201 protein-coding genes, 8 tRNA genes, 1 pseudogene and 1 riboswitch (2 of these 211 cut by a window edge) are annotated in these 228,307 nt (G+C 66.5%); of the genes and pseudogenes, 69 read left to right on the forward strand and 141 right to left on the reverse strand.

The window, feature by feature from the left end; genetic code table 11:
* The 3 genes from BWQ92_RS24130 to BWQ92_RS24660 form a co-directional block, all read right to left on the reverse strand.
* Window positions 1-354: the 5' portion of a C40 family peptidase gene (locus BWQ92_RS24130; protein ID WP_236783078.1), read on the reverse strand. It extends 579 nt beyond the left edge of the window; 354 of the gene's 933 nt are visible here — the first part of the coding sequence; its start codon is at window positions 352-354; the stop codon falls past the left edge of the window.
* 182 nt (window positions 355-536) lie between these two features.
* Window positions 537-1,178 carry a hypothetical protein gene (locus BWQ92_RS01400; RefSeq protein WP_076797901.1) on the reverse strand — a complete coding sequence of 214 codons (642 nt, stop codon included), beginning with the start codon at window positions 1,176-1,178 and terminating at the stop codon, window positions 537-539.
* Between the two features lie 120 nt (window positions 1,179-1,298).
* Window positions 1,299-2,204, reverse strand: a complete 906-nt coding sequence (locus BWQ92_RS24660) for a sigma factor (protein ID WP_157365080.1) — start codon at window positions 2,202-2,204, stop codon at window positions 1,299-1,301.
* Window positions 2,205-2,397: 193 nt separating this feature from the next.
* On the opposite strand from BWQ92_RS24660, the gene BWQ92_RS01410 reads away from it, so the two are divergent.
* Entirely contained in the window at window positions 2,398-2,721 is a 324-nt protein-coding gene (locus BWQ92_RS01410) for an ArsR/SmtB family transcription factor (protein WP_076797903.1), read from the forward strand.
* On the opposite strand, the gene BWQ92_RS01415 is transcribed toward BWQ92_RS01410, so the two are convergent.
* Window positions 2,675-3,178, reverse strand: coding sequence for a hypothetical protein (locus BWQ92_RS01415; RefSeq protein ID WP_076803447.1), 504 nt, complete (start codon window positions 3,176-3,178; stop codon window positions 2,675-2,677). The two genes, BWQ92_RS01410 and BWQ92_RS01415, sit on opposite strands and share 47 nt — an antisense overlap.
* A 41-nt stretch (window positions 3,179-3,219) precedes the next feature.
* Window positions 3,220-3,561 carry a hypothetical protein gene (locus BWQ92_RS01420; protein ID WP_157365081.1) on the reverse strand — a complete coding sequence of 114 codons (342 nt, stop codon included), beginning with the start codon at window positions 3,559-3,561 and terminating at the stop codon, window positions 3,220-3,222.
* Window positions 3,562-3,745: 184 nt separating this feature from the next.
* Here BWQ92_RS01420 and BWQ92_RS24665 point away from each other — a divergent pair, with 184 nt between their 5' ends.
* The 3 genes from BWQ92_RS24665 to BWQ92_RS01435 all read left to right on the forward strand — a co-directional run bounded on the left by BWQ92_RS24665 (window position 3,746) and on the right by BWQ92_RS01435 (window position 4,703).
* Window positions 3,746-4,006 carry an ArsR family transcriptional regulator gene (locus BWQ92_RS24665; RefSeq protein WP_442856758.1) on the forward strand — a complete coding sequence of 87 codons (261 nt, stop codon included), beginning with the start codon at window positions 3,746-3,748 and terminating at the stop codon, window positions 4,004-4,006.
* 44 nt (window positions 4,007-4,050) lie between these two features.
* Window positions 4,051-4,266, forward strand: a complete 216-nt coding sequence (locus BWQ92_RS01430) for a helix-turn-helix domain-containing protein (RefSeq protein WP_076797906.1) — start codon at window positions 4,051-4,053, stop codon at window positions 4,264-4,266.
* A 191-nt stretch (window positions 4,267-4,457) separates the two neighbouring features.
* A complete protein-coding gene (locus BWQ92_RS01435) occupies window positions 4,458-4,703 on the forward strand; it encodes a hypothetical protein (protein ID WP_076797907.1) in 246 nt (81 codons plus the stop codon).
* A gap of 17 nt (window positions 4,704-4,720) precedes the next feature.
* Here the strand turns inward: BWQ92_RS01435 and BWQ92_RS01440 are convergent, their stop codons facing one another.
* Both BWQ92_RS01440 and BWQ92_RS01445 read right to left on the reverse strand, forming a co-directional pair.
* A complete protein-coding gene (locus BWQ92_RS01440) occupies window positions 4,721-5,851 on the reverse strand; it encodes a tyrosine-type recombinase/integrase (protein ID WP_076797908.1) in 1,131 nt (376 codons plus the stop codon).
* An 88-nt stretch (window positions 5,852-5,939) separates the two neighbouring features.
* Window positions 5,940-6,021, reverse strand: a tRNA-Leu gene (locus tag BWQ92_RS01445).
* Window positions 6,022-6,226: 205 nt separating this feature from the next.
* On the opposite strand from BWQ92_RS01445, the gene BWQ92_RS01450 reads away from it, so the two are divergent.
* Entirely contained in the window at window positions 6,227-6,832 is a 606-nt protein-coding gene (locus tag BWQ92_RS01450; RefSeq protein WP_003800911.1) for an ANTAR domain-containing response regulator, read from the forward strand.
* A gap of 164 nt (window positions 6,833-6,996) precedes the next feature.
* Here BWQ92_RS01450 and pyk read toward each other — a convergent pair whose 3' ends face one another.
* The 12 genes from pyk to BWQ92_RS01510 form a co-directional block, all read right to left on the reverse strand.
* Window positions 6,997-8,514 (reverse strand): pyruvate kinase, encoded by a 1,518-nt coding sequence (gene pyk, locus BWQ92_RS01455; protein WP_076797909.1) that lies wholly within the window; start codon window positions 8,512-8,514, stop codon window positions 6,997-6,999.
* Window positions 8,515-8,598: 84 nt separating this feature from the next.
* On the reverse strand, window positions 8,599-10,056 hold the full coding sequence (locus BWQ92_RS01460; protein WP_076797910.1) for a glutamate synthase subunit beta: 1,458 nt from the start codon (window positions 10,054-10,056) through the stop codon (window positions 8,599-8,601).
* A complete protein-coding gene (gene gltB, locus BWQ92_RS01465) occupies window positions 10,049-14,665 on the reverse strand; it encodes a glutamate synthase large subunit (RefSeq protein ID WP_076797911.1) in 4,617 nt (1,538 codons plus the stop codon). The genes BWQ92_RS01460 and gltB overlap by 8 nt, the downstream gene beginning before the upstream one ends.
* Window positions 14,666-14,931: 266 nt before the next feature.
* Complete coding sequence (gene lgt, locus BWQ92_RS01470) at window positions 14,932-16,194, reverse strand: prolipoprotein diacylglyceryl transferase (RefSeq protein WP_076797912.1); 1,263 nt, start codon at window positions 16,192-16,194, stop codon at window positions 14,932-14,934.
* 8 nt (window positions 16,195-16,202) lie between these two features.
* Window positions 16,203-17,021, reverse strand: coding sequence for a tryptophan synthase subunit alpha (gene trpA, locus BWQ92_RS01475; protein ID WP_076797913.1), 819 nt, complete (start codon window positions 17,019-17,021; stop codon window positions 16,203-16,205).
* Entirely contained in the window at window positions 17,018-18,337 is a 1,320-nt protein-coding gene (trpB, locus tag BWQ92_RS01480) for a tryptophan synthase subunit beta (protein ID WP_076797914.1), read from the reverse strand. Before trpB ends, trpA begins: the two co-directional genes overlap by 4 nt.
* A gap of 94 nt (window positions 18,338-18,431) precedes the next feature.
* Window positions 18,432-19,250, reverse strand: a complete 819-nt coding sequence (gene trpC, locus BWQ92_RS01485) for an indole-3-glycerol phosphate synthase TrpC (protein ID WP_076797915.1) — start codon at window positions 19,248-19,250, stop codon at window positions 18,432-18,434.
* A gap of 2 nt (window positions 19,251-19,252) precedes the next feature.
* Window positions 19,253-19,537, reverse strand: coding sequence for an HGxxPAAW family protein (locus BWQ92_RS01490; protein WP_076797916.1), 285 nt, complete (start codon window positions 19,535-19,537; stop codon window positions 19,253-19,255).
* A gap of 97 nt (window positions 19,538-19,634) precedes the next feature.
* The gene (locus BWQ92_RS01495) at window positions 19,635-20,270 is read right to left on the reverse strand and encodes a Trp biosynthesis-associated membrane protein (RefSeq protein WP_076797917.1); all 636 of its coding nucleotides are present in this window, start codon (window positions 20,268-20,270) and stop codon (window positions 19,635-19,637) included.
* On the reverse strand, window positions 20,270-21,847 hold the full coding sequence (locus BWQ92_RS01500; protein WP_076797918.1) for an anthranilate synthase component I: 1,578 nt from the start codon (window positions 21,845-21,847) through the stop codon (window positions 20,270-20,272). Before BWQ92_RS01500 ends, BWQ92_RS01495 begins: the two co-directional genes overlap by 1 nt.
* Window positions 21,848-21,906: 59 nt before the next feature.
* Window positions 21,907-22,350, reverse strand: a complete 444-nt coding sequence (gene hisI, locus BWQ92_RS01505) for a phosphoribosyl-AMP cyclohydrolase (protein ID WP_076797919.1) — start codon at window positions 22,348-22,350, stop codon at window positions 21,907-21,909.
* Between the two features lie 122 nt (window positions 22,351-22,472).
* Window positions 22,473-23,213, reverse strand: coding sequence for a hypothetical protein (locus BWQ92_RS01510; protein WP_076797920.1), 741 nt, complete (start codon window positions 23,211-23,213; stop codon window positions 22,473-22,475).
* Window positions 23,214-23,471: 258 nt separating this feature from the next.
* Here BWQ92_RS01510 and BWQ92_RS01515 point away from each other — a divergent pair, with 258 nt between their 5' ends.
* Window positions 23,472-24,116: a TIGR03085 family metal-binding protein gene (locus BWQ92_RS01515; RefSeq protein WP_076797921.1), complete on the forward strand. Its 645-nt coding sequence runs from the start codon at window positions 23,472-23,474 to the stop codon at window positions 24,114-24,116.
* 64 nt (window positions 24,117-24,180) lie between these two features.
* Here the strand turns inward: BWQ92_RS01515 and hisF are convergent, their stop codons facing one another.
* The 15 genes from hisF to BWQ92_RS01590 all read right to left on the reverse strand — a co-directional run bounded on the left by hisF (window position 24,181) and on the right by BWQ92_RS01590 (window position 36,167).
* Window positions 24,181-24,957, reverse strand: coding sequence for an imidazole glycerol phosphate synthase subunit HisF (gene hisF, locus BWQ92_RS01520; RefSeq protein WP_076797922.1), 777 nt, complete (start codon window positions 24,955-24,957; stop codon window positions 24,181-24,183).
* Between the two features lie 45 nt (window positions 24,958-25,002).
* On the reverse strand, window positions 25,003-25,863 hold the full coding sequence (gene hisG, locus BWQ92_RS01525; RefSeq protein WP_076797923.1) for an ATP phosphoribosyltransferase: 861 nt from the start codon (window positions 25,861-25,863) through the stop codon (window positions 25,003-25,005).
* Window positions 25,864-25,921: 58 nt separating this feature from the next.
* On the reverse strand, window positions 25,922-26,185 hold the full coding sequence (locus tag BWQ92_RS01530) for a phosphoribosyl-ATP diphosphatase (RefSeq protein WP_076797924.1): 264 nt from the start codon (window positions 26,183-26,185) through the stop codon (window positions 25,922-25,924).
* A gap of 135 nt (window positions 26,186-26,320) precedes the next feature.
* Complete coding sequence (gene ribH / locus BWQ92_RS01535) at window positions 26,321-26,803, reverse strand: 6,7-dimethyl-8-ribityllumazine synthase (protein ID WP_076797925.1); 483 nt, start codon at window positions 26,801-26,803, stop codon at window positions 26,321-26,323.
* Between the two features lie 18 nt (window positions 26,804-26,821).
* Window positions 26,822-27,523, reverse strand: a complete 702-nt coding sequence (gene ribA, locus BWQ92_RS01540; protein WP_076797926.1) for a GTP cyclohydrolase II — start codon at window positions 27,521-27,523, stop codon at window positions 26,822-26,824.
* On the reverse strand, window positions 27,520-28,191 hold the full coding sequence (gene ribB, locus BWQ92_RS01545) for a 3,4-dihydroxy-2-butanone-4-phosphate synthase (protein WP_076803448.1): 672 nt from the start codon (window positions 28,189-28,191) through the stop codon (window positions 27,520-27,522). The genes ribA and ribB overlap by 4 nt, the downstream gene beginning before the upstream one ends.
* A gap of 89 nt (window positions 28,192-28,280) precedes the next feature.
* Window positions 28,281-28,970 carry a riboflavin synthase gene (locus BWQ92_RS01550; protein ID WP_076797927.1) on the reverse strand — a complete coding sequence of 230 codons (690 nt, stop codon included), beginning with the start codon at window positions 28,968-28,970 and terminating at the stop codon, window positions 28,281-28,283.
* Window positions 28,971-28,973: 3 nt separating this feature from the next.
* Window positions 28,974-30,095 (reverse strand): bifunctional diaminohydroxyphosphoribosylaminopyrimidine deaminase/5-amino-6-(5-phosphoribosylamino)uracil reductase RibD, encoded by a 1,122-nt coding sequence (gene ribD, locus BWQ92_RS01555; RefSeq protein ID WP_236783181.1) that lies wholly within the window; start codon window positions 30,093-30,095, stop codon window positions 28,974-28,976.
* A gap of 50 nt (window positions 30,096-30,145) precedes the next feature.
* The gene (gene pnuC, locus BWQ92_RS01560; RefSeq protein WP_076797929.1) at window positions 30,146-30,856 is read right to left on the reverse strand and encodes a nicotinamide riboside transporter PnuC; all 711 of its coding nucleotides are present in this window, start codon (window positions 30,854-30,856) and stop codon (window positions 30,146-30,148) included.
* Between the two features lie 95 nt (window positions 30,857-30,951).
* Window positions 30,952-31,101: riboswitch (FMN riboswitch) on the reverse strand.
* 98 nt (window positions 31,102-31,199) lie between these two features.
* Entirely contained in the window at window positions 31,200-31,856 is a 657-nt protein-coding gene (gene rpe / locus BWQ92_RS01565; protein ID WP_076797930.1) for a ribulose-phosphate 3-epimerase, read from the reverse strand.
* Between the two features lie 50 nt (window positions 31,857-31,906).
* Complete coding sequence (locus BWQ92_RS01570) at window positions 31,907-33,526, reverse strand: RsmB/NOP family class I SAM-dependent RNA methyltransferase (protein ID WP_076797931.1); 1,620 nt, start codon at window positions 33,524-33,526, stop codon at window positions 31,907-31,909.
* Entirely contained in the window at window positions 33,523-34,443 is a 921-nt protein-coding gene (gene fmt / locus BWQ92_RS01575) for a methionyl-tRNA formyltransferase (protein ID WP_076797932.1), read from the reverse strand. Before fmt ends, BWQ92_RS01570 begins: the two co-directional genes overlap by 4 nt.
* Window positions 34,440-35,042 carry a peptide deformylase gene (def, locus tag BWQ92_RS01580; RefSeq protein WP_076797933.1) on the reverse strand — a complete coding sequence of 201 codons (603 nt, stop codon included), beginning with the start codon at window positions 35,040-35,042 and terminating at the stop codon, window positions 34,440-34,442. Before def ends, fmt begins: the two co-directional genes overlap by 4 nt.
* A 91-nt stretch (window positions 35,043-35,133) precedes the next feature.
* Window positions 35,134-35,979, reverse strand: coding sequence for a PD-(D/E)XK nuclease family protein (locus BWQ92_RS01585; RefSeq protein ID WP_076797934.1), 846 nt, complete (start codon window positions 35,977-35,979; stop codon window positions 35,134-35,136).
* Window positions 35,980-36,095: 116 nt separating this feature from the next.
* A tRNA-Val gene (locus BWQ92_RS01590) sits at window positions 36,096-36,167 on the reverse strand.
* Window positions 36,168-36,453: 286 nt separating this feature from the next.
* Between BWQ92_RS01590 and BWQ92_RS01595 the strand changes: the two genes are divergently transcribed.
* The 6 genes from BWQ92_RS01595 to BWQ92_RS01620 all read left to right on the forward strand — a co-directional run bounded on the left by BWQ92_RS01595 (window position 36,454) and on the right by BWQ92_RS01620 (window position 37,398).
* Window positions 36,454-36,526: transfer RNA gene (locus tag BWQ92_RS01595), tRNA-Gly, on the forward strand.
* 47 nt (window positions 36,527-36,573) lie between these two features.
* A tRNA-Cys gene (locus BWQ92_RS01600) sits at window positions 36,574-36,644 on the forward strand.
* A gap of 38 nt (window positions 36,645-36,682) precedes the next feature.
* A tRNA-Val gene (locus tag BWQ92_RS01605) sits at window positions 36,683-36,757 on the forward strand.
* A 58-nt stretch (window positions 36,758-36,815) separates the two neighbouring features.
* Window positions 36,816-36,888: transfer RNA gene (locus BWQ92_RS01610), tRNA-Gly, on the forward strand.
* A gap of 53 nt (window positions 36,889-36,941) precedes the next feature.
* Window positions 36,942-37,013 (forward strand) — tRNA-Val (locus BWQ92_RS01615).
* 148 nt (window positions 37,014-37,161) lie between these two features.
* The gene (locus tag BWQ92_RS01620) at window positions 37,162-37,398 is read left to right on the forward strand and encodes an antitoxin (protein WP_076803449.1); all 237 of its coding nucleotides are present in this window, start codon (window positions 37,162-37,164) and stop codon (window positions 37,396-37,398) included.
* A 112-nt stretch (window positions 37,399-37,510) separates the two neighbouring features.
* On the opposite strand, the gene zapE is transcribed toward BWQ92_RS01620, so the two are convergent.
* Complete coding sequence (gene zapE / locus BWQ92_RS01625; protein WP_076797935.1) at window positions 37,511-38,548, reverse strand: cell division protein ZapE; 1,038 nt, start codon at window positions 38,546-38,548, stop codon at window positions 37,511-37,513.
* A gap of 219 nt (window positions 38,549-38,767) precedes the next feature.
* Here zapE and BWQ92_RS01630 point away from each other — a divergent pair, with 219 nt between their 5' ends.
* Genes BWQ92_RS01630 through ybaK form a run of 3 tightly spaced genes read left to right on the forward strand, consistent with a single transcriptional unit; the run spans window position 38,768 to window position 40,709 of the window.
* Window positions 38,768-39,691 carry a sulfurtransferase gene (locus tag BWQ92_RS01630; RefSeq protein ID WP_076797936.1) on the forward strand — a complete coding sequence of 308 codons (924 nt, stop codon included), beginning with the start codon at window positions 38,768-38,770 and terminating at the stop codon, window positions 39,689-39,691.
* Window positions 39,692-39,741: 50 nt separating this feature from the next.
* Window positions 39,742-40,200 carry a SufE family protein gene (locus BWQ92_RS01635; protein WP_172411831.1) on the forward strand — a complete coding sequence of 153 codons (459 nt, stop codon included), beginning with the start codon at window positions 39,742-39,744 and terminating at the stop codon, window positions 40,198-40,200.
* 14 nt (window positions 40,201-40,214) lie between these two features.
* Window positions 40,215-40,709 carry a Cys-tRNA(Pro) deacylase gene (ybaK, locus tag BWQ92_RS01640; RefSeq protein ID WP_076797937.1) on the forward strand — a complete coding sequence of 165 codons (495 nt, stop codon included), beginning with the start codon at window positions 40,215-40,217 and terminating at the stop codon, window positions 40,707-40,709.
* A gap of 68 nt (window positions 40,710-40,777) precedes the next feature.
* Here the strand turns inward: ybaK and BWQ92_RS01645 are convergent, their stop codons facing one another.
* Complete coding sequence (locus tag BWQ92_RS01645) at window positions 40,778-42,064, reverse strand: alpha/beta hydrolase family protein (protein WP_076797938.1); 1,287 nt, start codon at window positions 42,062-42,064, stop codon at window positions 40,778-40,780.
* 117 nt (window positions 42,065-42,181) lie between these two features.
* On the opposite strand from BWQ92_RS01645, the gene BWQ92_RS01650 reads away from it, so the two are divergent.
* The 9 genes from BWQ92_RS01650 (at window position 42,182) to BWQ92_RS01690 (ending at window position 52,512) form a co-directional block, all read left to right on the forward strand.
* Entirely contained in the window at window positions 42,182-42,673 is a 492-nt protein-coding gene (locus BWQ92_RS01650) for a hypothetical protein (RefSeq protein ID WP_076797939.1), read from the forward strand.
* A gap of 14 nt (window positions 42,674-42,687) precedes the next feature.
* A complete protein-coding gene (gene msrB / locus BWQ92_RS01655; RefSeq protein WP_076797940.1) occupies window positions 42,688-43,149 on the forward strand; it encodes a peptide-methionine (R)-S-oxide reductase MsrB in 462 nt (153 codons plus the stop codon).
* A 144-nt stretch (window positions 43,150-43,293) separates the two neighbouring features.
* The gene (locus BWQ92_RS01660; RefSeq protein WP_076797941.1) at window positions 43,294-44,697 is read left to right on the forward strand and encodes a DUF6421 family protein; all 1,404 of its coding nucleotides are present in this window, start codon (window positions 43,294-43,296) and stop codon (window positions 44,695-44,697) included.
* Window positions 44,694-45,473 (forward strand): SDR family oxidoreductase, encoded by a 780-nt coding sequence (locus tag BWQ92_RS01665; RefSeq protein WP_076797942.1) that lies wholly within the window; start codon window positions 44,694-44,696, stop codon window positions 45,471-45,473. Before BWQ92_RS01660 ends, BWQ92_RS01665 begins: the two co-directional genes overlap by 4 nt.
* Window positions 45,474-45,494: 21 nt before the next feature.
* The gene (locus BWQ92_RS01670; RefSeq protein WP_076797943.1) at window positions 45,495-46,607 is read left to right on the forward strand and encodes a threonine aldolase family protein; all 1,113 of its coding nucleotides are present in this window, start codon (window positions 45,495-45,497) and stop codon (window positions 46,605-46,607) included.
* A 68-nt stretch (window positions 46,608-46,675) separates the two neighbouring features.
* Window positions 46,676-47,359: a DUF3000 domain-containing protein gene (locus BWQ92_RS01675; RefSeq protein WP_076803451.1), complete on the forward strand. Its 684-nt coding sequence runs from the start codon at window positions 46,676-46,678 to the stop codon at window positions 47,357-47,359.
* 28 nt (window positions 47,360-47,387) lie between these two features.
* Window positions 47,388-48,719 (forward strand): HRDC domain-containing protein, encoded by a 1,332-nt coding sequence (locus BWQ92_RS01680; protein WP_076797944.1) that lies wholly within the window; start codon window positions 47,388-47,390, stop codon window positions 48,717-48,719.
* Window positions 48,720-48,968: 249 nt separating this feature from the next.
* Window positions 48,969-49,937 carry an IS481 family transposase gene (locus tag BWQ92_RS01685; protein ID WP_076797945.1) on the forward strand — a complete coding sequence of 323 codons (969 nt, stop codon included), beginning with the start codon at window positions 48,969-48,971 and terminating at the stop codon, window positions 49,935-49,937.
* A gap of 421 nt (window positions 49,938-50,358) precedes the next feature.
* A complete protein-coding gene (locus tag BWQ92_RS01690) occupies window positions 50,359-52,512 on the forward strand; it encodes a 3-hydroxyacyl-CoA dehydrogenase NAD-binding domain-containing protein (RefSeq protein ID WP_076797946.1) in 2,154 nt (717 codons plus the stop codon).
* A 102-nt stretch (window positions 52,513-52,614) separates the two neighbouring features.
* Here the strand turns inward: BWQ92_RS01690 and BWQ92_RS01695 are convergent, their stop codons facing one another.
* From BWQ92_RS01695 to BWQ92_RS01750, 12 genes are all read right to left on the reverse strand, one after another.
* Window positions 52,615-54,174, reverse strand: a complete 1,560-nt coding sequence (locus tag BWQ92_RS01695) for an ABC transporter ATP-binding protein (protein WP_076797947.1) — start codon at window positions 54,172-54,174, stop codon at window positions 52,615-52,617.
* Window positions 54,171-55,034: an energy-coupling factor transporter transmembrane component T family protein gene (locus BWQ92_RS01700; protein ID WP_157365082.1), complete on the reverse strand. Its 864-nt coding sequence runs from the start codon at window positions 55,032-55,034 to the stop codon at window positions 54,171-54,173. The genes BWQ92_RS01695 and BWQ92_RS01700 overlap by 4 nt, the downstream gene beginning before the upstream one ends.
* A gap of 18 nt (window positions 55,035-55,052) precedes the next feature.
* A complete protein-coding gene (locus BWQ92_RS01705) occupies window positions 55,053-55,874 on the reverse strand; it encodes a glycosyl transferase family 9 (RefSeq protein ID WP_076797948.1) in 822 nt (273 codons plus the stop codon).
* A 134-nt stretch (window positions 55,875-56,008) separates the two neighbouring features.
* Window positions 56,009-57,046 (reverse strand): nucleoside hydrolase, encoded by a 1,038-nt coding sequence (locus BWQ92_RS01710; RefSeq protein ID WP_076797949.1) that lies wholly within the window; start codon window positions 57,044-57,046, stop codon window positions 56,009-56,011.
* On the reverse strand, window positions 57,046-58,023 hold the full coding sequence (locus BWQ92_RS01715; protein WP_076797950.1) for an aldo/keto reductase: 978 nt from the start codon (window positions 58,021-58,023) through the stop codon (window positions 57,046-57,048). Before BWQ92_RS01715 ends, BWQ92_RS01710 begins: the two co-directional genes overlap by 1 nt.
* 99 nt (window positions 58,024-58,122) lie before the next feature.
* Window positions 58,123-58,341 carry a hypothetical protein gene (locus BWQ92_RS01720; protein WP_076797951.1) on the reverse strand — a complete coding sequence of 73 codons (219 nt, stop codon included), beginning with the start codon at window positions 58,339-58,341 and terminating at the stop codon, window positions 58,123-58,125.
* A gap of 66 nt (window positions 58,342-58,407) precedes the next feature.
* On the reverse strand, window positions 58,408-58,968 hold the full coding sequence (locus BWQ92_RS01725) for a hypothetical protein (protein ID WP_076797952.1): 561 nt from the start codon (window positions 58,966-58,968) through the stop codon (window positions 58,408-58,410).
* The gene (locus BWQ92_RS01730) at window positions 58,965-59,525 is read right to left on the reverse strand and encodes a DUF402 domain-containing protein (RefSeq protein ID WP_076797953.1); all 561 of its coding nucleotides are present in this window, start codon (window positions 59,523-59,525) and stop codon (window positions 58,965-58,967) included. Before BWQ92_RS01730 ends, BWQ92_RS01725 begins: the two co-directional genes overlap by 4 nt.
* Window positions 59,522-61,495: a 1-deoxy-D-xylulose-5-phosphate synthase gene (dxs, locus tag BWQ92_RS01735; RefSeq protein ID WP_076797954.1), complete on the reverse strand. Its 1,974-nt coding sequence runs from the start codon at window positions 61,493-61,495 to the stop codon at window positions 59,522-59,524. The genes BWQ92_RS01730 and dxs overlap by 4 nt, the downstream gene beginning before the upstream one ends.
* Before the next feature lie 176 nt (window positions 61,496-61,671).
* Window positions 61,672-64,497 carry an aconitate hydratase gene (locus BWQ92_RS01740; protein ID WP_076797955.1) on the reverse strand — a complete coding sequence of 942 codons (2,826 nt, stop codon included), beginning with the start codon at window positions 64,495-64,497 and terminating at the stop codon, window positions 61,672-61,674.
* Window positions 64,498-64,647: 150 nt separating this feature from the next.
* Window positions 64,648-66,027, reverse strand: a complete 1,380-nt coding sequence (locus BWQ92_RS01745; protein ID WP_076797956.1) for a class I SAM-dependent RNA methyltransferase — start codon at window positions 66,025-66,027, stop codon at window positions 64,648-64,650.
* Window positions 66,024-68,000, reverse strand: a complete 1,977-nt coding sequence (locus tag BWQ92_RS01750) for an APC family permease (RefSeq protein WP_236783079.1) — start codon at window positions 67,998-68,000, stop codon at window positions 66,024-66,026. Before BWQ92_RS01750 ends, BWQ92_RS01745 begins: the two co-directional genes overlap by 4 nt.
* A gap of 95 nt (window positions 68,001-68,095) precedes the next feature.
* On the opposite strand from BWQ92_RS01750, the gene BWQ92_RS01755 reads away from it, so the two are divergent.
* A complete protein-coding gene (locus tag BWQ92_RS01755) occupies window positions 68,096-68,767 on the forward strand; it encodes a potassium channel family protein (protein ID WP_076797957.1) in 672 nt (223 codons plus the stop codon).
* Window positions 68,768-69,520, forward strand: a complete 753-nt coding sequence (locus BWQ92_RS01760) for a potassium channel family protein (protein WP_076797958.1) — start codon at window positions 68,768-68,770, stop codon at window positions 69,518-69,520. It abuts the gene before it with no gap.
* On the opposite strand, the gene BWQ92_RS01765 is transcribed toward BWQ92_RS01760, so the two are convergent.
* The 4 genes from BWQ92_RS01765 to dut all read right to left on the reverse strand — a co-directional run bounded on the left by BWQ92_RS01765 (window position 69,490) and on the right by dut (window position 71,936).
* A complete protein-coding gene (locus tag BWQ92_RS01765; RefSeq protein WP_076797959.1) occupies window positions 69,490-70,245 on the reverse strand; it encodes a DUF3159 domain-containing protein in 756 nt (251 codons plus the stop codon). The two genes, BWQ92_RS01760 and BWQ92_RS01765, sit on opposite strands and share 31 nt — an antisense overlap.
* Window positions 70,242-70,571: an OB-fold nucleic acid binding domain-containing protein gene (locus tag BWQ92_RS01770; protein ID WP_076797960.1), complete on the reverse strand. Its 330-nt coding sequence runs from the start codon at window positions 70,569-70,571 to the stop codon at window positions 70,242-70,244. Before BWQ92_RS01770 ends, BWQ92_RS01765 begins: the two co-directional genes overlap by 4 nt.
* Window positions 70,564-71,277 carry a DUF3710 domain-containing protein gene (locus tag BWQ92_RS01775; RefSeq protein ID WP_076797961.1) on the reverse strand — a complete coding sequence of 238 codons (714 nt, stop codon included), beginning with the start codon at window positions 71,275-71,277 and terminating at the stop codon, window positions 70,564-70,566. Before BWQ92_RS01775 ends, BWQ92_RS01770 begins: the two co-directional genes overlap by 8 nt.
* 83 nt (window positions 71,278-71,360) lie before the next feature.
* Window positions 71,361-71,936 (reverse strand): dUTP diphosphatase, encoded by a 576-nt coding sequence (gene dut / locus BWQ92_RS01780; RefSeq protein ID WP_076797962.1) that lies wholly within the window; start codon window positions 71,934-71,936, stop codon window positions 71,361-71,363.
* Between the two features lie 78 nt (window positions 71,937-72,014).
* Here dut and BWQ92_RS01785 point away from each other — a divergent pair, with 78 nt between their 5' ends.
* Window positions 72,015-72,503: a DUF3093 domain-containing protein gene (locus BWQ92_RS01785; protein WP_076803453.1), complete on the forward strand. Its 489-nt coding sequence runs from the start codon at window positions 72,015-72,017 to the stop codon at window positions 72,501-72,503.
* A gap of 25 nt (window positions 72,504-72,528) precedes the next feature.
* Here BWQ92_RS01785 and BWQ92_RS01790 read toward each other — a convergent pair whose 3' ends face one another.
* Window positions 72,529-72,828 (reverse strand): DUF4193 domain-containing protein, encoded by a 300-nt coding sequence (locus BWQ92_RS01790; RefSeq protein WP_076797963.1) that lies wholly within the window; start codon window positions 72,826-72,828, stop codon window positions 72,529-72,531.
* 258 nt (window positions 72,829-73,086) lie between these two features.
* Here BWQ92_RS01790 and sepH point away from each other — a divergent pair, with 258 nt between their 5' ends.
* Complete coding sequence (sepH, locus tag BWQ92_RS01795; protein ID WP_076797964.1) at window positions 73,087-74,598, forward strand: septation protein SepH; 1,512 nt, start codon at window positions 73,087-73,089, stop codon at window positions 74,596-74,598.
* Between the two features lie 3 nt (window positions 74,599-74,601).
* Here sepH and BWQ92_RS01800 read toward each other — a convergent pair whose 3' ends face one another.
* The 4 genes from BWQ92_RS01800 to BWQ92_RS01815 are packed head-to-tail and all read right to left on the reverse strand — an operon-like array spanning window position 74,602 to window position 80,095.
* Window positions 74,602-75,357: a thymidine kinase gene (locus BWQ92_RS01800; protein ID WP_076797965.1), complete on the reverse strand. Its 756-nt coding sequence runs from the start codon at window positions 75,355-75,357 to the stop codon at window positions 74,602-74,604.
* Entirely contained in the window at window positions 75,350-76,618 is a 1,269-nt protein-coding gene (locus BWQ92_RS01805) for an alkaline phosphatase family protein (protein WP_076797966.1), read from the reverse strand. The genes BWQ92_RS01800 and BWQ92_RS01805 overlap by 8 nt, the downstream gene beginning before the upstream one ends.
* A gap of 1 nt (window position 76,619) precedes the next feature.
* Window positions 76,620-77,360: a DUF5998 family protein gene (locus BWQ92_RS01810; protein ID WP_076797967.1), complete on the reverse strand. Its 741-nt coding sequence runs from the start codon at window positions 77,358-77,360 to the stop codon at window positions 76,620-76,622.
* Window positions 77,361-77,404: 44 nt separating this feature from the next.
* Window positions 77,405-80,095 carry a bifunctional acetate--CoA ligase family protein/GNAT family N-acetyltransferase gene (locus tag BWQ92_RS01815; protein WP_076797968.1) on the reverse strand — a complete coding sequence of 897 codons (2,691 nt, stop codon included), beginning with the start codon at window positions 80,093-80,095 and terminating at the stop codon, window positions 77,405-77,407.
* A gap of 56 nt (window positions 80,096-80,151) precedes the next feature.
* Here BWQ92_RS01815 and BWQ92_RS01820 point away from each other — a divergent pair, with 56 nt between their 5' ends.
* Together BWQ92_RS01820 and BWQ92_RS01825 are read left to right on the forward strand one after the other, a co-directional pair.
* Window positions 80,152-82,665 (forward strand): DNA gyrase/topoisomerase IV subunit A, encoded by a 2,514-nt coding sequence (locus tag BWQ92_RS01820; protein WP_076797969.1) that lies wholly within the window; start codon window positions 80,152-80,154, stop codon window positions 82,663-82,665.
* Between the two features lie 9 nt (window positions 82,666-82,674).
* On the forward strand, window positions 82,675-83,193 hold the full coding sequence (locus tag BWQ92_RS01825; RefSeq protein ID WP_076797970.1) for a DinB family protein: 519 nt from the start codon (window positions 82,675-82,677) through the stop codon (window positions 83,191-83,193).
* 27 nt (window positions 83,194-83,220) lie between these two features.
* Here the strand turns inward: BWQ92_RS01825 and BWQ92_RS01830 are convergent, their stop codons facing one another.
* Complete coding sequence (locus tag BWQ92_RS01830; RefSeq protein ID WP_076797971.1) at window positions 83,221-84,234, reverse strand: GNAT family N-acetyltransferase; 1,014 nt, start codon at window positions 84,232-84,234, stop codon at window positions 83,221-83,223.
* Between the two features lie 87 nt (window positions 84,235-84,321).
* On the opposite strand from BWQ92_RS01830, the gene BWQ92_RS01835 reads away from it, so the two are divergent.
* The gene (locus tag BWQ92_RS01835) at window positions 84,322-84,552 is read left to right on the forward strand and encodes a zinc-ribbon domain-containing protein (RefSeq protein WP_076797972.1); all 231 of its coding nucleotides are present in this window, start codon (window positions 84,322-84,324) and stop codon (window positions 84,550-84,552) included.
* A 129-nt stretch (window positions 84,553-84,681) separates the two neighbouring features.
* Complete coding sequence (gene katG, locus BWQ92_RS01840) at window positions 84,682-86,973, forward strand: catalase/peroxidase HPI (RefSeq protein WP_076797973.1); 2,292 nt, start codon at window positions 84,682-84,684, stop codon at window positions 86,971-86,973.
* 93 nt (window positions 86,974-87,066) lie between these two features.
* Here katG and cydD read toward each other — a convergent pair whose 3' ends face one another.
* From cydD to BWQ92_RS01865, 5 genes are read right to left on the reverse strand one after another with little or no spacing between them, the layout of a single operon-like run.
* Entirely contained in the window at window positions 87,067-90,522 is a 3,456-nt protein-coding gene (gene cydD, locus BWQ92_RS01845; protein ID WP_083706420.1) for a thiol reductant ABC exporter subunit CydD, read from the reverse strand.
* Complete coding sequence (locus tag BWQ92_RS01850) at window positions 90,426-91,394, reverse strand: IS481 family transposase (RefSeq protein WP_076797945.1); 969 nt, start codon at window positions 91,392-91,394, stop codon at window positions 90,426-90,428. Before BWQ92_RS01850 ends, cydD begins: the two co-directional genes overlap by 97 nt.
* Before the next feature lie 60 nt (window positions 91,395-91,454).
* Window positions 91,455-91,667: a hypothetical protein gene (locus BWQ92_RS01855; protein ID WP_076797974.1), complete on the reverse strand. Its 213-nt coding sequence runs from the start codon at window positions 91,665-91,667 to the stop codon at window positions 91,455-91,457.
* A 6-nt stretch (window positions 91,668-91,673) separates the two neighbouring features.
* Window positions 91,674-92,723 carry a cytochrome d ubiquinol oxidase subunit II gene (gene cydB, locus BWQ92_RS01860; protein ID WP_076797975.1) on the reverse strand — a complete coding sequence of 350 codons (1,050 nt, stop codon included), beginning with the start codon at window positions 92,721-92,723 and terminating at the stop codon, window positions 91,674-91,676.
* Between the two features lie 33 nt (window positions 92,724-92,756).
* On the reverse strand, window positions 92,757-94,358 hold the full coding sequence (locus BWQ92_RS01865) for a cytochrome ubiquinol oxidase subunit I (protein ID WP_076797976.1): 1,602 nt from the start codon (window positions 94,356-94,358) through the stop codon (window positions 92,757-92,759).
* A 273-nt stretch (window positions 94,359-94,631) separates the two neighbouring features.
* Between BWQ92_RS01865 and BWQ92_RS01870 the strand changes: the two genes are divergently transcribed.
* Window positions 94,632-95,018, forward strand: a complete 387-nt coding sequence (locus BWQ92_RS01870; RefSeq protein ID WP_076797977.1) for a BlaI/MecI/CopY family transcriptional regulator — start codon at window positions 94,632-94,634, stop codon at window positions 95,016-95,018.
* A 6-nt stretch (window positions 95,019-95,024) separates the two neighbouring features.
* Window positions 95,025-96,011, forward strand: a complete 987-nt coding sequence (locus tag BWQ92_RS01875) for a M56 family metallopeptidase (protein ID WP_076797978.1) — start codon at window positions 95,025-95,027, stop codon at window positions 96,009-96,011.
* A gap of 34 nt (window positions 96,012-96,045) precedes the next feature.
* Here BWQ92_RS01875 and BWQ92_RS01880 read toward each other — a convergent pair whose 3' ends face one another.
* The gene (locus tag BWQ92_RS01880; RefSeq protein ID WP_076797979.1) at window positions 96,046-98,151 is read right to left on the reverse strand and encodes a DNA gyrase/topoisomerase IV subunit B; all 2,106 of its coding nucleotides are present in this window, start codon (window positions 98,149-98,151) and stop codon (window positions 96,046-96,048) included.
* 225 nt (window positions 98,152-98,376) lie between these two features.
* Here BWQ92_RS01880 and BWQ92_RS01885 point away from each other — a divergent pair, with 225 nt between their 5' ends.
* The gene (locus BWQ92_RS01885) at window positions 98,377-98,598 is read left to right on the forward strand and encodes a DUF7455 domain-containing protein (protein ID WP_076797980.1); all 222 of its coding nucleotides are present in this window, start codon (window positions 98,377-98,379) and stop codon (window positions 98,596-98,598) included.
* A 125-nt stretch (window positions 98,599-98,723) separates the two neighbouring features.
* Complete coding sequence (locus BWQ92_RS01890) at window positions 98,724-100,673, forward strand: HNH endonuclease (RefSeq protein ID WP_083706421.1); 1,950 nt, start codon at window positions 98,724-98,726, stop codon at window positions 100,671-100,673.
* A 191-nt stretch (window positions 100,674-100,864) separates the two neighbouring features.
* Here the strand turns inward: BWQ92_RS01890 and BWQ92_RS01895 are convergent, their stop codons facing one another.
* The 4 genes from BWQ92_RS01895 to BWQ92_RS01910 form a co-directional block, all read right to left on the reverse strand.
* On the reverse strand, window positions 100,865-102,142 hold the full coding sequence (locus BWQ92_RS01895) for an RNA polymerase sigma factor (protein ID WP_076797982.1): 1,278 nt from the start codon (window positions 102,140-102,142) through the stop codon (window positions 100,865-100,867).
* Window positions 102,143-102,463: 321 nt separating this feature from the next.
* On the reverse strand, window positions 102,464-104,002 hold the full coding sequence (locus tag BWQ92_RS01900) for a DUF4192 family protein (protein WP_076797983.1): 1,539 nt from the start codon (window positions 104,000-104,002) through the stop codon (window positions 102,464-102,466).
* 162 nt (window positions 104,003-104,164) lie between these two features.
* Entirely contained in the window at window positions 104,165-105,505 is a 1,341-nt protein-coding gene (locus tag BWQ92_RS01905; protein WP_076797984.1) for an MFS transporter, read from the reverse strand.
* 93 nt (window positions 105,506-105,598) lie between these two features.
* The gene (locus BWQ92_RS01910; protein WP_076797985.1) at window positions 105,599-106,537 is read right to left on the reverse strand and encodes a proteasome assembly chaperone family protein; all 939 of its coding nucleotides are present in this window, start codon (window positions 106,535-106,537) and stop codon (window positions 105,599-105,601) included.
* Between the two features lie 260 nt (window positions 106,538-106,797).
* Here BWQ92_RS01910 and BWQ92_RS01915 point away from each other — a divergent pair, with 260 nt between their 5' ends.
* The 5 genes from BWQ92_RS01915 (at window position 106,798) to BWQ92_RS01935 (ending at window position 112,992) form a co-directional block, all read left to right on the forward strand.
* Window positions 106,798-108,315: a leucyl aminopeptidase gene (locus tag BWQ92_RS01915; protein WP_076797986.1), complete on the forward strand. Its 1,518-nt coding sequence runs from the start codon at window positions 106,798-106,800 to the stop codon at window positions 108,313-108,315.
* Window positions 108,316-108,575: 260 nt separating this feature from the next.
* Window positions 108,576-109,958, forward strand: a complete 1,383-nt coding sequence (gene lpdA / locus BWQ92_RS01920) for a dihydrolipoyl dehydrogenase (RefSeq protein ID WP_076797987.1) — start codon at window positions 108,576-108,578, stop codon at window positions 109,956-109,958.
* 118 nt (window positions 109,959-110,076) lie between these two features.
* Window positions 110,077-111,849: a 2-oxoglutarate dehydrogenase, E2 component, dihydrolipoamide succinyltransferase gene (gene sucB, locus BWQ92_RS01925; protein ID WP_076797988.1), complete on the forward strand. Its 1,773-nt coding sequence runs from the start codon at window positions 110,077-110,079 to the stop codon at window positions 111,847-111,849.
* A 173-nt stretch (window positions 111,850-112,022) separates the two neighbouring features.
* Complete coding sequence (locus BWQ92_RS01930; protein WP_076797989.1) at window positions 112,023-112,373, forward strand: hypothetical protein; 351 nt, start codon at window positions 112,023-112,025, stop codon at window positions 112,371-112,373.
* A 190-nt stretch (window positions 112,374-112,563) separates the two neighbouring features.
* Window positions 112,564-112,992, forward strand: coding sequence for an OsmC family protein (locus tag BWQ92_RS01935; RefSeq protein ID WP_076797990.1), 429 nt, complete (start codon window positions 112,564-112,566; stop codon window positions 112,990-112,992).
* Between the two features lie 98 nt (window positions 112,993-113,090).
* Here BWQ92_RS01935 and BWQ92_RS01940 read toward each other — a convergent pair whose 3' ends face one another.
* Window positions 113,091-116,720, reverse strand: coding sequence for a S41 family peptidase (locus tag BWQ92_RS01940; RefSeq protein WP_076803454.1), 3,630 nt, complete (start codon window positions 116,718-116,720; stop codon window positions 113,091-113,093).
* A gap of 73 nt (window positions 116,721-116,793) precedes the next feature.
* Between BWQ92_RS01940 and BWQ92_RS01945 the strand changes: the two genes are divergently transcribed.
* Window positions 116,794-117,687 carry a TIGR01777 family oxidoreductase gene (locus BWQ92_RS01945; RefSeq protein WP_076797991.1) on the forward strand — a complete coding sequence of 298 codons (894 nt, stop codon included), beginning with the start codon at window positions 116,794-116,796 and terminating at the stop codon, window positions 117,685-117,687.
* Window positions 117,688-117,745: 58 nt separating this feature from the next.
* On the opposite strand, the gene BWQ92_RS01950 is transcribed toward BWQ92_RS01945, so the two are convergent.
* A complete protein-coding gene (locus BWQ92_RS01950) occupies window positions 117,746-119,737 on the reverse strand; it encodes a protein kinase domain-containing protein (protein WP_083706422.1) in 1,992 nt (663 codons plus the stop codon).
* 243 nt (window positions 119,738-119,980) lie between these two features.
* Between BWQ92_RS01950 and lipB the strand changes: the two genes are divergently transcribed.
* The 4 genes and pseudogenes from lipB to BWQ92_RS01970 form a co-directional block, all read left to right on the forward strand.
* On the forward strand, window positions 119,981-120,649 hold the full coding sequence (lipB, locus tag BWQ92_RS01955) for a lipoyl(octanoyl) transferase LipB (RefSeq protein ID WP_076797993.1): 669 nt from the start codon (window positions 119,981-119,983) through the stop codon (window positions 120,647-120,649).
* Window positions 120,646-121,665 (forward strand): lipoyl synthase, encoded by a 1,020-nt coding sequence (gene lipA, locus BWQ92_RS01960; RefSeq protein WP_076797994.1) that lies wholly within the window; start codon window positions 120,646-120,648, stop codon window positions 121,663-121,665. Before lipB ends, lipA begins: the two co-directional genes overlap by 4 nt.
* A gap of 88 nt (window positions 121,666-121,753) precedes the next feature.
* Window positions 121,754-122,506: a DUF4191 domain-containing protein gene (locus BWQ92_RS01965; RefSeq protein WP_076797995.1), complete on the forward strand. Its 753-nt coding sequence runs from the start codon at window positions 121,754-121,756 to the stop codon at window positions 122,504-122,506.
* A gap of 132 nt (window positions 122,507-122,638) precedes the next feature.
* Window positions 122,639-122,950: pseudogene (locus BWQ92_RS01970) on the forward strand (DUF3817 domain-containing protein); the annotation flags it as partial.
* A gap of 36 nt (window positions 122,951-122,986) precedes the next feature.
* Here the strand turns inward: BWQ92_RS01970 and BWQ92_RS01975 are convergent.
* Window positions 122,987-123,424, reverse strand: a complete 438-nt coding sequence (locus BWQ92_RS01975) for an RDD family protein (RefSeq protein ID WP_076797996.1) — start codon at window positions 123,422-123,424, stop codon at window positions 122,987-122,989.
* Between the two features lie 316 nt (window positions 123,425-123,740).
* Between BWQ92_RS01975 and glnA (BWQ92_RS01980) the strand changes: the two genes are divergently transcribed.
* Window positions 123,741-125,165 carry a type I glutamate--ammonia ligase gene (glnA, locus tag BWQ92_RS01980; RefSeq protein ID WP_076797997.1) on the forward strand — a complete coding sequence of 475 codons (1,425 nt, stop codon included), beginning with the start codon at window positions 123,741-123,743 and terminating at the stop codon, window positions 125,163-125,165.
* 119 nt (window positions 125,166-125,284) lie between these two features.
* On the opposite strand, the gene BWQ92_RS24135 is transcribed toward glnA (BWQ92_RS01980), so the two are convergent.
* The 4 genes from BWQ92_RS24135 to BWQ92_RS02000 all read right to left on the reverse strand — a co-directional run bounded on the left by BWQ92_RS24135 (window position 125,285) and on the right by BWQ92_RS02000 (window position 129,918).
* Complete coding sequence (locus tag BWQ92_RS24135) at window positions 125,285-125,569, reverse strand: tyrosine-type recombinase/integrase (protein WP_335633108.1); 285 nt, start codon at window positions 125,567-125,569, stop codon at window positions 125,285-125,287.
* 881 nt (window positions 125,570-126,450) lie between these two features.
* Window positions 126,451-127,239: an ATP-binding protein gene (locus tag BWQ92_RS01990; protein WP_076797998.1), complete on the reverse strand. Its 789-nt coding sequence runs from the start codon at window positions 127,237-127,239 to the stop codon at window positions 126,451-126,453.
* Window positions 127,229-128,782 (reverse strand): IS21 family transposase, encoded by a 1,554-nt coding sequence (gene istA, locus BWQ92_RS01995; protein ID WP_076797999.1) that lies wholly within the window; start codon window positions 128,780-128,782, stop codon window positions 127,229-127,231. Before istA ends, BWQ92_RS01990 begins: the two co-directional genes overlap by 11 nt.
* Before the next feature lie 512 nt (window positions 128,783-129,294).
* Window positions 129,295-129,918 carry a hypothetical protein gene (locus BWQ92_RS02000; RefSeq protein ID WP_157365084.1) on the reverse strand — a complete coding sequence of 208 codons (624 nt, stop codon included), beginning with the start codon at window positions 129,916-129,918 and terminating at the stop codon, window positions 129,295-129,297.
* Between the two features lie 136 nt (window positions 129,919-130,054).
* On the opposite strand from BWQ92_RS02000, the gene BWQ92_RS24670 reads away from it, so the two are divergent.
* On the forward strand, window positions 130,055-130,381 hold the full coding sequence (locus tag BWQ92_RS24670; protein ID WP_083706200.1) for a helix-turn-helix domain-containing protein: 327 nt from the start codon (window positions 130,055-130,057) through the stop codon (window positions 130,379-130,381).
* Window positions 130,382-130,573: 192 nt separating this feature from the next.
* Here BWQ92_RS24670 and BWQ92_RS02010 read toward each other — a convergent pair whose 3' ends face one another.
* From BWQ92_RS02010 to glnA (BWQ92_RS02030), 5 genes are all read right to left on the reverse strand, one after another.
* Window positions 130,574-131,029 (reverse strand): hypothetical protein, encoded by a 456-nt coding sequence (locus tag BWQ92_RS02010; protein WP_076798002.1) that lies wholly within the window; start codon window positions 131,027-131,029, stop codon window positions 130,574-130,576.
* A 283-nt stretch (window positions 131,030-131,312) separates the two neighbouring features.
* A complete protein-coding gene (locus BWQ92_RS02015; protein WP_076798003.1) occupies window positions 131,313-131,828 on the reverse strand; it encodes a GNAT family N-acetyltransferase in 516 nt (171 codons plus the stop codon).
* Window positions 131,829-131,834: 6 nt separating this feature from the next.
* Window positions 131,835-132,260 carry a VOC family protein gene (locus BWQ92_RS02020; protein ID WP_076798004.1) on the reverse strand — a complete coding sequence of 142 codons (426 nt, stop codon included), beginning with the start codon at window positions 132,258-132,260 and terminating at the stop codon, window positions 131,835-131,837.
* A 21-nt stretch (window positions 132,261-132,281) separates the two neighbouring features.
* Window positions 132,282-135,293: a bifunctional [glutamine synthetase] adenylyltransferase/[glutamine synthetase]-adenylyl-L-tyrosine phosphorylase gene (locus BWQ92_RS02025; RefSeq protein WP_076798005.1), complete on the reverse strand. Its 3,012-nt coding sequence runs from the start codon at window positions 135,291-135,293 to the stop codon at window positions 132,282-132,284.
* Window positions 135,294-135,302: 9 nt separating this feature from the next.
* Window positions 135,303-136,643 (reverse strand): type I glutamate--ammonia ligase, encoded by a 1,341-nt coding sequence (gene glnA, locus BWQ92_RS02030; protein ID WP_076798006.1) that lies wholly within the window; start codon window positions 136,641-136,643, stop codon window positions 135,303-135,305.
* Between the two features lie 242 nt (window positions 136,644-136,885).
* Between glnA (BWQ92_RS02030) and panB the strand changes: the two genes are divergently transcribed.
* Entirely contained in the window at window positions 136,886-137,791 is a 906-nt protein-coding gene (gene panB, locus BWQ92_RS02035; RefSeq protein WP_076798007.1) for a 3-methyl-2-oxobutanoate hydroxymethyltransferase, read from the forward strand.
* Window positions 137,792-137,806: 15 nt separating this feature from the next.
* Here panB and BWQ92_RS23405 read toward each other — a convergent pair whose 3' ends face one another.
* Window positions 137,807-137,971 (reverse strand): SPOR domain-containing protein, encoded by a 165-nt coding sequence (locus BWQ92_RS23405; protein ID WP_140416644.1) that lies wholly within the window; start codon window positions 137,969-137,971, stop codon window positions 137,807-137,809.
* 125 nt (window positions 137,972-138,096) lie between these two features.
* Here BWQ92_RS23405 and map point away from each other — a divergent pair, with 125 nt between their 5' ends.
* The 3 genes from map to BWQ92_RS02050 all read left to right on the forward strand — a co-directional run bounded on the left by map (window position 138,097) and on the right by BWQ92_RS02050 (window position 141,119).
* The gene (gene map / locus BWQ92_RS02040) at window positions 138,097-138,975 is read left to right on the forward strand and encodes a type I methionyl aminopeptidase (RefSeq protein WP_076798008.1); all 879 of its coding nucleotides are present in this window, start codon (window positions 138,097-138,099) and stop codon (window positions 138,973-138,975) included.
* A gap of 81 nt (window positions 138,976-139,056) precedes the next feature.
* Window positions 139,057-139,860, forward strand: coding sequence for a polyphosphate--glucose phosphotransferase (gene ppgK, locus BWQ92_RS02045; RefSeq protein ID WP_076798009.1), 804 nt, complete (start codon window positions 139,057-139,059; stop codon window positions 139,858-139,860).
* Window positions 139,861-140,033: 173 nt separating this feature from the next.
* On the forward strand, window positions 140,034-141,119 hold the full coding sequence (locus tag BWQ92_RS02050; protein ID WP_076798010.1) for a LacI family DNA-binding transcriptional regulator: 1,086 nt from the start codon (window positions 140,034-140,036) through the stop codon (window positions 141,117-141,119).
* 51 nt (window positions 141,120-141,170) lie between these two features.
* Here BWQ92_RS02050 and BWQ92_RS02055 read toward each other — a convergent pair whose 3' ends face one another.
* The 7 genes from BWQ92_RS02055 to BWQ92_RS02085 all read right to left on the reverse strand — a co-directional run bounded on the left by BWQ92_RS02055 (window position 141,171) and on the right by BWQ92_RS02085 (window position 149,035).
* Window positions 141,171-142,592, reverse strand: a complete 1,422-nt coding sequence (locus BWQ92_RS02055) for a glycoside hydrolase family 32 protein (protein ID WP_076798011.1) — start codon at window positions 142,590-142,592, stop codon at window positions 141,171-141,173.
* A gap of 32 nt (window positions 142,593-142,624) precedes the next feature.
* Window positions 142,625-143,527, reverse strand: a complete 903-nt coding sequence (locus tag BWQ92_RS02060) for a carbohydrate ABC transporter permease (protein ID WP_076798012.1) — start codon at window positions 143,525-143,527, stop codon at window positions 142,625-142,627.
* A gap of 8 nt (window positions 143,528-143,535) precedes the next feature.
* Complete coding sequence (locus tag BWQ92_RS02065) at window positions 143,536-144,534, reverse strand: carbohydrate ABC transporter permease (protein ID WP_076798013.1); 999 nt, start codon at window positions 144,532-144,534, stop codon at window positions 143,536-143,538.
* On the reverse strand, window positions 144,531-145,952 hold the full coding sequence (locus tag BWQ92_RS02070) for an extracellular solute-binding protein (protein ID WP_076798014.1): 1,422 nt from the start codon (window positions 145,950-145,952) through the stop codon (window positions 144,531-144,533). Before BWQ92_RS02070 ends, BWQ92_RS02065 begins: the two co-directional genes overlap by 4 nt.
* 306 nt (window positions 145,953-146,258) lie before the next feature.
* A complete protein-coding gene (gene nrdR / locus BWQ92_RS02075) occupies window positions 146,259-146,879 on the reverse strand; it encodes a transcriptional regulator NrdR (protein WP_076798015.1) in 621 nt (206 codons plus the stop codon).
* Window positions 146,880-147,004: 125 nt separating this feature from the next.
* On the reverse strand, window positions 147,005-148,399 hold the full coding sequence (gene hisD, locus BWQ92_RS02080; RefSeq protein WP_076798016.1) for a histidinol dehydrogenase: 1,395 nt from the start codon (window positions 148,397-148,399) through the stop codon (window positions 147,005-147,007).
* A gap of 78 nt (window positions 148,400-148,477) precedes the next feature.
* The gene (locus tag BWQ92_RS02085; protein WP_076798017.1) at window positions 148,478-149,035 is read right to left on the reverse strand and encodes a hypothetical protein; all 558 of its coding nucleotides are present in this window, start codon (window positions 149,033-149,035) and stop codon (window positions 148,478-148,480) included.
* Window positions 149,036-149,162: 127 nt separating this feature from the next.
* Between BWQ92_RS02085 and BWQ92_RS02090 the strand changes: the two genes are divergently transcribed.
* Window positions 149,163-149,687: a flavin reductase family protein gene (locus tag BWQ92_RS02090; RefSeq protein WP_377958642.1), complete on the forward strand. Its 525-nt coding sequence runs from the start codon at window positions 149,163-149,165 to the stop codon at window positions 149,685-149,687.
* Between the two features lie 30 nt (window positions 149,688-149,717).
* Here the strand turns inward: BWQ92_RS02090 and dnaE are convergent, their stop codons facing one another.
* The 23 genes from dnaE to dinB all read right to left on the reverse strand — a co-directional run bounded on the left by dnaE (window position 149,718) and on the right by dinB (window position 177,006).
* Entirely contained in the window at window positions 149,718-153,275 is a 3,558-nt protein-coding gene (gene dnaE / locus BWQ92_RS02095; RefSeq protein WP_076798019.1) for a DNA polymerase III subunit alpha, read from the reverse strand.
* Window positions 153,276-153,327: 52 nt separating this feature from the next.
* A complete protein-coding gene (locus BWQ92_RS02100) occupies window positions 153,328-154,254 on the reverse strand; it encodes an RluA family pseudouridine synthase (protein ID WP_076798020.1) in 927 nt (308 codons plus the stop codon).
* Window positions 154,247-154,819 carry a signal peptidase II gene (gene lspA, locus BWQ92_RS02105; protein ID WP_076798021.1) on the reverse strand — a complete coding sequence of 191 codons (573 nt, stop codon included), beginning with the start codon at window positions 154,817-154,819 and terminating at the stop codon, window positions 154,247-154,249. Before lspA ends, BWQ92_RS02100 begins: the two co-directional genes overlap by 8 nt.
* Window positions 154,820-154,901: 82 nt before the next feature.
* Complete coding sequence (locus BWQ92_RS02110; protein WP_076798022.1) at window positions 154,902-155,594, reverse strand: DivIVA domain-containing protein; 693 nt, start codon at window positions 155,592-155,594, stop codon at window positions 154,902-154,904.
* A 165-nt stretch (window positions 155,595-155,759) separates the two neighbouring features.
* Window positions 155,760-156,047: a YggT family protein gene (locus BWQ92_RS02115; RefSeq protein ID WP_003801741.1), complete on the reverse strand. Its 288-nt coding sequence runs from the start codon at window positions 156,045-156,047 to the stop codon at window positions 155,760-155,762.
* A 148-nt stretch (window positions 156,048-156,195) separates the two neighbouring features.
* A complete protein-coding gene (locus BWQ92_RS02120) occupies window positions 156,196-156,726 on the reverse strand; it encodes a cell division protein SepF (protein WP_076798023.1) in 531 nt (176 codons plus the stop codon).
* A gap of 89 nt (window positions 156,727-156,815) precedes the next feature.
* Window positions 156,816-157,553: a YggS family pyridoxal phosphate-dependent enzyme gene (locus BWQ92_RS02125; RefSeq protein ID WP_076798024.1), complete on the reverse strand. Its 738-nt coding sequence runs from the start codon at window positions 157,551-157,553 to the stop codon at window positions 156,816-156,818.
* Window positions 157,546-158,259 (reverse strand): polyphenol oxidase family protein, encoded by a 714-nt coding sequence (locus BWQ92_RS02130; protein WP_076798025.1) that lies wholly within the window; start codon window positions 158,257-158,259, stop codon window positions 157,546-157,548. The genes BWQ92_RS02125 and BWQ92_RS02130 overlap by 8 nt, the downstream gene beginning before the upstream one ends.
* A 67-nt stretch (window positions 158,260-158,326) precedes the next feature.
* Window positions 158,327-159,559 carry a cell division protein FtsZ gene (gene ftsZ / locus BWQ92_RS02135; protein ID WP_076798026.1) on the reverse strand — a complete coding sequence of 411 codons (1,233 nt, stop codon included), beginning with the start codon at window positions 159,557-159,559 and terminating at the stop codon, window positions 158,327-158,329.
* A 219-nt stretch (window positions 159,560-159,778) separates the two neighbouring features.
* On the reverse strand, window positions 159,779-160,837 hold the full coding sequence (locus tag BWQ92_RS02140; protein ID WP_076798027.1) for a cell division protein FtsQ/DivIB: 1,059 nt from the start codon (window positions 160,835-160,837) through the stop codon (window positions 159,779-159,781).
* On the reverse strand, window positions 160,830-162,206 hold the full coding sequence (gene murC, locus BWQ92_RS02145; protein WP_076798028.1) for a UDP-N-acetylmuramate--L-alanine ligase: 1,377 nt from the start codon (window positions 162,204-162,206) through the stop codon (window positions 160,830-160,832). Before murC ends, BWQ92_RS02140 begins: the two co-directional genes overlap by 8 nt.
* Window positions 162,203-163,303 (reverse strand): undecaprenyldiphospho-muramoylpentapeptide beta-N-acetylglucosaminyltransferase, encoded by a 1,101-nt coding sequence (gene murG / locus BWQ92_RS02150; RefSeq protein WP_076798029.1) that lies wholly within the window; start codon window positions 163,301-163,303, stop codon window positions 162,203-162,205. Before murG ends, murC begins: the two co-directional genes overlap by 4 nt.
* Before the next feature lie 11 nt (window positions 163,304-163,314).
* Window positions 163,315-164,661: a putative lipid II flippase FtsW gene (ftsW, locus tag BWQ92_RS02155; RefSeq protein WP_076798030.1), complete on the reverse strand. Its 1,347-nt coding sequence runs from the start codon at window positions 164,659-164,661 to the stop codon at window positions 163,315-163,317.
* A 2-nt stretch (window positions 164,662-164,663) separates the two neighbouring features.
* Window positions 164,664-166,292, reverse strand: a complete 1,629-nt coding sequence (gene murD / locus BWQ92_RS02160; RefSeq protein ID WP_076798031.1) for a UDP-N-acetylmuramoyl-L-alanine--D-glutamate ligase — start codon at window positions 166,290-166,292, stop codon at window positions 164,664-164,666.
* Entirely contained in the window at window positions 166,274-167,383 is a 1,110-nt protein-coding gene (gene mraY, locus BWQ92_RS02165; RefSeq protein WP_076798032.1) for a phospho-N-acetylmuramoyl-pentapeptide-transferase, read from the reverse strand. Before mraY ends, murD begins: the two co-directional genes overlap by 19 nt.
* A complete protein-coding gene (locus BWQ92_RS02170) occupies window positions 167,380-168,852 on the reverse strand; it encodes a UDP-N-acetylmuramoyl-tripeptide--D-alanyl-D-alanine ligase (protein ID WP_076798033.1) in 1,473 nt (490 codons plus the stop codon). Before BWQ92_RS02170 ends, mraY begins: the two co-directional genes overlap by 4 nt.
* Before the next feature lie 6 nt (window positions 168,853-168,858).
* Entirely contained in the window at window positions 168,859-170,526 is a 1,668-nt protein-coding gene (locus BWQ92_RS02175) for a UDP-N-acetylmuramoyl-L-alanyl-D-glutamate--2,6-diaminopimelate ligase (RefSeq protein WP_076798034.1), read from the reverse strand.
* A gap of 115 nt (window positions 170,527-170,641) precedes the next feature.
* Window positions 170,642-172,450 carry a peptidoglycan D,D-transpeptidase FtsI family protein gene (locus BWQ92_RS02180; RefSeq protein ID WP_157365085.1) on the reverse strand — a complete coding sequence of 603 codons (1,809 nt, stop codon included), beginning with the start codon at window positions 172,448-172,450 and terminating at the stop codon, window positions 170,642-170,644.
* 44 nt (window positions 172,451-172,494) lie between these two features.
* Window positions 172,495-173,169, reverse strand: coding sequence for a hypothetical protein (locus BWQ92_RS02185; protein ID WP_076798035.1), 675 nt, complete (start codon window positions 173,167-173,169; stop codon window positions 172,495-172,497).
* A complete protein-coding gene (gene rsmH / locus BWQ92_RS02190) occupies window positions 173,166-174,164 on the reverse strand; it encodes a 16S rRNA (cytosine(1402)-N(4))-methyltransferase RsmH (RefSeq protein ID WP_076798036.1) in 999 nt (332 codons plus the stop codon). Before rsmH ends, BWQ92_RS02185 begins: the two co-directional genes overlap by 4 nt.
* 171 nt (window positions 174,165-174,335) lie before the next feature.
* A complete protein-coding gene (gene mraZ / locus BWQ92_RS02195) occupies window positions 174,336-174,764 on the reverse strand; it encodes a division/cell wall cluster transcriptional repressor MraZ (protein WP_076798037.1) in 429 nt (142 codons plus the stop codon).
* A gap of 393 nt (window positions 174,765-175,157) precedes the next feature.
* Window positions 175,158-175,529: a DUF3040 domain-containing protein gene (locus BWQ92_RS02200; protein ID WP_076798038.1), complete on the reverse strand. Its 372-nt coding sequence runs from the start codon at window positions 175,527-175,529 to the stop codon at window positions 175,158-175,160.
* Window positions 175,530-175,845: 316 nt separating this feature from the next.
* Window positions 175,846-177,006 carry a DNA polymerase IV gene (gene dinB / locus BWQ92_RS02205; protein ID WP_442856759.1) on the reverse strand — a complete coding sequence of 387 codons (1,161 nt, stop codon included), beginning with the start codon at window positions 177,004-177,006 and terminating at the stop codon, window positions 175,846-175,848.
* 141 nt (window positions 177,007-177,147) lie between these two features.
* Between dinB and BWQ92_RS23800 the strand changes: the two genes are divergently transcribed.
* On the forward strand, window positions 177,148-177,705 hold the full coding sequence (locus tag BWQ92_RS23800; protein WP_172804234.1) for a hypothetical protein: 558 nt from the start codon (window positions 177,148-177,150) through the stop codon (window positions 177,703-177,705).
* Window positions 177,702-178,796: a polyprenyl synthetase family protein gene (locus BWQ92_RS02215; protein WP_087874097.1), complete on the forward strand. Its 1,095-nt coding sequence runs from the start codon at window positions 177,702-177,704 to the stop codon at window positions 178,794-178,796. The genes BWQ92_RS23800 and BWQ92_RS02215 overlap by 4 nt, the downstream gene beginning before the upstream one ends.
* A gap of 72 nt (window positions 178,797-178,868) precedes the next feature.
* Here BWQ92_RS02215 and BWQ92_RS02220 read toward each other — a convergent pair whose 3' ends face one another.
* Window positions 178,869-179,222, reverse strand: a complete 354-nt coding sequence (locus tag BWQ92_RS02220) for an Rv2175c family DNA-binding protein (RefSeq protein ID WP_076798041.1) — start codon at window positions 179,220-179,222, stop codon at window positions 178,869-178,871.
* 249 nt (window positions 179,223-179,471) lie between these two features.
* Here BWQ92_RS02220 and BWQ92_RS02225 point away from each other — a divergent pair, with 249 nt between their 5' ends.
* A complete protein-coding gene (locus BWQ92_RS02225; RefSeq protein ID WP_076798042.1) occupies window positions 179,472-180,791 on the forward strand; it encodes a lytic transglycosylase domain-containing protein in 1,320 nt (439 codons plus the stop codon).
* Between the two features lie 113 nt (window positions 180,792-180,904).
* Window positions 180,905-183,190, forward strand: a complete 2,286-nt coding sequence (locus BWQ92_RS02230; RefSeq protein ID WP_076798043.1) for a Stk1 family PASTA domain-containing Ser/Thr kinase — start codon at window positions 180,905-180,907, stop codon at window positions 183,188-183,190.
* Window positions 183,191-183,282: 92 nt separating this feature from the next.
* Here BWQ92_RS02230 and BWQ92_RS02235 read toward each other — a convergent pair whose 3' ends face one another.
* Together BWQ92_RS02235 and BWQ92_RS02240 are read right to left on the reverse strand one after the other, a co-directional pair.
* A complete protein-coding gene (locus tag BWQ92_RS02235; RefSeq protein WP_076798044.1) occupies window positions 183,283-184,674 on the reverse strand; it encodes a class II 3-deoxy-7-phosphoheptulonate synthase in 1,392 nt (463 codons plus the stop codon).
* A gap of 90 nt (window positions 184,675-184,764) precedes the next feature.
* A complete protein-coding gene (locus BWQ92_RS02240; protein WP_076798045.1) occupies window positions 184,765-185,535 on the reverse strand; it encodes a lysophospholipid acyltransferase family protein in 771 nt (256 codons plus the stop codon).
* 110 nt (window positions 185,536-185,645) lie between these two features.
* Between BWQ92_RS02240 and BWQ92_RS02245 the strand changes: the two genes are divergently transcribed.
* From BWQ92_RS02245 to BWQ92_RS02255, 3 genes are read left to right on the forward strand one after another with little or no spacing between them, the layout of a single operon-like run.
* Entirely contained in the window at window positions 185,646-186,434 is a 789-nt protein-coding gene (locus BWQ92_RS02245) for an alpha/beta hydrolase (protein WP_076798046.1), read from the forward strand.
* Window positions 186,431-187,243, forward strand: coding sequence for an alpha/beta hydrolase (locus BWQ92_RS02250; RefSeq protein WP_076798047.1), 813 nt, complete (start codon window positions 186,431-186,433; stop codon window positions 187,241-187,243). The genes BWQ92_RS02245 and BWQ92_RS02250 overlap by 4 nt, the downstream gene beginning before the upstream one ends.
* Window positions 187,236-187,934, forward strand: a complete 699-nt coding sequence (locus BWQ92_RS02255; protein ID WP_076798048.1) for a hypothetical protein — start codon at window positions 187,236-187,238, stop codon at window positions 187,932-187,934. Before BWQ92_RS02250 ends, BWQ92_RS02255 begins: the two co-directional genes overlap by 8 nt.
* Window positions 187,935-187,942: 8 nt before the next feature.
* Here the strand turns inward: BWQ92_RS02255 and BWQ92_RS02260 are convergent, their stop codons facing one another.
* Window positions 187,943-189,139 carry an ROK family glucokinase gene (locus BWQ92_RS02260; protein WP_236783080.1) on the reverse strand — a complete coding sequence of 399 codons (1,197 nt, stop codon included), beginning with the start codon at window positions 189,137-189,139 and terminating at the stop codon, window positions 187,943-187,945.
* Between the two features lie 192 nt (window positions 189,140-189,331).
* On the opposite strand from BWQ92_RS02260, the gene BWQ92_RS02265 reads away from it, so the two are divergent.
* Window positions 189,332-191,152 (forward strand): AMP-dependent synthetase/ligase, encoded by a 1,821-nt coding sequence (locus tag BWQ92_RS02265; RefSeq protein WP_076798049.1) that lies wholly within the window; start codon window positions 189,332-189,334, stop codon window positions 191,150-191,152.
* Window positions 191,153-191,185: 33 nt separating this feature from the next.
* Here BWQ92_RS02265 and BWQ92_RS02270 read toward each other — a convergent pair whose 3' ends face one another.
* Both BWQ92_RS02270 and BWQ92_RS02275 read right to left on the reverse strand, forming a co-directional pair.
* Window positions 191,186-192,628: a MinD/ParA family ATP-binding protein gene (locus tag BWQ92_RS02270; RefSeq protein ID WP_076798050.1), complete on the reverse strand. Its 1,443-nt coding sequence runs from the start codon at window positions 192,626-192,628 to the stop codon at window positions 191,186-191,188.
* A gap of 164 nt (window positions 192,629-192,792) precedes the next feature.
* A complete protein-coding gene (locus BWQ92_RS02275; RefSeq protein ID WP_076798051.1) occupies window positions 192,793-196,188 on the reverse strand; it encodes a pyruvate carboxylase in 3,396 nt (1,131 codons plus the stop codon).
* 357 nt (window positions 196,189-196,545) lie between these two features.
* Here BWQ92_RS02275 and BWQ92_RS02280 point away from each other — a divergent pair, with 357 nt between their 5' ends.
* A complete protein-coding gene (locus tag BWQ92_RS02280; RefSeq protein WP_076798052.1) occupies window positions 196,546-197,367 on the forward strand; it encodes a ParA family protein in 822 nt (273 codons plus the stop codon).
* 84 nt (window positions 197,368-197,451) lie between these two features.
* Here the strand turns inward: BWQ92_RS02280 and BWQ92_RS02285 are convergent, their stop codons facing one another.
* From BWQ92_RS02285 to gcvH, 5 genes are all read right to left on the reverse strand, one after another.
* On the reverse strand, window positions 197,452-198,048 hold the full coding sequence (locus BWQ92_RS02285; RefSeq protein WP_076798053.1) for a MerR family transcriptional regulator: 597 nt from the start codon (window positions 198,046-198,048) through the stop codon (window positions 197,452-197,454).
* Window positions 198,049-198,299: 251 nt separating this feature from the next.
* Entirely contained in the window at window positions 198,300-198,803 is a 504-nt protein-coding gene (locus BWQ92_RS02290) for a bifunctional nuclease family protein (protein ID WP_076798054.1), read from the reverse strand.
* Window positions 198,803-199,519: a transcriptional regulator FtsR gene (ftsR, locus tag BWQ92_RS02295; protein WP_043418625.1), complete on the reverse strand. Its 717-nt coding sequence runs from the start codon at window positions 199,517-199,519 to the stop codon at window positions 198,803-198,805. The genes BWQ92_RS02290 and ftsR overlap by 1 nt, the downstream gene beginning before the upstream one ends.
* 22 nt (window positions 199,520-199,541) lie before the next feature.
* Window positions 199,542-200,018, reverse strand: a complete 477-nt coding sequence (locus tag BWQ92_RS02300) for an FHA domain-containing protein (RefSeq protein ID WP_076798055.1) — start codon at window positions 200,016-200,018, stop codon at window positions 199,542-199,544.
* A gap of 146 nt (window positions 200,019-200,164) precedes the next feature.
* Window positions 200,165-200,551: a glycine cleavage system protein GcvH gene (gcvH, locus tag BWQ92_RS02305; RefSeq protein ID WP_076798056.1), complete on the reverse strand. Its 387-nt coding sequence runs from the start codon at window positions 200,549-200,551 to the stop codon at window positions 200,165-200,167.
* 152 nt (window positions 200,552-200,703) lie between these two features.
* Here gcvH and BWQ92_RS02310 point away from each other — a divergent pair, with 152 nt between their 5' ends.
* On the forward strand, window positions 200,704-201,576 hold the full coding sequence (locus tag BWQ92_RS02310) for an Fpg/Nei family DNA glycosylase (protein ID WP_076798057.1): 873 nt from the start codon (window positions 200,704-200,706) through the stop codon (window positions 201,574-201,576).
* Window positions 201,577-201,624: 48 nt separating this feature from the next.
* Here the strand turns inward: BWQ92_RS02310 and BWQ92_RS02315 are convergent.
* The 10 genes from BWQ92_RS02315 to BWQ92_RS02360 form a co-directional block, all read right to left on the reverse strand.
* Window positions 201,625-201,701, reverse strand: a tRNA-Pro gene (locus tag BWQ92_RS02315).
* 138 nt (window positions 201,702-201,839) lie between these two features.
* On the reverse strand, window positions 201,840-203,390 hold the full coding sequence (gene der / locus BWQ92_RS02320; RefSeq protein ID WP_076798058.1) for a ribosome biogenesis GTPase Der: 1,551 nt from the start codon (window positions 203,388-203,390) through the stop codon (window positions 201,840-201,842).
* Between the two features lie 10 nt (window positions 203,391-203,400).
* The gene (locus BWQ92_RS02325; protein WP_076798059.1) at window positions 203,401-204,084 is read right to left on the reverse strand and encodes a lysophospholipid acyltransferase family protein; all 684 of its coding nucleotides are present in this window, start codon (window positions 204,082-204,084) and stop codon (window positions 203,401-203,403) included.
* Between the two features lie 76 nt (window positions 204,085-204,160).
* Window positions 204,161-204,874 (reverse strand): (d)CMP kinase, encoded by a 714-nt coding sequence (cmk, locus tag BWQ92_RS02330; RefSeq protein WP_076798060.1) that lies wholly within the window; start codon window positions 204,872-204,874, stop codon window positions 204,161-204,163.
* Window positions 204,874-205,986, reverse strand: a complete 1,113-nt coding sequence (locus BWQ92_RS02335) for a prephenate dehydrogenase (RefSeq protein WP_076798061.1) — start codon at window positions 205,984-205,986, stop codon at window positions 204,874-204,876. The genes cmk and BWQ92_RS02335 overlap by 1 nt, the downstream gene beginning before the upstream one ends.
* Before the next feature lie 3 nt (window positions 205,987-205,989).
* A complete protein-coding gene (locus BWQ92_RS02340) occupies window positions 205,990-207,210 on the reverse strand; it encodes a pseudouridine synthase (protein ID WP_076798062.1) in 1,221 nt (406 codons plus the stop codon).
* 107 nt (window positions 207,211-207,317) lie between these two features.
* Window positions 207,318-207,947, reverse strand: a complete 630-nt coding sequence (gene scpB, locus BWQ92_RS02345; protein ID WP_076798063.1) for an SMC-Scp complex subunit ScpB — start codon at window positions 207,945-207,947, stop codon at window positions 207,318-207,320.
* Window positions 207,944-208,783, reverse strand: coding sequence for a segregation and condensation protein A (locus BWQ92_RS02350; RefSeq protein ID WP_076798064.1), 840 nt, complete (start codon window positions 208,781-208,783; stop codon window positions 207,944-207,946). Before BWQ92_RS02350 ends, scpB begins: the two co-directional genes overlap by 4 nt.
* A 5-nt stretch (window positions 208,784-208,788) precedes the next feature.
* Complete coding sequence (locus tag BWQ92_RS02355) at window positions 208,789-209,688, reverse strand: ParA family protein (RefSeq protein WP_003801831.1); 900 nt, start codon at window positions 209,686-209,688, stop codon at window positions 208,789-208,791.
* A 241-nt stretch (window positions 209,689-209,929) separates the two neighbouring features.
* Window positions 209,930-211,273 (reverse strand): cation:dicarboxylate symporter family transporter, encoded by a 1,344-nt coding sequence (locus BWQ92_RS02360; protein ID WP_076798065.1) that lies wholly within the window; start codon window positions 211,271-211,273, stop codon window positions 209,930-209,932.
* 140 nt (window positions 211,274-211,413) lie between these two features.
* On the opposite strand from BWQ92_RS02360, the gene BWQ92_RS02365 reads away from it, so the two are divergent.
* Together BWQ92_RS02365 and BWQ92_RS02370 are read left to right on the forward strand one after the other, a co-directional pair.
* Complete coding sequence (locus BWQ92_RS02365) at window positions 211,414-213,150, forward strand: sensor histidine kinase (protein WP_076798066.1); 1,737 nt, start codon at window positions 211,414-211,416, stop codon at window positions 213,148-213,150.
* On the forward strand, window positions 213,147-213,860 hold the full coding sequence (locus tag BWQ92_RS02370; protein ID WP_076798067.1) for a response regulator: 714 nt from the start codon (window positions 213,147-213,149) through the stop codon (window positions 213,858-213,860). The genes BWQ92_RS02365 and BWQ92_RS02370 overlap by 4 nt, the downstream gene beginning before the upstream one ends.
* Before the next feature lie 30 nt (window positions 213,861-213,890).
* Here BWQ92_RS02370 and BWQ92_RS02375 read toward each other — a convergent pair whose 3' ends face one another.
* Window positions 213,891-215,624, reverse strand: coding sequence for an HNH endonuclease signature motif containing protein (locus tag BWQ92_RS02375; RefSeq protein WP_076798068.1), 1,734 nt, complete (start codon window positions 215,622-215,624; stop codon window positions 213,891-213,893).
* Window positions 215,625-216,015: 391 nt separating this feature from the next.
* On the opposite strand from BWQ92_RS02375, the gene BWQ92_RS02380 reads away from it, so the two are divergent.
* The 4 genes from BWQ92_RS02380 to BWQ92_RS02395 all read left to right on the forward strand — a co-directional run bounded on the left by BWQ92_RS02380 (window position 216,016) and on the right by BWQ92_RS02395 (window position 220,301).
* A complete protein-coding gene (locus tag BWQ92_RS02380; RefSeq protein WP_076798069.1) occupies window positions 216,016-216,672 on the forward strand; it encodes a GntR family transcriptional regulator in 657 nt (218 codons plus the stop codon).
* Complete coding sequence (locus BWQ92_RS02385) at window positions 216,665-218,185, forward strand: MmgE/PrpD family protein (RefSeq protein ID WP_076798070.1); 1,521 nt, start codon at window positions 216,665-216,667, stop codon at window positions 218,183-218,185. The genes BWQ92_RS02380 and BWQ92_RS02385 overlap by 8 nt, the downstream gene beginning before the upstream one ends.
* A complete protein-coding gene (gene prpB / locus BWQ92_RS02390) occupies window positions 218,186-219,091 on the forward strand; it encodes a methylisocitrate lyase (RefSeq protein WP_076798071.1) in 906 nt (301 codons plus the stop codon).
* A 70-nt stretch (window positions 219,092-219,161) separates the two neighbouring features.
* Window positions 219,162-220,301, forward strand: coding sequence for a bifunctional 2-methylcitrate synthase/citrate synthase (locus BWQ92_RS02395; protein WP_076798072.1), 1,140 nt, complete (start codon window positions 219,162-219,164; stop codon window positions 220,299-220,301).
* Between the two features lie 105 nt (window positions 220,302-220,406).
* Here the strand turns inward: BWQ92_RS02395 and BWQ92_RS02400 are convergent, their stop codons facing one another.
* From BWQ92_RS02400 to BWQ92_RS02435, 8 genes are all read right to left on the reverse strand, one after another.
* Entirely contained in the window at window positions 220,407-220,898 is a 492-nt protein-coding gene (locus BWQ92_RS02400; RefSeq protein ID WP_076798073.1) for an 8-oxo-dGTP diphosphatase, read from the reverse strand.
* An 88-nt stretch (window positions 220,899-220,986) separates the two neighbouring features.
* Window positions 220,987-222,027, reverse strand: coding sequence for a site-specific tyrosine recombinase XerD (gene xerD / locus BWQ92_RS02405; protein WP_076803458.1), 1,041 nt, complete (start codon window positions 222,025-222,027; stop codon window positions 220,987-220,989).
* Window positions 222,027-222,689, reverse strand: coding sequence for an NUDIX domain-containing protein (locus BWQ92_RS02410; protein ID WP_076798074.1), 663 nt, complete (start codon window positions 222,687-222,689; stop codon window positions 222,027-222,029). The genes xerD and BWQ92_RS02410 overlap by 1 nt, the downstream gene beginning before the upstream one ends.
* Window positions 222,690-222,721: 32 nt before the next feature.
* Complete coding sequence (locus BWQ92_RS02415; RefSeq protein WP_076798075.1) at window positions 222,722-224,476, reverse strand: CTP synthase; 1,755 nt, start codon at window positions 224,474-224,476, stop codon at window positions 222,722-222,724.
* Window positions 224,477-224,584: 108 nt separating this feature from the next.
* Window positions 224,585-226,324, reverse strand: a complete 1,740-nt coding sequence (gene recN, locus BWQ92_RS02420) for a DNA repair protein RecN (protein ID WP_076798076.1) — start codon at window positions 226,322-226,324, stop codon at window positions 224,585-224,587.
* Window positions 226,325-226,327: 3 nt separating this feature from the next.
* Window positions 226,328-227,353 carry an NAD kinase gene (locus BWQ92_RS02425; protein WP_076798077.1) on the reverse strand — a complete coding sequence of 342 codons (1,026 nt, stop codon included), beginning with the start codon at window positions 227,351-227,353 and terminating at the stop codon, window positions 226,328-226,330.
* 13 nt (window positions 227,354-227,366) lie between these two features.
* Window positions 227,367-228,179 carry a TlyA family RNA methyltransferase gene (locus tag BWQ92_RS02430; protein WP_076798078.1) on the reverse strand — a complete coding sequence of 271 codons (813 nt, stop codon included), beginning with the start codon at window positions 228,177-228,179 and terminating at the stop codon, window positions 227,367-227,369.
* Window positions 228,180-228,181: 2 nt separating this feature from the next.
* A protein-coding gene (locus BWQ92_RS02435) for a hypothetical protein (protein ID WP_076798079.1) crosses the window boundary here: on the reverse strand, window positions 228,182-228,307 show its 3' end. 198 nt of this gene lie beyond the right edge of the window; only the last 126 of its 324 coding nucleotides appear in the window; its start codon lies off the right edge, out of view; it ends in the stop codon at window positions 228,182-228,184.

Raw genomic sequence — 228,307 nt, forward strand, 5'->3', positions numbered from 1 at the left:
CCCACTCGGACCGCCATAGAACGCTCGCACGTTGTAAATCGGGTCCATTAGCTGCTCGACACTCCCCCAGCCCGCCGCCGGACGCTGCTGGGCGGTGCCAAGGGAATCGTGGTCGCTGCCGACGCCGTCATGGGAAAAGCGAAGGGACGCAGGAACATTCGAGTTAGCCAGGACCCTAAGGCTGGACTCCTGCAGTGCCATCATGATCGCAACGATCTGGCCATCACGAGGCACGCCCAACTGTTTTCCGACGGACAGGTACCCCCGCGCAACGGCGGCTTGGCGGGGGGACAGCCCGGTTGGCGCCTCACTGCCAGGAACGACATTCACAGGAACTGCATCTTCGGTGGCCACGCCACCGCTCAGGCCTTCTGGCCGGCAAGCTGGCGCCGCACTCACACCGTCTATGCCAAATACCGCCACGCACGCGGAAAACGCAAAAGCACCCACCATAACAAGGGCTGTAGCTGCGGTCACCAACGCCCGTAGAAGCACAAGGCGCTTGGCCACGGCCGCAAGCATGGCCGGTGCCGGCATCAGTAGACGATCCTGCCCGCAGCAGCGTAGAAGCCGACCACAACGCAATGATCAGCGGGAGCCGTATCAGCCGGCGGACAGTTCATCATGACGCTGACCGGCACGGTGTAAACGTTGCGGGAAGAGCTCGTTTGGTCCAGAACCCGCAGGGAAACCGTGCACACATGCAATCCGGCCCACGGAGCCGGCCGCTCGCGCACCTTGGCCAGCTCGACGTCGCAGCGAAGATACTGCACCACCGCGCTCCGGCGCGCCTGCTGCCCAGCCAAAGAGGCGTAGCTTCCAGCATTGATCCCGGTTGCTTCGAACTCCTGCACAAAGACCGCTAGCGGGTTGGATCCGTCAGGCAGTACGTTCCACCAGCTGCGAAGCGTGGAGTAGACCTCAGAGTAGGATGCCGCCCGCGTATCCCACGTATAGATCGCCTTCGCGGCCGCCGAGGCTAACTTGCGATAGTCGACAGTTCGGGGTTTTTCCGGCATTGCGCTGCTCGTGATGGAAGGCTTCGTCGCTGGCGCCTCCGCCTGCAGGGGTTTCGTCGGTTCCGGGGATGCCGCCACGGTCCGAGACGAAGGGGCAGGCTGGGTTGCCGGCGCCTCCATAGGACGCGAAAGAACGAAAATGACCGTGGTCAGGGTCATGAGTGCGATGACAATAGACCACCATCGACGCCTGCCTGCTCCGGGGAGCGACCTGATCCGCGATAACCACATTCCTGCCTCCTCACCTACTCATGACAAGATGACCGGCCCTAGACATGATCAGGCAACGCCTTGCATCCCAGCCCGGATGATTCTCCAGGCGGCCTGATACAGCCGGCGTGCGAAACCGATCTGAACTGCCACATAGCGCTGAGTCACGCCAAGCTCCGCGGCCAACGCTTGCAAAGCCTTGGTTCGTTCTGGCCCACGCACTCCAGGGCGGACAATCACGGCGGCAGTTCGGCGGAGCACCACTGTGGGCAGGCACGCTGCTGCCCGCTCGCAGAGCTCGCTGATGCTGCAGACCGCGTCCAGCTCAACCTCGAGGGCCTTTTCCACGGTCCGAGCCGTCTGGCGTACCACCGTGGCCGCATGCCACCGTCGGCGATCTTGCGGCGACGGCGGACCGTATCGGCGTGGTCCACCAAGGCTGGCGAGGGCGAGTTCCCAATCTCTCGCTGAGACGCTGCTCCGGGTTAGTTCAATAATCGTTCGCGCCCACTCCTGGTCGACGATTTTCTCGCAACTCCGACCCCCAGCCCGGTCCATGCCAAGGAGCACGGCAGCGTCCAGAGACGCCGTTCCGTTGCAGGCCGCAGGATCACCGAGTAGTGGGTAGGTCTTATGGCTCATCTCCCAGCGGATGTGAGAGGCGCACACGTTCGTGCAGATTCCCTGGACCCATGCGCCGAAGGGAACGCCGGGGAGTTGGCGATAGCGGCCCCGCGCTACTCCGTCCCACACGGCGACTCTTATGTCTTGCAGTACGTCGTCCGCGTCGGAGGCCCGGCCTATGCGACCTAGGTGCGAAACGACATATCCACGCACGCTTTCAACGGCGACCATTATCTGATCCACCGGGATCGCAGCTGCAGCGGCCTCTGGGGCCCTGCGCAGGGAAACATCGAAGTCAATCTTGATTTCGTGATCTTGCCGGGCTTGATCTGCCCTGGTTTCGACTCGCATGGTCTTCACCGCTTTGCGTAGACGATCCAATAAGTTCCGGCGCCCAGCGAGTCCGGCGCCTCTGGTGTGGTGGCAAATGATCAGGGCCAACCACGACTACAAAGAGACTACGGAAACTATTGTCAAAGATAACTAAAGTATCGTCAAGACTGTGAGACTTACTTTTCCAGCGGCCTTCGATAAGAATGGTCCTATGCCTAGAATTACGCAGCCTCACGACGACGCCTGGTCCGCAGACGTCGAGGCTGCCGTGGCCACGTTCGGCAACAGAGCACGTAATGAGATCCTGCGCTATCTTTCAGCGCATGGCCCGGCAACCAGGGGGGATATCGTGGCGGCGGTCAGCGCCGGCGAGCCGAGCGTCGCGAAGCACTTGCTTGCGCTTGAGGACGCTGGCGCCGTTGCAGTCGACGTGGAACCCGGAAGACGGCACGGCAGGTCACCCCGATATTCAGCAAACCCAGCACGGATCAGGGAACTTCTGGCTGCCCACCTTGAGTATCTTCTGGAGGACTAGCGGCAGCTTGCTCGACCTCGGGATGCCGCCCAATGTCCTTGTTCAGATATTCAGAGATAGCCCTCAACGTCTCAGGCGACACGTCCCCCAGGGTCCGGGCGGCGAAGGACTTCACTCGAGCCGCCCTCAGAGACTTAACGAATTCGAGCTGCGAATCAATGCGCTCGGGCAGCTCGGTGTCGTTCCCGAGCAGATACGACGGATCGACCTTGAAGATGCTGCACAACCCCGCGAGCAAACCCGGATCCCTGACCAGGCGGCCTGTTCCCTCTTTCATATAAAACCAGCGTGCACGGGACAACTTGATGCCCCTATCCGCGAGCTCGGCCTGAACTTCCCTGAAGGTCAAGGGCTTGCCCCGTTCGGCCACCGCAGCATCGAGCAGCAGATTCAGCCGACGTGCCAGCTGGGCCTGCGGGGACAGTGCATCACCACGCCCAGACTCGGCACCCCACATGGACCCCTCCTCGATCAACAACCGGGGACCGGCGGTGCCTGTCAGTACCCGCGACTCCCCTCCGCCCCAGTATTCCCTGAGTCGTTCGAGTCGGCAATCAACTGCTCAATCCGGGCGTCCAGGTAAGACACCAGCACGAAGCCTGCCGACGGCGGAGCTGGTACGTCCCGAATTCCCGGAGCAGCCAGATCCTGGCAAATCTGTAAAACGGCCCGCGGCAGCACGCGGTGAGCATCCAGCTGGAAGCAAACTTCCGTAAGGACGTCTCTCAGCGCGCGCAAGACTTCTACCTGCTCTCCCGTCGAACCGTGGTGCCAGTAGCGATCCGCAGCGAGGATTCTGGCCGCCTCCCGGAACGCTGTAATTTGCGGATGGTCCTGCATGTCGTGCCCCTCACCCGTCAGGAGGCATGCCGCCACCCGACTATCCGATCCTGTTCAAGATCATTTCCACGGCGCGCCTCTTCCAACATGATCGCGTCGAGAGTAACCTGCTGCTGTAGACCCGTCTACAGCAGCAGGTTCCCGCAAATTCTTGGGTTGTGGTCTCTCCATGTCGAACATCCTGATGAACCGGACGCGAAGCCAAATCATCCGTTTCCTACTGCGGAACGGCCCATCAACCTGCGGTCAGATTGGTACTGGGCTTCGCGCGTCACCGTCCGCAATTCGCCGACAACTGTTGCTCCTGCGGCGAGCCGGCTTGGTGCAGCACTCGGCCAGTCATTTCGACGCTTTGCCCGAACAAGTCCAGCGGCAGGTTGAAGCCCTCGCAGAAAGCTTCACCGGCACCGTCATGCCGCCCGTTGGCTCTTCCCCCATGAACTAGGAACCGAGCTGGCCATCGTGCTGGCAAGCACGACGGAGACCCTTATGACCTCACTTCCAGAACGCAGTCACAACACCGAAGCCGCGGATGAAACATGGCTGACTCCCAAGGAAATCTGCGCGCAGCTACAGATCCCTGAGCAGACTTTCTACCAGTGGCGTGCCAAGCACGTCGGGCCACGCGCGTATCGAATCGGCCGGCACCTTCGAATCAACCGCAGCGACTTTGTCGCCTGGCTCGCCCTGCACGCCGAGGAATAGATCTCGAGCCCTGGACTATGAACAGCGGTCCCCATGCCCGAGGAACATGGTCGCACCTCATGGCGCCCCAGGGACCGCAAGCAAACCCTCCCTTCGACAATCCGGTCATGCAGCCGCTGGTTACTTGCTCCATGAGCTAGTGCTGAACAAACAGGGGGCAACGCCGCCATCGACGAAGGGACCGAAGCAGCATGAAACTCGAATTCTTCGAACCGGCCGAGGCGGCATCAGTCCTCAAATGTTCCGAGGCGTGGCTCCGCGACGGGGCGACCAAGGGCGAGTTCCCCCATTCAGTCTGGGGCAAGGGGAAGATCGTGTTTACCTCGGTCCACCTGAAAGAGATTGCCCAGTTGCGCGAAGTCCGACGCACAGCTCAGTCGCCATCATCCGTCCGGGTCATTGGGAGCCGGGCGCAGGCTCGCCAGAAATCCTCGTAGCTGTCGCACGTGCCGGTCTAACTACGCCAGATCACGGCGGATCTCTCGACCGCGTCAGCGGCATCCTGGAGGGCTTGCGGCATCAGGTGGCCGTAGACCTGCTCCGTCGTACGAGTGGATGCGTGCCCCAGCCGCCGGGAGACCGTGAACAGGGAAACGCCATCCTGGATCAGCCAGGACGCATGGGTATGGCGCAGATCGTGGATTCGCGGCGACTTCTTAAGGCCGCGGGCCTGCGCCGCCGCCACTGCGGGGACCCAGTAGTGATGCCAGTAAAGCTTGTGAATGATCCGCTCACCCTTGGGCGTCGTGAACAGCAAGTCTGAACCAGGTCGGCTGGCCACGAGTGGGACGAGAATTTCCACCAACTGAGGGTTTAGCGATACGGTGCGCTTGCCTGCACCCGTCTTGGTCGCACCAATGTAGAACTCCGAATTGGTGCCGCGTTTCCACGCCTTATTGATCCGCATAGTTGCCGGCTTGGACATGAGGTCGATGTCCCCCACGGTTACGGCAGTTGCCTCTCCAAAGCGTAGTCCCGTCATAACCAGGAACTCTGTAAACGCCTTGTACCGCTCCCCCATGCACTCGAGGATGAGCCCGAATTCAGCATGCGTCAGGAACCGGGCCTCGTCCTCCGCCTTCTCACTGGACGGAAGCTGAACACGCTGGCACGGGTTGTCCTTCCGGTAGCGCAGCATCACTGCCGTCTCCATGGCCCCATAGATCAGGGCATGGTTGTTCTTGATCGTCTTAGGCGACCTACCCTTAGCCTGCATTGACTTGATCCAGTGGGTCACGTGCCGATAGTCAAGCTTGTCGACTGGAATGTGCCCTATGACGTCGGCGATGTGCAGCTTCAGCATCGTTTGGTACGTGTGGACAGTCCCTACGGAGGGTCGCACCAATAAATCGATGTGTTCCTGGATTACCGCAGCCACAGTCGGGGCCTTCGTCTGATTCTTGACCATCGCGTGCTGCGCGATCTCGAACGATTGATCGTTCGCGTCCAGGAGCCGTTTCAGGGTTTGGGCTTCAGCCGCGGTAGAGAAGGTGATTCCTTCTTGCTTCCGCGTTTTCGGGTTGCGCCAGCGGACTGTGAACGAGGTGGATCCGTCCGCTTTTTTTCGCTCCCAAATGCTGGCCATGGGCAAAATTTTAGGCCTGGTGTGCACAGAAAACGAGCTTTTGTGCACACCCTCAGCCTGAACCCGGCCCTGACCTGCGAAAACACTGTGCCCGAGGTGGGACTCGAACCCACACACCTTTCGATACCGCATTTTGAGTGCGGCGCGTCTGCCAATTCCGCCACTCGGGCGCGGAGTACACGGAGTAACAATCGTAGGCTCACAGCGAAGTGTGAGCAACGCAGCCACTACCAGTGCGCGGATTTACTCTACAGGCAGATAGGCTAAAACCAGAATCGCGCCACCGCCGTCGCAACAAGCCATGCCGATCCAAGTACAAGCGCGGGGCCCAACTAAGATAGTCATAGTCCCGCCGTACCTTTTCAAGGAGATCCCGTGTCAGAACCGACGGAGTCAAACAAAACGTCCCAGCCGGCGCGCCGCGTCGTAGTGGCCGAAGACGAAACCCTTATCCGCCTCGACATCATCGAAATCCTGCGCGGTGAAGGCTACGACGTCATCGGCGAGGCCGACAACGGCGAGAAGGCCGTGCAGCTGGCCGAGGAGCTCAAGCCGGACCTGGTCCTCATGGACGTAAAGATGCCTGTCATGGACGGCATCTCCGCCGCAGAGAAGATCGTCAAGGCCCGCATCGCCCCCGTCGTCCTCCTCACCGCCTTCAGCCAGAAGGAACTCGTGGAGCGCGCCCGCGACGCCGGCGCCATGGCCTACGTGGTGAAGCCCTTCACGCCCGCTGACCTGATCCCCGCCCTGGAGATCGCACTGTCACGCCACGAGGAGATCAAGGCCCTTGAGTCCGAGGTCACCGACCTGCAGGAGCAGTTCGCCACCCGCAAGCTCGTGGAACGCGCGAAGAGCCTGCTGACCACCAAGATGGGCCTGACGGAACCGGAAGCCTTCCGATGGATCCAGAAGACCTCGATGGACCGCCGCCTCAGCATGCGCGAAGTGGCCGAGACCATCATCAACCAGGTCAACTAACGCCAAAGGCAGCAAGAGCGAAGGACCCCGGCAGCGCCGGGGTCCTTCGCGTTAAAGGGGTCCTGCCGCATTAAGGAAGGGGTCCTTCCGCACTAAACGGACCAAAAAGAAAGGATCCCCGCCACCAGTCAACTGGCGCCGGGGATCCTCCCTGACAGGTCAGGCTACTCAGCGGGAGCTGCCGCCTTGTCCTTGTTCTTCTTCTTCTTTTCCGGCCACGGGCCGAGCTTTTCCTTCTTCTCGGTCACATCGCCCGTGCGGGACGTGTCGGCGAGGTCGCCCACCTTGTGGACCTTGAGCGAGTTGGTCGAACCCGCCTTGCCCGGAGGGGAACCGGCAGCGATGACCACGAGGTCGCCGTCTTCCACCAGTTCCATGTCCAGCAGGCTGCGGTCCACCTGTGCCGTCATCTCATCCGTGTGGCCCACCATGGCAACCAGCTGCGGCTGGATGCCCCAGGTCAGCGCCAGCTGGTTCCACACATGCTCCACCGGGGTGAACGCGAAAACCGGCTTGATCGGGCGGAGGCGGGACAGGCGGCGCGCCGAATCACCGGACTGCGTGAACGTACAGATGTACTTGGCGTCCAGCTGGTCGGCGATTTCGACGGCGGCACGGGTGATCGCGCCACCACGGGTCTTGGGCTTGGTCCCCAGCGGGGGGACGCGCTCGAGGCCGTGCTCTTCGGTGGACTCGATGATCCGGGCCATGGTCTTGACCGTCTCGATCGGGTACTTGCCCACGCTCGTCTCGCCGGAGAGCATGACTGCGTCGGCGCCGTCGAGCACGGCGTTGGCGCAGTCGGAGGCCTCGGCGCGGGTCGGGCGCGGGTTGTCGATCATGGACTCCAGCACCTGGGTGGCCACGATGACCGGCTTGGCCCAGCGGCGCGCCAGTTCAATGGCACGCTTCTGCACGATCGGCACTTCCTCCAGCGGAAGCTCCACGCCCAGGTCGCCACGGGCCACCATGATCGCGTCGAACGCGTCGATGATTTCGTGGAGCTGGTCCACGGCCTGCGGCTTTTCGATCTTGGCGATCACCGGAACGCGGCGGCCTTCTTCGTCCATGATCTCGTGGACGCGCTTGATGTCGGCGGCGTCACGCACGAAGGACAGGGCAACCAGGTCCACGCCGCGGCGGATGGCCCAGCGCAGGTCGTCCTCGTCCTTTTCGCTCAGCGCGGGGACGTTCACGGCAACACCGGGCAGGTTGATGCCCTTGTTGTTGGACACGTAGCCGCCCACCGTCACCTTGGCAACGACCTTGACGTCGTCAACCTCAACGGCGCGCAGCGCCACCTTGCCGTCGTCGATCAGCAGGGCATCGCCCGGCTTGACGTCCTCGGTGAGGCTCTTCAGGGTGGTGGAGCAGATCTCCTTGGTGCCCGGCACGTCCTCCGTGGTGATCGTGAAGATATCCCCCACGGCCAGCAGGTGCGGACCGTCAACGAAGCGGCCCAGGCGGATCTTCGGCCCCTGCAGGTCGGCCATGATCGCCACAGCCTTGCCCAGGTCGGCCGCCGCCTTGCGGACGTTCTCGTAGGTGTTGTCGTGCACGGAGTAGTCACCGTGGCTCATGTTCATGCGGGCTACATCAACGCCGGCTTCCAGCACCGCGAGGGTGTTTTCGTAGCTGGCAATGGCCGGTCCGAAGGTGGCCACAATCTTTGCGCGTCTCATATACCTACCCTATTGGTCACTTGCATTGGTTAAGTTGTCACGGAGATGAATTCCCCGGGTCGGCCGCCACGAAGGAAGGCGCGCTTACAGGACTGCGATGGCGCGGTCCGTCGGAGCTACAGGTGCAGGAAGGATGGTGCTGCCCATCAGGAACTTGTCCACCGCGGCAGCGGCCGCACGGCCTTCTGCGATGGCCCACACAATCAGGGACTGTCCGCGGCCGGCGTCGCCTGCCACGAAGACACCCTCCGTGTTGGTCATGTAGTAGCCGTCACGGGCCACGTTGCCGCGGCCGTCGAACTCGGCGTTGACCTGTTCCGTGATACCGGCGGGTTCTGCACCGGTAAAGCCCAGCGACAGGAACACCAGGTCGGCGGGGATGATCCGCTCGGTGCCCGCCTTGGGGAGGCGCTTGCCGTCCACAAATTCGGTTTCGGCAACCTTGACACCGGTTAGCTTGCCGTCCTCGCCCACGAACTCCACGGTGGAAGCGAGGTACGTCCGCTCGCCGCCTTCCTCGTGGGCACTGGCCACCTCGAAGAGGGTGGGGAACGTCGGCCACGGCTGGTGGCCGGCGCGCTCCAGCGGCGGCTGCTTGCCGATGGCGAGCGTGGTCACCGATGCTGCCTGGTGGCGGTGCGCCGTGCCGATGCAGTCAGCACCGGTGTCGCCGCCGCCCAGGATGACGACGTGCTTGCCGCGCGCGTCAATGTGGTTCTCCGGGGACTCCCCCGCCACCACACGGTTGCTGGGAACCAGGTAATCCATGGCGAAGTGCACGCCCTCGAGCTCGCGGCCCGGGATGGGCAGGTCACGCGGCACCGTTGCACCGGTGGCGATGACCACGGCGTCGTAGCGGCGGCGCAGCTGCTCCCACGTGACGTCCGTACCTACGGCGACGCCGGTGCGGAAGCGGGTGCCTTCGGCCTTCATCTGCTCGAGCCGGCGGTCCACCTGCTCTTTTTCCATCTTGAAGTCGGGGATGCCGTAGCGCAGCAGGCCGCCGATCTTGTCATCCCGTTCGTAGACGGCCACGGTGTGGCCCACCCGGGTCAGCTGCTGCGCAGCTGCCAGGCCGGCAGGGCCGGAACCGACGACGGCGACCGTCTTGCCGGTGAGGCGGTGCGGGGGCAGCGGGTTGACCCAGCCGTTGTCGAAGGCCTCATCGATGATGGACACCTCAACCTGCTTAATGGTGACAGCAGGCTGGTTAATGCCCAGAACGCAGGACGCCTCGCACGGGGCGGGGCAGAGCCGCCCGGTCCACTCGGGGAAGTTGTTGGTGGCATGCAGCCGCTCAATCGCTTCCTCGCCCTTGTCCCGCCACATGAGGTCGTTCCACTCGGGAATCAGGTTCCCCAGGGGGCAGCCCTGGTGGCAGAACGGCACGCCGCAGTCCATGCAGCGGCCGGCCTGAGCCCTCAGCGTGCCCTTTTCCTGGGCCTCGTACACTTCCTTCCAGTCCATGATGCGGACCGGAACGGGACGGCGCGGCTGGGTTTCACGCTGACGTACTTTCAGAAATCCGCGTGGGTCAGCCACCGGTCACCTCCAGGATTCGAGACCAAACTTCTTCGCCGTCGGGGTCGAGGCCCTCTTCGATGGCGTCAAGCCTGGTTTGCAGCACTGCGGCGTAGTCGCGCGGCAGCACCTTGGTTATGCGGGCAGCGGTGTCGTCGAAGTTGTCGAGCAGACGCGCGGCCAGCTGGGATTCGGTTTCCTCCACGTGCTTGACCAGCAGGCCGTGGACGATGTCGCGGTCCTCGGCGTCCAGCTCGAGGAGCTGGAGTTCGCCGGACTGCAGGGCTTCCTTGTTGACCCGGGCACTGTCGAGGTCCAGTACATAGGCCGTACCGCCGGACATGCCCGCGCCGAAGTTGCGGCCGGTGCGGCCGATGATCAGCGTCTGGCCGCCGGTCATGTACTCGCAGCCGTGGTCGCCGATGCCTTCAACAACAGCCGTGGCGCCGGAGTTGCGGACCAGGAAGCGTTCGCCCACCTGGCCGCGCAGGAACAGCTCGCCACTCGTGGCACCGTAGCCGATCACATTGCCGGCCACGACGTTCCGCTCAGCCTGGAACACGTTGGTGCGGTCCGGGCGGACGATGATCCGGCCGCCGGAGAGGCCCTTGCCCACGTAGTCGTTGGAGTCGCCGTACAGGCGCAGCGTGATGCCGGCAGGCAGGAAGGCACCCAGCGACTGGCCGGCCGTGCCGTTCAGCGTGATGTCAATGGTATCCGTGGCCAGCACGTCCGTGCCGAACTTCTTTGTCACCTCGTGGCCGAGCATGGTGCCGACGGACCGGTCGGTGTTGATCACGTCAACGGTGATCTTCACTGGGGCACGGTCAGTCAGTGCCTCGGCGGCCATGGTGATCAGCCGCTGGTCGAAGTGCTTGTCCAGCTCGTGGTTCTGGCCGGTCAGGTTCCGCAGCGGGGCATCGTCGTCGAACTCGAGGCCGTGCAGGATCGGATCCAGGTCCAGGCCTTCGGCCTTCCAGTGGCTGATCGCGTCGCGGGTGTCCAGCACCTCGGCGTGGCCGATCGCTTCCTCGATGCTCCGGAAACCAAGCTCCGCGAGAATCTCGCGGACTTCCTCGGCCAGGAATTCGAAGAAGTTGACCACGAACTCGGGCTTGCCGCTGAAGCGGGCCCGAAGCTCGGGGTTCTGCGTGGCGACGCCGACCGGGCAGGTATCCAGGTGGCAGACACGCATCATGATGCAGCCCTCAACCACCAGCGGAGCCGTGGCGAAGCCGAATTCCTCACCGCCGAGCAGGGCAGCGATAACGACGTCGCGTCCCGTCTTGAGCTGGCCATCCACCTGCACCACCACGCGGTCGCGCAGGCCGTTGAGCATGAGGGTCTGCTGGGTCTCTGCGAGACCCAGCTCCCACGGCACACCGGCGTGCTTGAGCGAGTTCAGCGGCGAGGCGCCGGTACCGCCGTCGTGCCCGGAAACAAGCACGACGTCGGCCTTGGCCTTGGTAACGCCGGCGGCAACTGTGCCGATGCCCACCTCGGAGACGAGCTTGACATGCACCCGGGCAGAGGGGTTCGCGCGTTTGGCATCGTAGATGAGCTGCGCGAGGTCCTCGATCGAGTAGATGTCGTGGTGCGGGGGCGGGGAGATGAGTCCGACGCCGGGAGTCGAGTGGCGGGTGCGGGCAACCCAGGGGTAGACCTTCTGGGCCATCAGCTGCCCGCCTTCGCCGGGCTTGGCGCCCTGCGCCATCTTGATCTGGATGTCGTCGGCGTTGGTCAGGTACAGGCTCGTGACGCCGAAGCGGCCGGACGCGATCTGCTTGACGGCGGAACGGCGCTCGGGATCGAGCAGGCGCTCCACGTCCTCGCCGCCTTCACCGGTGTTGGACTTGCCGCCCAGCCGGTTCATGGCGATCGCGAGGGTCTCGTGTGCTTCCTTGGAGATGGAGCCGTAGCTCATGGCACCCGTGGAGAAGCGCTTGACGATGCTGGAGACCGGCTCGACTTCCTCGAGCGGCACGGCGGGGCGCACGCCGTCCTTGAACTTGAGCAGACCGCGCAGGGTCATCAGGTTCTCGGACTGGTCATCCACGCCCTTGGTGTAGGCCTTGAAGATGTCATAGCGGCGCTCACGCGTGGCGTGCTGCAGCCGGAACACCGTCTCCGGGTTGAAGAGGTGCGGCTCGCCGTCGCGGCGCCACTGGTACTCGCCGCCGCCGAGCAGCGGCCGGTGCGGCTGTTCAATGCCGCCCTCCGGGTAGGCCATCTGGTGGCGCGCGGACACCTCGGCCGCGATGACGTCAAGGCCCACGCCGCCCAGCTGGGAGTGCGTGCCGGCGAAGAATTCGTCCACGAGCTCCTGGCCCAGGCCCAGCGCTTCGAACGTCTGGGCGCCGGTGTAGGACGCCACGGTGGAGATGCCCATCTTGGACATGATCTTCAGGACACCCTTGCCGAGGCCCTTGATCAGGTTGTAGACACCGTCCTGCGGGGTCACGCCCACCACGTCGCCGGCAGCGATGAGCTGCTCGACGGATTCCATGGCCAAGTACGGGTTCACGGCGGACGCGCCGTAACCGATGAGCACGGCCACGTGGTGCGTCTCGCGGACGTCGCCCGCCTCGACCACCAGGGCGGTCTTGGTGCGGTTGGCGCTGCGCAGCAGGTGGTGGTGCACGGCGCTGACCAGCAGCAGGGACGGGATCGGTGCCCACTGGGCGTTGGAGTCGCGGTCGGAGAGGACCACGTACTGCACGCCGCGGTTGATGGCGCCGGAAACCTGCTCGCAGATTTCGGTGAGCCGTGCGCGCAGCGCCGCTTCGCCGCCCTCGGGGCGGTAGAGGCCGCGGACCCGCATGGCCACCTTGTCGCCGTCGGCGTTCTCGATGTTGGCGATCTTTGCCAGCTGGTCGTTGTTGATCACCGGGAACGGCAGCGAAACCTGCGGCTGGCGCACCTGCTTGGTGTCCAGGAGGTTGCCGTTCGGGCCAATGGCACACGTCAGGGAGGTGACCAGCTCTTCACGGATGGCATCCAGCGGCGGGTTGGTCACCTGCGCGAAGGACTGCACGAAGTAGTCGAAGAGCAGGCGCGGGCGCTTGGACAGCACGGCCACCGGGGTGTCGGAGCCCATGGCACCCAGGGGCTCGGCGCCGGTCCGGGCCATCGGGCCCAGCAGGATCTTCAGCTCTTCGGTGGTGTAGCCGAAGGTGCGCTGGCGGATGTTCACGGACGCGGCGGTGTGCACCACGTGCTCGCGCTCGGGCAGCTCGTTGAGGTCGATCAGGTTGTCCTTGACCCACTCGGCCCAGGGGTTGGCCGCGGCGACCTCGGCCTTGACCTCGTCATCGCCGATGATGCGGCCAGCCTCGGTGTCCACGAGGAACATCTTGCCGGGCGAAACACGGCCCTTCTTGACCACCTTGGACGGCTCGACCTCGATCACGCCCACCTCGGAAGCGAAGACGACCAGGCCGTCCTCGGTGATCCAGTAGCGGCCGGGACGCAGGCCGTTGCGGTCAAGGGTGGCACCCACGAGGTTGCCGTCGGTGAACGACACAGCGGCCGGACCGTCCCACGGCTCCATCAGGAGGGAGTGGTACTCGTAGAACGCGCGGCGTGCCGGATCCATCGTGGCGTGGTTTTCCCAGGCCTCGGGGATCATCATCATGATCGCGTGCGTGATGGGGCGGCCGGAGAGCCACAGCAGTTCGGCCACTTCGTCGAAGGAGGCCGAGTCGGATGCACCGGGGGTGCAGATCGGGAACAGCTCTTCCGGCGAGTCGCCCAGCAGCGGGTTGGCAAGCTGCGACTGGCGGGCGCGCATCCAGTTCCGGTTGCCCTTGACGGTGTTGATTTCACCGTTGTGGGCAATGGTGCGGAACGGCTGGGCAAGCGGCCAGGACGGGAAGGTGTTGGTGGAGAAGCGGGAGTGGACGATCGCCAGCTTGGTCTTGAAGCGCTTGTCCGAAAGGTCCGGGTAGAACGGCTCCAGCTGGGCGGTGGTGAGCATGCCCTTGTAGACGATGGTCCGCGAGGACAGCGACGGGAAGTAGACGCCGAACTTGTTCTGGGCACGCTTGCGGATGCGCCAGGCGCGGCCGTCCAGGTCGTTGCGGTCCAGCTGCTCGCCGGTTGCGGAGGCGAAGAACGGCTGGGAGAAGTACGGCATGCAGGCGCGCGCCATGGCTCCGACCAGGTCGGCGACGACGGGAACTTCACGCCAGCCAAGGACCGTCAGGCCCTCATCTGCAGCCAAGGCCTCGATGCCTGCCTTGGCGGCATCGGCCTCGCGCTGCTCAGCCGGCAGGAAGGCAGTACCCACCACGTACTGCCCCGGAGCCGGAAGTTCGAATTCGGTGACAGCACGGAAGAACTCGTCCGGCACCTGCATCAGGAGGCCGGCGCCGTCGCCCGTTCCCTCATCGGCGCCGACGGCGCCGCGGTGCTCGAGGTTGCGCAGGGCCGTCAAGGCTGCCTCGACGATGTCGTAGCCGGGCTCACCGCGCAGCGTAGCAATAATCGCAAGACCGCAGGCGTCCTTCTCCTGCTCCGGGTTGTAGAGCCCGGATGCCTCTGGGAGCGCCGCGAACCGCTTGAACGGCGACATGGCGGCGTCCGGCTGGTTCGTTTCGGACCAGCTGGGGCCTGAAAGAGTTTGGGTCATGGGAGACGTCCTTCCTCCTGATCGTGCGTATGGAAGGGACAACGTTGGCCCCACTCAGCGCGCCACTGTGATGGGCACAACAAAGTGTTACTGCTTACTGGAAATTGTAGGGCAGGCCTACCTGCAGAACTAACAGTTACACAGGCTTCTGCCCCGGGCTTGACCCCGCCAGCAGCTCTATGCTGACCGGAGTTGCCTCTGCCACGACGTTGTGGTGGTGGGCGCTCCGAGCGGTAACTCTCTGCTGCCCTGGGTACCGGTGCCTTCTAGCGCGAGCTGTCGGCGTCCGGCGCGGTTCCGGTGTCTGTGCCACCGGGCTTTCCGGTGTTCCGCGACTCCGCGGCGGTTGGGGTGCCGCCGGTGGATGCCGGGACTGCTTCCGTTTGGGCAGAAGCTAGCCCGGAACCGTTTTGGTTATCAGGGAGATTACCACGCGATTCACTATCTGAGACAACGGCGTCCGTATCACGGGCTGGATGGCCGGTCACATTCGGAGCGGAAGCGGAGCCGCGTGGCGTCTCCGAACCAGCTGCCAAACCCTCATTTTCAGCGCTGGCCGGCTGGTCGCCGTCGGCCTTCCCAGCCGCCACAGCGGCGGGCTCCCGGCCCGGCAGGTAGACACTGTCGGGGTTGCCGCCCTTGCGCCGGCCCAGCACGATGAATACGGCAAGAGCCGCGATGAACACGAAGATGCTGGTCCAGACGTTCAGCCGGGTGGTGATGCCGAACAGGCTGATCTGCTCGGCGTCGTCGATCCGCATGGCCTCGATCCAGACCCGGCCCAGCGTGTAGTACATGGCGTACAGCCAGAAGAGCCGGCCGCGGCGGAAGTGGAACCGCCGGTCCAGCGCCAGGAGGATCAGCACCCCCGCGATGTTCCAGAGGGATTCATAGAGGAACGTGGGGTGGAAGAGGGTGTCGGCGGGGTAGCCGGCCGGGAAGTTGGCGTTGTCGGCGTCCACCTGGAGGCCCCAGGGCTGCGTGGTGGGACCGCCGAAGAGTTCCTGGTTGAAGTAGTTTCCCCACCGGCCGATGGCCTGCGCCAGCAGCAGCCCGGGGGCTGCCGCATCCATGAACGCCGTGAGCTTGACCCCGGCGCGGCGGCAGCCGATCCAGGCGCCGAAGGCACCCAGCACCACGGCGCCCCAGATTCCGAGGCCGCCGCGCTGGATCTGTGGGATCAGCGACAGGTCCCCGGTGCCGTCGAAGCCCGGACCGAAGTACGCGTCCGGCGACGAGAACACGTGGTAGAGCCGGCCGCCGATGATGCCGAACGGGATGGCCCAGATGGCGATGTCCCAGACGCTGCCTTCAGGCGCCCCCCGCTTGGCCCAGCGGACGGACGTCAGCCACAGGCCGACGACGATGCCCGCCAGGATGCACAGGGCGTAGGCGTGGATGCGGAGCGATCCCCACGGCAGCGGAATGTCGAATCCGGACCAGTCCGGGCTCGGAATACTTGCGGGCACCATGCCGGCTGGAAGCAGGCCGGCCTGAACCAGCGTGGCTGCGGTGAGGAGCGTCTGCATGGCTGCGGTTACTTCCTGGTCAGTCCGGTACTGAGGTCTTTGGTCAGCTTGGCGACGGCGTCCACTCCGCCGTCGCGGACAGCTGCCACGAGCGCCGAGCCGACAATCACGCCGTCGGCGTAGGCGGCGATCTCCGCCACCTGCTCCGCCGTGGATACGCCGAGGCCGACGCACACGCGCTCCGCTCCGGCCGCCTTGGCCGCGGCCACCAAACCGTTGGCAGCATCGCTCACGGCCGTCCGTGCGCCGGTGACGCCCATGATGGAGACGGCATAGATGAAGCCGCGGCTCGCGTCCACGGTCCGGCGCATCCGCTCAGGGGTGGAGGAAGGCGCCACCAGGAAGACACGGTCCAGGCCGTACTTCTCCGAAGCTTCCATCCACTCGGCCGCCTCGTCAGGAATCAGGTCCGGAGTAATGAGCCCCGCTCCCCCGGCCTCGGCCAGGCGCCGCGAGAACTCGTCCACGCCCATGCGCATCACGGGATTCCAGTACGTCATGACCAGGACGGCGGCGTCGGTCTGGCTGGTGATGCCGGCGACGACGTCAAAGACCTGCCGGACGTGGAACCCCTTGGCCAGCGCCTCAGTGGTGGCCGCCTGGATGACCGGGCCGTCCATGACCGGGTCCGAGTAGGGGATGCCGATCTCAATCAGGTCGGCGCCGTTGCGCGCCAGGGCGATGCCCGCGGCGATGGTTTCCTCGACGCTGGGGTACCCGGCGGGCAGGTAGCCGATCAGGGCCGCGCGACCTTCCGCGCGGGCCTTGTCGATGGCAATAGCCGACTTGCTGGTGATCTGCTTGTGGGTGGTGTCCGCTGCGGTCACAGCTGCTCCCCTTCCTTGCCGATGGTCGCCTCGGCCGAGTCCTTGTCCAGCAGGTCGAACCATTCCGCGGCGGTTGCCACGTCCTTGTCTCCCCTGCCGGACAGGTTCACAATCACGATCTTCTCAGCGGCGTCGCCGCCTTCGGCCGCCAGCCGCTGGCCCACCTTGATGGCACCGGCGAGGGCGTGGGAGGACTCGATCGCGGGGATGATGCCCTCGGTCCGGCACAGCAGCCGGAAGGCGTCCATGGCTTCGCTGTCCGTAATCGGCTCGTAGCTGACGCGTCCGATGTCCGCGAGGTAGGAGTGTTCCGGCCCGACGCCGGGGTAGTCCAGCCCGGCGGAGATGGAGTGCGACTCGATGGTCTGGCCGTCGTCGTCCTGCATAAGGTAGGACCGGGCGCCGTGCAGCACGCCGGGCCGGCCCAGCGTGATCGTGGCCGCGTGGCGGCCCGTCTCGACGCCGTCGCCGCCGGCCTCAAAGCCGTAGATCTTCACGGACGGGTCGTCCAGGAAGCCGTGGAAGATGCCGATGGCGTTGGAGCCGCCGCCGATGCAGGCGCAGACGGCATCCGGCAGCCGGCCGGTCTGCTCAAGGATCTGCTCGCGTGCCTCGTCGCCAATGACTTCGTGGAAGTAGCGGACCAGGGCCGGGAACGGGTGGGCGCCGGCTGCCGTGCCCAGCAGGTAGTGGGTGTTGCCGACGTTGGCCACCCAGTCGCGCAAAGCCTCGTTGATCGCGTCCTTCAGGGTCTGCGACCCGTTGGTGACGGGGATGACGGTGGCGCCCAGGAGCTCCATCCGCGCCACGTTCAGCGCCTGCCGGCGACAGTCCTCGGCGCCCATGTACACCACGCATTCCAGGCCCAGCAGCGCCGCGGCCGTCGCGCTGGCCACGCCGTGCTGCCCGGCGCCGGTCTCGGCAATGACCCGGGTCTTGCCCATCCGCTTGGCAAGCAGCGCCTGGCCCAGCACGTTGTTAATCTTGTGTGAGCCGGTGTGGTTCAGGTCCTCGCGCTTGAGGAAGATCCGGACACCGCCGGCGTGCTCGGCAAAGCGCTTGGCCTCGGTCAGGAGCGAGGGCCGGCCGGAGTAGTTCTTGTTCAGCTCCGCGATCTGGGCGGTGAACTCGGGATCGGCTTTGGCCTTCTCGAACGTGTCCTCGAGCTCGTCCAGGGCGGCGATCAGTGACTCAGGCATCCAGCGGCCGCCGTACTCGCCGAAGTAGGGTCCCGGGGCGTGGCGCAGCGAGCTGCCTCCCTGCAGGAATGCGTCCACCGAGCCCTGGTCAGAGCCGGCTGTTGGCGCGTCGGCCATCAGTCTCACCATCCTGTTCACTTTTTCTGTTCGATGTCAGGCGCCATCCGCCCGCACGGTGTGCGGACAGACGGCACCACGGGTGGGTGGGAGCTCAGGCCCGGGCGGCGATGGCCGCGGCCCCGGCCGCTGTGAACTCCGCGATGCGTTCACGCGGGGTGGCGTCGCTGACGAGCGCCTCCCCCACGAGGATGGCGTTGGCGCCATGTGCCGCGTAGTGCGCGACGTCGTCGGCGTTCCGAACGCCCGACTCCGCCACCACCACGGCACCGGAAGGAATGCTGCCGGCGAGTGAGGCGAAAACGGAGCGGTCGACGTCGAGCGTCTTGAGGTTGCGGACGTTGACGCCGATGATCCGGGCGTCGGCAGCCACCGCGCGCTCGACTTCGTCCGGCGTGTGCGTTTCCACCAGCACGTTCATGCCGAGCTCACGGCTCAGGGCACTGAATTCGCGCAGCTGCTGGTCCGACAGGGCGGCGACGATCAGCAGGATGAGGTCCGCGCCGTGCGCGCGGGCTTCCCAGATCTGGTACTCGTCCAGCGTGAAGTCCTTGCGCAGCAGCGGGACATCCACCCGGGCACGGACGGCGTCCAGGTCGGCCAGCGACCCGTTGAACCGGCGCTGTTCGGTGAGCACGCTGATCACCGCGGCTCCGCCGTCGGCGTACTGAACGGCCAGCGACGCGGGGTCCGCGATGCTGGCGAGGTCGCCCTTGGAGGGGCTGCGGCGCTTGATCTCGGCGATGACTTTGAGCTCGCCGCGGTCCGCGGAGGCGCCGCCGAGCGCAGCCCAGGCGTCCCGGGCAGGAGCAGCCGCCAGGGCACGGTCCTTCAGTTCCGCGAGGGACACGAGGCGCTTGCGCCCCTCCATGTCCTCCCTGACACCGGCGTTGATGTCGTCGAGAACCGTCACGGTTAGTGGCCGGAGTTCTTGATCTTGCTGCCGCCCACGCCGTAGCCTGCCTTGCGCATGATGAAGCCGGCCAGCAGGCCGAGGACCATGACGCCGATGCCGCTCCAGAAGATCGGGGTGTTCGCGATCACGAAGGCGATGGAGGCGATGAGGGCGCCGATGAGCATGACGATGACGCAGGTCCAGGCGGCCGGGCTGTTGCCGTGGCCGAGGTCGATGCTGTGGTCGATGCCGTGGTGCTGCTTGGGGGCCGCGGGCTTTGTACCGGAAACAGTGGCTTTGCTCATGTGAATCTCCTCAGGATCAATACTGCTTACATTCTGCCATTTTTTGCCGCGGCCTTCGGCATCGCGGCCGGGGTGCGTGCCTGCATGACCCGCCGGCTCAGGTGGGGTCGTCGCCCCGGGAGAGCCTGTCCCAGCTGTCGATCTCGTCCACGGGACCGGTCTGCTGGCCTGCGGGACCGGCCGCGGCGGTGTCGTACCTGGTGCGGGACTTCCAGTACCGTCCCGCCGGAACCACCAGCAGGCCGCACAAGGCCAGCAGCGAACCTGCGACGACGGCGAGCACCGGGAACGCACTGACGCTCACGTCCGCGCTGCCTCCCGAGACCCCGGTGGCCGCGGCGATGGATCCCTGGGCCGCGGCGAGGGGATCAGCGAGGACCGTCGCGGCAGCGGCGATGATGCCGGCAGCTGCGAGCACGATGATGGCGGTGATGATCCAGCGTCCGATTTTCCCCGCGATGGACGCCGCGAGACCGCCCGCCAGTGCGACGAGGGCCAGGGCCGTGACGGTTGTGGCAGCCTTGCTCCCCTGCACCTGAAGACCGCCCTCGCTGCCTGCCGCCTGGCCCAGCTGCTGCGGGTCGAGGTGGACGGTCAGCCAGGTCTGGGTGGTGGTGCCGAAGGCCGCCAGTGCAAGGGCCGCGATCAGCATCACCACAGTGGACTTGCGGGCCCACCCCGGAACCCTGCTGGGCGCCTTCGCCGGTGTGGCGGATCCTGCGGGACCCGCCATCAGGAGTTTGCCTCTTCCACCGGGCCGGGGGTGTTCACCGAATCGGGCGTGATGTTGTGCAGCGAACCGGCGGTATGGACCGCACGCAGCGGGGCCGCTGCCTTGTTGACGGTTTCCTGCGCCTCGGCCGGGTTGCTGGAGTCCGCCACGATGCCGCCGCCGGCCTGGACGTATGCGCGTCCCTCGCGCAGGAGCGCGGAACGGATAGCGATGGCCATGTCCATGTCACCGGCGAAGTCGAGATAGCCCACCACCCCGCCGTAGATGCCGCGCCGGTGCGGCTCGAGCTCATCGAGCAGACGCAGGGCGCGGGGCTTGGGGGCGCCGGAGAGGGTTCCGGCCGGGAAGGTGGCTTTAAGGACGTCGTAAGCCTTGGCCGTGGGGGCCAGGCGTCCGACGACGGTGGAGACCAGGTGCATGATGTGGCTGAACCGCTCCACCTCCATGAACTGGGTGACATCCACAGAGCCGGCCACGCATACCTTTGAGAGGTCGTTCCGGGAGAGGTCCACCAGCATGAGGTGCTCGGCGCGTTCCTTCTGGTCCGCGAGGAGTTCCTCGGCCAGCGCCTTGTCCGCGTCCACGGTCTTGCCGCGGGGCCGCGACCCGGCGATGGGGTGCGTGATGACGTCCTCGCCGGTGACGGTCACCAGCGCCTCCGGCGAGGACCCGACGATCGAGTACTCGCGGCCGGCGGCATCCTCGAGGCTGAAGATGTACATGTAGGGGCTCGGGTTGGTGTTGCGCAGCACCCGGTAGACATCCAGCGGCGACGCCCCGCACTCCATCTCGAAGCGGCGCGAGATGACCACCTGGAAGACTTCGCCGTCCACGATCGCCTCCTTGCCGCGGTCGAGGGCAGCGAGGTACTCGGGTTCGTGCCAGCGTTCCTGGACGCTGGCGGCAAAATCGAGGGCGGCCGGTTCCAGCACGGACACCGGCTGGAGCACCGGGGTGCTGATGCGCGCCAGCAGTTCCTTCACACGCGCGACGGCGTCATGCCAGGCTTCGTCGACCCGCTCGGAGCTGTTGTCGAAGTTGATGGCGTTGGCTATCAGCAGCACCGTGCCGTCCATGTTGTCGTGGACGGCCATGTCGGTGACGAGGTTCAGTGCCAGTTCGGGAAGCTGCAGGTCGTCCTCGGGCGGGCTGGTCAGCTTTTCCCAGTGTCGGACCGTTTCCCAGCCCAGGAATCCCACCAAGCCGGAGGTGAAGGGCGGGAGCCCGTCGAACCGGTCGGTTCGCAGCGCCTCGATGGTGTCGCGGATGGCGTCAACAGGGTTTCCGTCCACTGGCACACCCGCCGGCGGCTCACCCAGCCAGTGCGCTTCTCCGTCCTTGGTGGTCAGTGTGGCGCGGGACCGCGAACCGATGAACGAGTAGCGGGACCAGGCACCGCCGACAGCCGCCGACTCCATGAGGAAGGTGCCCGGCTGGCCCTGCGCCAGCTTCCGGTACAGCCCGATCGGTGTTTCAGCATCCGCCAGCACCTTCAGCCGGACAGGGATGACCCGGCTGTGGGCGGCGAGTTCCCGGAATTCTTCCAGGCCAGGGCTGATGATTCCGAGGTCCTGCATCGCTATTGGTTCTCCGTCTGTTTTTGAGTGAAAGCCTGTTGGGTGGGTGAGGTGGGCCGCTAGTTGGCCGGACCTGCCACAACGTCGAAATCCCGGCCGTCAAAGCAGGTGCGTGTACCGGTGTGGCATGCTGCGCCCACCTGGTCCACCCGCACAAGGAGGGCGTCGCCGTCGCAGTCCAGGGCAACCGACTTGACCCACTGCACGTGGCCGGACGTATCACCCTTGCGCCAATACTCCTGACGGGAGCGTGAGTAGAACGTCACGCGGCCGGTGGTCATGGTCCGGTTCAGGGCCTCGTCATCCATCCAGCCCAGCATGAGGACCTCGTTGGTGTCGAACTGCTGCACGATGGCAGCCACGAGTCCGGCGCCGTCCCGCTTCAGCGCCGAGGCAATCTCGGCCGGCAGGGGGCTCCCCGGCAAAGGGCTCTGACCGGCGTCGGAGGAAGGGGCGCCGGCAGTTGCGGCGGTGGCGGGGCTGGGGGCGGGCTGCTCAGACATCACGTCAAGTCTAGTGCCCATCCCGGGACGCTGGCACAAGCACGGGCCCGCAGGGGCTCTGAGGCACCTGCGGGCCGTGCGGTGATCTGAATAAAGCCGTGATCTGAATGAAAAGGAACCCGTCAGGAAGCGGAACGCTTCACCACGATGTCGTCGATGTAGCTGTCACCCATCTGGCGCCCGTGCTCTGCGCCGAACTGGACCCTGCTCAGGACCGTGGCGGGCAGATTCACCGTCCTGTTGAAAACCTGGACAGTCCCAAACCAGATCTGAACCGTGGACCGGGGGCCGTCAGCGCGGACCTGCATCCTGATGCGCTGCCACGTGTTCAGCGGCACGCTGGCGTTCTGGAGCTTGACATAGGTTACCGAGCCGCCGGGGTTGGCGGTCCGCAGCCACAGCTGTCCGTTGGCGTTGTTGCGGAAGACATCGGCCACGCGCGTCGTACCTGAGAAGAACCGGACGTAGGGAACATTGTTGCCGGCAAGGCCGCCGGTGGTGATGTTTACCCAGGCGTCCGTGCTGGCCCGCTTGGTCCCCGCGGGCAGCGCCAGCCGCATGTTCGCCACCGAGCCTGCTGTGTCCGTGGCCCGGATCCGAACAGAACATGTTCCGGAGTGCGCCTTGGGGCTGAACACCGCCACGGTTCCGGTCCCTGCAGTGCTCTTTACAAAGGGCGACAGGGTGTTTCCCTCGAAGTTGGTCGCCGTGACGAGCGTCCCGGTGAAGGTGGTGCTGGCCGGTGCCGCGAGGCCCGTCCGGCACGTTGCCGCCATGGCGGCGTTCGCGGAACCGAAGATCAGACTGCCCGATACAAGCAGCCCCAGGCTGCCCAGTGTGCCAAATTTCCTTAGAGTGCTCATAGCAATTCCTCACGCTACAGATGGAGTTTTCTTATTCGCTCCACTGCAGCCTTCCGTTCACTCCCGGAAGCAGACCAAAAGCGTCTGATGGTGCGCTGGAGCCCAGTTTGCGTGTGCACTCCCCCTGCAAATACTTAGAGCGCCAGCTTGGAAAAAACTTGGGAATTCTTGAAGGGTCCCCCGTTTCGGGCAGGGCACAAATTCACGGACATCAACAGACTGCGCAACTGCACCGGGGACGTGCTAGTTTTCCAAGTGATGCATTTCGTCGATCCGTCCCGAGAAGTCCTGGCCGAGACCCTGCTGGCGGCCGGTCCTGACTCCCCCACGCTCTGCAAGGGCTGGAAGACCAGGGACCTCGCAGCGCACCTGTACCTGCGTGAGCGGAAGGCCGCCGTCGGGCTGGGCCTGATCATCAAGAGCCTGTCCAAGGCCTCGGACAAGGCAACCGCCCGCCTGGCGGGAAAACTCACCACGGCCGACGACTATGCCAAACTCGTGAACTCTTTCCGTGCAGGACCGCCAGCGCTGTCCCCCATGAAGATCAAGGCGCTGGATGAGAGCTCCAACCTGATCGAATACTTCGTCCACACCGAGGATGTCCGCCGGGCCGTTGACCGCTGGGCGCCCCGGGCCCTCGACGAGGAATACTCGGACGCCCTGTGGGATGAACTGGTCAAGCGGGCAGCTATCCTCTACCGCGGCGTGGACCTGGGCATCGTCCTGGTCAGCCCCTCCGGCCCCCGGCACGTCGCCAAGCGCGCACCGGTCTCCGTAGCCATCGTCGGCGAACCCGGCGAACTGCTGATGCACGCCCACGGCCGCACGCGCCACGCGCTGGTCACCTTCGAAGGCCAGCCGGATGCCGTCGCCCTCCTCCAGTCAGCCGAAGTCGGGCTCTAGAGACTGGGCCCACGCCCGCAGGGTTCCCTGCCCGAGCTTGCGAGGGATAGGGAGCGGGTGGGGATTAGCGGACCTCGAAGCCGGCGTCGCGGATTGCCGTCTTGACCTGAGCCATCATGTCGTCCGGGCCCCAGTGGAAGATCGAAGCGGCAAGCACCGCGTCTGCTCCTGCCTGCACAGCGGGCGGGAAGTGCGCGGGCTCGCCCGCGCCGCCGGAAGCGATAATCGGAACCTTGACGGCGGCGCGGACCAGCCGGATGAGCTCAAGGTCGAAGCCGTCCTTGGTGCCGTCGGCGTCGATGGAGTTCAGCAGGATCTCACCCACACCGCGGTCCGCTGCTTCCTTAGCCCAGGCGATCGCGTCGATCCCGGTGCCCTGCCGGCCACCGTGGGTGGTCACCTCAAAGCCCGACGGCGTGGGCTCGGATCCGGGACGGGTGCGCCTGGCGTCCACGGACAGCACCAGCACCTGGGAACCGAAGTGCCGGGTGATTTCGTCGATGACATCGGGGCGGGCCACAGCTGCAGTGTTGATGGAGGCCTTGTCGGCTCCAAACCGCAGCAGCTTGTCCACCTCCGCAACGCCGCGGACGCCGCCGCCGACCGTGAGTGGAATGAACACTTCCTCGGCGGTGCGCCGGACGACGTCGAACGTCGTTTCCCGGTTGCCGGAGGAGGCGGTCACATCGAGGAAGGTGAGTTCGTCGGCGCCGGCGTTGTCGTAGCGGTGCGCCAACTCAACGGGATCACCGGCATCGCGGAGGCCCTCGAAATTGACGCCCTTGACCACGCGGCCGGCGTCCACGTCCAGGCAGGGGATAACGCGGACGGATACAGCCATGACTTCTCCTGTTGTACTGCTGGGGGTGTGCTGAGGGAAACCGGGTCAGATCCGGCAGGCGTGGATGCTGCTGACCAGGATGGCGCGGGCGCCGAGGTCGTACAGCTCGTCCATGATCCGGTTGGTTTCCTTCTTGGGCACCATGGAGCGCACGGCCACCCAGTCCGAATCGCGCAGCGGCGAGACGGTGGGTGATTCCAGGCCGGGAGTGAGGCCGGCGGCCTGCTCCACGAGTTCCTTGCGGATGTCGTAGTCCATGAGCACGTACTGCCGCGCCACCAGGACGCCCTGCAGGCGGCGGATCAGGACGTCGATCTCCTTGGCCGTGCCGTTGGCAGCGCCGCCCTCGCCGGTGCGGCGGATGAGGACAGCCTCGGACTTGAGGATGGGGTCACCGAAGATTTCCATGCCGGCGGCCTTGAGGGTGTTGCCGGTCTCGACGACGTCGGCAATGGCGTCCGCCACGCCGAGGCGTACGGAGGATTCCACGGCGCCGTCCAGCCGGACCACCTTCGCCTTGATGCCGCGTTCCGCGAGATAGTCGCGCAGGAGCCCGTCGTAGCTGGTGGCGAGTCGCTTGCCCTCGAGTTCCTCCACGGTGCTGAAGTCGCCGACCGGGCCGGCGAAGCGGAATGTTGAGCCGGCAAACCCGAGCGGAAGCAGTTCCTCTGCCTCCACCTGTGCGTCCAGCAGGAGGTCACGGCCGGTGATGCCGACGTCGAGCGTTCCCTGCCCGACGTACACGGCGATGTCCCGCGGGCGGAGGAAGAAGAACTCGATGTCGTTGTCCGGATCCACCATGACCAGTTCACGGTTGTCCCGGCGCTGGCGGTAGCCCGCCTCGGACAGCATGGCGGAGGCGGCTTCGGACAGGGATCCCTTGTTGGGTACGGCTACACGCAGCATTAGGAGGTCTTTCTGGTTTGGAAGGGTGGGTCAGTCAAGCGGGGCCACGCAGAGGCGGCTAGAGATGCTTGTAGACGTCTTCCAGGCTGAGGCCTTTGGCGAGCATCAGGACCTGCAGGTGGTACAGGAGCTGCGAGATCTCTTCGGCCGCGGCCTCGTCGGATTCATACTCGGCTGCCATCCAGACTTCGGCCGCTTCCTCCACGACCTTCTTGCCGATGCCGTGGATTCCCGAGTCCAGTTCGGCGACGGTCCGGGAGCCTTCGGGGCGGGTCGCTGCCTTCTCGCTCAGTTCGGCGAACAGCGTCTCGAAATTCTTCACGCCCTCCAGCCTACTTGCTCCGGGCAGGGGCCCGCGTGTCGGGCAGTTCCATGACGGCGGGGATGTGAGCGATTACACACGGAGTGTGCTTGCGCCCGCATCCCCGCACGTGCCCTGGAACTGGGGAAATACGTTTTAGTAGTTCTTAAGAAGCAGCGCCGTGGACAGTGCGGCCGTGACGGCCTCGTGCCCCTTGTCCTCGGAGGATCCGGGCAGGCCTGCCCGGTCCAGGCCCTGCTCTTCGGTGTCGCAGGTGAGCACGCCGAACCCGACCGGCACACCGGTGCGGACGCTCACGTCGGTAAGTCCCGACGTCGCGGCCTGGCAGACGTAGTCAAAGTGCGGCGTTCCGCCGCGGATCACGACGCCGAGTGCGACGACGGCGTCAAAGTGCGGCGCCAGCCGAGCAGCAGCCACCGGGAGTTCGAAGCTGCCTGGGACGCGCAGCACGGTCGGCTCGCTGATGCCGGCGTCCTTGGCAGCGCGCAGGGCGCCGTCGAGGAGGCCATCCATGATCTGGGTGTGCCAGCTGGCCGCGACGATCGCCAGCTTCAGCTGCGACGTTTCAGCGGGGTCGAGGGTGGTGAGGTCAATCTGGGGTGCGCCGTGTCCGCTCATAAAGTGGTCCTGATCCGTTCAGTCTTGTTCGTGTTCAAAAGTATCGGTGCCGGTGCGGGGAAGCCCCGCGGTCTCGGTGTCGAGGTTCAGCAGGTGGTCCATGCGGTCCTTCTTGGTCTGCAGGTACCGGAGGTTCTGTTCCCGGGACGGCACCTCGGTGGGCACCATCTCGACGACCCTTACGCCGGCCGTAGCCAGGCGGTTCTGCTTGTCCGGGTTGTTGCTCAGCAGCCGGATCTCATGCAGGCCCATCTCGGCCAGAATCTGCGCCGCTGCCTTGTAGCAGCGGGCGTCGACGGGCAGTCCGAGCTGTTCGTTGGCCTCGACGGTGTCGAACCCGGCCTCCTGCAGGGCGTACGCCTTGATCTTGTTGGCCAGCCCGATGCCGCGGCCTTCCTGGCCGCGGAGGTACAGCAGCGTGCCGCCGTTCTCGGCGATCAGCTCCAGGGCGTAGGCGAGCTGTTCGCCGCAGTCACACCGGTAGGAGCCGAACACATCGCCGGTGAGGCATTCCGAATGCAGGCGCACGAGGGGCGCCTTGCCGTCCTTGGGAGGATTCGGGGAGCTGACCGCCAGGTGCTCGGCGCCGGTCACCAGATCGGTCCAGGCCTGGGTCACGAAATCACCGAATGCCGTGGGCAGCTGGACCACGGGCCCGCAGCTCACCGGATGCGGCTGCCGTCCGTTGCTGCTCGGTTCCGCTGCTTGAGGTGCCGTCATCGTGTTTCCCCTTCTCCGGCCGGACTGACTTCCAAAGTGCTCTCCTGTGAAGATACACGGTTGCCAGCTCCCAGATAGGCAACCAGGTCCTCAATGGAGATCAGGGGGCAGCCATGCTCGGCAGCGAAAACCCGGAGGCCGTCCAGCCGCATCATCTCCCCGTCGTCGTATACAACCTCGGCAATCACGCCCACCGGCTCCAGGCCGGCAAGCCGGCAGAGGTCGACGGCCGCTTCGGTGTGGCCGGGGCGTTCACGCACTCCCCCATTAACGGCCCGCAGCGGGAAAATATGCCCGGGGCGGGTCAGGGTCTCCGGACCGCTGTGGGGATCGGCGATGATGCGGGCCGTGAGGGCCCGGTCCGTGGCCGAGATGCCGGTGCTCACGCCGGTGGCGGCGTCGCAGGACACGGTGTAGGCAGTGCCCTTCGCGTCCTGGTTGACCTCCACCATGGGCGGCAGTTCCAGCGCGTCGGCCCGGGCGCCGTCGAGCGGCACGCAGATGACGCCGGAGCTGTACCGGATGGTCCAGCCCATGAGCGCCGGTGTGGCGTGCTGGGCGGCGAAGATGATGTCGCCTTCGTTTTCCCGGTCCTCGTTGTCCACCACCAGCACCGGACGGCCGGCCGCCATGGCGCGGACAGCGTCCTCAATCGAGTCCAGCGTCATCGTGCCGGAGGTGACGTCGCCGGAAATCGCCGCGTCGAGTTTTGGCGCGCCGTCGAGATTTGGTGCGCCGTTCAGATTCAAGGTGCCGTTCACCGCTGGACCTCCTGTGCTTTTGACACTGCAGCTGCTTCCGAAACTGCAGCACCTTCGATGCCGGCTGCCGGGCCTTCCGTGCGGAACGCGAGCAGCCGCTCTGTGTACTTTGCCAGCACATCCACCTCAAGGTTCACCCTGCTGCCGGCCGGCTTCGCGCCGAGGCCGGTCTCTGCAAGGGTGGTGGGGATGAGCCCCACCTCGAACCACGGCGCCGTCTCCGACGCCGGGCTGACTGCCGTGACGGTGAGGGAAACGCCGTCGATGGCGATGGAACCCTTTTCCGCGATGTAGCGTGCCAGGCGCTGGGGAACGCCGAACCGGAGCCGTTCCCAGTTCCCCTGCGGTTCGCGTTCGAGCAGTTCGCCGACGCCGTCCACGTGCCCTTGAACCACGTGGCCGTCAAGGCGTCCGCCGGCGGGGACGCAGCGTTCGAGGTTGACGGGGTCGCCCGCCGCAAGCTCGCCGATGGTGCTGCGGATGAGGGTTTCGCCCATGACGTCGACGCTGAAGTCCTTGCCGTCGATGGCCGTGGCGGTCAGGCACACGCCGTTGACGGCGATCGAGCCGCCCAGCGGCAGCCCCTCCGCGGTGCCCGGGGCGTGCAGGCGCAGCGTTGCGCTCGTCTCCCCGTTCCGCTCCACGGACAGGACCTTCCCCTGTTCGGCGATAATTCCGGTGAACATCAGTTAGCCTCCCATGGCTGTGCCCGCTGCTGTGCGGGCAGGTAGTGAATCGGTTGACGTAGCTTGCACCCCTGCGGCGTGTGCCGCCGGGGGCGGGTCTTGGGTTTGAGGCACCGTGGCTTCCTCCGGGAGCAGGTGCAGGCGGAGGTCCCTGCCGAGGAACTGGACCGCGCCGCCGGAGGCCCGGTCCCAGTCCCACCGCTGGGCGTCCTCCAGGGTTCCGATGCCGAGGCCGTTCAAAGCCGGCGTTCCGGAGCCCAGCAGCGTGGGGGCCAGGTAGACGATCAGCTCGTCCACAAGGCCCTCGGCCAGGAAAGCGCTGAGGATCCTTGAGCCCCCCTCCACCATGACGTGCCGGGTGCCGGCGGCGAACAGCAGGTCGAGCGCCTCCCGCGGGTCACGGGTGGGCAGGTGCAGGACCTTGCCGTCATCGCCGCGGACGGCCGCGTCTTCCGGCACGTCGCGCAGTCCCATGACCGCGCGCAGCGGCTGCTTCCCTGTGGCGTCGCCGTTGGCGTCCCGGGCTGTCAGGCGGGGGTTGTCCACCAGCACGGTCTGGGTACCAACGAGGATGGCGTCGATCAGGTTCCGGAGGCCGTGGTTGTCGGCCAGGGACTCCGGGCTGGAAATCCACTGGCTGGTTCCGTCCTCGGCCGCGATGCGGCTGTCGAGCGTCTGGGCGATGTGCAGGGTGACGAAGGGACGCTTGTCGCCGACGGCTTGGAACCAGCGGCGGTTCAGCTCCAGCGCCCGTTCGGCGGCGAGTCCGCTGCGCACGCTGACCCCCGCGGCCCGCAGTGTGGCGGCTCCGCCGGCAGCGGGGTCATGCGGATCGTCGACGGCGTACACAACGTTCGCTATCCCGGCGTCGATGATGGCCTGGGCGCAGGGGCCCGTGCGGCCCACATGGTTGCACGGCTCCAGGGTCACCACCATGGTGGACCCGGAAAGGTCGACGCCGGTGCTGATCGCCGCCGCTATCGCGTCGGCTTCGGCATGCGCGGTGCCGGCACCGCGGTGGTACCCAGTCACCAGCTGGCGGCCGTCAGGTCCAATGACGACGGCGCCCACCAGCGGGTTGGCGCCCCGGGGACCCTGCAGGGCGGCTTCCAGGGCGGTTTCCATGGCGGCGGTTTCGGCGGCAGTGAAGGCCGTTACCGGCGTCTGGGCGGCGGTCACTTGGACACCGCCGGGTCCGGGAAGGCGGTCTCGATCTTGACGGCGGAGGCGGCCGTCCGGGCCTGGGTGCGGGAGGCCCGCCACCAGACGATAAAGCCGGCCAGAGTGAAGAAGCCGTAGAACAGGTACATGAAGGCGCTGGCGTAGTAGCCGGCGCTGAAGAGCAGCGGGACACCCACGATGTCCACGGCAACCCAGATCAGCCAGAACTCGGTCCACCCACGGGCCATGCCGTAGGTGGCCAGCAGCGATCCGGTGAAAGTCCAGGCGTCGGCCCACACGGGCGGGTAGGAGCCGAGGGAGTCGAAGAGCGGGGTGAGGGCGGCGGTTCCGGCCGCCAGCGCCAGCACCAGCGCAACCCGGGTTCTGGTGCTGGCCCAGGCGGGGGCAATCGCCGTCGAGGTCCCCGCCGCGCGGCGGCTCTGCTGCCAGCGCTGCCAGCCGTAGACGGCCACGATGATGAACATGACTTGCCGTCCGGCCTGGCCCCACAGGGTGGCAGGCGTGGCGGAACCGAAGACATTGCCGACGAATACAGTCAGGAGCAGGAGGTTGCCGGCGATGCCCACCGGCCAGGCCCAGACCTTGCGCCGCATGCCGCCGAGCGCACTGGCCAGGCCGAAGATGTTTCCCAGCACTTCGCGCAGAATCAGCACAGATCCGCCCACCGGAATCTGTGCCTCGAAGAGCCAACGCAGGATATCCATGCGCTTGTGTCGTTCCTTCCCTCAAGAGCCCTGACGGCTCCGGGGGTATACGACAGCGAAACGCAGCGGCGAACTGGAACGCCACAAGTACAGCTGTACGTGCTTCTCTCATCCAGACTTTAACTGTCGGTACCGGAATTTCACCGGTTCAACCGTCCGCCGGGCTTTCCGAAGAGGAAACACCGGCTCGCGGGTCGCGGACTGTCACCGCCGGTTCGGACTTACACCGACCCCGGAGCACGTATTGTGTGTTGCTATTCTGACACAACTTGGCGGGTGCCTTGGCTATTCCCGCTGCAAGAACGTCATGCGGCCGTCATGGAGGCCTGCTGGATGGCTCAGGCTAGACGCTGGCGGCCTTGCGCAGCCGGTCGATGGCTTCGGACGGATCCGCTGCCCCGTAGACCGCGGACCCGGCGACGAAGACATTCGCGCCGGCTTCCGCTGCACGGACAATGGTTTCCTCCGTGATGCCGCCGTCAACCTGGAGCGCGACGTTCACGCCCGATCCCTCGATGGCGGCGCGGGCGCGGCGGATCTTGGGCAGCGCGAGGTCAAGGAACGCCTGGCCGCCGAAGCCGGGCTCCACTGTCATGATCAGCAGCATGTCCAGCTCCGAGAGCATGTCCAGGTAGGGCTCCACCGCGGTGGCGGGCCGCAGCGCCATCCCGGCCTTCGAACCCCGGGAACGCAGCTCCCGTGCCAGCTTCACCGGTGCGATCGACGCCTCAGCGTGGAACGTGACGGAAGCGACGCCGGCGTCCGCGTAACCGGGCGCCCAGCGGTCGGCGTCGGAAATCATGAGGTGGGCGTCCAGCGGCACCGGGCTGACCGCCTGGATCCGCTGGACCACGGGAAGTCCCAAGGTGAGGTTGGGGACGAAGTGGTTGTCCATCACATCCACATGCACGGAATCAGCGTTGCTGATTTTCTGCAGCTCGGCTTCGAGGTTCACGAAGTCGGCGGAGAGGATGCTGGGGTTGATGCAGCACTGCGTCATGCGGGGTCCTTTCGCGGGACAGGAGTCGGGTTGTGTGATTCGGCGCGGAGTCAGCGCTTGCGGCGGATGAGGGCGAGGAACATGGCATCCGTGCTGTGGACATGCGGCCACAGCTGAGCGGTCTTCTCATGCCCGGCCTCCAGTCCGCCGCCCAGGCTGACGGCGTCCAGCACGCTGCCTGCGTCCAGCAGTTCCAGGTCCTCGCGTTTGCGCAGGGCATCGCTGACCACCGCGGTGGTTTCGGCCGGGTGCGGCGAGCAGGTCACGTATGCCACGACGCCCCCCGGCCGGACGGCCGCCAGCGCGGAATTTAGCAGTTCACGCTGCAGCGGCCCCAGGTCGGCCAGGTCCTTCGGAGAGCGGCGCCAGCGCGATTCAGGCCGGCGGCGCAGGGCTCCGAGCCCGCTGCACGGCACGTCCACCAGTACGCGGTCAAAGGCGGCGGGCTGTTCCGACCCGACCTCGCGGCCGTCCCCGGTCCTGACGCTCCAGACATCCGACGGCACAGCGGACAGTGCCTGGCTGACGAGCTTGGCCCGGTGCGGCGCGGGCTCGTTGGCCAGGAGCGTGGCCCCGCGTTCATTCGCCAGCGCGCCCAGCAGGGCAGCCTTGCCGCCGGGCCCGGCGCACAGGTCAAGCCAGGCCTCGCCGGCCGGGTTGTTACCTGCTCCGGGACGAGCGGCATCTGCTGCTTCGAAATCTGCCGCCTCGAAATCTGCCGCCTCGAGGGTGGCCGCAGCGAGGGCCCGGGCCACCAGCTGCGACCCGACGTCCTGCACGCGCGTGGTGCCGGAGCGGACCGACTCCAGCCTGCCGAGGTCACCGCCGCTGGAGAGGGCGGATCCTTCCACCAGCTCGCCGGGAACTGCGCCACTCTCCAGTGCCTCGTCCAGGCTTCCCAGCCCGGGAAGGGCCACCAGATTCACCACCGGAGCGGCGTTGTCCGCCTCCAGCAGCTCGGTGATTTCACTGACCGGGCGACCGTGGGCCACCAGGGACTGGCGCAGGGCGCGGACAATCCACTCCGGATGGGCGTACCGGATGGCGGCAACCTTGTTCTCGTCCTGCTCGCCGGCGACCAGCTCGGCCAGCCATTCATCCAGGCCGCGGGCCGCCACCTTCCGGAGGACGGCATTGATCAGGGCAGACGGGCCGGCACCGATGACTGCCCTGGCCAGGCCGACGGTCTGGTCCAGCGCAGCGTGGGCGGGTACGCGCATGGCGAGCAGCTGATGGACGCCGAGGCGCAGCGCATCCAGGACGGCCGGATCCAGCTTTTCCAGGGGCCGGTCCACGCAGCGGGCCAGGATTGCGTCGTAGGTGCCCTGGCTTCGGAGTGCGCCATAGCTGAGTTCGGTGGCGAACCCGGCGTCCCGCCGGTCGAGGCCGTGCTGGCGGATCCGCGCCGGCAGGACGAGGTTGGCGTAGGCGTCCTCTCCCGCGACCGCGCGCAGCACCTCAAACGCAACCAGCCGGGCAGGATCGGCCCTGCGGGTGCGCTGCGAGGGGGCATTTTCTGTGAAGCTGCGCCGGGGGCCGCGGTTCCGCTCCCTGCCCTGCGCGTTGCGCCGGCTGGGCCCTCCCCCGCCGCGGCGCTGGCCTGCACCGCCGGCACCCGAACCGCGGCTGGAGCCGCCTTGCCCGGATCCGCTTTTGCCGGAGTCGCTCATTGGAATACCACGCTTTCAAGGGAAGCCTGGCCGCGGGCCCAGTCGGCTGCGGCCATCATTTTCTTACCGGCAGGCTGCACTTTGGTGAGTTCGACGGCATGTGAGCCGGTACCCACCAGCACGTCCTTGCCGGCCAAGGCCACCTGGCCGGGCGGAACGCCGATGACGTCTGGACGGAGCCGCACCGGCTCGAGCTTCAGCCGCTGGCCGTCAAGGGTAGTCCAGGCTCCCGGTTCGGGTGTCACTCCGCGTGCCCGCCGGCCCACGGACAGGGCCGGTTCCGACCAGTCGATGCGGCCGTCGTCGAGGGTCAGCTTCGGTGCCAGGGTCACTTCCCCCTGCTGCGGGCGGGGCGATGCCGCGCCGGACCCGACGGCGGACAGTGTCTGGGCGAGCAGGACGGCTCCGCTGTGGGACAGCCGCTCAAGCAGTGCTCCGGAGGTGTCCTCCGCGCCGACGGCCTCGGTCAGCGTGCCGATGACAGGTCCCGTGTCGAGCCCTTCCTCGAGCTGGAACGTCACGGCACCGGTGATGTCGTCGCCGGCGATGACGGCCCGCTGGACAGGAGCCGCGCCGCGCCAGGCCGGCAGCAGCGAGAAGTGCAGGTTGATCCAGCCGTGCCGGGGAATGTCCAGGGCTGCCTTCGGGACAAGCCCGCCGTAGGCGACGATGGCTGCCACGTCGGGACGGGCTTCGGCAATCCGTTCGGTGACGGCAGCGTCCACCCGGGAGGCGTGGATGATGTCGATGCCGAGCTCGGCGGCCCGGGCGGCGACTGGCGACGGCGTCAGGACGCGCTTGCGGCCCACCGGCGCATCCGGCCGGGTCAGCACTGCGACAATCTCGAAGCCGGCGGCCACCAGCGCATCCAGCGACGGCACGGCGACGGACGGTGTTCCGGCGAAGAGGACCCTCATCCGGCAGCGCCGAAGCTGCCGGACCCGGACGTTGGCGCCCCGAAGCTGCCGCCGCCGAAGCTGGAACCGACGGTCTTGGCGCGTTTGGCGGTGGTCTTTTCGGTGATGGAGTCGTAGTTGGCGTTGCGGATGGAGCGCAGGGCGGCCTTGCGGTCCTCACCCTCCAGCCGGTCCGTGAAGAGGATGCCGTCCAGGTGGTCGGTTTCGTGCTGAAAGCAGCGGGCAAGCATTCCCTCCGCTTCCACGGAGACCGGGTTGCCGTTCACATCGACGCCGGTGGCCCGGGTGGCGCGGAAGCGGCGGACGGGGAAGCCCAGGCCGGGGATGGAGAGGCACCCCTCCACCTCGTCCGGCTGGAAGTCCTCGCTGTTCTCCAGCACGGGGTTGATGATGTGGCCTTCGACGCCGCCGATCCGGTAGGTGAAGACCCGGAGGCTGACTCCGATCTGGGGCGCGGCCAGGCCGGCACCTTCCACATCCTCCATCGTTTCGGTCATGTCGGCAACGAGCCTGGCCAGCTCCGGCCCGAAATCCGTGACAGGGTCGGCAACCGTGCGGAGCACGGGATCGCCGATGATACGGATATTCAGAATTGCCATGTGCAGTCATTTCCTCACGGTGACGGGTAACGGGATCCAGTCCAGTTTAGTTGCTGCGCCTTTAGTTGCTGAGCGCCCACCGGCGCAGATGCTAGGAGTACACCGGCGGCGCCAGCGGCAGCAGCGCGGGGCCGGCGCTCAGGGTGTCAGCGGACATTTCCCACACGCGGCGCAGGGCACAGAACTTCCACCAGTGGTGTTTGAGGACCTCCGGATTTGCGCGGACAGGCCGCACCTCGGTTTCACCGATGGCGACGGCGAGCAGCACCGGGGAGTCGCCGTGCTGCCACGGTTCCCACTCCCCCGCCACGGGATCCACGAGGCTCTCCTCGGCCTTCATGCCCGCAACAAGCTGCATGACCACTTTGTCATCCAGGGCCTTGACCTGGCCATCACGGGTGGTCCCCTTGGTCTTGTAGTCGATGAGGCAGGTGCGTCCGTTGATTTTCGCGACCAGGTCCAGCGTTCCCGCATATCCGACAGTCTTGTTCCACACAGTGATCTCCGGGGCGACCGGTTCCACCCGGAACAGTTCCCACCACTCATCGAAGCGGGCAGCGAAGGCTTCCTCACCGCGGGAGGCAAGCGCCTCCCGCGCTTCCTTCATCTGGTGCGGCCTGCCGAGGGCGCGCAGCGCCACCTGTTCGCAGTAGTAGTGCACCCGGTCCCCCCGCTGCGCTGCCTCGTCCCGGTAGGTTTCGGCTGCCTTTGCTGCACGGCTCACCGCCTGCCGCACCCTTGCCGGGCTGCCGAGGATCTCCGGAAGTGAGGGATCCTTAGCCAGGCTGCTGGCACCCATGTAGCCGAACCAGCCGTCCAGGCCGTGGGCCTGCTGCCCGATGACAGTGGTGATGGAGGGAACTGTGAACTGTTCCGTGGTGGAGCGGGCGTACATGCGGCCATATTCCGTGGCGTGGGCGAGGAGTGGAGCGGTCATGGTGAGACTCTTTCACAGGGGTCTGACAGTGATGCGGCAACAGATTCTTAGGCATGGAAACAGAAAAGCCCGCCCCTCCCAGTTCTTTTTCCTGGGCGGAACGGACTTTCCATCGGTGGGCGATACTGGGTTCGAACCAGTGACCTCTTCGGTGTGAACGAAGCGCGCTACCACTGCGCCAATCGCCCCGATGCATTTGAATGCTAGCGGACGTTTGCCGGTTAACGGAAATCGGCCACTGAAGTGCTGCACACCACACAGCCAGATCCCACTAGCCACGGCCAAAAGAGGGCCACCAGGACCCCCAAACTACACCCCTGTAATTCGAAAATTTGCCTAGAATTCAAGGAAGCAGGGCTGCACCAGCCACGCCGCTGACACTCGATTTGGAGTTTCCCGGAACCTCCCTGTAGAGTTCTTACTCGTTGGAACGCGACGAACTGCCAATGAGGCAAGGAATCGCTGCTCCGAAATGCGGACGTAGCTCAGCTGGTAGAGCACCACCTTGCCAAGGTGGATGTCGCGAGTTCGAATCTCGTCGTCCGCTCGCAGGACACTGTCATGGCACTGATTCCAAGGAATCAACGCCTACACGGTGGGTTGGCCGAGAGGCGAGGCAGCGGCCTGCAAAGCCGTATACACGGGTTCGAATCCCGTACCCACCTCGGTGAAAGCCATGGTTTCCGGTATTTCCGGATGCAATGGGCGATTGGCGCAGCGGTAGCGCGCTTCCCTGACACGGAAGAGGTCACTGGTTCGATCCCAGTATCGCCCACCAGAGCAAGGACACTTGCTTGTAGTTGAATGTTCCGCCCCCGGGCAGAACTTCAAAAAATGCGGACGTAGCTCAGCTGGTAGAGCACCACCTTGCCAAGGTGGATGTCGCGAGTTCGAATCTCGTCGTCCGCTCTCTTGATCCCTAGGGATCCGAACCCAGGATACCGCCGGTCCATACCGGCTCCGGGCGATTGGCGCAGCGGTAGCGCGCTTCCCTGACACGGAAGAGGTCACTGGTTCGATCCCAGTATCGCCCACGAAACAAAGCAGCTCCCCGGAGCTGCTTTTTTCTTGCCCTCATGCGGTTTGACAAGTTTTGTCAAGAACGCCTTGGCATGCACCTCCTTCGGGGCTAGGATCGAATGCGGAGGAGCGACCTGGCTCCGCGATTGAAGGGAGGTGCTCGTGGGTTTACTTGACGATCTGAAGGGCAAGGCTCAGGGTCTGATCCGCGGCAACGAGCAGGCCATCAAGGACGGCATCACCAAGGCAGGTGATTTTGTCGACTCCAAGACGGGCGGCAAATACACCAGCCACGTGAATAAGGTCCAGACTGGCGCTTCCACTCTCGTTGACAAAGCCAATGAGAGGCCAACCCAGGGACCGGTGGACCACGTTCCGCCGGCTGGGAAGGCACCGTAGCCAAGGACTTTCCCGGGCTTCGCCCCTAAACGTCAAAAAGGTGCCGGTCCCGCCGAGAGGCGGCGCCGGCACCTTTCGCGTCTCCGTAAGAAGGCGGCTTTTCTACCGTGCTCTAGGAAGGCTCATGGTTCTGGCCTTCACGGGCTAGCGCGGTAAGGCGGGAAACGGCCCTGAAGTACTTCTTCATGTAGCCCCCGGTCATCATGTCCTCGGTGAACAGCTTGTCGAAGGGAACACCGCTGGCCAGAATCGGGACATCCTTGTCATAGAGCCGGTCCGCCAGCACCACGAACCTCAGCGCAACAGCCTGCTCGGTAATGGTTTCCACGTCCCGCCAGACAACCCCGTCCACACCGTCAATCAGCTTGCGGTAGCGGCTCGGGTGGACGCCGGCGAGATGGGAGATGAGGCTGCCGAAGTCATCTTCGGCCACGGTCTTGCCGTCAAACTCCGCCTTCATGTGGGCGTGGAGTTCGCTGTTGCGCAGCGGGGCGGGTGCTGCCGGCAGGCCGCGGTGGCGGAAGTCCTCGCCGTCGATCCGGATGACGTCGAACTGGTCTGCCAGGACCTGGATCTCACGCTGGAAGTCCACGGCCGCAAAGCGGCCGTCGCCCAGCGAACCGGGCAGGGTGTTGGAGGTGGCCGCGAGCTTCACGCCGGCGTCGGCCAGTTCCCGCATGAGGCGGGACATCAGGACCGTGTCGCCCGGATCGTCCAGTTCAAACTCATCAATGCAGACGAGCTTGTAGGAGCTCAGTGCGTCAACGGTTTTCCGGAAGGACAGGGCGCCCACCAGGTTCGTGTATTCCACGAAGGTGCCAAAGGCCTTGGGGCCCGGGGCAGCATGCCAGAGTGAAGCCAGCAGGTGGGTTTTTCCAACGCCGAATCCGCCGTCGAGATAAATCCCGGCGCGGTTGTCGTCCTTCTTGCCAAAAAGCTTCTTGAACAGCCCCCCGCCGCTCCCGTTGCTAACGTTTCCGGCAAAGGCCTGCAGGGCGTGCACTGCCGCGGCCTGGCTCGGCTGCTTCGGATCCGGCCGGTAGCTTGCAAAGGACACCTGCCCGAACCTGGGCGAGGGGTAGAAACCTTTGAGGAGCTCATCAACCGACACCGCCGGCGTCCGGGTGGTGAGCTTTTCGATCTGTACCAAGGTGGTCCATTCTGCTGGTGATTAGTCCCAAGCAAGAATACCGGCATCGGCCGCCCGCCCTGCGGGCAACGGCCTACTGCCGGCGGTGCCGTGAGCAAGCACACATTTCGCCCTGTTAACACACAGGAGCATTCAAACCGGCCCGTGGCTAGTGTTGGAGCAGTGACCCGCCGTCCCCCGGCCGGTCTGACCAGAGCGTTTCAGTGAAAGGCCATACGTATGTCCTACCCCGTTGAACAGAACCAGAAGTTCGCCGCCTACGCGCACCCCGAGCGGCTTGTTTCCACCGAGTGGCTGGCTGCGGCCCTCGACGCCGGCGCCCTTAATGACGGCAAACTCGTAGTGGTGGAGTCCGATGAGGACGTCCTGCTCTACGAAACCGGCCACATTCCCGGCGCGGTCAAGATTGACTGGCACACTGACCTGAACGACGAAGTGACCCGTGACTACGTGGAGGGCGAGGCGTTTGCTGCCCTGGCCGCAGCCAAGGGCATTTCCCGCGACTCCACCGTGGTCATCTATGGCGACAAGTCCAACTGGTGGGCCGCCTACGCTCTGTGGGTCTTCAGCCTGTTCGGCCACGAGGACGTCCGGCTGCTCGACGGCGGCCGCGACAAGTGGATCGCCGAAGGCCGCCCGCTGACCACCGACGTCCCTTCGCCCAAGGTCGCGGACTACCCCGTGGTGGAGCGCAACGACGCCCCGATCCGCGCTTTCAAGGAAGACGTCCTGGCCCACCTCGGCAAGCCGCTGATCGACGTCCGCTCCCCCGAGGAGTACACCGGCCAGCGCACCCACATGCCCGCCTACCCCGAGGAAGGCGCCCTGCGCGGCGGCCACATTCCCACAGCGGCGTCCATTCCGTGGGCCCGGGCAGCAGCAGAGGACGGCACCTACCGCAGCCGTGCCGAGCTGGAGGCGCTGTACCTCGGCGAGGCAGGGCTCACCGAGGGTGACGATGTCGTGGCCTACTGCCGCATCGGCGAACGCTCCAGCCACACCTGGTTCGCGCTGAAGTTCCTCCTCGGCTTCGAAACCGTCCGCAACTACGACGGCTCCTGGACGGAATGGGGCAACGCGGTGCGTGTCCCGATCGCCAAGGGCTCCGAACGCGGCTCCATTCCGGCAGTTGCCGCGAGGTAAGTGTTTGTAAAAAAGCGGCGGACATGGACAACCTGCGTAAGCTGGAAGTGATGAGTACTCAAGCACTTCCTACCGCGCTGGCGGAGATTGTCGACGACTTCCAGGCACTGAGCGAGCCCGAGCGGCTCCAGCTCCTGCTGGAGTTTTCCCGCGGCCTGCCCGATCTGCCGGAGCGCCTGAACGACCACCCGGAACTGCTGGAACAGGTGGTGGAATGCCAGTCGCCTCTCTTCCTCACCATTGAGACGGAAAAGAACGACGGCGGTTCCCCCGCCTACCGCCTGTTCTTCAAGGCGCCGCCGGAAGCCCCCACCACCCGTGGTTTCGCCGGGGTGCTCCATGAAGGACTGGACGGCCTCACCGCCGAGGAGATCCTGGCTGTTCCCGACGACATGCCGGAACTCCTCGGCCTGACCCGCGCCATCACGCCGCTGCGCATGCGTGGCATGACCGCGATGCTCGGGCGCATCAAGCGCAAGGTGGCCGCCGCGGCCCGGCTCCACGCCTAGGAGTCCGTACCCGCATGGCGCGCAAGAACACGTCGCAGGGAACGCCTGCCACAGCCGTCCTGGCTGCGGCAGGCGTTCCCTTTAACCTGCACCCGTACAGCCACGATCCGGCCGCGGCCAGCTACGGGCTGGAGGCGGCCGAGGTCCTGGGGATCGATCCTGCGCGGGTATTCAAGACGCTCATGGTGGAGATCGACGGCCGGCTGGCCGTCGGCGTCGTTCCCGTCAGCGGAAGCCTTGACCTGAAGGCCATCGCTGCCGCCCTGGGCAGCAAGAAGGCCGCCATGGCGGATCCCGCTGCGGCTGAGCGGCGGACGGGCTACGTCCTGGGCGGAATCTCCCCGCTCGGCCAGCGGCAGCCCTCCCCCACTGTCATTGATGAAAGCGCCCTCGCGTTGGACACCATCCTGGTGTCCGGCGGCCGGCGCGGCCTCGATATCGAGCTGGACCCCCGGGACCTCGTGCGCCTCACGAAAGCCGTCACGGCACCAATCGGTACGGGCTCTTAGTTGGGCACAGGCTCTTAGTTGGGCACAGGCTCTTAGGTGGGCACAGGCTCCCAGGTCGGCACAGGGTCCTAGGCGGGCTGACCAGGGCCGGAATCCGGACTGCCGCCCATCCCCGGATTAACACGCGGCGCCAGCTGCTGCTGCAGCCACGCCCGGACGAGCCCCTCCCAGCGGACCGGATCCGCGTTCCACTCCTTGGCATGCCGCGCACCCTCGAACGGCTCGAAGGTGACCATTTCGGGGTTCTTTTCGGCGAGGAGGGCCGACGGCTGGTACGGAACGTACTCGTCGTCCACGCTGTGGACGATGAGGGTCGGCGTCCTGAGTTCCACGGCCCGCGACACCCAGTCCATGGATTTCAGGTCCACGGGCGCCGCAAGTCCGGTGAGCCGGCGGCCCACCTTGTGCCCCATCATCAGCTGGCCGTAACGGCCAACGGCGGACGGAATCCGGTTGAGTTCAGCATGGTGGGCCAGCACGTTCACCCAGTCGATGACGGGCGCGTCAAGGACCATTGCCCGGATGACCTGCCTGTGCTCCGACAGGTCGGCGGTCTGCAGGCAGATGGCCCCTCCCATCGACCAGCCGAACAGGACCACGTCCTTGGCCCCGCGGGCGAGGGCAAAGGAGATGGCGGCGTCCACGTCCCGCCACTCAGTGGAGCCCAGCCCGTACCGGCCATCGAATGCCGCCGGAGCCAGGCCGTCATTCCGGTAGGAGACAAGGAGATTGGGCAGTCCCAGTTCGTGAACTACGCGGGCTCCGCGGAGGCACTCCTGCCGGGTGGCGCCGCGCCCGTGGACCATGATGGCCCAGGTTTCGGCCCCGGGCTCCCCCGGAATGAGCCAGGCCGGGGCAGTTCCGCCCTCAACCTCGATGCCGGCATCCTCGAACGCCAGGCCGACGTCGGAGGGAAACTGGTACGTGGCGCCGCCCCACCAGCCACGCGCTGCGGCTTCCAGGTTGCCGCTGTAGACGGCCTCGACTTCGCGGAGCACCGTGCGCTCGGCCGGCGAGTAGGACAGGATCCTGCCGATCCGGGCGTGGCCGGCTCCGCCGTCAAAGAAAAGGCTGTAGGTTCCATCGTGCGTGGTTTCCGGCGTGGCCGCGAGGATGACCTGCTGTTCCCTGCCCTCTTTGATGACCGCCAGAATCTCCTGGTCCGCGGCCCGCACCCGGGCGGGAGTGAGGACGCGGCGGGCGAAGTAGAGGGCGAGGGCGGACGATCCGGCACCGAGCAGCGCGGCTGCCGTGCCGCCGGCAATGATTCCCCCGAGTGTCCACTTCGCCCGAAGGGTCATGGCGTTGCCCTGGCCAGTAGCCGGGGCAGTCAAAGCAGCCTGCGCAGAATCCATGCCACCCATCTTGACGGATCGGGCCCCATACGGCACATTCACTGCCAATGCAGGCCGGCCAAATACGTGCGGGCACAAATACATGCATGCTCTGGCGGCCGGGACTAGGCTGATGCCATGAGCGATCCAATCGTCATTCTCACAGAAGAGCCGCTGGGTGCGGACGACCGCGTAAACATCGAGCGCCTGGTGAACGGAGGTGACGCGCCCCTGGTGGTTCTGGTGCCGGCCAACACGGAACGGCATCTGCTGGTGGACTTCCTCGAAAACCTGTCGATGCTGGACATCGCCAAGGCCTTCCGGGAGCTGACGTCGCACGCTCCGGATCCGGCCGAGGAACGGGCCGCGGCCGACGCCACGCTCGCCACCTCGGTCACCGCTTTGGAAGGCCTGGGCGGCGGCGTTGCCGGCGAGGTGGTGGACGGCGGGGCCGTCAACGGCCTCGTGGCCAAGGTCAAGGAGCTTGGAGCCGCCCAGGCAGTGGTCATCACCAGGCCGCACGCCGTGGCAGACACGTTCCATACAGACTGGGCCAACCGGGCTCAGGACAAGCTCGGCCTGCCGGTACTGCACCTGTATGCAGGCTCGGGATTTATCGGGGACTCCTGAGCGTTGGTCCGACTATGAGCACTCCTGAGAACTCCGACCTCACCACCACTGCCGGCGCAGCACCTGCCGCCGGCCGCTCCGACGAAGACTGGCGCAGGGAACTGACCCCCGAGGAATACCATGTGCTGCGCCAGGCCGGCACGGAACGCCCGTACACCGGCGAATACTGGGACACCCACACCGCCGGTGTGTACAACTGCCGGGCGTGCGGGACCGAGCTGTTCACCAGCAAGGAGAAGTTCGATTCGCACTGCGGCTGGCCGTCGTTCTGGGCGCCGCTGGCCGAGGGGCGGGTGCGCTACATCCACGACCGGACCCTGGGCATGGACCGCATCGAAGTCCGGTGCGCCAACTGCGACTCACACCTCGGCCACGTCTTCGAGGGTGAGGGCTACGGCACTCCTACCGACCAGCGGTACTGCATCAACTCCATCTCCCTGAAGCTGGTTCCGGACACCGGGGGCCGGCAGGCCTGAGGTTGCCCGGCGCTGCGCCTGGGGGTTGTTTCGGCGGCATGAGCCTTACAGTTTCTTACGCTCAGGCCTATGACCGATTAGCAGGGCTGTCTGCTTGCTACGCTCGCCGTACAAGCTCAGATGACCAGGAAGGCGAGGCCAGTGATGACCGCAACCGTACACACAGCACCAGTCCGAATCTCCGCAGAAGACCCTGACTGGCAGCGCCTTAAGGCCGCCGCCGTTGCCCTGCGGACCCTGCAGGTGCAGGACGGTTCCATCCCTGACCAGGCCACCCATGTGGCCGCGCGCGGCCACGTCACAGCCATGGTCGAGGCCATCGAAGCACTGGCACCGGCATTCCCCCACGACGTCCTGTACCTGGACCTGGTGTGCCGCGACTTTGGCCGCTGGGCCGGGGACGGGTTCGGCGTGCCGGACTTCCTGGACTCCCTCCTCGCGTTCCAGCCGCAGGCAGACCGTGAGAACGGACTGCAGCACCTGGTGATCTTCCCCATGTACACGCAGAACGGCAGCAGCAGCCGGCTCGTGGAGGCGGTCCTCATCGACGTCGTCTGGCCCGACTTCATCGCCGGCCTGGAAGCAGGTGACTACTCGAACCGGCTGTTCGTGCCCATCCGGTTCATTGATTTCACCCCCGGGTACGACACCAACTCCGCCGTGCTGTTCCCCGAGACCGTTGCCGTCCGGGCGACCCCCAGGTTCACATGGGGTGCCATTTTCGCCGACCGGGAAGCGGCACGGTTCCGCCGCGTCCTGCGTGCCGCCGCTGACATCACCTCCCTGGAGCTGCCGGCCGGCGCCGCAGAACTTCTCGAGGACCAGGAACTCACCGAAAAGACGTTCGTCATGTGGGACCTGATCCACGACCGGACGCATATGCGCGGGGACCTGCCGTTCGATCCCTTCATGATCAAGCAGCGGATGCCCTTCTTCCTGTACTCCCTCGAGGAGCTGCGGTGCGACCTGACGGCCTTCCGGGAATCCGTGAAGATCGAAAAGGACGAAGCCGCGGATCCGGAAGCCCGGCGGCATGCCAAACTCGTGCAGTACGCCGTCATTTTCGACCGTATCTTCCGGTTCGCCATCACCGGCAGCCGGGTGCGCAACTACGACGGGCTCGGCGGCCAGCTCCTCTTCGCGTGGCTGCACCAGCACCGCGTCCTCCACTGGACCGACAGCCGGCTGAGCATCGACTGGGAACACGTCGCCGGCATCGTCGTGGAGCTGGGCGCCCGGATCGAGGAGCTTTACTGGCGTTCCATCGACCGGCCCAAGACCGCCCACTGGCTGGCGGCCTACGAGCTGATCTCGGGCACCGTCACGCCGAACCCGGCTTCGGTCTGGGCCAAGGGGCCGGGCGCCCTTCCCCTGGACGGGCCGCCGCGTGGCCTCACGGACCAGGTCCTGGACGATGAGTTCCCGCTGTCCATGTTCTACGAGGCCCTGGAAAAGAAGATGCGCCCCGTCATTGAATCCACGGCAGGCATCACCGGATCCTCCGATTCCGTTATGCCGGCTGAAGGCGACGCCGCGGCGGCGGCATGACGGACGGCAGCACGGCCACCGGCAGTCCACTGCGCGTGCTGGTCACGGGCGGCAGCGGGCCTTCAGGGATCGCCGCCGCCCGCGCCCTGCTGCAGGCCGGCTTCGCCGTCTTCACGGTGGGTTCGGACAAGGCGCGGATCGAAGCTGCCGCGAAAACCGCGGGCGGCGTTACACCGCTCGTGTGCGACCTCGCCGACCTCTCCGCCGTGCGGCAGCTGCACCAGGAGCTCGCCCGCACGTCGGGAAGGATCGACGGCGTCATCCACCTCGTGGGCGGCTGGCGCGGCGCGGAGGGCATCACCGGCCAGACGGACGAGGACTGGGACTTCATGGAACGCAGCGCCCTCACGACGCTGCGGAACGTGACCCGGGTTTTCTACGACGACCTTGCCGCCTCGCCCTGCGGGCGGTTTGCCATGGTGTCATCGACGTCGGTGGACAGTCCCTCCGCCGGCGTCGCCAGCTACGTGGCGGCCAAGGCCGCCGCGGAGGCCTGGACCATGGCCATGGCCGAGGGGTTTAGGAACGGGGACCCCCGATCCGAGACGGGCCAGCGCAGCGCCGCCGTCGTCTTCGTGGTGAAGGCGCTGGTGGACGCGGGCATGCGCAGCATGCAGCCCGAGCGGAAGTTCCCCGGCTACACCGACGTCGAGCAACTGGCGGCTGCCGCCGTCGGACTTTTTAGCCAGCCTGCCGCGGAGCTGAACGGGCAGCGGCTGCTGCTGGCCACGGTGCCGGCTGGCGCTGCAGATACACAGAATGCCGCAACTACCTAGACTGAAAGCGTGACCAAAGAGATGACAACAACGGTTGAAACTGCCGGCAGCGGCACCATGTCCAGGCTCCACGACGCGTCCGTGCGCGGATTTGCCTCGGACAACTACTCGGGGGTGCACCCCGAGGTGCTGGCCGCCCTGGCGGCTGCCAATGAGGGGCACCAGGTGTCCTACGGCGAAGACGCCTACACGGCCCGCCTGCAGGAGCTGATGGAGGAACACTTCGGCCCGGGCATTGAATGCTTCCCGGTGTTCAACGGCACCGGCGCCAATGTGCTGTCCCTCCAGTCCCTCCTCCCCCGCTGGGGTGCGGTGGTGTGCGCGTCAACGGCGCACATCAACATGGACGAGAACGGTGCCCCGGAGCGCGTGGGCGGCATGAAGCTGCTCCAGGTGCACACCCCCGACGGCAAACTCACGCCGGAACTCATCGACCGCGAAGCGTGGGGCTGGGGCGACGAACACCGCGCCCAGCCGCTGGCCGTCTCCATCACCCAGACCACCGAACTGGGCACCTGCTACACAGTGGACGAGGTCCGGGCGATCGCCGACCACGTCCACGCCAGGGGCATGAAGCTGCACATGGACGGGGCGCGGCTGGCCAACGCCGCGGCGCACCTGGGCGTTCCGCTGCGGGCGTTCACGCGCGACGCCGGTGTGGACATCCTGTCCTTCGGCGGCACCAAGAACGGGCTGCTGTTTGGCGAGGTGGTGGTGGCGCTGAACCCGGAGGCCGCCCACGGGCTGCTGTTCCTGCGCAAGATGAACATGCAGCTGGCCTCCAAAATGCGGTTTATGTCGGCGCAGTTCATCGCCTTGCTCGACGGTGACCTGTGGCTTCGCTCGGCCGCCCACGCCAACGCCATGGCCGCGAGGCTGCGAGCCGCGGTGGAGGCAATCGACGGCGTGGAACCCACCCAGAAGACCGAGTCCAACGGGGTTTTTGCGGTCCTGCCCCACGGCGTGGCGGACAGGCTCCGGGAGTCCTTTCGCTTCTATGACTGGAATGAGGCGACCGGTGAGGTCCGCTGGATGTGCTCCTTCGACACCAGCGAGGAGGACGTCGATGCCTTCGTTGCGGCCATCAAAGCGGAACTTGCCCGGCACGGGTCCGCGCAAACGTCTGCGCAGTAACATGCGCAGGATTGGGTGAGCAGGCGGCGAGCCTGCCGGAATTGGCGGTTTCCATTGCATACCCTGCGATTGTGAACGCACTTGCCCAGGTTCCCGCAAGTTTTCTGTATGCGCTGGGAACGCTCCGCAAAGCACGCTGCCGCAGCGAGCTGCGCCTCGACGAGATCCCGGCGCCGGCGCGGCTGGCGCCATTTGCCGTCGCCCTCGGCGCCGAGGTCATCGTTCCCAGCAGCGGCAGGGACCGCACGCCGGTCCACGGGCCCGCAGCCATGGCGCTGTCGGGTTCGGCGGCCGCCGGAACCGCGGCCGGAGCCTCGGCTGGAGACGATGACAACGACGGCGAGGAACTCGCCACCGGCCGCTTCATCTTGCTGCACGATCCCGACGGCTCCGCGGTGTGGGACGGCGAGTTCCGGATCGTCACCTACATCCGCGCACAGCTCGACGCCGAAATGGGCAACGATGAAATGCTCGGCTCCGTGGCGTGGACATGGCTCGTCGAAGCCCTCGAAACCCACCACGCCCCGTACCGCGCCGCCGGCGGGACCGCCACGCGCGTGCTCTCCGAAAGCTTCGGAACGCTGGCGGACCGGCCCGCCTCGATAGACATTGAACTCCGCGCCTCCTGGACGCCCGCAGCCGCCGACGTTCAGGCACACCTCGAGGCGTGGTCGGACATGGTGTGCACGTTCGCCGGGCTCCCGCCGCTGCCCGACGGCGTCTCCGCGCTTCCCCGCCGGCGCCGCAGCTAGGGCGTACTGCCGGTAAACTGGGGACACCATGACCCCTCAAAAACCGGATAACACCACAGCCGGCGCCCCGGCTGCTGACACAACACCCCATATAACGGTGGAAGGCTTTGATAGCCGGGTCCCCGTTGTCATTGATCTTGATTCCCCCCGCGACGGGGTGCCGCTGGTCATCGAAACCCAGGCTGGGCTGGAACGCTGTGCCGCGGCCATCGCTGCAGGGACGGGCCCTGCCGGTGTGGACGCCGAACGCGCCTCGGGCTTCCGCTACGGGCAGCGCGCGTTCCTCGTCCAGATCCGCCGGGAAGGTTCCGGCACGTGGCTGATCGACCCCGAGCCGTTTGAGGACCTGCGGATCATCAATGACTCCCTGCGCGGGGTCGAATGGATCCTGCACGCCGCCAGCCAGGACTTGCCCTGCCTCTCGGAACTGGGCATGTGGCCGGACAAGCTGTTCGACACCGAACTCGCAGCCCGCCTGGCCGGGCTTCCCCGCGTGGGCCTGGCAGCTGTTATCGAGCAGCTGCTCGGATTCGGACTCGCCAAGGAGCATTCGGCGGCCGACTGGTCCACCCGCCCCCTGCCGGAACCGTGGCTCAGGTACGCAGCCCTCGACGTCGAAGTCCTGACCGAACTGCGCGAGGAACTCATCGAGCTGCTGGAAGCTGACGGAAAGCTGGAATTCGCCGAGCAGGAGTTCGCCGCCATCCTGTCTGCCGGGCTTGCACCGCCGAGGGTGGACCCCTGGCGCAAGACATCCGGACTCCACCAGATCAGGGACCGCCGCCAGCTCGCCGCCGTTCGGGAGCTGTGGCTGGAACGGGACGCCCTGGCCCAAAAGCGCGATGTTGCCCCGGGCCGGCTCATCCCCGATTCCGCCCTCGTCGCCGCTGCCAAGGCGATGCCCACCACCGTGCCGCAACTGCTCGGCACCAAGGGGTTCCACGGCAGGGCCGCCCAGCGGGAGGCTCCCCGCTGGCTGCGGTGCATTGCTGCGGCCCGGGCACTCGAAGACCTCCCGCCGCTGCACTTGCCCACCAACGCCCCGCCGCCCCCTCGGGTATGGGCAGACCGCGACCTTCCAGCGGCCGAGAGGCTGCAAACAGCCAGGCCGCTCCTGCAGGAAAGCGCGGACCGGCTCAAGCTTCCGCTCGAAAACCTGCTGACCCCGGACTATCTTCGCCGGGTCGCGTGGCGGCCGCCGGAGGATATCAGCGAAGCCGCCATTGCCGAGGAACTGCGCCAGCTGGGTGCGCGGCCGTGGCAAATCGAGCTGGTGGCGCCGCTGATCACCAAGGCGTTCCTCAACCCCCAGCCCCTTCCCCCCAAGGAAGCCCGGGAGGCAAAGGAACAGACCGGTTAGGGTTGGTTCCTGTTGCAAGCCGCGGCCAGCCCCGGCCCGTCCTGCCACTGGATGCCAGCCGAAGTCTGGGGCAAAATGAATGCTGCGGACGGAACGACCCCGTTGTCGCACGCAGGTGCTGACCAGAACACGCCGCTAGATGTATTGACCACGGACGTTAGTGACGCTCGGCGTGGTTCGGTGACATGAAGAAGACCTCCGGGTGGAGTGGGGCTTGTCTAGAGTCCAATTCCACGCACGGAGGTCTTCATGTCCCACCCTAACGCTCTTCTGACGCCCCGTGGCCGGCTGCAGCTCGCGCAGTGTGTCGTTGACCAATGTTGGAGTCTGCGCCGGGCCGCGGAACGGTTCCAGGTCTCGGTCCCGACCGCTGCGCGCTGGGCTGAGCGCTACCGCGAGCATGGACCGGAAGCAATGGAGGACCGCTCCAGCCGCCCGCACTCTTCGCCTCGGCGGACTGCCACGCGTACCGAGCGGCGGATCATCGCCCTCCGTGTGAACCGCCGGTGGGGCCCTGCCAGGATCGGTTATCTGCTGGGCATCCACCCCTCCACCGTCCATCGTGTGCTGTCCCGCTACCGGCTCGCGAAACTGGCCTGGCTCGATCGCGGCACCGGCAGGGTGATCCGCCGCTACGAACACGACAAGCCCGGGGACCTGGTCCACGTCGACATCAAAAAGCTCGGCCGTATCCCCAATGGCGGCGGACACCGGGTCCTGGGCAGGACCGCCGGGTGGAAGAACAAGACCGGCACCACGGCCAACCGCCGGCCCGGCTATCACTACCTCCACAACGCCGTCGATGACCACTCACGTCTTGCCTACAGCGAGATCCTCACCGACGAGAAAAAGGAAACAGCAGCAGCCTTCTGGTCCCGGGCCAATGCCTGGTTCAACGCCCACGGAATCACCGTCCAGCGCGTCCTGACCGATAACGGGAACTGCTACCGGTCCCGCGCTTTCGCTGAAGCCCTGGGCCCGGACATCAAGCACAAACGCACCCGCCCCTACCGGCCACAAACCAACGGCAAGGTCGAACGCTTCAACCGGACCATGCTCGAGGAATGGGCCTACATCCGCCCGTACCGCTCAGAGGCCGAGCGTGTCGCCGCTTTCCCCGACTGGCTCCATGCCTACAATCACCACCGAGCCCACACCGCCCTCAAAGGTCAGACACCGGTCAGCCGCGTCACCAACCTCTCAGGTCAATACAGCTAGACGGCCATTGGTGGCGTTCCGTCCGCCCTATTGCTGCTCCGTCTCCACTACTACCGCACGGTTCGGCAACCTCCAGGGCTGCGCCGCGATCCCCATGACTTCGACGGGATCGACGGCTACGCAGGCCTGGTCAATCAGCAAGGCCCCGTACCTTCGGAAGCTCTTGACCGGTTCGAGACCCCGATAGCTCTTGACGGCAGTTTTGAACCGGCACTGCCCGTAGATCCACGGCCTGACTGGCCATCATCCACTGCAGCCTGGAAGGGCGCCTGCGTCCAGATGAATGCCGCCATCAAGCCACCCATCGTACCTGTTGCAGCTGATATTACTCGCGAGTAACGTTGTGTTCACCGATGCCCGGTGCCGGACAGTTGGGCTGTCCGGCACCGACCGCGCCCCCGTCTCAATGAGGAGCCACAGAATGAGTGCCGCAGATTTCCGCAAGCTTGCCGATCTCTTCCCGGATGAGACAGTCACCCATTCCTCCGTACAGGACATTGAGCTCCCGGCCGCGGACGGCGCTGCCAGCGCCGGCGTCCTCGCCCTGATCACCCTCGACAATTGGCTGGATCATTCGAAGCCCACTACTCTGGGCCCCAATTCGCTGGTCGAACTGGGAACTGCCCTCGAAGGGCTGCGCGAGCGGGCGGCCGCCGGTGAGATCGCGGCGGTTGGCGTGACGGGCAAGCCGAACTTCTTCGTCGCCGGCGCCGACCTGTCCGCGGTCACGTCCCTGCAGAAACGGGAGCACGGCCTGTGGATGGCCCAACTGGGCCACGAGGTCTACTCCACCCTGGCCAACCTGGGCATCCCCAGCTTCGCCTTCATCAACGGTGTGGCCCTGGGCGGGGGCCTGGAGATTGCGCTGCAATCCACCTACCGCACTGTTTCCACTGCCGCCGGTGCGCTGGCGCTTCCCGAGGCCTACCTTGGACTGGTGCCGGGGTGGGGCGGCGTATACCTTCTTCCACGGCTGATCGGGCCGGAAAACGCCGTCAAGGTAATGATCGAGAACGCGCTGAACAACAACCGCACACTCTCCGGCACCGACGCATTTCAGCTCGGCATCGCGGATGCGCTGTTCGAGCCGGAGGACTTCCTGGACCAGTCGATCGCTTGGGCCGCCGGCGTGGTGAGGGGCACGGCGGTGGAACGGCCCGCCGCCGTCGATCCCGCCGACCCCGCAGTTGCCGCTCGTTGGGCGGATGCCGTGGCTTCCGGCCGCGCATACGTTGAGGCCAAGACGTCGAATGCCTCACCGGCACCGGCCGAAGTGCTCAACATCATGACGGCGAACCGCACCATGACCCAGGCGGAGTCGGCTGCGCTCGAATGCGAAACGCTCGCCGGCCTTATGCAGACCGACGAGTTCCGTGCCACCGTTTACGCCTTCCTTGACCTCGTGCAGAAACGTGCCAAGCGGCCCGCCGGAGCGCCCGGCCGCGAACTCGCCCGGCCTGTCACCAAGGTCGGCGTGGTCGGCGCAGGATTGATGGCCAGCCAGCTCGCCCTGCTGTTCGCCCGCCAGCTCGGCGTTCCCGTGGTCATGACCGACATCGACCAGGACCGCGTGGACAAGGGAGTCGCCTACGTCCACAGCGAAGTGGACAAACTGGTGGCGAAAGGCCGGTTGGGCAGTGAGCCCGCCGCCAAAGCCAAGTCGCTCGTCACGGGGTCTGTTTCCAAGGAGCCGTTTGAAGACGCCGACTTCGTCATTGAGGCGGTGTTCGAGGAACTGAACGTCAAGAAGCAGGTGTTCGCCGAGCTGGAGGCCCTCGTCTCGCCGGAGTGCATCCTTGCCACGAACACGTCCTCCCTGTCCGTAACCGCCATGGCCGCAGACCTGCGGCACCCGGAGCGCCTGGTGGGCTTCCACTTCTTCAATCCTGTGGCCGTGATGCCGCTCGTGGAAATCGTCCGGGCACCGAAGACGGACGACGCCGTACTCGCGACCGCGTTCGAACTCGCCAAGGGCCTGAAAAAGACAGCGGTCCTGGTCAAGGATGCCCCGGCCTTCGTGGTCAACCGGATTCTGCTGCGGCTCCTGGGCGAGGTCACGGCCGCCTTCGACGAGGGCACGCCAGCCCATGTTGCGGATACCGCGCTACGCCCCATGGGCCTTCCCATGACGCCGTTCACCCTCCTCGCCATGGTGGGACTGCCGGTGGCCCAGCACGTGCAGGAATCCCTGCACACGGCCTTCGGCGACCGCTTCCCGGTTTCACAGAACCTGCAGAAACTTGTCGACAACAGCATCAGGTCCCTGTGGGCGCCCGGGGAGGACGGCGGACAGGAAATCCCGGCTGCCGCCTCGGCCCTGATGTCCTTCGGCAGCACGCCGTCGACCGCGGAGGAAGTGCTGCGCCGGACCCAGGACGCCCTTGCCGAAGAAATCGGTCTGATGCTTGAAGAAGGTGTGGTGGCCGCACCCCAGGAAATCGACCTGTGCATGATCCTGGGTGCCGGCTGGCCACTGTTCCTGGGCGGCATCACCCCCTACCTCGACAGGGTGGGAGCCTCGGCGCGCGTCAACGGCAAGCGCTTCCTCCCGCCGGGCGTGGCATCCCGGTCCTGATCCAGCCCCAGATCCAGCGCGAACGTACACTTGTGGCCCCTCCGGAAGGGGCCACAAGTGTACGTTCGCGCTCCAGCAGGGCCCCAAGTGTACGTTCGCGCTTCAGCAGGGCCGGAGGCGGCCGCCGTCGAGCCTGAGCAGCCGGTGGGCATGGGCCTGGGCGAACGCGAAGTCGTGCGTCACCATTACGACGGCGGCGCCGCGGCCGGCTGCCGCTGACACGGCGGCGGTCAGCCGCGCCAGGCCGTGGGCGTCCAGGGCAACCGTGGGTTCATCGAGCGCGAGCACCGACGGTTCGCGCGCCAGGACGGTCGCCAACGCCAGCAGCCTCTGCCCGGAAGCCGGCAGCTCATGGGGGTGGGTGCTTTCGCTGTCTTCAAGGCCAACGGCGGCCAGGGCTGACGCTGCCCGCTCCGGCGCACCCGCACCGAAGATGCGGTCCAGCCCGAACAGCACCTCCCGCAGCGCAGTCCGCTCGAACAACTGGTCATGGGGATGCTGGAACAGGAGCCCCAACCTCCGGGCCACCAGCCCGGTGGGAACACCGGCGATGGACTCGCCCGCCACCCGGATGTCACCGCGAAGCGGCCGGTGGAGTCCGTTGAGGAGCCGGAGCAGCGTGGACTTCCCGGCCCCGTTGGGCCCGGTCACGGCCACGACTTCCCCGGGCAGCACCTGCAGGTCCACGCCTTGCAGGAGCAGGCTGTCCTGCAGAAGCAGGCCGTCCTTTGACGGCGTCTTCCCGGCCCCGAAACCGAAGGCCACATTTGCCAGTTCCAAAGCCGGAGTGCTTCCGGCGGCAGCCTCTGCAACGGCAAGCGGAACTGCTGCAGGACCGGCCGCCTCCGATTCCGGGGACGAGATGACGACGCCGGACTCAGCCAGCGCCCCTCCCTCCAGCACCCGGGCCGGCGGCCCCTCGGCCGTCACGTTCCCCTCCTTCAGGATCAGCCAGCGCTCCGCGGCGCGGGTCAGCAGGTCGGCGTGCTGGCTCAGCACCACGACGGCGGCACCCCTCGCCAGCTCCGCATGGACCAGTTGCACAACGGTCCGGATGCCGGCCTGGTCCAGGGACTCGAGCGGCTCGTCGAGCACAAGGATGCCCGGATCGTCCACCACAGCGCAGCCGACAGCCAGGCGGCGAAGCTCTCCCCCGGACAGGGTTGCGGGATCCCGCTGCAGGAGACCCTCGAGTCCGGTCCGCCGCGCAATATCGACGACGGTGCGCCGCATCTGTTCGCGCGGAACTCCGCGGTTTTCCAGGGTGAAGGCGAGCTCCTCCTCCACTGTTCCGCGAACGGCCGACAGCATGGACGCTGCATCCTGCGGCACGTAGCCGACGTGCCGTGCCCAGGCCCCGGGATCGATCCGCGGATCATCCGGCGCTCCGGTAAAGGACAGCGGACGGTCGCTGACGGGCTGCCCGGCCACCTCCAGCTGCAGGCTCCCTGCCAGGGTTCCGTCCCGCCCGCCAAGCAACCAGGCACCAAGGAGCCGCCCCAGCGTGGACTTTCCGCTGCCGGAACCGCCGAGCACTGCAGTCAGCGTGCCGGGCCCGGCAGTCACATCCACCCCATGCAGCCCCGGCACGGAAGCCCCGTGGTAGGAAAACAGGGCGATGGAGGCCACGAGCGTGGTTGCGGCAGTCCTGTCTGCAATCATCCGGGCCCACCGACTGGCAGGGACAGGCCGGACAATGACAGTCCGGACAGGGACAGGTCGGACAGGGACAGGCCGGACAGGGACAGTGCAGCCAGGGATCCGGCGGACACTGATCCGGCCGAAAGCGACTCAGCGATGCGCCAAACTATGGCCGCGACCGCAACCAGGAGAGCGACAATCCTAAAGGCCGCCTGGGCGGGTGAATCGCGGACCTCCGTGTAGCTGGTCCGGGGACCTGCGCTCCTGAATCCCCTGGCATCGAGAGCCTGTGCCCTGGTGCCGGCGTCGTGGACCAGGCCCAGTACCAGCGGGACCATCTGCAGCCGGATGGCCGCAGCCCTGCTGCCGGGTCCCCGTCCCACCACGAGCCCGCGCGACTCCTGGGCCTGGCGAACCTTCTCCAGCCGCGCCGCGACCAACGGGGCGAGCAGCAGCGTGGAGGCCATCACATAGCAGACCTGCGGCGGGACCCGGCGGGCAGCCAGCGCGGCCACGAGTTCGGGGACTCTGACACTGAAGGAAAACACCATCAAAACCAGGACGAAGGCGGCGGTACGGAGCCCCATCTCCAGCGCGAAGCTCAGCCCTTCGGCCGTGACCCGCGCCGGACCCCAGCTCGCCAGCACCGTGCGACCCTCCGGAAAGAAGAGACCGTGGATCAGCAGCAGTGAAAGCCAGAAGGGCACGACGATGGCGGCCGCAGCCAGCAGCACACGCCGGACGGTGCCCGCAGCGGCAGCGAGCAGCACTGCACCGGCTGCCACGGCGAGTGATACCGCCCAACTGGCGGCCGCCGTCGTTATCACCAGGACGGCGGCAGCTGCCATCAGCGTGGTCAGCGGATTGAGGCGTGCGGCCACCTGGACGGGATTCCGGGATCAGGAATTCCGCGCGGCCGGCTCCTTGCCGGCCAGGACGCGGAAGCGGCGGACGAACGGGAACTGGAACGTGGTGCGCCGGGGCAGCGCGTAGACCAGCATGGCGGCGATGGCGAAGACGATGGCCTTGTCCATGGGGTCGGAAATCAGGGCCTGCTTGGTGATGGCGGCCAGCAGGGTGTCGCCCATGGCCCGGAAGGCGCTGACGATCGCACCGGTGCCGACGCCGGACGTGCCGCCGAAGACGAACGCGGCAATCGGTGCGGACACCACGCCGGCGATGATGCCGGTGACGAAGCCGGCAACCGGGGCCAGGTAGAACCGGCGGAACAGCCCGTAGCGCGCGGCCAGGCCGGCCAGGAAGCCGATCAGTGCAGCGCCGGCAGCGAACGGCAGTACGGTCGGGTTGAAGAACGACCACACGATGCTGCTCAGGGCACCGGTGGCGGCGCCGGCGGCAGGGCCGGCCAGGACCGCGATGAGCACGGTGCCGATGGAGTCGAGGTAGAACGGCAGGCCGCTGGTGCCCATGAGCTGTCCAAGCACAATGTTCAGGACCAGGGCCACGGGGATGAGCACCACGGTGGAGGTGGGCAGGGTGGGCAGCACGCCGACGATCAGCAGGAGCGCACCGAGCAGGAAGCCGCCCAGCGCGACGAGCGAGGAAACGCTGCCGAGCCCGCCCGCGATGTCTGCCGGCTGAGTCAGGACCAGGAACACGAAGGTGGCGGCGATTGAAGCGGCGCCCAGCAGTTCGAGGAGCCTGCGGCGGCGGACGGCTTTCCCGTCGGCCGGAGGAAGGGTCAGGGACGGCTGTGACATGGTGGATCCTTAAGCTGAAGACGGCGGGTCCCGCACCCGGGGCGTGAAGTTCCGCGTGCGCGGAAGCAGGCGCCTATGTCACCTTGGCGCGCCTACCATCCTACCGACCCCGGGACACACCCTGCTACGGCCCGTTAGCCTGGGGTGCGCTTCCCCACCGCGGCGGCCAGCGCGCCCACCGAGGAGATCAGTTCGGCGAAACACTGCTCGGGGTCGTTGGAGGTGACGATCCTGGCATTGGCCGGCTCTTTCCAGATGCCCCGGAAATCGGCGACTGTAGTCCCGACGAGCCGCGGCGACTGCGTCTCCACGTGCACGGTGGCGGTCCGCGCGCCGTACGGGGTGCGGCGGATGGCCGCAGCAGCGGCGAAGGCGTCGTGCATGTGCGCGATGTAGCCCTGGTCGTAGAGCCTGTGGAACTCCATGTAGAAGCGGATGGCATCGGACAGGCACGCCACGAGCGGGTTGTCTGAGCGGCTGCGCTGCCCTTCGGGCTGGTCGGGCAGCACGAGTTCCGGTCCGGCTCCGGCGGCCTCGGAGAGCTTCTGCAGGTGCTCGGGGCGCAGTTCAATGCGTTCCGTGGTCTCGAGGGCGCACACCACCGGAAGTTTCTCCTCCGGCAGTCCGCTGTAGGCGGCAAACACTTCCGCGGCGGCGTGCGGGTCCACCGAAACGTTCCACTCCGCCGTCGGCGTCGTATTGCCCTGGTAGTTGAAGCAGCCGCCCATGATGACCAGTCCCTTGAGCAGCCTGGGAAGGTCCGGCTCCGCCCGCAGCGCCAGCGCGAAGTTGGTCAGCGGACCCGTGATCAGCCCGGTGACCTCCCCCGGACGTGCCCGGACCGTTTCCACCCACACATCCACGGCATGCCGCGGTGAGATCTCCTGCCGCGGCGGCGGGAGTTCGGCGTAGCCGATCCCCTGCGGGCCGTGGGTCTCCTCGGTGGTGACCAGCGGGATCTCCAGCGGGACTTCGGCGCCCACGGCAACTTCAGTGCCTGAGCGGCCGCAGAGCTCCAGCAGCGCGAGGTTGTTCAGCGCCACCTGGCGGGCGCCCACATTGCCGGCCGTGCACGTGATCGCCTCAATCCGGACCTCCGGCCGGGACACGAGATAGACCAGCGCGAGGGCGTCGTCGATCCCGGTGTCCACGTCCATCAGGATGGACGGCATCAGAACAGGGCCACCTTGGGGGTCTGCGGGAAGATGGCGTCCAGTTCATCGAGTTCGGCCCGGTCCGGGACCCAGGCCACTGCCTCGGCATTTTGCCGGACCTGCTCCGGACGGGTGGCGCCGGCGATCACGCTGCTGACGGATGGCTGCGCCGCAAGCCAGGAGAAGGCCACCTGCACTTCGGTCAGGTCGCGGGCGGCTGCGAACGCGCTGAACGCCTTCAGCTGCTGCCAGTCGGCGTCGTGCACCAGGTTGGTCCGGGTGTGGCTGAGGCGGGATCCGGCGGGCGCCTGGTCCGGTGCGTACTTGCCGGTCAGGAGGCCGTTGGCCAGCGGGAAGTAGGGCAGCACGCCCAGCCCGTAGGCCTCGGCGGCCGGAGTGACCTCCTGCTCGGCCCGGCGGTCCAGGAGGTTGTAGTGGTTCTGCGCGGAGACGAACCGCGCACCGCCCCGGGCGCGGGCTACGAATTCGGCCTCAGCAATCTGCCAGCCGGCACGGTTTGAGTGGCCGATGTAGCGCGCCTTGCCGCTGCTGACGAGGTCGTTCAGCGCGTCCAGGGTCTCCTCGATCGGCGTCAGGGGGTCGGGCGTATGGAACTGGTACAGGTCGATGTAGTCGGTGCCGAGCCGCCTCAGCGAGGCCTCTGCCGCCCGGACGATGTAGCGGCGCGACCCGCGCGCGCCGAAGTCCTGGCCGTTGGCTCCGCGCATGTCCATGCCGAACTTGGTGGCCACCACCACGTCGTCGCGCCGGGACCCCAGGGCCTTGCCCAGCATCGTTTCGCTGAGGCCCGGTTCGCGGCCGTAGGTGTCCGCCACGTCGAACAAGGTCACCCCGGCGTCGAGGGCGGCATGTACGACGGCGTCCGTCCCCTCTTGCGATTCGGTCACCGTGTTTGCCCGGCCCAGGTTGTTGCAGCCGAGGCCCACGACGGAGACGGTCAGTCCGGATTTTCCAAGACGGCGGTATTCAGTCATGGACTCACCCTATAACGGCCCACCGGCCGGCTTGGGCCGAGGTCTTGCCCAGGCAGGGACGCCACTCAGGCAGAGATCCTGCTCAGGAAAAGATCCTGCTCAGGCAGAGGCGAACTCCAAGCCGTGCTCCTCCAGTGCATCCTGGAGCTGGGCCAGGGTCCGCGGACAGATGCCGGGCAGTGCCGCCAGCTGGCGGCGGCCAAACTGTGCCACCTGCTCGAGGGACTCCATACCGGAATGGGCGAGGATCCTGCGGTCAGGCGAGGCGAGGCCCCGCGGAAGCGGCGTGCGGCCGGGCTGGGCTGACTTCTTTGTCATGACGTTCTGCCTTCCTTGTGCTTGGACTGCTTTGAGGATGAAGCGGTTCTGAAGGATGAAGCGGTTTTAGAGGGTGAAGCCGGTCACCTGCTTGGGCGAATGCTTGAGCTTGAGGGCGGAAAGGTCGCTAAACGGGGCGGCGCCGATGCTCAGCTTGGTGAAGTCCAGGTCCTCGCCGCGGATGCAGACCTTGATCGCATTCACGGCCTTGTTCACGTCCGGGCACAGGCAGAAGATGTTGAGCTTGGCGTCGCTGAATTCCGAGCGGTCCACGATGCCCAGGCCGCGCCAGGCCAGGTGGCCGGCAAGCGCATCCTTCGCCTTTTCCTCCAGGTAACGGTCCCGGCTGGTGCCCTCCCGGGTCTTCAGCGCGTACTGGGCCACCACCCAGTACTGCTCCTCGTCCGGAATCTCGGCGTAGCCGTCCTCCGTGCAGGCCATCTCGAACGCGTCCATTAGGCGCTCGGCAGCCTCGGCGTCCGGCACGTCGGTCTCCTGGGTCTTGCTCTGGTGCCCCACGGCGCCGTGGTTCATGACGAACTGCCCGTAGTCCTCGTCGTACCAGGCTTCCCGGAACAGGAGCGTTCCTTCGTCGTCGCGCTTGTAGACCCGGATAATTCCGCTCATGCCCGTCCTCTCGTGAACCAGGTGGTGTCGGTGCCGTCGAAGGGGGCTTCCTGGCCCTTGACGGCAAGGAACAGTGCATCGCATTCCGCCTGCATGGAGCGGACCAGCGTCTCAGGGTACTCCATATGCAGCCGGTGCTCGGCGAACTCGTCCTCGTCGTCGATGAACACACCGCGCGTCACCGAGCGGATCACGTCGAGGTCCATGTCGATCACATGGAATTCCGTCACGCCGGGCTTGATCCTGCGCCACTCGTGCCCGGTGGCCAGGTCGACGTAGACGCGGAAGTCGCCCGGACAGGTGTCGTCATAGAAGGTGACCACGTACTCGCCGGTCCGCGGAACGAGAAGCACGGCATCGGATGCCGTGTAGAAGGCGGCACCGGGCCGGGAGCAGAACTCATTGGCCGGCTGGAAGATCCACCAGCCGTGCCGGTCCTCCCCCAGGTACCTGCCGGGCACCACCCAGTGTGCCGAGCCGTCCCATTTGCGGTTCCGGGACACCACCAGTTCGCCGGGTTGCAGAGACACAGGCTGCCGGGAATCGGGCTCCCTCACAGTTTGGGCAGGCTTCCGGTGGTGGGGTGTTCCTGGCCGGGCAGCGGACGCGCGAACGGGACCTTGGTTCCGAGGACCTGGGCCACGACGTCATGGGTGATCTGCTGGGCGGTCAGGCCCACCCGCTCCAGCACCTGGCTCCGGCTGCCGTGGTCCAGGAATTCCACCGGCAGGCCCACCTCGTTCAGGGCGGTGTCCACACCGGCGGCGCGCATCTCCTGGCGGATCCTCGATCCGACTCCCCCGGCCCGGACGCCGTCCTCGATGCAGATGACGAGGCGGTGCCTGGCGGCCAGGGCGATGATCGACTTCCGGACCGGGAGCACCCAGCGGGGGTCGACGACGGTGGAGCTGATGCCCTGCGCGCCCAGCCGGTTGGCGACGTTCAGGGCGAGTTCGGACATGGCGCCCACGCTGACGATCAGAACATCGTTCTCGGTGGATCCGGCGGGGCGGCGGGACAGCACGTCAACGCCGTCGTCGAGCCGTTCGATGGCCTCGACCTCGGCGCCGACCGTTCCCTTGGAATAGCGGATGACGGTGGGGGCGTCCTCGATGGCTACGGCCTCGCGGAGTTCCTCGCGCAGCCTGGTGGCGTCGCGCGGCGCGGCCAGGTGCAGGCCGGGAACGATCTGGACCATGGCCATGTCCCACATTCCGTGGTGGCTGGCGCCGTCGGGACCGGTGACGCCGGCGCGGTCCAGGACAACGGTGACGCCCGCCTTGTGCAGGGCGACGTCCATCAGCAGCTGGTCGAAGGCCCGGTTGAGGAAGGTGGCGTAGACCGCCACCACCGGGTGGAGCCCGCCGAAAGCCATGCCCGCCGCGGAGGTGAGGGCGTGCTGTTCGGCGATGCCGACGTCGAACACGCGCTCCGGGTACCGTGCCGCGAACTTGTGCAGCCCGACCGGGATGAGCATGGCGCCGGTGATGCCGACAATATCCTTGCGCTCGTCGGCGATGTCCGCGATTTCATCAGCGAAGACCGACGTCCACGACTTCGCGCCGCTGGCGTCGGCGGGCTCGCCCGTTTCGGGGTCGATGATTCCGACGGCGTGAAACTGGTCCGCTTCATGCGCCCGGGCCGGGGCGTACCCGTGGCCCTTCTCGGTCATGGCGTGCACAATGACCGGCCCGGCAAAATTCCTGGCCGTGGACAGGGCGTGTTCCAAAGCCTGCAGGTTGTGGCCGTCGACGGGGCCGATGTACTTCATGCCGAGGTCCTCGAACATGCCCTGCGGGGCCCACCAGTCCTTGATGCCCTTTTTCATGGCGTGCAGGCTCTTGTAGGTGAACTGGCCGACCGGTCCGCCGTTCTGGAGCCTTTTCTTCCACCAGTCCAGCGCAATTTCGTAGGCGGGGGCGGCACGCAGGGAGTCGATGGTGGGGCGCAGGGACGCCAGGTAATCGGCAAAGCCGCCGACGGTGGGGGCATAGGAGCGGCCGTTGTCATTCACGACGATCACGACACGGCGTTTTTTGTCGGCCGCGATGTTGTTGATGGCTTCCCAGGCCATGCCTCCGGTGAGGGCGCCGTCACCGACGACGGCGACAACGTACCGGTCACCGTCTCCGGTGAGCTGACGTGCGCGGGAAATGCCGTCGGCCCAGGACAGCGAGGATGAGGCGTGGGAGCTTTCGACGATGTCGTGCTCCGACTCTGCGCGGTCAGGGTAGCCGGACAGGCCGCCCTGCTGGCGGAGGGTGCTGAAGTCGTGCCGTCCGGTCAGGAGCTTGTGAACGTACGACTGGTGGCCGGTGTCGAAGACGATGCTGTCGCGGGGCGAATCGAAGATCCGGTGCACGGCCATGGTCAGTTCGACGACGCCGAGGTTGGGACCCAGGTGCCCTCCCGTCTGGGAGACGTTGCCGATCAGGAATTCCCTGATCTCGGCGGCGAGCTGCGCCAGCTGCGCCGCGGACAACTTGCTCAGGTCCTGCGGATTCCGGATGGTCTCCAAGATTCCCAACGGCCCCTCCTTCGGCTGGTAGACATGCCCATTAACTCTAACGCCTCCGGGCGGGTAGTCAGGCAGCGCCGGCCGTTAGGGAGTAGAGGCGAGAACGCAGGAAGCCCCGGCCGGTCAGCTGACCGGCCGGGGCTTCTCCCGCGCTGTCTGCAGGGGTTGCCCCCGGCAGGAACCCGCTAGCTAGCGGAGATCTGGCGCAGAACGTACTGCAGGATGCCGCCGTTGCGGTAGTAGTCCGCTTCACCCGGGGTGTCGATGCGCAGCACTGCATCGAACGACTTGGTGGAGCCGTCCTCGGCGGTGGCGGTGACCTTGAGGGTTTTGGGCGTGGTGCCTTCGTTGAGGGCGGTGACGCCCTCCACGGCGAAGGTTTCCGTGCCCGTCAGGCCGAGCGTCGCGGCGGACTCGCCGGCCGGGAACTGCAGCGGCAGGACCCCCATGCCGATCAGGTTCGAGCGGTGGATGCGCTCGTAGCTTTCGGCGATGACGGCCTTGACGCCCAACAGCGCCGTGCCCTTGGCTGCCCAGTCACGGGACGAACCGGAGCCGTACTCCTTGCCTGCCAGGACCACCAGCGGGGTGCCGGCTGCCTGGTAGTTCTGGGCGGCGTCGTAGACGTAGGCCTGCGGGCCGTCGGCCTGGGTGAAGTCGCGGGTGAAGCCGCCCTCCACGCCGTCCAGGAGCTGGTTCTTGATGCGGATGTTCGCGAACGTGCCGCGGATCATGACCTCGTGGTTGCCACGGCGCGAGCCGTAGGAGTTGAAGTCCTTGCGCTCCACGCCGTTGGCCAGCAGGTACTGGCCGGCGGGGGTGTCCGACTTGAACGAACCGGCCGGGGAGATGTGGTCGGTGGTGACGGAGTCGCCGAGCTTGAGCAGCACGCGGGCACCGGTGATGTCCTGGACCGGCTCCGGCTGGGCCTTCATACCCTCAAAGTACGGGGGCTTCCGGACGTACGTGGACTTCTCGTCCCAGGCGAACGTGTCTCCGGCGGGGGTGTCGAGCGCCTTCCAGCGGTCGTCGCCCTCGAAGACGCCCTCGTAACCCTTGGCAAACATCTCCTTGTCGATGGAGGAGTCGATGACTTCCTGGACCTCGACCGGGTTGGGCCAGATGTCCTTGAGGAAGACGTCGTTGCCGGCTTCGTCCTTGCCCAGGGCATCGGTGTCGAAGTCGAAGTCCATTGAACCGGCCAGGGCGTAGGCGATGACCAGCGGCGGGGAGGCCAGGTAGTTCATCTTGACGTCCGGGTTGATGCGTCCTTCGAAGTTGCGGTTGCCCGAGAGCACGGCGCTGACGGCGAGGTCGTTGGCCTGGATGGCCTCGGAGATCTCGGCTTCCAGCGGGCCGGAGTTGCCGATGCAGGTGGCGCAGCCGTAACCGACGATGTAGAAGCCGAGCTTCTCCAGGTACGGGGTGAGGCCCGACTTCTCGTAGTAGTCGGTGACCACCTTGGAGCCGGGGGCAACGGAGGTCTTGACCCACGGCTTGGCGGTGAGGCCCTTGTTCACGGCGTTGCGGGCCAGCACGGCGGCGGCAAGCATGACCGAGGGGTTGGACGTGTTGGTGCACGAGGTGATCGACGCGATGGTCACGGCGCCGTGGTCGATGTCGAACTCGCGGCCGTCTTCCATCTTCACGGAGACGGGGCTGGAGATGCGGCCCTCGGCGCCGTGCGCGGCCGAGTACTTCGGCGGAACGCGGTCGGTGTCGGTCACGTGCGTGCCGCCGGTGGTGAAGGAGGGCGGGTCGGAAGCCGGGAAGGACTCCTCCAGCGACTCGTCCAGCGTGCCGGCGTCGGCGTCGTGCGTGACGTAGTTCTTGAGGTCGTGGCGGAACTCGTCCTTGGCGTCGGTCAGCTCGATGCGGTCCTGCGGACGCTTCGGGCCGGCGATCGACGGAACCACGGTGGACAGATCCAGCTCGAGGTACTCGGAGAAGCGCAGTTCGCGGGAAGGATCGTGCCAGAGGCCCTGCTCCTTGGCGTAGGCCTCAACCAGCGCAACGTTTTCCTCGGACCGGCCGGTGAGGCGCAGGTAGTCGAGGGTGACGTCGTCGATCGGGAACATGGCAGCGGTGGAGCCGAATTCCGGGCTCATGTTGCCGATGGTGGCACGGTTGGCCAGCGGCACCGCGGCAACACCTTCGCCGTAGAATTCCACGAACTTGCCCACCACGCCGTGCTTGCGGAGCATCTCGGTGATGGTGAGAACCACGTCGGTGGCGGTGGCGCCGGCAGGGATGCTGCCGCTGAGCTTGAAGCCGACAACGCGCGGGATCAGCATGGAGACCGGCTGGCCCAGCATGGCAGCCTCGGCTTCGATGCCGCCGACGCCCCAGCCGAGCACGCCCAGGCCGTTGACCATGGTGGTGTGGGAGTCGGTGCCGACGCAGGTGTCGGGGTAGGCGCGCAGGGCGCCATTGACTTCACGGGTCATGATGGTGCGCGCCAGGTATTCGATGTTGACCTGGTGCACAATGCCGGTTCCCGGCGGGACAACCTTGAAGTCGTCGAACGCGGTCTGGCCCCAGCGCAGGAACTGGTAGCGCTCACCATTGCGCTGGTATTCGATCTCCATGTTGCGCTCCAGTGCGCCGGAGTTGCCGAAAACGTCGATCTGGACGGAGTGGTCGATGACCATCTCGGCCGGAGCAAGCGGGTTCACCCTCTTTGGATCGCCGCCGAGCTCCTTGACGGCCTCGCGCATGGTGGCAAGGTCGACCACGCAGGGGACACCAGTGAAGTCCTGCATGATCACGCGGGCGGGCGTGAACTGGATTTCGGTGTCGGGCTGGGCATTCGGGTCCCATCCTGCCAGGGCGCGAACGTGATCGGCGGTGATGTTCGCGCCGTCCTCGGTCCTCAGCAGGTTTTCAAGCAGTACCTTAAGGCTGAACGGAAGGGTTTCTGAACCTTCAACGGAGTTCAACCGGAAAATTTCGTATTCGGTTCCGGCAACATCAAGTTTGCCTTTTGAACCGAAGCTGTCCACAGTGCTCATCGCAGGACTCCTCTCGCAACAGTTTCATCTTTGTCGCGCGGTAGACCGCTTGCTAGTTAGGGCACCCTAATTAGTGCCGGTCGCAACGTATTGCATGGTCAGCCGGGAACACGGGCGCGACGGGGGACTACAGGGCCCATAGTAGTGGCATCAGCCACGGGGAGTCAGCAGTGCCACCGTCTCCAGGTGGTGGGTGTGCGGGTACAGGTCAAAGGCCCGCAGCCCGGACAGCTGCCAGCCGCCCTGCTGGAAGTAACCGATGTCACGGGCGAACGACGACGGGTCGCAGGAAACATAAGCAATGGCCCGGGGGTTTGAGGCAATTAGCTGGCCGACCACCGCCTTGCCCGCGCCGGCGCGCGGCGGATCCAGCACCAGGGCGTCGAACAGGCGCGGCCGCTGCCGGAGCACCCGCTCCACCTTGCCCTGCACGATCTCCACCTGCGGCGCGCCGTGCAGGTTTTTCCGCGCGTCCCGGCTGGTTCCCGGGGCGCCCTCAACCGACAGAACGGACCCGGTCTCCCCCACCGCATCGGCCAGCGGCGCAGTGAACAGGCCTGCCCCCGCGTAGAGGTCGGCGACCGCAGCGCCGGGTTCCAGGAACCCGCCGTCGTGCAGGAACTCAGTGACGGCACTGACCAGGGTGTCCGGAGCATCGCGGTGGATCTGCCAGAAGCCCGCCCCCGTGACCCGGTAGTCGTGGCCGGCCGCGGACTCCTGCACCCAGGTCCGGCCGCGGAGCTGCAGGGTTTCGTTCTTGAGCGGATCGTAGCTGGCAACGGACACGTCCGCCGGGAGCTGGGACAGGATGGAGTTCAGGCGTTTGGCCCGGGTTCCGGGGGCGGGGGCGAGCAGCACCAGCGGCCGTGAACCGTTGGCGGGAGCAGCCACCTCCACCCGCTCGATGCCCTGCAGGTCCACATCCCACAGCCGCAGGGCGTTGATTCCGTCGATGGCCAGCGGCATTTCCTGGATGGGAATCACCTGGTCGGAGCGGTGGGCATGCATGCCCAGCCGGCCGCTGCCGGTGACGCCGAAGCTGGCGCGCGTGCGCCACCCAAGGCCCGTCCCGCCGTCGTCCTTTACTCCGGCACCTTCCATAGGTCCGGCTTTTGCCTCACCGACCGCTTCCACCTCCGGGGAGTGTTCGACGGCGGCCAGCCGCCGGAGCTGTTCGGCCAGCACCTCAGACTTGAGGCTCCGCTGGCGCTGCAGCGACACGTGGCCAAGTTCGGCGCCGCCGACCGGCGGGCGGCCGTGCGCCCAGGAGCTGGCGGAATCGGCGGTCCGCCAGAAGTGCGGGACGCGGTCAGGCGAAGCGTCCAGCACTTCCACCACGTCCCCGCGCCAGAACTTGGCCTTCTCTTCGGCGTCGGTGAGCCGGATGCGCACCCGCTCCCCCGGGATGCCGTGGCGGACGAAGACCACGCGGCCCTCGTGGCGTGCCACGCAGTGTCCGCCGTGGGCCACGGGGCCGATGTCGACCACGAGTTCGAGTCCGGTGGAAGTGGTCTGGGTGTCCGGGCTCATTGGATGTCCTGCAGTCTCTTGGCTTCTTCGGATGATTTGAGCTGCCAGGGAACGCTGGCAACCATGACGCCGGGCTCAAAGTGCAGCCGGGTCTTGATGCGGAGGGCTGTCTGGTTGTGCACCAGCTGCTCCCACCATTTGCCCACCACATACTCGGGGATGTAGACCACGATCAGGTCCCGGGGCGAGTCCCGGCGCATGTTCTTGATGTAGTCCATGATGGGCGTGACCGTCTCGCGGTAGGGGCTGGCGAGGACGGTCAGCGGAACGGGGATCTCGAGTTTTTCCCAGTCGGCAAGGGTGTGCGCTGTGTCCTCGGCGTTGATGTCCACCGTGATGGCGTCCAGCCGCGAGGGCCGGGAAGCACGCGCATACGCCAGCGCCCGGAGCACGGGCTTGCGGACGTGGGACACCAGCAGCACTGCATGCACGCGGGTGGGCAGGGCACGCGGCGAGGAATCCTCGTCGACCGCCAGTTCCTTGGCCACATTGTCGTAGTGGGCGCGGATGCTCCACATGATGAGGAACAGCACGAACATGGCAAGCAGGGCAATCCAGGCGCCCTGCTCAAACTTGGTGATCAGCACGATCAGTAGCACCAGCGCGGTCATGCCGAAGCCGATCATGTTGATGGTGCGGGACTTGATCATCTGGCGCCGGACGGCTTTGTCCTTTGCCAGCTTCAGCTGCCGGCCCCAGTGCCGGACCATGCCCAGCTGGCTGGCCGTGAAGGAGATGAAAACACCCACGATGTACAGCTGGATCAGCTTGGTGACGTCGGCATTGAAAGACAGGATGAGCACCAGCGCCCCGGCCGCCAGGGCAAGCACGCCGTTGCTGAAGGCCAGCCGGTCGCCGCGGGTGCGCAGCTGCCGGGGCAGGTAACCGTCCTGGGCAAGGATGGAACCGAGCACCGGAAAGCCGTTGAAGGCCGTGTTGGAGGCAAACACCAGGATGGTGCCGGTGGCTGCGACCACGATGTAGAACGGAAGGGACCCCGCACCGAAGATGGTCTGCGCGATCTGGCTGATGGCGGGGTTCTGGATGTAGCCCTCCGGCAGCGGCTGTCCGTTAAGCAGGAATTCGGTGGCCGGGTCCAGCACAATGTGCACTTTGGTGGCATTGGCCAGGTAGATGATGCCGGCCAACATGGCGGAGGCGATGATCCCGAGCAGCAGCAGCGTGGTGGCTGCGTTCTTGCTCTTGGGCTTTTTGAAGTTTGGCACCCCGTTGCTGATGGCTTCCACGCCGGTCAGGGCAGCGGCGCCGGAGGAGAAGGCGCGCAGGAGCAGAAACGCGCCGGCCAGGCCTACGAGTCCCTCGTCGAAGCCTGGTGCAGGGACGATCGTGAAGGCAGCCGAGGGTGCCTGCCCCAACTGGCCGGTCATAGCCTGGAAAATGCCGATGGCGGTCATCCCGAGGATGGATGCCATAAAGATGTAGGTGGGGACCGCGAAAAGGGTGCCCGCTTCCTTGACACCACGCAGGTTGACGAGCGCCAGAATCACCACACCCACTGCTGCAATCATCGCCTGCTGCCCGTGCAGCGAGGGGACGGCAGTGGTGAGGTAGGTGGCGGCGGACGACATGGACACGGCAACGGTCAGGACGTAGTCCACCAGCAGGGCGGAGGCCACCGTCAGCCCCGCGTACTTGCCCAGGTTGTCGTTGGCGATTTCGTAGTCCCCGCCGCCGGAGGGATAGGCGTGGACGTTCTGACGGTAGGAGGCCACCACTGTGAGCAGGACCACCATGACCGCGAGGCCCACGAGCGGGGAAAAGGCCACCGCACTCACGCCTGCCAAGGCCAGCGTGAGGAGAATCTCATCCGGGGCGTAGGCAACGGAGGACAACGCATCCGAGGCGAAGACCGGCAGCGCGATCCTCTTCGGCAGGAGGGTGTGGACCATCCGGTCGTTCCGGAAAGGCCTTCCCACCAGCACGCGCTTCACGGCATTCAGAATTGTCAGCACCACACAAAGCTAGTCTGATTCGCACGCGATGTCATGGCAGGTTTCCGGCGGTAGAGTCTTACGGAGCAGTCCGCGAGAGTTGAGGAGAGAACCGCGTGGCGCACTTCGTGATCATGGGTTGTGGACGCGTCGGGGCAACCTTGGCACATACGCTCGAGGATGCGGGCCATTCGGTTGCCATCATCGACCAGGACGACCGCGCCTTCCGCCGCCTCCGCTCAGGATTCACCGGCCGGAAAGTCACCGGCATCGGCTTCGACCGCGACACGCTGAAGCAGGCGGGCGTCGCAGAGGCGTATGCCTTCGCGGCCGTGTCCAGCGGCGACAACTCCAATATCCTGGCCACGCGGGTGGCGCGCGAGACGTTCCACGTACCGCATGTGGTGGCCCGCATCTACGATCCGGGCCGCGCCGAGATTTACCAGCGCCTGGGCATCCCCACCGTCGCCGCGGTGCGCTGGAGCGCCGACCAGGTGCTGCGCCGCATCCTTCCCGAACAGCACCTCGCGGGGGACTTCCGGGACCCCTCCGGCCGGCTCGTCCTGGCCGAACTCGACCTCCACCCCGAGTGGGTCGGCCACCCCGTGTCCTCCATCGAAAAGGTGGCCGGCGTCCGGGTGGCCTACCTGACCCGGTTCGGCGAAGGGATGCTGCCTTCCGCGGGCACCTCGTACCAGGACGGCGATACGGTCCACGCCATGCTGCGGGTGGACCGCACTTCCGAGGTGGCCCACATCCTCGCCAAAGCACCCGCCAAGGAGTCCTAAGTGAAAGTCGTCATCGTCGGGGCCGGAAGCGTAGGCTCCTCGATTGCCCGTGAGCTGCTGGCCCACAAGCACGAGATTCTGCTCATCGACCTCAAGCCTGAAGTGATCGGACGCAGCGGCCTGCGCGGGGCACACTGGCTGGTGGGCGACGCCTGCGAGCTGAGCACCCTGCAGGACGCGAAGCTCGACGACGCGGACGTGGTGGTCTCCGCCACGGGCGACGACAAGGTGAACCTGGTGGTGTCGCTGCTGGCCAAGACCGAGTTCGGCATCGGGCGCACCGTGGGACGTGTGAACAACCCGAAGAACGACTGGATGTTCAACGACGCCTGGGGCGTGGACGTTGCCGTTAATACTCCGCAGCTCATGACGGCCCTGGTGGAGGAAGCCGTGGAAATCGGCGACCTCGTCAGGCTGCTGACCCTGCAGACAGGCGTCTCATCCCTGGTCGAATTCACGGTGCCGCACGACTCGCACGCCATCGGGCTGACGGTGGGCGATATCGATTGGCCCGAGGACTCCACGCTCGTGGCCATCCTGCGCGACCAGGCACCCATTACACCCAGCCGGGACGATGTCATCGACGGCGGCGACGAACTGTTTTTCGTCACCACCATCGCGGCCGAAAACCAGCTGCGCGAACTTCTGTCACCCGGCGCTGGTGAGGGGCGGGAGTCCGCGACCGCGGCGGCGGCAACCGGGGACCAGCCCAGCCAGTCAGATCAGCTCGACGACGACGGCTTCGACGGCTGACCGTCAGGCGTCGCTGCGGGCCGGGTGATGAGCCAGGCGAGCCATACGCCGAGGATATAGAGCGGCGCACCCATAATGAGCCTGGTGGTGGCCAGCGCCGCCAGCCCGTCCGGCCCCATCAGGTACAGGGGAACCTGCACCAGGAGGCGCAGCACCAGCACACCAACGATGATCCAGGTGCCCAGCCGGTAGGCGCGGACCCGGGCCGGGTCCTTGCGCCAGTCCAGGCCCTCGTTCCGGATGAACCCGAACAACAGGCCAGCGACGGGCCAGCGGACCGCGATGGAAATGACCATCGCCACAATGTAGGCCGAGTTCGTCAGGAACCCCGGAAGGTAGAAGTCCTCTGCCTTGCCCGTGGTGTTGGCGAGCCACGCGGAGATGCCGACGCCGACGACGCCGGCCAGCGCCTGGGTCAGCGGCCGGCGCTGGACCAGCCGGACCGCGGTGAAGACGGCGGCGGCGGTGAGCGCGGCAATCAGCGACGGCGTGAGCGCAGTGGTGGCGGTGAAGGTGACCAGGAAGACCAGGCCCGGGAGGATACTCTCGGCGATGCCCTGGTAACCGCCGGCGCTTTTGAGGACGTCGATGCGGCCGTCATGAGTGCGGTGCAGCCCCGCCTTGGATGCGTAGTCCTCGGCCAGCCCGGCAAAGCCCGGCGTCTCGGGCGCGGGCTTTGGCTCCTGGCGGCCCGGTCCGGATTCGGGATTCTCGGGCAAAGTCATTGGTTCTCCTGGCGGGACAGTATCTCGTAGCGGGGGTTGAACATGGTGGGCATGCCTTCCTTGACCGTCAGCATGCCTTCGAGCCTGAGTTCCGTCCCGGCGTCGATCCCCGGAATCCGCCGGCGGCCCAGCCAGATGACCCGCAGCCGCCCGCGCTGCTCAGCGGGACGGGTGTCGTGGTCCGAGACGATGGCCGTGAAGGCTGCCACCTGCGAGGGGGGCGCGTATGTCACCGACTCGATAAAACCGTGGCACAGGACGCGCCCGCGCTCCGGCAGCCCGCGGATGGGGACCGCCTGGTCCTGCGGGCCGCCTGCGTCAACCAATCTGGGTAATCTCCGGCCCGCGTTCGGGCTGCTGGAAGTCCGGAGCCGCAGGGGGCACCGGGCCGCCTGCCTCCTTAGGCAGGCGCAACTGCAGCAGATCGCGCGGCGGCATGGGGTTCTCGCCCCGGATGACCACGATCTTCCGGAACAGGTCCTCGAGGCCGGCGGCTGCTTCACGGTCAACCGCGGCCTCACCACCGAAAACGCCGCGAAGGAACCAGCGGGGGCCGTCGACGCCGACAAAGCGGGCCACCCGGTAACCCTGGCTGCCGTCCGGGGCCCCGGCCGGCAGCTTGGCCACGAGTTCGACGCCATAGTCTCCCGGGATCTCCTCAACCTGGCCGCCCTGGCCGCCGACAGACTGCCCGATCTGCTCCCGTATCTCGTCCCAGAGCCCCTCGGAGCGCGGCGCCGCAAACGCCTGCAACTGCAGGCTTGACCCTTCCAGGTCCATGGTCACGGCGACGACACGCTGGGTTGCTTCCTCGACTTCAAGCCGGAGCTGAAGACCGTCGCGCGGTGCAATGAGCAGGGCTCCGAGGTCCACATAACCGTCGCGGCTGCTGATCTCGGAAACATCGAAGGGGCCGTTGGCCCTGCGGTCGTCCGCAGCCTTCCCGGCGGAATCCGGGGTGGCGTCCTCCTGGACGTCCTCCGGCTCTGCCGATTCCTGCCTCTTGGCTTTCCTGCCCCGCCCAAAAACCATGCGTTGTCTCCTTAGTCGTGATCGTCCCGCGCGCCCCGAATCGCGGGTGTGCAGCTCAACCGGTGCCCCCGGTAACGGGTTGGCTACGTGCCCGGAACGGCAAACCCGCCCGTGGAGCCGAACCCGCCGGCACCGCGGACAGAGTCGTTCAGCTCCCCCACGGCGACGAACTGCGCGTGCTCCACGCGCTGGATCACCATCTGTGCAATTCTATCGCCGCGGCGCAGTTCCATCGCCTGGTCCCGGTCGGTGTTGAGCAGCGTCACCGCGATCTCCCCGCGGTATCCGGCATCAACGGTGCCGGGTGCGTTCACGACCGTGAGCCCGTGCTTGGTGGCGAGGCCCGAGCGGGGGTGGATGAGGGCAACAAAGCCGTCCGGCAGGGCGATGGCCACACCGGTGGGGACGAGCCGCCGCTCACCCGGTTCGAGCACTACATCCTCACGGGCCCGCAGGTCGGCGCCCGCATCACCGGGGTGGGCGTACGACGGCGCTTCCAGGCCGTCGTCGAGCATTTTCAGCTGCACCTGCACCGTAGGTGCGCCGAACTCCGCCCGGGGCAGCCGCGCCGCGGCATCCGCGGGAGCCTGCTGGACGGGAGCCTGCTGGGCTGTAGCTTCCTGGGCGAGGGATGTCATGGCCGTTGATTCGTCAGTCACAGTCCTCCACTCTATCGCCCGCGCTCTGGCTCCTCCTATTTGCAGTACGTCCTCCTGCTGGCCACTAAGCTTGAGGGCATGCCCGAATCAAGCGCTGCCGTTCCCGCCCGCAACCCGTCTTCACCGGATGAAACCGTCATTTTCTCCGAAAAGCTGTGGCCGGGCGTATGGATCTGGGTGGTTGCAGTGGGCATCGCATCAGCCGGCATCCTTGTCTTCGCCCCCATCAGCATGGCCGCCGGCTTCACCGCAGCGGCCGTACTGTTCGCCATCGAAGCGGTGCTGCTGGTCCTGTCCACGCCGACCGTGGCTGTGACCACGCGCATGCTGCAGGTGGGCCGGGCCAGCATCGAACGCGGCCTGATCGGCGAGGTGGCGGCGTACCGTGGGAAAGAAGCGACGGCGGAACGCGGCACGCGCCTGAACGGCCTGGCCTATCTCTGCATCCGCGGATGGATCGACCCGGTGGTCAAGATTGAGATCACCGACCCGTCGGACCCAAAGCCTTACTGGCTGACGTCCACCCGCCGCCCGGATGAACTGGTCGCTGCACTCAAGGGCCGGTAGCCGCGGCTGACCCTCACACCCGGACTTAGCCCTCACAGTCGCGGCAGTAGAACATCCCGTTCTTTTCGCGCGCGATCTGGGAGCGGTGGCGGACCAGGAAGCATGAGGCACAAGTGAACTCGTCGGCTTGGGCCGGCAGGACACGGACCAGCAGCTCCTCACCGGACAGGTCGGCTCCGGGCAGCTCGTAGCCTTCGGCGAGGTCGGACTCATCCTCCTCCACCACGGCCGTCGGTTTTTCGGCGCGGCGGGTCTTCAGCTCCTCAATCGAGTCCTCGTTCAGGTCCTCTTCGGACTTCCGCGGCGCATCATAGTCAGTCGCCATGGCCTGCTGCTCACACTCCGTCGAATCGCTCTAATGACTCATCCGTGACAACGCCGGACGAACCTGGTTTGTGCCCGTCACGCGCACATTTTTCCCCAAGCCGCCGGGAAAAGCCATAGCCGGAACGAACGCCTCAGCCGGGTTTCATTTGTCGGCCAAAACTCCCGGAATTTCGCGGCGCGCCCGATGCCCTAACAGGAAAAAGGAGTGCGGGGTGGCAGAGTTTCGAATGATAGTAATGCCAGGGTGGAGGATTGTATGCAGGATCTACGGCTTGTAGGCGTCCACGACGACGGGGAGCATCTCCTGTTAAGCGGCACCGCCGGCGCAATGTTCCGGCTGCCGATCAACGAGGCACTCAGGCTGGCGGCCAGCCGGCCGGCCGCACGTCCGGCCGCGACTGCCCCTGTGGCCATGTCCCCACGCGATATCCAGGCCAAAATCCGCAGCGGTTCCACCGCTGCCGAAGTTGCCGCGGCCTGTGGCATGCCGCAGGAAAAAGTCGAGCGGTACGAGGGGCCGGTCCTCGCCGAGCGCGCATATATCGCCCAGCAGGCCCAGAAGGTGGAGGTTGCCTCCCCTGCGCCCGGGCACGACGTCTACCGTTCGGCCTTCGGCGACACCCCCGCGACCCTCGGGGACATGGTGGCGCACCGGCTCACCGCCCACGGCATCCAGTCCTCCACACTGGAGTGGGATTCGTGGCGCCGGCCGGATGGCACCTGGACCGTGGTGGCCAAGTTTGAGGCAGCCCCCGGCGGGCACGCGAGCATCGGCGAGGAACCTCCCGCGATGTGGACCTTCAACCCCACACGGAAATCCCTGCAGAACGCAAACCGCTGGGCACAGCAGCTCAGCGAACTGGAGCCGCTGGACGGACCCGTGCCGGCCCGCCGGCTCTCCGCCGTGTCCGACCGGCCTTTCGATTTCGAAACAGACGCGGACTCCGCGGCTCTCACCGGCACTGGCGACGGCAACAGCAGGGACCAGCGGAAGGACCCGGACGGCCTGCTGGACATGCTGAGGTCGCGCCGCGGCCAGCGTCTTGGCGTGGATGAGGACAGCGACGACGCCCTGGCCCTGCTGCTCGCCAACGGCGTCCCGGCAGCCCATCCGCGTGCGGAGGAAACGCCTGCAGACACCGGGGACGAATCGTCTGCTGAAGAGTCCTGGCAGCCCGAAACGTCGGCAGAGCCGGAGTTTTCCGCACAGGCAGAGGGTTCAGAGCACGAGAGCTCGGAACTCGCCGAGTCGGACCACGACAGTTCAGAACATGACAGTTCCGGGCACCAGCCGGATGCAGGCCAGGATGATGCCTCCGAGGTTCCGGCGGCCGAGTTTACGCTCGCCCGGCGCCGGGACGGCCGGCCTTCGATGGTCTCCCGCCTCAACCTCGTGCCCCGGCATGAGGATATCGACGACGAGTCGCTGAAGCTTCACGACGGCGTCAGCACCCAAACGCGCGAAATCACCATAGTCCCGGGCACCCCCGGTAAGCCCGGTCCGGCCAGGCCTGAGGAGCCCGCCTCCCCGGCGGCGCACGCATCGGGCCCGGTCCCCGGCCGACCTGGGCCTGCAAAGCCCGGACTGGACGAGCTCCTGGGCCGCGGCAATTCCCGGGGCCGCCTGGAGGGGACACGGCCGCAACCCGGCCAGGGAGCGTCCCGTGCCGATCAGGACCGGGACGAACCGGAACGCCAGCCGTCCCGTCCGAAGCGCTCCAGTGTTCCGAGCTGGGACGAAATCGTCTTCGGTACCCGCGGCGACTGAGTACTAGCCGCGAGCAGTGGTTGTTTCGCCAGCGCTGTTTGTTCCACTAGCACCGTGCCACAGGCACGCGTCCACCTCGAACGGGAGCAGCTGCTCCTGCTGGGCGATGATGCTGGCGCCGTGGGCGGTGACCCGGCGCATAAAGTGCCGCCGGCACAGCGTTTCGTAGCCCACCACCGGCGCATGGACCGCGTCGCCACTGGCATCACCGGCCGCAGGATCGATGGCCATGTCCACATCCCCGACCACCATCTGGGCACCCTCGGTGACCATCACGCCGTCGACCGTCCTGGCATTATGGGTGGCCCGCCGGCCGCACCAGCACAGAGCTTCAACCTGCAGGACCTGCACCCGGTCCGCGAGTTCAATCAGGCGCTGCGACCCCGGGAACAGGCGGGTCCGAAAGTCGGCCGTGATGCCAAAGGCAAAGACGTCCACCTCGATCTCGTCCACCAGGCGTGCCAGCTGCTCAACCTGGGCGGCTGAATAGAACTGCGCCTCGTCGCAGATGAGGTAGTCCACGCGGATCCCCTGGGTGCGGCGGAGCACTACCTCGTCCCAAAAGTCCGTGGCATCGGTGACTTCCACCGCTTCCGCCTGCAGTCCCAGACGGCTGGAGATCCGGGAGTCTCCGGCCCGGTCATTGCGGCTGAACCGCACCCCGCCGCGCCCGCGTGCGCGGTGGTTGTAGTCCATCTGCAGCGCCAGGGTGGACTTGCCGGAGTCCATCGTTCCGGAGAAGAAGACGAGTTCAGCCACGGGAACCCCGGCGGCCGGCTGCCCTGCCGGAAGCTGTTTTGCCGGAAGCCTGGAAGGTGAGCAGCGGAACTTCGCGTTCGGCCTTGGTCAGCGAACCATGCTGGCCCACCACTTCCAGGGCCGTCGGACGCACCCGGCGCGTGTCGTAGAGCGCCAGTGCGTCCCGGGCAGCCACCATCACATCCCCCACCCGACCCGTGACCTCGGGGCGCACGGTTCCGAACAATCCGGCAGCAATGGCGTCTGCCCGGGTGAACGCCCAGATCCTGTCGCCGAAGCGGGCCCTCCACGCGGCGAGGATCCGATCGCGTGCAGCCTCGCCGGCGTCGTCCTCCAGGTACAGGTGCACCATGCGCGGTTCCCCGGCGGTGTGCCGGACACCGTCCACGAGGGCAGCGTCGGCGGCGTAGTCGATGCGCTGCGACTCCGGGACGTCCAGCATCCCGTGGTCGGCGGTGACCAGCACCGTGGTTCCGGCCGGGAGGCTTGCGTCAAGGCGCTTGACCGTGGCGTCCAGTTCCTCGAGCTGGTGCTCCCACTGCGGCGACTGCGCGCCGTACCGGTGGCCGGCCTTGTCCAGGTCGTTGACGTAGAAGTACATGAGGGCGGACCCGGAGTCAGCCATCACCTCGGCTGCCGCCGCAGTACGCGCGTGGGACGTGGTGCCGGAGACGAACGAGCCGCCGCGCAGTGCCGCCTGGGTCATGGGTGAACCGCCGAACTGCGGCAGGCTCACGGTGGTGACCGCCACATGCTCGGCGGCACGCTCAAAGACAGTGGGGAACGGCTGCCACAGCTGCGGATCCACGGCGGCATCCCAGTTGCCCAGCATGTTGACCACCTTGTCCTGGGCCGGATCCAGGACGTCGTAACCCACCAGTCCGTGCTGCCCGGGAGCGAGTCCCGTACCCAGGCTGGCGAGGGAAGCTGCCGTGGTCGAAGGGAAGGCAGCATCCAGCCACACCGGCACTGCCCCCTGGCCCTGCTGCAAAATACCGCGGAGGAAGGGGGTGTGCGCAGTCTTCTGCTTGAGCAGGCCGCGTCCCAGCCCGTCGGCCAGGACGACACAGACGCGCTTGGCCTGCGGCAGCCCGAGCGCATTCCCGAAGCCAGGCACCCCGAGGCTGGCCGCGGCGCTGCCCAGCACCTCGGCCACCGAGCGACGGCCATAGGCCGGGGCGACCGGCAGGCCGCTCATGGCAGGGCCGGGTTCTGCGGTTCGCGTTGCGGAGTCTGAGGACTGTTTATCCGAGTCCCGCATCTCAGCGCTTGTGCCCGCGGCTGAGCCGGCTGGCAAAAACGCCCATGCGGGGACGCGGGTGGGTGGCTGACGGCGTATGCCGCACCGGGGTGGGGGATCCGGTGTTCACCGCGCGCAGGGCCCGGGCGAAGAGCTTGGCGTCCTGGACAGCCTGCAGGCCGTCTGCCTCGGCGCTGATGCGCAGGACGATGTCCTCCTGGGCGATGGTGCCGCTGTAGCCGTGGTCGGCCTCGCACTGTGGGTCACCGCAGCTCGCCGGGCCCATATCCAGGCGCTGGCCGCCGGACCAGGCGATGGACAGGGTGACCTCGCGCACCGGGTCGGAGGGCTTGTAGTTCTGCGGCTGGGCGTACATGTAGCTCAGGACCACCGAACGGATCTGCGCCACGGGGACAGATTCCGTGGAAATCTGCGCCACGATCTGTTCGCCCGCCTCGTCGAGCTGCTGATCGTCCACGTGGGTGATCACCAGCATGTCGTCGGTGAGGACCAGAACGGTGATGTGGCGGCGGACCTCTGCCCGGTCGAAGTGCGTCTCAAGGTGGACCAGGTGTGCCAGGCAGTCGCGGCCGTCCAGGGCGTCATCCACCACGTCGGCAACCAGCAGCGGGTAAAAGCCCGCCTGCTGCAGGGCGCCTTCGAGGCTCTGGCCCTGGACGCTGTGGTTGTGTGAGCTGTGCTGGAAGACCTGCGGGCTGTGATCGGGCGCTTGAGGCTTCGAGGTGGGAGGCTGGGAGCTCATTTCCCCATTTTCACAGATCGCTGTGGCACATGCTAACCAAGAGGCTAGCTCCGCATCGCCCGGCGCGCGCTGTCGGTGCGCTGGGACGCGTTGCCGATCCGGACGTCCGCGGCCAGGATGAAGGCCCCCTGCGGCGTGGCCAGGACCGGATTGAACTCGACGAGCGCGATCTCCGGATGCGCGTCCTTGAGCCGTGCCAGCCGCGCGGCGACGTCCTCCAGGGCCGAAACGTCCACAGCGGGCAGGCCCTGGTACCCGAACAGCTTCCGGGACGCGCGCGGGCTGCGGATGAGGTCACGGAGGTCGGCTCCGGACAGCGGCGGGGCGCGGTGCGCCCAGTCGTCCAGGAGGTTGACGGCGTCGCCGGCCAGCCCGAAGGACACCACGGGGCCCAGCAAGGGGTCCTCGATGGCCCGCAACGTGCAGGCCTGCCCCACCGGGGCCATGGTCTGGACCTCCAGCGAGGCCGGGCCGTAGGGTTGCAGCGCCCGGCGCATCTGCTGGATGTTCAGCCGGAGGGAGTCCGCGTCCTGGATATCCAGCCGCACTCCGCCCAGGTCCAGCCGGTGGCGGAGGGTGGGGTCGGTCGTCTTCAGTGCCACCGGCCAGCCCAGCCTGCCGGCCGCCTCCACGGCTTCATCCTCGGTGTTGAAGCCTTCCGAAGGCAGGACCCGGATCCCGTAATGCGCCAGCAGCCGGGCTGCGTCTTCGGGGTTGAGCTTCTTCAGCTGCTCGCCGCGGACATCAGCCAGCAGGTTGTCCAGATCGGCGTGCGCGGCGTCCGGATCGCACCCCTCGGGATCAACGAAGAGGCCCTGGTCACGTCCGGCCCATTCGGCGTACCGCACCACGGCAGACAGTGCCGCCACCGCCGCCCCGGGGTTCGAATAGCATGGCACCGGCGGCGCGTCCGGGCCCTCCCCCACCATACCTTCCACATACACCGACGGATCGAGGATGCCGGTGAAGGCCGCCACCACGGGCTTTCCGGCCTCGGCGGACGATTCTGCGAGCGCACCGGCAATCTTCTCCACCGTCAGCCCGCGGGCCGGAAGGAAGGCGACCACGGCGGCGTGGACTGCATCCCGGGCCAGAACCTCCCGGAGCCGGTCCCGCAGGGCGGGCAGGGCACGGGACATGCCGGCGTCCAGGTCCAGGTCCACCGCCAGCGCCTCGACGCCGAGGCCATGTGACGCGGCGCTGTCCGCCACCACTTTCCCCAGTGCACCGGAGTTGCTGAACACGGCCACGCCGGCGCCCTTGGGAAGCGGCTGGGCAGACACGATCTGTGCGACGTCCATGAGCTGTTCGATGGTCTCCACCCGGATCACGCCGGACTGGCGCATCATCGAATCCAGGGCATCGGCCGGCGCCTGGGTGGTGCGCACGGCATGCCCTGGCGGCAACTGCAGACCCATGGAGGCGGACTTGGCCACGATCACGGGTTTGGTCCGGGCGAGCCGCCGCGCCAGGCGGGAGAACTTCCTCGGGTTGCCGATCGACTCCAGATACAGGCCCACGGCAGTGGTGTCGGCGTCGTCCTCCCAGAACTGCATCATGTCGTTGCCGGACACGTCGGCACGGTTTCCCGCGGACAGGAAGGTGGAGATCCCGGCGCGGCGCCGGCTGGAGGCCGCGTACAGTGATACCCCGATTGCCGCGGACTGGCTGAACAGCCCCAGTCCGCCGCCGCGGGCCAGGCTGGGCGCCATGGAGGCGTTCAGCGACACCGCGGGGTTGGTGTTCACGATGCCGAGCGAGGCCGGGCCGATGACCCGCATCCCGTTGGCCCGCGCCTGCCGCACCAGCGCCCGCTGCCGGGCGAGGCCGCGTTCCCCGTCCTCGGTGAATCCCGCGGAGGCCACCAGGACCCCCTTCACACCGGCGGCCGCGCACTCGTCCACAACCTTGGGAACTTCCTCATAGGGAACTGCGACTATGGCCAGCTGGACGGGCCCTGGAACCTCGGAAAGCTTGCCGAAGGACAGCATCCCGGCCAGCTCAAAGGCCTCCGGGTTGATGGCGTAGACCGGGCCGGTGAAGCCGCCTTCGATGATGTGTTCCAGGAGCTGGTACCCCACAGTCCCCCACCGCCGGCTTGCGCCGATCACCGCCACCGACGACGGCGCCAGCAGGTCCTGGACGCTCCTCGCCTCGGCGCGGTGTTCCCGGGCTTCCATCACCGCACGCGATTTGTCCGTGGGGTCGATGTTGAACTCCAGGCTCACCACGCCGTCGTCGAAATGGCGTTTAACGTCGTAGCCGGCGTCGGAGAAGACCATGAGCATCTTGCGGTTTTCGGGCAGCACCTCGGCGCTGAACCGGCGGATCCCGTTTTCGCGGGCGGCGGCCGCCAGGTGCTCCAGCAGGATCGAGCCGATCCCGCGGCCCTGGTGCGCGTCGGCGATGTTGAAGGCAACTTCAGCTTCGGCGGGGTCGTCCAGCCGGTCATACCGGCCGATACCGATGATGTCCCCGCCGATGGTGATGACGAAGGCCACCCGGTCCCGGTAATCCACCTCCGTGAAGCGCTTGAGCTCGCGGCTGGAGAGCCGCTCCTTGAAGGCGAAGAACCGCATGTAGATGGAGTTCTGCGACTGCCTCGTGTGGAAGGTCTGCACGGCGTCCGCGTCGGTGGGGTGGATGGGCCGCAAATGCGCTGTTCCGCCGTCCCGCAGGACGACATCGGCCTCCCAATATTCCGGATATTCGCCGTCCCCGGGCTGATCCACCATAGGCTTAGCCTAGCTAAACCTCCCGAAGTGCACCCCAAAAAGGATCCACCAGCCCCATGGCACGCCGCCAAACCCGCACCCCCGTAGGGGAAACAGTCCAGGACTACACCGAAAACATCGTTGATATCGACGTGACTTCCGAGATGGAAGGCTCCTTCCTGGAGTACGCGTACTCGGTCATCTATTCCCGGGCCCTGCCCGACGCCCGGGACGGCCTGAAGCCTGTCCAGCGGCGCATCCTGTACATGATGAGCGACATGGGCCTCCGCCCGGACCGCGGCCACGTCAAGAGCGCGCGCGTGGTTGGCGAGGTCATGGGAAAGCTCCACCCGCACGGTGACACCGCCATCTACGACGCCATGGTGCGCATGGCGCAGGACTTTTCGCTCCGGCTTCCCCTGATCGACGGCCACGGAAACTTCGGCTCGCTCGACGACGGCCCGGCAGCACCGCGGTACACCGAGGCCCGGCTGGCGGCGGCGGCGCTCACCATGACGGACCACCTCGATGAGGACGTGGTGGACTTCGTCCCCAACTACGACAACCAGCTCACCCAGCCGGAGGTCCTGCCTGCGGCGTTCCCCAACCTGCTGGTCAACGGCACCACGGGCATCGCGGTGGGCATGGCCACGAACATGGCCCCGCACAACCTCGTGGAAGTCATTGCCGCCGCCCGGCACCTGATCGCCAACCCGGACGCGACGCTGGACGACATCATGCAGTTCGTCCCCGGCCCCGACCTGCCCACCGGCGGGCGCATCGTGGGCCTGGACGGCATCCGGGATGCCTACGCCACCGGCCGCGGCTCCTTCAAGACCCGCGCCAAGGTGGAGGTGGAGCAGCTCTCGGCCCGGCGGACCGGCCTGGTGGTCACCGAACTGCCGTACATGGTGGGTCCGGAAAAGGTGATCGAGAAGATCAAGGACGCCGTCAACGGCAAGAAGCTGGCCGGCATCAGCGACGTCGTGGACCTGACCGACCGCAAGCACGGCCTGCGGCTGGTCATCGAGCTGAAGAACGGCTTCAACCCCAACGCCGTTCTCCAGCAGCTCTACCGCTACTCGCCGATGGAGGATTCCTTCGGCATCAACAACGTCACCCTCGTGAACGGGCAGCCGCAGACCCTGGGCCTGCTGCAGCTGCTCACCGTCTACGTGGACCACCGCATCTCGGTGGTCCGGCGCCGGACGGTGTTCCGCCTGGGCAAGAAGAAGGACCGCCTCCACCTGGTGGAGGGCCTGCTCATCGCCATCGTGGACATCGACGAGGTCATCCAGATCATCCGGTCCTCGGACGAGGCCTCCGCGGCGCGTGAACGGCTGATGTCCATCTACGACCTCACCGAGATCCAGGCGAACTACATCCTCGAGCTCCGGCTCCGCCAGCTGACCAAGTACAGCAGGATCGAGCTGGAGAAGGAGCAGGACGAACTCCGCAAGGAGATCGCCGAGCTGGAGGCCATCCTCGAATCCGATCAGCTGCTGCGCGAGCTGGTCTCCGCCGAGCTCGGTGAGATCGCCGAGAAGTACGGCACGCCGCGGCGGACCGTACTCCTGGAGTCCGAGGCCGTGTCCCCCACGGTGGCCAGCGCAGGCGGTGAGCAGGGCAAGGCGGTCAAGGGCAAGCCTGCCCCCCTCGCCCTCGAGATCGCCGACAACCCGTGCTGGGCGATCCTCACCGCCTCCGGGCAGATCGCCCGGACCGCGAACCGGGACAGCCTGGCCGAGACCGGTCCTCGTTCAAAGCACGATGTGTTCCGCTCGGTGGTCAAGACGTCGGCCCGTGGCGAGATCGCCGCGGTCACCTCACAGGGACGCATGCTGCGGATCCAGGTGATGGACATGCCCGTCCTGCCGCCGGTCTCCGGCCTGCCCAACCTCGCCGGCGGCGTTCCCGCCAAGGACTTCATCACCCTCCTCAAGGGTGAATCGCTCGTGGCCTTTGCGCCGCTCGATGAGGTGCTGGCCCTTGGCACGGCGCAGGGAGTCGTGAAGCGGGTGCAGCCTGACTACCCGCTGAACCGCGAGGACTGGGAAGTGATCACGCTGAAGGACAAGGACAGCGTGGTTGGCGTGGCACCTGCGGGCGCTGACGATACGGACCTCGTCTTCCTGACCCGGCAGGCACAGCTGCTGCGGTTCACCGCCGCCAATGTCCGCCCGCAGGGCAGGACGGCCGGTGGCATGGCCGGCATCAAGCTCGCCGCCGGCGACCAGGTGGTGTTCTTCGGTGCCGTCGCCCCCGGCGACGAGGCCGCCGTCGTCGTTACCATTTCCGGCACGGAAGGTGCCCTGCCGGGCACCGCCCCCGGGGCCGCCAAGGTGACTGCCTTCGCCGAATACCCGGCCAAGGGGCGCGCCACCGCCGGGGTCCGGGCGCACCGGTTCCTGAAGGGCGAGGACACGCTGCTGCTGGCGTGGGCCGGCCACGGGCCGGCGAAGGCTTCATCGTCGGCCGGGGTGGCCCGCTCGCTGCCCCAGGAGCACGGCCGGCGCGACGGTTCGGGCATTCCGCTCTCGCAGGCGGTGGACGTGATCGGGCCGAGCATGGCCTGGCCGGAATCCGCTTAGACTGCTGCCATGCCTATCGTCCCGGATGAAAAGGACTGGACCTGGGTCCTGTCCCGCGCCTGCACGCAGTGCAGCTTCGACGCGTCCACCGTCACGCCGTCGACAGTTCCAGGCAGCGTCGAAAGCATGCTGCCGCGCTGGCGGGCAGTACTCCGGCGCCCGGACGCCGCAGAGCGCCCGGACGGCAACACCTGGTCCGCGCTGGAGTACGCCTGCCATGTCCGGGACGTGTTCAGCCTCTTCGACCGCCGCCTGAATCTGATGCTCACCGTGGACGATGCCCGCTTTGAGAACTGGGACCAGGACCAGACAGCGCTGGACAGCGATTACGCGCACGCGGACCCGGCTGTGGTGAGCGCCGAGCTCACCGCGGAGGGCGAGCAGGTGGCGGCCTCCTTCGCCCGCGTCGAGGAGTCCCAGTGGGGCAGGACAGGACTGCGCAGCAACGGTTCCGAGTTCACCGTCCTGACGCTCGCGCAGTATTTCCTGCACGACGTCGTCCATCACCTTGCGGATGTGGACGGCTGACCGCCGGTTCTGGCTAGAGCTGCGGCGCTAGAGGACCTTGTCCCAGGCAAGACTCGTGTTGACGGGGGCGTAGCCCATCTTGCGGTACAGCGCCATGGCGCCGGTCGGGTTGTCGGAGTCGACGTCCAGCGACGCCAGGTCCATGCCCGCTGCCGCGAAGCGCCGCATGGCGTCTGCGAGCAGGGCCTGGGCGATGCCGCGCCCGCGGAACTCCCGTCGGACGCCGAGCAGGTCCGTGTACCCTTCCGTGAAGCCGCGCGTCACGGCAGTCTCCGGGTCGTGGCTGGCCAGCTGGTACCCGACCACCTCGCCCGTGCTGCTCTCCCGCACCACGGCGCTGAGGTCGGGCCGGGCCAATGGATCGTTGACCACGAAACCCCATGATTCCTCGTCCCGTGGCTCGCTGCCCCAGTGGTCGGCAAACACCTGGTTGTGCGCCAGACGCAATGATTCACTCAGCCCGGGTTCCATGCGCACGAACTCCAGGCCGTCGGCCAGGGGTGCTTCGGGCAGCGGAGCCGACAGCGGACGGTGCATCTCGTTGTAGTAGCGGACCACCTCATACCCGGATTCCTCGAGGAGCGCGCACTGGTGCTGCTGCTTCTGCTCGATAAAAATCCGCAGCCGCGGTTGCGCAGGTGTGTCGCTGCCCTGGACGCTGCCATCCTCCGCGAAGCGCTGCCTGGTCCGGGCCTCCAGCCACCACAGCAGGGCTGATCCGACGCCGCGGCGCTGCCACTGCGGGTCCACGGCACAGAATCCGTTCGCTTTGTCCCCGTCCTGGTTCTTGGTGAGGCGGGCGTAGGCCCGGGAAACACCTTCAGAGTCGAAGCCCAGAACGGCGTTTTGCCCGATCGGGTTCTTCTTTGATTCCACAATCTGCTCAAGGTCCGCCCGCCGCTCGAACCAGACGGGCTGCTCGACCGCTGCGGTCCGGGCGATCAAGGCTGCCCAGGAGTCGAGGTCCCCTTCCGATACGGGCCGCCAGTGCAGATCGGGGAAGCCGACTGCCGGGGCGGCCGGGGCATGGTTGTGCGTCATGGGAACAGGCTAGCCGTCCGCGACAGTGGCAGGAAGCCGTAGGCTGGGGCAAAGACCGGGCACGTTTCCTACCGCGAAAGGCATTTGATGCTTATTCTCTTCGGTTTCAAGACGGTTCAGAAGCTGCTGCCGGGGCGCGCGGCCTCGTGCCGGTACTGTGGCGTGTTCGCCCATCAGCACCTGGAGGAGCGCGCCACTAAATTCACGCTGTTCTTCATTCCCGTCTTCACCACCTCCCGTTCCTACCGGATCACGTGCTCGAACTGCGGGGCCACGTCCATGGTCAATAGCCGCGAGAAGAGGGCGCTGGTGGGCTAGATCGGGGTGCGGGAACGAACCCGTCCACGCCGAGGGGCTCTTCCCTGGCTGTCCGTTCATGGTCAGAATGGGTGGGTTAGACCGGCTGTCCGGGTCCGACCGCGGCCTCGGCCATAGGGAAGGAAGCAGATGAGCGATCACCAGGAACATCCCCCGATCCCCACCCCGGGGAGCGCCCAGGGCCTTGACCGGAAGGTTGCCGACGGGTGCCCCGTCGCCCACGACAGCGTTACTTCACACGGCAGCGAGAGCGAGAATCCGGCCATCGACTCGCCCCAGCCCAAGGCGCACCGGCCGCGGAGCGTCATGGACTGGTGGCCGAACCAGCTCGACCTGTCCGTGCTCCACGCCAACCACCCGGCGGGCAACCCGCTCGGTCCCGGTTTCAGCTACCGCGAGGAGTTCCAGAAGCTCGACGTCGAGGCGCTCAAGCAGGACATCATCCAGGTCCTGACGACGTCCCAGGACTGGTGGCCCGCGGACTTCGGGCACTATGGCGGCCTGATGATCCGGCTGAGCTGGCACGCTGCAGGCACCTACCGGGTCCACGACGGCCGCGGCGGTGCGGGCGACGGCAGCCAGCGGTTCGCGCCGCTCAACAGCTGGCCGGACAACGCGAACCTCGACAAGGCCCGGCGGCTGCTGTGGCCGGTCAAGCAGAAGTACGGCCAAAAGCTATCCTGGGCCGACCTCCTGGTGCTCGCCGGCAACGTCGCCCTCGAATCGATGGGCTTCAAGACGTTCGGCTTCGCCTTCGGCCGTGAGGACGTGTGGGAGCCCGACGAGATCTTCTGGGGTCCGGAAGACACCTGGCTCGGTGATGAGCGCTACATCGGCGAGGGCAAGATGGCCGAAGATGCCGGTTCCACCGAGATGGGCCTGATCTACGTCAACCCCGAGGGACCCATGGGAAACCCGGATCCCAAGCTCGCGGCAGCGTTCATCCGCGAAACCTTCAAACGCATGGCCATGAATGACGAGGAAACCGTTGCCCTGATCGCCGGCGGCCACACGTTCGGCAAGACCCACGGCGCCAGTGACGCCGACGCCCACGTCGGTCCCGAACCGGAAGCCGCCGACCTCGAGGCTCAGGGCCTGGGCTGGCTGAGCAGCTACGGCAGCGGCAAGGGGCAGGACACGATCACGTCGGGCCTCGAGGTCACCTGGACGGACCGGCCCACGGAGTGGAGCAACCGCTTCTTCGAGATCCTGTTCGAGCACGAGTGGGAGCTCGTCAAGAGCCCGGCCGGCGCGCAGCAGTGGGTCGCCAAGGACGCCCCCAAGACCATCCCGGACGCCTACGACCCGGAAAAGAAGCACCGGCCGACGATGCTCACCACGGATCTGTCGCTGCGCTTCGACCCCGCCTATGAGCAGATCTCGCGGCGGTTCCTGGAGAACCCGGACGAGTTCGCACTCGCCTTCGCCAAGGCCTGGTACAAGCTGCTGCACCGCGACATGGGCCCCGTCGGCCCCCACCTCCTCGGCCCGTGGGTTCCCGAGCCGCAGCTCTGGCAGGACCCCGTCCCCGCGGCCGACCACGAACTGATCGGCGAGCAGGACATCGCGTCGCTGAAGGAAAAGCTCCTGGACTCAGGTCTGTCCGTCTCGCAGCTGGCCAGCACGGCCTGGGCCGCGGCATCCACGTTCCGCAAAACTGACAAGCGCGGCGGCGCCAACGGGGCACGCATCCGGCTGGAACCCCAGCGCGGCTGGGAGGTCAATGAGCCCGGGAAGCTCGCCGCTGCACTGGAGACCCTCGGGTCAGTGCAGGAGCAGTTCAACTCCGCCCAGTCCGGGGGCCGGAAGGTCTCGCTGGCGGACCTGATCGTCCTTGGCGGCTGCGCGGCCGTGGAGAAGGCGGCGCGGGACGCCGGTTTCGCCATCACCGTGCCGTTCCGGCCCGGCCGCACCGATGCTTCCCAGGACCAGACCGACGTCGAGTCGGTCCAGTACCTGCAGCCGCGGGCAGACGGGTTCCGTAACTACGTGCGCCCCGGCGAGAAACTCCAGCCGGAAACCCTCCTGCTGGACAAGGCGTACCTGCTGGACCTCTCCGCGCCGGAGATGACGGCGCTCATCGGTGGCCTGCGCGCGCTCGGCGCCAACGTCGGCGGCTCCGCCCACGGTGTCCTCACCGACAAGCCGCAGGTCCTGACGAACGACTTCTTCGTCAACCTGCTCTCCCCGGGCGTCCGGTGGAAGGTGTCGGAGGAGGAGAACGTCTACGAGATCACCGACGTTGCCACCGGAGATCTGAAGTGGACAGCCACACCGGTCGACCTGGTGTTCGGCTCCAACTCGCAGCTCCGGGCGCTGGCCGAGGTCTACGCGAGCGACGACGCCAAGGAGAAGTTCGTCAACGACTTCGTGGCGGCCTGGGTGAAGGTGATGGAGCTCGACCGCTTCGACCTGCGCTAACCCAGACCAACGACCCGGGCCGGCTGCAGTGAGCAGCCGGCCCGGGTCTTTCACCGGTTCCTACACTGGCTGGTTCTTACACCTGGCGCGCGGTTACACCGGCTGGCCGGACACCGCCATTTCTGATGCCGGCAGCCGGTACTCCGGGCGAAGATCGAGGAGTGCGTCGTCCGGGCTGATGTCCGCCGGGTTGTGGGTCACCAGCACCACCGTGCGCGACGCAAGCCCGGCACGCAGGTCCGCGATCAGCGCCCGGCCTGATTCGGCGTCGAGGTGCGCCGTGGGCTCGTCCAGCAGGATGACGTCGGCCTGCGTCATCAGGGTCCGTGCGACGGCCAACCGCTGCCGCTCGCCGCCGCTGAGGAACGCCCCGCCCGGTCCGATGCGGGTGTCCAGGCCGTCTTCCAGCCGCGCCAGCAGGGGCGCCAGGCCCACCGCCGACAACGCGTCCAGCATCGCCTGCTCGGTCTCTGCCGCAGACGCCGCACCGGACTCCTGCCGCGGGCTGCCGAGCAGCAGGTTGCCGCGGACGGTGGAGTCGAAGAGGTGCGCCTCCTGCGGGCACCACGCTGCGGTGCCGGTCACCGCAATGCGGCCTTCGCGGGCCGGGAGAAAGCCGAGGATGACTGCCAGCAGCGTGGATTTGCCGGCGCCCGACGGGCCGGTCACCGCCAGCCAGCGGCCGGGTTCAGCGACGGCGGACAGACCGTTGAAGACATTTCCGCCCCCAGGCCAGGCCGCTGCCAGTCCATCCAGCTCCACGCCCGGCTGGCTGAGCCTCCGGGGCGGTGGCGCGGCAGGTCCGCCTGTTTCCAGGCCGGTGGCGCCGGCCCGGCCGGCTGTGTCTGCCCGCGCAGCTTCCGGGACGCCGAGGACGCCGGACTCACCGATGCGGCGCAGGACCGCACGCAGTGCCGGGAACTGCCGTACCGCCGTCGTCATGGCCCCAAAGGGTTCGGCGAGCGCCAGCTGCAGCAGGACAACGACGCCGACTGTGGTCGCCGGAAGGGGCCCGGCCAGAACCTCCGGCGCTGCCAGCGCCGCGCTGTAGAGGGCGCCCGCGCCGCAGGCGGCAACGGTGAGCGCCTGGCCGAGGCCCTCCGCCCAGGCCGAACGGCGTGCCGCACCGGTGGCTTTCCGGTCCAGCACACGGATGCCGTCCAGAACGGGCTGCTTGGCACCGTTGGCATGCAGTTCCGCCCGGGCATCCAAAGCGGCAGCGACCCGCCGGAGGACACCGGAGCGCAGCCGCTGCTCGGCCCTGGCCGACATCCGGTCCGCGAGCAGCGCCGCCGCGGGCGCGGCCACCAGGCTCACCAGTGCCGCGGCGAGCACCGCCGGCAGGGCCGCGGGAAGCAGCCAGCCCACGGTGCCCACGGCGGCTGCCGCCACCGCCACGGCCGTGACCGGAGGCAGCACTACCCGCGGGAGCAGGTCCCGGACGGTGTCGACATCCTCGATGACAGCACCCAGCACGTTGCCGCCCTGCAGCAGCCGGCGCAGGGACAGCGCCCGCTGGCTGAGGGATGCCCAGAGGCTGCCGCGCAGCTTCGTCAGGGAGGCAAACACGGCTTCGTGCAGGAGGAGCCGCTCGCAGTAGCGCAGCACGGCCCGGCCGATGCCGAAGAAGCGGACCCCCACGATCGCGGTCAGGAGGTACATGATGGGCGGCTGCTCGCTGGCGCGCAGGATGAGCCAGCCGGACAGTCCGGAAAGCGCGACGGCGAAAAGGGCGGCCAGGGCACCGACGAGTCCGGAGGCAGCGAACCGTCCACGAACCGGCGCGAGCAGCCGGACGAGCATCCCAACCGTGTGGCCGGTACTGTACCCGGCTTCCGGGGCCGGGACGACGGCCTCTGAGGTGCCGGCCGTTGCGGTGGCGGCTGCCCGGGTAGCGCCCGCGCCGCCAACAGCCGGGGCGCCAACAATCTCGCCTCCCACAACCGGGGCGTCGGGAGCGGCGGCACCGGTGGAAGCGTGACCGGGCGCCCGGATGCCACTGGCAGCAACTCCGCTTCCGGACAGCGGGACGATGTGGTCGGCGAGTTCCCTCGTCTGCCGGTCATGGGCCACCAGGATGACGGTGGCGCGGCCTCGCAGCGCACGAATCGCGTCATGGACACGGTTGGCTGACTCCCGGTCAAGGTGGGCGGTGGGCTCATCGAGCAGCAAGACCGAGGCACCCGCCTCGATGCGGGCCAGGCCGCGGGCAAGGGCGACGCGGCGCAGCTCGCCCGGGCTCAGCTCGGCCGGGTGCTTGTCCGCCAGGTGGTCCGCCGCTGCTGCCGCCAGGCAGCGCAGCACTCCCCCGCCGTCGCTGTCCCCGGTAGTCGAGGCGGTGCCGGCGGCCAGGTACAGCAGCACCTCCCCGCGCACGGTGTCCGCCACCATCACCGGATGCTGCGGCACCCAGGCCACGTCGTCCGCCGAAAAACCTTCAACAGTTCCGGACACAGCAGTACCGCCGCCGCTTCCGACCGTTCCCGCCAGGACGCCCAGCACCGTGCTCTTGCCGGCCCCGCTGGGACCGTCCAGCGAAGTGACGAGTCCGGCAGGCGCCGAAAAGCTGAGGGGCCCGACGGCGGGACCCTGCCTTCCCGGATAGCTGACCGTCAGCTCCCGGACAGTCACGCCAACGCCCTCCCCACCGTCTGCCCGCATCCCCGGCACGAGCCGCCTGGGCTCCGGTGCTTCCAGCACCGCTGTTGTTTCGGCAAGGGCGGCCCGGCCGTCGTCGCTCGCGTGGTGAGCAGTTCCCAGCTCACGGAGCGGAAGGTAGCAGTCGGGGGCGAGAATGAGCGCCAGCAGTCCTGCCTCCAGCGCCATGTCCCCGTGGACGAGCCGGACACCAATGAACACCGCCACCACCGCAACGGAGATTGTGGCAATGAGTTCCAGGGCGAGCGCCGAAAGGAACGCCGTCCGCAGGGTGCCCATGGTCCGCGACCGGTAGTCCTCGGAAATGTCCTCCAGCGCGCGGCGCTGGGCTGAGGCCCGGCCGAGCCCCACCAGCACCGGCAGCCCCTTGGCGAGTTCGAGCATGTGCCCGGACAGCCGGGAGAGGGCAGCCTGGGCATCCCGCACCTTGTCCTCGGTGTAGCGTCCGATCAGCACCATGAACACCGGGACGAGCGGCACCGTCAGCACGATCACCACGGCACTGACCCAGTCGGCGAAGAGGATCCGGGCACCGAGGAGCAGCGGGATCGCTGCACAGTTCACCAGCGCCGGAAGGTACTGCGTGTAGTAGCTGTCGAGGGCGTCCAGGCCCCGCGTGGCAAGCACCGCCAGGCCGCCGTCGGACGGTCCTGCGGTCCGGACGCCGTTGCGCAGTGCCGTCTCCAGGAGCTGCGTGCGCAGCTCTTCCTTGACGCCCAGCGCAGCCCGCCGGGCTGCCACGCCCTGCGCCCAGACCGTGACGGAGCGCAGAACCACGCCGGCCGCGCCCCAGCCTAGCTGTATTGACCTGAGAGGTTGGTGACGCGGCTGACCGGTGTCTGACCTTTGAGGGCGGTGTGGGCTCGGTGGTGATTGTAGGCATGGAGCCAGTCGGGGAAAGCGGCGACACGCTCGGCCTCTGAGCGGTACGGGCGGATGTAGGCCCATTCCTCGAGCATGGTCCGGTTGAAGCGTTCGACCTTGCCGTTGGTTTGTGGCCGGTAGGGGCGGGTGCGTTTGTGCTTGATGTCCGGGCCCAGGGCTTCAGCGAAAGCGCGGGACCGGTAGCAGTTCCCGTTATCGGTCAGGACGCGCTGGACGGTGATTCCGTGGGCGTTGAACCAGGCATTGGCCCGGGACCAGAAGGCTGCTGCTGTTTCCTTTTTCTCGTCGGTGAGGATCTCGCTGTAGGCAAGACGTGAGTGGTCATCGACGGCGTTGTGGAGGTAGTGATAGCCGGGCCGGCGGTTGGCCGTGGTGCCGGTCTTGTTCTTCCACCCGGCGGTCCTGCCCAGGACCCGGTGTCCGCCGCCATTGGGGATACGGCCGAGCTTTTTGATGTCGACGTGGACCAGGTCCCCGGGCTTGTCGTGTTCGTAGCGGCGGATCACCCTGCCGGTGCCGCGATCGAGCCAGGCCAGTTTCGCGAGCCGGTAGCGGGACAGCACACGATGGACGGTGGAGGGGTGGATGCCCAGCAGATAACCGATCCTGGCAGGGCCCCACCGGCGGTTCACACGGAGGGCGATGATCCGCCGCTCGGTACGCGTGGCAGTCCGCCGAGGCGAAGAGTGCGGGCGGCTGGAGCGGTCCTCCATTGCTTCCGGTCCATGCTCGCGGTAGCGCTCAGCCCAGCGCGCAGCGGTCGGGACCGAGACCTGGAACCGTTCCGCGGCCCGGCGCAGACTCCAACATTGGTCAACGACACACTGCGCGAGCTGCAGCCGGCCACGGGGCGTCAGAAGAGCGTTAGGGTGGGACATGAAGACCTCCGTGCGTGGAATTGGACTCTAGACAAGCCCCACTCCACCCGGAGGTCTTCTTCATGTCACCGAACCACGCCGAGCGTCACTAACGTCCGTGGTCAATACACCTAGCTGGGCCGCCCACGCGGTGTCCTGCGTCATGAGGCCGGCGAGGACGGACGCGACGGCCTGGCCCATGAGCACCAGGGCCAGAGCCTTCAGCGCGGCCAGCAGGCCCAGGCCGTAGAGGGCGCGGCGGGTGGAGGGGCCGGAGGGGAACTGCGGTTTCACGGCGGGTCAGTCTTTCCTGATGAGTGCTTTCGCGGCGATCGCGGGCAGGAAGCTGTGCGCCTCCGGGATGTGGGCGGCGCTGACGCGGCGCCGGAACACCCAGTACGTCCACGCCTGGTAGGCGATCACCAGCGGCAGCCCGACGCACGCCACGATGCTCATCAGGCCGAGGGTGTAGTCAGAGGATGATGCGTTGGCGATGGTGAGGTTGAAGGCGGGGTCGATTGTTGAGGGCAGGACCACCGGGAACACGGCACCGAAGATGGACGCCGATCCGCCCAGCAGGAACACACCGGTAGCCAGGAACGCCCGGCCTTCGTTTCCCTTCCGGGCCTGGGCCCAGGCCACGCCCGCTGCCACCACAGCCACAGCGAGGACAACCAGGGTCCACGCTTCACCGGTGAGGACCTGCACCCCGACGGCCCAGCCCGCCATCGGGAGGAGCAGCACGGGAAGCAGCCGCACAAACCACTGCCGCGCGCGGTGCCTGACTTCGCCGTCGGTCTTCAGAGCCAGGAACGCCAGGGCGTGCAGCAGCGCGAAGGCGGCCACCGCCAGGCCTCCCAGCACGGCGTACCAGCTGAACCACGCGAACGGTCCGCCGTCGCGGTCGCCGTTGGCGTCCAGCGGCAGTCCGGTGGTGGTCAGGCCGAGGGCGGCCCCCACGCCGAAGGCTGCAACAAAGGATCCGACGGCGATCGCCCAGTCCCAGGTGTTCCGCCAGCGGTCCGTGTCCACCTTCCCGCGGTACTCGAAGGCAACCGCGCGGAAGATCAGCGCGACGAGGACCAGCAGCAGCGGCAGGTACAGGGCAGAGAACAGCGAGGCGTACCAGAACGGGAAGGCCGCGAACGTGGCACCGCCTGCGGTCAGGAGCCAGACTTCGTTTCCGTCCCAGACCGGGCCGATGGTGTTCAGGAGCACGCGGCGTTCGGTGTTGTTGCGGGCAAAAATCTTCATCAGCATCCCGACGCCCAGGTCGAAGCCCTCCAGGAAGAGGTAGCCCGTCCACAGGACGGCGATGGCAATGAACCAGATGGTTGGCAGCAGTTCCATGCTTTGTATCCTCGGTCTCAGTAGGCTCGGGTCTTAGTAGGCGAAGGCCAGGACGTCGTCGGAGGTTCCGGGTTTTCCCGGTCCGCCGCCGCGGGGCGTGGCGTCCTCGTTCTCGTCGACCGGCGCGTGCACCAGTTCGGGCATGGCCGAGACGACGCCGCCCCGGACGTACTTCACGAGGAGCTTCACTTCCACCACCAGGAGCACTGCGTAAATCAGGGTGAGGACGACGAGGGAGGTCAGGATCTCACCAGCGGATACCCCGGGCGAAACGGCTGCGGCGGTGAACATGAAGACCGGGTCGATGCCGTTGAGGTCGGGGTTGGGGGCCACGACGAAGGGCTGCCGGCCCATTTCCGTGAAGATCCAGCCTGCGGCGTTGGCACCGAAGGGGGCCAGGATTCCGAACACGGCCAGCCGCATCAGCCAGCGGGACTCGGGCACGGTCCCCTTGCGGACCAGCCAGAGTGCCACGAGGGCGGCGAGGGCAGCGAGGCCGCCGAATCCGATCATGGCGCGGAAGCCCCAGTAGGTGACCTCCATGACGGGGACATACTGAATCTCCTGGCCGGCGCGGTCACCGTAGATGGGGTTGTCCGGCAGATGGGTGCCGTAGTTTGCCTTGTACTCGTCGATCAGGCTGTTGACGCCCTTGACCTCGGTGGTGAAGTCGCCCTTGGCGAGGTAGGACAGGATCCCGGGGATCTCGATCACGGCCTTGATGTCATCGCAGTTGCGTGCGCCGAGGTTGCCCACGCTCAGGACCGAGAAGCCCGTTCCGTCGTGGCAAGCTGCTTCAGCGGCGGCCATCTTCATGGGCTGCTGCTCGAACATCAGCTTGCCCTGAAGGTCGCCGGTGAGGGCGGTTCCGGCGAAGGAGATCATGGCGACGACGGCGCCGATCCGGAGGGATTTGAGCCAGACAGTCTGGTCGGCACGGTCCCGGCCGGGGATCTCTGCGGAGCCGACAATGACCTTTCCGTCTGCGCCGATGCTATCGATGCCGTCGCGGCGCCGGCGCCAGAGGTGGTACCAGGCGATGCCCAGCAGGAATCCGCCGGCGACGGCAAGGGCGCCGAAGAGGGTGTGCGGGACGGCCACCAGGGCGGTGTTGTTGGTGAAGACGGCCCAGGCGTCGGTCATGACCGGCCGGCCGTCGATCATCGTGACGCCGACAGGGTGCTGCATCCAGCTGTTGGCCACGATGATGAAGTACGCGGAGAAGAAGGAGCCGACCACGGCGATCCAGAGGCATGCCAGGTGCACGCCCTTCTTCAGCTGCTTCCAGCCGAAGATCCACAGGCCCAGGAAGGTGGACTCCACGAAGAACGCCAGCAGGGCCTCGAGGGCCAGCGGGGCGCCGAAGACGTCGCCCACGAAGCGGCTGTATTCACTCCACGCCATGCCGAACTGGAACTCCTGCACGATGCCGGTGGCCACACCCATGATGAAGTTGATGAGGAAGAGCTTTCCCCAGAACTTGGTCATCCGGAGGTAGGCCGGGTTTCCCGTGCGGTACCAGACCGTCTGCATGACGGCGACGACCAGCCCCAGGCCGATGGTCAGCGGCACCATCATGAAGTGGTAGACGGTGGTGATTCCGAATTGCCAGCGTGCGATTTCCAAGGCGTCCAAGGCGGTCCCTACTTACTGTTGGGTCGAGCTCTCCAGCACTGTTTTCTACAAAATGTAGAACTTCAACTTCTACAAAGTGTAGAACACGGGTCGAACACTGCAAAACACGGTGGCACGTCTGCCGGAGGAAGGCAATGGCCGGCGACGCGCCGAGCGTTCTACCTCATGTAGAAACGAAGCGCCAAACGCGATAGATTTGAAGTTGCAGTATTGGAATCACAGCACGGGCCGGTCAGCCGGCCGGTGCCAGTGCGTTGTCAAAAGGATGGACAGATGGCAAGTCTTGGCGAACTGGAACGGGCAGTCATGGACCTGCTCTGGGCTGGCCACGAAGCGGCCACGGCCAACACGCTGCGGGACATGCTCGCGCAGAGCACGGCGGCGCAGGGTGGAGCGGCAGGGCACGAGGGCAAGGACCTTGCGGTGACCACCGTCCTGACGGTCCTTTCGCGCCTCGAAAAGAAGGGCCTTGTGGAACGCGAACGCGGTACCCGGCCGCACCGCTACCAGGCTGTATCCAGCCGTGAAGACCATACCGCCGAACTCATGCACGAAGTGCTGGGATCCGCCCCTGACCGCGAGGCCGTGCTGGCCCGGTTCATCGGTTCGGTGACGGAAAGTGAAGCCGAGACGCTGCGCAAACTGCTTGGTCACAGCTAGCAACTGATGTTCTGGACCTCATATTTCCTGGCGGTCCTGGCGATAGTACTGGCCTGGCCGGTGCCTATCCTCCTTTCGCGCGCCCACTGGCCGGCGCGCGACCCTTTCACGGCCATGGTGCTGTGGCAGGCCATCGGCCTGGCCGGTGGCCTTTCCATGATCGGCGCCATGCTGGTCTACGGCCTCGAGCCTGTAGGCGACAACCTGCTTGCGGGCCTTCGCGCGCTGACAGACATGGTGCTGTTCGCGGCGCCCACCACCGCATTGGGTTTCTGGCATCTCTTCGCGCTCTCCGCAGCGGCGCTGCTCACGGCACATCTCGTCTTCACGCTGCTGCTGACCTACTACAAGATCGAGCGCCAGCGAAAGCGCCATCGCGAACTGCTGGCCCTGCTGGCATCACCGTCCGACGACGGTCCCGGCACGGTGGTCATCAACCATGATTCACCGGTGGCGTATTGCCTTCCCGGCGGCGCCCGCTCCGTCACCGTCCTCTCCGACGGACTCATGGCCGCCCTCGAGCCGGCGGAGTTGCGGGCCGTCCTGATTCACGAAAACGCGCACCTGACCCAGCGCCACCACCTGCTGCTGTGGGCCTTCGCCGCCTGGCGCCAGGCGCTGCCGTGGCTGCCCACGACGCGCCTGGCCCAGGAAGCCGTGAACTCCCTGATTGAAATGCTGGCCGACGACGTTGCCCTCAAGACCGAAAGCAAGGGGACGCTGATCAAGGCGATTGCCATAGTCGCCAGCGGGTCGGCGGCGCCCCGGGGGGCCGCCGTCATGGAAACTGCAAACCTGGCTGGGTCAGGCCTTCAGCTGCCCGATGGTGCCGGCGGTTCCGGCCCGGCGAGCACGACGGCGTCACGCGTCAGCCGCCTGCTCTCCCCCAAACCTCCGCTCGCCGCCGGCCTCCGTGCAGCCGTCCTCGCGGTGTGCACGCTGCTGCTGGCCATGCCCACCGCGCTGCTGATCGTTCCGGGCCTGCTGGGCTGAGACTCCGGCGGGTTGCCGCCCCGCCGCGGCAGCCTTAGGCGTCGATGCGTTCGCGGTCCAGGCTGGACGCTCCGGCGATGATGAAGTCCTTGCGCGGGGCGACATCCGATCCCATCAGCAGGTCGAAGATGGCCTCCGCCTGCTGGGCGTTCTCGATGTTGACCTTGCGGAGCATCCGGTGCCGGGGGTCCATGGTGGTTTCCGCCAGCTGTTCGGCATCCATCTCGCCCAGGCCCTTGTAGCGCTGGATGGGTTCCTTGTACTTCCTGCCTTCGGCGGCGAGCTTCGCCAGCAGGGTGTGCAGCTCGGCTTCGGAGTAGGTGTAGATCATCTCGTTGGCCTTCTGGCCGGGGTTGATGACTTCCACCCGGTGCAGCGGCGGGACGGCGGCGAACACCCTGCCCTCCTCCACCATCGGCCGCATGTATCGGAAGAACAGCGTGAGCAGCAGCGTACGGATGTGGGCGCCGTCGACGTCGGCGTCGGTCATCAGGATGACCTTCCCGTAACGGGCCGCTTCGATCGCGAAGCTGCGCCCCGAGCCGGCCCCCACCACCTGGATCAGTGCCGCGCACTCGGCGTTGGAGAGCATGTCGCCCACGGAGGCCTTCTGGACGTTGAGGATCTTGCCGCGGATGGGCAGCAGAGCCTGGAAGTCCGAGGAGCGCGCCAGCTTCGCGGTGCCCAGCGCCGAGTCGCCTTCCACGATGAACAGTTCGGAACGGGCGACGTCGTCGGTGCGGCAGTCAGCCAGCTTGGTGGGCATCGACGACGACTCGAGCGCGGTCTTCCGGCGCTGCGTCTCCTTGTGGACGCGGGCGGAGATGCGCGACTTCATCTCGCTGACGATTTTTTCCAGCAGCAGCGCCGACTGCGCCTTGTCGTTGCGGTTGGAGGAGTTGAGCTTGGCTGTGATCTCCTTCTCCACCACGCGGGCCACGATGGCCTTGACGGCCGAGGTGCCGAGGATTTCCTTGGTCTGGCCCTCGAACTGCGGCTCGGCGAGCCGGACGGTCAGCACGGCGGTGAGCCCAGCGAAGATGTCGTCCTTCTCGATCTTGTCGTTGCCGGCCTTGAGTTTCCGGGCGTTGGCTTCCACCGTCTTCCGGAACGTCTTCACGAGGGCCTGCTCGAAGCCGGCCTGGTGGGTGCCGCCCTTCGGTGTGGAGATGATGTTCACGAAGCTGCGGACGGTGGTGTCGTACCCGATGCCCCAGCGCAGCGCCACGTCCACTTCGCAGTCGCGTTCCACTTCGGCGATCTTGCTGTGGCCGCGCTCATCCAGCACGGGGACGGTTTCCTTGAACTTACCGGCGCCGTGCAGTCGCCAGACGTCGGTGACCGCGGAATCGGCGGCGAGGAAGTCAACGAACTCGGAGATGCCGCCGTCGTGGTGGAACACCTCCTCGTGCACCCCCAGTTCACCGGGTGTGCCGGGGAGCTTGCGCTCATCCCGGACCGTGATTTTCAGGCCTGGCACGAGGAAGGAGGTCTGGCGCGCACGTGCGGCGAGTTCTTCGTAGGAGAACCGGGCGTCCGGCGTGAAGATCTGGGTGTCTGCCCAGTAGCGGATGCGCGTGCCGGTGACGCCGCGTTTGGCTTTGCCGATCACGTCGAGGACAGAGTCCTCGACGAACGGGGAGAAAGCCGCTGCCGGGTTGGGCCTGCCGTTGTCGTCGAAACGGCCGGGCTCACCCCGCCGGAAGGACATCCTGTAGGTCTTGCCGCCCCGGTCCACTTCAGCGTCGAGACGGGCCGAAAGGGCGTTCACCACGGAGGCGCCGACGCCGTGCAGACCGCCGGAGGCGGTGTAGGAACCGCCGCCGAACTTGCCGCCGGCGTGCAGCTTGGTGAAGACCACTTCGACGCCGGTAAGGCCCGTCTTGGGTTCGACGTCGACGGGAATGCCGCGGCCGTCGTCGTGAATCTCTACAGAATTGTCCGCGTGCAGGATGATCTTGATGTCATGGCCAAAGCCGGCCAGCGCCTCGTCGACGGAGTTGTCGATGATTTCCCAGAGGCAGTGCATGAGGCCGCGGGAGTCCGTGGATCCGATGTACATGCCGGGGCGTTTGCGCACGGCCTCCAGCCCCTCCAGCACCGAAAGGTGGCGGGCGGTGTAATCAGAACTCGGTGCCACAGGTAGTGAACTCCTTTGGAAAACAGGCCGGATCGGCATTAAAAGGCTCCCTCTAGCCTAGTCCCGACGCGGCCGAACGCCTGACTGCCACTCCCGACACGGGCACCAACTCCCGGCGTTCGTTACGGACACGTGATACGCGGACAGCGAAAGTGACCCATCCTTGCCACGGAATAGCTGCGAATGCTGGTTATATAGATGTACAGATCTACTAAGGAGGCCGACATGACAACAGCAGTTGCCGACCGCACGCTAACCGCAGCTGACCGGTGTGACCGTTGCGGAGCGCAGGCATACGTCCGGGTTGTACTCGAGTCCTCCGGAGGTGAGCTGCTCTTCTGCGCCCACCATTCACGCGCCGTCGAAGCGACCCTCAGGCCGCTCAGCTCCGAATGGCACGATGAGACGGACCGGCTGCACGAGAAGGCTCCGGTTCCGGTCGACTAGACAACAAGGCTTGAAGCCAGGACCCCCAGGCGGGGGTCCTGGCTTTTTCTTTTTCGGCTTTTATTTATTTCGACGGCGGATCCCCCGCGGGCTAAATTGTCAGTGCCCCTTGGCAGACTGTGTTCATGGAAGTTCTGGGAAATTCAGCAGTGAAAACGGGGGCACCGCACGGCGACGCCCCGCTTGCTGCCGCCGTTCCCGTCGGCGGGTTCTCCGGCGAGGTTTCTTCCTTCGATGGCTTCCTTGATGACGACTTTCCCTACGGCGCTGATTCGGACTCCGCGTATCCGGAGGACCCTTTCCCCGGCGGGGAGTATGACGACGGTGACCTCCCGGAAGATCCGTTTCCCGAGGCGCTGTTTTACGAGACATCGTTCACCGGTTGTGAGCGAACGGATGGTGGTGCAGCGGGGTTGAGTCTCGACGGCCGGATCGGCGCGGTAAAGAGACTTTTACGGACCGATCTCACTGCCGACGGTCCCGGGTTGATCGACCAGACCGCGGTTCTGGAGAAATTCAAACGCTGGGCCACCGGGCAGCAGGCCAGGCTGGCCGTCGAGTTCGAAGCGAGACAGCGCCAGGAACAAGCCGAACCCGACGCCGCGAGCAGCCCGGCGCAGAGCAGTCCCGGTAACCTGTCGGCTGAGGATGTGGGCAGGAAGCGACACAGGGAAACGGGCCTTGGTGTGGCTGAGCAGATCGCCCTGGCCCGGGGTGAGTCCCCGCACCGCGGCGGCCGGCTGCTCGGCATGGCCAAAGCCCTTGTCATTGAAATGCCCCACACCCTCACCGCTCTGGATACCGGCCGGCTGAGCGAAGAAAAGGCCATGCATGTGGTGAAGGAAACGGCCGTCCTGACCGTTGAAGACCGGGCCGCGGTCGACGAGGAACTCGCCGCCGATACCGGGACCTTCGACGGGGTCGGGACCCGCGGCGTCATCGCCGCGGTCAAAGCCGCTGCGATCCGACGGGATCCGCGCTCGGTCACCCAGCGGGCCAGCCACGCCGCCACCGAGCGGGGCGTGAGCCTGCGCCCGGCCCCGGACTGCATGACCTACCTCACAGCCCTGTTGCCCGCCCACGAAGGCGTCGCCGCCTACACAGCGCTCAGTGCCCACGCCGATGCCCTCCGCTCCGCCGGGGACCCGCGCTCCAAAAACCAGGCCATGGCCGACACCCTCGTCGAATCCGTCACCGGCACCCCCGGCGGGATCAGCGGCATCGACATCAACCTCGTCATGACCGACCGCACCCTCCTCCAAGCCGACAGCGAACCCGCGCGCCTCACCGGCTACGGCACCGTCCCCGCAGCATGGGCACGCGAACTCCTCAACCCCGAACAGGCATCGGAACGAGGCGGAGAAGAATCACACGGACAGGGGCGCTGCCCAGAGGGTTCGAGCCAGCAGGCTTCCGGCCAGGCAACCGTAGGCAGACAAGACGCTTCGGGCTCAAACGCTTCCGGCTCGAAGGCAGGCCACAAGGACACGGTAAAGGAACTGAAGATCTGGCTCCGCCGGCTCTACACCGCCCCGGACACCGGCGACCTGGTCGCCATGGACTCCAAACGGCGGCTCTTCCCGCCACCCCTGCGCCGCTTCATCCAAGTCCACGACGACACCTGCCGAACCCCCTACTGCGACGCACCCATCCGCCACCACGACCACATCATCCCCTGGCACAACAACGGCCCAACCAGCATCACCAACGGCGCCGGACTCTGCGAAGCCTGCAACCACACCAAAGAACTACCCGGCTGGAAAGCCCAACCCAGACCAGGACCCCGCCACACCATCGAAATCACCACCCCAACCGGCCACACCTACCACTCCACCGCACCCCCACTACCGGGAACCAGCCTGGCCAGATCCAACCTGCCCTTATCTGGCTCTACGGCTACCGGTACGTGCCCTGATGCAGCCGGGCCAGCGATCTCTGGGACCGGGTCCCCGAACCAGCCGGTTGGGATCGGCCCGGATGAAGCGGGACAGCTGAAACCAGCCCCTGCATCCAGGACTGAGTCCATCACTGGGAAAGCGGCGGCGGAAATACCGCCGCCGCCGAGCCGGACGTAACCGGACCAGTCATACAGGCTGACCTCCGCGCGACCTGGTCTGCCACCCGGCAACGACGACCTCCGTATGTTTGGCGGCCACAGAGCCCGTGCACATGACGGACCTCGTAGCCGTACGACAAAGGCCAGGCCTGCTGCCGGATTTTCCGGCAGCGGGCCTGGCCTTTGTAGACGTTCCTAGTCCAGAGCTTCCTAGTCCAGGTAGTCCCGCAGGACCTGCGACCGGGACGGGTGGCGGAGCTTGGACATGGTCTTGGATTCGATCTGACGGATGCGCTCACGGGTAACGCCGTAGACCTTGCCGATTTCGTCTAAAGTCTTCGGCTGGCCATCGGTGAGGCCGAACCGCATGGCGACGACGCCGGCTTCGCGCTCGGACAGGGTGTCCAGCACGGAGTGCAGCTGTTCCTGCAGCAGGGTGAAGCTGACAGCGTCGGCCGGCACCACGGCTTCGGAGTCCTCGATGAGGTCACCGAACTCAGAGTCGCCATCTTCGCCGAGCGGGGTGTGCAGCGAAATGGGCTCCCGGCCGTACTTCTGGACCTCGACGACCTTCTCGGGGGTCATGTCGAGCTCGAGCGCCAGCTCTTCGGGAGTGGGTTCGCGGCCCAGGTCCTGCAGCATCTGGCGCTGGACTCGGGCCAGCTTGTTGATGACTTCCACCATGTGCACCGGGATACGAATGGTGCGGGCCTGGTCCGCCATGGCACGGGTGATGGCCTGGCGGATCCACCACGTGGCGTAGGTGGAGAACTTAAAGCCCTTGGTGTAGTCGAACTTCTCGACGGCGCGGATGAGGCCGAGGTTGCCTTCCTGGATGAGGTCCAGGAACAGCATGCCGCGGCCCGTGTAGCGCTTGGCCAGCGAAACCACGAGGCGGAGGTTGGCCTCGAGGAGGTGGTTCTTTGCGCGTTTGCCGTCGTGGATGATGAACTCAAGCTCGCGCTTGTACTTCGGATCCATGGAGCCGTCGTCGGCGGCAATCTTTTCTTCGGCGAACAGGCCGGCCTCGATGCGGAGCGCGAGGTCCACTTCCTGTTCGGCGTTAAGGAGGGCTACCTTGCCGATCTGCTTCAGGTAGTCCTTGACGGGGTCAGCGGTGGCGCCGGCCGACATGACCTGCTGTACAGGTGCGTCGTCGTCATCGGCGTCAGAGTAAACGAATCCCGAACCGGTAGGCGCTGCGGCTTCCTTGCCGGCCTCGTCGGGTTCATCGACCAGATCGGCGGTGTCGGGCTGTACGTCGTCGAGATCCTCTTCGACATCCATGTCGGCATCGTCATCGGTGGCAGGGCGGCTTCCGGCAGCTTCGGCTGCAGCCTTGGCTCCGGGCTTGGGTCCGCGCTTCTTGGGCTCGGGCTTCCCAGCGGCTCGGGTGGCTGCACGCTTGGCGCTGGATGCCGCCGGCTTCTCCTCGGCAGTGTCAACGGCCAGGGCGGCGGGTTCCTTCTTCGCGGAAGACGGGGTCACAGAAAACCTTTCTAGCGGCGGTCTGTGGAGTCACCTTCGGGCAACACCACTATGACCCTGTCAAGTCCGTGATTCACATCAGATGCAACCGAACGACAGAGCCACTAAGTAGAACTGCCGGGGCGGCCGCAATGTTCCCGCTTGGGGTCCACTGCAAGCACTGATTCACGGACCCAACCGGGTCTCGGCCTCCATTGTCTCATGATTTTCCGAACCGGGGGCCGAACAGCGTGTAATAGGCCCTTCGGGTGGTGCGCGTTGCCTTCGACCTTCCCCTCATCCGGGACGCTCATCCCGGATGTTCATCAGGGACGACGGGCCTTAAGCGGCGTCCGATCCAAATTTCTGCCATGCGGCCTCACGGCGCCCGGCCCAGCCACAGATGGTTCCGCGCCGGACCACTTCGGACAGCAGCTCGGCCAGCCGGTACCCCGGTCTGGCGTCCAGAGCCCGGGTCAACGAGGCGTGCGCAAAGGAACCCCTCCCCCGGCACCATTCGATCCAGCCGTTCGCCGTCAGCGCCGCAGCCTGCGCCTCACCCCCGCCATACGACGACAGCGCCTGCATCAGGCCCTCGAGGCGTTTCAGCGCGTCCCAGTCCGGCACTGGTGGACTCAGGCCCAGCAACACTTCGCCGTAGCCGGGCACCGCATCCGGACCGCAACTCAAAGCAGCCGGGTGTTCCGGTCCGGCGGTGGGCGGGCCGTGTTCAGCGCGGCTGCCACACGGTTCAGTTGCAGGCGCCTCTGTTTCGGGTGCCCCTGCTTCAAGCACCTTTGCATCGGATGGCGCAGATCTCTTCGCGCCCCCGGTTGCCGGGCCCGAAGACCTACCCGGGATTAGCCGCGGTTCCGGCAGCGGCGGGCAGGATACCGGCAGCCCGGATCCAGCAGAGAAGATTCCGAAGGCGTCAGCCCCCGCGGTAGCCGCGGCGCGCCCCGCTGCAGCCATTACCAGGACTGCGTCTCGCCAGGCTGGCACACGAAGGGAAGCACGCAGGAACCCGGCAAGTTCCGGCGCCAGGACACCGCAGCCCCAACCGGCTGCACGAGGGCGGGCTGCAGGTGCATCGGTGGCGGCTGGTTCGGCGGCAATTGGCCCCTCTCCAAGTGGGCCCGACGGTGGTGACCCGGTCTGGGCGGACCCGGGTCCAGGCGAACTGGACGCAGGCGAAGCGGCAACAGGTGAAACCGCTTCCAGCGCGGCGGACCAGGCGTCGAGGACGGCGTCGAACTGGGCCCGTAAGCTGCCCTTACCGGCCAGGGCCAGGCTCCAGCGCTGTTCGGCCGCCATGACAGCGGCAGTGTCGGCTGCCGGGACATCCACGCTGCAGGGTGCTGCGGTCCCGGGCGGCGCGCCGACGCTGCTGCCCAGGTACACCATCTCCGCGTTCAGCCGGCTGTCCCGGATCTCGGCGATCGGGCGCCCCGGCGGCGGGCAGCAGCTGCTGTCAGTGCAGTACACGTTGCGCCAGTACTCGTCACCGACGAGCCAGGCATCCCGCACCGGCATGCCCGCCAGCCCGAGCGCGCATTCAAGATCCGCCAGCAGAGGCCGAAAGGACGGCGCTGCCCTCCCTTCCCGGCCGGCGCCGTCAATACCTCCGTCGACAAAGAATGCCAGCAGCGTTCCGTCGGCTTCCTTGTCCGCCAGAAGGTACTCCGCCACAGTCCTGGCGAATGCTTCCCTTCCGCGGCGGCCGCCGCCCTTGGGGAGGTCGACCCGAAGCGTGGCTCCGAGACGCTTGCCCTGCATGGTCATGGCCACGAGGCTCTGCGACGGCCAATAGCCGAGACTGTGCGGGATGTAGCCCAGAATGTCTTCGGGACCGCTGATTGTGAGATGTTCCGGTGCTGTCATAGAAACAGCTTCCGGCGGCGGTCAGCGCCGGCGCCACGGTGGGCATTCCTATGTGGACAAGAGGCCCGTTGTGGACAAGAGGCCCGTGTTGCGGAGCAGTGAAGTTGCGGAGCAGTGAAGCAGCTGCGGGCCGCCAGCAGCGGACCCCGGCGGCATCATTGCCTAATCCCGGGAAGGAGCCTTGCGGCGGGCGATCCGTTCCCGTCGCTGCTGGGCCATTGCCTGCAGCAGCGGCGGCACCACGACGCCCTGGGCAGCCATCTGCCGGCGGACCTTGCGGCGCACCACCAGCATGGCGACGGAGCCGACGCCGAGGAGCAGGAAGTGCACGCAGAGCGCAATGCGGAACGGCTCCAGTCCATAGAGCTCCCCGCGGGAAAAGCCCGTGGAGTTGAGGATGTCCAGCACGGCACCGATCAGGTAGATGGCCATGAGCGCCGCGAAGAAGCCGCCCACGTTGACGATCCCCGTGGCGGTGCCGATGCGGTGGGCCGGGTTGAAGGTGCGGGCGAAGTCGAAGCCGATCATGGAACCCGGGCCTCCGATGGCCAACACCACGATCAGGACGGCCAGCAGCCACAGCGGGGAGCGGCCGGGATACAGCAGCACAGCCGCCCAGGCCGCCGCGGTTGCGCAGACGAGGAGCAGGACCATGGTGGAGCGCCGCAGGGGGTGCCGGGCGACAAAACGCCCAATCAGCGGCCCCGCACCGATGGCGCCGGCCACGTAGAGGGACATGAGCGAGGCGACGGTGGCGGCGTCGAGCCCCTGCGCCGAAATCAGGAACGGGTAACCCCAGGTCATGGCGAAAACCGTGCCGCTGAACTGGATGGTGAAGTGGCTCCACATGCCCAGCCGCGTGCCGGGCTGCTTCCAGGCGCGGGACAGGGAGACACCGGTGGCACGCAGCCCCTTGGCCGCCTCCTGTTTCGGCGTGCCAGGCGGCATGTCCTGCAGCATCAGGACCACCAGTACGACGGCGAGCCCGGAGAAGCCCGCCAGCGCAAGGAACGCGGGGGTCCAGCCCGCTGTTTGCAGGATGAAGGCGAACGGCACCACGCTCAGCAGCTGGCCCAGCTGCCCGGTCATGCCGGTCAGCTGGGTCAGCAGCGGAACGCGGGCGGGCGCAAACCACAGCGGAATCAGCCGGATGACGGAGATGAAGGTCATGGCATCACCGGCGCCCACAAGCACCCGGCCCAGCACACCGGCCGGGACGCTGTCGGCGAATGCCAGCTGCAGCTGGCCCAGGCCCATGAGCAAGGCACCGCCGGCAATCATGGCGCGCGAACCGAAGCGGTCCACCAGGACGCCCACCGGAATCTGCAGGGCGGCGTACACCAGCAACTGCAGCACCGTGAAGAAGGAGATCGCCGAGGCGCTGGCATGGAACCGCTCGGTGGCCTCCAGCCCGACCACACCGAACGATGTACGCTGCGTCACGGCCACCAGGTACGCGAAAATACCGATGATCCAAATGAGCCAGGCGCGGGGTGCAGTCACCCTTCAATTATCCCCAGCCGGGACAAAAATACTATTTATTTTGCTGGATTTCCGCCCCGTCGTGACGAGTCTTATGCACCCCAGTGACGGGGCTTACGAAGCCGGGTTCTCTCGAGCCAGGTAGGCCTCCACCGCAGCGCCCAAAGCATCGCCGTCGGGCAGTTCGTCATTCTCGTTGGCAAGCAGGGAGCGGCGTACCGTGCCCTCGGCCTTTTCGTCGTAGCGGGCCTCCAGGCGGGAGACCACCTGCTGGACTTCCTCCGACGCCTCGATCTGCTCGGCAATCTGCCGGCCCACCTCGCGGCCGGACTCGCGGAGCCGGTCGGTCGGCAGCATCAGCGAGGTGGCGGCGCCCAGGTACTCCAGCCCGGCGACGGCCGCAGTGGGATATTCGGCCTCGGCCAGGTAGTGCGGCACGTGGATGACATACCCGGCAACGTTGCGGCCGGCGTCGGTCAGGCGGAGTTCCAGGACATGCCCGACGGCGGCAGGGACTTCCACTGTCGGCTTCCAGGAGGAGATGCCTTCAATCAGCTCCGGCCGGTTGCCGTGCACGGTCACGCCGACCGGACGGGTGTGGGGCACGGGCATGGGAATGGAGTGGATCCAGGCCACCAGGTTGACGTCAAGGGCTTCGACAATCTGCACCACGGCACGGGCGAAGCGTTCCCACTGCAGGTCCGGCTCGAAGCCGGCGAGGAAGAGGAAGGGCTTGCCCAGCCCGTCCACCAGTCTGTACAGCGCCAGCGTGGGCGGCTGGTAGTCCTGCAGATGGTCCTCAACAAAGGTCACGTGCGGGCGCCGGGACCGGTAGTCCATCAGCTGGTCGGCGTCGAACACCGCCACACGTTCGGAGTCGAGCGTGTCCAGCAGCTCGTCGGTGATCTGCCGGACCACGTGGCCGGCGTCGGCGAAACCGGTGAAGCCCATCACGAGGTTCAGACCGCGGAGCTCGGGGTTATGGAACAGCCCAATGTTCTTGGCGTAGAGCGCGTCGGGGTCCAGCAGCGAGCCGGAAATCCTTTCAAACACGGCGAGTTCCTTTCGTGGTCGGGGTTAATCTTCATAACGCCGGGGAGAGCGGCGTCATTCCACGGGCAGCTGTGGCGCGCCTCTCAGCAATCCGGCAGACCGGCGCTCTCCGTCAATTGCCGACTGCCATCGCAACCGTGCCTTAAGGAAACCGTGCCTTAAGGAACACGGGCAGCCAACCGAGCCCGGGGCCACCGAGAGACTACGATCGGGAGTGGCTTCCTGCCCGAACAATCACAGAGAATTGAGGACCGATCCTCGTGGTCAAGAATACTGAAATCAACCTTAGTGCCATTGCAAGGGACCTGAAGAAGGCGGCAAGTGATGCGGTGGTCATCGGCGTCGGACAGGGCAACGACGGCCCGTTCCTGCTGGAGAACCCGCTGACTGCGAAGTCCGTCGAGGCCCTGGCGGACTCACTGAAGGTCCTGGGCATCACGGGAGCTCCGGACCAGGCGGTCCGCCTCCCCGGCCTTCCCGAGACAGGCTCCGGGATCCTGGTATTGGCCGGCGTAGGCAAGGTCGACGCCGGCGGAAGGCTTTCCGGCGAGGCACTGCGCCGCGCTGCCGGCTCTGCCGTCCGCCAGCTCGCCGGCCTCTCCTCTGTGACACTGGCTTTCCCGACGGCGACTGTCGCCGATGTTGCCGCCGTCGCCGAGGGTGCCGCGCTGGGCGCGTACTCCTTCACCGAATTCCGATCGTCCAAGGACGGTCTCAAGGACCCCGTGGCCAACGTCGCGATTTTCACTGACGTGGCCGGCGACAAGGACCTGGAGGCAGCACTCGACCGTGCCCGCCTGCTGGGCAAGGCCGTCAACGCCACCCGCTCGCTCGTGAACCAGCCGCCGAGCCACCTCTACCCCGAGTCGTTCGCGGATGCCGCCAAGGAACTGTCCAAGGGCCTTCCGGTCAAGGTCACTGTGTGGGACGAAAAGCGCCTGGAAAAGGAAGGGTTCGGCGGCATCATGGGCGTCGGAAAGGGCTCGACCCGGCAGCCGCGCCTGGTCAAGGTGGAGTACTCCCCCGCCAAAGCCACCAGGAAAATCGCCCTGGTGGGCAAGGGCATCACCTTCGACACGGGCGGCATCTCCATTAAGCCGGCCCTCGGCATGGGTGACATGAAGAGCGACATGGCGGGCGCCGCCGTCGTACTTAATACGGTCCTGGCCATCGCCGGCCTGGGCCTGCCCGTTAAGGCGACCGCGTGGCTGTGCATCGCCGAGAACATGCCCTCCGGCGCAGCGTCGCGTCCCGCCGATGTGCTGACCATGTTCGGCGGCAAGACCGTGGAGGTCCTGAACACGGACGCCGAGGGCCGGCTGGTCATGGCCGACGGCATCGTCGCGGCAAGCCAGGAGTACCCGGACGCCATCATCGACGTTGCCACCCTGACCGGCGCGCAGCTGATCGCGCTCGGCAACCGCACCGCCGGCATCATGGGTGCGGACAGCGTGACCGGCCCGCTCAAGGCGGCCGCCGACCGGGCCGGCGAACTCGTGTGGCCCATGCCGCTGCCGGAGGAACTGCGGCCCAGCCTCGACTCCCAGGTGGCGGACATTGCCAACATCGGTGAGCGCCACGGCGGCATGATGACGGCGGCCGTGTTCCTGCGGGAGTTCGTGGGCAAGGACAAGAACGGGCAGACCATCCCGTGGGCCCACATCGACATCGCCGGCCCCTCCTTCAACAACGGCGCGCCCTACGGCTACACGCCGAAACAGGGCACCGGCTGCACGGTGCGCACCCTCGTTGCTTACGTGGAGGATCTCCTGGCCTAGGCCTCTTACCCACGCAGGGCCGTGCGTCGCGCGGCTGTGCGGCGGCGTGATCCACTCGCCACACAGCCGCGTGACACTCGACACAAAGCGCTCCACAAAAGCACCGGCAAGGTGGAGCATGGATAAGTGGTTCGCTAAGGTGAACCACGGTAGTCACAAATGAAAGGGAAAAAGCCTGCTGGCATAATCACGGCAGGGCAAATTTCCAAGACCAGATGATGCGTACTCTCGCGTCATCATTCACGCGAGGGAGCGTCTAAGTGGCCGATCAGGCAACTGCGCAAGAATTCGACATCCTGGTACTCGGTGGTGGCAGCGGCGGGTACGCCACGGCTCTCCGGGCCGTTCAGCTTGGCTTCACCGTTGGCCTCGTGGAGAAGGGCAAGCTTGGCGGCACCTGCCTCCACAACGGCTGCATCCCCACCAAGGCCCTGCTGCACTCGGCCGAACTGGCAGACCACGCCCGCGACTCCGCGAAGTACGGCGTGAACGTGACGCTCGACAGCATCGACATCAACGCTGTCAACGCCTACAAGGACGGCATCATTGCCGGCAAGTTCAAGGGCCTGCAGGGCCTCATCAAGTCCAAGGGCATCACCGTCATCGAGGGTGAAGGCAAGCTCCAGGGCACCGACACCGTCGTCGTGAACGGCACCGCCTACAAGGGCAAGAACATCGTGCTGGCCACCGGGTCCTACTCCCGCACGCTGCCGGGCCTGGAAATCGGCGGCAAGGTCATCACCTCCGACGAAGCGCTGACGATGGAATCCATCCCGAAGAGCGCCATCATCCTCGGTGGCGGCGTGATCGGCGTCGAGTTCGCTTCCGTCTGGAAGTCCTTTGGCGTCGATGTCACCATCGTCGAAGGCCTGCCCTCCCTCGTCCCGAACGAGGACGCGACGATCGTCAAGAACTTTGAGCGCGCCTTCAAGAAGCGCGGCATCAAGTTCTCCACCGGCGTCTTCTTCCAGGGCGTCGAGCAGAACAGCGACGGCGTCAAGGTCACCCTCGTGGACGGCAAGACCTTCGAAGCCGACCTTCTGCTCGTGGCAGTCGGCCGCGGACCCGTCACGGCCAACCTCGGCTACGAAGAAGCCGGCCTGACCATCGACCGCGGTTTCGTCATCACCAACGAGCGCCTGCACACAGGCGTCGGCAACATCTACGCAGTCGGCGACATCGTCCCCGGCGTGCAGCTGGCGCACCGCGGCTACCAGCAGGGCATCTTCGTCGCCGAAGAGATCGCCGGCCTCAAGCCCGTCATCGTCGAAGACGTCAACATCCCCAAGGTCACCTATTCCGAGCCGGAAATTGCGACGGTCGGCTACACCGAGAAGGCCGCCAAGGCCAAGTTCGGCGACGACCAGGTCGAAACCCAGGAATACAACCTCGCCGGCAACGGCAAGAGCTCCATCCTGGGCACCAGCGGCCTCGTCAAGCTGGTCCGCCAGAAGGACGGCCCCGTCGTCGGCGTCCACATGATCGGCGCCCGCATGGGCGAGCAGATCGGTGAAGCCCAGCTGATCGTGAACTGGGAAGCCTACCCCGAGGACGTGGCCCAGCTGGTCCACGCCCACCCGACCCAGAACGAGTCCCTGGGCGAGGCACACCTGGCGCTGGCCGGCAAGCCGCTCCACGGCTAACGTTCCGCAAGACAACAAGGGCCCGGCGCACCCGGCTCAAACAGCAGGTGCGCCGGGCCCGAACAATGCAGCAATTCATCCGCACTTTTTAGATCAATAAAAGGAGAACGGGGACGACATGTCTGAATCCGTTAACTTGCCCGCCCTCGGTGAGAGCGTCACCGAAGGAACTGTCACCCGCTGGCTCAAGCAGGTAGGTGACCGGGTAGAGGTGGACGAACCGCTGCTCGAGGTTTCCACCGACAAAGTAGACACCGAAATCCCCTCTCCGATCGCCGGCGTCATCGAGGAAATCCTCGTCGCCGAAGATGAGACCGCTGAAGTCGGCGCCCCGCTGGTGCGCATCGGTGACGGCTCGGGCGGCGGCGCCGCTGAAGCACCCGCCCAGGAGGCACCCGCTGAAGCTCCGGCTGCGGCACCTGCTGCCGCTCCCGCCGAGGAGGCCCCGGCAGCTCCTGCCGAAGAGGCCCCCGCCCAGGAAGCACCCGCGGCCCAGGCAGCACCGGCATCCTCCGGCGAAGGCCACGAGGTCACCCTCCCGGCCCTCGGCGAGAGCGTCACCGAAGGTACCGTTACCCGCTGGCTCAAGGCTGTTGGCGACAACGTCGAGGTTGACGAGCCGCTGCTTGAGGTTTCCACCGATAAAGTGGACACCGAAATCCCGTCCCCCGTGGCCGGCACGCTGCAGGAGATCCGCGTCAACGAGGACGAGACCGCCGAGGTTGGCTCTGTCCTCGCCGTGATCGGCTCCGGCGCCGCTGCTCCGGCTGCCGAAAAGCCCGCTGAGGCACCTGCCGCACCTGCCGCGGAACAGCCGGCACCGGCTGAGCAGCCCGCCCCCGCCCCGGCAGCAGCCCCTGCACCTGCCCCGCAGGCTGCACCGGCTCCCCCTGCTGCCGGGGCTCCCCAGGCAGCCCCCGCACCGCAGGCAGCCCCCGCACCGCAGGCAGCCCCGGCAGCAGGCGCAGAGTCCGGCTACGTCACTCCTCTGGTCCGCAAGCTCGCCAACCAGCACGGCGTGGACATCTCCTCCGTCTCCGGCACGGGCGTTGGCGGTCGCATCCGCAAGCAGGACGTCCTGGCCGCTGCTGAATCCAAGGCTGCTCCGGCCGCAGCGCAGGCAGCCCCTGCCGCCGCGTCCGCCGCTCCGTCGGCTGCAGCGTCCTCGCTGCGCGGCACCGTGCAGAAGGCACCGCGCATCCGCCAGGTCATCGCCCGCCGCATGCGCGAGTCCCTCGAGGTCTCCACCCAGCTCACGCAGGTGCACGAGGTCGACATGACCAAGATCGCCAAGCTGCGCCTCAAGGCCAAGAACTCGTTCCAGGCCCAGAACGGCACCAAGCTGACCTTCCTGCCGTTCATCGCCAAGGCTGTGGCCGAGGCCCTGAAGCAGCACCCGAAGCTGAACGCCGCGTACGACGAGGACAAGCAGGAGATCACCTACCACAATGCCGAGCACCTGGCGATTGCGGTGGACACTGACAAGGGCCTCCTGGTTCCGGTCATCTCCGACGCCGGCAACCTCAACCTTGCCGGTCTCGCCGGCAAGATCGCTGACGTCGCCGGCCGCACCCGCGACGGCAAGATCGGCCCGGACGAACTGTCCGGCGGCACGTTCAGCATCACCAACATCGGTTCTGTCGGTGCGCTGTTCGACACCCCGATCATCAACCAGCCGCAGGTCGGCATCCTGGGCACCGGTGCGATCGTCAAGCGCCCCGTGGTGGTCCAGGACGAGAACGGTGACGACTCGATCGCCATCCGCTCCATGATGTACCTGTCCCTCACCTACGACCACCGCCTGGTGGACGGTGCGGACGCGGGACGCTTCCTGCAGACGCTGAAGGCACGCCTCGAAGAAGGCGCGTTCGAGGCGGACCTGGGACTCTAACCAACAGGACTGTTACCAGCAGCCAATAACGACGGCGGTGCGGGCGCCGGTGGGATACCACCGGAAGGCCGCGCCGCCGTCGTTTTTTTGGCGTCCAACCCGCTCCGCGAACCACCGCCACTAAGGGCTGTGTCTTACTACGGCCTGTAGAAGCATCTGGCTAGACTGGTGCCATGAACATCGTCTATAACGTCATGGTCTTCCTGCACATCGTCGGCGCCGCCATGATCGTCGGCATCTGGATCGGCAACATGAAGAAGCCGACCGTCCACCCCCGGCAGTTCGACGGCGCAGCCCTCCAGCTCCTCACCGGCATCGTGATGATGGGCCTGATCCCCGCACTGGATATGGACGCCAACTACGCCAAGCTGGGCATCAAGTTCGCCGTGGCCCTGGTCGTCGTCGTCCTGGCCTTCATCGGCCGCCGCAAGTACAAGAAGGGCGAGCCGATCTCCACCGGCCTGGCCCATAGCGTCGGCGGGCTGGCTCTGCTGAACGTAGCCATCGCCACGCTCTGGCAGTAAGCGCCCGCCTGGCAAACGACGACGGCGACGCCCCCTTCCGCGGGGGCATCGCCGTCGTCGTTTGGGCGCGTCCGGTCATAATCCTCTGACAGCGGACAACCCGTGCAAGGGCGGCACCGAATCCATAGGATTGGTAGCGGCGGGGCTCGGCAGGTGCCGGCCCCGGATCGAATCAACGTTGAGGAGCGACATGGCTACAACACGCAACGCGCACACTGTATGGACCGGAAGCCTGGTTGAGGGTTCGGGCAACACCACGCTGGACAGCTCCGGCCTCGGCACGTTTGATGTCACCTGGAAGGCCCGCACCGAAGCGGCCGAGGGCAAGACCAGCCCCGAAGAACTCATCGCTGCGGCACACTCCGCCTGCTTCTCCATGGCCTTCAGCCACGAGCTGAGCCAGGCCGGCTTCACCCCGGATGAGGTCAACACCAAGGCAGAGGTCGGCTTCCAGCCCGGCACCGGCATCACCGGCAGCCACCTGACCCTGAACGCGCGCATCCCCGGCATCTCCGAGGAGGACTTCCAGCGCATCGCGGAATCCGCCAAGAAGGGCTGCCCGGTATCCCAGGCCCTGACCGGCATCGAGATCACCCTGGACGCCACGCTCGCCTCCTGATCTTAAGGCCCTGGTCTTTCGGGATCAGAAAGGCCCTGTTCCCGCTGGTGCATCCAGTGGGGAACAGGGCCTTCGCTTTTTTGGCTGTGCCGGCTTTTCTAGCTGTGCCGGCGGGCCGGCAGCGGAGCCGGGCGCAGCCGGCGGTAGCCCTCACGGGCCGGCGGCCGGTCCGTCGGCAGCTCCTGCACCATCTCCTTCAGCGCCGTGATGCCGGATTCCAGCTGCGGGTCCTGGCGGGCCGCGTAGGCGTGCGGCGGGAACGTCACCTCGATGTCGGGAGCGACGCCGTGGTTTTCGACGCTCCAGCCCACGCCTCCGCCGAACCAGGTGGCGTACCGGGGCTGGGTCACGCCGGTCCCGTCGGCCAGGGTGAACCGATTGTCGATGCCGACGACGCCGCCCCAGGTGCGGGTGCCGATCACAGGGCCGATGCCCCGCAGCTTGGAGACCTGGGTGATGATGTCGCCGTCGGAGCCGGCAAATTCGTCGGCGAGGATGATGACGGGACCGCGCGGGGCGTGGTGCGGATAGGTCCGCGGCTTTTCGCCACGGGGCATGCTCCAGCCGGTCACTTTGCGCCCGATCAGTTCGGCCACGAGCTGGGAGGTGTGCCCGCCGCGGTTGCGGCGGACGTCCACGATCAGGCCGTCCAGCGCCGTCTCGGTGTCCAGGTCCCGGTGCAGCTGCGCCCAGCCGTTGGCCAGCATGTCCGGGATGTGCAGGTAGCCGAACTTGCCGTCGGATGCCTCACGCACCGTGCGGCGGTTGGCATTGACCCAGTCCTGGTACCGGAGCCGCTCCTCATCCCTGATCGGGACGACGGCGATGCGACGCTGCTCCCCCGCTGCCGGGCCGTGGCCGGCGCCGTTGCGAATGGTCAGTTCCACCGCACGCCCGGCCGCGCCCACCAGCTGCATGGCCGGGGTCAGCGATTCCGTGAGGCGCACGCCGTCGATCGCCAACAGGACGTCGCCTGCCTTGGCGTCGGCGCCCGGCCGGGTCAGGGGCGATGTGGCCAGCGGGTCCGATGATTCGCCGGCCAGGATGCGTTCGATTTCCCAGCCTTCGCCGGTGAACGCGAGGTCGGCGCCCAGCCGGCCCTGGCCGTTGCTGCCGTTTTCGGTGGCAGCCGCAGGGCGCACGTAGGCGTGCGACGTGCCCAGTTCGCCGTGCAGCTCCCACAGCAGGTCCACGAGGTCGTCGTGGGATCCGAGCCGGTCCACGATGGGACGGTAGCGGGCGCGGACGGAATCCCAGTCCTGGCCCGCCATGTCCTCGGTCCAGAAGAAGTCGCGCTGCAGCCGCCACGCCTCGTCGAACGCCTGCCCCCACACGCTGAGCGGATCCATCAGGACGCGGATGCGGGTGAGGTCCACCTTGACCACCTGGCCGGAGTCCTCGTCGGCCTTGGCGTCCGAGGGCACCACCCGGATCTGCTTGTCGTGGACCAGGACCACCTTCTTGCCGTCGCCGGAGAGTCGGTAGCTGTGCAGGGCCTCCACGAGGGTGGTGGCCTTGCGCTTGGCCAGGTCGAAGCGGACCAGGCTCGGGGCGGCGTTCTTGTCCTCCAGGCTGGCCCTGCCCTCCCCGGTGACTCCGGCGAGGGCGCTGTCGAGCCACAGCAGCGCACCGTCGGCGGCGGCCAGGGCGGAGTAATTCCCCTGCGGGACCGGGACGCTGATCACCCGGTGGGCGAGGCCTTCTGCGTCCACCCTGACGGCGGGCACGGGCTGCCCCTCAGCGGCCGCGTCAGCCTGAACTGCTCCCTCGTCCTCCCCGTCGGCGCCGTCTGGCAGCGCCACGCTGGGCCCGAACGGCGAGGCGGTGTCCGCTGCCAGGGCCACGAGGTAGGGCTTGATCGGGCTGGGGAAGGACAGGTCAAAGGAATGGCCGTCGTACACGGGATCAAAACTGCGGTTGGAGAGGAAGGCCAGGAACTTCCCGTCCGGGGAGAACGACGGCGATTCGTCCCGGAAGCGCCCGTCCGTCACCTCGACGATCGCTGGCTTCCCGGCCTGGCCGTCAGTGGCTTTGGCGTCAGTGGCTTGGGCATCAGCGGCGTTGGCCTCCGCAGCGGCGGCGCGAACCAGCCGCAGGCGGCTGCGCGACCCGAAGGACGTCACGGGTTCGGACCAGGCGAGCCAAGCGGAGTCCGGCGACCACGCGAGGTCCTCGATGCTGCCCTCGCCGATGCTGGTTACGGCGGTCAGCGTGCCGTCCCGGGTGTCAGCGATGTACACGTCCCCGAACGCGGTGCCGACGGCGAGCCAGCGGCCGTCCGGGCTGGCTTCCATCGCACTGGCCCGTGTTGGTTTGGGGAAGCGGACCGTAAAGGGGCTTGATCCGGCCGCAACACTGCCGGTGGCCTGGCTGGCCGCGGTCCCGGCTGCTGCCTCCGCGGGAGCGAGGTCGGCGGCGGCGTCATCGGCCACCGGATGAGTGGCGCGGGCACCGGCGGCACCTGGCCCAGCTATACCGGCGGCGGAAACGGGCCTGGGCAGGGACACGGCCGGGGACACTGCCTCCTGCTGGACACCGGCGGATGCAGTCCCGGCGGCAGCGCCGGCATTGACAGCTGCGGCACTGGCAGCTGCGGCCGGTTTTGCAGCAGCGCCGGCCGCGCCATCGTGGGCAGGAACCTGCGGGGCGACTTCCCGGATGAAAAGGGCTTCATCGCCGTCGTGATCCGCCACGTAGGCGATGCGGCCGTCCGGAAGGGGACGCGGCAGGCGGGCGCGCACGCCTGCCGTAGCCTCGACCACGCGGGACGGGCCGTCCTTGTGCCGCAGCCAGTGGATTGTTCCATGGGACTCCACCGCGCTGGCGTCCCCCTTGGTGTCCGGCCGCACGTCACCGAGGTGCTTGGAGACCTTGAGGAGCGCAGGACGGCGGCCCTGGGACGCCGATCCGAGCGTTATGTCCAGCCGGACAGCGTCCGATCCAAGGTCATGCAGCAGCCAGAGTTCACCCGCCGATTCGAAGACCACGCGCTTGCCGTCCGTGGCTGCGTGGCGGACATAGAAGTCCTCGTGGTCGGTGTGGCGCCGCAGGTCTCCGCCGCCGGCCAGGACCGAGTACAGGTTGCCGTAGCCTTCGTGGTCCGAGAGGAAGGCGATGCGCCCGTCCACCCACATGGGGTCGGCGAGGTTGCCGTCGAGTTCCGGGAGGAGCCGCTCGAACTCGCCGTTGCCGTCACTGTCGATCCAGAGCTTTCCGGCGGTGCCGCCACGGTAGCGCTTCCACCAGGCCGGCTCGCGGGACAGCACGCTGCCCACCACCACGGGCTTTTCGTCACCGAGTTCCGGGCCGAACGCCACGGACTCGACCGGTCCCAGCGGCAGTTCCTCAGCCCAGCCTCCCTCCGTGGACAGCCGGTAGGCGTGGGTGTGGCGGCTCTCGGCCTGGCGGAAGGCGCTGGTGACCACGATGTCCCCGGCAGGCGTAAACCCCTTGACGCGGGTGGTGCTGTGCCCGAAGAAGGTCAGCTGGCGGTATCCCCCGCCGTCGACGTCGGCAATGACCACCTCCGGGGCCGTCCCCTGCACGACCGTCCAGACCAGCTTCTTTCCGTCCGGCGTGAAGCGCGGGTTGCGGGCCGGAAGCTGAAGCGACGAAACACGCCACGCACGGCCGCCGCTGATGGGGGCAATCCACACGTCGTCCTCGGCCACAAACGTGACCAGATCGCCGTGAACATGAGGGAACCGGAGGTAACTCGAAGAGGTCATCGTTCGATCATAGTCAAGGTGCGCCTGGCCATCCGGGAAGTGCCCCGCCGTGCCGGACATGGTGAGATGGATCATGCGCATCGTCATGGCCGGCGCCTCCGGGCTCATTGGAACCGCACTCTCTTCCCGCCTCTCCTCAGACGGGCACGACGTCGTCCGGCTGGTCCGCCGGGCGCCGTCGTCGCCGTCGGAGATCCCCTGGGATCCCGCCACCGGAACCCTGGATCCGGCCTGCCTGGACGGAGCCGACGCCGTCATTAACCTCTCCGGCGCGAACATCGGCGCCAGACCGTGGACGCCACACCGGATCGATGAGCTGTTCCGTTCACGGCTCGACCCCACCCGCACGCTCGCGGCAGCCATGCGCCGCCTCGACTCCCCGCCGCTGACCTTCATCAGCCAGTCCGGTGCGGGCTACTACGGCGACGCCGGCCGCAGCCTGCTGACGGAGAGCTCCCCTGCAGGGCAGGGCATCATGGCGCGCATCTGCGTCGAGTGGGAAGCGGCAGCCCATGAGGCCCCCTCCGGCGTCCGCGTGGTAACGCCACGGACGGCCGTCGTGCTGAGCAGGTCCGGCGGAGCACTGGGCCGCCTGCTGCCCCTGCTGCGGGCCGGCATTGGCGGACCGCTGGGCAGCGGCCGGCAGTATTGGCCGTGGATCACGCTCCCCGACCTCAGCTCCGCGTTCGGGTTCCTCCTGACATCCGGGACCTCGGGCCCCGTGAATGTGGCGGCGCCGGAAACCTCGGATGTGAACACCCTGGTGGCCGCCCTGGCAGGGGCGCTCCACCGTCCCGCCCTGCTGCGCGTGCCGGCCCCGGCGCTGCGCCTGGTCATGGGCAAGCTGGCGGATGAACTCCTGCTCGCCAGCCAGCGGATCGAGCCCACGCTGCTCCAGGACAGCGGGTTCACCTGGCAGCATCCGTCGATCGCGAGTGCCGCCGATTGGGTGGCCAGCGGCAAGTAGTCCCTTCGCTGCCAGTCCACCTTCTGTTTCAGGACGCTTCAGCCCGCCTCAGGCCGACTCAGTCCGCGAGGATATCCGCGATGCGCCAGCGCCCCTCCACCTGGACAAGCACCAGCCGCAGCCGGACAGCCTGCTGCGGTGCGCCCGTCGCCACGACTCCGCCGTCCACTCCCTGCTCCTCGTAGCCCGTCGCCGACGATGTCGCGGCCACCACCGCCCTTGTGGGCGTGCTTTCGGGCAGGCGGCGGAGACCGGTCAGGCTGGTCCTGAACCCGGCAACCACTGTTCCGGATCTCTCGAGATGGGTGCGGATTGCCCGGTCCGCGGCATGGGCAGGGGTGTTCGGTGCGTTGACGTCGTCGAGCCAGTTCAGCCTGCCGTCCCGCAGCGCCAGCGAACGCAGCTCCGCCAGGCCGCGCACCGCTTCGACGGGATCCTTTGCCGCGAGCTGTCGCCGTACGTCATCCGGGACGCCGGCTTGTTGCTGCACAGCGCCCTGCGGGGATCCGGGGCTGCCAGCCGGAAGGACGCCTTGGCCGGTGGCGGCTGGTTGCCCGGTTTCCGGGCCCGGATTCTGCGCCACTGGGCCTGACTGCTGTGCAGCGCCGGGCAGTCCCACGCCAGGCAGTCCCAGAAGTGCGGCGCCGGAAAGTACCGCCGCCGTACACGCACCGCCCGCCATGGCCAGCCGCCGGCTGCGGCGCCCGTTGGCTCCGACGGTCCTGCGGACCCGTGCGGGCGAAGCGACAGACGCCGTGCTGTCCGTGGTTCGCTTCTCTGCGCTGTCTCTGACGGAGGAGCGCCTGTCGGATGAATGCCTGACGGAGGAGCGCGTAGCGGAGGAGTGCCCGACCGCTATGTGTCTGCCTGCAGCAAGTCTGGTTGCAGTCTCTCTGCCAGCAGTGTGTCTGGCTGCAGTGTGTCTGGCTGCCCGGCTGACAGCGTCCCGCCGGCCGGTCGCGTGCCCAACGCCTTGGTTGAGCCGGGCAGACCCGGACCCGGATTCCCTTGCCACCGCACGCGGGAGCGGTGGCAAGGGAACCGCGGTTTCGCCGCGCGGCGACAGCCGGATGACGGCCCTGACCCAGCCTGTGGTCTTCAGCCGTCTGGCCCAGGAGTGGAGGCAGTTCCGGAGCCGTCCACCGGGCGGCGGGAGGGGCCGTCGCGTCAGCAGCTCTGGCAGGACGGTGTCATGCACTGAACGGGACAGGTCTACGGGGACCGCGGCCGCGCTGCAGTACACGGCCCTGGCAAACTCACCCGCGGCGGGACGTTGCCGCCGGTCATCGCTGAGGCCCGCCTCCAGCGCTGCCGCCAGCTCGGCGGGGACTTCCGGAACAAGCAGGGACAGCGGCGGCCTGGCCGCTGACGGCGGTGGAGGCTGGCCGGTGAGACAGTACCAGCCCAGTGCAGCGGCCGCGTAGACGTCGCGTCCCGGCTGGAGTCCTGCCCGGACCGCATCCAACGGAGCCGGATCCGCGAAGCCGTCAGTACGCTGGTCCGGAACTCCGGAGGCGTCGCCCACCATCCGCGCGACACCCAGGTCGGCCAGCAGAGGCTTTCCGTGGGCGGTGAAGAGAACGTTGCCGGGTGCCACGTCGGAGTGAGTGAACCCTTTGCCGTGCAGATAGCCCAGAACCTGCGCGATCGGCGTCAGGACGGTGACGGTCTCGCCGACGCCCAACCGGCCCCTCGCGGTGACCAGCTGCTGGAGGGAGCCCCCGGCGGCATAGTCCATCAGGAGCCCGAAGCTGCCCTCCTGGGGTTCACCGGTTCTGACAAGGCCGTAGGCCTTAACCAGGTGTTCGTGGTCCAGGACGGACATCACCAGGAGTTCACGGCGGACATCCTCCTCGCGGGCGGTTCCGCCACCGGCTTCGAGAGTGCTGGATCCCTCGCTGCCTGCCGGCCTGCCGAAGCACTTCAGGGCCAGCTTCACTCCTGTGGAGTCCTGCGAGACCAGCCACACTTCGGCATTGCCGCCGTGGCCCAACCGGCGGCAGACGGAGTAGCCCTCGACAGCAGGCGCCTCCCCCGACGGAACCCGCATTTGCGCTCTCTGGCTTTCCGGGCTGAAGCTCTCCTGGCCGGTGCATTCGGGATTGTGATGCTCCAAGTTCTGCTGGTCCATGGTTAAGGAGTACCGGAAAGCCGCATTTCCTGCAGAAGTTATCCACAGGCAGACCTGGCCGTTTGCCCGGCACCCGGGATGGCGCGGAATGTGACCGGGAACAGGGTGAGAGCTTGGGCACACTATCGGGCAGGATGGCGGCTGAGGTCTAAGCTGGAATGCATGACTCTTGAGTTCACAAAGCTCGGTCTTGCCCCGGATTTCGTCGATTACAGCCACGCCTGGGACATCCAGCGCGAAATCCATGAAAATGTCCTGGCCGGCAAGGCCCCCAGCACAGTACTCCTCCTCGAACACGCCGCCGTCTACACGGCCGGAAAACTGACAGAGGATCATGAGCGGCCGTTCGACGGCACCCCCGTGGTTCCCGTGGACCGCGGCGGCAAGCTCACCTGGCACGGACCGGGCCAGCTCATCGGATACCCGATTATCAAGCTGAAGAACAAGGCCGGAATCCGTGACTATGTGGAGCGCCTGGAGGCCGTGATCATAGCGGTCCTCGCTGACTACGGCATCGCTGCCGTCCGGATCAAGGGCCGCGCAGGTGTGTGGATCGAGGCGGATGCCAAGGGTCCCGACCGCAAGATCGCCGCCATCGGAATCAGGGTCAGCCAGGGCGTCACTATGCACGGATTCGCCATCAACTGCAATAACGACCTCGCACCCTACGGCCAGATCATCGCCTGCGGAATCACCGATGCCGGTGTGACCACCATCGCCCAGGAAACGGGCCGCGATGTGTCCCCGGCCGATCTCGTTTCGCGGATCATCGAGGAACTGCGCAACAATGAAGACGCCCTAGTTGCAACCCCCGAAGGAGCTCTCCTGTGACCCTGGCACCAGAAGGCCGGAAAATGCTGCGGATCGAGCAGCGCAACGCGGCCACCCCGGTGGAACGCAAACCGGACTGGATCAAGGCCAAGGTCCAGATGGGCCCGGAATTCGTCGGCCTGAAGAACCTGGTCAAGAAGGAGGGCCTGCACACCGTCTGCGAAGAGGCCGGCTGCCCCAACATCTTTGAATGCTGGGAAGACAAGGAAGCCACCTTCCTCATCGGCGGCTCCGAATGCACCCGCCGCTGCGACTTCTGCCAGATCGACACCGGCAAACCCTCCCCCGTGGACCGGTTCGAACCCACCAAGGTCGCCCGCTCCGTCCAGGCCATGCAGCTCCGGTACGCCACCGTCACCGGCGTCGCCCGCGATGACCTCGAGGACGAAGGCGTCTGGCTCTACGCCGAAACCGTCCGCAGGATCCACGAACTCAACCCCGGCACCGGCGTCGAACTCCTCATCCCGGACTTCTCCGGCAACCCCGACCACATCGCCGCGATCTGCGACTCCAAACCCGAGGTCTTCGCGCACAACGTCGAAACCGTGCCCCGGATCTTCAAGCGCATCCGCCCCGCGTTCCGCTACGAACGCTCCCTGGACGTCATCACCCAGGGCCGGAACCTGGGCATGGTCACCAAATCCAACCTCATCCTGGGAATGGGCGAAACCCGCGAGGAAATCTCCGAGGCCCTGCGTGACCTGCACCAGGCCGGCTGCGACCTGATCACCATCACCCAGTACCTGCGCCCGAGTGAGCGGCACCTGCCCGTGGACCGCTGGGTCAAACCCCAGGAATTCGTGGACCTGCAGCACGAAGCCGAAGAGATCGGCTTCCTCGGCGTCATGTCCGGCCCCCTGGTCCGCTCCTCCTACCGCGCCGGCCGGCTCTGGGCCACCGCCATGCGCAAAAAAGGCCGCGACATCCCCGCCGAACTCGCCCACATCGCCGAGGGCATCCAGGACTCCGGAACCACCCGCCAGGAAGCCAGCACCCTGCTGGCGGCGCACCAGTAGCACCAGGCATTTCCCACGGTCAGGGGCCGGACACCGGAACATTCCGGCGTCCGGCCCTTTGTCGTGAATCACGTAGAATTAAGGCACTATGGCGAAATCCCCTGACTCCAGCAACAACACTCCTGCGGCCGCTGACGCCTCCAAGCGCGGACTTTTCGGGCGCAAGCCCAAAACCGTGAAGGCGAAGAAGCCCAGCCGGCTCAAGCAGATCCGCGAGGTCTTCAACATGACCCGCCGCCACGACCCCATGGTTCCGTGGCTCATGCTGCTGGCGTTCCTGGGCGTAGTCGCCGTCAGCTTCCTCGTCGGCTTCCTTCTGGACAACTGGATCACGGGCCTGATCATCGGCATCCCGCTTGGTTTCCTGGCGGCCACGCTGATCCTGTCGCGTCGGGCCGAACGTGCTGCGTTCGCGCAGATCGAGAACCAGCCGGGTGCCTCGGGCGCCGCGCTGGGCACGCTCCGCCGGGGCTGGATTACCGAGGAGCAGCCCGTGGCTATGAACCCGCGGACCCAGGACGCCGTTTTCCGCGCGATCGGGCGTCCCGGCGTCATCCTTGTTAGTGAGGGACCCACGCATCGCGTGCGCCCGCTGATCGAAGGCGAGCGGAAAAAGCTGGCCCGCATCCTTCCCAACGTCACCATCCACGTCATCGAAACAGGGCGCGGTGAGGGTCAGGTCCCCATCAGCCAGGTGGCGAAGAAGATGAACAAGCTCAACAAGGAGCTCACCAAGACCGAGGTCAGCGCCGTGTCCAAGCGCATTTCATCGCTGGGCACCCGCCTTCCGATCCCCAAGGGCGTGGACCCTTACAAGGCCCGCCCCCAGCGCGGACGCTAATCCGCCTGAACCGCCCCGGTGGCCGCCGCATCTGCGCCGGCCCCGGGGCGTTTCCTTTGAGCGGCAGGTTCCATTTGAACCAAATGCTGCAAACCAGCCAGACCCCAGCAACTACAGAAGCCGGAGCCTCCTGTGAAATTCCCGTCCCCGTCCGCCGTCATCCGTGCGTTCCGCCTGCTTGCGGTCGCCGAGGCCTGCAGCTGGGCCGCCCTTCTGGTTGGCATGTACTTCAAATGGATCGCCAAGACCACCGAACTCGGCGTGGAGATCGCCGGACCCGTACACGGTGCACTGTTCATCGGCTACAGCGTGGCGGCCCTCGTCCTGTGGCGGCTGCAGCGCTGGCCATTCGTCGTGGCGCTGTTTGCCGGCCTCTCCGCAGTCTTCCCCTTCGCCACGGTCCTGTTTGAGCGGTGGGCGCTCCGCCGCGGGCACCTCTCGGCCCGCCAGCTGGATGCGGACGAGCTACATGCGGACCAGCTACATGCGGACGAGGACCGTGTTCATGGCCTTGTCATGGAGCCCGCGCTGGCCGGGGTCGAAGATGACCGCAGGGATCACCAGGCAGAGCAGGACGGTGCGGACGAGGGCGGCCAGCGGGCCGGCCGCTGAGCCGTCCGGCTTCACCACGTGGATGCCCATGGCACGGTGGCCGATGCTGTAGCCGAGGGTTCCGATCAGCAGGATCTGTTCAACTGCGAAGACGGCGAGCGTGGCCATGGAGTTGCCCGACAGGAACACGTTGCTGATCAGCAGGGCAATGGTCCAGTCAATGATGATCGCCAGGATCCTGCGGCCAGCGCGGGCCATGGATCCGGGGCCTGATTCGGGGAAGCCCAGGCGTTCCCCGGGGTACCTGGAAATGCCGGAAGTGTCCGGTCCGGTGAGCCACGAACCAATGTCTCTGCGATCTACCACCTACCAAGTTTAGCGAGCCACGTGCGGCCTCGTTTACCCAAGCGCCTGCGGTCCTGTTACCCAAGCGCCGGCGGCAGGGAACGTTCACACTCTGGATGGGCGTGGACCACACTGTGGACTCCGTATAGCGTTTACATATCAGGAGGTTCTGTAACCTGCCGGAAACAATGTGGACACGGACGGGAAATCCCGAATCCCTAGGGTGGTAACAGTTGCCAGCGAGCCGGGAGCGGGGCACTTTTGTGCTTCCGCCCCGTGGATTGCGCCGGACCACTTGGCTTTTCAGCCAGTTATTACATATGCGTAAGGAGCATAGATGTTCAAGACTGCGGACGAAGTCCTCAAGTTCATCAAAGATGAAGACATTCGGTTTATCGATATCCGCTTCACCGACCTCCCCGGCGTTCAGCAGCACTTCAACGTGCCCGCCAAGAGCGTGGACGCCGACTTCTTCGTCAACGGCCAGCTGTTCGATGGCTCTTCCATCCGCGGCTTCCAGGGCATCGCCGAGTCTGACATGCAGCTCATCCCGGACGTCACCACCGCGTTCCTGGACACCTTCCGCATGGAGAAGACCCTTGCGCTGAACTTCTCCATCGTGAACCCCCGCACGGGCGACCCGTACCACCGCGACCCCCGTGGCGTGGCAGAGAAGGCTGAAGCCTACCTCGCCTCCACCGGCATCGCCGACACCGCGTTCTTCGCTCCCGAAGCAGAGTTCTTCGTGTTCGACAACGTCCAGTACCAGTCCTCCCCCGAGGGCAGCTTCTACAAGATCGACTCCGAAGAAGCCCACTGGAACACCGGCCGCGAAGAAGAGGGCGGCAACCTGGGCTACAAGACCCCCGTCAAGGGCGGTTACTTCCCGGTTTCCCCGACCGACAAGCAGGCCGACCTGCGTGACGCCATGTGTGTCGCCCTGGACGAGGCCGGCCTCGAGGTTGAGCGCAGCCACCACGAAGTTGGCTCCGCCGGCCAGGCCGAGATCAACTACAAGTTCACCACGCTGACCCACGCGGCTGATGACCTGCAGAAGTTCAAGTACGTCATCAAGAACACCGCCGACGCCTGGGGCAAGTCCGTCACCTTCATGCCGAAGCCGGTCTTCGGTGACAACGGCTCGGGCATGCACTGCCACCAGTCGCTGTGGAGCAACGGCGAGCCGCTGTTCTACGACGAGAAGGGCTACGCCGGCCTGTCCGACACCGCCCGCTGGTACATCGGCGGCCTGCTGAAGCACGCCGACGCCGTCCTCGCGTTCACCAACCCGACGGTCAACTCCTACCGCCGCCTGGTCAAGGGCTTCGAAGCCCCTGTCAACATGGTCTACTCGCAGGGCAACCGCTCCGCCGGCATCCGCATCCCGATCACGGGTTCCAACCCGAAGGCCAAGCGCATCGAGTTCCGCGCTCCGGACCCCTCCTCCAACCCGTACCTGGCCTTCGCTGCCCAGCTGATGGCCGGCATTGACGGCATCCGCAACCGCATCGAGCCCCCGGCCCCGATCGACAAGGACCTCTACGAGCTCCCCGCCGAGGAAGCCAAGGACATCCCCAAGGCTCCGGGCACCCTTGAGGAAGCCCTGGAGGCCCTGCGCGAGGACAACGAGTTCCTGCAGGCTGGCGGCGTGTTCACCCAGGACCTGATCGACACCTGGATCGAGTACAAGTACGAGAACGAGATCCGCCCGCTGTCGCTGCGCCCGAACCCCTACGAGTTCGAGCTCTACTACGGCGTCTAGCTAGATCACGCGGCTAAAGCGGCCGTAGTCCGCAGGCAGTCCGCAAGAATCCCGCTACAGAAAAGGCCGGCTCCAGGTTTCACCACCTGAAGCCGGCCTTTTTACTTCCCCGCATGCGCCTATGCCCGCTGCTCACTCCGTGAGTTCAGCCGCTCCCCTAGCACCTTGGCGACAGCCGCTCTGGCGGATTCCTCCTTATCGGGCCACATACGCCCGTAGGTGTCCAGCGTGGTCTTTGCCGATGAATGTCGCAGGTTCTTCTGAACAACCTTCACGTCAAGGCCTTGGGCAGTAAGCAGTGAAGCGAAGTAGTGCCGAAAATCGTGGAACCTGAAGCCCTCCGGCAGGTCTTTGACAGTTGCCCGCGCCTCTCGGAAATAGTGCTCGAGGCGGTACGGCGACAGGGCCCGCTCCCCACTCGTCGGTAACGAGCGTTTCGCTCCCCCACTTCACATGGTTTACCGACAGCTCGAGGCACAGAATCTGAGGGATCGGGATTGGCGTCCTGGACTCCTCAGTCTTGAGCTCCACGCCGGGATACTGAATGGCGGGTGAGATAAGTCCGCGCATGAAGTCCACGTCGGAAACACGCAGCGCCACGGCCTCAGCAACGCGAAGCCCTGCGAACGCGGCTAGTAGAACGGCGGGACGTTGACCAGCCGGCATCGCATCATGTAACGCCCACACCTGCTCGGTGGTGGCGACATACGGCCTCTGTTTTCCGGCCTTCGGCGCCGTGCGCCGACTCAACGGCGACTTTGGCAGCAGCCCGTCATGGACGTCATCAAAAAAAGGCTGCCCCATCCGGGAGTGCAGGGCGTACACCGTAGAATCAGCCAGACCTTCGGCACTGAGTTTCGCCGTCCACGCCTTGACCTCGGATGGCCACACACTCTTCAGCGCACGGTTCCCGAAAGCATCATTAATGTGGCGTGGTGAAACAGGACGTTGCAGCGCTCCCGCGGCTGCTAGGGAACATGGGCCGGCGACGCGGATGTATTGGGTTCATGCCCATGTTTCCCTTGCCGGCGTCGAGTATGACTTTCTGGCGCCGGAGGTGGAGGGTGACCGTGCCGACATTCGTTCTTGGGAGTATGGGCACTGGCCGAGGGTGGAGGCTGCTGTTCCGCTGAAGGGCTGTCAACGGCAGCCTAGAAATGACCGGTGGCGGCATGTTGGTTTGCCCGTTGGCGGCAGGTGATTGACCGGTGGCGGCAAGTATTTTTGGACAGCGTCAGGTGCCCCGGGCGTGCCGGGTTGGTGGGGGCGCCTGACCGGTTTTGGGTTAGTTCATGGGGCGGGTTCCTTTCCCGTTTTGGGCTTGCATGAGCCGGACGGACTCGCCGCTGGTTTGGCAGAGGTGGGCGTGGTGCATGAGCCGGTCCACGGTTGCGGTGGCGATGGTTTTGGGCATGAGCTCGTCGAATCCGGAGGGGTGGATGTTCGAGCTGATCGCCAGGGAGCGTTTCTCGTAGGAGGCCTCGACGACGCGGTAGAAGCCCTCGGCGGCGTCGGCAGAAACCGGCAAGAGGCCTATGTCGTCAATGCAGATCAGGTCGACGTTGGTGGCCCGGGTGATGGCTTTGTTGACGCTGTCATCGATGCGGTGCCGGCGGACAAGGGCGCCGAGGTCTTCCATGCTGAGCCAGGACACGGACATGCCTTGGTCGATGGCTTGCTGGCCGAGCGCTTCCAGGAGCAGGGTCTTGCCGGTGCCGGAGGGCCCGCAGGCAATCAGGTTTTCACGCCGCCGGACCCATTCCAGGGTCCGCAGAAACGATGTTGTTGCCGGCGGGAGGGTGGAGAGGGCTTCGTCCCAGACGTCGAAGGTCTTCCCGGTGGGGAAGCCGGCGCGTTTGCGGCGGGTGGCGAGCATCGAGGCGTTCCGGCCGGTGGCTTCGGCTTCGAGCAGGACGCGCACGACTTCGGTGGGGTCCCAGCGTTGGGCTTTCGCGGTGGCCAGGACGTCGGCGACGACAGCGCGGGCGTGCGGCATCCGGGTGGTGCGCATCAGCGCGATCACGTTCTCTACGGACGTGTCGGCCAGGGGCGGGGTCATGGTGTTAGTGCTCATCGATGGCTCCTTCAAGGTCTTCGTCACTGGTGGCGGCGATGGGTGTGGTGCCGAAGCTGGCCCATGCGCTGGTGCCCTGGCTCAACCACCGGTCCTGGTCTGTGACGGTGTGGGTGGTGCTGGTTGTGTGGCCTGCCGCGCTGCCGGTGTTGACGATGGAGAGCAGGTCCTCGTGGGTGAAGCGCTGATGCACTGCTGCCGCGCCGAGGCCTTTGTCGACCTCGTCGGCGCCGAGGACCTTGGCCAGGGTGACGGCGCGTTCCATTTTGTGCCTGATCTTCTGGGTTCCGGCGGCGGCGGCTTCCTTGAGCCAAAGCGCGGCGCCGGCGCCGAGGGCCAGGAATTCTTCCTCGGCAGTGTTCGTCGGGCGGATCACCCGCTCCAGGGCGCCGGCGGGGGCGGGCGGGAAGTGGTCGTCGATAATCGCGGGGGTTCCGGGACGGGTGAGCTTGTGGCGTGCGACCTCGACCGGTCCGGTCGCATCTACGTGGACGATGATCACTTCGGTGTCGGTGCCGCGCACCCACACCATCTGCCCCATCAGGGTGTGCGGGACCGAATACCGGGACTGGGCGAAGGTGATCATGGGCGTGTTCGGCGGAACCTGACGGGTCTGGCCGAAACTCGCGGTCACCGGGGTCGCCGGGACCGGATGCAACCTGGGGCCTTCGATCACCTGCAGCATGTCCTTCGGGATCTCCAACGTGGCCCGGTGCACCCGCGAGTTCACCTCCTCCATGAATGCCTCACATGCAGCCTCCAGCTCGCCGAACGACCGGTATTCGGGCAGCAGGTTGGTGTCTTTGGGGACGAGATCGGCCTTGGCGATCTTGACCGCATTCTCCACCCCGCCCTTGGAGGCAGGGTCTGCCGGCAGGCAGGTCTGCAACGACGTCGAGTAATGCCTGGTGAACGCCACGATCTGGTGGTTGCGGACAGGGATCCCGGCGACGTGCTCGACCGTGACGGTCTTCTCGTTATCGGTCAAAATGTAGGTCGGAACCCCGCCGATCAGGCGGAAGGTCCGGTCGAGGGCGGCGAACACACTCGGCATGGTCTTATCCCGCAACGCGATCACGACCCGGAACCGTGAGAAGGCCAGCCAGGCCACGAACAAAACCGTCTTCACACCACCAACGACGGGCCCGTCGCCGTAGTCATACTCGAGCCAGAGACCCGGCTCCGGCGTCCACGGCCGGTGCACCCGCACGCTCCGGGCCCGGTATTTCGCCTTCAACTCAGCAAGAGTGGTCCTGGTCGTCCGCTCACACCCGGTGAACCCCAAAGCCCGGAGCTTCTCATGCACGACATCCCCGCGGATCTTTCCGCGGGACTGCTCAACCCAAGAGATCATCTGAGGCAGGAACGGGTCGGTCATCCGGCCGCGTTGCCGGGCCACCGGCGCCTGCGCGCCTTCCTGACGGGCTTTCACGTAAGAGCGCACCGTGTTGTGTGAGACGCCGCAGATTTTCGCGGCATCCCGGTATGACCGGGTCAGATCGTAAGCAGCTAATATTTCCATGAACTCTCCTGGAGACTTCACAACGAGCCCCCTCCTTCCCGCAACGGGTGAAATACACGATTGGCATCGCCATTTCACCGCGGAAGGAAGGGGCTCTCCCCGTAACGACACGAGGGATGGACAAGAGGAATCCCAGCACGCCCAGCCACCCACGGGTGGCCCGCTACTGTCCAAAAATGCTTGCCGCCACTGGTCAAAACCACTGCCGCGAACGGTCAATCAAATTTGCCGTCTCCGGTCAGTTTAAAGTTGCCGCTTACAAAGGGCGGCGGCAGCGTCAAGGTGTATGCGGAGGCTATGCGCTGGGGACCAAACCAGGTCACTGCCCGCTGGCAGAATGACGAGGGCGTTACCACTCGGCTTGGATCCCCGCGGCCAACGTTCGCCGCCTCACAGCCTCAGAGTGGGACATCATCCAATATCACCAATGCCCGCCCGAACTACGCTCCATCCAATGGGGAAAGCGGCTCCCCGGATTCCTGCCAGAGTAGACGTGCGCAGCGGTGCGCCGCACTATTAGCCCGGCCGGTGGCTCAGGACGACAGGACCTTGCTAGCGTTATCGGCGAACTTCTGACGTAGTTCCACGATCTTTACCCGTCCGTTTCGGTCTACGCGGTCTGTCAGCGCCTGGAACTGAGCGCTCGATCCGTTGTAGTTTGTCAGCATCAGGTACCGCTCATACAGCTCGGTCGTCAGCGCCCTCGCCGTATCTTGAAGATCCTGTGGGGAAAAGAATTCCATACCCCATGCCGAATTAACGAACTGCCTGTTCTTCACTTCCAGTTCAGTTAGGTAGGCGTTCACATTGTGGGTCTCCTGGTGCGATAGGGCATACAGATAGTCCAGTTGTGCGTCCTCAAACAACCTCGAGTTCGTCAGGAATTCCTTGTAAGAAGTCGCACGCTGATCCCTCAGAAATTCATCACGTTTCCGCTTGTTCTCTTCCTGAATGCTTCGTTCAGTGGACTGCTGTGCCCGGTTCGCGGCGTTTTCGCTCGCTTGGTAAGCCATCTGTGCATTGACTACAGAGAAGGCTCCGCTGATGAGGGAGCCAGCTAAGACCCCAATCAAACCCCACAGGGCCGGATTTCTGTCTTTACTCGACTTCGTGCCCCCCGGCGTCCCTGAGTCGAGCGATTTATCGCTTGAACTCATAGTGAAAAGGATAAGCCCGTTACGGATTTACCGGAATGAATACGAGAGGACATTGCCGGACCTTGGGCCTATTGACGGTCGAACGTGGGAACCCGCTGTCTGGATGGGTGACTCGACCGCCGGTTAGCATCTACCCATGACAGATACCCCTGACACGACAACCACAGTTCCTGAGCCTGGTAGGGATGATGGGCGGAGGGGCAGGTACCCGGCGCATCTGGTGTTGTGGAACCTTGACGATGTTGTTCGAATGTTGGGTATTAGCCGCAGCACGGCTTATCGGCACCTGAAAGAAAAGCCTTGGTCGCATCACCGTATCGGCACGGACCTTAAGTTTTCTGAGGCGGACATTGAAGCTATCCACGCCCTATATAAGCAGCCGGTGCCTGAACCGCGGAGGACGCCGCGTGTCGGGACACGGGCAAACCGAGCCCGTAGGAATAGCGGCAAAGATCACCTCTAGTCCGCAAAAAGTCCGCAAGAAGTCCGCAAACCGTCGAAATCAAACAACCATTGCCAACAACAAAAACCGCGGAATCTAGCGGTATGCGGCATCATCCGACAACAGCCAACCAGGTTGTTTTAGTTCGAGCTCTACTACGGCGTCTGGTCTGACTCGTCTGACTATTTTTCCCGGCTATGCGCCACGTTCCGGTTATGCACCCCGGCAGGATTCGGCTGCGTACCGTCCCCAGAGCGAGTCCGGACCGGTGCCGCCAAAGGCCTCCCGGTCATCCCGCAGCGCGCGGCACAGAACGGGTGAGTCCGCGAAACTCCGGCGCATGTACGCCTCCCAGTCCGTCTTCTCGGACGTGAAGGCCTGCGTTCCCATCTGGTACTTCAGGTGGGCAAAGTGATCCAGGATCCGGTGGGCCGTCGCTTCGGCCCGGCCAGCCAGCTGCTGTGCCTCCTGCTTCGCCGCAGGATCCCGGATCGCCGCCGCTTCCGGCAGCTCCTGGCGGTGCCAGAAGTACGGCTGCAGGTCCACGTTGTCCACGAAGATCCTGTCGATTTCCTGTTGCTGGGCATAGAGGGAGGACGCGGTGCTGCTTTCCAAGGTGCTCCTGATGCCGAGGTACTGGTAGGCCGCCGCGATGAGCGTGGCGGCCACGCCTGCCCCGATGAGGAGCAGCTCTGCCCTCCTGAGCCTGCGGGCACCGTTTCCCTTCGCGCGCGCCCGTGCGTGGTCCTCATCCTGGCGCCGTTGGTGCGCCGAAAGCTGGCTCCAGGCGTGCTGAGACCGGGAGCCAGCCTGTTCCGGCGGGTGCCTCCGAGACGAAGACCCTTTCAAGCCTTCCCCCCAACAAGGTTTGAAGTGCACTGCCAAGACCCAGCGTAGGCACGCCCCCGTGCCGGCGCAACGTTACGGCGGTGTTTTCGGGCAGGTTCGACGGTCAGAAGGCGGCGTACATGGTCCGCTGCGGACCGGCCTCGCTGCCCAGATAGGCGCCTTTGTCGGCAAAACCCGCCTTCAAGTACGCTCCCTGCCCGGCGGGGTTGTGCTCGTTGACTGAAAGCACGACGCCGGCCTGCCCGCCTCCCAGCCTGGCTGTCAGTTTGGCGGCCGCCGCCACCGCCGCTGAGGCTGCCGCCTGTCCCAGGCCCTGGCCCTGCCGCCGCCTGTCGATCAGGAACCCGCGCAGCAGCCATGCGGAGTCGTCGTCGGGCCAGCCCGCGAGGCGGGCTGCCCCCGACTGCAGGGTCAGCACCCCGGCTGCCCTGCCGCCGGCCTCGATGACATAGGGCCTGCGGGACGGGTCCTCGAGCCCCGCCAGCATCATGCGCAGGGGGTCGCCCACAAACTCCTGCTGGCCAGGGGCGAGTTCCAGTTCCGCCACCGCACCCAGCTGGATGGCCCGGGCATCGGCATCCAGGTCGCGCAATGGAATGAGCCATACGTCCGGACACATACGCTGTCAGGAAGCAGGTGCCGTCCCGTCCGCGGGCGGGCCTGCCGGATCCATCCACATGACCTCCCACAGGTGCCCGTCGGGGTCCTGGAAGCTGTGGCTGTACATGAAGCCGTAATCCTGCACCGGCTGTGATTCTGTTCCGCCTTCTGCCAAGGCCTTGCTCACCATCTGGTCCACAGCCTCCCGGCTGTCCACGGAGAAGGCCATGATGGCTTCGGTGGCCGAGGTTGCGTCCACAATCTCCTTCGAGGTGAACGTCTTGAAGAACTTCTCCACGAGGAACATGACATAGGCGTCGTCGTTGATCACCATGCACGTGGCGTTCTCGTCCGTGTAGTCCTGGTTGAACGTGAAGCCCAGGGCGGTGAAGAAGCGCGTGGACCGGTCGAGGTCCTTGACGGGCAGGTTCATGAAGATTTGGGTAGCCATGCGCCCAAACCTAGCACCGGTTTACTGGCCGTAGAAGACCTTCTCAAAGACCCCCCGGGCACGCCTGCTCACCCGCAGATAGTTCTCCTCGAACGCCGTGGCCATCCCTTCCTCGTAGCCGCACCATCTGGCCACGGCCTCCAGGTCGCGGCGGGACGAGGGCAGCAGGTCGGAGGCGCGGCCCGTCCAGATCACGTTCGCAGAACGGATCCGGCTGGCGAGCCGCCACGCGTCGGCCAGCAGGGCGGCGTCACCGTCTTCCAGCAGCCCGAGTGACGCAGCCGCGCGGAGGGCCTTCAGTGTGGATGTGGTCCGCAGTTCGGGATGTTTTCCGGCGTGCTGCAGCTGCAGCAGCTGAACGAGCCATTCCACATCGCTGAGGCCGCCCCGCCCCAGTTTGAGGTGCCTGGCGGGATCGGCACCGCGGGGAAGCCGCTCGGACTCAACCCGTGCCTTGATGCGCCGTATCTCCCTGACATCCGCGTCGGAGACGGTCTCCGGGTACCGGATGGGATCGATCAGCTTCACGAAGTCGGCCGCGAGCCCGTCGTCGCCGGCGATCGGCCGGGCACGGAGCAGTGCCTGCGCTTCCCAGATGAGCGACCAGCGGCGGTAGTACTCGCTGTAGGACTCCAGCGACCGCACCATGGCGCCGCTCTTGCCCTCCGGGCGGAGGTCGGCGTCGACGGCCAGGACCCGCTCAGCCATGATCGCCGGCTTGAGCGGCTGCGTCAGGAGGCTGGACACATGGGCCACGATCTTGGCGGCCTGCTGCTGGGCTTCGTCGTCGGAGGCACCGGGCAGCGCACGGTGGACGTACAGGACATCGGCGTCTGACCCGTAGCCGATCTCCTGCCCGCCCTGCCTGCCCATGGCCACCACCAGCACCGAGGTCTTCAGCGGGCCGGCGGCGGAGACAATGTTTTCTGCCACCCGCAGGGCACCCAGGATGGCGGCCCGGTCCGTTTCGGCCAGCGCCTCCCCCACCTGGTCCTGGGCGAGGAGCCCGGCGCTGTCCGCGATGGCGATCCGCAGGATTTCCCGGCGGCGGATGAGCCGGATGAGGCGCATGGCGCTTTCCGGGTCGGCGTGCCGGGACATCTTGGAGGCGATCTCGCCCCACTGGGCCTCGAAGCTGAGCGGCGTCAGGTCCTTGTCCGTTCCCAGCCAGGACACTGATTCCGGCGATACTTCGAGCAGGTCGGCGATGAGGCGCGAGTTGGAGAGCATGTGGCACAGCCGTTCGGCGGCTGCGGCCGAGTCGCGGAGCATGCCGAGGTACCAGTGGGTTGTGCCGAGGGACTCGCTGATCCTGCGGAACGCGAGCAGCCCGGCGTCGGGGTCTACGCCCTCGGCCAGCCAGCCGAGGAGGATGGGCAGCAGCTGCCGCTGCAGTGCGGACCGTCGGCTGACCCCGCCCGTCAGTGCCTCGATGTGGCGGAGGGCGCCCTGCGGGTCCCGGTAACCGAGCGCCGCGAGCCGGCCCTGCGCGGCTTCCGGCGTCAGGCGCGCATCCTCGCTGCTGAGCTTTGCGGCCGTGTTCAGGAGCGGACGGTAGAAGATCCGGTCGTGGAGTTCGCGCACCGAGCGCTTTGTCCGCTGCCACGCGGCCAGCAGCGCATCCGGGTGGGGCCGGTCGGTGGAGAACGGTCCCAGCACCGCCTTGGCGAGGGTCCGGAGGGCTTCCTCTTTGACGGGCATCAGGTGGGTGCGGCGCAACTGGAAAAGCTGGATGCGGTGTTCGAGGAGCCGCAGATACCGGTAGGCGCGGTCGAATTCGGCTGCGTCCGCCCGGCCGATGTAGCCGCCGGTCGAGAGCGCAGCGATGGCCGACGTCGTGTCCCGGCGCCGGAGCGATTCGTCTGATTTGCCGTGCACGAGCTGGAGCAGCTGGACGGTGAATTCAACGTCGCGCAGCCCGCCCCGGCCCAGCTTGATTTGCCGCTGTTCCTCGGCCGGGGGGATGTGTTCGGTCACCCGGCGGCGCATGGCCTGCACAGATTCCACGAATCCGTCCCGGCTCGCCGAGGTCCACACGAGCGGTGAAACGGCCTCCTCGTACCGGGCGCCCAGCTCTGCGTCACCCGCAATGGTCCTGGCTTTCAGAAGTGCCTGGAACTCCCAGCTTTCCGCCCAGCGGGCGTAGTAGCTCTGGTGTGAGGCGAGCGTCCTGACCAGCGGGCCGGACTTACCCTCCGGGCGGAGGTTGGCGTCAACTTCCCACAGGCCCGGTTCACGGGCCGGGGAGGAAATGGCGCGCGAGATGCCGGAGGCCAGCGCCGTGCCGATGGTGTTGGCCCGGGCGTCGTCCAGCTCCCCTGCCTCCACCACGTAAATGACATCGACGTCGGAAATATAGTTAAGTTCGCGGGCACCGCACTTGCCCATCCCGATCACTGACAGTGCGACGTCGGCGACCTCGCCGGCGTCGAACTTTTCCGCCGCTTCAGCGCGGGAGACCGCGAGGGCGGCCTCGATGGCGGCCCCTGCCAGGTCGGCAAGTTCGGCACCGACGGCGGGCATGAAGTCCAGCGGGTCAGCGGCGCAGAGGTCCTTGACGGCGAGGTCCACCACGCCCCGGCGGTACGCGGTGCGCAGTGCCTCATAGGCCTCCGGGCCGGCGATGCCTGCCACCGGACGGGCGGCGCTGGGGTCGGCGCGGACGGACCTGAGCAGCTGGGCGCGCAGCTCGGCGGGGTCTGCCGGGAGCGGTTCCGGACTGGCGTTCACGCTGAACGCGTCCAGGTGCTCCGGACGCCTGATCAGGAACTCACCAAGGGCCTCGCTGGCGCCCAGGACCCGGTACAGCGGTTCGCTCACGTCCGTGTCCGCCGCTGCCAGCTTCCGCAGGTCGGGGTGCTTTTCGATCAGCCGGACAAGCGACTGCAGGGCGGCATCCGGGTTGGCCGCCAGTTGCAGGCCGGCAAACAGGACATCCTGGTCAATGCCCTCCAGCTCGGGGGCGGCGAGGAACCGCTCCCCCTTCTCCAGGTCACTGAAGCCGGCGGTAATGAGCCGGCGGGCCAAGCTCACCGCGGCCGCCTACAGAATGGCCAGGTTGCGCTGCAGCTCATAGGGGGTGACCTGCAGGCGGTAGTCCTGCCATTCCGCGCGCTTGTTCCGAAGGAAGTGCTCGAAGACCTGTTCACCCAGGATCTGCGGCATCAGTTCGGAGTCCTCCATGGCACGGATTGCGTCATGCAGGCTGGCGGGAAGGGGGTCATGTCCCATTGCCCGGCGCTCGGCGGAGCTCAGCGACCAGATGTCGTCCTCCGCCGCGGCGGGCAGTTCGTAGCCTTCCTCGATGCCCTTCAGTCCCGCACCCAGGAGCACCGCGTAAGCCAGGTAGGGGTTGGCAGCGGAGTCGATGCCGCGGTATTCGATCCGCGCGGACTGTCCCTTCCCGGGCTTGTACAGCGGGACCCGGACGAGGGCGGAACGGTTGTTGTGGCCCCAGCTCAGGTAGCTGGGCGCCTCTCCCCCGCCCCAGAGGCGCTTGTAGGAGTTCACGAACTGGTTGGTGACCGCCGTGAACTCGGGGGCATGCTTGAGGATGCCCGCGATAAACTGGCGCGCCGTCTTGGAGAGCTGGAACTCCGCGCCCGCCTCGAAGAAGGCGTTGGTGTCACCTTCGAAGAGCGAGAAGTGCGTGTGCATGCCGGAACCCGGGTGCGCGGTGAAGGGCTTGGGCATGAACGTGGCGTATGTGCCCTGCTGCAGCGCCACCTCCTTGATGACGGTGCGGAACGTCATGATGTTGTCCGCAGTCTGCAGGGCGTCGGCGTAGCGCAGGTCGATTTCGTTCTGGCCGGGGCCGGCTTCGTGATGGCTGAACTCCACGGAGATGCCCACGGATTCCAGCATGGTCACGGCCGTGCGGCGGAAGTCCTGGGCCACGCCGCCGGGCACGTGGTCAAAGTAGCCGCCTTCGTCCACCGGAATGGGTGATCCGTCGGGGCCGGGCTCCTGCGACTTGAGCAGGTAGAACTCGATCTCGGGGTGCGTGTAGCACGTGAACCCCATGTCGGCTGCCTTGGCGAGGGTGCGCTTGAGGACGTTGCGGGGGTCCGCCGCGGAGGGCTCGCCGTCGGGAGTAAGGATGTCGCAGAACATGCGGGACGTCTGCTCCGTCTCGCCGCGCCACGGAAGGATCTGGAAGGTGGACGGGTCCGGCTGGGCCAGCATGTCCGACTCGAAGACCCGGGCCAGGCCCTCGATGGCTGAGCCGTCAAAGCCAAGGCCCTCGTCGAAGGCACCTTCGACCTCGGCGGGTGCCAGCGCCACCGACTTGAGCGAGCCCACGACGTCGGTGAACCACAGGCGCACAAAGCGTACGTCGCGCTCTTCGATCGTGCGCAGGACAAACTCTTGCTGGCGGTCCATTAAGCCTCTTCTCCGGTCTGCATCCATGCCCTGGTCCGTCCACGACGGAGCAGCGGCAGCTCACGAATCACTTTACTAAGCATTTAGGCGTAATGCTGGCCGGGCTCCACCGCGTAACACAGCGTTAACACGCGGACGGTGAACGGCAAGCCAAGGACAGGCAAACCGGCTATGACACGAATCACCCATGATCCCGTGGTGCCCGGTGGCTAGCACAGCGGGTCGCGGACTACGCTCTTGGCATGGCCTCAACCAGCAGTCCCGATCCAAGCACGTCCGCTGAAGTACCTGCACCTTACGGGAACGGCCCCGCAGCAGCTGCGGCACCGGCGTCGGAACCCGCCAAAAAGCCCCTTTCCCGGATCCGCACGCACCACCTGCAGCAGGCCAAAACCAGCGGCGAACGCTTTGCCATGCTCACTGCGTACGACCAGTACACGGCTGAGATCTTCGACCAGGCCGGCATCGAGGTCCTGCTGGTGGGGGACTCCGCCTCCAACAACGTCTTCGGCAACGAGACCAGCCTGCCCGTCACCGTCGATGAACTGCTGCCGCTGTGCCGTGCGGTCACCCGTTCGGCCAAACGGGCCCTGGTGGTGGCGGACCTCCCCTTCGGCAGCTATGAGGTGTCGCCGCAGCAGGCCGTGGCCACCGGCGTGCGTTTCCTCAAGGAGGGTCTGGCGCACGCCGTGAAGCTCGAGGGCGGCAAGTTCTACGCTGACACGGTCAGGGCGATGGTCCAGGCCGGGATTCCGGTCATGGCGCACATCGGCTTCACGCCCCAGAGTGAGCATTCCCTGGGCGGCTACCGCGTGCAGGGCCGGGGCGACGACGCCGCGCGCCTCATTGAGGACGCCGCGGCGCTGGCCGACGCCGGCGCGTTCTGCGTCCTCATGGAAATGGTTCCTGCTGAAACGGCAAAGGCCGTGGACGCCGCCATCCCCGTGCCCACCATCGGCATCGGCGCGGGCAACGCCACCACGGGCCAGGTTCTGGTCTGGCAGGACATGGCGGGCCTCCGCGGCGGCAGGATGGCCAAGTTCGTCAAGCAGTACGCGGATCTCCGGACCATGCTGGGCGACGCCGCCAGGGCCTATGGCGACGACGTCCGCTCGGGACAGTTCCCCGGGCCGGAACACTCCTTCTAAAAGCGGGAGTTCCTTTCAGTCCTCGTCGCCTTTTTCCCAGGCTTCATTGCGGGCCTTGACCTTCTCGAGGGCGTGTTCCGCCTCTTCCCGCGTCTTGTACGGACCGATCAGCTGGGTCCAGTCCGACATCGCGTCTTCCTCCACCATGTGGGTCTTGACGTTGTACCAGTACTCGGGCATCGGGATTCCTCGCTTTCCGGTTTAACAGCAGGCCGGGGCCGTGATCCACGTAACTTAACCCGCAACGGCTGGCACCGGGCGCATTAATTTACATGGCGTTCTGTACTGCCTTATATGATCAATCTATGCCTTCCTTAGCCTCGACCGCACCCACCGGCACGCTTACTCCGGGAACCGTCAGCCCGCAGCGGCCGGTTCCCGCGTCGATCCCGCGGCCTGAGTATGTCGGCAAGCCAGGCCCGGCCAAATTCACGGGCTCGGAGGTCAAGGCACCCGAGACCATCGAGAAAATCCGGGTGGCGAGCAGGATCGCAGCCCAGGCCATCGTGGAGGTGGGCAAGCACATCCGGCCGGGCATCACCACCGACCAGCTGGACGCCGTCGGCCACGAGTTCCTGCTTGACCACAACGCGTACCCGTCCACGCTGGGGTACCGCGGCTTCCCCAAGTCGCTGTGCTCTTCGCTGAATGAAGTGATCTGCCACGGCATTCCGGACAGCACGGTGGTGCAGGACGGCGACATCATCAACATCGACATCACCGCCTTCATCGGCGGGGTCCACGGCGACACCAACCACACCTTCCTGGTGGGCGATGTGGACGAGGAGTCGCGGCTGCTGGTTGAGCGGACCAGGGAGTCCCTCAACCGTGCCATCAAGGCCGTTGCCCCCGGCCGCCAGATCAACGTCATCGGCCGCGCCATCGAGTCCTACGCCAGGCGTTTCGGCTACGGCGTTGTCCGCGACTTCACCGGCCACGGCGTAGGCGAGGCCTTCCACACCGGACTGATCATCCCGCACTATGACGCCGCGCCCGCCTACAACACCGTGATCGAGCCCGGCATGGTGTTCACCATCGAACCCATGCTGACCCTCGGCACCATCGAATGGGACATGTGGGCCGACGACTGGACCGTAGTAACCAAGGACCGCAAGCGCACCGCGCAGTTCGAACACACGCTCCTCGTCACCGAATCAGGTGCCGAAATCCTTACCCTTCCCTGACGCCAGGCGACCGCCCGCGTCTTTGAGGGCAATTCACCCTTGCCCAACCCGAGCCCCTACCCTGCCACGAACGGAATCCCATTGGCCAAGAAGGACGAAAAGACCCGCAAGAACGCCCCGCTGATCGGTATCGACATCGGCGGCACCGGAATCAAGGGCGGCATCGTAGACCTGAAGAAGGGCAAGCTGATCGGCGATCGTTTCCGCTTGGCAACCCCGCAGCCGGCCACGCCGGAAGCGGTGATCGAAGTGGTGGCCAAGGTCGTCGAGGAACTCTCGGCGCGTCCCGACGCGCCGGCTGCGGACAGCCCCATCGGCGTGACGTTCCCCGGCATCATCCAGCACGGCGTGGTCCACTCCGCCGCCAACGTGGACAAGAGCTGGCTCAACACGGACATTGATGCGCTGCTCACGGCGCGCCTTGGCCGGCCGGTGGAGGTCATCAACGACGCCGATGCGGCCGGCCTGGCCGAAGCCCGGTACGGTGCAGGCGCCGGAGTCGGCGGCACTGTCCTGGTCATCACGCTGGGCACCGGCATCGGTTCCGCGTTCATCTTCAACGGCCACCTCGTGCCTAACGCCGAACTCGGCCATCTGGAAATCGACGGCTTCGACGCCGAAAGCAAGGCGTCCGCAGTAGCCCGGGAACGGGACGGCCTCAGCTGGGAAGAGTACAGCGTCCTGCTGCAGCGTTACTTCTCCCACGTCGAGTTCCTGTTCCCCCCCGAGCTCTTCATCGTCGGCGGCGGCATCTCCAAGCGCGCCGACGAGTACCTGCCGCGGCTGAAGCTGCGCACGCCGATCGTTCCTGCTGAGCTGAAGAACGAGGCCGGCATCGTGGGCGCTGCCCTGGAGATCGCCGTTAAGCACGAGCTGGCGAAATAGACCCGCTTACCCCAGCAAGCCCGAAGGCGGCAGACAGGATGTCTGCCGCCTTCGGCGTTTCGTCAGCGCCGCCCACAACGGGTGCGGACAGCCCACAACAATGCGGACAGAGCTCACACGAGTTAGGTAAACTGCAGCCAGGCAGTGATATTCACACACCAAAGGATGAGCCCATGAAGCGCAAGGCCACCGCCCTCGACGTCGCCAAGCTGGCAGGCGTCTCGCGGAGCGCTGTGTCGCTGGTGCTGAACGGCCGCGGCAACGGCAATGTGGCGCTCGAAAGCCAGCAGCGGATCCGCGATGCGGCCGCTGCCCTCAACTACTCCCCCAACAAGATCGCGCTGAGCCTGCGCAACCAGCAGTCGCGGATCATCGGAATCGTCTCGGACCAGGTGGTCACCAGCCCGTTCGACGGCAACATCATTGCCGGCGCGGACGCCGTCGCCCGGGAACACGGCTTTGTCACCGTGGTCATGGATACGGAACTGGACGAGTCCCGCGATGAAAGCGCCGTCGAAACCCTGCTGGACCGCCAGGTGGACGGCCTGATGTACGTGACCGTGGGCCTGCGCCCGCTGCATGTGCCCCCGAACATGGCCCGGGTCCCGTCGATCCTGGCCAACTGCTTCGATGACCGGCCGAACGCCGGGCTGCCGGCGGTGATCCCCGACGAAGTCCGCGGCGGCCGGGAAGCTGCCGGGCACGTCATGGGCCTTGGCCACCGGGACATCGCCTTCCTTGCCGGCGACTCCCTGACCCCTGCCGCGCCCCGCCGGATCGAGGGCTACCGTCAGGCCTTCAGCAGCGCCGGGATGCCTGTTAATGAGGACCGGGTCCTCCAGGTGGGCTGGGACATCGACGCCGGATTCCACGGCGCCATGAAACTCCTCGATGGCACGGAGCCAGGGGCTCGGCCAACCGCCATCCTGTGCGCCAACGACCGCCTGGCCATCGGCGTCGTGCTGGCCTGCTACCGTCTGGGCCTGAGTGTCCCGCAGGACGTGTCGGTCATGGGCTACGACGACGAATTCCGTGTTGCGAAGACCATGGTCCCGGCGCTCAGCACCATGGCCCTGCCGCTTCGGGAGATGGGGGCGGCGGCCATGACGTCGCTGCTCGCCGAGGTCGGGTCCGTCCCGGGCGGAGAGAATCCCGACGACGGGGCGCCGGCTACCGCCCCCAGTTCCGCAACCGAGACCATGGTTCCCTGCCAGCTGGTGGTGCGGGACTCCACCGGGCCGGTCCCCGCCGGGCGCTGACCTGGCCGGACACTCCAGCCCGGCCGGCCCGGCCGGGTCAGGCCAGGCGGGCTAGGCGGGCTGCGTGAGTTCCCAGACGTCGGCCGCAGCTCCCGCCGGGAGGCGCAGCTGCCATTCCTCACCCGCTGCCGGGTAGGCCCGGAGCGTCGTCGCGACGGAACCGGCCCGGTAGACCTCCACGAGCGAGGCATCCACGAACACCCGCAGCTCCTCCCCCGGCCGGATGTTCCCGCTGAAAACGGTCTGGCTGTTGCCGTTGCCGGCCAGCAGGAGTTCGACGGCGGTGTCCGGCGACTCAAATGCACCTGCCGTCACCACGGCCTCGGCAACGCCCGGCAGTGTCACCGTCCCCGAAGCCTGGCTGGTGCGCAGCACTCCACGGTAGGCATTCACCTCGGGGGCGGGGCTGACGGCCAGGGCACCATCCACTACGGAAAGCTCGCGGGGGAACGTCAAAACCCCGGCCCAGCCGGTGGCATCGATGTCCTCCTGGCTGCGGCCGCGCCGGCCGTCGCGCCCCGGGCCCTCGTTGGCCCAGCCCCACAGCAGGGCCCGGTCCTCCAGAGCCACCACCTGCGGAGCGTAGAAGTCGCGGCCGAGGTCCGACTTTCCGCCGGCCCGGGGCGTGAACACGGGCAGTCCAGTCGCCGGGTCCTCGATCAGCGACCCGATCAGGTGGCCCACCCCGTTGGCGTGCTCGTGCGCGTCACCGGAAAGCCACAGCGAGAACATCATCACCCAGGTGCCCGGTTCTGTGGAGCTGCCATCGGGCACGCGCACCAGCTGCGGGCACTCCCATATCTCGGCCGGGGTGAACTCCGAGGCCACCGGGTGGTCGGAGGTCAGCCAGATGCCTTGGTACTTCCAGTCGGACATGTCCTCCACGCTGTACAGGAGCAGTGCGGCCTGCCCCGTGGCCAGCCCGGCGCCCTGGATGGCGTACCGCTTGCCCTTGAACGTGAAAATGAACGGGTCCCGTACCGCCGTCACCATCCCGTCCGCCGGCATTGTGGCCGCCACATGCCCTGTCTGTTCCCAGTGGACCAGGTCCTCCGAGCCGCGGGCGATGACCACCTGCGAGTGGCCGCCGTCGCTGCGGACGCCGGAGTAGGCTGCGGTGGGAACACCGCCGTCGTCCGTCACCACGCCTGTCCAGCAGCCGTACTCGTCCGGGCCGCCGTCCTGCGGGCGGAGCGCGACCGGGTGTTCCTCCCAGCGGACCAGGTCGGCCGAACTCACGTGGCCCCAGGCGATCTTGTGGTGCCGGGCCGAGTCCGGGTTGTACTGGAAGAAGACGTGGTACCGGCCGTTGATGAAGCTGATGCCGTTGGGGTCGTTGATCCAGCCCTGTGCGGGGCGCGGGTGGAACCGGGGGAAGGCGGGGTCGGGGTGGGTGGCGGCGACATCGGCAAAGTGAACGGTGTTGGAGTGAACGGTGTTGAAGTGGACGGCGGCGAGGTCCGGGGAGGGCATGGCGGGGCCTTTCGGGCTTGAAGGAATTGGGGTTATTTGCCGGTGCCGGCCGTGAGGCCGTCCTGCAGTGCGCGCTGGCCGAAGATGAAGACCACCAGCGCAGGAATCATGGACAGGACCACGCCTGCGAGCACCACTGAGATGCTGCCGGTGCCGAGATTGCCCTGGAGCGAGACGAGTCCCAGCGGGAGGGTGAAGTTCTGTTCGGAAATGGTGAGGATGAGCGGGCGGAAGAACTCGTTCCAGTGGAAGTTGAAGGCGAGGATTCCCACGATCGCCATGCCGGGCAGCGCCAGCGGCGCATACACCGAGCGGAAGGTGCGCCAGGGGCTGGCTCCGTCAATCGACGCCGCCTCGGCAAGTTCCGCCGGGAGGCCCATGAAGTACTGGCGCATCAGGAAGGTGCCGAACGCCGTCGGAATGGCCGGCAGGATCAGGGCGAGCAGCGTGTCCGACAGGCCCATGCCTCGGATGAGCATGAAGACGGGCACAATCGTCACCTGCACGGGCACCATCATGGTCGCCAGCACGATCGAGAACAGCGCCCCGCGGCCGCGGAATTTCAGGTGAGCGAACGCGTACCCCGCCAGCGCTGCGGAAATCATCTGGCCGACTGCGATCAGCCCGGTCACCAGGGCACTGTTGAGGACGAGGAGGACGATGTTCAGCTGCTGGAAGACTTCCCCGTATGAGGTGAAGTCCGGGTTCCAGGGGATGAACGACGGCGGCAGCCTGAAGGATTCCGACGGCGAACGCAGCGACGTGGACAGGGTCCACAGCACCGGGCCCAGCGTCAGGGCGGCCGCGAGCACCAGCAGGAGGATCCGGACGGCGAAGCTCCAGTTGAACCTTTTCCGGCTGGGCGCCGTTACGGGGAGGCCTTCGGACAGCCGGGGGGAATGTCCGGCCAGGCCGTGGTCAGTTGTGGTTGTCATGGCTGGCCTTACTGGTAGAAGACGAATCGTTTGCTGAGCCGGAACTGTGCGGCCGTGATGGCCATGATGATCAGCGTGAGCAGCACGCCAATCGCGGACGCCTGGCCGAATTCGAGCCGCTGGAAAGCCGATTCGAAGATCACCATGACGGCGGTCCGGGTGGAGTCGCCGGGGCCGCCGCGGGTCAGGACATAGGGCTGGTCGAACACCTGCAGGGCGCTGATGATGGCCATCACTGAGGCCACCAGCGTGGTGGGGCTCAGCAGCGGCAGGGTCACGTGGAGGTGCTTGCGCCAGCCGGTGGCGCCGTCAATCGAGGCCGCTTCGTACGTCTCGCCGGGAATGGAAGCCAGGCCGCCGATAAACAGCAGGAAGGAGAAGCCGAAGTTCTGCCACACGTAAACAAGGATCACGACGGCGGCGGACCCGCCCGGTGTGGTCAGCCAGGGCACCGCGGGGATGCCCGCGAGCGACAGGAACCAGTTGACCACGCCGAACTGTTCGTTGAAGAGGTACCTCATGAAGATGGACACCGAGGCGGCGGAGAGGATCAGCGGAAAGAAGAACGCGGACCGGAAGAACACGCGCAGCCACGCCGGCATCTTCTCCTGCACCATGATCGCCAGCGCCAGTGCGAGGCCCAGCTGGAGGGCCACGGCCACCACCACGAAAACGATGGTGTTCAGGAATGACACGCGGACGGTGGGGTCCTGGACGACTTCGGAGAAGTTGTTGAAGCCAACAAATGCGGGTGCCGAAATGATGTCCCACCGGAAGAAGGCCAGGACCACTGAGGCCACGATGGGGATCAGCGTGAACATGCCCATGCCCAGGATGGTGGGGGCCAGGAAGATCCAGGCCAGCCAGCGCTGGCTGTGCCTGCCGTTGTTTCCGCGCGGGGTGCGGGCGCCGGGCGCGCCGCCGGCGCCTTCAGTACCGGCCGCCGTCGTGCTCCTGCGCTTTACGGCCCGCTTGGGCCGCTCCCGCGATGGCGTGGTGGTGCTCATGACTGCCTCCTCAGGGCAAGTTCAAGGTCGCGCTGCATGGAGGCGAGGGCCTGCTTGAGCTGCCGCTCGTCCCCGCTGACTGCGAGCGATACGTTTTTCATCAGGGCCGTTTCGACGGCGGCCTGCTGGGGCGGTGCCGGGATGGGGCCGGTGGCCGGGAAACGGTCCAGGGTGTCGTAGAAAACCTTCCAGTGGGCGGGCCCCTTGCCGGCGTACAGCTGTTCGTTGACCATGGAACGGCGCGCCGGCGTCGTAATCGGGTTGGGGAAGATCAGTTCCATGGCCTCGCGGCTGGAGCTGAACTTGACCCATTCCCAGGCTGCATCCTTGTCCTTTGCGGTCTTCATGATGGCGTAGCCGGCGGTGCCGAACTGGTGGCGCTGGGTCTTCCAGCGCGGGAAGAACTGGACGTCGAAATCGTTCGCGCCCATGCCTGCCTCGTGCAGGCCCTGCACCCAGTAACCGCCGGCGGGCGTGGTGCCGATGCGGTTGGAGGCGAACAGGCCCACCAGGGAGCTGCCGCCGCCTTCCTCGGGCCGGACGCCCAGGCCGTCCTTGACCAGCCCGCGGAGGTAGTCGAAGGACTCAAACACGCGGTCGTCGTCGGCATTGGGTTCCAGCCACTGGTAGCCGCCGGAACGGAGGCTGCGTGAGGGGTCGTCGGCGTAGAAGCCGTCCCAGAGCCACTCGCCGCCCGCCGACCTGGTCTCCTTGAGGAAGCTGGTGTCGTTGGCGTAGAGCCACGGCACCACGCCGCCGAAGAGGCGGTTGGTCCAGTAGTAGGGCGTGAAGTCCGAGGTCCGGGCCTTGCGCATGGCCGCGAGGCTGTTGCGGAAGTCCAGGTGCGTCCAGTCGTCCGCCGGCCGCTCCAGTCCGGCCTGCGCAAAGGCGGCGGTGTTGTAGTACATGTTGGCCGCGTTCCAGTCCATCGGGAGCTGGTAGAGGCTGCCCTTGTACATGAAGGCTTCCACCAGGCTGGGGTGGACGTCATCGAAGAACTCCTTAATGTCCGTGGCGTCGCGACGGATGTATTCGTCCAGCGGGTGGGCAAGCTTTTCCGCGAACAGCTGGGCGCCCTCGGTGGCCACGTACACTACGTCCGGCGGAGTTCCCGCGGCCACCATGGTGAGGATCTTGGTGAAGAAGTCTTTCCAGTCCACGGCCTGGATGGCCTGGACCTTGACCCTGAGCTCCGGGTGGAGCCGGGTGAAGGCGTCGATGGCACGCTGGCGGGCGGCGGCGTCTGCGGCGGTGCCCATAATGGCGATGCTGAGGCTGTTGTCTCCGCGGCCCGGAATGTCGGTGCCGGAGAGCCGGGGCCACGACGCCACGGTTGCTCCGATGATTCCCGCGCCAAGGGCACCGAGGGCGGTGCGGCGGGTGATTTCCCGCAGGTGCCCGTTTGTGACTCCGGTCATGTTCGTTTTCCTTCCTAACACGTGTTAGGAACTGTAGAGGAGTCACCTAACACGTGTCAAGCATCACAAGGGAACGTGCAGGGAGTCCTGCCCGCATTTATGGATTTGCTGCCCGGCGGCATCCCAGGATGGACGCCCGTGCGGGGATGCCTTGCAGTCTGGAGCGTCAAAAGGAGCCGATAAGGCAGAAGCACCCGACCTTGACCCGGTCGGGTGCTTCTGGTGCTTACGCATCGGCCGCCTGCGGCGTCTGCACTGGAGCCGGTGGCGGCTGCGGCTTCCCCTCCGCTGCCGCCACCGGAGATTTTAGAGCGTGCTCTTCGCGGTGTTCTTCGCTGCCGGGCTCTTGCCTGTACTCTTGGCGTCGGCGTGCTTGGCGTCCGGGTTCTTGGCGTCCGGGCTCCTGACCGCGGAGTCCTTGTCCCCGGGCTCGGACGCCTTGCCCCCGGCCCCGGGGGCTGCCGCCTCCTTGGCCTCGGCGTCGGACTCGTGCCGGAGCAGCGCAATGGCTGATTCGAAGTCCTCGAGCGATTCAAACGCCTGATAGACGCTGGCGAAGCGGAGGTACGCCACCTTGTCCAGCTTCTGCAGCGGACCGAGGATGATCAGGCCAACCTCGTGGGCGTCGATTTCCGCCGCACCGGAGGCCCGGATGTTCTCTTCGACTTCCTGCGCGAGCATGGCGAGGTCGTCCTCGCTGACGGGCCGTCCCTGGCAGGCCTTGCGCACGCCGTTGATGACCTTGCTGCGGCTGAAGGGTTCGCCGACGCCGGAGCGCTTGATCACGGACAGGCTGGTGGTTTCCACGGTGGTGAAACGGCGCCCGCACTCGGGGCACTGCCGGCGGCGCCGGATAGCGGAGCCGTCATCGGCCATCCGGCTGTCCACCACGCGCGAGTCAGGGTTGCGGCAGAACGGACAGTACATGTTGTTCCTCCCCCGTTCCTTCCCCGCTGTTTAACAGACGCTTCCGGCACCATTTTACGGCTGCATATGGCCGAATAACAAGCCTGTAATTACTACATGTAGTGGGTCACCACTACATGTAGTGGTCAGCGCCCAGCCTGGAAGCGGACCGTGACCGCATCGCCGTGCGCCGGGAGATCCTCCGCTCCGGACAGGCTGACGATGTGCCCGCTGACCTGCCCCAGTGCAGCCTCCGAGTAGTTGATGACCTGGATGGCGCGCAGGAACGTCGTGACGTTCAGCCCGGACGAAAACGCCGCCGTGCCGCTCGTGGGAAGCACGTGGTTGGAGCCGGCGCAGTAGTCACCCAGGCTGACCGGGCTGTAGTCCCCGACAAAGATGGCACCGGCGTTGCGGATCCTCGCAGCCACGGCGGGAGCGTCCGCCGTCATGATCTCCAGGTGCTCGGCCGCGTACGCGTCGCACGCCGCGATGCCCTGCTCGAGGTCGTCGACAAGCACGACGCCGGACTGCGGACCGGACAGCGCCTCGCGGACCCGCTCGCTGTGCTTGGTGGATGCCGCCTGCAGTTCCAGCTCCTCACGGACGTCCGAGGCGAGCTTGAGCGAATCCGTGATCAGGACCGAGGCAGCCTTCGGGTCGTGCTCGGCCTGGCTGATCAGGTCGGCGGCAACGAAGGAGGGACGGGCCGTGGAGTCCGCAAGGATGGCGATTTCGGTGGTACCTGCCTCGGAGTCGATTCCCACCACGCCCTTGACGAGGCGCTTTGCTGTGGCCACGAAGATGTTCCCGGGGCCGGTCACGACGTCGACCGGTTCCAGCGCGGCGGCGCCGGCATCACCGGGCACACCGTAGGCGAAGGCGGCGATGGCCTGCGCCCCGCCGATGGCGTACACCTCGTCAATACCCAGCAGCGCCGCGGCGGCCAGGATGGTCGGGTGCGGAAGACCGCCAAAGTCCTTCTGCGGCGGCGACGCCAGCGCGATCGATTCCACCCCTGCGGCCAGCGCCGGAACGACGTTCATGATCACGGAGGACGGATACACCGCCAGGCCGCCGGGAACGTAGAGTCCCACGCGTTTAACCGGCACCCACTTCTGGCTCACCACCGCGCCGTCGCCGAGGGAGATGTCGACGTCGGCCGGCCGCTGCCCGTCCGCGAACCGCCGGGCGCGGCTGATGGACTCTTCCAGCGCCGAACGCACGGCCGGATCAAGCCCCTCGAGGGCCGACTGGAGCGCCTCGGCCGGAACACGCGGGTGGGCCTGCTCCACGTCGTCGAACTTCTGCGCGAAGTCCGCAAGGGCGGCAAAGCCGCGCTGCCGGACAGCCGTGATGATGTCCGTGACCTTCTGCTCGGCGTCCGCGACCGTCTGCTGCCGGGCCCGGGGCACCGCCTCGCGGAGTTCGGCCAGGCTGAGGCTGCGGCCGCGCAGGTCAACGGTGCGGAAGTCGACGGCGGGGATATTCTGGCGTCCCTGCGAATCTGGGCTGGTGGGGCTGTCCGGAGAAGTGGTCACCGGTTCATTTTACGCGCCGCCGCTCCGGTCCTGATTCTGTTGCCGGCCCCTGTTGCCGGCCGTTAGTTACAGCGGCCGTTACTGCCAGGTGCGGGCGTCATCCGCGTCGTGGTCCGCGGAGGTGCGCAGGAGCCCGATGATGCGCAGGACGAAGAAGCCGGCTGCGACTGCCGCGGGCCACAATACGAGGACAGTCAGGGACCGCAGCGAGAAGGCAACACTGGCGTTGGCCGATGTGTCCTGCGGACCGCCCAGCCAGCCGCCCGCCAGCACGCCGGTCTGCCATGCCAGGACAGCTGCAGCGGCGCTTGCCGCAACGGAGAGCAGCAGCAGCCGCCGCGTTCCGCCGTCGCGCCGGCCGGACAACAGCACAGCCACAAGGCAGCCAGCCAGCACAAACAGTCCGGCCAGCACCAGGTCCCGGGGCAGCCAGCCCTGGCTGTTGGTTCCGGATGCCAGCGCCGCGTTTCCCGACATGAGGTTCTTTCCGCCCGGGGCCAGGAGCCACCACAGGAGCCCGGCCGGAATGCCTGCCGCGATGATTCCCGACACCCATAGCCAGTCCCGCCGTGTACCCCGGCGGATGCCCCGGGCCTGGTCGGACGAACGGACCGGAGGGGGTGCAGGGTGGGTCATGAAGAAACGTTAACAAATGTGGCCGGCAAATGTTGGCCGGCGGCCGCGGCACATGCCTGCCATCCGCCGGTGTGCCCCATCGGGCCGGAAGCCCAATAGTCTTGTAGTAGAGGCACAACCGGCACGGATGAAAGCAGGGAGATCGATTTCAGTGACGTCAGATGAAGCCGCCTTCGAGGGCACGTTCAAAGAGATGTTCCGCCGGCATGCAGCAGGCGTTGCCATCATCACCGTGAACTACGACGGCGTCCCTTACGGCTTCACGGCAACGTCAGTTGCCTCGCTGTCCGCCAAGCCGCCGCGCTTCACCTTCAACATGGCGCGCAGTTCCAGCTCGTGGCCGGCGGTCGCCAACACCACCTACATCGGCGTGCACATGCTGGGGCTGGAGAACCAGGAACTGGCCGACCGGTTCGCCCGGACCAAGGAACGCTTCGCCGGCGACCACTGGGCCCACGGACCCCATGACGTGCCGGTGCTCAAGGACGTTGCCGGCTGGCTGATAGGCAAGATCCAGATGCGCCTGTCCTTCGAGAACAACGCGGTCGTGGTGGTCGAGGTGGTGGAAGGGCAGGTCGGCGAGGACGGCTCACCGCTGCTGTACCACTCGGGAACCTACGGCCAGCCGGTTCCGCTCGACTACGAAATCTAAGCGTCGGGGCTACCTAGGCGTCGGGGCTACCTAAGCGTCGAGGCAGGCCGGCCCCAGCAGCACCTTGAGGTCGCCGAACAGCGACGGGTTCGGGTTCACCCGCAGGTGCACGGGAAGTGCCATGACCTCGATGCGGCTGTCGCCCTGCAGGTTCACCCGCACCTCGGAGTTGCCCCGGTGGTTGCGCAGCACGTCCCCCAGTTCCGTGACCACGGCCTCGGTGGCCTTGTGCGTGGGCATGGTGATCACCAGGGGTCCGTTGGTGCCCTGGCTGAGGTCCGGCACGGAGAGCTCCATGCAGTTCAGGGTCACGGCACCGTCATCGCGCCGCTGCAGCCGGCCCTTGACCACCACGATCAGGTCCTCGGCAAGAACCGAGGCGATCGGGCCGTAGACCTGGCCGAAGAACATGACCTCCATGGAGCCGCCGAGGTCCTCGATCTCCGCCCGTGCGTAGGCGTTGCCGCTGGCCTTCGCGATCCGGCGGCTCAGGGAGGTGATCATGCCCGCGATGGTGACGATGGCGCCGTCGTGCGGGCCGTCCTCGGCGATGATCGAGGTGATGGACTGGTCGGCGTGCTGGCTCAGGACGCCTTCCAGGCCCTGCAGCGGGTGGTCAGAGACGTACAGGCCCAGCATGTCGCGCTCAAACGCGAGCTTGTCCTTCTTCTCCCATTCCGGCAGGTCGGGGATCTCGATACTCAGCGATGACTCGGACTCGGCCTCATCGAAGCCGGCAAAGAGATCGAACTGGCCGATGGCCTCGTTGCGCTTGAGAGTGATGACGGAGTCGATGGCTTCTTCGTGGACCATGGCCAGCGCGCGGCGGTGGTGGCCGAGCGAGTCAAAGGCTCCGGCCTTGATCAGGGATTCAATGGTGCGCTTGTTGCACACCACCGCCGGGACCTTCATGAGGTAGTCCTTGAAGGAGGTGTAGGCGCCCTCCTTTTCCCGTGCCGCCACCATGGCCTCGACGACGTTGACGCCGACGTTGCGGATTGCGCCCATGCCGAAACGGATGTCCTCCCCGACCGGGGTGAAGTTCAGTGCCGACTCGTTGACGTCCGGCGGCAGCACCGTGATGCCCATGCGCCGGCATTCGTTCAGGTAGATCGCCGACTTGTCCTTGTCGTCGCCCACCGAGGTCAGCAGCGCGGCCATGTACTCCGGCGCGTAGTGCGCCTTCAGGTACGCCGTCCAGTAGGAAATCACGCCGTACGCGGCGGAGTGGGCCTTGTTGAAGGCGTAGTCGGAGAAGGGCAGCAGGATGTCCCACAGGGTCTTGACGGCCTCCATGGAGTAGCCGTTGTCCTGCATGCCCTGGGAGAAGCCGGCAAACTGCTTGTCCAGCTCGGACTTCTTCTTCTTGCCCATCGCGCGGCGCAGAATGTCTGCCTGGCCCAGGGAATAGCCGGCGAGCTTCTGCGCCACGGCCATAACCTGCTCCTGGTACACGATCAGTCCGAACGTGCCGCCGAGGATATCCTCCAGCGGCTCCGCCAGCTCCGGATGGATCGGCACGACCTCCTGGATCTTGTTCTTGCGGAGCGCGTAGTCGGTGTGGGCATTGGCGCCCATGGGGCCGGGCCGGTACAGCGCCAGCACCGCGGAAATGTCCTCGAAGTTGTCAGGCTTCATGAGCTTCAGGAGGGAGCGCATGGGCCCGCCGTCGAGCTGGAACACGCCCAGCGTGTCACCCCGGGCCAGCAGCTCGTAGGAGGCCGCGTCATCCAGCTCCAGCGTTTCGAGGTCCAGCTCGATGCCGCGGTTCATCTTGATGTTTTCCAGGGCGTCGGAAATGATCGTGAGGTTCCGCAGCCCCAGGAAGTCCATCTTGATCAGGCCAAGGCCCTCAGACGTCGGGTAGTCGAACTGCGTGATGACCTGGCCGTCCTGGAAGCGGCGCATGATCGGAATGACGTCGATGATGGGGTCCGAGGACATGATCACGCCGGCGGCGTGAACGCCCCATTGCCGTTTCAGGCCCTCGATGCCCAGGGCGGTTTCGAAAACCTTGGCGGCTTCGGGATCGGTGCTGATCAGCTGGCGGAAGTCCCCTGCCTCGCTGTAGCGCTTGGCATCCTTGTTCTGGATGTCGGCGAGCGGAATATCCTTGGCCATCACGGCAGGCGGCAGTGCCTTGGTCAGCTGCTCGCCCATGCTGAAGGGGTAGCCGAGCACGCGGGAGGAGTCCTTCAGCGCCTGCTTGGTCTTGATGGTGCCGTAGGTGACGATCATGGCCACGCGCTCGTCGCCGTACTTGCGGGTCACATAGTCGATGACCTCAGGGCGGCGCCGGTCATCGAAGTCGACGTCGAAGTCAGGCATGGAGACGCGGTCCGGGTTGAGGAAGCGCTCGAAGATCAGGCCGTGCTGCAGCGGGTCAAGGTCGGTGATACGCATGGCGTAGGCCACCATGGAGCCTGCACCGGAGCCACGTCCCGGGCCCACGCGGATGCCGTTGTTCTTGGCCCAGTTGATGAAGTCGGCCACCACCAGGAAGTAGCCGGGGAACCCCATGGACGTGATGACGCCAAGCTCGTAGTCTGCCTGCTTGCGGACGTTGTCCGGGATGCCCTTGGGGTACCGGTAGTGGAGGCCCTTGTCCACTTCCTTGACCAGCCAGGACGTTTCGTCCTCGCCCTCCGGGCAGGGGAACCGGGGCATGTAGTTGGCGCCGGTATTGAAGGAGACTTCGCACCGCTCGGCGATCAGCAGCGTGTTGTCGCACGCTTCCGGGTGGTCGCGGAAGAGTTCACGCATTTCCTGCGGGGACTTCAGGTAATAGCCGCTGCCGGAAAACGCGAAACGGGAACCGCCGTTGTCATAGGTCGGCTCCAGCAGGGTCGAGCCGGACTGGATGGCCAGCAGGGCCTCGTGCGCCTTGGCGTCGTGTTCGTGCGTGTAGTGGAGGTCGTTGGTGGCAACGAGCGGAAGGTTCAGTTCCTTGGCCAGCCGCAGCAGGTCGCCGGTGACACGGCGTTCGATGTCCAGCCCGTGGTCCATCAGCTCGCAGAAGTAATTCTCTGCGCCGAAGATGTCCCGGAACTCCGCCGCGGCTTCCAGCGCTTCGCGGTACTGGCCGAGCCGCAGCCGGGTCTGGATCTCGCCGGACGGGCAGCCGGTGGTGGCGATGAGCCCCTCGGAGTAGGTGTTCAGCAGTTCGCGGTCCAGGCGTGGCCATTTGCCGAAGACGGAATCCAGGGAGGCGATCGATGATGCCCGGAACAGGTTGCGCATGCCCTTGTTGTTGTAGCTGAGCAGCGTCATGTGGGTGTAGGAGCCGCCGCCGGAGACGTCGTCCTTCCGCTGGCTCTCATCACCCCAGCGGACGCGGCTCTTGTCCCCGCGCGCGGTCCCCGGCGTTACGTAGGCTTCGACGCCGATGATGGGCCTGATGCCCTTGTCCGTGGCCTTCTTCCAAAAGTCGAAAGCACCGAAGAGGTAGCCGTGGTCGGTGGTCGCCAGCGCGGGCATTCCCAGCCGCTCGGTTTCGTCGAACAGCTCCCCGAGCCGGGCGGCGCCGTCCAGCATCGAGTACTCGGTGTGGGTGTGGAGATGTACAAACGAGTCATTGCTGGAAGTCACCGGACCATTCTAGTGCCGACCCCCTGACAATTAATGCCGGCGTGCCGCAGGCTCAGGCCTTGCCGGACCCCAGGACTTCCAGCGCATAGGCGAGGTCCTCGGGGTACTCGCTGGTCACGGTGATGCGCTCCCCGGTGCGCGGGTGGTCAAAGCCCAGTTCACGGGCGTGCAGCCACTGCCGGGTGAGCCCCAGGGTGGCGGCGAGCCGCGGATCGGCCCCGTAAGTGAGGTCGCCGGCACAGGGATGGCGGAGGGCCGCGAAATGGACCCGGATCTGGTGGGTCCTGCCGGTCTCCAGATGCACCTCCACCAGGGTTGCCTTGCCGAACGCCTCGAGGACCTCATAGTGGGTCACGGACGGCCGGCCGTCCTCGATGACGGCGAAACGCCAGTCGTGGCCGGGATGGCGGCCGATGGGCGCGTCGATGGTGCCCTGCAGGGGATCCGGCAGGCCCTGGACCACAGTGTGGTAGACCTTGTCCACGGTGCGTTCCTTGAACGCCCGCTTGAGGGCGGTGTAGGCGGGCTCCGTCTTGGCCACCACCATCACGCCTGAGGTCCCGACGTCGAGGCGGTGGACAATGCCTGCACGTTCCGGGGCGCCGGATGTGGAGATGCGATAGCCCGCGCCGGCCAGTCCGCCGACCACAGTGGGGCCCACCCAGCCCGGCGACGGGTGCGCCGCGACTCCCACCGGCTTGTCGACCACCACAAAGTCGTCGTCATCCAGCAGGATCTTCAGGCCTTCCACAACTTCCTCCACGACTTCAAGGGGATCCCGGCGCTCAGGGACCGTGATGTCCAGCACTGTTCCGGATGCGAGCTTGGCTGACTTGCCCACCGGTTTCCCGCCGCTGGTGACATTGCCTTCGGCGATCAGGGTGGCCGCGGATGACCGCGACATGCCCATCAGCTTGGCCAGCCCGGCGTCGACCCGGCTGCCGTCCAGCTCCTCGGGGACCACGACCCGCTCAGACATTGTCGCCGCCTTCCCGTTTGGCGACGCTGTGGTGGGATCCGTCCAGCGCGATCCCCCGCAGCGTCAGGAGGCAGATGATGACCACCGACGACACAACGGCCGAGTCGGCGATATTGAAGATGGCAAAGTTGGGCAGCTGGATGAAGTCCACCACGTGTCCCATTCCGAACGACGGCTCCCGGAACAGCCGGTCCGTCAGGTTTCCCAGGGCGCCGCCGAACAACAGCCCAAGCGCCAGCGCCCACCACACGGACCCGAGCTTGCGCAGCTGGAACAGGATGGCGACGGCGACCACCACCATGATGATCGTGAAAACCCAGGTCACGTTCTCGCCAATCGAGAAGGCAGCGCCCGAGTTCCTGATGTAGTACCAGTGCAGCAGCGGGGGCAGAACCGGGATCCGTTCGCCCTCCACCATGGTGCTGGTCACCCACAGCTTGGTGAGCTGGTCGAAGACGTAGGCGAACACTGCCAGCCCCGCGAACAGGGACAGCAGGACGCCGCGCCGGGGCCGGGGAGATGATGAGGCTGGATGCGCTGCGTCAGCGGCAAGGTCGTCAGTCATGGTGCTTTCATTCGGGGGACCGTCGTTAATGGCAAAGGCCGGTGGCCGAGGAATCCTCAGCCACCGGCCTTCAGAATACGTGCTAAACGGCGGCGCTGCTGCTTTCGCCAACCTCAGGGGCGGCAACGGAACCGCGGGCGTCGAGGTCGCGCAGCTGGCCTTCGATGTAAGCCTTCAGGCGTGAGCGGTAGTCGCGTTCGAAGCCGCGCAGCTGCTCAACCTTGCGCTCGAGGACCGAACGCTGCTGCTCCAGTGCCCCCAGAATCTTGCGGGACTTCTCCTGCGCGTCGTTGACCAGGCTGCTGGCTTCAATCTGCGCCTCGGCGATGATCTTGTCGCGCTGCTGCTGGCCCTCGGCAACGTGGCGGTCGTGCATCTGCTGCGCCATGGCCAGCAGGCCGGCAGCGGACTCGGAGACGTTGGTGCTGGTGACGGGTGCCTGGGCTGCGACGGGCGCTGCCTGCTCGGTTTCCTTCTTCTTGGCAGCTTCGGCGGCCTTGGCCTCGGCTTCTGCCTTTGCGCGTGCTTCGTCCTTTTCGGCCTTGGACGGCGTGGGGACCTTCTCGACGACGGGGGCGACGGCGGAGGTGGCTGCCGGCGATCCGGAGCCGACTTCGGCGAGCTTCTTGCGAAGTTCTTCGTTCTCCTGGTTCAGGCGCCGCAGTTCGACGACGATCTCGTCCAGGAAGTCGTCAACTTCGTCCTGGTCATAGCCTTCGCGGAACTTGGTCGGCTGAAAGCGCTTGTTGACAACGTCTTCTGGCGTCAAAGCCATCTGGTCACCTCGTTGGTCTAGTTCGTCAGGAGGCCTTCCGGCCGTCAAAACTACGGTACCTAAATATGGTCTGGTTCCTCTAATTCAACACCGTGGCGTCGAACAAAAGGTCTTTTGCGCCCGGGGATCCCAGCGGATCCCCCAGCGCCGCAAGCTGATATGAAGTTATGCAAATGACTTGGTGATCGCCATGGCAATGCTCAGGCCGATGAACAGCACCAGGAACCCGAGGTCCAGCGATACGCCGCCCAGCCGCAGCGGCGGGATAAGGCGGCGCAGGACCTTCAGCGGCGGATCGGTCACTGAATAGACCGCATGGGCCGCCACCAATGCTACCCCGCGGGGACGCCATTCCCGGGCGAACATCTGGACCCAGTCATAGACGAGGCGGACGATCAAGGCGACGAAAATGAACAGCAGGACGATGTAGACGAGCCCGAATAGTATTCCCATGAGCTAACCCATTGTCTCCATGTTCATCGCGGGCACCTCCGTGCCCTGGGGTTCCTGCCTGATTGTGCTGCCCTAGTTTTCAGCACTTCCACTATTTCAGCACGGATGCCAGGCAGGTGCGTCCCTGCCTGGCATCCGGAGAGCCTTTTTAGCTTTGGTTGAAGAAACTGGCGGTGCCGTCGCTGGCTTTCTTGTCATCTCCGATGACTTCAACGTACGACGGCGACAGCAGGAAAACCTTGTTGGTCACGCGCTCGATGCTTCCGCGCAGACCGAAGACGAGGCCGGCGGAGAAGTCGACCAACCGCTTGGCGTCCGCCTCCCCCATGTCCGTCACGTTCATGATGACGGGGATGCCGTCACGGAAGCTTTCGCCGATGAGCTTGGCGTCGTTGTAGGAGCGCGGGTGAATCGTGGTGATCTGCCGCAGTCCGGTGGTCTCTTCGCGGCTCGATGCCGCACGCTTGATGGGTGTCACGGGTGCGCGGTATTCCTCTTCGGCAGCTGGTGGCGCTTCACGGGTGACCTCCCGGAGCGGCGCCGGTGCGCGGCGCTCTTCGCGGTCATGCTCCATGGAGTTGTCCTCGTCCTTTTGCTGGGTGGAAAGCTCAGACTCGTAGTGTTCATCGCCGTCGGCGAGCCCAAGATAGATCATTGTCTTGCGCAGAGCGCCAGCCATGGTCGACTCCTAATCGTGTCCGGAAGCGGGCCGCCCAAAAGTCAAGACAGCATTGGAATCCCCGCCATTCTCTTCCAACACGACAGACGCTACCGCACGGCCGGGCGGGAACCGAGAATATCTGAGCCAATTCGGAGGTGTGTCGCACCGAATCGGACAGCGGCTTCCAGGTCCTGGCTCATGCCGGCCGAAATACCTGAGGCGCCGGGGAAATCCCGCTGCAGGCCAGTTGAAATGCCGAGCAGTTTTTCGAAGGCCCGGTCGGGATCCGCCCCGAGTGGCGCCACCGCCATGACGCCTGCCAGGCGAAGGCCGCCCGCGGCTTCAAGCTGCTCCGCCAACTGCGGCACCTCGTCAGGGGCCGCCCCGCCGCGGTGGGCTCCGGCGTCCTCATCCAGGCTCACCTGGATGAAGCAGTCGAGGTCGCCGCGGCCGGTCAGTTCCTGCTGGGCGACCATGGCCCGCTCCAGGGCAGTCACCAGCTGGGCGCGATCCACGGAGTGAACGGCAGACGCGTAGCGGACCACCGTCTTGGACTTCTTGCTCTGGAGCTGCCCCACGAAGTGCCAAGTGAGGTCCAGGCCCTCAAGTTCCTCGGCCTTTGCGGACGCTTCCTGGTCCCGGTTCTCCCCGAAGTCCTTGACCCCGAGCGCGGCCAGCCGCCGCACGTCCTCAGCCGGGTGGAACTTACTGACCACTATCAGCCGTGGAGGGTTGCCTCCGCGGCCGGCCGCCGTGGTGGCACGGTCGATACGCTGGCGTACGGCATCCAGGCGTTCCTGCAGCTGTACTGTCCGGGCATCCCCGGGTACCGCGTTTTCAGTCATGGGTCCACACCAGCCCGGCGAAGCGGCCGGACCGGGAGTCGCGGCGGTAGGAAAACAGGGAGTCGCTTTCAAGCGTGCACGGCCCGCGGTACTCGATGGGAACGCCCAGGGCCTCGAGCTGGCTGGCGGCTCCGCCCGGAAGGTCAAGTGCCGGAGTTCCCCAGGACGTGGTTGACCGTGCCGACGGGAGGACGGCAGAGACCTCGTCGCGGAGTTCAGCGGGTACCTCGTAGCAGTTGCCGCAGACGGACGGCCCAAGCCAGGCCCGGATATCGGTGGCGCCGGCGGAGCGCATTTGTTCCACCGCCGCCGGAATGACGCCGGAGAACAAACCGGGCCGCCCGGCATGCACGGCAGCCAGCACCGGGCCTGAAGCCGCGGAGCCCACCAGGACCAGGGGAATGCAGTCCGCCACCATCACGGCAAGCGGCCCGCCGAGCGAAACGAGCGCGTCGGCCGTCGGCGTATCACCGACGGCACCAGAGTCAATAACTTCAGGTTCAACGACAAGGGACACTTCGTTGCCATGGACCTGGTTCATGTACTGGAACCTGCGCGGAGCGACGCCGGTGGTTTCCTCAAGGCGGGCCCTGCGGCGCAGCACCGCGCCGGCGTCGTCGCCCACGTGCAGGGCGAGGTTGCCGGCATCCGTATCGGTGAACGCCACGGACACACCCGGCTTCACTTCAGCACGCCACAAAAACAATCGGAACTCCGGCAGTCAGGGTCAGGAAAAGGGGTAACTGCCGGGCGGATGTCCGCCCGGCAGCCTCCTACTTCAGGAAATCAGGGACGTCGAGGTCGTCAGACCGGCTGCCGGTCAGGTCGGGCTCCACCACAGACGGAAGGTCGACGTCGAAGCCCGAGTCTGCGGGGACAGCCGACGGGCGCTGCTGGCCCCAGCTGCTCAGGCCTGCGGCACCGACACCGGCGTGCACGGGCTGGACGTGGACCTGCTGGTTGCCCGCGGACGGCTGGCTCTGCGGCGCAGCCGCCGGAACGGCGGGGCGCTGCGGCGCAGCCTGCTGCTGCGACTGGTCCATGGACGGCGAGGTGGCCTTGACGTCGTCGAAGCCGGCCGCAATGACGGTGACGCGGGCTTCATCGCCGAGGGCGTCGTCGATGACCGCGCCGAAGATGATGTTGGCTTCGGGGTGGGCAACTTCCTGCACCAGGCGTGCGGCCTCGTTGATCTCGAACAGGCCGAGATCGGAGCCGCCCTGGATGGACAGCAGGACACCGTGGGCGCCGTCGATGGAGGCCTCGAGCAGCGGGGAGGCAATGGCGAGCTCGGCTGCCTTGACCGCGCGGTCCTCGCCGCGGGCCGAACCGATGCCCATCAGGGCCGAGCCTGCACCCTGCATGACGGACTTGACGTCGGCGAAGTCAAGGTTGATCAGGCCGGGGGTGGTGATGAGGTCCGTGATGCCCTGGACACCGGACAGCAGGACCTGGTCAGCGGAGCGGAAGGCGTCCAGGACGGAGACGTTGCGGTCGCTGATGGACAGCAGGCGGTCGTTGGGGATCACGATCAGCGTGTCCACTTCGTCGCGCAGGGCGTCGATGCCTGCCTCCGCGGAGCCTGCACGGCGCCGCCCCTCGAAGGTGAACGGGCGGGTGACCACACCGATGGTCAGGGCGCCAAGGGAGCGCGCAATGCGGGCAACGACGGGCGCGCCGCCGGTTCCAGTGCCGCCGCCTTCACCGGCGGTCACGAAGACCATGTCGGCACCGCGGAGGACTTCCTCGATCTCGTCGGCGTGGTCCTCGGCAGCCTGCTTGCCGACCTCGGGATTGGCCCCGGCACCCAGCCCGCGCGTCAGCTCGCGTCCGACGTCGAGCTTAACGTCGGCGTCACTCATCAGCAGGGCCTGGGCATCGGTGTTAATAGCTATGAATTCGACACCGCGGAGACCCACCTCGATCATGCGGTTGACTGCGTTCACGCCACCGCCGCCGATGCCGACGACCTTGATGACGGCCAAGTAATTCTGCGGAGCTGCCACGTTACGTGTCCCTTGTTAGTGTCCTATTGCGAAAACTGATGGAGTCGGGCTTGAAGCCCTGAACCTTGAAGTTCCTAAACCTTAACCCTCCACTTGAAGGTTATAGTTATGTCAAGTAACTCACGTCTGTGACGCTATTTCCTATGCTGGCTACATTCAATAACCGCCACCGCGTGTCGTCCTAATCCCCGTGAAATACACCGGCATCACCTTGTCGCATCACCGTGTCACCGGATGCCGCGGCACGCTCACGTCATAGGTGTTGACCGGGTTCGCGGGGTCGGCCGGCACCTTGAGCAGCGCCTCGAGCACGCGCGCCTTGAGCTCCTTCTCCCCCGCGTTGCCCCAGATGACGGTCTGGCCGTCCAGCAGCTTCAGCTCCACCGCGTCGACGGACTTGGCGGAGGCGTTGGAGAGCTTGGCAAGCACGTTGGCCGGCAGCGCGCCGAGGACCTCGGCGGTGGCCTGGAACAGCTCCTTGCCGATGGTGCCGGCTCCGCCGTCAATCACCGGCAGCTTCACCGAGGCGGGGTCGGCGGTGGTGCCAAGCCTCACGCCGTCGACGTCCACGAGCATGTACTCCTTGCCGCGCTTGACGAGGGCGACCGGGACGCGCTCCTGGACCTGCACCACGAGGACCGACGGCGGATGGGCCTGGGTCTTGACGGACTTGATCTGGACGAGCGGCTTCAGCAGCGAGTCGACCTGGGAGTCGCTGACCTGCGGCAGCGGCGTGCCCAGCAGCGGCTTGAGTGCGGCCTGCACCTGGGCGGGCTTGAGGAGCTTCGTGCCGGTGACGCTCACGCTTTGCACCGCCAGCACAGGCGAGTAGATGGCAGCGACGATGAGCCCCGCCACAATGGCAGCGGTGACACAGGCTGCGACGATGACATTGCGCCTGATGCGCCGGCCGCGGGGTTCGGGAAAGGCCAGCACATTGTCCGGGGAAGTACTGGCCGGGGACGCAGTGCCCGCGGACGCGCCGTCCGCCGCCTTGGTTCCCGGTTTGCTTGCGGCCGGGCCTTTCAGCCGCGGCCAGGACGCTTTGGCCGGCGTGTCCTGAGGCTTGCCCTTGGACTGACTCTTCTGTGTCCTGCCGTTCTGTGCCGTGCCGTTCTGTGCCGTGCCGTTCTGTGCCGTGCCCTCCGGAACGACCTTGGAGGCCGTGATCACGGCCGGCTTCCCGCCGTCGGGCTTCACATCAGCCTCCCGGGCAGCATCAGCGTCCCGGGTGGCCGGCTTGGCCGGACGGTAGGTGGGCCGGCGGGTGCTAGCCACCGAGGGACTCCACGATGAGCGGCCCGTAGGCGGTGACGTCCCCGGCACCTGCGGTGAGGATGATGTCGCCCGGCTGCGCGGCGGCGGCCAGGGCGGCAACGGCCTCCCCTGCTCCCACCAGGCTGCCGCCGGCGCCCAGATGCTCGGTGATGAGGGCGCTGGTAACACCGGGGATGGGGTCCTCGCGGGCCGGGTAGATGTCCAGCACCAGGGCGGTGTCCGCAGCCTTGAGGGCGTCGGCGAACTCTGCGGCGAACTCGCGCGTCCGGGAGAACAGGTGCGGCTGGAACAGGACGTGCACCTTGTGCTCGCCGGCCACCGACCGGGCCGCGGCCAGCGCCGCGCGGACCTCGGTCGGGTGGTGGGCGTAGTCGTCGTACACGCGCACGCCCCGGCTCTCGCCCTTGTATTCGAACCGCCGCGACGCGCCGGAAAAGTGGGCGAGGGCGGAGGCGGCGGCCTGGGCGTCCACGCCGAGTTCCAGTGCCACCGCCATGGCAGCGGCAGCGTTCAGCGCGTTGTGGCGTCCCGGGACCTGCAGTGCCAGCGGGAACCGGCCGCCCGCCGTCGTGATGGCCACCCTGCCCGGGCCGCCGTCGTCGAGCCGGAGGTCGGCGGCCTCGGACGTGCCGTACAGCACGACGCGGGTATTGCCCCGTTCGCGGGTGCGCAGCGCGAGGGCGTGTGCGCCGGCGTCGTCCGCGCACGCCACCAGCACACCGTCGGCGGGCAGCAGCGCGGTGAACCGGTCGAAGGATTCATACACGGCTTCAGCCGTGCCGTAGTGGTCCAGGTGGTCCGGTTCCACATTGGTGACGACGGCGATCTGCGGGCGGTAGTTCAGGAACGAACCGTCGGATTCGTCCGCCTCCGCGACGAACACCCGGGAGCTGCCGTTGGCCGCGTTGACGCCGAGCGCGGGCACATTGGCACCGATCGCAAACGAGGGATCCAGGCCCGCGCCCTGCAGCAGCACGGTGATCATGGAGGTGGTGGTGGACTTCCCGTGGGTACCGGCAACAGTCACCACGAGGTCGTCGCCCATGGTGGCGGCCAGGGCTTCAGAGCGGTGCAGCACCGGCAGCCCGGCGGCCCGCGCGGCTTCCAGTTCCGGGTTGTCGGCGCGGATCGCCGAGCCGGCCACGACCGTCTGGGCGTCGCCGAGGTTGCCGGCGTCGTAGCCCACGCAGATCCGGGCGCCGGCGGCGGCGAGCTCCTTCATGACCGGCAGGTCCTTGGCATCGGAACCGCTGACGGGAACCCCGCGCGCCACCATGATCCTGGCGACGGCGGACATGCCCACGCCGCCGATTCCGATGAAGTGCACGCGGCCCAGTGATTCCTGGCTGGCTGCTGCGTTGGTGGTCATTTGGATACCGCTTCCAGTACGAGGTCTGCCATGAGCTGGTCGGCATTTCGGATGCCAAGGTTCTCCGCGTTCGCCGCCATCGTGTCGAGCCGGGAGCGGTCCGTCAGCAGCGGGATAAGGCTGGTGCGGACCCATTCCGGGGTGAAATCGCGGTCCGCAACCAGCAGGGCACCGCCGGCATTCACCAAGCCGCGGGCGTTCAGTGCCTGCTCGCCGTTGCCGATAGGCAGCGGCACGAAAACGGCGGGAACACCGACGGCGGCGACCTCGCTCACGGTGGCCGCGCCGGAGCGGGCCAACAGCAGGTCGGCAGCGGCGTAAACGGTCTCCATGCCGTCCACGTATTCGAGCTGCCGGTAGCCGTCGGCGCTGAGCGTGTTGCCGTCCGGGTCCATTATGGACTTGCCGCGGCCGGTGATGTGGATCGTCTGCACGCCGGCGGCGGAGAGTGCGTCGAGCGACGCCGCCACGGTGCGATTGATGCTTTGCGCCCCGGACGAGCCTCCGGTGACGATGAGGACCGGCTTGCCAGGCTGCAGGTTAAGGGCTCGCAGGGCGCCCTCGCGCGCGGTTGCCCTGACCATGGCGGAGACTTCGCGGCGCATGGGCATCCACACGTGGCGGCCATGGCGCAGCGGCGTGCCGGCGAAGGCCACCGCCACGTGCCGGCTCAGCCGCGCCCCGACCCGGTTGGCCAGGCCCGGCCGGGTGTTTGCCTCATGGATGACAATGGGAATCTTCCGCCGCCAGGCAGCGAGGTACATGGGTGTGCAGACGTAGCCGCCCACGCCCACGAGGACGTCCGCCGCGGCGTCGTCGAGGATGCGCCCAGCCTGGCGGACGGCGCCGGCGAGGCGTCCCGGCAGGCGGAGCAGATCCGCCGAGGGCTTCCGCGGGAACGGGACACGGTCGATGGTGGCCAGTTCCACGCCCGCGGCCGGGACCAGCCGGGTTTCCATGCCGGCGGCTGTTCCGACGGCGAGCAGCCGGGCGTCGGGGCGGGCTTCGCGGATAGCCGCGGCAATGGCCAGCAGTGGGTTGATATGGCCTGCTGTTCCGCCGCCGGCGAGGACCACGGACAAGGACTCGGTTTTCATCAGGTGCTGGTTTACGCTTTCGTGCTGGTTTTCTTGCGCCCGGGCTTACGCCACGGGCCGAGCAGTTTCCGGGGACGGATGTTGGGTGCCATCTGCTCGCGGGCCAGTGACAACACTACGCCGATCGCGCAGAGCGACATCAGCAGCGCCGAACCGCCGTAGGAGATGAACGGAAGGGGAACACCGATCACCGGCATGAGGCCGGTAACAACGGCCATGTTGACCGTGCCCTGGCCGAGCAGCCACACCATGATGGTTCCGGCAAGCACCCGGTGGAACAGATCCTCCTGGGCCACCACCACGCGGTAGATGGCCGCACCCAGGATGGCGAAAAGGACCAGGACGACGACGGTCCCCACCAGCCCCAGCTCCTCACCGATGATGGCGAAGATGAAGTCGTTGTGCGCCTCGGGGATCCAGCTGTACTTCTGCCGGCTCTGGCCGAGCCCGACGCCGAACCAGCCGCCGGAGGCCAGCCCGTAGAGACCGTTGGTGGACTGGTAGTTGGCGTCGATGCCATCGCCGCAGCTCTGGCCGGTCCACCACGAGGTGATGCGGCAGACCCGGTTGGAGCTGGTCATGGCCATGAATGCCATGACCGCGCCGAGTCCCACGGCCGCGAATCCGAACAGGTACAGGCGCACCCCGGCGAAGAACAGGGCGGCCGCCGTAATGAGCATGATGATCATGCCGGTGCCCAGGTCGTTCCCGAACAGAACCAGGCCGATGATCCCGCCTGCTATGGGCACCACGGGGACCACGGCGTGCCCCCACCGGTGCAGCAGCGACGCCTTCTTGGCCAGCACGGTAGCCATCCACAAGGCCAGGGCCAGCTTGGCCGCCTCGGAAGGCTGCAGGGTGAAGAACCCGCCGATGTCGATCCAGTTCTTGTTGCCGTTGACGCTGGTGCCGATCACCAGCACGAGCCCCAGCAGGGCGTAGGCGATGATGATGCCCGGCCAGGCGAGGCGCTTGAGCCACACCACGTTGATCCGGGACAGCATGAACATGCCGAAGATGCCGATTCCGGCGAACAGGCCCTGCTTGAGGGCGGCGGTGTAAGGCGACTCGCCCGCGGCGATGGCCTCCACGCTGGACGCCGACAGCACCATCATGATGCCGATGGCGGTCAGGGCCAGCGTGGTGCCGAGGATGAGGTAGTAGGTGGAACCGTTGCGGGACTTGCCGGTTCCTTCGAGGGCGGACCAGAAACGCCGGTACCACCGCCGCAGCCGGCCGGCCGCGGGAAGCCTGGATGCGGGAATCCTCGACGCCGGAGTCGTCGGCGCAGCAGCCTGTCCGGCGTTCTCCCCCGGCCGTTTCCGGGCGGCCGCAGGACGGGTGGGCGTGCTGGCCATTCTTACTCCTTGCCGGTCCGGGCCTCCCCTTCCACGAGCTCGCGGACCGCCGCGATGAAGGCATCGCCACGGTGAGCGTAGGAAGAGAACTGATCCATGGATGCAGCAGCCGGGGCCATCAGCACAGTGTCACCCGAGACGGCGAGCTGTGCCGCCGATGCGACGGCCCGTGCCATCACTGCCTCCCCGGTTTCGGCTGAATCCGGTGCGGCGTCATGTCCGGTTCCGGCTGACTGCACAATTTCAGTGTGGCCTGCCGCCTGCCGGATGACCGGGACATCCGGTGCGTGTCGCTGCAGGGACTCTTCCAGTGATGCAGTGTCCTTGCCGATCAGCACGACCGCCTTCAGACGGCGCGCGTGGTCGCGGACGAGGTCGTCGTAGCTGACACCCTTGGACAGTCCGCCGGCGATCCACACCACCGGATCGAACGCGGCCAGGGACGCCGAGGCGGCATGCGGGTTGGTGGCCTTGGAATCGTTGATCCAGAGGACGCCGTGCTGCTTCGCGACCGGCTGGATGCGGTGGCTCCCGGGAATGTACGCCTGGAGTCCCTCGCGCACGTGCTCGGGGCTGACGCCGTAAGCCCGCACCAGGCCCGCTGCGGCCAGGGCGTTGGCTACCATGTGGCGGGGTGCCACCGGCCCAAGGTCGGACATGGTGGCCAGTTCGGCGGCGCTGTCCTTCCGTTCGGCGATGAAGGCGCGGTCGACGAGCAGGCCCTCCACGACGCCGAGCATGCTGATGGCAGGCGTCAGGGTGGTGAAGGCGACAGCCCGGCAGCCTTCCACCACGTCGGCGTCCTCCACCATGCGCTCGGTTTCGATCTGCTCGTCGTTGTAGATGCAGGCCTTCTGCGTGTTTTCGTAGATCTTGGCCTTGTCGGCAAGGTAGGACTCGTAGGAGCCGTGCCAGTCCACGTGGTCCTCGGCGACATTCAGGCACACGCTGGCCACCGCCGAAACCGACTCGGACCAGTGCAGCTGGAAGCTGGAGAGTTCCACCGCGAAGACGTCATACTCCACCGGGTCGCGCAGGGCATCGAGGATGGGCGTGCCGACGTTGCCCACCGCTATCGCCTTCAGGCCCGCGGCCCGCAGCATCGACTCGGTCAGGCCCACCGTCGTCGTTTTGCCGTTCGTGCCGGTGATGGTGAGCCAGTCGGCGGTTTTCCGGCCCTCGCGGACGCGCAGGCGCCAAGCAAGTTCGACGTCGCCCCAGACCGGGATGTGGGCGCGGGCGGCAGCCGCGAGCAGCGCCTGGTCCGGCCGCCAGCCGGGCGAGGTGACCACGAGTTCGGGCTTCTGGCCGTCAATCTTGGGCAGCGTGCGGACGGCGTCCTCCCCCAGGAGCACGTCGGCCGCGCCGACGATCCGCAGCGTGTCCGCCTTGGCCCGGGCTGTTTCCGTGGTGGCGCCGTCGACCACCACCACGCGGGCGCCGAGTTCGATCAGTGTGTCCGCGGCCGCGAAGCCCGAGACACCGATCCCGGTGACCACAACGCGCAGCCCGGCCCAGTCGGAGTCCCAGCTGACGAGGTCTTTCAGCCGGGCGGAGCCCGTTGCAGCAGGGCCCGTTGCAGCGGAACCTGATGCGTCGGTGTGGGGTACGTTCACAGCAGGACCACCCATTCTGCGTAGAAGATGCCAAGACCCGCGGCGACGAACAGGCCGGCGAGGATCCAGAACCGGACAACCACGGTGACTTCCGCCCAGCCCTTGAGTTCGAAGTGGTGCTGCAGCGGCGCCATCTTGAAGAAGCGCTTGCCCTTGGTGACTTTGAAGTAGCCCACCTGGATGATGACGGAAAGCGTGATGAGGACGAACAGGCCGCCGATGAAGGCGAGCAGCAGTTCGGTGCGGGAGAGGATGGCGAACCCTGCGATGGCACCGCCGATCGCGAGGGAGCCGGTGTCGCCCATGAAGATCTTGGCCGGCGAGGTGTTCCACCACAGGAAGCCCACCAGCGCGGCGCTCATGATGGCAGCCAGCAGTGCAAGGTCCAGGGGATCCCGAACGGAGTAGCAGCCGCTGCCGGCCTCGCGGGGCGAGCCGCAGGCCTGGTTGCTCTGCCAGATGCCGATGAGCGTGTAGGCGCCGAACACCATGATGGCGGCGCCGGCAGCCAGCCCGTCGAGGCCGTCGGTGAGGTTGACGCCGTTGGTGGCCGCGGTGACGATCAGGTTTGACCAGACCACAAAGAGAATGGCCCCGAGCACGGTGCCGCCGAACGCCAGGTCAAGCCACGGGATGTCGCGGACCAGCGAGATCTTGGTGGATGCCGGGGTGACCCCGTCCGCGTCCGGGAAGTAGAGCGCCATGACGGCGAAGATGATGCCCACCGCCGCCTGCAGGATCAGCTTGGCCTTGGCGTTCAGGCCCAGGCTGCGCTGCCGTGAAATCTTGATGAAGTCGTCCAGGAACCCCACCAGGCCCATGCCCACCATCAGGAACAGCAGGAGGAGCGCGGAGGCGGACGGCCCGGGCGACCGGGGGTTCATGAGCCACATGATGAGGTGCGTTGCGCCGTAGCTCAGCAGCACCGAACCCACCACCACGGTGCCGCCCATGGTGGGTGTGCCGCGTTTGGTGTGGTGCGACGTCGGCCCGTCGTCGCGGATGAACTGGCCATAACTCTTGTGCACCAGCAAACGGATGAACAGCGGGGTGCCCACCAGTGCCAGCAGCAGGGCCAGGCCAGCGCCGATCAGAAGTGCAATCACAGCAGCTCGCTCCCTTCATTGGCAGATGTGGGGGTGGCATGTGGGGGTAATGCTATCCGATCGCCCAAGTGCCGCAGTCCCACGCTGTTCGAGGACTTGAAGAGCACCAGGTCGCCGGGTTCGAGCTGCTCCTGCAGCAGTTCGTAGGCTTCGTCGGCGGTCTCGGCGAACATGCATTCGTCGCCCCAGGACCCTTCCTGCACGGCGGAGACGTACAGCGAACGCGCTTCCCGGCCCACCACCAGGAGGCGCGAGATATTCAGCCGCACCACCTGCGTGCCGACGGCCGTGTGCTCGCGGATCGAATCGTCACCCAGTTCCAGCATGGCGCCGAGCACGGCCCAGGTGCGGCGGCCGCGGCCGAGGTCGGCCAGCGTGCGCAGCGCTGCGCGCATGGATTCCGGGTTGGCGTTGTAGGCGTCGTTGATGACGGTGACGCCGTCGGGCCGTTCGGTCCGCTCCATGCGCCAGCGGCTGGCAGCGGACTGGGAACTCAGGGAGGCGCTGATCCTGTCGGCCGGAACGCCGGCGGCGTGCGCGGCGGCCGCGGCGGCGAGGAGATTGGCCACGTGGTGTTCGCCGATCAGCTTGCTGCTGACCCGGACAGTGGGCTCCCCCGGCACTTCGAGGTCGAACTCCGGGTTTCCTGAAGCGTTGGTGTCCAGCTGGGCCGCCCGGACGGCCGGAGCATCCGGCTGGGCATCCCGGGAGGAAAAACCAAGAACGGTGGCCCGGGTGCGCTCGGCCATGGCGGCAACGCGGGGGTCGTCAAGGTTGAGCACTGCCGTGCCCTCCACGGGCAGGGCCTCGGCCAGTTCACCCTTGGCGGTGGCGATGTTTTCCACGCCGCCGAATTCGCCGGCGTGGGCTGTTCCCACTCCGAGCACCACACCGATCTCCGGACGGACCATGTCGGCCAGGTAGCGGATGTGTCCGATGCCGGTGGCGCCCATCTCGATCACCAGGAACCGGGTGTCAAGACCCGCCTGGAACACGGTGAGGGGCACGCCGACCTCGCCGTTGTAGGAACCCTGCGGTGAAACCGTGGTCCCCTCGCCGGCCAGGATGCCCGCGAGCAGGTCCTTGGTGGTGGTCTTGCCGGCTGAGCCTGTGATGCCGATGACGGTCAGTTGTTCACCGGCCGCCTCGCGGTGGTGCCTGATCCGCCGGACAGCCTCGGCCGCGAGGGCTCCCAGGGCCAGTACCGCGTCCTCGACGAGGACAGACGGATACGTCCGGCCGGCGTCGTCCTTGATTTCACGCTCGGTGAGCGCCAGAACGGCGCCGCGGTCAAAGGCCGCCCCCACAAAGCTGTGCCCGTCTGCGTTTTCGCCGGGTTTGGCCACGTAGAGGGAGCCGGCAACGGCCTCCCGGGAGTCGGTCACCACGGATCCGGGGGTGACGTCGGGGTCGGCGAGCAGGCGGCCGCTGGTGATTTCGGCGATTTCCGCCGCAGTTAGTTCAATCATGTCGGTCTAGGACTCTATCCCGTCGTCTTGGAGAACGGTGAATCCTCGTGCCGTCAAGGCGTTCCGTAGTTCCACCCTGTCGTCGAGGGCAAGGTTGACTCCCTTGACCTCCTGCCACACTTCGTGCCCGCGCCCCGCGACCAGGATGGTGTCCTCCGGAGCAGCGAGGCTGACGGCCTCCCGGATGGCGGCATCCCGGGGGAAAACTTCCATGATCCTGCAGTCGAGCTGCTCGGCTTCCTTGGCGTCCGTCGCCCCCACCAGCACGTCCGCGCGGATCGCCGCGGCATCCTCATCGTGGGGGTCGTCATCGCTGACGATCACGACGTCGGCAAGCCGGGCGGCGATGGCGCCCATGGAAGGGCGCTTGCCCTGGTCGCGCTGGCCGGTGGCACCGAAAACGACGATCACCTTGGAAGCGGGCTCCGGGGAGCGGACCGCCTCCAGGGCCCGCGCCAGTGCATCGGTGTTGTGGGCGAAGTCCACGACGGCGGCCGGCCGGGTGGACACGAGCTGCATGCGGCCGGGAACTGCCACCGTGAAGGGATCCCTGGCGTCCAGTGCTGCCTGCACCTCGGCCGGGTCTGCGCCGCCGGCGAGCACCATGGTCAGGGCCAGGGCCGCGTTGGAGACGTTGAACGCGCCGGGCAGGCCCGTATGCACGCGCAGTTCCGCGCCTTCCCGGCTGCGGAGGATGAATTCGGTGCCGAGGCCGAGGGGCTTCGGGGAGGTCACGGTCCAGTCGGCCACCGCAAAGTTTTCTTCGCCTTCGGGCCGGCTGCCGGGCTGGAGGGTTGCCAGCGTGGTGACCGGGAGCTCAGTCTCGGCGGCAAGCCGCCGTCCCCACTCGTCGTCGACCGTCACGACGGCGGCCCTGGCGCGTCCGGCGGTAAACAGCTCCGCCTTGGTCCGGTAGTACTCCTCCATGGTGCCGTGCAGGTCCAGGTGGTCCTGGCTGAGGTTGGTGAAACCGGCGACGTCGAAGACCACGCCGTCCACCCGGCGGAACGAAACGGCGTGCGAGGAGACCTCCATGGACGCGGCGTCCAGTCCGCGTTCACGCATGAGGGCAAGCAGGGCATGCACGTCGGTGGATTCCGGCGTGGTCAGGAGGCTGGGAATCGGGTCACCCCCGGCCAGGATCTCGATGGTGCCGATGAGTCCGGTCTTCTTGCCCATCGCCTGCAGCAGGGCGTTGATGAAGTAGGTGGTGGTGGTTTTTCCGTTGGTGCCGGTCACGCCGAACATCGAGGGGCCCGGGAGGTCCGCGTCCTGGCTCCGGTAGATCAGCTTGGACAGGCGGCCCACCACGCTGCGGGGCTCGGCCACTACAAGGACGGGGACGGCAATGTCATGCCCTACGGCAAGGAGCTTCCCGCCGGCGTCGTCCGTCAGCACCGCGACCGCGCCGGACTCGATGGCCGTCTTGGCGAAGTCAGCCCCGTGCCGGGACGCCCCGGGCAGGGCAACATACAGGTCCCCGCGTTCCACGGTCCGTGAGTTCAGTGAGATGCCGGTGACCGGAATGGATTCGGCGGCCCCGGCTACTGCGACGCCGACTGACTGGCCGATGACACCCAGCTCGACGGCGGCGACGGCGGTGGGCCTGAAGCCGCTCCTGGATGCCTGCCCCTCCGGGGCGTCGGCAGTGCCGGGGTCATGGTGCTGTGACAACTGAATCTCCGTTGGTGCTAGTGGACCACGGACACGACAGAACTGTTTGTCCAGCCGTACCGCGGTCTCTCTTGGCGGGCGTTACGTGGCGTACTGCCTCATTGGGCGTACGCCGTTATTTGGCATACTGGGGCAGCCTCACGGGCGTTCCCTTGGACGGCGGAACGTTGTACATCCGCAGTGCCTGGCCCATGACCGAGCGGAACACGGGGCCGTTGGTGATTCCGTAAATCGACCCCTTGGGACGCTGCAGGACCACCTCAACAATAAACCGCGGATCGTCCATCGGCGCCATTCCCACCATGGAGGCGGTGTAACCGCAGAAGCCGGCGGTCCCGTCATCACAGGGCGATTGCGAGGTACCCGTCTTGGCCCCGACCCGGTAGCCGTCGATCGCGGCCTCCTTGATCTGGCCCTCGGTCACAGCGCTTTCGAGGATGTCCCTGACATCCTGTGCCGTCTCCTCCGAGACCACCCTCCGGGACGGCTTGGCCGCCACCTTCTCCTCTGTTCCGTCAGGGCTGATGTAGCTGTCGATGAGCCGCGGCTGCAGCATCACGCCGTCATTGGCGATGGTCTGGTAGGCGCGGACCGTCTGCAGGGTGGACTGCGAGACCCCCTGCCCGAACAGCACCGTGTACTGCTGGCGGCCGTCCCACTGGTCAGCCGGGGTCAGGATGCCCTTCGCTTCCGCCGGCAGGCCGATCTCCGGTGCCTCGCCGATGCCGAATTTCTTCAGCCAGTCGTAGCGTTGCTCCTTGGTGAGCCGCTGGCCTGCCATCACGGTGCCGGTGTTCATGGACCAGCCCAGGATGCCCGCCAGGGTCCGCTTCTCGGTCCCGTGGGAGAAGGAGTCATCGAACTGCTGGCCGTCCACCACCAGGGACGGCGGGATCACAAAGGTGTCAAGCGGTTTGGCCTTGCCCTCTTCGATGACGGCGGCCGCTGTGATCATCTTTTCCACGGACCCGGGCTCGTAGGCAGCGGTGACGGAGCGCACGCCGCGGTCCTTGGCAGCCACCTTGCCGGGGTCGTTGGGGTCGGGCGTGTTGGTGTCGGCCATGGCGATGATGTTGCCGGTCTTCGCCTCAGAGACGATGATGACACCCCACTCGGCGCTGAGCTTGTCAGTCTGGGTCTGGATGGCCTGCTGGGCGAAGTACTGGAGGTCGGAGTTCAGGGTGAGCTTGACGTCCTTGCCATCCTGCGCGGGCGTCAGTTCGTCGATGCCCACGGGGATACGGAGGCCGTCGGCGCCGATTTCAAACACGCGTTTGCCGGGAGTGCCGCGCAGAATCCCGTCCTGGGTCTGCTCGAGGCCTGCCTGACCGGTGGTTCCGTTTTCCAGGAAGCCCACAATGCCGCCGGCCACTGACCCGTTCGGGTACACACGCTTGCTGGTTCCTTCGGAGAAGATGCCCGGGATCTGCAGTTCCGAAACCCGGTTTTCGACGTCGGGCCGGAGATCCTTGGCCACGATGTAGTAGGTCCTGGTGCCGGTGACGGATTTGCGCACGTCCTCAACGTCCATGCCCAGGACGGAGGCGAGCTCCGCGATCCCCTGGTCACGGGACACGGTAACGAGCTCGTCCTTGCCGTTCACCGTTTCAAGCCGTTTGAAGGATTCGGTCTTGGTGTTTACGGACTGGTCAACGGTGATGTTGTAGCGGATGACGCTGTTGGCCAGCACTGTTCCGTTGGCGTCCAGGATGCTGCCCCGCTCGGCCGGCAGCACGGTGGGGCGCAGCCGGTTATCCAAGGCAGCTTCTGCCATGCCCCCGACGTCAAGCCCCTGGACCAGGAAGAGCTTTCCACCGACCACCAGCAGCAATGCAAGCATGATACTGAGTCCCAGGCGGAGTCTCTTGGTGGCGTTAGCAACTTTCTTCTTGCCTGTTTTGCCCTTGCCTTGCGCCACGCTCATCCCCTACTGCTTGCCATGCGGCCTACCAGCCGCCTGTTCCTTCCCTACTGACCCGGCGTCCTTTGCTCCGGAGCCGGAATGGTGCCGCCGTACAGGGCCGCCGGCTTGGCGGCAGCCGCCGGTTCGGCCGGCTTGGCATCCGCTTCCTTGGTCTCCGGCTGTGCGGCCGCCGTTTCACCGGCTGCCGGCACCCTGCTTGCCAGCGGCTCGCCCGAGCTGGCAGGCGGGACCACGTTCAGCTGACCGGGGACGGCGGGGGCGGCAATCACCGCTCCCGCGCGGTCCCCCTTTACCGCCGGCTTGGCATCCCCGCTGACGGTCAGCGTGGAAAGGTCGATCTGTCCCTTGCCGGTGGAGGCAACCATTCCCAATTCTGCGGCCTTGGCAGCCAGATTCTGGGGAGCCTCGAAGTTTTGGACCTGCTGTGTCAGGTCCTGGTTCTGCTTGGTGAGCGCCGTCTGTTCGGCACGGAGCTTGACCAGCTGGTACTGCGCTGTGGACACGGAGATGTTGAGCACCAGCACCGCGATCAGCGCCGCTGCCAGCATGCCGAAGCAGAGTACAACAAAAGGAGCGCGGCGCTTCCTCGGCGCGGACCGGACCAGGGAAAGCGGGGTGCGCGCCTTGCGGGCCGAACCCGGAAGGCCGGCCTGCTCACCTATACCCTGGACGCTCGGGCCGGACGGAAGGGCGAGGTTCTTGGCAGCTGAGGTGCTCATGTTGCTCTCCTGGCTCTGATGCGTTCCACTGCGCGCAGCCGGGCTGATGCTGCACGCGAATTCTCTGCGATTTCGACGGCGGTGGGCACCTCGGTGCCCTTGGTCAGGGTTTTGAGTTCGGCCTTGTGTTCTTCAAGCTCCACCGGGAACCCGAGCGGAGCTGATGATTTGGAGCGGGACTGGAAGACGCCCTTGACGATCTTGTCTTCCAGGGAGTGGTAGGACATCACGACGATCCGGCCGCCAAGCGCAATTGCATCCACGGCCGCCGGCACCGCGCGCTCGAGGACGTCCAGTTCCTCGTTGACTTCGATGCGCAGCGCCTGGAAGGTGCGTTTGGCCGGGTGTCCGCCGGACTTGGCGGCGGCGGCCGGAACCACAGCGCGGATCTGTTCGACGAGTTCCCCGGTGGTGGTGAACGGCTTCACTGCGCGGGCGGCGACGATCCTGTTGGCGATGCGCCCGGCGAACTTTTCCTCACCCCACTTGCGGATGATCCTGACGAGCTCTTCTTCGCTGTAGGTGTTGACGACATCCGCCGCCGTCTGGCCGCGGCTGGTGTCCATCCGCATGTCCAGCGGTGCGTCAAAGGAATAGGCGAAACCGCGTTCACGCTCGTCAAGCTGGAGGGACGAGACGCCGAGGTCCATCAGGATGCCGTGGACCTCGGGAATGCCGAGGTCCTCAAGCACCTCGGCGATTTCGTCGTACACGGCGTGGACCAGGTCGGTGCGGGCCGCAAAGGGCTCGAGCCGCTCCCCCGCCAGCGCCAAGGCTTCCTCGTCGCGGTCGATCCCCACGAGGTGCAGGTCCGGGAAACGCTGGAGCATGGCTTCGGAGTGCCCGCCCATCCCGAGCGTGGCGTCGATGACCACCGGCGTTTCACCGCGCGAGCGTGCTGCCTCGAATCCGGGCGCCAACAGATTGATGCACCGGTCCTTCAGGACCGGCACATGGCGTTCGGACGTTGGCTTTGGCTGGCCGGGTTCTGTCACGCCTTCGTCCTTCCTTGAGCGCCTGGGAATCTCTTATGCCGGGTTTCTTGGGCCAGATCCCCATCCGCGCCTATCCCGCTGACTGCCTGGCTCCGGGGAAGTGAGCCAGGTAGCCGGAAGGATGGGCGGCTGGAGATCTCGTCCAAGAAACAAATCCGGACTCGTGCCGGCCTAAAGGATGCCGGCGATGGGGTTGTCGGTCTCGGAGAAGGAGGTTTCCTTCTCCGCCAGGTACGCATTCCAGGCTTGGGCATCCCAGATCTCCGCCCGGGTGCCGGCCCCAATAACGGCCAACTCCCTGCCGAGCCCTGCGTACTCCCGGAGCGCGGGAGGTATGGTCACGCGCCCCTGCTTGTCAGGCACCTCGTCTGAGGCTCCAGAGAGAAAAACCCGGATGTAGTCACGAGCCTGCTTGTTGGAGATCGGTGCCTCCCTGATCTGCTCGTGGACCCTCGCGAATTCCTGCTCGCTGAAGACGTAGATGCAGCGCTCCTGGCCTCGCGTGAGAACAAGTCCGCCGGCAAGCTCCTCACGGAACTTGGCGGGAAGAATGATCCTGCCCTTTTCGTCAAGACGCGGCGAGTGTGTCCCAAGGAACACGTCCCCACCGCCCGTCTGCCGTCAGAAGCCGAACAACCCCCGCGCTGCCACTACCCTCTTACGCGCTCCACTTTACTCCACTTCTCCCCACAGTCAACGTGACACAGGCATTTCTCCGCGGTTTGGAGAAACAGTTTTGCCCGGAATGACGCGGATTTTTGGGCGGGGGTGGGAAGTGGAGGGAAATCGCTCCCTTTCAGGCTCAGCCAGGGTGCCCCGCCCCTCTGTGCGGGATCGTCCAACGGCGGCGGCTCGGGCCTAAATCCGCGGTTTAAAGCGGAATGACCCGCCGTGGCGGGTCATTCCTGGTCTATTTGGCACCCACCGGGGATGACCAGGTGGTGCGAAGTGGAGGCTGGTGCGGGGCAGGCGTGGTGGGAAGTGGAGCAGTGCTCAGGACTCCCCGCGGCGCCTTTCGTCCCAGCGTTCTTCGAGGCTGTTCATGAAGGAGCTCTTACCCTTTGACTTTCGGCCATGCCCGCCGGCCTTCGCTTTGCCCGCCGCAGCGCTGCGCATCGTGGCAAAGTAAACCCCGGCACCCATGACAACAAACCCGAGGACCCCTACGAAGATGTTCTGCAGGGAAACCCCAACAAGGAGGAGCAGCACCCCGGCCAGCGTGGCCAGTACGCCAATCACAATGTGCCGGGTGGACCAGCTGCGGCCGGGATCCGAGCCCATGGAATTGGCGAACTTGGGATCGTCCTCATGCAGTTGCCTCTCGAGTTGCTCGAGCAGCTTCTGTTCGTGCTCCGAGAGCGGCATCACGACCTCCTTAAGTAGGCCAACGTCCAGACAGGTCGGAACCGGTTGTTCCTGCCCCGTCAACGACCGGTATGCCCTCCGGGTTCCCGGCCTGCCAACCTCGGCAAATCCAGGGATCCAAGCATACCGACGCGGCGGGTCAGGTGATCCACACATGTCCAGACGTTCGAAATCTTTGTATCTATAAGGATAGTTTGTTGGGCGCTGTTCTGAAAGACGCTGTTCAACGGCACCAACGCGCCCCAGGCCTTGAAATGCCACTGATCCGCGCCCCTGAATGCGGTTTCCCGATTCCGCTGGTGTCAGCGGAATCACGTCAGTGGCTGCCGCTCCCAGGCTCAAGCAGCCGCGCCGGCAGCACGGACTTGCTGCCGAACTTCTCGGCCACCTTGTCCAGGGCCTGTTCAGCAGCCCGCCAGTTGTCTTCGCGCCTGTCAAGGCTCAGCTGAAGGGAGGTCTGGGCGGCGGTCTCCAGCTGTTCCGCCCGGACCCCCACCAGCCGGACCGTCAGCGGCCGGCTGCCGAGTGACTCCAGCAACTGGACGGCCACGCCATAGATGAGCTGCGCGCTGTCCAGCGGAGTGTGGACCGTGCGGCTGCGCGTTACGGTGGAGAAGTCGGCGTACCGCAGCTTGAGGGCCACAGTCCTGGCCACCATGCCCGATGCGCGGAGCCTCTCGGCCGTGCGGTGTGACAGCCGCAGCAGCTCGCGGTGCAGCAGGGCGTCGTCGGCCGTATCCGAGGCGAACGTCTCTTCTGCTCCAATGCTTTTCTCCACCCTCACCGGGGTGACCGTCCGGCTGTCGATACCCCAGGAGAGCCGGTGGACGTGTTCGCCGGTGGCGCCCAGTACCTTCTTGAGCGAGGAGACGGGCGTCGCGGCGACGTCCGCTACGGTGCGGATTCCCATCCGGGCCAGAACTTCCGCCGTCTTGCCGCCTACGCCCCACAGGGCATTGACCGGCAGGCTGTGAAGATACGGCACGGTTTCTTCCGGCCGGATGAGCAGCAGACCATCCGGCTTGCACCGGGTGGAAGCGATCTTGGCCACGAATTTGCTGGCAGCGATCCCCACAGACGCTGTGATGCCCAGTTCGCTGGCGACCCTCCGGCGGATCAGCTGGCCGATTTCCAGCGAGGGGCCGAGCCTGCGGATCGCCCCTCCCACGTCAAGGAACGCCTCATCGACACTGAGCGGCTCGACGAGCTCCGTGATGGATTCGAAAATGGCCATCAGCTGGCCGGACACCTCGTAGTAGAGCTTGTGCCTCGGCTCGATGATGATGGCCTGCGGACACAGCCGGTGGGCCACTGCCATGGGCATCGCCGATTTCACGCCAAATTTGCGCGCCTCATAGGAGGCTGACAGCACCACGGAGCGTTCCGCCGGAAAGCCAACGATGACCGGCCGGCCTCGAAGGTCAGGACGGGCGCGGAGTTCCACGGAGACAAAAAACGCGTCCATGTCGACGTGCATGATGCTCGCCCGCCGAAGGTCCCGAAGCCGCGCTTCCGCCTGCTCTCTCTCCTCGTCCGGCCCCACGTCTGCAATCCTATGCCCTCCACCCGACTAAACTGGAGGCTGCATCCGGCATCAACACCCAGGAGGACCGCACCTGTGAAGGTCATTGGAACGCTCATGCCTGCCCGCCTTGGGCTGCTCGCCGCGGGAGCGGCCGTGCTGGCGGGGGCGACTGCATGCACGGCACAGGCGCCCGGTTCCGCAACGCCCGCAGCAACAACGTCGGCCTCCCCGGCTGCCGCGGCAACAAACACGGCGACCGCCACGGCTTCCGCGCCGGCAACAGCCAGCCCGAGCGCCGCGCCCGGCACGTCGGCCACCGTGGGTGCCCTGGTTGCCGGCTTCCCGGCCAAGCTGCTTCCGGTGATGCCCGGGGCGAAGGTGGTGGCCAGCAGCTTCGACAAGTCGGCCTCCCCGGCCACCGCCGCACTGGTGGGTTCAACCTCCGCCAAGCCGGCCGCCGTCGTCGCCTATTACACCAAGGCCCTGGAAGCACAGGGCTTCAAGGCCGTTCCCGGCAACACAGTGGGCAGCGTGGCATCAAAGGACTTCGTGCGCGGGGGAAGCGAGACGGTTAACATCGCTGTCCCCCAAACCGGCGGAATTTCCACCTTCACCATCGGCGCCAACGTGACGCCCGAGTCCGTCAAGTGATGGTGGCCGAGCAGCTTCGCGTCGAGCAGGCGGACTTCGTGGCCGCCGTCGCGGGAAAGCTCACAGATTTTCTGACAACCCGGCAGTCGATCATGAATGCCATTTCGCCGGACATCGATCCCATCATGGGGTCCATCTCCAACCTGGTCACCGGCGGAAAGCGGCTTCGCGCCCTCATGTGCTACTGGGGATGGCGCGGAGCAGGCGGTCCTGCCACAGCCGAGGACATCATCACGGCAGGCGCCGCCCTTGAGCTGTTCCAGGCCGCAGCGCTGATCCACGACGACATCATCGACCGGTCGGATACCCGCCGGGGCGGACCCAGCGTGCACCGCCGGTTCAGCCAGCTCCACGAGTCCCAGGGCTGGGCCCTCGACAGCGAACGCTTCGGCCACGCCGCGGCCATCCTGGCCGGCGACCTCTGCCTGTCCTTCAGCGAAGAGGCCTTCACCGACATCGGTGAAACGGCGGCCTCCGGCAGCAGGGCAAGGCTGATCTTCAACCTGATGCGCTCCGAGGTCATGGCCGGCCAGTACCTGGACATCCTGGAAGAGGTGGCGGGGCCGGTCCGGGACCGTGCCGGTGCCGTCAGCCGCGCCCAGTCGATCATCCGTTTCAAGTCGGCCAAGTACTCGACGGAGCACCCGCTCGCCCTGGGCGGGGCGCTCGGCGGCGCTTCTGATGAGCTGCTCCGGGGCTACTCTGCCTTCGCGCTGCCGCTCGGCGAAGCCTTCCAGCTCCGCGACGACGTGCTGGGCGTCTTCGGGGACCCGGTCACCACCGGCAAGCCTGCCGGCGACGACCTCCGGGAGGGCAAGCGGACCGTGCTCGTCGCCTTCGCCCTGGACCTGGCGACCCCCGAGGAGTCTGCGTTTATCGACTCCAGGCTCGGCAGCCCTGACCTGAGCGACGAAGACGTTGCCGAGATCCGCCGGATCATTGCGGACTGCGGCGCGCTGCAGGCCACTGAGGTGCTGATCGAGGAATTCGGGGCGGCAGCGTATGCAGCCCTGGAGCTGCTGCCACTGGAGGACCTCCCCAAGACCGCGTTGCGGCGGCTGGCGGAGGCGACAGTGAGCCGGGCCGCCTAAACGGCTGGCCCGGCCCGTTTGTTACAAAGCCTGGTCTGTTACCAGTCCGGGTTCATTACCAGGCTGGGTTCACTACCAGGCCAGGGACTGTGCCCGGCGGCGGATTTCTGTCTTGCGTCCTGCACGGAGGGCGTCGATGGGCCGCCCGCGCAGCGACTCGTCAGGGGTGAAAAGCCACCCGATGAGCTCTTCGTCGGAGAAGCCGGCGTCTGCCAGCACCACGATCGTGCCCTTGAGGCTCTCTACTACGTGGCCGTCCTGAAGGAAAGCGGCGGGCACCGAACGGATCTTGCGTTCCCCGATCCGCAGGGCTGCCAGCGCGCGCTCGTCAAGGAGCCCGTGGACTTTGGTAATGGACACATCCAGCATCTGGGCAACATCTGGCAGGGGCAGCCAGTCGCCTACAAGGGTTTCAACAGTACTCACGGGACAAGGTTGCCATGGCGGGCGCCCGCAAGCCTAGTCAGAACGGCGCGCTCCTCGGCCCGCAGCATCTTGGCGCGCGACACTCCCAGCGCGCCTGATTTTCCGGGTGAAAACCAATTCTTGTGCTAACCGAGAAATCGTGAGAGATTCACATAGATAACATTCGCACCACGATTAACATCAGTAACATTAGTATCACGAGCAAATGGCATGACCGACAGCAATCGCCGCTGAGAAGAGGACTTTCCCATGACGACGACCCGCTCCACCAAGCAGTCACCCCGGCCGGGCCTGCCCCTGATCGCGGCCACGACGGCCACGCTGCCTGCCGTCATGCTTTCCTCCCTTGCGGTCGCCGAGCCCGCAGCGGCCGAAGCCCGTCCTAAGACGGTCCCTGCGACACTTGCCGCCGCCATGGAGGCTCAGGCGGCTGCAGCCAAAGCGGGCGTGATTCCCGCAGCCTCCGTGCCGGCAGCCCTCCCTTCAGCTCTGCAGCCCACCCGCGTCACCCCGGCGTCCCACACGGTGGTCCGCGGGGACACGGTCAGCGGCATCGCCGGCCGGTATGGACTCAGCACCTCTGCCGTGCTCAAGCTCAACAACCTCAGGTCGAACTCCGTGATCTACCCGGGACAGCGCATCAAGCTGAAGGGTGCCGCGGCACCGGCGGCGAAGACTGCTGCCGCGCCTGCCCGTACCGCCGCCCGGACGTACACCGTCAAATCCGGTGACACCCTGGGCGGCATTGCCTGGCGGCACGGCGTCAAGCTTTCCCAGGTGCTCAGCTGGAACGGGCTCAAGATGACATCGACCATCTTCCCGGGCCAGAAGATCCGGCTCGGTGCCGGCACGGCCGTTGCGGCTGCACCGACCAAGGCGGCAGCACCGGCCGTCACGCGCTCCGCCTCCTACGTCATCAAGTCCGGGGACACACTGTCCGGCATCGCGGCCAGGCATGGCGTGAAGCTTTCGGCCATCCTGTCGGCGAACCGGCTGAAGGTCACCAGCACCATCTTCCCCGGTCAGAAGATCGCCATTCCCGGCAAGACCGGCTCCGTCCAGCCCGCGTCCAGCGTTACGCCGCTGGTGCCCAGCTCCTTCCTCGGCTACACCTACCCGCCCGCCGTCGTCAGCTCGGCCAACAAGAACAAGGCCCTGCTCAACGCCTCGCCCGTCCCGTCCCTGGCGCAGATGCAGTCCATCGTGGCCGACACGGCACGGCGGATGGGCGTGGATCCTGCGCTGGCACAGGCCTTCGCCTACCAGGAGTCGGGCTTCAACCAGCGGGCAGTGTCGCCGGCCAACGCCATCGGCACCATGCAGGTGATCCCCTCCTCCGGCCAGTGGGCATCTGACCTCGTGGGCCGGAAACTGAACCTGCTGGACCCCTACGACAACGTCACCGCCGGCGTCGCCATCATCCGCCAGCTGATCCGGACCAGCAAGAACCTGGACTACGCCATCGCCGGTTACTACCAGGGCCAGTACTCGGTCAACAAGTACGGCATGTACACCGACACCAAGCACTACGTCGCAGCCATCAAGGCACACCGCAAGAACTTCAGCTGACGTGCCCCACTTGCCCCGGGGCAGGGTCAGACCAGCCCCGGGGAGCATAACGATACGGGTCCGGATCCTATGTTGATTCGGACCCGTTTCCGTGCAGCACTTAGTATCGAAGAGTGCAGGAAAACGCTATAGGCAGTCTCATTGGGTCGCTGGTGGACAACCGCTACCAGGTGAAGTCCAGGTTGGCGCGGGGCGGGATGTCCACCGTTTACGTGGCCACGGACCAGAGGCTGGACCGTGATGTAGCCCTGAAGGTCCTGCATCCGCACTTGGCCAACGACGGCAATTTCCTGGACCGCCTGGCGCGCGAAGCACGGGCTGCCGCTAAGCTCTCACACCCGCATGTGGTGGGCGTGCTGGACCAGGGGCACGACGGTGACACCGCCTACCTCGTGATGGAGTACATCAAGGGGCACACCCTTCGCGACGTCATCAACAGCAAGGGCGCGTTGTCGCCCCGGCTGGCCCTGGCCCTCATCGATCCGGTCGTGGAGGGCCTGGGAGCGGCCCACGCCGCAGGCATGATCCACCGCGACGTGAAGCCGGAAAACGTGTTGATTGCCGACGACGGCCGGATCAAGATCGGCGACTTCGGCCTCGCCCGCGCGGTAACGACAACAACCAGCACAGGTGCCCTGATCGGCACCGTCGCATACCTTTCTCCGGAACTGGTCCTAGGCAAGCCGGCCGACGCCCGAAGCGACATCTACTCGACAGGCATCATGCTGTTCGAGATGCTGACCGGACGCCAGCCCTTCGACGGCGAGGTCCCGATCCAGGTGGCCTACCAGCACGTGAACTCCACCGTGGGTCCTCCCTCCGCCCTCGTTCCCGGCCTGGCGGACGAAGTGGACGAACTCGTACAGTGGTGCACCGCCAGCGACCCCGAGCAACGGCCGGTGGACGGCAACGCCCTGCTGGCAGAACTCCGCCATATCCGGACCAACCTCACCGACTCCGAACTGGACCTGCAACCCCCTGCGGCCGTGCGGGCGGCTGCGGCGGCGGGCGGAGCTTCAGCCACTGCCAGCCACGGCCTCCGCGGGGCCGCTGCACCTCCCGCCCCGGCCAGGAAGCCGTCGCACCTGCCGCAAAACCCGCCTGGTCCCGGCGCCGCGGCTGTCCAAGGAATACCGCCGGTACAGGGAAGCCCGGGCAACCACACCGAGGTGCTGTCACCGATCCACGGCGGCGAGGTCCCCCGGGGCCGTCCCACCGAAGTCATTTCCCGTGCCAGCAATCCCACCACCGTGTTTTCCGCCCCGACCTCTTCAAACCCGGCCTCTTCAAACCCGACCTCTTCAAACCCGGCCTCTTCAACTCCCGTTTCATCAACCAACGTCTCTTCGACCAGCAGGCCGGTCCTCCCGCCCTACGGATTCGATGACGATGACAGGGATGATGCCCAGCTCCCCCTGAGCAAACGCGAACAGCGGAAACTGGACCGCCACGAAGAAAAGGCCCGGTCACGCGCCGCGGCCACTCCCGTCCGCACCCTCCGTGAAGGAAACCCCCGGCGCAGGGGCGCGCTCTGGATCGTGGTCATGGTGATCCTCGCCCTGCTTGCCACCGGGGCCGGGTGGTTCTTCGGCATGGGGCCGGGATCCCCCGGGACCGTGCCGTCCGTGGCCAACAGAACCGTGGCGGAGGCACAGAAGCTGCTCCGGGACGCCGGCTTCCAGTCCAGCACCCAGGATGTCTTCGACGACGACGTCAAGGCAGGGCTGGTGGTCGCATCCGAGCCGGGCGCCGGAACGGAAATCCGCAAGTACCAGCAGGTGTCGCTGTTCGTGTCCAAGGGGCCGCAGCTGTTTCCGCTGCCGCGGCTGACCGGCAAGACGCTGGAGGCGTCCAAGGAGGCGCTCAACGGGGCTGAAATGGCGCTCGGCAAGGTCACCGAAAAGTTCGATGAGGAAGTGCCCGCCGGAACGGTGCTAAGCCAGGCCCCGGCGCCGGGAACGCCCGCGCGGCACGGGACGCCTGTCAGCCTGACTGTCTCGAAGGGCCCGCAGCCCATCCCGGTGCCGGACGTCCGCGGGCAGGACGAGGAAGAAGCGGTACATGCCATTGAAGCTGCCGGCCTCAAGGCCGAGGTAGCCGATGAAACCGTCCACGACAGGAACGTTCCGAAGGGCGCCGTGGTCAGCCAGGAGCCGGCTTCCGGAACCTTGACGAGGGGACAAACCGTCACCCTGACGATTTCCGAGGGGCCCAAGCTCGTCAAGGTGCCCAACTACATCGGCAAGCAGGTCGAAGACGCTACTGAGGCCCTGAGGAAGCGCGGCTTCGAGGTCCGCGTCAACGAAGTCCTCGGCGGCTTCTTCGGCACGGTCCGGGATCAGGATCCCGTGGACACCGAGGTGCCGGAGGGCTCCGTCATCACCCTCACGGTGGTATAGCCAGGGCAGTGCAGCCGCAGTCCACAAAAAGACCGGCGCCGGGAAGTCCCGGCTCCGGTCTTTTTGTCTGGTTGGAGCTCTCCCGCAACCGCCTAGCGGCGGGTAAGCGCGCCCGCCACGAGGAACGCCATCTCCAGCGACTGCATGTGGTTCAGCCGGGGATCGCAGACAGACTCGTAGCGGTCGAGGAATGCTTCCTGGTCGATGGGGTCGGCGCCGCCGAGGCATTCGGCCACGTCATCCCCGGTCATCTCGACGTGGAGGCCGCCCGGAACCGTCCCCAGGGCATGGTGCACTTCGAAGAACCCGCGCACCTCGTCGATGACGTCGTCGAAATTCCGGGTCTTGTAGCCGTTGGGCGAGGTGACCGTGTTGCCGTGCATCGGGTCCGTGACCCACAGGACCTGGGCGCCGGAGGCGGTGACCTTCTCCACGAGGGACGGGAGCTTCTCGCGGATGTTGCCGGCACCCATGCGGGTGATGAACGTGAGCCTGCCGGGCTCGCGTTCGGGATCCAGCTTGTCGATGAGGCGCAGCGCGTCGTCGCCGGAGGTGGAAGGGCCGAGCTTGACGCCGATCGGGTTGCGGACACGGGACAGGAAGTCCACGTGGGCGTGGTCCAACTCGCGGGTCCGCTCACCGATCCACAGGAAGTGGCCGGAGGTGCCGTACGGCAGCCCGGTGCGGGAGTCGATGCGGGTCAGCGCGCGCTCGTAGTCAAGCAGCAGCGCCTCGTGGCTCGCGAAGAATTCAACCCGCTTGAGCGCCTCGAAGTCGGCGCCGCAGGAAGCCATGAACTTGATGGCGCGGTCGATGTCGCGCGCGAGCGACTCGTAGCGGGCATGGGCCGGATTCTCGGTGGAGCCCTTGTTCCAGGTGTGCACCAGGCGGAGGTCCGCGAAGCCGCCCTGGGTGAACGCCCGGATGAGGTTCAGCGTGGAAGCGGAGGTGTGGTACGCCCGGAGCATGCGGCTAGCGTCGTGGGCACGCGACTCGGGGGTGAAGTCGTACCCGTTCACGATGTCGCCCCGGTAGGCCGGCAGCGTCACGCCGTTACGGGTCTCATCGTTGGAGGAACGCGGCTTGGCGAACTGGCCGGCCATGCGTCCCATCTTGATGACCGGCATCGCTGCGCCGTAGGTCAGGACCACTGCCATCTGCAGGATCGTCTTGACGCGTGCGCTGATCTTGTCCGCCGTGGCACCCTCAAAGGTCTCGGCGCAGTCGCCGCCCTGGAGCAGGAAGGCCTTGCCCTGGGCCGCCGCAGCGAGACGCTCGCGCAGGATGTCCACCTCGCCCGCGAACACGAGCGGCGGGAGAGCCGACAGTTCCTTGACGGAAGCGTTGAATACTTCGGAGTCCTGCCAGCTCGGCTGCTGGGAGATGGGAAGATCCCGCCAGTTGTCGAGTCCCGGATAGTTGGCCGCACCGCTCTGTGAAGTGCTGGTCAGGGAAGAGGCAGGTTTTGCAGATAGCTCAGTCACACTACTAAGAGTAGAGGGCCGGAGCGGCTTCGGAACACCCGGACTGTCATGCACCCGGCCGCAGCGTCACAGATATCAGCGCCAGGACACCTATGCTGACCGGGGTGAACCGGGCTCCCCCGGCTCGCCTGGCTGTTCGCCGGGCTTTCCACCGCCGTCGGCATCGCCTTTAACATCTGCCTTGCCCGCGAGCCTGAGCTTAACCACCGACGCGTACTCGTCCACGTATTCCTGCCCGGAGAGGCGCATGAGTTCATACATGATCTCGTCCGTCACGGACCGCTGGATCAGCCGGTCGTCGGCCATCCCCTCGTACCGGCTGAAGTCCAGCGGTTTCCCGAAGATCATGCCGATGCGGCGGATGTTCGGCAGCCGTTTGCCGATGGGCTGGACCTTGTCCGTTCCGATCATCGCCACCGGGATGACGGGGACGCCGGCCTGGAGCGCCAGCCGCGCCACACCCACCTTCCCGCGGTACAGCCGGGAATCGGGGCTGCGGGTGCCTTCGGGGTAGATTCCCAGCAGTCCGCCGTGCGTCAGCACCTCCATCCCCGCCTGAAGCGATGCCGCCGAGGCCGCCCCGCCGGAACGGTCCATGGGAAGCTGGTTGGTCAGCCGGAAGAACAGTGCGGTCAGCCTGCCCTTGAGGCCGGTGCCCGTGAAGTACTCGGATTTGGCCAGGAAGATGACGGGCCGCGGCACCATCAGCGGCATGAAGATGGAGTCCGAGAACGAGAGGTGGTTGGAGGCGATGATGGCTGCACCTTCGGACGGGATGTTGTCCAGCCCTTTGACCCACGGCCGGAAAAGAGTGCGGACCACCGGCCCCAGGAAGATCCGCTTCATGACCCAATAGAACACGTGTCTTACCTCTCCGGAAGGCTACCGCCGGCGCGTTTCCAGTGGCCCGGCGGCACTGCATGCAACCCTACTCTAGTGAGAATTGTCCCGAACAGTGACACGATGGTTCCATGACAGAAAGCAGCGACCGAACACGGCCCGCCGCTTTCAGCTACGCGGGACACGGAGCCAATGCGCGGATCGGAATCGCGATTTCGCACGGCTTCACCGGCAGCCCGCTCAGTATCCTGCCGTGGGCCGAGTTCCTGGCCGCGCGCGGATTCGCCGTCACAGTTCCGCTGCTTCCCGGCCACGGGACGACCTGGCAGGAACTTGCACAGACAGGGTGGCGGGAGTGGCACGGCGCCTTTGAAGCGGCATACCTGGAGCTGGCAGCCAGAACAGACGAGTGCTACGTGGCCGGCCTCTCGATGGGCGGTGCCATCGCCCTGCTCACCGCATCCCGCCACAGTGTGGCGGGTGTCGCCGTCGTCAATCCCGGCCTGAGCTTTTACGATCGGCGCGTCCAGATCATCGGCCTGCTGAAGTACATCCAAAAGACCACTGTGCCTATAGCCGAGGAAAATCCGACGGCGCCCCATACGGACGACGGCGACTACTCCCTAACGCCGCTGGCGGCGGTTCACCAGCTGAAGAGGCTGTTCGCTGCCGCTGCCCGCGGACTGCCGCGGATCACGGCCCCCGTGCTCGTTTTCAAGTCGGTCAACGATGCTGTGGTGCCACCGACTTCGCTCACTATTATCCGCAAGCGCCTGCGCGCGGCGGCCCTCGACGTGGTGCTGCTGAGGAACAGCGGCCATGTGGCTACGCTGGACACGGACGCCCAGGAAATTTTCGAGTCCTCGGCGCGGTTTTTCCAGGTGCATTCCCGCAGCCACGTACCGTCGGAGAAGTCATGACCACTGTTCCCGATCACAGCCCGTTCAGCAGCGTCTTCTCCGGCGAGGGGCCGTCCATCGGCATCGCCCTCTCCCATGGCTTCACGGGCAGTCCGCACAGCCTCCGCACATGGGCCCAGTCCTTTGCCGATGCCGGCTTTGCCGTCAGGATGCCGCTGTTGCCGGGCCATGGCACCACCTGGCAGGAGCTTTCCCGCAGCCGCTGGCCGCAGTGGCACGACGCCATGGACGCGGCCTACCGGGAGCTCGAGTCGGAGTGTGACCTCGTCTTCGCCGCGGGCCTGTCCATGGGCGGCGCACTGGCATTGCGCCTCGCCGCCACCAGGCCCGTCGCCGGAGTCATCGTGGTCAACCCCGGCCTGGTCATCGATGACCGCCGCGCCCCGCTGGCCGGCATCCTCAAGCTGGTCCTCAAGAGCACGCCGGCCATAGCCAATGACATCCGGAAAACGGGCGTCGACGAGGGCGCCTATGCACGGACACCTGTGGCAGCGGCCCACGAGCTGAATAAGATGTTCAAGGACACGGTCCGGCTGCTGCCACGCATCACAGCTCCGGTCCGCGTGTTCCGCTCCACAGTGGACCATGTTGTCTCCGATTCCAGCATCATGGCCCTGCGGCGCGGGCTCACCCACGCCCCGCTGCGGCTCACCCACCTGGATAACAGTTACCACGTGGCCACCCTGGACCATGACGCCGACCAGATCTTCAGCGGCTCGCTGGATTTCATCCGCTCCGTCGTGGCGGACCTCCGCCAGGGATCCGCCGACTCCGCGACATCCAGCCAGAAGGGCGCAACCGATGAATAGGCCCGATTCGAACTCATCCGACCCGAGTGCAAACCAGGACGACGCCGTCTGGCTCGATCTGGTAGCCAGGCTCCAGGGCGACACCCCGGCTCCGGATACGCACAGCACTACGGGCGAGGGGGAACCGAGCGCCTCCGAGCCGCCGCGCCATTCCGGCGGTCCCCGGCACAGCACGGCTGCCAGTGACGACGCCGGCCCTGCACCGGCAGGAGAGGCCGGGAACGGCGCGGGTCCGGAAGGTGCCGCCAAGCGCTTCACCGACTTCGACCCCCTCGGCCTGGCGCCCCGGGCACCGCGGGAGCTGTCAGCCGCCGAGCGGCAGCAGGCTGCGGAGCAGGCGAAGGCCGCCGGGCACGAAAAGGCGGACCGGCGCGAGGACGCTGACCGGCCAGGGCAGGCAGGTATTCATTCCGGCACCGGGGATCCGCGTGACTACACGGTCGAGGACGACGAGGGCGAGTTCATTCCGGAAGAACCCCCTAAGCTTTCGGCCACCGACCCGCTGACAATGCTCGCGTGGCTGGGCGCCGTGGGTGCTCCGATTGCCCTGGTCCTGTCGTCGATGTTCTGGCGCTCCGCGCCGCTGCTGGCAATCCTTGGCATGGTGGCCGTCTTCGTCGCCGCAGTGGTGTACCTGATCATGAAGCTGCCGCAGGAGAAGGACGAGAACGACGACGGCGCCCGGGTCTGACGCTTCCGTCAGCGGTGGGTGCGGCTGCTGACCCGGGACAGGTCAGCGGCGCCGATCAGGCCGGCGTTCGGGCCAAGGGCAGCCAGTTCGATCTCGGCGGCGGGGCGGAATCCGCGGCCGGTAAGGTTGCGGGCGAAGGCCTTGCGGGCCGGGGCCACCAGCAGCTCACCTGCCGCACACAGGCCGCCGCCGATCACGAACTTCCCGGGATCGAGGGCGGCTGCCAGGTTCGCCAGCCCCAGCCCCAGCCAGTTTCCGACGTCCTCCAGGAGCTCACGGGAGGCGGCGTCGCCGGCGATGGCCAGCTCCGTCACCGTGGCTCCGGTAATGCGCTCGGCGCTTCCGTCCACGGCTTTGAGGAGTTCCTGGGCCACGGGAGAGTTCGCCAGGGCCAGTTCCCTGGCCTCCCGGCCCAGTGCGTTGCCCGAGGCGTACTGTTCCCAGCAGCCGCGGTTGCCGCATTCGCACCGGTGGCCGCCCGGCATGATGATCTGGTGGCCGAATTCCCCCGCCACGCCAAACCTGCCGCGCTCCACGTGCCCGTCCATCACCATGGCTCCGCCGATGCCGGTGCCGAGCGTGATGCAGACCAGCCGGTCCTGCCCCTGCCCGGCACCAAAGCGCCACTCGGCCCAGGCTGCCGCGTCGGCGTCGTTAACCAGCATGACGGGGCGGCGCAGCAGGTGCTGCAGGTTTTCCCGCAGCGGTTCGTTCCGCCAGGCGAGGTGCGGGCTGAACAGCACCGTGCCGCCGTCGAGGTCCATCCAGCCGGCGGCGCCGATGCCCACCGAGCGGATCCGGGTGCCGGCGCTCAGTTCTTCAACAAGTTCCACGATGACGCGCTCCACGGCCCGGGGATCGCTTCCCGGCGTGGACCGGCGCGCCTCGCGCAGGATGTTTCCTTCGGCATCCACCACGCCGGCGGCAACCTTGGTGCCGCCAATGTCGATGCCAATGGCAAGTCCCCGCCGGCCCAGCCGCAACTGCTGCCGGAACAGGCGGTGGCCGGCCAGTTGGCGGCTGCCTCCCGTCAGGCCAAGCCCCGGTACCGGACGACGCGGGATGGAGCGCCGCGACGCCGCGCGCCAGTCGGCCCACCTCCCGGCTTCACCGCTGCGGGGGCTGGAGCCGCTCCGGGGACTGGAGCCGCTCCCCGGACCGAAACGGGGCGGGGCTGGCTGCTCAGCGGGCGAGGAGGGCTGCATAGTCCCCCATTCTAGGTGTCGTGTTGGAACGTCTTCGCAGGTAGACACGCAAACGACACGCCCTGCCACCGGCGGCGTACGACCGTTCGCCGTAAAGTTACCAACGGGTAATCGCGATCTGCGGGCTCCCCGCCATGCGACGTACTAAGGTTAGGACTACCCGCTGCGGCAACGGATATCAAAGGAGCTAACGTGCGCGAATTCAGCGTTCCGCCCCTGGCGAACGTCCCCCTGGACAGCAACATCACGGACCTTGTACTGCGCCAGGCAGCGGAGGCTTCCAACCCTGCCCTGTTTTCGCGCCTCGATTCCTCCGGCCAGTGGCAGGACATCCGGGCCAAGGACTTCGTGGCGGATGTATCCGCCTTGGCAAAGGGCCTGATCGCCAGCGGCATCGGCGCCGGCGACCGCGTGGGCATCATGTCCCGCACCCGGTACGAGTGGGCACTTATCGACTTCGCCATCTGGTTCGCAGGTGGCGTTTCTGTTCCTATCTATGAAACGTCCTCGCCTTCCCAGGTCGCCTGGAACCTCGGAGACTCCGGCGCCGTCGCCGCTTTCGGCGAATCGGACCACCACGAAAACGTCATCCGGCAGGCCGCCGCGTCCGAGGGGCTGACTGCCCTGGAGCATGTGTGGCAGCTGGAGGGTGACGGCCTCGACGCCGTGCGCGCGGCCGGAACGGCCGTCAGCGACGCCGAACTCGAAACCCGGCGGCGCTCCGCCGGACTCCGGGACCTGGCCACCATCATCTACACCTCGGGCACCACCGGCCGCCCGAAGGGCTGCGAACTGACCCACGGAAACTTCGTGGAGCTGTCCGAGAACGCCTTGGCCACCTCCCTGAAGCAGGTGGTCAATGAGCAGTCCCGCACCATCATGTTCCTCCCGCTGGCGCATGTCTTCGCGCGCTTCATTTCCGTCCTGGCCGTGGCCGCCGGAGTTACGGTGGCGCACACCCCGGACATCAAGCACCTGCTGGCCGACCTGCAGAGCTACAAGCCGACGTTCATCCTTGCTGTTCCGCGCGTCTTCGAAAAGGTCTACAACTCGGCCCTAACCAAGGCCGAAGACGGCGGCAAGGGCGCGATCTTCCACAAGGCAACGGAAACCGCCATCGCCTACTCCCGGGCACGGCAGGACGGCGGCGTCGGCCTGGGCCTGAAGATTAAGCACGCGGTCTTCGACAAACTCGTCTACGGCAAGCTCCGTGCCGCCATGGGCGGGGAGGTTGCCCACGCGGTGTCCGGCGGAGGTCCGCTGGGCGAGCGTCTGGGCCACTTCTTCCAGGGCATCGGCCTGCAGATCCTGGAAGGCTACGGCCTCACCGAAACCACCGCGCCCGTCAGCGTCAACACGCCGGAGCGGATCAAGATCGGCACGGTCGGTGCGCCGATTCCCGGCAACAGCGTCCGGATAGCCGACGACGGCGAGATCCTCGTCAAGGGCGCCTGCGTCATGCGGGGGTACTACAAGCGCCCCGATCTGACCGAGGAGTCGTTCGTGGACGGCTGGTTCCGCACCGGCGACATCGGCCAGCTGGACGAAGACGGCTACGTGCTGATCACCGGCCGGAAGAAGGAAATCATTGTGACAGCGGGCGGCAAGAACGTGGTTCCCGCCCTGCTCGAGGACCAGATCCGTGCCGATGCGCTGGTGTCACAGGTACTCGTTGTGGGTGACAACCGGCCGTTCATCGGGGCCCTCGTGACCCTCGATGAGGAAGCCCTGCCGGGCTGGCTGCAGCGGCACGGCCTTCCGGCGGACACGCCCCTGAGTGAGGCTGCGGAGAAGGCCGAAGTGAAGGCCGCGGTTCAGGAGCTCATCAACCAGGCCAACCAGTCGGTGTCCCAGGCCGAGGCCATCAAGTCCTTCCGGATCGTGCCGACCGACTTCACCGAAGCCTCCGGCCACCTGACCCCGTCCATGAAGGTCAAGCGCGCCCAGGTCATGAAGGACTTTGAAACGGAAATCGACGAAATGTACAGGTCGCCGAAGCCCACCCGCGCCTAGGCGCGGCGGCCGCCGTTCCCAGTACCGTCCGCCCTAGCCCCGTCCGCCCTGGTCCTGCTGCAGTTCGTCCACCACGAGTGCGGCGAGCTCGACGGCGGCGGCGCGGGTTGCCGGCTTCAGCTGGCCGAGGCGGATCCGCGAACCTTCCGCCAGGTGCCGGTCATGCGGAATCCGTACCACGTTTTTCACCCGGGACAGGAAGTGCTCTTCGATCTCATCGATGTCGACCAGGGTCCGGTTGCCGGCCGCCATGTTGATGACCACCGTGGCCTTGGCAACCAGATCCTGGCGGCCATGCGCTTCAAGCCACGACAGTGTTTCCGACGCGAGCCGGGCTTCATCCACGCTGCCGCCCGAGACGAGCACCACGGCGTCGGCCTTTTCCAGAGTGCCCTTCATGACTGAGTGCACCATGCCGGTGCCGGAGTCGGTCAGGACGATCGAGTAGTAACGGCCCAGGATGTCGGTAACTGCGCGGTAGTCAGCGTCATCGAAGGCGTGCGCCACGGTAGGGTCAGTGTCCGAGGCCAGGACATCGAGGCGCGAACCTTCGCGCGCGGTGTAGTTGGACAGCTGCGCAAACGAGTCCACTGTGAACCTGTCCTTCACCAGCTGGCGGGCCGTGAAATCAGCCCTGCCCGGTGAACGGTCCGAGAGCGTGCCGCGGTCCGGATTCGCGTCCATCGCGATGACCCGGTCCTCACGCAGTTCCGCCAGCACCATGCCCAGCAGCGTGGTGACGGTGGTCTTGCCCACCCCGCCCTTGCGCGAAAGCACCGGCACATACCTGGTCCGTTCGCCCAGCCGCGTCGCGATCCCGTGCTCCATGGCCCGCTGGATGCGGACCTGGTCCGAATCACCCAGGTTCACATAGCCCAAGGTTGCCTGGTACAGCCACCGGCGCCAGCCTGACAGCGGAGCAGCTGCGGTCCTGGTCAAAAGCCGGTCGGCAGTCAATGCAGAAGCCGGCTCCGGACCCTCGGCACGCTCCCGCCGCCCGGGGAGGTCCCTGATGTCTGCAGCCGGTGCCGGTTGGGCGGCAGCCGCACCGTCTGCCGAGGCTATCCCCGTATCCGCCGTCCCGGTGTCCGCCGTGGCAGCGACGCCTGTTGGGCCTTCACCTGAAGTGGTGGCGCCGGTTGGCTTTGCACCGGAAGAGGCGGCGCCGGCCGGGCCTGCAGTCACGACGGGCATGGCAGCAGTAGCCGGCGCCTGCTGCCCCACTACCTGGTGCACCGGACTCTGGTGCACTGCGCCGGTGACTGCCGGGAGCGATCCGGCGGAGGTGCGGTCCTGGGCGCCGGAAACAGTCACCACACTGATGTCCCCTGCGGCCGCCACACCGGAGGCGGCCGCAGGAACCTCGTCTCCGGGGATGGTCCCCGTCTCCCCCGCAACCGTTCCGACGCTGCCTTTAGGGAATGAAGGTGCCCGGTCGGGGCGCGGCCCGGGCTTGGGCGTGTTGGTCTGCGTCATGGCTTCCGCTCTGTTTGTCCGGTTGACGATCGGGTTCCGGCCCCCCGGAGTGGTCCGGAAATGGCTGTGGGGGCGGCTCGGCGCCGTCCCCACAACATTTTTTTCGTTTTCCACCCTACCTGCAGGGCGGCCGCTGGCCGCTCTGCAGGTTAGTCAGCCGCCGTCTATTCGACGACGATCAGCAGGTCACCGCCCTGAACCTGTTCCACGCTGGAAATGGCCAGCCGCGTCACCTTGCCGCCCACCGGCGTCGTGATGGAGGCCTCCATCTTCATGGCCTCGATGGTGGCCACGGTGTCGCCCGCGTTGACGGTATCTCCGGCCTTGACGGTGACCGTCACGGCCCCCGCGAAGGGGGCTGCGACGTGGCCCGGCACGGACGGGTCCGCCTTCTCGGCCGTCTTCACGTTGCTGACCACGGACTTGTCGCGGACCGAGACGGGGCGGGACTGCCCGTTGAGCGTGCACATCACGGTGCGCATGCCCTTCTCGTCAGGCTCCGAGACGGCTTCCAGCGACGCGATGAGGCGCACGCCCTTTTCGAGCTGGATGACGTGCTCCTCGCCGCGCTGCAGGCCGTAGAGGTAATCACGGGTGTCCAGCACCGAAACGTTGCCGTACAGCTCCTTGCTCTTGAGGTAGTCCTTGGTTGGCCCGGCGAACAGCAGCCGGTTCAGCGTCTGCTGGCGGGTCTTGGAGTCGCCGCGAAGCGCTTCGCTGTCCTCGGCGCTCAGCTCGGCGTCGCGGACCTTGACGCTGCGGCCCTGGAGGGCTTTGGTGCGGAACGGCTCGGGCCAGCCTCCCGGAGGATCGCCCAGCTCACCGGACAGGAACCCGATGACGGAGTCGGGGATGTCGTAGTTCTGCGGGTTTGCCTCGAAGTCGGCAGGATCTGCGTTCAGCCCGACCAGGTGCAGGGCGAGGTCGCCCACCACCTTCGACGACGGGGTGACCTTGACCAGATGGCCGAGGATCCGGTCCGCAGCGGTGTACATGTCCTCGATCGCTTCGAAGCGCTCACCCAGGCCCAGGGCGATGGCCTGCTGGCGGAGGTTGGACAGCTGACCGCCCGGGATTTCGTGCTGGTAGACGCGGCCGGTCGGCCCCGGCAGGCCCGATTCGAAGGGGGCGTAAACCCTGCGCACGGCCTCCCAGTACGGCTCAAGGGAGCTGACTGCCGCCAGGCTGAGCCCGGTGTCACGTTCGGTGTGGGCCAGGGAGGCGACCAGTGCCGACGCCGACGGCTGGCTCGTGGTGCCGGCCAGGGATGCCGAGGCGGCATCCACGGCATCGACGCCTGCATCGACCGCCGCAAGCAGGGTGGCCAGCTGGCCGCCTGCGGTGTCGTGGGTGTGCAGGTGGACCGGGAGGTCGAACCGTTCCCGGAGTGCTGCGACGAGCTTCGCTGCAGCTGCCGGACGCAGCAGGCCGGCCATGTCCTTGATGGCGAGGATGTGGGCGCCCGCTTCGACGATCTTGTCCGCCAGGTCCAGGTAGTAGTCCAGCGTGTAAAGCGTCTCGTTGGGGTCCAGCATGTCGCCCGTGTAGCACAGCGCCACCTCGGCGACCGCGGTGCCGGTGGCGCGGACAGCCCGGATGGCCGGCGCCATCTGGCTCACGTCATTGAGGGCATCGAAGATGCGGAAGATATCGATGCCCGTGGCTGCCGCCTCGTTGACGAAGGCCTCGGTCACTTCCTCGGGGTACGGGGTGTAACCGACGGTGTTGCGGCCGCGGAGCAGCATCTGGATGCAGATGTTCGGCAGGGCCTTGCGCAGCGCAGCCAGCCGGTCCCAGGGATCCTCGCCGAGGAAGCGCAGGGCGACGTCGTAGGTGGCACCGCCCCAGGCCTCAACGGACAGCAGTTCCGGCAGGAGCGTGGAGACCGCGGGGGCGGCGGCCACCAGGTCCCTCGTGCGGACGCGGGTGGCCAGCAGGGACTGGTGGGCGTCGCGGAAGGTGGTGTCCGTGACGGCCACCGCCTTCTGCTCGCGCAGTGCCTTGGCGAAACCCTCCGGCCCGAGTTCCAGGAGCCGCTGACGGGAACCCGGACGGGCCTCGGCGCCGGTGAGAGCCGGGAGCTTGTCCGCGGGGTTGGTGCGGACCGGAAGTTCGCCGTTCGGCTTGTTCACGGTGACATCGGCGAGCCAGGTCAGCAGCTTGGTTCCACGGTCGGCGGAGACGCGGGCCTTCAGCAGTTCGGGCCGCTCGTCGATGAAGGACGTGGCCACGTTGCCGGCGACGAAGTCCGGATCGTCAAGCACGGCCTGCAAGAAGGGGATGTTGGTGGAGACTCCACGGATGCGGAACTCCGCCAGCGCACGGCGTGCCCTGGCCACCGCGGCCGGGTAGTCGCGGCCGCGGCAGGTGAGCTTCACCAGCATGGAGTCGAAGTGGGGGCTGATCTCGGCACCCGAGTAGACGGTGCCGCCGTCGAGCCTTACGCCGGCACCGCCGGCGGAGCGGTAACCGGTGATCTTTCCGACGTCGGGCCGGAAGCCGTTGGCCGGGTCCTCGGTGGTGATGCGGCTCTGCAGTGCGGCGCCCTTGAGCTGGACCGTCTCCTGGGAGAGGCCCAGGTCAGCGAGGGTCTCGCCGGCGGCGATGCGCATCTGCGCCTGGACGAGGTCGACGTCGGTGACCTCTTCCGTGACGGTGTGCTCCACCTGGATGCGGGGGTTCATTTCGATGAAGACGTGCTGTCCGGCGCGTTCGCCCACGGTGTCCACCAGGAACTCGACCGTGCCGGCGTTGACGTAGTTCAGGGCCTTGGCGAACTTCACGGCGTCCCGGTACAGGGCCTGCCGGATGCTGTCGTCCAGGTTGGGTGCCGGAGCGATCTCGATGACCTTCTGGTGGCGGCGCTGCAGGGAACAGTCACGCTCGAAGAGGTGCATGACATTGCCCTCGGCGTCGGCCAGGATCTGGACCTCGATGTGGCGCGGGCGGAGCACCGCCTGCTCCAGGAACATGGTGGGGTCACCGAAGGCGGCGTCGGCCTCGCGCATGGCGGACTTCAGCGCCTCCGGCAGGGCCTCGCGGGTGTCAACGCGGCGCATGCCGCGCCCGCCGCCACCTGCCACGGCCTTGGCGAAGATGGGGAAACCGATTTCATCCGCGGCAGCGAGCAGTTCGTCGAGGTCCTTCGACGGCGCGCTGGACTTCAGAACCGGCACTCCGGCACGCTTGGCGGCCTCGAGCGCCGAAACCTTGTTGCCGGCAAGCTCCAGAACCTCCGCGGGCGGACCCACAAAGGTGATGCCTGCGGCCTTGGCGGCACGCGCAAGGTCCGGGTTCTCGGAGAGGAAGCCGTAGCCGGGGTAAATGGCATCGGCACCGGACTCCTTGGCAACCCGCAGCACCTCGTCAACGTCCAGGTAGGCGCGGACGGGGTGGCCCTCTTCGCCGATCAGATACGCCTCATCGGCCTTCTGGCGGTGGATCGAGTTACGGTCCTCATTGGGGAACACGGCGACTGTCTTGGCGCCCAGTTCGTAGCCGGCGCGGAAAGCACGGATTGCGATTTCTCCGCGGTTAGCCACCAGAATTTTGGAAAACATACTGCTCCTGCATCATTGCGGGTGTATCGGTAAGTGGTCACAGTGTGTAAGACGGGCCGGACAGAACACAAATCAGTGTGTCCACCATCACAGAATTATCCGTCATGTCCCGACCATATTCACTGCCTTGCCGTATTTGCTGTTCATTTACGGCAACCTGTGCTGCCGATGAAGAACGACGCCGGAGCGGCGGGACGGCGGGGCATGCCCGGATCCGGATAAGAAGGGATTCCGGCCGAGGTCAACATATGATGAATGGGGCGGCGGAAGCCTGCCCTGTTCCTGCAGCACCTTCCGGGAGCACCGGAACGGAACGTACCCCAACACGGCAACCGGCGTTAGGTATTGGTTTATCAAGTGCAAGTAGTCAGCATCAGCAGCCTCAAGGGCGGTGTCGGCAAGACATCCGTTACAACCGGACTGGCGTCTGCGGCACTGGCCGCAGGCATCCCAACCCTCGTAGTAGACCTCGATCCGCATGCAGATGCCACCACCGCACTGGGGGTGCAGCCCAGCGACAGGCTGGACATCGGCCGGATGCTGAAGAATCCGCGCAAAGCCAGGATCGCCGAGAACGTCGTGCCCAGCGGCTGGATCAGCCGGGTAACCCCCAACGGCTCCGGCCCGGCGGTGCTCGACGTCGCCGTCGGCTCCGCGTACACGGGCATTTACGACCGGCCCGACCTTGGCAAGCGCGACCTGCGCCGGCTGTCCGCGGTTCTGGCCGGCGCCGAGGGCTACGAACTCATCCTGGTGGACTGCCCGCCGTCCCTGAATGGCCTCACCCGGATGGCCTGGTCCGCAAGCAACAAGGTGGCCCTGGTGGCCGAGCCCGGCCTCTTCTCCGTGGCCGGCACCGAACGCACCATGCGGGCCATCCAGCTTTTCCGGCAGGAATTCGCGCCGAACCTCTCCCCCGCCGGCATCGTGGCAAACCGTGTGCGCTCCGGTTCCTCCGAGCACGCTTTCCGGCTTGCCGAGATGCAGGCAATGTTTGGAGACCTGCTGCTGGCCCCGCACATTCCGGAGCAGGCCAACTGGCAGCAGATCCAGGGCGCGGCGCACTCCGTTCACCACTGGCCCGGCGACTCCGCCAAAACCGCGGCCGGACTCTATGACACGCTGCTGGAAAACCTCATGGCCACCAACAAGACCAGCCGCAGCCGGAGCGCCCGCTAGGCGCCGGCGCTGGGTTTAACGCAAGAAGGGCCGCCTCCCGTCTGACTGATCAGTCCGGAGGCGGCCCTTCTGTTTTTAAGTCTGCTAGCCAATCTTGCGGGCTGCGCGACGCTTGCTGAGTTCGTCGTCGGGGAACGACTGTTCGCCGGCGTGCTCGCTGGGCAGCGAGGCGAGGCTGCCCTCAACCTCCCGCCACACGCGGCCCACAGCGATGCCGAACACGCCCTGGCCGCCCTGCACGAGGTCAATGACCTCATCCGCGGAGGTACATTCGTAGACGCTGGCGCCGTCGCTCATGAGGGTGATCTGGGCCAGGTCCTCGACGCCGCGTTCCCGCAGGTGCTCGACGGCGCTGCGGATTTGCTGCAGCGATACGCCGGTGTCCAGCAGCCGCTTGACCACCTTAAGAACCAGGATGTCCCGGAAACCGTAGAGCCGCTGGGAGCCGGAGCCTGCTGCGCCGCGGACTGCAGGCTCCACGAGGCCCGTGCGGGCCCAGTAGTCGAGCTGCCGGTACGTGATGCCGGCGGCCTTGCAGGCCGTGGGCCCGCGGTAGCCGGCGTCCTCGTCCAGGACGGGGAGATCCTCAGTGAAGAGAAGGCCTTGGGCACCGCTTGCGGGCACGGCAACGCCGGCCGTCGAGGGTTGCTTCAGCTCGCCTGCTTCGCCTTTCGGACTCACGTGGATCCTCCTTGTCATGAGTTCCCCTGGGGAAGTTGCCGCAACAGCTGCTACGGGCATGAAGTCCGGAAGAAATTCATGCTTGTAATTCGGCCGGAGTAGCACTTTCCAGTGTGACTTGCGCCGCTGTCGTATGCAATGGGAACTTGTACCTCCGACGTTAGGCCTGCCACGGCCCAAGGTCAAAGACGTTCGCATGATTCGCGGGGCGTGTCGAAAGTTTCAGGCTTAACTTTAACCTTAACGTGACCTTAGCCGTCGAAATCCTCGGGTTCGACGTCGTCCAGGAACTCCCGGAACCGGCGCAGCTCACGCTCTTCCTCCACGGTGGGGCCGGGCTCTGTGTCCTCCCCCTCGTCGTGCTCGGTGATGCGCACGCCCGCCTCGTCCATGACAGAGTCGGCGCACCAGATCCGGCACTTGGCGCGCAGTGCGATGGCCAGGGCGTCGGATGCCCGGGAGCTCACCGTGGCCCCGTTGTCGAACTGCAGCTGGCCATAGAAGATGTTGTCCTCCACGGCGACGATGTTAACGCTGACGACGGAATGGCCCAGCGTCTCCACGACGTCCACCAGGAGGTCGTGGGTCATGGGCCGCGGCGGCACCACGCCCTGCTGGGCAAGTGCGATGGCACTGGCCTCCGGCGTTCCGATCCAGATGGGAACGTGCCGTTCCCCGTGCATCTCGCGGAGCAGAACCAGTGGCTGGTTGGAGGGCAGTTCGATGCGGACGCCCACAATCTCGACTTCGATCATCAGATTTCCATCCGCGAGATACGGTCCTGGACAAGGGCCCGGTGCAGGGTAAGGCACAGGTCGCTGATTTCCCGGGCGGCCTCAGCCGCACGGGCCTGAGACGCAGCATCCCTGCGCGAGGTCAGTGTGGCCACGGCGCGTTCCACGAGTCCGAACTCGCGCTCAGCGGCCGCCTGGAAGGGGCGAAGGTGCCGTGGCTCCAAGCCATGGCTCTCCAGCTGGACGCAGGCGCGGGCCACTTGGAGCGCGTGCTCGTCGAACTTGCCGTCGGTGTGTCCGATGAGGCCGAAGCTGAGCAGGGACTGCAGGAGCGGCACGCTGGCGCCGGACTCCGCGCGCAGCTGCTCCTCGCTGAGCCTGCGCGCCTTGTTCTGCAGCTCGGCGGCGAGCTCATCCGAGACGATCCGCGGGGAAACGGTAACCCCGGGCGGAAGGTTCTCGGGCCGCTCGCCCCTGTCGATGGCGTCAAGGTAATCCTTGATGACTTTGAGCGGCAGATACTGGTCGCGCTGCAGCGACAGGACAAAGCGCAGCCGTTCGACGTCGCTGTCCGAGTACTGACGGTAACCCGCGGGCGTGCGCCGGGGATTGATAAGCCCCTTTTCCTCCAGGAACCTGATTTTCGACGCCGTCATGCTCGGAAAGTCATCGCTCAACTGAGCGAGCACTTCCCCGATGTTCAGGACCAGCGGTCCCCGGCGCTCCGGTTGTGCCATTGCCACAGGCAGCCGCTCCGAATCAGACGCGTCCTGCTGCGCGGGCAGGGCTCAGGTAGAAGGTGAGGCGGAACTTGCCAATCTGGACTTCGTTTCCTGACCTCAGTTCCACGCTGTCCACGCGGTCATGGTTCACGTAGGTGCCGTTCAGGCTTCCGGTGTCCACCACCTCGAAGCTCCTGGCGGTGCGCCGGAACTCGACGTGGCGGCGGGAGACCGTCACGTCGTCGAGGAAAATGTCAGCATCCGGGTGCCGCCCGGCCGTGGTGACATCGGAGTCAAGAAGGAAACGGGCACCCGAGTTTGGCCCGCTGTGGGCCACGAGCAGGGCGGAGCCGGAGGGCAGCGCCTCAACAGCAGAGCGCTCCTCCGGGGAGAGCTTGGGTACGATCGTGGGCTCTTCATGGACCGGAGTGAGGTTAATCGAGGTGGTTTCCGAGGCCCTGCCCGCACCTGTGCCGTAATCGCCGTTGGTGTGGTTCTGTTTGCCGCCAACCATGGATTCCTCCTCCTTCGTTGCAGATGTCCCCCTGCAATCAACGCGTACCCGTCCGAAACTGCCTGGCAGCTCCGGTTTGCCGCCCGCCGTCCGGCCGTTGGATTCCATTTCTGGACTCCGCGGCCGGGCAACGGGACCGGTTAGCTTTAGCCTACCTGTTGTTCGTACTCCGATGCACTGAGCAGGGAATCCACCGCGTCAGCTTCGGCGAGCTTGACTTCAATCAGCCAGCCGTCGCCGTACGGATCCGAGTTGATCAGCGCCGAATCGGAGTCGAGTGCCTCGTTCCGGGCCACGATTTCCCCGGACACCGGAGCGTAAATGTCGCTGACGCTCTTGGTGGATTCAACCTCACCCACGACGTCGTTTGCCTTAACAGTGGTGCCGACTTCAGGCATCTGGGCGTAGACGACGTCCCCGAGGGCGTCCTGGGCGAAGTCGGTGATCCCCACGCGGACCACACCATCGGCATTCGGTGCGGACACCCATTCGTGTTCGGCGGTGTAGGACAGATCAGATGGAATGTTGCTCATCAGGGGCCTTTCATCGGGTCGATCACCAATGTCAACGGAGGCGAAGGGAACAGCCACCGGTTGAAAGTATATGCACAACTCCCTGGCTGCCGGATGTGCCATTAAGCCCGCCGAACCGCCCACTCCGGCAGCCCCTGTGGCAAAGTGGTGCCATGCCGGAACTACCCGAGGTTGCCGCACTCAGCACGTTCCTCGACACGCGGCTGCGCGGTGCGGTGCTGGAAAAGCTGCAGGTCCTGTCCGTGGCTGTGCTCAAGACGGCCGATCCTCCGTACACGGCGCTGGCGGGCCGGGCCATCTCCGGAGTGGAGCGGTTCGGTAAGTTCGTCAGCATCGACGCCGGCGGCCTGTATTTCGTCTTCCACCTCGCCAGGGCGGGCTGGGTCCGTTTCACTGAGAACCCTTCACCCGATCCGCTGCGGCCGGGCAAGGGCCCTATCGCCGCCCGCCTGCACTTTGCCGGGGCGGACGGCGGGAAGATTGGCATCGACCTGACCGAAGCCGGGACCAAGAAGGGCCTGGCAATCTACGTGGTACCGAAACCCGAAGCTGTCCCCGGCATCGCCGAGCTCGGACCCGATCCGCTGGCCGCCGCGTTCACCCGGGAGATGTTCGCCGAGATCCTCGCCGGGCACCCGCACCAGATCAAAGGCGTACTGCGGAGCCAGAGTGTCATTGCCGGGATCGGCAACGCATACAGCGACGAAATCCTGCACGCAGCCAAAATCTCGCCGTTCGCCATGGCCAATTCCCTGGAGCCCGCGAAAGTCGGGGCTCTGTTCGACGCCATCCACACCGTTCTGGGAGCCGCAGTGGCGCAGGCCCAGGGAAAGGCGCCCGCCGACCTCAAGGATGCGAAACGGAGCGGCATGAACGTGCATGGCCGCGCCGGCCAGCCCTGCCCCGTATGCGGAGACACCGTCCGGGAGGTGTCCTTCGCGGATACCGCACTGCAGTACTGCCCGACCTGCCAGACCAACGGCAAAATCCTGGCCGACCGCAGGACATCGCGCTTCCTCAAGTAGGCAACAAAAAACCCCGCCAACCCTGTATGGGTTGGCGGGGTTTTGTTGTGGTCGGGCTGACAGGATTTGAACCTGCGACCCCTTGACCCCCAGTCAAGTGCGCTACCAAGCTGCGCTACAGCCCGTCAGTTCCGCCGTTCTCCGCCAGATGATTTTCCGAAGAAGTTCATCTAAGCAGTCCGGCCGAACCACCTAGAAGAGCTTACACGATTCCGGAGGGTGTCAATGACAATTTCCGGCATTCGCTGCCCGGTGTGTCCTAATTAACGCTTCTTGCCGCGCTTTTCACGCACGCGCATGCTGACTTCGATGGGTGTTCCCTCGAAGCCGAAGGTTTCCCGCAGACGGCGGGTGATGAAGCGGCGGTAGCCCGGGTCCAGGAATCCTGTAGTGAACAGGACGAACTTCGGCGGCCGGCTGGATGCCTGCGTGCCGAAGAGGATGCGGGGCTGCTTGCCGCCCCGGACAGGGTGCGGGTGTGCGGCCACCAGCTCGCCCAGGAAGGCGTTGAGCCGTCCGGTGGGAATGCGCCGGTCCCAGTTTTCCAACGCCAGCTCGAGGGCAGGCACCAGGCGGTCCTTGTGCCAGCCGGTCTTGGCGGAGATGTTGACCCGCGGCGCCCACTCCACGTGCGCCAGGTCCTGCTCGATTTCGCGTTCCAGGTACCGGCGGCGTTCGTCGTCCAGCAGGTCCCACTTGTTGAACGCGAGCACCAGGGCACGGCCCGATTCGATGGCCAGCTGCAGGATACGGACGTCCTGCTCGCTCAGCACCTCATCAACAGCCAGCAGAACGACGGCGACCTCCGCCTTTTCCAGCGCGCTTTGGGTCCGGAGGGAGGCATAGAAGTCGGCGCCCTGCGCCATGTGCTGACGCCGGCGAATGCCGGCAGTGTCCACGAAGCGCCAGGTTTTGCCACCGAGCTCGATGAATTCGTCAACGGGGTCCCGGGTGGTGCCGGCGGTGTTGTCCACCACCACGCGCTCGGAACCGGCCAGCTTGTTCAGCAGGGAGGACTTGCCGACGTTGGGGCGCCCGATCAGGGCGATCCGCCGGGGCCCGCCGGAGCGCTCGACGCCCTCGACCGTGGAGAACTCCGGGAGCGTGTCCATGACGTGGTCCAGCAGGTCCGCGACGCCCCGGCCGTGCAGCGCGGAGACGGGGTACGGCTCACCGAAGCCCAGGCCCCACAGGACTGCGGAGTCGGCCTCCTGCGCAAAGTCGTCCACCTTGTTGGCGACGAGGATGACGGGCTTCTTGCTCCGCCGAAGCATCTTCATGACGGCCTCATCGGTGGCGGTTGCCCCCACGGCCGAATCAACGACGAACAGCACGGCATCGGCCAGTTCCACAGCCATTTCGGCCTGCTCCGCCACCCTGGCATGGATGCCGCGGGCATCGTGCTCCCAGCCGCCGGTGTCCACCACTGTGAAGTTCCGGCCGTTCCAGTCTGCCGAGTACATCACGCGGTCACGGGTTACGCCGGGCGTGTCCTCCACCACGGCCTCGCGGCGGCCGAGGATGCGGTTGACAAGGGTGGACTTGCCGACGTTCGGGCGGCCGATGATGGCCAGCACGGGGTCCAGCTTCAGCGGGCCCTCAAGCTCGTCCTCGTCGTGCAGGCCGCTGAGGAGCGCGGCGTCTTCCTCGTCGAGTTCGTAGTCTTCCAGGCCGGCGCGGAGGGAAGCGGCGCGAAGTTCCGCCTCGTCGTCGTCCATGGCCGCCAGATGTTCAGCCACCTGGTCTATGCCGGTGGGCGTGTATTCGTCTTCGCCGGCGCCGGAGTGGCCGGAAGTTTGAGTCGTATCGCTCATTGCACTTTCCTTAGTGGTGGTCTGCCGGCTGTCCGGCTGCTGCGGTGGAACGTTGGTGCGGTTGGTCCGCTGCGGGCAGTGTCAGCCCGCTGAGCCGGACAGTGTTCCGGACATGCGCGGCCAGGGTGTCGCGGATTTCCGTCGCCGCCCTGTCCATTGAAGCACGGCCGGTTTCATCCGGATTCCGGCCGAGCGTGAGGGGCTTTCCGAAGCTGACGTGCAGCCTGCGGCCGGGTTTCGGGATGCTGTCCAGGTGTTCGCCGCCATGCCGGGTACCGAGGATGGCCACCGGCACCACGACGGCGTCGGAATTCAGGGCCAGCCATGCCACCCCGTTACTGATGCCGGCCGCGGTGCCGCTCCCCCGGGTTCCCTCGGGCAGGATGCCGATGCAGCGGCCGGCGTCGAGCACGTCCTTGCTGAGCTGGAGGACGGACCGGTCGCCCCTGCGGTCAACCGGAAGCTGGCCCGACGCCGTCAGCACGCGGCCGAGGAAACCTTTGAACATCTCCTTCTTGACGAGGATGTGCATGGGGCGGGGCGCGGCACCGAACATGACGGGACCGTCGAGGAAGCTGATGTGGTTTCCTGCGAAGATGACTGGCCCCGCGGCGGGAACGTTGGATTGCCCGGTGACGGCCGTGCGGTAGACGACGTTGTTCAGGAACCGGCCGACCGGCCGGCTCCACGCCATGGTCCACGGCGCAGGTGTTTTGGCCGCGGACGTTTCCCTGGCGGCCGGCTTCCCGCTCCCTGGCGTCCCGGCGGGATCACTCATGGTTGATGACCTTGGTGACGATGCGCAGCGCGGCGGCCACGGTTTCCTCGAAATCCAGTTCCGAGGAATCCAACGTCACCACGCCGTCCGCCGCCTGGGTGAAGTTCACCACGGTCGAGTCTTTCGCGTCCCGCTGGGTCACCTGGGCGGCCAGCTGCTCGGCGCTTTGGGTTCCGCCGAGCTGGATCCCGCGGCGGCGGAGCCGCGCCTCCTCGCTGGCCGTGAGTAGCATGCGCACCTGGGCAGCAGGCGCGACGACGGTGGTGATGTCCCGGCCCTCCACCACCATGCGGCGGTTGTGCTGTTCGATCAGGGCACGCTGGCGGCGGATGAGTTCGGTGCGGGCGCCGAGCGTGGTGGCGACGGCGCTGACCGCTGAGGAGATGGCCGGCTCCCGGATGGCATCGGTGACGTCGGCGCCGTCGACGCGCACGAACTCGGTGTGCGGGCTGGTGCTGATGTCCAGTGGCAGTTCCTCGGCGGCGAGTTCCACGGCCGAGGCATCGGTGAGGTCCGTTCCGCGGTCGAGGCAGTACCAGGTGAGGGCACGGTACATGGCACCGGTGTCCAGGTAGGCAAGGCTGAGGCGGCGCGCCACTTCCTTGCTGACGCTGGACTTGCCCGAGCCGGACGGCCCGTCGATGGCCACCACCAGCGGACGGCCCAGCCGGAGGGCAGGCAAAGTGTCAAGGAGTTCTTGTGTCATTACTGAAGTACCCGCCATCCACGGTCGCTTAGTGCTTCTACAAGGAGGTCATGCGCGCTGGGCAGCACGGAGATCTCCACCATGCCCACATTCTGCCCGGACGAGTGGTCCAGACGGAGGTCTTCGAGGTTAACGCCGATCTCACCGATCTCTGTCAGCAGCCTGGCGATCTGGCCGGGCCGGTCATCAACCAGCACGGTGAGCCAGGAATACGCCTGCGGCGGTCCGCCATGCTTGCCCGGAATCCGGGCCTGCCCGGCATTGCCTTCACTCATCAGCTGGGCCAGGTCAAGACGGGCTCCGGCGGCCGCCGGGTCTTCCAGCGTTCCGATCAGCCGGTTGAGGTCCTCGCGCACACCGTAAAGGATCTGCACCACCTTGCCGGCATTCGCTCCCAGGATCTGGACCCACAGCGTGGGGTCGCTGGCCGCGATGCGGGTGGTGTCGCGGAGCCCGTTCCCCGCGAGGGAGAGGGCGTGCATCGGCGTGTCCTGCAGCCGGCTGGCCAGCAGCGAGGACATCACCTGCGGCAGGTGGGAGACCAGGGCCACGGCCCCGTCATGTTCGTCGGCGGTGAACTGGGAAACGAAGGCACCGAGGTCGGTGGCCAGCGCACGCGCGGCCTGGACCGCTCCGGCCGAGGACTCCTCTGTGGGGCATACGACCCACGGCATGGAGGTGAAAAGCTCACCGCGGGCGGCCACCGGGCCGGATTTCTCGCGTCCGGCCATGGGATGGGTGCCCACGTAACGGCTGAGGTCCGCGCCGCGGCTGCGCAGGTCGCGCAGGATCGCCGCCTTGACGCTGGCGATGTCGACGACGGTGGCGTCCGGATAGTCAGCCAGCGCACGTTCCACAACATCCGCCGTGACATCCGGCGGCGATGCGACAACAACGAGTTCCGGGCTCTCGTCTTCGCCGAGGGCTGCCAGCGGCAGGCCGGCGCCGATGTCGACGGCGACTGCCTGGTTGGTGGGCGACGGGTCGGACAGGTAGACGGCGACGCCGCGGCCGCGCAGGCCGAGGCCGATGCTGGTGCCGAGCAGGCCGGTGCCAATGACGACGACCGGCCCGTTCAGGTGTCCGCGGCCGTGCGTACGGAATGCCGACATCCCTTACAGCCCCACGGATGCCAGCAGGTGGCCGACTTCCTGCTTGCCCAGGTTGCGGATGCTTCCCTGGCGCTGGTCGCCCAGGCCGATGGGTCCGACCTTGACGCGCACCAGGCGCTGCACCGGGAAACCGACGGCGTCGAACAGGCGCCGGACAATGCGGTTCTTGCCGGAGTGCAGCACCACTTCGATCAGCACGTGTCCCGGGGTCGAGTCAACCAGCCGGAAGGAGTCGACGGAGGCGAAGCCGTCCTCAAGTTCGATGCCTTCCTTGAGCTGCGCGCCGATGCCCTGCGGGAACGGCCCGCGGACCTGGACCAGGTAGGTCTTGGGGACCTCGTAGGACGGGTGCGTCAGCCGGTTGGCAAGCTCGCCGTCGTTGGTCAGCAACAGCAGGCCCTCGGTGGCGACGTCCAGGCGGCCGACATGGAAGAGCCGTTCACCCTGGTTGTTGCGGATGTAGTCGCTGATGCAGGGCCGGCCTTCGGGATCCTCCATGGTGGACACCACGCCCTTGGGCTTGTTGAACACCATGTACACCAGCGTGTCATCGAGCTGGATGCGCAGGCCGTCCACGTGGATGACGGCGGTCTTGGGATCGACGCGGACGCCGAGTTCGGTCACGACCTTGCCGTCGACCTCGACGCGGCCCTCGGCGATCATCTCTTCGCAGACGCGGCGCGAGGCGACGCCGGCGGAGGCCATGATCTTCTGCAGGCGGACGCCGTCGGCGTCGTGGAACTCAGACTGGGGCACGTCGGTGCGGGGCCCACGCCCGCGCGAGGGCCTGCGGACCGGTCCCAGGTTCTGGCCGAAGCGTTCGCTTCCGAAGGCGCGTGAACCCGAGGTCTTCGGGGCGGCGGATTTGGGCTTCAGTGCGCCGGGGGTCCCGGGTGCCTTGTTGGCGCCCGGCTTCCGGGCAGCGGCCGCCTTGCGTGCGCCGGCCTTGGCGGCACCTGCCCTGGGCGCGGGTGCTTTGGCGCCCGGCTTCCAGTCGCCTGCAGGCCGGCGGCCGGCAGGGGCCTCGTCGGGATCGATGAAGCGCTCCTCGCGGGGCTTGGCCTTGTATGTGCGGTCGCCGAAGGGACGGTCGCCGCCCTTGGGGAAGTCGCGCTTCCCGGCGCCCGCACTGCGGCCCTGTGCTGCGCCGCGCGCGGCGTTGCGGTCCGGACCTTTGCGTCCGGAGCTGTTACGTGGTGAACCCTGGCGTCCCGCCTGTGTCATGACCCGTCCTCTGTGATTTTGGCCGGCAAAGGTTGTCCAAAGACAACACTAGCCAGCCGTGCAGAATAATTCTGCCCTGGTAAAAACTGCTCCGCAGGCGTGCCCGCCTACATTCTCTCGGCGTCGTAAAACTCTTCAATTCCCTCAAGCCCCGGGAGGTGCGGTGAAAGCTGAGGCAGCTCAGCCACCGATCCGATTCCCATGCGTTCAAGGAAGTACGACGTCGTGCGGTACAGGACAGCGCCCGATTCCGGATCCGTTCCGGCATCCTCGACCAGTCCGCGCTGCGTCAGCGTCCGCACAACAGAGTCAACGTTGACTCCGCGAATTGCAGACACCCTTGCCCGGGACACCGGCTGCCGATAGGCAATGACGGCGAGTGTCTCAAGCGCCGCCTGGGTCAGCCTGGCCGTCTGCCCCTCCAGGACGAAGGCACCGACGACGTCGGCGAATTCAGCCCGTGAGTAGATGCGCCAGCCGCCGGCGACATTCCGCAATTCAAAACCCCGGGGACTGGAAGTGACCTGATGCTGAGATCCACTGCTGCCAGTTTCCATATCCGGGGCTTTAACAGTATAGCCGTCATAGTCGCGCTGCAGGTCCAGCAGCAGCGCCTCGACGGCAGCCACCGTCAGGTTGAGTCCGGCGGCAAGGTCTGCAGCGGAGGCCGGCTCGTCCAGCACCATCAGCACCGCCTCAAGCGCGGCGCGTTCCCGGCCGGTTACTGGATCCGTCATTGCTGCTCCTCGTATTCCTCGCTCAGGTGCTCGCTTGTCCACCCGGTGCCGGCCGCAGTCCAGCGCACGGTGAGGTCGCCGAGCGGCGCAACCTGGTCAAATGCCACCACCTGGTCCCTGAACAGCTCCAGCAGTGCCAGGAAGCGCGCCACCACAACCAGGGTGGATTCGGCGTCGGCGATCAGGGCGCGGAAGGTCAGGTGCCGGCCCTCCTGCAGCCGCAGTCCGATCAGCTCCGCCTGTTCGCGCACACTTACCGGGCTTCCGTGCAGGTGGGCGACGCCCACCTCGGTCGGCACCGGAGCCTTGGGCTTAAGCGCGGCCTCGGCCATCGCCGCGAACTGTGCGGGACTGTGCTTCCAGACGAGGTCCGGCAGCATGGCGGCGAAGTGTTCCTCGAGGGCCACTTGCCGCGGATATCGGCGGGATTCCAGTTCCAGTGTGGCATCCATCAGCGCCGCGACCTGTTTGAAGGCCTTGTACTGCAGGAGCCGGGCAAAGAGGAGGTCCCGGGCCTCGAGGAGGGCGATGTCGTCGTCGTCCTCCACCTCGCCTGCGGGCAGCAGGCGCGCTGCCTTCAGGTCCAGGAGCGTGGCCGCGATGACGAGGAACTCACTGGCCTCATCGAGCGCCCACTCCTCCCCCAGTTCCTGCAGGTTACGGATGTACCGGATGAACTCGTCGGTGACCGTGGCAAGCGCCACCTCGGTGATGTCCAGCTGGTGCTTGGAGATCAGTCCCAGCAGGAGGTCGAATGGGCCGCTGAAGTTGGCCAGGCGTACTTCGAAGCCGGACCGCCTGGTTTCAGCGGGTGGCGTTGCCGGCTCTGCGGTCATCCGGGCTAGGGCGCGCCGCCGCGCGAAATCAGTTCCTTGGCGAGCCGGCGGTAGGCGTCCGCACCCACATGGTTTCCGGCGTAGCTGGTGATGGGTTCGGCGGCGACGGTGGCGTCGGCGAACTTGATGGAACGCTTGATCACGGTCTCGAAGACCTTGTCCCCGAATGCCTCAACCAGGCGGCTGATGACTTCACGGCTGTGCAGCGTGCGAGCGTCGTACATCGTGGCCAGTACGCCGTCCACCTGCAGCCGCGGGTTGAGGCGGTCCTGGACCTTGTCGATGGTTTCGACCAGCAGTGCCACCGCGCGCAGGGCGAAGAATTCGCAGATGAGCGGAATGATCACACCGTGGGCCGCGGTCAGCGCGTTGACGGTGAGCAGGCCGAGGGAAGGCTGGCAGTCGATAAGCACGACGTCGTACTCGTCCTCGACCTTCTTCAGTGCCCGGTCCAGCACCTGCTCACGGGCCACCTCGTTCACCAGCTGCACTTCGGCAGCGGACAGGTCGATGTTGGCGGGCAGCAGGTCCACGTTCTCCACACCTGTCTGGTGGATCGCCTCGCGGATGTCGATCTTGCGGTCCATCAGGACGTTGTAGACAGTCAGGTCGAGTTCGTGGGGGTTGACGCCGAGCCCGGCAGACAGGGCACCCTGGGGATCAAAGTCGACCAGGAGCACGCGGCGGCCGTATTCGGCGAGTGCTGCGGCCAGGTTGATGGTGGAGGTGGTTTTACCCACCCCGCCCTTCTGGTTGACCATGGCTATGACGCGGGCCGGTCCATGGGAGGACAGCGGCGCGGGCTCCGGAAAATCGCGGTGGGGGCGGCCTGTGGGACCCATGACGGCGTCTTCCAGGTCGAGTTCCGTGCCTTCCAGAGTTGCTGAACCCTGTTCGCTGCTCACGTATCTGTCCACACTTTCGATGACGGTGATTTCTTCTGCCGCTGTCTGCCAGCGCCCCTGCTTCTTCCACCCCAAGGTTACAGCGCCCGACACGGCATTCCATGGACCTTGACTTTTGATGGCGTTTGAGCCTTGACCTTGTACTTGAGGTCGAAGGTTACTGCCGGGCAGCAACGAAACCGCCCGCACAGGCAGGGCCTGTGCGGGCGGTTTCGTTGTGTCTGTGCTGGCGCCGGGCCCTTTACGCCTTGGCGGCGGCGGCGATGGATTCTGGCGTTTCCGCCACGCCGTGGTGGTGCGCCACCATCGTCTGTTCGTCGAACGGATCCTGGCCGGTCAGCACGAGGTTCACCTGTTCGCCGTCGATCTCCTTGACCCAGGTGCCGATCAGCAGGGTGGCGACGGCGTTGCCGGTGAAGTTGGTCAGTGCACGGGCCTCGGACATGAAGCGGTCGATGCCCACGATCATGCCGACGCCGCCGAGGAGTTCCGGCTTGTGGGCCTGCAGGCCTGCAGCGAGCGTTGCCAGGCCGGCGCCGGTGACACCGGCTGCGCCCTTGGAGGCGATGATCATGAAGACCAGCAGGGAGATCTGCGCGCCGAGGTCCAGCGGGGTTCCCATCGCGTTGGCCACGAAGAGCGACGCCATGGTCAGGTAGATGGCCGTGCCGTCCAGGTTGAAGGAGTAGCCGGTCGGGACCGTCACGCCGACCACAGGCTTGGAGACGCCCAGGTGCTCCATCTTGGCGATGAGGCGCGGCAGGGCGGCTTCGGAGGAGGACGTCGAGAAAATGAGCAGGTACTCGCGGGCCAGGTACTTCATCAGCTTGAAGATGTTCACGCCGGTGACCACCTGCAGCAGGCCGCCGAGGATGACGACGATGAACACCGCACACGTGATGTAGAAGGCGATCATCAGGGTGAACATGCTCACGATTGCCTGGAAGCCGGTGGCGCCAACCACGGCAGCGATGGCACCGAACGCACCCAGCGGGGCGAGCCACATGATCATGATCAGGATGCGGAACACCAGTGCCTGGCCGTAGCCGATGGCCTTCAGGATCGGGGCACCCTGCGGCCCCATCCTCTGCAGTGCGAAACCTACGAGAATAGCGGCCAGAAGCGTGGGAAGCACCGGAATATCCCCGGGGATGATGCCGAGCAGGAAGTCTACCGTGCTGTCCGTGGAGGCCTTCTTGTTGGGATCATAGGGCGTCAGCTGGAGCCCCTCACCCGGGTGGATCAGGTTGCCGACCACGAGGCCGATGGCCAGGGCGAATGTGGACATGAGGACGAAGTAGCCCAGGGCCAGACCGCCGACCTTACCCACCGTGGCCGCCTTGGCGATCGAGCCGATGCCCAGCACGATGGTGCAGAAGATGACCGGGGCGATCATCATCTTGATCAGCTTGATGAAGCCGTCACCGAGGGGCTTGAGTGATTTTCCGACCTCGGGGAACAGCAGCCCCACCAGAGCGCCGAGGACGACCGCGGCGATAACGGCGATGTACAGGTAATGGGACTTGTCGAGTCCCTTACGCTGGGCTTTAGCCGGCGCTGCCGACTCTCCTCGTTGAGAAGCCATCTTGTCTCTCCTTATGGATAATCTGGAAGACGCTTCGGCACAATCTCTGGGCTCCGCGCGTCGGTCCTTTGTGACTTCCATCATTCGCCACGGGGTGACTTGGCTCACCGTTGCGTTCATATTGGTCATGGGAGGTGTTGATGATCCACCGCTGGAGCATTGCCAGGCGGCTGTTCGTGGCGAACCTGCTGTTCATGCTGACCCTCACGGCCTTCGTGGGTACTGCAGTTTTCGTTGACGCCCGGGACCACGCCTACGAGGAGGCGGGCAGCCGGATGGGGGTCCTGGCGACATCCATCGCCGACAACCCTCTGGTTCTGCAGGCCGCCGGTACGGCGAACCCGTCGGCGCAGCTGCAGCCGTATGCACAGAAGGTCATGGACCATGCCGGGGCGGACTTCATCACCATCATGGCGCCGGACCGGACGCGGTGGACGCACCCGCGCGGCGAGGAACTGGGCCGCCCCTACATCGGTTCGATCGAGCAGGCCCTCCAGGGCCGCGTCTTCACCGAGATCACCGCCGGAACGCTGGGGCCGTCGGTGCGGACGATTGCCCCGGTGAAGGACGACCGCGGTGCAGTCCGCGCGCTCGTGGCCGCCGGGGTGACCGTCAATACGGTGGATGTGGCCTTGTCCGGCAGGCTGCCTGCGCTGTTGGCCGTATCCGGCTCGCTGCTGGTGGGCGGATCGCTCGCGTCCTGGTTCCTTGGCCGCTACCTGCGGCGGGTGACTAGGGGGTGGGGACCCGAGCAGCTGGCCCAGCTTTTCGCCTACTACGAATCAGTGCTCCACTCGGTCCGGGAAGGTGTTGTCCTGATAGATCCCGCCGGAAGGGTGGTCATCTACAACGACCAGGCTGCAGAATTGCTGGGGCTGGAGCCGCGGGAAGCGGAGGACGACCACGAAGCCACGCCGCAGCTCGCCGACCTGCCGTTGGCTCCCAGCTTGAAGGAGCTTTTTGAGTCCGGGCGGACGGCCCACGATGAAATCCATCTCACCAATGACGGCGTGCTGGTGGTTAATCAGCGCCCGGCAGTGGGTCCGGGTTCCTCCGCCGAGCGGCAGCGGGGCCGGTTGTTCGGTACCGTTGCCACCATCCGCGCCCGCACCGAGATCGAATCACTGGGCACCGAACTGGAGAGCATGCGGACCCTTTCCGATGCCCTCCGGGCCCAGACCCACGAGCACGCCAACCGGCTGCACACCATGGTCTCCCTCCTGGAGCTCGGACGGACCGATGAGGCCCTCGACTTCGCTACGAAGGACCTCGAGCTGAGCCAGCAGCTGACGGACGACGTGGTCGGCTCGGTCCAGGAGCCCGTGCTGAGCGCGCTGGTTATGGGCAAGGCGGCCCAGGCCCACGAGCGCGGCGTGGAGCTGGTGGTCGAGGCTGCCGGGCCTGCCCTCGCTGGAGACCTGGCCGTACAGGACCTCGTCACCGTCCTCGGCAACCTGCTGGACAACGCCATTGACGCCGCCGCGGATGCCCCCGGGCCAAGGCGGGTGGAGCTCCGGGTGGACACGTCGAGTGGCGGGCTGAAAATTACAGTGCAGGATACGGGCAAGGGCATTGACCCCTCCGCCGTGGACGACGTGTTCCGCTACGGTTTCAGCACCAAGCAGGCAGGGGCGTTCGGCCGCGGCCTTGGCCTCGCCCTGGTGAAACAGGCCGTCCAGCGCCTGGCCGGTACCATGACCATCAGCAGCGCGAGCACTGGCGGCGCCCGTTTCGACATCGTGCTTCCTGCCAGCGCCGATTCCGACCCATTGACCGCAGATACACTTCCCCACGGCGCCTTCCCGCCCAGCACTTTCCCCTCAAGCACTTTCCGGCCCAGTACGGCCACACCGAGTCTCCCGGAGGAGCATACGTGACAGACATCCGAGTCCTCGTCGTCGAGGACGAGCCCGTCGCAGCTGCGGCACATGCCGCCTACGTGGGCAGGGTGAACGGCTTCGCGCTGGCGGGAACCGCCCCGGACGGCCAGTCGGCGCTCCGGATGCTCACCGAGTTCTCGGCTGCCGGCACTCCGGTGGAGCTGGTACTGCTCGATATGAACCTGCCGGACCTGCATGGCCTGGACATCGCCCGGCGGATGCGCTCCGCCGGGCACTTCGCGGACATCATCGCAATCACAGCTGTTCGGGAGCTGGCGATTGTGCGCAGCGCTGTCTCCATCGGCGTCGTGCAGTACCTCATTAAGCCGTTCACTTACGCGACGTTCGCGGACAAGCTGGCGAGTTACCGGCAGTTCCGTGACCAGCTAGCGGGACCGCAGGCGGGGTCAGCGAAAGCAGCAGCATCGCAGAGTGACGTGGACCAGGCTTTCGCCAGCCTGCGGGCCCCGTCCGAACTGCCGTTGCCGAAAGGCTTGGCCCCCTCAACGCTCGACGCCGTCCGCGACTTTATGAAGGAACAGCCCGGCGCCGTCTCTGCCACTGAGGTCATGACCGCGCTGGGCATGTCGAGGGTCACCGCCCGCCGTTACCTCGAGTACCTCGCCGACGCCGGAACGGTGTCGCGGACGGCCCGGTACGGCGCCCCGGGCCGCCCAGAGAACGAGTACCGCTGGTCCCGGGCCTAACGATTACCGGCAGCGATGTAAAGAGCACCTCTAGGCGGCCGTGGGTGAGGACCAGTAAGGCCAGGGATCCTGAGGCAGGGGTGGATTCAGATCGTCGAGAGCCATTGGAGTCTCGATCCCCGTGGAGTTGTCGGCATCGTCTGGCGGATCCGGAGAGTCAAGCCAGGCGGGCGGTTCCGGCACCTCTTGGCCGGGTGGCGCGCCGAACCAGTCGGGCGACTCGGACAAGGCGAGACCTGGTGGCAGTTCCGGGCCGTCTTGGCTGGGTGGCGCGTCGGACCAGCCCGGCTGAAAGTTGTCCGGCGCAAAGTTGTCTGGCACAAAGTTGTCCGGCCAGGTGGGTGGTTCCCAGTCCTGCTGTTCGGCGGGGTAATGGCGCCCGGATGGGGAGATCCAGCCGGGCGGGCTCTCCCTCGTGGCGCCGACCGGTCTCCACGCCGTGGCGTGTTTGAGCCGGTGGTGCTTCGGGCACGGCTGGCCGAGATTGGCCACGCCGGTGCCGCCGCCGTCGGCCCAGGCGAGGATGTGGTCGGCGTCGTTGTCCAGGGAGTGGTTGGTGCAGTTGGGGAAGGTGCATTTGGCGTCGCGGAGGCGCAGCCATTGCCGCATCGGTTTGGTGAGCCGGTAGCTGGTGCGCCCGATCTCCAACGGTGCCCCGTCCCGCGGGTCCGTGAGGACCCGGAAGAATGATGTTGCGCCGTTGGCGACGAGCCGGCGGGCCATGGACGCCGGGATCGGCCCGTACCCGTCCAGTGTGGCCGGTTCCTCGGTCTGTCCGAGCAGCGAGAACACCGGAACCGTGACCAGGACCTGCGCCTGCGGGGACGGCACATCACCGGCCGTCATCTCACCGGCAGGGACGGAACCTCCGCGCAAGGAGCCTCCTTGCCCGGAACCAGCTGCCCCACCGGTAATCCCCGGGGCTGGACGGAGCAGCGAGGTGGAAAAGACGTCGGCCCGGAGCTGGCTCAGGGTGCGGGTTTCGGTCGGCCCTTGAAGACCACGTGCGATGGCGGTGGTGCGGTTCCAGATCCCGGCGGCCTGGTCCGCGGGCAGGAACGCCGAGATCCACGCCATGCCGTCCCGGTCCGGGGTGTACTCCAGCCGCCGGTCCTTCACGCTCTTGAAGTGCCGTTTTTCGATGCTGTCCTGATGATGCCGTTCCCGCCAAGACCGGGCCTTGGCCCGGAACCTGCCCGGTGCCAGCTCCCCGGCAAAACAGCCCCGGGCAAACCCCGGAGAATCCGGATCAAGGAAATGCGTTTCCAGGGCCGCCGCCGCGGCCGGCTCCAGGTTGGCGGTCTCCTCACACATCACCCGCGCGTGCTGCCACGAAATACGGCCCACCTGCAGCGCGGCAAGAGTCAACGGCCGCTCCGTGGCCAGGGTCTGCGCCTCACACAGCAACGCACCGGCACTGCGCTCACTCACCCTCAGCGCACCGGCCACCTCAGCAGTCACGGACATCTCCCGTGCCGTCTGGTCCTGCCCGCCTGCACCCGGGGCCGCCATCGCCGCGTCCGCCGTGACGTATCCGGTGGCCAGCTGCACCTTCACAGCCGCAAGCCGCGCCTCCATCCCGCCCACCACCCTCAGGCCGTCCAGGCATGCAGTCGCCTGCTCCCCAAGAGGATCAACCGGATCCGGCTGGAAATCCCCGCCGGCCGCACCCGGGTCAGCAGCCCTCCGCAGCCCGGCAGCCAGCGCCAAAGCCGAGGCCCCAAGAGCCTCCAACGCCTCCGCAGCAGCCACGCTGTTATCCATACCCCCAGTATGAGAAGGGGCGCTGACATTCTTAGCCAGGTCATCGGAGGTGACCCCGCTGACCCAACCACCGCCGTCGTTCCCCGTTGCAGAAGCTGACCTGCCGGCACCCGGCCTTACGGCCCGGTGCGCGGCGGATCCCCCAATAGCTTCCATAGACCCATTGTGATCTGGGGCACCGACATTCTTACCGGCCCTGCCGCAGACCACAGGCACAATTGCCTTCAAACCTCGCCCAGCCGACAGAAACGGTACACCTCCGAAAGCACCGCCGCAGCCACCCGATGTATACACGTGAGCCTCTTGACGGGCGGGAATCTCGGAAAAAGCTAGGCAAGCTCGCGTCTTGTGTATACACTCAAGACAAGTTGAAGCGAGGGAAGGAGGCGGGATGCGCGCGAGCGACAGGGCTTATGCCGCACTGCGCGATGACATCATCGAATGGCGCCTCCTCCCCGGTACAGTCCTCGCCGAAGTCGAGCAGTCCGAACGCCTCGGGGTCTCCCGAACGCCCCTCCGCGAGGCCCTCAGCCGGCTGACGGCGGAAGGTTTGACGACGGCGGGCGGCCGCGGCGTCGTCGTCACCGACATCTCACTGGAGGACATCGATGAACTGTTCGAGCTCCGCGAAACCCTCGAGGGGAAAGCAGCCGCGCTGGCCGCGGAGCGCGGCGATGCCGGCGTCTTCCGCGGACTGCAGGAGGAACTGCTGGCTGCGCCTGCCCTGCTCAACTCCCCCGATCCTGCCCGGCACGACTATTACGAGCTCGTCGGCCGCCTGGACACCGCCATTGACAGTGCCATCTCCAATTCCTATCTGGCGCAGGCCATGCGCAGCCTGCGCGTCCATCTGGTCCGGGTCCGCAGGCTGGCCGCGGACGACCAGGCCCGGCTGACAGCCGCCGCAGCCGAACATGCCGCCATCGCCGAAGCCATCGCTGAAGGCAACCCGCGGCTGGCCGAAGCGGCCACCACCGTCCACCTGCACCGCAGCCTTTCCCACGTCAAAGCCGTCCACACATCCGCCCAGAAGGAGTCCCATGGTTAAGGAACACCACGTCCGCGTCTACAAGAGCGAGGAAAACCTCCCGCGCGAACAGCAGCTGGCCCACAAGATTGCAGTGGTTGCCGCTGATCCCGTCGAAGTGACCGCCGACGTCACGGACATGGTGATCAACCGCATCATCGATAACGCGTCCGTGGCCGTCGCCTCGCTGAACCGCGCCCCCATCATCGCCGCCCGGGCGCAGGCCCTCACCCACTCACCGTCCAGCGGCGGCAAGGGGGCCAAGGTCTTCGGCATCGGCGAACGCGTCTCCCCCGAGTGGGCAGCTTGGGCCAACGGCGTGGCCGTGAGGGAACTCGACTACCACGACACCTTCCTCGCTGCGGACTACTCGCACCCCGGCGACAACATTCCGCCGATCCTTGCTGTCGCCCAGCACGTGGGCTCCAGCGGTGCGGACCTGATCCGCGGCATCGCCACCGGCTACGAGATCCAGGTGAATCTGGTGAAGGCGATCTGCCTGCACAAGCACAAGATCGACCACGTCGCCCACCTCGGCCCCTCGGCCGCCGCCGGCATCGGCACTCTCCTGGGGCTCGACGTCGAAACCATCTTCCAGTCCGTCGGCCAGGCCCTGCATACCACCACGGCGACGCGCCAGTCCCGCAAGGGTGAGATCTCCACGTGGAAGGCGCACGCCCCGGCATTTGCCGGAAAGATGGCAGTGGAGGCGGTGGACAGGTCCATGCGCGGACAGACCTCCCCGGTGCCGATCTATGAGGGTGAGGACGGCGTCATCGCCTGGATGCTGGACGGCCCGGACGCCTCCTACGAGGTTCCGCTTCCCGAAGCCGGCGAAGCCAAGCGAGCCATCCTGGACACCTACACCAAGGAACACTCCGCCGAGTACCAGGCCCAGGCGTGGATCGACCTCGCCCGCAAGCTCAACCGGGAGCACCCGGAAGCAACCGATCCGGGGAACGTGAAGTCCGTCCTGATCAAGACGAGCCACCACACCCACTACGTGATCGGCTCCGGCGCCAACGATCCCCAGAAGTACAGCCCCACCGCCAGCCGGGAAACCCTGGATCACTCCATCCCGTACATCTTCACGGTCGCGCTGCAGGACGGTTCCTGGCACCACGTGGACTCCTACTCCCCCGAACGCGCCGCCCGCCCTGACACAGTGGAGCTGTGGCAGAAGGTGTCCACGGTGGAGGATCCCGAGTGGACCCGCCGCTACCACTCCCTGGACATCTCCGAGAAGGCCTTCGGCGGCTCCGTGGAGATCACGCTCACGGACGGCACGGTCATCCGCGATGAGATCGCCGTCGCCGACGCCCACCCGCTGGGCGCCCGGCCGTTCACCCGCGAGCAGTACGTGAACAAGTTCCGCACCCTTGCCAAAGACCTCGTGACGGAGGAAGAAATCGACAGGTTCCTTGCCGCCGTCGAACGCCTTCCGGAACTGGCTGCCGGCGAGCTGGACCAGCTCAATATCGCTGCGGCGCCCGGCGTCATCGACTTCAGCGCCGCTCCCAAGGGGCTGTTCTAGATGCTGTACTCCGCCACCACCCCGGAGCAGAAGCGCCGCAAGTTCCGCGAGCTGTTGGGTTCCGGAACTATCCAGCAGTTCCCGGGCGCGTTCAACCCGCTCTCGGCGCGGCTGATCGAGGAAAAAGGCTTCGCCGGTGTCTACATCTCCGGCGCTGTCCTGGCCAATGACCTGGGCCTGCCGGACATCGGCCTCACCACCCTCACCGAGGTGGCAACAAGGGCCGGACAGATCGCCCGCATGACCGACCTGCCCTGCATCGTGGACGCCGACACCGGCTTCGGCGAACCCATGAACGTGGCCCGCAGCGTCCAGGAACTCGAAAACGCCGGGCTCGCCGGCTGCCACATCGAGGACCAGTTCAACCCCAAGCGCTGCGGCCACCTCGACGGCAAAAACGTCGTTGACCTCGACACCGCCACCAAACGCATCCGCGCGGCGGCGGATGCACGGCGGGACCCGAACTTCCTCATCATGGCCCGCACGGACATCCGGGCAGTGGAAGGACTGGACGCCGCGAAGTACCGGGCCAAAGCCCTCGTCGAGGCCGGCGCCGACGCCATCTTCCCGGAAGCGATGAAGGACCTGGCCGAGTTCCAGGCCATCCGCGACGCCGTCGACGTGCCGATCCTGGCCAACATGACCGAGTTCGGCAAGAGCGATCTCTTTACCGTCGACCAGCTGCAGGAAGTGGGCGTGAACATGGTGATTTATCCGGTCACCCTGCTCCGTAGTGCCATGGGGGCGGCTGAGCGTACGCTGGACTCAATCAGGGCCGACGGAACGCAGGAGGCACAGGTAGGGAGCATGCTGACGCGCGCGCGGCTGTACGACCTGGTGGATTACGAGGCCTACAACCGCTTTGATACCGGCGTCTTCAACTTCCGGATTCCCGGAACGGACTGACGCCCACATCCCCGCAGGACCACCGGCCGGTCCGGCCGGTTATCGGACGCAAGGAACGAAGGAGTTCAGCATGGCTGACGTAGAGATCAAGAAGGGCCTCGACGGCGTGGTGGTCGACTACACCGCTGTCTCGAAGGTCAATCCCGACACGAACTCACTGCTGTACCGCGGCTACCCTGTCCAGGAGCTCGCCGCCAGGTGCAGCTTCGAAGAGGTTGCTTACCTGCTGTGGAACGGCGAGCTGCCGTCTTCCGGCGAGCTGAGTGATTTCACGGCCCGCGAGCGGGCGGGACGGCGGCTGGATCCCGTGGTCAAGCAGGTGGTTGATGCCCTGCCGGTGACGGCCCATCCGATGGATGTGTGCCGCACCGCCGCATCAGTGATGGGCGCCCGCCATGAGCTGGCGGAGGATTCCTCCCCCGAGGCCAACATGGCCAAAGCACTGGACCTGTTCGCCGCCATGCCGGCCGTGGTGGCGTACGACCAGCGCCGGCGGCGCGGCCAGGACCTCATCGAGCCGCGGGACGACCTGGGCTACTCGGCCAACTTCCTCTGGATGACGTTCGGCGAGGAAGCGGTGGCCGAAGTGGTGGAGGCCTTCAATGTCTCCATGATTCTTTACGCCGAGCACTCCTTCAACGCCTCCACCTTCACCGGCCGCGTCATCATGTCCACCCTGTCGGACCTCCATTCGGCGGTGACCGGCGCCATCGGCGCGCTCAAGGGGCCGCTGCACGGCGGAGCCAACGAGGCCGTCATGCACACCTTCGACGAGATCGGGATCCGGCCCGAGGAGTCGCTCGAGGAGGCCGCCGTCCGTGCCAAGGCCTGGATGGAGGACGCCCTGGCCCAGAAGAAGAAGGTCATGGGCTTCGGGCACCGGGTCTACAAGCACGGCGATTCCCGCGTGCCCACCATGAAGGCCGCCCTCGACAAGATGATTGCCCACTTCGGCCGGCCCGAGCTGCTGGGCCTGTACAACGGGCTCGAATCGGCGATGGACGAGGCCAAGGGCATCAAGCCGAACCTGGACTACCCGGCCGGCCCGACCTACCACCTGATGGGCTTCGACACGAACATGTTCACGCCGCTGTTCGTCGCCAGCCGCATCACCGGCTGGACCGCCCACTTCATGGAGCAGCTGAACGCGAACTCGCTCATCCGCCCGCTGAGCGCTTACAACGGTCCGGACGAACGGCACGTCCCGTAACGGGTCGCCCATAAAGCGCACGACGCCGGAAATGGACGACGCCGGGCCGGTCACCTTTTTGGTGGCTGGCCCGGCGTCGTCCATTTTCCGCCAGGGAACTGGCGGTTACACGCCCCGGAAAGAATATTCGGCCGACGCCACGGTCTCGTTGTCGTCGTTCAGGGTGATGACGGCATCGACGACGCTTCCGGCCAGTGCCAGGGGCAGCCAGTGTTCCGCATCCTGCCACATGCGTTCCAGGGGAAGGGCGGAAACCAGGAACCACTCCGGAATGATCTCGGAGCTCTCGACGGGATCACCCGTCCACCGGCGGGTGGTGAAAAGACGGGTCGACATGTTCCAGTCGGGGCGGGCAGGAAAGACGAATTCCACTGTTCCCGCGTCGGACAGGTCTTCTTCGAGGACGACGACGCCGGCCTCCTCCAACACCTCCCGGCACGCCGCCTGGGCGTCGGTCTCGCCAACCTCCACATGGCCGCCGAGCCCGACGATCTTGCCTGTTCCGAAGCCGGTCCTCTTCAGGCCAAGGAGCACCTCCGGCCCTGCTTCCGGGTGTTCCCGGAGGAGAAAGCAGAGGGTAACGGGCACGGAGGTCATGCAGACCAGCCTAGCGGTGCTGCCGCTATCCGCAGTTCCATCCCAGGGCCAGGATTTATCCCCAGGCCCGGGTTTACCCAGCGCCGGTTTATCCCAGGGCGCGGGGATGCGCCGCGGCGTAGACTTCCCGCAGCGTGTCGGCCGTGACCAGGGTGTACACCTGGGTGGTGGTCACCGAGGCATGCCCGAGCAGTTCCTGGACCACGCGGACATCCGCTCCCCCTTCGAGCAGGTGGGTCGCAAAGGAGTGGCGCAGGGTGTGCGGGGAAACATCCTTGCTGATCTGGGCCTTGTCCGCCGCCGCCTTCAGGATGGTCCACGCGCTTTGCCTGCTGATGCGCCCGCCCCTGGCGTTGAGGAACAGCGCAGGGGTGCCCTTGCCTTTCCCGGCGAGCAGCGGGCGTCCCCGGACCAGGTAGGCGTCAAGGGCACGGGCGGCGAACGAGCCGAGGGGCACCATCCGTTCCTTGGAGCCCTTGCCGAACAGCCGCACGATGGCCGGGCCGGATTCGGCTGCCTGCACGGAGAGGTCGTCCACGTCCAGCCCTACGGCCTCGCTGATCCGAGCCCCGGTGGAGTACAGGAACTCCAGCAGCGCCCGGTCCCGGAGGCCAGTTGCAGTGTCGGTGCCGGCGGCTTCCAGGATCCTGGTGACCTCGTCCACGGTGATCGCCTTGGGCAGCCGTTTGCCGGGCATTGGCGGGTGGACATCGCTGGCGGGGTCCGCCGTCGTCGTTCCTTCCAGCGCCCAAAAGCGGTGCAGTCCACGGACCGCAACTACAGTCCGCGCCGCCGACCGCACCCCGAGCGGGGTGCCGCCGTCGGCGCCGTCAGAGAGCGCCTGGGCAAAGCCCGTCACGTGATGGCGGGTGATGTCAGCCGGGCTGCTGAGTCCCTGCCCGGCGAGGTAGGCGGAATAGCGGGCGAGGTCGCGGCGGTAGGCGGAAAGGGTGTTCGCGGCCAGGCCGCGTTCGACGCCCATGTGCTGAAGGTAGTCGGTCACGCCGCGGTCGATCGCGGTGCGGGGCCGTGCCGATGGTGCGGTGTCCGTGCCCGGTGTCAGCCTGGGTGCCGGCGTTTCCGCCTCGGTCGCCGGAGTATCCTCCGGTGCCGCCGTGTCCGCGGACATCAGCGCTGGCTGGGGTGTGCCGGCCACTCGGCGTCGCCCGGCCGTAGTCCATTGAAGCCGTCCGCCTTGGCGGCGGCGGCAGCGAGGATTCCGACGACGGCCGACGGGTTGTGCAGGCTTCCATCCAGGACCGCGGAGACAGCGTCCTCCAGCGGGATCCAGTGCAGTTCGATTTCTGCCTCTTCGTCCGTGCGGACGTGCAGTTCGTGGTGCGGGACCTCGTTGAGTCCGCGGGCGAGGTAAATGCGGATAGCCTCGCTGGAGGAGCCGGGCGAGTTGAAGAAGTCCACCAGGACATTCCACTTGCTGGCGATCAGGTCCGCTTCCTCGGCGAGTTCACGTGCGGCGCCCACCAGGAAGTCCTCGCCCTCGATGTCGAGCAGGCCCGCGGGAATCTCCCACAGGTCCATGCCCACGGGGTGACGGTACTGCTTGATCAGCAGCACTTCGCCGTCGTCGTTCATGGGGAGCACAGCGACGGCACCGGGGTGTTCGATGTAGTCCCGGACCAGGGGGTCGCCCTCGGCGGTGAGCTTGAAGCTGTCGCTGACTACGTCCCAGATCCGGCCGTTATAGACCCGCTCACGGGAGAGCAGACGGCGCGGGCTCGGCGCATCCGAAACCTGCCGGCCAGCAGGGGTGACTTCAGAATTACCGGGCATCGCGCCGTCCTTACTCTATGGGTGCTGTGAATCTATTCTGCTGCGGCTTCGCCGGTGGCGGCCGCGGCGGGTTCGAACGCGTTCGCGGCGCTGCCGCTCTGGTGGTCCAGGGCGGCCTTCACCAGTCCGGCAAAGAGCGGGTGCGGCCGGGTGGGCCGTGAGCTCAGTTCGGGGTGCGCCTGGGTGGCCACGTAGTAGGGGTGCACCTCGCGGGGCAGCTCCACGTATTCCACCAGCTTGCCGTCCGGAGACGTGCCGGAGAACACCAGGCCCTCGGCGGCAATCTGCTCGCGGTACTTGTTGTTCACCTCGTACCGGTGGCGGTGCCGTTCGCTGACGGTGGTTTTGCCGTAGGTCTCGGCGATGACCGAGCCCTCGTCCAGCTTGGCTTCGTACAGGCCAAGGCGCATGGTGCCGCCGAGGTCGCCGCGGCCTTCAACGAATTCCAGCTGCTCTTCCATCGTGGCGATGACGGGGTACTTGGAGTCCGGCTCGAACTCGCTGGAGGAGGCACCCTCGAGGCCGACCACGTTGCGGGCGTATTCGATGACCATGCACTGCAGGCCAAGGCACAGGCCCAGGACGGGCAGCCGGGACTCGCGGGCAAACTTCAGGGCGCCCAGCTTGCCTTCCAGGCCGCGGATGCCGAAGCCGCCCGGCACGCAGATCGCGTCCACGCCTTCGAGGGAGCGCACCGCACCCTCGTGGGTTTCGCATTCGTCTGAGGGCACCCAGCGGATCTTGACCTTGGCGTTGTTGGCAAAACCGCCGGCGCGCAGGGCCTCCGTGACGGAGAGGTAGGCGTCCGGGAGGTCAATGTACTTGCCCACGAGGGCAATTTCGACCTCGTGCTTGGGGTTGTGGACAGCTTCGAGGAGCTTGTCCCAGCTGGTCCAGTCCACGTCCTTGAACGGCAGGTCCAGCGCGCGGACGATGTACGAATCCAGGCCCTGCGTGTGCAGGGTCTTGGGGATGTCGTAGATGCTGGGGGCGTCGGCGGCGTTAACCACGGCGTCGATGTCGACGTCGCACATGCGGCCGATCTTCTCGCGCATGGCCTCGGGGACTTCGCGGTCCGAGCGGATCACGATGGCTTCCGGCTGGATGCCGATGGAGCGGAGGGCGGCCACGGAGTGCTGCGTGGGCTTGGTCTTCAGTTCCTGCGAAGGACCGATGTACGGCACCAGCGAAACGTGGAGGAAGAAGACGTTGGTCCGGCCGATGTCCTGGCGGACCTGGCGGGCGGACTCGAGGAAGGGCTGGGACTCGATGTCGCCAACGGTCCCGCCGATTTCCGTGATGATGACGTCCGGGGCATTCTTGCCCTCGGCGGGAAGCCGCATCCGGCGCTTGATCTCGTCGGTGATGTGCGGGATGACCTGGACGGTGTCACCGAGGTATTCGCCACGGCGTTCCTTGGCGATGACCGTGGAGTAGACCTGGCCGGTGGTTACGTTGGCCGAACCCTCGAGGTTTTCGTCGAGGAAGCGCTCGTAGTGTCCGATGTCGAGGTCGGTTTCAGCACCGTCGTCTGTGACGAAAACCTCGCCGTGCTGGAAGGGGTTCATCGTGCCCGGATCCACGTTCAGGTAGGGATCGAGCTTCTGCATAGTTACAGACAAGCCGCGTGCCCGCAGCAGGTGTCCGAGGCTGGAGGCCGTCAGTCCCTTGCCTAGCGAGGACGCCACACCACCGGTGACGAAGATGTGCTTTGTCTTGGACGAGCCCGGGAACCGGGAATTTACACGGGAATTTGATCGCTGCACCACGGAATTCGAGCCTATCATCAATTGCGCCTTCCACGGGTCGGGTATGCGTCCCCAAAGGCTTCAGTTTTCCCTGTCCAGGCGCTTCCGGCAAGGGCAGCCGGGAGCGCCACGTTGGTCCGGCCGGGCTTACGCCTGCTGGGGCAGGAGCTTTGCGTCGTCCAGCAGCTCCTGGGCGTGCGCCTGCGCGGTTTCGGAGTCCTCCTGGCCTGCCAGCATCCGTGCCAGTTCCTTGACGCGTTCAGCCTCGTCGAGGAGCTGGACGTCGCTGGAGGTGAATCCCTTGGCGGTGGAGCCGTCGGAGCCGCGCACCGAGTTCTTGGTCACACGGATGTGCTGGTCGGCGAAGGCCGCCACCTGAGGCAGGTGCGTCACCACCAGGACCTGGACATGGCGGGCCAGCATGGCCAGCCGCCGGCCGATCTCGACGGCGGCACGTCCGCCCACGCCGGCGTCGACCTCGTCGAAGACGAACGTGGGCACCGGATCAACAGCAGCCAGCACCACCTCGATGGCCAGCATGACCCTGGAGAGCTCGCCGCCGGACGCGCCCTTGCCCAGCGGCCGGGCGGGGGCGCCGGAGTGCGGCTGCAGCAGGAACGAGATCTCGTCACCGCCGTGGGGCCCAAGCTGGGCGGCGGGTTCGATCGTGATCACCAGGGTGGCGTCAGCCATGGCGAGTGCCTTCAGCTCGGCGCTGACCCGGGCGGAAAGGTCCTTGGCGGCCTTGGCACGGACCTTGCTGATGGCTGCGGCCTGCTTCTTCAGCTCAGCCCCGGCCCTGGCCACCTCGGCTTCCAGGTTTTCGATCCGGGTGGAGTCACCCTGCAGTTCGTCAAAGCGTGCCCGGGCGGTCTCCGCCCATTCGAGCACCTCATCGATGCTCGGGGCGTACTTCCGGACCAGCTTGGCCAAGGCTGCACGGCGTTCCTCGATCTCTGCCAGCCGCTCCGGCCCCTCCGAATCCAGCCCAGCCTGGTAGCTGGCCAGTTCGGTGGCGATGTCGTTGAGCAGAAACCCCACCTCGGCGAGGCGGGCGGCCGCCGACCCGAGTTCCTCGTCGTGTTCGGCCACGTGCTCCAGGGTGCGCTTGGCCGCATCCACGAGCGACGTGGCGTCTCCGGCTTCGCCGAAGTCCTCGGCAATGAGGGCCTGGTGTGCCGTGGTGGCGGCGATCCGCAGTTCCTCGACGTTGGCCAGCTTCACGGACTCGGCCTTCAGGGCCTCGTCCTCCCCCGGCTGCGGGTCGATGGCGTCGATCTCCGCCAGCGCGGCTTCAAGGGACTCGGCCTCGCGGAGACGCTCGCGCTCCGCGCTGCGCAGCGAGTCCAGCTCTGCCTGGCTGGATTTCCAGGAGCTGTAGAGGTCCTGGAATGAGGCGAGCGTGGACGCCAGCCCATCCCCCGCGAACTTGTCGAGGGCCTCGCGCTGTGCCGCGGCGCCTTTGAGCCGGATCTGGTCCGTCTGCCCGTGCACCACCACCAGCGACTCGCCGATTTCGGCCAGCACGCCCACGGGGGCAGCCCGCCCGCCGAGGAACGCCCGGCTGCGTCCGTCGGCACCCAGGCGCCGGGACAGCAGCAGTTCCGCGCCGCCGTCGAACTCTTCAACCTCGGCACCGGCGTCCCTGGCGCGTTCCAGCGCGAGGTGCCCGGACTGAAGCTGCACCACCGCTTCGGCGGAGGCGCTCTTGGCGCCGCTGCGCACGGCGCCGGCGTCCGACCGGGCTCCCAGCAGCAGCCCGACGGCGGTGACCACCATGGTCTTGCCGGCACCGGTCTCGCCGGTGACCACGCTGAGCCCGGGGCCCAGCGGCAACGTGGCGTCGGTGATGACGCCGAGATCTCGGATTCTCAGTTCTTCAAGCATGGTTCACTTTTCAGTCGGAGGATCGGATTCTGAACCGGGTTCGTATGGCCGGAGGCCTGAGGGCGGCGCCATGGTCCGGGGTGTGCGGACGATCGGGACGGGCCCCGTGTGGATCTGCTCGGACTGCGGCACGGGGCCACGCCAGCCATGGATGGGGAGTTCGAACTTGCGGACCAGCCGCGCCGAGAACGGGGTCTGGTGCGTGCGGGCCAGGCGGACGGGCGTGGCGGACCGGGTGACCTCCACGCGGGCACCGGGCGGCAGGTCCACGGAGCGCCTGCCGTCACACCACAGCACGCCCAGGGCGTCCGTCCGGTTGAGGACTTCGACGGCCAGCCGGGACCGCGGCGAGACCACCAGCGGTTTGGCGAAGAGGGCATGCGCGCTGATGGGCACAATCAGGAGGGCCTCCACCTCCGGCCACACCACCGGGCCGCCGGCAGAGAACGCGTAGGCGGTGGATCCCGTGGGCGTCGCGAGCACCACGCCATCGCAGCCAAAGGAGGTCAGCGGGCGCTCGTCCACTTCGGTGACCAGTTCGAGCATGCGCTCCCGGTCGCCTTTTTCGATGGCGGCCTCGTTCAGGGCCCACGTGTGCCAGATCTTCTGGCCGCGGACCCAGACCTGGACGTCGATGGTCATGCGCTCCTCCACCGTGTATTCACGGCTGGCGATCCACTCGACTGTCTGGGCGAGGTCCGCACGCTCGCTCTCGGCGAGGAAACCGACGTGGCCGAGGTTGACGCCCAGCAGCGGCACGTCCTCTTCACGGACCAGTTCGGCCGCCCTGAGAATGGTCCCGTCGCCGCCCAGCACCATGACCAGTTCGACGTCGGGAAGCTGGATATGGTCGTGGAGGATTTCGACGGGCTGCTCCATCTGCCCGAAGAAGCCCTCCATGTCGCTCAGCTCGGACTTCTGCATGACGGGGATGATGCCGGAGGCGTGGAGCTGGGCGCACGCCTCCCAGGCCGCCTTTAGGGATTCCTCGCGGCCGGTGTGGGCAAGTACCAGTACACGCCTGCTCATCGCGTTCCGCTCTCTAGTGGTTCGGCCAGATCTTTCCCAGCAACGCAGCCACGGCTGCGTCCCGCTCTTCGATCTTAGGCAAGTCTTCGGACATTCTTTGCGTTATCCACAGGAAGTATTCGACATTTCCGTCCTGGCCCGGCAAGGGGCTGGTGGCCAGCCCCCGCAGTTCCAGTCCGGCGTCGAGCGCCGCCCCCGCCACTTTACCGACAGCCAGCCGCCGTTCGCGTTCCGAGGTGACCACTCCCGTGCGGGCGAGCCGCTCCTTGCCGATCTCGAACTGTGGCTTGACCATGAGGACCAGGTCGCCGCCCGGGGCGGTGCACGCTGCCAGCGGGGCCAGCACCAGCGTCAGCGAAATGAAGGACAGGTCAGCGACCGTGACCTCGGCCGGGCCGCCGATCTGGCCGGGCTCCATGTAGCGGACGTTCATCCCCTCATGCACACTGACGCGCGGATCGCTGCGGAGCTGCGGCACCAGCTGGCCGTGCCCGACGTCGACCGCCACCACGTGCGCGGCACCCCGCCGGAGCAGGACGTCAGTAAAACCACCCGTGGAGGCGCCGGCGTCAAGGCACCGTTTGCCTTCGACGGCGACGGCGGGGAACGCGTCGAGCGCTCCGGCCAGCTTGTGGCCGGCCCGGCTGACGTACGCGTCCGCCGCATCTTCGGCAACGCTCAGTTCACGGTCATCGCCCACCTGGAGCGACGCTTTGGCCAGGACATCGCCGCCGGAAGTCACCTTGCCCTCGGCGATGAGCCGGGCGGCATGCGTGCGGGAGCGCGCCAGTCCCCTGCTGACGAGCAGTTGGTCGAGTCTGGGCATGGTCAGGCAGCACCCGGGCCGGGACGCGGCGCACCGTGCTGCTGCTGACCGTGCTGCGGCTGACTGTGCGGCGGCTCTTGGTTCAAGGCTTCAAGCAGGGCGTCGTGCATGCCGGCATAGGCGGCCTG

It is taken from the genome of Arthrobacter sp. QXT-31 (assembly GCF_001969265.1).
Classification (GTDB): domain Bacteria; phylum Actinomycetota; class Actinomycetes; order Actinomycetales; family Micrococcaceae; genus Arthrobacter.

What these genes read in the sequence shown, in the direction of transcription:
- BWQ92_RS01400 (WP_076797901.1), bottom strand. Translation starts at nt 1,178, where the DNA reads ATGACCCTGACCACGGTCATTTTCGTTCTTTCGCGTCCTATGGAGGCG.
- BWQ92_RS24660 (WP_157365080.1), bottom strand. Translation starts at nt 2,204, where the DNA reads ATGCGAGTCGAAACCAGGGCAGATCAAGCCCGGCAAGATCACGAAATC.
- BWQ92_RS01410 (WP_076797903.1), top strand. Translation starts at nt 2,398, where the DNA reads ATGCCTAGAATTACGCAGCCTCACGACGACGCCTGGTCCGCAGACGTC.
- BWQ92_RS01415 (WP_076803447.1), bottom strand. Translation starts at nt 3,178, where the DNA reads ATGTGGGGTGCCGAGTCTGGGCGTGGTGATGCACTGTCCCCGCAGGCC.
- BWQ92_RS01420 (WP_157365081.1), bottom strand. Translation starts at nt 3,561, where the DNA reads ATGCAGGACCATCCGCAAATTACAGCGTTCCGGGAGGCGGCCAGAATC.
- BWQ92_RS24665 (WP_442856758.1), top strand. Translation starts at nt 3,746, where the DNA reads ATGAACCGGACGCGAAGCCAAATCATCCGTTTCCTACTGCGGAACGGC.
- BWQ92_RS01430 (WP_076797906.1), top strand. Translation starts at nt 4,051, where the DNA reads ATGACCTCACTTCCAGAACGCAGTCACAACACCGAAGCCGCGGATGAA.
- BWQ92_RS01435 (WP_076797907.1), top strand. Translation starts at nt 4,458, where the DNA reads ATGAAACTCGAATTCTTCGAACCGGCCGAGGCGGCATCAGTCCTCAAA.
- BWQ92_RS01440 (WP_076797908.1), bottom strand. Translation starts at nt 5,851, where the DNA reads ATGGCCAGCATTTGGGAGCGAAAAAAAGCGGACGGATCCACCTCGTTC.
- pyk (WP_076797909.1), bottom strand. Translation starts at nt 8,514, where the DNA reads ATGAGACGCGCAAAGATTGTGGCCACCTTCGGACCGGCCATTGCCAGC.
- gltB (WP_076797911.1), bottom strand. Translation starts at nt 14,665, where the DNA reads ATGACCCAAACTCTTTCAGGCCCCAGCTGGTCCGAAACGAACCAGCCG.
- lgt (WP_076797912.1), bottom strand. Translation starts at nt 16,194, where the DNA reads ATGCAGACGCTCCTCACCGCAGCCACGCTGGTTCAGGCCGGCCTGCTT.
- trpB (WP_076797914.1), bottom strand. Translation starts at nt 18,337, where the DNA reads ATGGCCGACGCGCCAACAGCCGGCTCTGACCAGGGCTCGGTGGACGCA.
- BWQ92_RS01490 (WP_076797916.1), bottom strand. Translation starts at nt 19,537, where the DNA reads ATGAGCAAAGCCACTGTTTCCGGTACAAAGCCCGCGGCCCCCAAGCAG.
- BWQ92_RS01495 (WP_076797917.1), bottom strand. Translation starts at nt 20,270, where the DNA reads ATGGCGGGTCCCGCAGGATCCGCCACACCGGCGAAGGCGCCCAGCAGG.
- BWQ92_RS01500 (WP_076797918.1), bottom strand. Translation starts at nt 21,847, where the DNA reads ATGCAGGACCTCGGAATCATCAGCCCTGGCCTGGAAGAATTCCGGGAA.
- hisI (WP_076797919.1), bottom strand. Translation starts at nt 22,350, where the DNA reads ATGTCTGAGCAGCCCGCCCCCAGCCCCGCCACCGCCGCAACTGCCGGC.
- BWQ92_RS01510 (WP_076797920.1), bottom strand. Translation starts at nt 23,213, where the DNA reads ATGAGCACTCTAAGGAAATTTGGCACACTGGGCAGCCTGGGGCTGCTT.
- BWQ92_RS01515 (WP_076797921.1), top strand. Translation starts at nt 23,472, where the DNA reads ATGCATTTCGTCGATCCGTCCCGAGAAGTCCTGGCCGAGACCCTGCTG.
- hisF (WP_076797922.1), bottom strand. Translation starts at nt 24,957, where the DNA reads ATGGCTGTATCCGTCCGCGTTATCCCCTGCCTGGACGTGGACGCCGGC.
- hisG (WP_076797923.1), bottom strand. Translation starts at nt 25,863, where the DNA reads ATGCTGCGTGTAGCCGTACCCAACAAGGGATCCCTGTCCGAAGCCGCC.
- ribH (WP_076797925.1), bottom strand. Translation starts at nt 26,803, where the DNA reads ATGAGCGGACACGGCGCACCCCAGATTGACCTCACCACCCTCGACCCC.
- ribA (WP_076797926.1), bottom strand. Translation starts at nt 27,523, where the DNA reads ATGACGGCACCTCAAGCAGCGGAACCGAGCAGCAACGGACGGCAGCCG.
- ribB (WP_076803448.1), bottom strand. Translation starts at nt 28,191, where the DNA reads ATGACGCTGGACTCGATTGAGGACGCTGTCCGCGCCATGGCGGCCGGC.
- BWQ92_RS01550 (WP_076797927.1), bottom strand. Translation starts at nt 28,970, where the DNA reads ATGTTCACCGGAATTATCGCCGAACAGGGGAAGGTCCTGTCCGTGGAG.
- ribD (WP_236783181.1), bottom strand. Translation starts at nt 30,095, where the DNA reads ATGGAAACCGCCCTGGAAGCCGCCCTGCAGGGTCCCCGGGGCGCCAAC.
- pnuC (WP_076797929.1), bottom strand. Translation starts at nt 30,856, where the DNA reads ATGGATATCCTGCGTTGGCTCTTCGAGGCACAGATTCCGGTGGGCGGA.
- rpe (WP_076797930.1), bottom strand. Translation starts at nt 31,856, where the DNA reads ATGACGCAGTGCTGCATCAACCCCAGCATCCTCTCCGCCGACTTCGTG.
- BWQ92_RS01570 (WP_076797931.1), bottom strand. Translation starts at nt 33,526, where the DNA reads ATGAGCGACTCCGGCAAAAGCGGATCCGGGCAAGGCGGCTCCAGCCGC.
- fmt (WP_076797932.1), bottom strand. Translation starts at nt 34,443, where the DNA reads ATGAGGGTCCTCTTCGCCGGAACACCGTCCGTCGCCGTGCCGTCGCTG.
- def (WP_076797933.1), bottom strand. Translation starts at nt 35,042, where the DNA reads ATGGCAATTCTGAATATCCGTATCATCGGCGATCCCGTGCTCCGCACG.
- BWQ92_RS01585 (WP_076797934.1), bottom strand. Translation starts at nt 35,979, where the DNA reads ATGACCGCTCCACTCCTCGCCCACGCCACGGAATATGGCCGCATGTAC.
- BWQ92_RS01630 (WP_076797936.1), top strand. Translation starts at nt 38,768, where the DNA reads ATGTCCTACCCCGTTGAACAGAACCAGAAGTTCGCCGCCTACGCGCAC.
- BWQ92_RS01635 (WP_172411831.1), top strand. Translation starts at nt 39,742, where the DNA reads ATGAGTACTCAAGCACTTCCTACCGCGCTGGCGGAGATTGTCGACGAC.
- ybaK (WP_076797937.1), top strand. Translation starts at nt 40,215, where the DNA reads ATGGCGCGCAAGAACACGTCGCAGGGAACGCCTGCCACAGCCGTCCTG.
- BWQ92_RS01645 (WP_076797938.1), bottom strand. Translation starts at nt 42,064, where the DNA reads ATGGATTCTGCGCAGGCTGCTTTGACTGCCCCGGCTACTGGCCAGGGC.
- BWQ92_RS01650 (WP_076797939.1), top strand. Translation starts at nt 42,182, where the DNA reads ATGAGCGATCCAATCGTCATTCTCACAGAAGAGCCGCTGGGTGCGGAC.
- msrB (WP_076797940.1), top strand. Translation starts at nt 42,688, where the DNA reads ATGAGCACTCCTGAGAACTCCGACCTCACCACCACTGCCGGCGCAGCA.
- BWQ92_RS01660 (WP_076797941.1), top strand. Translation starts at nt 43,294, where the DNA reads ATGACCGCAACCGTACACACAGCACCAGTCCGAATCTCCGCAGAAGAC.
- BWQ92_RS01665 (WP_076797942.1), top strand. Translation starts at nt 44,694, where the DNA reads ATGACGGACGGCAGCACGGCCACCGGCAGTCCACTGCGCGTGCTGGTC.
- BWQ92_RS01670 (WP_076797943.1), top strand. Translation starts at nt 45,495, where the DNA reads ATGACAACAACGGTTGAAACTGCCGGCAGCGGCACCATGTCCAGGCTC.
- BWQ92_RS01680 (WP_076797944.1), top strand. Translation starts at nt 47,388, where the DNA reads ATGACCCCTCAAAAACCGGATAACACCACAGCCGGCGCCCCGGCTGCT.
- BWQ92_RS01685 (WP_076797945.1), top strand. Translation starts at nt 48,969, where the DNA reads ATGTCCCACCCTAACGCTCTTCTGACGCCCCGTGGCCGGCTGCAGCTC.
- BWQ92_RS01690 (WP_076797946.1), top strand. Translation starts at nt 50,359, where the DNA reads ATGAGTGCCGCAGATTTCCGCAAGCTTGCCGATCTCTTCCCGGATGAG.
- BWQ92_RS01695 (WP_076797947.1), bottom strand. Translation starts at nt 54,174, where the DNA reads ATGATTGCAGACAGGACTGCCGCAACCACGCTCGTGGCCTCCATCGCC.
- BWQ92_RS01705 (WP_076797948.1), bottom strand. Translation starts at nt 55,874, where the DNA reads ATGTCACAGCCGTCCCTGACCCTTCCTCCGGCCGACGGGAAAGCCGTC.
- BWQ92_RS01710 (WP_076797949.1), bottom strand. Translation starts at nt 57,046, where the DNA reads ATGCCGTCCATCCTGATGGACGTGGACACCGGGATCGACGACGCCCTC.
- BWQ92_RS01715 (WP_076797950.1), bottom strand. Translation starts at nt 58,023, where the DNA reads ATGACTGAATACCGCCGTCTTGGAAAATCCGGACTGACCGTCTCCGTC.
- BWQ92_RS01720 (WP_076797951.1), bottom strand. Translation starts at nt 58,341, where the DNA reads ATGACAAAGAAGTCAGCCCAGCCCGGCCGCACGCCGCTTCCGCGGGGC.
- BWQ92_RS01725 (WP_076797952.1), bottom strand. Translation starts at nt 58,968, where the DNA reads ATGAGCGGAATTATCCGGGTCTACAAGCGCGACGACGAAGGAACGCTC.
- BWQ92_RS01740 (WP_076797955.1), bottom strand. Translation starts at nt 64,497, where the DNA reads ATGAGCACTGTGGACAGCTTCGGTTCAAAAGGCAAACTTGATGTTGCC.
- BWQ92_RS01745 (WP_076797956.1), bottom strand. Translation starts at nt 66,027, where the DNA reads ATGAGCCCGGACACCCAGACCACTTCCACCGGACTCGAACTCGTGGTC.
- BWQ92_RS01765 (WP_076797959.1), bottom strand. Translation starts at nt 70,245, where the DNA reads ATGACTTTGCCCGAGAATCCCGAATCCGGACCGGGCCGCCAGGAGCCA.
- BWQ92_RS01775 (WP_076797961.1), bottom strand. Translation starts at nt 71,277, where the DNA reads ATGGTTTTTGGGCGGGGCAGGAAAGCCAAGAGGCAGGAATCGGCAGAG.
- BWQ92_RS01785 (WP_076803453.1), top strand. Translation starts at nt 72,015, where the DNA reads ATGCCCGAATCAAGCGCTGCCGTTCCCGCCCGCAACCCGTCTTCACCG.
- BWQ92_RS01790 (WP_076797963.1), bottom strand. Translation starts at nt 72,828, where the DNA reads ATGGCGACTGACTATGATGCGCCGCGGAAGTCCGAAGAGGACCTGAAC.
- sepH (WP_076797964.1), top strand. Translation starts at nt 73,087, where the DNA reads ATGCAGGATCTACGGCTTGTAGGCGTCCACGACGACGGGGAGCATCTC.
- BWQ92_RS01805 (WP_076797966.1), bottom strand. Translation starts at nt 76,618, where the DNA reads ATGCGGGACTCGGATAAACAGTCCTCAGACTCCGCAACGCGAACCGCA.
- BWQ92_RS01810 (WP_076797967.1), bottom strand. Translation starts at nt 77,360, where the DNA reads ATGAGCTCCCAGCCTCCCACCTCGAAGCCTCAAGCGCCCGATCACAGC.
- BWQ92_RS01815 (WP_076797968.1), bottom strand. Translation starts at nt 80,095, where the DNA reads ATGGTGGATCAGCCCGGGGACGGCGAATATCCGGAATATTGGGAGGCC.
- BWQ92_RS01820 (WP_076797969.1), top strand. Translation starts at nt 80,152, where the DNA reads ATGGCACGCCGCCAAACCCGCACCCCCGTAGGGGAAACAGTCCAGGAC.
- BWQ92_RS01825 (WP_076797970.1), top strand. Translation starts at nt 82,675, where the DNA reads ATGCCTATCGTCCCGGATGAAAAGGACTGGACCTGGGTCCTGTCCCGC.
- BWQ92_RS01830 (WP_076797971.1), bottom strand. Translation starts at nt 84,234, where the DNA reads ATGACGCACAACCATGCCCCGGCCGCCCCGGCAGTCGGCTTCCCCGAT.
- BWQ92_RS01835 (WP_076797972.1), top strand. Translation starts at nt 84,322, where the DNA reads ATGCTTATTCTCTTCGGTTTCAAGACGGTTCAGAAGCTGCTGCCGGGG.
- katG (WP_076797973.1), top strand. Translation starts at nt 84,682, where the DNA reads ATGAGCGATCACCAGGAACATCCCCCGATCCCCACCCCGGGGAGCGCC.
- BWQ92_RS01850 (WP_076797945.1), bottom strand. Translation starts at nt 91,394, where the DNA reads ATGTCCCACCCTAACGCTCTTCTGACGCCCCGTGGCCGGCTGCAGCTC.
- cydB (WP_076797975.1), bottom strand. Translation starts at nt 92,723, where the DNA reads ATGGAACTGCTGCCAACCATCTGGTTCATTGCCATCGCCGTCCTGTGG.
- BWQ92_RS01870 (WP_076797977.1), top strand. Translation starts at nt 94,632, where the DNA reads ATGGCAAGTCTTGGCGAACTGGAACGGGCAGTCATGGACCTGCTCTGG.
- BWQ92_RS01875 (WP_076797978.1), top strand. Translation starts at nt 95,025, where the DNA reads ATGTTCTGGACCTCATATTTCCTGGCGGTCCTGGCGATAGTACTGGCC.
- BWQ92_RS01885 (WP_076797980.1), top strand. Translation starts at nt 98,377, where the DNA reads ATGACAACAGCAGTTGCCGACCGCACGCTAACCGCAGCTGACCGGTGT.
- BWQ92_RS01890 (WP_083706421.1), top strand. Translation starts at nt 98,724, where the DNA reads ATGGAAGTTCTGGGAAATTCAGCAGTGAAAACGGGGGCACCGCACGGC.
- BWQ92_RS01900 (WP_076797983.1), bottom strand. Translation starts at nt 104,002, where the DNA reads ATGACAGCACCGGAACATCTCACAATCAGCGGTCCCGAAGACATTCTG.
- sucB (WP_076797988.1), top strand. Translation starts at nt 110,077, where the DNA reads ATGTCTGAATCCGTTAACTTGCCCGCCCTCGGTGAGAGCGTCACCGAA.
- BWQ92_RS01930 (WP_076797989.1), top strand. Translation starts at nt 112,023, where the DNA reads ATGAACATCGTCTATAACGTCATGGTCTTCCTGCACATCGTCGGCGCC.
- BWQ92_RS01935 (WP_076797990.1), top strand. Translation starts at nt 112,564, where the DNA reads ATGGCTACAACACGCAACGCGCACACTGTATGGACCGGAAGCCTGGTT.
- BWQ92_RS01940 (WP_076803454.1), bottom strand. Translation starts at nt 116,720, where the DNA reads ATGACCTCTTCGAGTTACCTCCGGTTCCCTCATGTTCACGGCGATCTG.
- BWQ92_RS01945 (WP_076797991.1), top strand. Translation starts at nt 116,794, where the DNA reads ATGCGCATCGTCATGGCCGGCGCCTCCGGGCTCATTGGAACCGCACTC.
- BWQ92_RS01950 (WP_083706422.1), bottom strand. Translation starts at nt 119,737, where the DNA reads ATGCGGGTTCCGTCGGGGGAGGCGCCTGCTGTCGAGGGCTACTCCGTC.
- lipB (WP_076797993.1), top strand. Translation starts at nt 119,981, where the DNA reads ATGACTCTTGAGTTCACAAAGCTCGGTCTTGCCCCGGATTTCGTCGAT.
- BWQ92_RS01965 (WP_076797995.1), top strand. Translation starts at nt 121,754, where the DNA reads ATGGCGAAATCCCCTGACTCCAGCAACAACACTCCTGCGGCCGCTGAC.
- glnA (WP_076797997.1), top strand. Translation starts at nt 123,741, where the DNA reads ATGTTCAAGACTGCGGACGAAGTCCTCAAGTTCATCAAAGATGAAGAC.
- BWQ92_RS01990 (WP_076797998.1), bottom strand. Translation starts at nt 127,239, where the DNA reads ATGAGCACTAACACCATGACCCCGCCCCTGGCCGACACGTCCGTAGAG.
- BWQ92_RS02000 (WP_157365084.1), bottom strand. Translation starts at nt 129,918, where the DNA reads ATGAGTTCAAGCGATAAATCGCTCGACTCAGGGACGCCGGGGGGCACG.
- BWQ92_RS24670 (WP_083706200.1), top strand. Translation starts at nt 130,055, where the DNA reads ATGACAGATACCCCTGACACGACAACCACAGTTCCTGAGCCTGGTAGG.
- BWQ92_RS02015 (WP_076798003.1), bottom strand. Translation starts at nt 131,828, where the DNA reads ATGTGTCCGGACGTATGGCTCATTCCATTGCGCGACCTGGATGCCGAT.
- BWQ92_RS02020 (WP_076798004.1), bottom strand. Translation starts at nt 132,260, where the DNA reads ATGGCTACCCAAATCTTCATGAACCTGCCCGTCAAGGACCTCGACCGG.
- glnA (WP_076798006.1), bottom strand. Translation starts at nt 136,643, where the DNA reads ATGGACCGCCAGCAAGAGTTTGTCCTGCGCACGATCGAAGAGCGCGAC.
- panB (WP_076798007.1), top strand. Translation starts at nt 136,886, where the DNA reads ATGGCCTCAACCAGCAGTCCCGATCCAAGCACGTCCGCTGAAGTACCT.
- BWQ92_RS23405 (WP_140416644.1), bottom strand. Translation starts at nt 137,971, where the DNA reads ATGCCCGAGTACTGGTACAACGTCAAGACCCACATGGTGGAGGAAGAC.
- map (WP_076798008.1), top strand. Translation starts at nt 138,097, where the DNA reads ATGCCTTCCTTAGCCTCGACCGCACCCACCGGCACGCTTACTCCGGGA.
- BWQ92_RS02050 (WP_076798010.1), top strand. Translation starts at nt 140,034, where the DNA reads ATGAAGCGCAAGGCCACCGCCCTCGACGTCGCCAAGCTGGCAGGCGTC.
- BWQ92_RS02055 (WP_076798011.1), bottom strand. Translation starts at nt 142,592, where the DNA reads ATGCCCTCCCCGGACCTCGCCGCCGTCCACTTCAACACCGTTCACTCC.
- BWQ92_RS02060 (WP_076798012.1), bottom strand. Translation starts at nt 143,527, where the DNA reads ATGACAACCACAACTGACCACGGCCTGGCCGGACATTCCCCCCGGCTG.
- BWQ92_RS02065 (WP_076798013.1), bottom strand. Translation starts at nt 144,534, where the DNA reads ATGAGCACCACCACGCCATCGCGGGAGCGGCCCAAGCGGGCCGTAAAG.
- BWQ92_RS02070 (WP_076798014.1), bottom strand. Translation starts at nt 145,952, where the DNA reads ATGACCGGAGTCACAAACGGGCACCTGCGGGAAATCACCCGCCGCACC.
- nrdR (WP_076798015.1), bottom strand. Translation starts at nt 146,879, where the DNA reads ATGTACTGTCCGTTCTGCCGCAACCCTGACTCGCGCGTGGTGGACAGC.
- BWQ92_RS02085 (WP_076798017.1), bottom strand. Translation starts at nt 149,035, where the DNA reads ATGACCCACCCTGCACCCCCTCCGGTCCGTTCGTCCGACCAGGCCCGG.
- BWQ92_RS02090 (WP_377958642.1), top strand. Translation starts at nt 149,163, where the DNA reads ATGAAAGCAGGGAGATCGATTTCAGTGACGTCAGATGAAGCCGCCTTC.
- BWQ92_RS02100 (WP_076798020.1), bottom strand. Translation starts at nt 154,254, where the DNA reads ATGTCTGAGCGGGTCGTGGTCCCCGAGGAGCTGGACGGCAGCCGGGTC.
- lspA (WP_076798021.1), bottom strand. Translation starts at nt 154,819, where the DNA reads ATGACTGACGACCTTGCCGCTGACGCAGCGCATCCAGCCTCATCATCT.
- BWQ92_RS02110 (WP_076798022.1), bottom strand. Translation starts at nt 155,594, where the DNA reads ATGGCTTTGACGCCAGAAGACGTTGTCAACAAGCGCTTTCAGCCGACC.
- BWQ92_RS02115 (WP_003801741.1), bottom strand. Translation starts at nt 156,047, where the DNA reads ATGGGAATACTATTCGGGCTCGTCTACATCGTCCTGCTGTTCATTTTC.
- BWQ92_RS02120 (WP_076798023.1), bottom strand. Translation starts at nt 156,726, where the DNA reads ATGGCTGGCGCTCTGCGCAAGACAATGATCTATCTTGGGCTCGCCGAC.
- BWQ92_RS02125 (WP_076798024.1), bottom strand. Translation starts at nt 157,553, where the DNA reads ATGACTGAAAACGCGGTACCCGGGGATGCCCGGACAGTACAGCTGCAG.
- murC (WP_076798028.1), bottom strand. Translation starts at nt 162,206, where the DNA reads ATGACCACCAACGCAGCAGCCAGCCAGGAATCACTGGGCCGCGTGCAC.
- murG (WP_076798029.1), bottom strand. Translation starts at nt 163,303, where the DNA reads ATGAAAACCGAGTCCTTGTCCGTGGTCCTCGCCGGCGGCGGAACAGCA.
- ftsW (WP_076798030.1), bottom strand. Translation starts at nt 164,661, where the DNA reads ATGGCCAGCACGCCCACCCGTCCTGCGGCCGCCCGGAAACGGCCGGGG.
- murD (WP_076798031.1), bottom strand. Translation starts at nt 166,292, where the DNA reads ATGGGTGGTCCTGCTGTGAACGTACCCCACACCGACGCATCAGGTTCC.
- BWQ92_RS02170 (WP_076798033.1), bottom strand. Translation starts at nt 168,852, where the DNA reads ATGATTGAACTAACTGCGGCGGAAATCGCCGAAATCACCAGCGGCCGC.
- BWQ92_RS02180 (WP_157365085.1), bottom strand. Translation starts at nt 172,450, where the DNA reads ATGAGCGTGGCGCAAGGCAAGGGCAAAACAGGCAAGAAGAAAGTTGCT.
- BWQ92_RS02185 (WP_076798035.1), bottom strand. Translation starts at nt 173,169, where the DNA reads ATGAGCACCTCAGCTGCCAAGAACCTCGCCCTTCCGTCCGGCCCGAGC.
- BWQ92_RS02200 (WP_076798038.1), bottom strand. Translation starts at nt 175,529, where the DNA reads ATGCCGCTCTCGGAGCACGAACAGAAGCTGCTCGAGCAACTCGAGAGG.
- dinB (WP_442856759.1), bottom strand. Translation starts at nt 177,006, where the DNA reads ATGCACGTCGACATGGACGCGTTTTTTGTCTCCGTGGAACTCCGCGCC.
- BWQ92_RS02225 (WP_076798042.1), top strand. Translation starts at nt 179,472, where the DNA reads ATGACGACGACCCGCTCCACCAAGCAGTCACCCCGGCCGGGCCTGCCC.
- BWQ92_RS02245 (WP_076798046.1), top strand. Translation starts at nt 185,646, where the DNA reads ATGACAGAAAGCAGCGACCGAACACGGCCCGCCGCTTTCAGCTACGCG.
- BWQ92_RS02250 (WP_076798047.1), top strand. Translation starts at nt 186,431, where the DNA reads ATGACCACTGTTCCCGATCACAGCCCGTTCAGCAGCGTCTTCTCCGGC.
- BWQ92_RS02255 (WP_076798048.1), top strand. Translation starts at nt 187,236, where the DNA reads ATGAATAGGCCCGATTCGAACTCATCCGACCCGAGTGCAAACCAGGAC.
- BWQ92_RS02260 (WP_236783080.1), bottom strand. Translation starts at nt 189,139, where the DNA reads ATGCAGCCCTCCTCGCCCGCTGAGCAGCCAGCCCCGCCCCGTTTCGGT.
- BWQ92_RS02270 (WP_076798050.1), bottom strand. Translation starts at nt 192,628, where the DNA reads ATGACGCAGACCAACACGCCCAAGCCCGGGCCGCGCCCCGACCGGGCA.
- BWQ92_RS02275 (WP_076798051.1), bottom strand. Translation starts at nt 196,188, where the DNA reads ATGTTTTCCAAAATTCTGGTGGCTAACCGCGGAGAAATCGCAATCCGT.
- BWQ92_RS02290 (WP_076798054.1), bottom strand. Translation starts at nt 198,803, where the DNA reads ATGATCGAAGTCGAGATTGTGGGCGTCCGCATCGAACTGCCCTCCAAC.
- ftsR (WP_043418625.1), bottom strand. Translation starts at nt 199,519, where the DNA reads ATGGCACAACCGGAGCGCCGGGGACCGCTGGTCCTGAACATCGGGGAA.
- BWQ92_RS02300 (WP_076798055.1), bottom strand. Translation starts at nt 200,018, where the DNA reads ATGGTTGGCGGCAAACAGAACCACACCAACGGCGATTACGGCACAGGT.
- gcvH (WP_076798056.1), bottom strand. Translation starts at nt 200,551, where the DNA reads ATGAGCAACATTCCATCTGATCTGTCCTACACCGCCGAACACGAATGG.
- BWQ92_RS02310 (WP_076798057.1), top strand. Translation starts at nt 200,704, where the DNA reads ATGCCGGAACTACCCGAGGTTGCCGCACTCAGCACGTTCCTCGACACG.
- der (WP_076798058.1), bottom strand. Translation starts at nt 203,390, where the DNA reads ATGAGCGATACGACTCAAACTTCCGGCCACTCCGGCGCCGGCGAAGAC.
- BWQ92_RS02325 (WP_076798059.1), bottom strand. Translation starts at nt 204,084, where the DNA reads ATGGCGTGGAGCCGGCCGGTCGGCCGGTTCCTGAACAACGTCGTCTAC.
- cmk (WP_076798060.1), bottom strand. Translation starts at nt 204,874, where the DNA reads ATGACACAAGAACTCCTTGACACTTTGCCTGCCCTCCGGCTGGGCCGT.
- BWQ92_RS02335 (WP_076798061.1), bottom strand. Translation starts at nt 205,986, where the DNA reads ATGTCGGCATTCCGTACGCACGGCCGCGGACACCTGAACGGGCCGGTC.
- BWQ92_RS02340 (WP_076798062.1), bottom strand. Translation starts at nt 207,210, where the DNA reads ATGACACAGGCGGGACGCCAGGGTTCACCACGTAACAGCTCCGGACGC.
- scpB (WP_076798063.1), bottom strand. Translation starts at nt 207,947, where the DNA reads ATGACGGATCCAGTAACCGGCCGGGAACGCGCCGCGCTTGAGGCGGTG.
- BWQ92_RS02350 (WP_076798064.1), bottom strand. Translation starts at nt 208,783, where the DNA reads ATGACCGCAGAGCCGGCAACGCCACCCGCTGAAACCAGGCGGTCCGGC.
- BWQ92_RS02360 (WP_076798065.1), bottom strand. Translation starts at nt 211,273, where the DNA reads ATGGCTTCTCAACGAGGAGAGTCGGCAGCGCCGGCTAAAGCCCAGCGT.
- BWQ92_RS02365 (WP_076798066.1), top strand. Translation starts at nt 211,414, where the DNA reads ATGATCCACCGCTGGAGCATTGCCAGGCGGCTGTTCGTGGCGAACCTG.
- BWQ92_RS02375 (WP_076798068.1), bottom strand. Translation starts at nt 215,624, where the DNA reads ATGGATAACAGCGTGGCTGCTGCGGAGGCGTTGGAGGCTCTTGGGGCC.
- BWQ92_RS02380 (WP_076798069.1), top strand. Translation starts at nt 216,016, where the DNA reads ATGCGCGCGAGCGACAGGGCTTATGCCGCACTGCGCGATGACATCATC.
- BWQ92_RS02385 (WP_076798070.1), top strand. Translation starts at nt 216,665, where the DNA reads ATGGTTAAGGAACACCACGTCCGCGTCTACAAGAGCGAGGAAAACCTC.
- prpB (WP_076798071.1), top strand. Translation starts at nt 218,186, where the DNA reads ATGCTGTACTCCGCCACCACCCCGGAGCAGAAGCGCCGCAAGTTCCGC.
- BWQ92_RS02395 (WP_076798072.1), top strand. Translation starts at nt 219,162, where the DNA reads ATGGCTGACGTAGAGATCAAGAAGGGCCTCGACGGCGTGGTGGTCGAC.
- BWQ92_RS02400 (WP_076798073.1), bottom strand. Translation starts at nt 220,898, where the DNA reads ATGACCTCCGTGCCCGTTACCCTCTGCTTTCTCCTCCGGGAACACCCG.
- xerD (WP_076803458.1), bottom strand. Translation starts at nt 222,027, where the DNA reads ATGTCCGCGGACACGGCGGCACCGGAGGATACTCCGGCGACCGAGGCG.
- BWQ92_RS02410 (WP_076798074.1), bottom strand. Translation starts at nt 222,689, where the DNA reads ATGCCCGGTAATTCTGAAGTCACCCCTGCTGGCCGGCAGGTTTCGGAT.
- BWQ92_RS02415 (WP_076798075.1), bottom strand. Translation starts at nt 224,476, where the DNA reads ATGATAGGCTCGAATTCCGTGGTGCAGCGATCAAATTCCCGTGTAAAT.
- recN (WP_076798076.1), bottom strand. Translation starts at nt 226,324, where the DNA reads ATGCTTGAAGAACTGAGAATCCGAGATCTCGGCGTCATCACCGACGCC.
- BWQ92_RS02425 (WP_076798077.1), bottom strand. Translation starts at nt 227,353, where the DNA reads ATGAGCAGGCGTGTACTGGTACTTGCCCACACCGGCCGCGAGGAATCC.
- BWQ92_RS02430 (WP_076798078.1), bottom strand. Translation starts at nt 228,179, where the DNA reads ATGCCCAGACTCGACCAACTGCTCGTCAGCAGGGGACTGGCGCGCTCC.